The organism is uncultured Tenacibaculum sp. (assembly GCF_947499065.1).
Classification (GTDB): domain Bacteria; phylum Bacteroidota; class Bacteroidia; order Flavobacteriales; family Flavobacteriaceae; genus Polaribacter.
Genome location: NZ_CANMMT010000001.1, coordinates 519,041 through 749,726 on the forward strand (window position 1 = coordinate 519,041; position 230,686 = coordinate 749,726).

At 29.6% G+C, this 230,686-nt stretch carries 216 protein-coding genes, 1 tRNA gene and 3 pseudogenes (2 of these 220 cut by a window edge); 148 read left to right on the forward strand and 72 right to left on the reverse strand.

Translation table 11 applies throughout. The features are described 5' to 3' along the window. From Q0958_RS02345 to Q0958_RS02370, 6 genes are all read left to right on the forward strand, one after another. On the forward strand, positions 1 to 1,010 hold the 3' portion of the coding sequence (locus Q0958_RS02345) for an HlyD family efflux transporter periplasmic adaptor subunit (protein WP_299119108.1). Its footprint begins 151 nt before the window's first position; the window shows 1,010 of its 1,161 coding nt (coding positions 152-1,161); its start codon lies beyond the left edge, outside the window; it ends in the stop codon at positions 1,008 to 1,010. 74 nt (positions 1,011 to 1,084) lie between these two features. Next, positions 1,085 to 1,393: a DNA-binding protein gene (locus tag Q0958_RS02350; protein WP_299119109.1), complete on the forward strand. Its 309-nt coding sequence runs from the start codon at positions 1,085 to 1,087 to the stop codon at positions 1,391 to 1,393. A gap of 166 nt (positions 1,394 to 1,559) precedes the next feature. Further along, the gene (locus tag Q0958_RS02355) at positions 1,560 to 1,730 is read left to right on the forward strand and encodes a hypothetical protein (protein WP_299119110.1); all 171 of its coding nucleotides are present in this window, start codon (positions 1,560 to 1,562) and stop codon (positions 1,728 to 1,730) included. Between the two features lie 26 nt (positions 1,731 to 1,756). Continuing rightward, complete coding sequence (locus Q0958_RS02360; RefSeq protein ID WP_299119112.1) at positions 1,757 to 1,921, forward strand: bacteriocin; 165 nt, start codon at positions 1,757 to 1,759, stop codon at positions 1,919 to 1,921. Positions 1,922 to 2,119: 198 nt separating this feature from the next. After that, a complete protein-coding gene (locus Q0958_RS02365; protein WP_299119113.1) occupies positions 2,120 to 2,296 on the forward strand; it encodes a hypothetical protein in 177 nt (58 codons plus the stop codon). A 109-nt stretch (positions 2,297 to 2,405) separates the two neighbouring features. After that, complete coding sequence (locus Q0958_RS02370; RefSeq protein ID WP_299119115.1) at positions 2,406 to 4,562, forward strand: peptidase domain-containing ABC transporter; 2,157 nt, start codon at positions 2,406 to 2,408, stop codon at positions 4,560 to 4,562. Between the two features lie 55 nt (positions 4,563 to 4,617). Here the strand turns inward: Q0958_RS02370 and Q0958_RS02375 are convergent. Next, positions 4,618 to 4,699: transfer RNA gene (locus Q0958_RS02375), tRNA-Leu, on the reverse strand. A gap of 123 nt (positions 4,700 to 4,822) precedes the next feature. On the opposite strand from Q0958_RS02375, the gene Q0958_RS02380 reads away from it, so the two are divergent. The 3 genes from Q0958_RS02380 to pth all read left to right on the forward strand — a co-directional run bounded on the left by Q0958_RS02380 (position 4,823) and on the right by pth (position 7,069). Next, positions 4,823 to 5,764 carry a ribose-phosphate pyrophosphokinase gene (locus tag Q0958_RS02380; protein WP_272150428.1) on the forward strand — a complete coding sequence of 314 codons (942 nt, stop codon included), beginning with the start codon at positions 4,823 to 4,825 and terminating at the stop codon, positions 5,762 to 5,764. Between the two features lie 23 nt (positions 5,765 to 5,787). Continuing rightward, positions 5,788 to 6,363 carry a 50S ribosomal protein L25/general stress protein Ctc gene (locus Q0958_RS02385; protein WP_272150427.1) on the forward strand — a complete coding sequence of 192 codons (576 nt, stop codon included), beginning with the start codon at positions 5,788 to 5,790 and terminating at the stop codon, positions 6,361 to 6,363. Between the two features lie 139 nt (positions 6,364 to 6,502). Further along, positions 6,503 to 7,069, forward strand: a complete 567-nt coding sequence (gene pth / locus Q0958_RS02390) for an aminoacyl-tRNA hydrolase (protein ID WP_299119118.1) — start codon at positions 6,503 to 6,505, stop codon at positions 7,067 to 7,069. A 186-nt stretch (positions 7,070 to 7,255) separates the two neighbouring features. Here the strand turns inward: pth and Q0958_RS02395 are convergent, their stop codons facing one another. Both Q0958_RS02395 and Q0958_RS02400 read right to left on the reverse strand, forming a co-directional pair. Continuing rightward, positions 7,256 to 7,705: a 6-carboxytetrahydropterin synthase gene (locus Q0958_RS02395; RefSeq protein WP_272150425.1), complete on the reverse strand. Its 450-nt coding sequence runs from the start codon at positions 7,703 to 7,705 to the stop codon at positions 7,256 to 7,258. A 285-nt stretch (positions 7,706 to 7,990) separates the two neighbouring features. Continuing rightward, positions 7,991 to 8,758 (reverse strand): enoyl-CoA hydratase/isomerase family protein, encoded by a 768-nt coding sequence (locus Q0958_RS02400; RefSeq protein ID WP_299119120.1) that lies wholly within the window; start codon positions 8,756 to 8,758, stop codon positions 7,991 to 7,993. A 48-nt stretch (positions 8,759 to 8,806) separates the two neighbouring features. Here Q0958_RS02400 and Q0958_RS02405 point away from each other — a divergent pair, with 48 nt between their 5' ends. Continuing rightward, a complete protein-coding gene (locus Q0958_RS02405; RefSeq protein WP_299119122.1) occupies positions 8,807 to 9,262 on the forward strand; it encodes a GNAT family N-acetyltransferase in 456 nt (151 codons plus the stop codon). On the opposite strand, the gene Q0958_RS02410 is transcribed toward Q0958_RS02405, so the two are convergent. Further along, complete coding sequence (locus Q0958_RS02410) at positions 9,259 to 10,593, reverse strand: MATE family efflux transporter (RefSeq protein WP_299119124.1); 1,335 nt, start codon at positions 10,591 to 10,593, stop codon at positions 9,259 to 9,261. The genes Q0958_RS02405 and Q0958_RS02410 overlap by 4 nt on opposite strands. A gap of 139 nt (positions 10,594 to 10,732) precedes the next feature. On the opposite strand from Q0958_RS02410, the gene Q0958_RS02415 reads away from it, so the two are divergent. Next, positions 10,733 to 11,527, forward strand: a complete 795-nt coding sequence (locus Q0958_RS02415; RefSeq protein WP_299119126.1) for a universal stress protein — start codon at positions 10,733 to 10,735, stop codon at positions 11,525 to 11,527. An 83-nt stretch (positions 11,528 to 11,610) separates the two neighbouring features. Here the strand turns inward: Q0958_RS02415 and mutS are convergent, their stop codons facing one another. After that, a complete protein-coding gene (gene mutS / locus Q0958_RS02420) occupies positions 11,611 to 14,220 on the reverse strand; it encodes a DNA mismatch repair protein MutS (RefSeq protein ID WP_299119127.1) in 2,610 nt (869 codons plus the stop codon). A 64-nt stretch (positions 14,221 to 14,284) separates the two neighbouring features. Here mutS and Q0958_RS02425 point away from each other — a divergent pair, with 64 nt between their 5' ends. The 10 genes from Q0958_RS02425 to Q0958_RS02470 all read left to right on the forward strand — a co-directional run bounded on the left by Q0958_RS02425 (position 14,285) and on the right by Q0958_RS02470 (position 24,417). Further along, a complete protein-coding gene (locus Q0958_RS02425) occupies positions 14,285 to 14,815 on the forward strand; it encodes an RNA methyltransferase (protein WP_299119129.1) in 531 nt (176 codons plus the stop codon). 269 nt (positions 14,816 to 15,084) lie between these two features. Next, on the forward strand, positions 15,085 to 15,225 hold the full coding sequence (locus Q0958_RS02430) for a hypothetical protein (RefSeq protein WP_299119131.1): 141 nt from the start codon (positions 15,085 to 15,087) through the stop codon (positions 15,223 to 15,225). Between the two features lie 87 nt (positions 15,226 to 15,312). Continuing rightward, positions 15,313 to 17,160 carry a tetratricopeptide repeat-containing sensor histidine kinase gene (locus tag Q0958_RS02435; RefSeq protein WP_299119133.1) on the forward strand — a complete coding sequence of 616 codons (1,848 nt, stop codon included), beginning with the start codon at positions 15,313 to 15,315 and terminating at the stop codon, positions 17,158 to 17,160. Further along, positions 17,153 to 17,830: a response regulator gene (locus Q0958_RS02440; protein ID WP_299119135.1), complete on the forward strand. Its 678-nt coding sequence runs from the start codon at positions 17,153 to 17,155 to the stop codon at positions 17,828 to 17,830. The genes Q0958_RS02435 and Q0958_RS02440 overlap by 8 nt, the downstream gene beginning before the upstream one ends. Positions 17,831 to 19,683: 1,853 nt before the next feature. Continuing rightward, on the forward strand, positions 19,684 to 21,165 hold the full coding sequence (gene glpK, locus Q0958_RS02445) for a glycerol kinase GlpK (RefSeq protein WP_299119137.1): 1,482 nt from the start codon (positions 19,684 to 19,686) through the stop codon (positions 21,163 to 21,165). Positions 21,166 to 21,276: 111 nt separating this feature from the next. Then, complete coding sequence (locus Q0958_RS02450; RefSeq protein ID WP_299119138.1) at positions 21,277 to 21,933, forward strand: hypothetical protein; 657 nt, start codon at positions 21,277 to 21,279, stop codon at positions 21,931 to 21,933. A 385-nt stretch (positions 21,934 to 22,318) separates the two neighbouring features. Next, the gene (locus tag Q0958_RS02455; protein WP_299119140.1) at positions 22,319 to 22,963 is read left to right on the forward strand and encodes a sensor histidine kinase; all 645 of its coding nucleotides are present in this window, start codon (positions 22,319 to 22,321) and stop codon (positions 22,961 to 22,963) included. Then, on the forward strand, positions 22,960 to 23,631 hold the full coding sequence (locus Q0958_RS02460) for a LytTR family DNA-binding domain-containing protein (protein WP_299119141.1): 672 nt from the start codon (positions 22,960 to 22,962) through the stop codon (positions 23,629 to 23,631). The genes Q0958_RS02455 and Q0958_RS02460 overlap by 4 nt, the downstream gene beginning before the upstream one ends. Before the next feature lies 1 nt (position 23,632). Continuing rightward, on the forward strand, positions 23,633 to 24,175 hold the full coding sequence (locus tag Q0958_RS02465) for a pyridoxamine 5'-phosphate oxidase family protein (protein ID WP_299119143.1): 543 nt from the start codon (positions 23,633 to 23,635) through the stop codon (positions 24,173 to 24,175). Positions 24,176 to 24,279: 104 nt separating this feature from the next. Continuing rightward, positions 24,280 to 24,417 carry a hypothetical protein gene (locus tag Q0958_RS02470; RefSeq protein ID WP_299119144.1) on the forward strand — a complete coding sequence of 46 codons (138 nt, stop codon included), beginning with the start codon at positions 24,280 to 24,282 and terminating at the stop codon, positions 24,415 to 24,417. A 93-nt stretch (positions 24,418 to 24,510) separates the two neighbouring features. Here Q0958_RS02470 and Q0958_RS02475 read toward each other — a convergent pair whose 3' ends face one another. Then, a complete protein-coding gene (locus Q0958_RS02475; protein WP_299119146.1) occupies positions 24,511 to 25,689 on the reverse strand; it encodes an acyl-CoA dehydrogenase family protein in 1,179 nt (392 codons plus the stop codon). Between the two features lie 140 nt (positions 25,690 to 25,829). On the opposite strand from Q0958_RS02475, the gene rnpA reads away from it, so the two are divergent. From rnpA to purD, 4 genes are all read left to right on the forward strand, one after another. Beyond that, positions 25,830 to 26,213 (forward strand): ribonuclease P protein component, encoded by a 384-nt coding sequence (rnpA, locus tag Q0958_RS02480; RefSeq protein ID WP_150898162.1) that lies wholly within the window; start codon positions 25,830 to 25,832, stop codon positions 26,211 to 26,213. Then, positions 26,203 to 27,828, forward strand: a complete 1,626-nt coding sequence (locus tag Q0958_RS02485) for a S41 family peptidase (RefSeq protein ID WP_299119150.1) — start codon at positions 26,203 to 26,205, stop codon at positions 27,826 to 27,828. Before rnpA ends, Q0958_RS02485 begins: the two co-directional genes overlap by 11 nt. Before the next feature lie 42 nt (positions 27,829 to 27,870). Beyond that, positions 27,871 to 29,550: a hypothetical protein gene (locus tag Q0958_RS02490; protein ID WP_299119152.1), complete on the forward strand. Its 1,680-nt coding sequence runs from the start codon at positions 27,871 to 27,873 to the stop codon at positions 29,548 to 29,550. Positions 29,551 to 29,626: 76 nt separating this feature from the next. After that, positions 29,627 to 30,901 carry a phosphoribosylamine--glycine ligase gene (purD, locus tag Q0958_RS02495; RefSeq protein WP_272151083.1) on the forward strand — a complete coding sequence of 425 codons (1,275 nt, stop codon included), beginning with the start codon at positions 29,627 to 29,629 and terminating at the stop codon, positions 30,899 to 30,901. A gap of 38 nt (positions 30,902 to 30,939) precedes the next feature. Here purD and Q0958_RS02500 read toward each other — a convergent pair whose 3' ends face one another. Together Q0958_RS02500 and Q0958_RS02505 are read right to left on the reverse strand one after the other, a co-directional pair. Next, on the reverse strand, positions 30,940 to 31,983 hold the full coding sequence (locus Q0958_RS02500) for an ATP-binding protein (RefSeq protein WP_299119156.1): 1,044 nt from the start codon (positions 31,981 to 31,983) through the stop codon (positions 30,940 to 30,942). A 55-nt stretch (positions 31,984 to 32,038) separates the two neighbouring features. Then, on the reverse strand, positions 32,039 to 32,737 hold the full coding sequence (locus Q0958_RS02505) for a response regulator transcription factor (protein ID WP_272151081.1): 699 nt from the start codon (positions 32,735 to 32,737) through the stop codon (positions 32,039 to 32,041). Positions 32,738 to 33,095: 358 nt separating this feature from the next. Between Q0958_RS02505 and Q0958_RS02510 the strand changes: the two genes are divergently transcribed. From Q0958_RS02510 to Q0958_RS02540, 7 genes are read left to right on the forward strand one after another with little or no spacing between them, the layout of a single operon-like run. Further along, positions 33,096 to 33,812, forward strand: coding sequence for a 3'-5' exonuclease (locus Q0958_RS02510; protein WP_299119163.1), 717 nt, complete (start codon positions 33,096 to 33,098; stop codon positions 33,810 to 33,812). A gap of 53 nt (positions 33,813 to 33,865) precedes the next feature. Then, complete coding sequence (locus tag Q0958_RS02515) at positions 33,866 to 34,483, forward strand: VOC family protein (protein WP_299119166.1); 618 nt, start codon at positions 33,866 to 33,868, stop codon at positions 34,481 to 34,483. A gap of 3 nt (positions 34,484 to 34,486) precedes the next feature. Further along, entirely contained in the window at positions 34,487 to 34,960 is a 474-nt protein-coding gene (locus Q0958_RS02520; protein ID WP_299119169.1) for a hypothetical protein, read from the forward strand. 13 nt (positions 34,961 to 34,973) lie between these two features. After that, a complete protein-coding gene (locus Q0958_RS02525; protein ID WP_299119171.1) occupies positions 34,974 to 35,168 on the forward strand; it encodes a hypothetical protein in 195 nt (64 codons plus the stop codon). Further along, the gene (locus tag Q0958_RS02530; RefSeq protein WP_299119173.1) at positions 35,168 to 35,455 is read left to right on the forward strand and encodes a YciI family protein; all 288 of its coding nucleotides are present in this window, start codon (positions 35,168 to 35,170) and stop codon (positions 35,453 to 35,455) included. The genes Q0958_RS02525 and Q0958_RS02530 overlap by 1 nt, the downstream gene beginning before the upstream one ends. A gap of 50 nt (positions 35,456 to 35,505) precedes the next feature. Continuing rightward, positions 35,506 to 36,075 carry a Crp/Fnr family transcriptional regulator gene (locus tag Q0958_RS02535; protein ID WP_299119176.1) on the forward strand — a complete coding sequence of 190 codons (570 nt, stop codon included), beginning with the start codon at positions 35,506 to 35,508 and terminating at the stop codon, positions 36,073 to 36,075. 58 nt (positions 36,076 to 36,133) lie between these two features. After that, positions 36,134 to 36,556, forward strand: coding sequence for an SRPBCC domain-containing protein (locus Q0958_RS02540; protein WP_299119178.1), 423 nt, complete (start codon positions 36,134 to 36,136; stop codon positions 36,554 to 36,556). Here Q0958_RS02540 and Q0958_RS02545 read toward each other — a convergent pair. Continuing rightward, a complete protein-coding gene (locus Q0958_RS02545; RefSeq protein WP_299119181.1) occupies positions 36,553 to 37,443 on the reverse strand; it encodes a LysR family transcriptional regulator in 891 nt (296 codons plus the stop codon). The two genes, Q0958_RS02540 and Q0958_RS02545, sit on opposite strands and share 4 nt — an antisense overlap. Positions 37,444 to 37,572: 129 nt before the next feature. On the opposite strand from Q0958_RS02545, the gene Q0958_RS02550 reads away from it, so the two are divergent. The 14 genes and pseudogenes from Q0958_RS02550 to Q0958_RS02615 all read left to right on the forward strand — a co-directional run bounded on the left by Q0958_RS02550 (position 37,573) and on the right by Q0958_RS02615 (position 48,437). Further along, entirely contained in the window at positions 37,573 to 37,962 is a 390-nt protein-coding gene (locus tag Q0958_RS02550; protein ID WP_299119184.1) for a nuclear transport factor 2 family protein, read from the forward strand. A gap of 43 nt (positions 37,963 to 38,005) precedes the next feature. Beyond that, positions 38,006 to 38,728 (forward strand): annotated as a pseudogene (gene bla / locus Q0958_RS02555) (subclass B1 metallo-beta-lactamase); the annotation flags it as partial. Then, complete coding sequence (locus tag Q0958_RS02560; RefSeq protein WP_299119975.1) at positions 38,708 to 39,307, forward strand: dienelactone hydrolase family protein; 600 nt, start codon at positions 38,708 to 38,710, stop codon at positions 39,305 to 39,307. The pseudogene bla and the gene Q0958_RS02560, both read left to right, overlap by 21 nt. Then, entirely contained in the window at positions 39,307 to 39,741 is a 435-nt protein-coding gene (locus Q0958_RS02565) for a hypothetical protein (protein ID WP_299119187.1), read from the forward strand. Before Q0958_RS02560 ends, Q0958_RS02565 begins: the two co-directional genes overlap by 1 nt. Before the next feature lie 81 nt (positions 39,742 to 39,822). After that, positions 39,823 to 40,410, forward strand: coding sequence for a hypothetical protein (locus Q0958_RS02570; RefSeq protein ID WP_299119190.1), 588 nt, complete (start codon positions 39,823 to 39,825; stop codon positions 40,408 to 40,410). Positions 40,411 to 40,441: 31 nt separating this feature from the next. Beyond that, the gene (locus tag Q0958_RS02575) at positions 40,442 to 40,741 is read left to right on the forward strand and encodes a hypothetical protein (protein WP_299119192.1); all 300 of its coding nucleotides are present in this window, start codon (positions 40,442 to 40,444) and stop codon (positions 40,739 to 40,741) included. After that, on the forward strand, positions 40,738 to 41,121 hold the full coding sequence (locus Q0958_RS02580) for a hypothetical protein (protein WP_299119194.1): 384 nt from the start codon (positions 40,738 to 40,740) through the stop codon (positions 41,119 to 41,121). The genes Q0958_RS02575 and Q0958_RS02580 overlap by 4 nt, the downstream gene beginning before the upstream one ends. 18 nt (positions 41,122 to 41,139) lie before the next feature. Continuing rightward, the gene (locus tag Q0958_RS02585) at positions 41,140 to 41,886 is read left to right on the forward strand and encodes a hypothetical protein (RefSeq protein ID WP_299119196.1); all 747 of its coding nucleotides are present in this window, start codon (positions 41,140 to 41,142) and stop codon (positions 41,884 to 41,886) included. A 25-nt stretch (positions 41,887 to 41,911) separates the two neighbouring features. Beyond that, positions 41,912 to 42,412 (forward strand): hypothetical protein, encoded by a 501-nt coding sequence (locus tag Q0958_RS02590; RefSeq protein ID WP_299119198.1) that lies wholly within the window; start codon positions 41,912 to 41,914, stop codon positions 42,410 to 42,412. A gap of 85 nt (positions 42,413 to 42,497) precedes the next feature. After that, positions 42,498 to 43,337 carry a LytTR family DNA-binding domain-containing protein gene (locus Q0958_RS02595; RefSeq protein WP_299119200.1) on the forward strand — a complete coding sequence of 280 codons (840 nt, stop codon included), beginning with the start codon at positions 42,498 to 42,500 and terminating at the stop codon, positions 43,335 to 43,337. Positions 43,338 to 43,450: 113 nt separating this feature from the next. Next, positions 43,451 to 44,113 carry a CPBP family intramembrane glutamic endopeptidase gene (locus tag Q0958_RS02600; RefSeq protein ID WP_299119203.1) on the forward strand — a complete coding sequence of 221 codons (663 nt, stop codon included), beginning with the start codon at positions 43,451 to 43,453 and terminating at the stop codon, positions 44,111 to 44,113. Between the two features lie 432 nt (positions 44,114 to 44,545). Then, positions 44,546 to 44,920 (forward strand): hypothetical protein, encoded by a 375-nt coding sequence (locus Q0958_RS02605; protein ID WP_299119206.1) that lies wholly within the window; start codon positions 44,546 to 44,548, stop codon positions 44,918 to 44,920. An 85-nt stretch (positions 44,921 to 45,005) separates the two neighbouring features. Then, positions 45,006 to 45,767 carry a GLPGLI family protein gene (locus Q0958_RS02610; protein ID WP_299119208.1) on the forward strand — a complete coding sequence of 254 codons (762 nt, stop codon included), beginning with the start codon at positions 45,006 to 45,008 and terminating at the stop codon, positions 45,765 to 45,767. Between the two features lie 3 nt (positions 45,768 to 45,770). Then, entirely contained in the window at positions 45,771 to 48,437 is a 2,667-nt protein-coding gene (locus tag Q0958_RS02615; protein WP_299119210.1) for a carboxypeptidase-like regulatory domain-containing protein, read from the forward strand. A gap of 391 nt (positions 48,438 to 48,828) precedes the next feature. Here Q0958_RS02615 and Q0958_RS02620 read toward each other — a convergent pair whose 3' ends face one another. After that, positions 48,829 to 49,065: a hypothetical protein gene (locus Q0958_RS02620; protein ID WP_299119213.1), complete on the reverse strand. Its 237-nt coding sequence runs from the start codon at positions 49,063 to 49,065 to the stop codon at positions 48,829 to 48,831. Here Q0958_RS02620 and Q0958_RS02625 point away from each other — a divergent pair. The 29 genes and pseudogenes from Q0958_RS02625 to Q0958_RS02755 all read left to right on the forward strand — a co-directional run bounded on the left by Q0958_RS02625 (position 49,057) and on the right by Q0958_RS02755 (position 72,501). Continuing rightward, entirely contained in the window at positions 49,057 to 49,305 is a 249-nt protein-coding gene (locus Q0958_RS02625) for a CPBP family glutamic-type intramembrane protease (RefSeq protein ID WP_299119215.1), read from the forward strand. The genes Q0958_RS02620 and Q0958_RS02625 overlap by 9 nt on opposite strands. Positions 49,306 to 49,596: 291 nt before the next feature. Beyond that, positions 49,597 to 51,129: a hypothetical protein gene (locus Q0958_RS02630; protein ID WP_299119217.1), complete on the forward strand. Its 1,533-nt coding sequence runs from the start codon at positions 49,597 to 49,599 to the stop codon at positions 51,127 to 51,129. A gap of 16 nt (positions 51,130 to 51,145) precedes the next feature. Continuing rightward, positions 51,146 to 51,802, forward strand: a complete 657-nt coding sequence (locus Q0958_RS02635; protein ID WP_299119219.1) for a DUF6705 family protein — start codon at positions 51,146 to 51,148, stop codon at positions 51,800 to 51,802. Between the two features lie 145 nt (positions 51,803 to 51,947). Continuing rightward, entirely contained in the window at positions 51,948 to 52,208 is a 261-nt protein-coding gene (locus Q0958_RS02640; protein ID WP_299119221.1) for a hypothetical protein, read from the forward strand. A 16-nt stretch (positions 52,209 to 52,224) separates the two neighbouring features. Continuing rightward, complete coding sequence (locus Q0958_RS02645) at positions 52,225 to 52,863, forward strand: DUF6705 family protein (protein WP_299119224.1); 639 nt, start codon at positions 52,225 to 52,227, stop codon at positions 52,861 to 52,863. Positions 52,864 to 53,194: 331 nt separating this feature from the next. Next, positions 53,195 to 53,620, forward strand: a complete 426-nt coding sequence (locus Q0958_RS02650; RefSeq protein ID WP_299119227.1) for a hypothetical protein — start codon at positions 53,195 to 53,197, stop codon at positions 53,618 to 53,620. A 161-nt stretch (positions 53,621 to 53,781) separates the two neighbouring features. Beyond that, positions 53,782 to 54,159: a hypothetical protein gene (locus Q0958_RS02655; RefSeq protein WP_299119230.1), complete on the forward strand. Its 378-nt coding sequence runs from the start codon at positions 53,782 to 53,784 to the stop codon at positions 54,157 to 54,159. Between the two features lie 820 nt (positions 54,160 to 54,979). Further along, on the forward strand, positions 54,980 to 55,432 hold the full coding sequence (locus Q0958_RS02660) for a nuclear transport factor 2 family protein (RefSeq protein WP_299119233.1): 453 nt from the start codon (positions 54,980 to 54,982) through the stop codon (positions 55,430 to 55,432). A 181-nt stretch (positions 55,433 to 55,613) separates the two neighbouring features. Continuing rightward, positions 55,614 to 56,618 carry a hypothetical protein gene (locus Q0958_RS02665; protein WP_299119238.1) on the forward strand — a complete coding sequence of 335 codons (1,005 nt, stop codon included), beginning with the start codon at positions 55,614 to 55,616 and terminating at the stop codon, positions 56,616 to 56,618. A 211-nt stretch (positions 56,619 to 56,829) separates the two neighbouring features. Beyond that, on the forward strand, positions 56,830 to 57,420 hold the full coding sequence (locus tag Q0958_RS02670; protein WP_299119241.1) for a DUF6624 domain-containing protein: 591 nt from the start codon (positions 56,830 to 56,832) through the stop codon (positions 57,418 to 57,420). Between the two features lie 275 nt (positions 57,421 to 57,695). Next, positions 57,696 to 58,247: a hypothetical protein gene (locus Q0958_RS02675; protein ID WP_299119243.1), complete on the forward strand. Its 552-nt coding sequence runs from the start codon at positions 57,696 to 57,698 to the stop codon at positions 58,245 to 58,247. 123 nt (positions 58,248 to 58,370) lie between these two features. Continuing rightward, the gene (locus Q0958_RS02680; RefSeq protein ID WP_299119245.1) at positions 58,371 to 59,828 is read left to right on the forward strand and encodes a serine hydrolase; all 1,458 of its coding nucleotides are present in this window, start codon (positions 58,371 to 58,373) and stop codon (positions 59,826 to 59,828) included. Positions 59,829 to 59,882: 54 nt separating this feature from the next. Then, positions 59,883 to 60,455 carry a hypothetical protein gene (locus Q0958_RS02685; RefSeq protein ID WP_299119248.1) on the forward strand — a complete coding sequence of 191 codons (573 nt, stop codon included), beginning with the start codon at positions 59,883 to 59,885 and terminating at the stop codon, positions 60,453 to 60,455. A 157-nt stretch (positions 60,456 to 60,612) separates the two neighbouring features. Then, positions 60,613 to 60,816: a hypothetical protein gene (locus Q0958_RS02690; protein WP_299119251.1), complete on the forward strand. Its 204-nt coding sequence runs from the start codon at positions 60,613 to 60,615 to the stop codon at positions 60,814 to 60,816. A gap of 56 nt (positions 60,817 to 60,872) precedes the next feature. Then, positions 60,873 to 61,394, forward strand: coding sequence for a hypothetical protein (locus Q0958_RS02695; protein ID WP_299119254.1), 522 nt, complete (start codon positions 60,873 to 60,875; stop codon positions 61,392 to 61,394). Positions 61,395 to 61,445: 51 nt separating this feature from the next. Further along, complete coding sequence (locus Q0958_RS02700) at positions 61,446 to 61,976, forward strand: tetratricopeptide repeat protein (RefSeq protein ID WP_299119257.1); 531 nt, start codon at positions 61,446 to 61,448, stop codon at positions 61,974 to 61,976. Between the two features lie 159 nt (positions 61,977 to 62,135). Continuing rightward, the gene (locus Q0958_RS02705) at positions 62,136 to 62,759 is read left to right on the forward strand and encodes a JAB domain-containing protein (RefSeq protein WP_299119259.1); all 624 of its coding nucleotides are present in this window, start codon (positions 62,136 to 62,138) and stop codon (positions 62,757 to 62,759) included. A 104-nt stretch (positions 62,760 to 62,863) separates the two neighbouring features. Further along, positions 62,864 to 63,481, forward strand: a complete 618-nt coding sequence (locus tag Q0958_RS02710; protein WP_299119262.1) for a hypothetical protein — start codon at positions 62,864 to 62,866, stop codon at positions 63,479 to 63,481. 199 nt (positions 63,482 to 63,680) lie between these two features. Further along, complete coding sequence (locus Q0958_RS02715) at positions 63,681 to 64,481, forward strand: DUF1444 family protein (protein WP_299119264.1); 801 nt, start codon at positions 63,681 to 63,683, stop codon at positions 64,479 to 64,481. 30 nt (positions 64,482 to 64,511) lie between these two features. Next, on the forward strand, positions 64,512 to 65,231 hold the full coding sequence (locus Q0958_RS02720) for a hypothetical protein (RefSeq protein WP_299119267.1): 720 nt from the start codon (positions 64,512 to 64,514) through the stop codon (positions 65,229 to 65,231). Positions 65,232 to 65,379: 148 nt separating this feature from the next. Further along, positions 65,380 to 65,646, forward strand: coding sequence for a hypothetical protein (locus Q0958_RS02725; protein ID WP_299119270.1), 267 nt, complete (start codon positions 65,380 to 65,382; stop codon positions 65,644 to 65,646). Between the two features lie 387 nt (positions 65,647 to 66,033). Continuing rightward, positions 66,034 to 66,138 (forward strand): annotated as a pseudogene (locus Q0958_RS18935) (CPBP family glutamic-type intramembrane protease); the annotation flags it as partial. 309 nt (positions 66,139 to 66,447) lie between these two features. Next, positions 66,448 to 67,809, forward strand: a complete 1,362-nt coding sequence (locus Q0958_RS02730) for a hypothetical protein (RefSeq protein ID WP_299119272.1) — start codon at positions 66,448 to 66,450, stop codon at positions 67,807 to 67,809. Between the two features lie 273 nt (positions 67,810 to 68,082). After that, positions 68,083 to 68,487: a hypothetical protein gene (locus Q0958_RS02735; protein WP_299119274.1), complete on the forward strand. Its 405-nt coding sequence runs from the start codon at positions 68,083 to 68,085 to the stop codon at positions 68,485 to 68,487. Positions 68,488 to 68,620: 133 nt separating this feature from the next. Further along, positions 68,621 to 68,740, forward strand: a pseudogene (locus Q0958_RS18940) (CPBP family glutamic-type intramembrane protease); the annotation flags it as partial. Positions 68,741 to 68,899: 159 nt separating this feature from the next. Continuing rightward, positions 68,900 to 69,241 carry a cyclic-phosphate processing receiver domain-containing protein gene (locus Q0958_RS02740; RefSeq protein ID WP_299119276.1) on the forward strand — a complete coding sequence of 114 codons (342 nt, stop codon included), beginning with the start codon at positions 68,900 to 68,902 and terminating at the stop codon, positions 69,239 to 69,241. Between the two features lie 175 nt (positions 69,242 to 69,416). Beyond that, on the forward strand, positions 69,417 to 70,991 hold the full coding sequence (locus Q0958_RS02745) for a leucine-rich repeat domain-containing protein (protein WP_299119279.1): 1,575 nt from the start codon (positions 69,417 to 69,419) through the stop codon (positions 70,989 to 70,991). A gap of 134 nt (positions 70,992 to 71,125) precedes the next feature. Next, the gene (locus tag Q0958_RS02750; protein WP_299119282.1) at positions 71,126 to 71,602 is read left to right on the forward strand and encodes a hypothetical protein; all 477 of its coding nucleotides are present in this window, start codon (positions 71,126 to 71,128) and stop codon (positions 71,600 to 71,602) included. Between the two features lie 215 nt (positions 71,603 to 71,817). Further along, positions 71,818 to 72,501, forward strand: a complete 684-nt coding sequence (locus Q0958_RS02755) for a hypothetical protein (protein ID WP_299119285.1) — start codon at positions 71,818 to 71,820, stop codon at positions 72,499 to 72,501. Positions 72,502 to 72,534: 33 nt separating this feature from the next. Here the strand turns inward: Q0958_RS02755 and Q0958_RS02760 are convergent, their stop codons facing one another. From Q0958_RS02760 to Q0958_RS02780, 5 genes are all read right to left on the reverse strand, one after another. After that, on the reverse strand, positions 72,535 to 74,397 hold the full coding sequence (locus tag Q0958_RS02760; protein ID WP_299119288.1) for an ABC-F family ATP-binding cassette domain-containing protein: 1,863 nt from the start codon (positions 74,395 to 74,397) through the stop codon (positions 72,535 to 72,537). 75 nt (positions 74,398 to 74,472) lie between these two features. After that, a complete protein-coding gene (locus tag Q0958_RS02765) occupies positions 74,473 to 78,489 on the reverse strand; it encodes a M4 family metallopeptidase (protein ID WP_299119291.1) in 4,017 nt (1,338 codons plus the stop codon). Between the two features lie 193 nt (positions 78,490 to 78,682). Continuing rightward, positions 78,683 to 82,093 carry a GEVED domain-containing protein gene (locus tag Q0958_RS02770; RefSeq protein WP_299119294.1) on the reverse strand — a complete coding sequence of 1,137 codons (3,411 nt, stop codon included), beginning with the start codon at positions 82,091 to 82,093 and terminating at the stop codon, positions 78,683 to 78,685. Between the two features lie 240 nt (positions 82,094 to 82,333). Then, the gene (locus Q0958_RS02775) at positions 82,334 to 86,617 is read right to left on the reverse strand and encodes a GEVED domain-containing protein (RefSeq protein ID WP_299119297.1); all 4,284 of its coding nucleotides are present in this window, start codon (positions 86,615 to 86,617) and stop codon (positions 82,334 to 82,336) included. 93 nt (positions 86,618 to 86,710) lie between these two features. Beyond that, the gene (locus tag Q0958_RS02780) at positions 86,711 to 88,990 is read right to left on the reverse strand and encodes a GEVED domain-containing protein (protein WP_299119300.1); all 2,280 of its coding nucleotides are present in this window, start codon (positions 88,988 to 88,990) and stop codon (positions 86,711 to 86,713) included. A gap of 374 nt (positions 88,991 to 89,364) precedes the next feature. Here Q0958_RS02780 and Q0958_RS02785 point away from each other — a divergent pair, with 374 nt between their 5' ends. The 6 genes from Q0958_RS02785 to Q0958_RS02810 are packed head-to-tail and all read left to right on the forward strand — an operon-like array spanning position 89,365 to position 96,131. Continuing rightward, positions 89,365 to 91,026: an ABC transporter ATP-binding protein gene (locus tag Q0958_RS02785; RefSeq protein ID WP_299119302.1), complete on the forward strand. Its 1,662-nt coding sequence runs from the start codon at positions 89,365 to 89,367 to the stop codon at positions 91,024 to 91,026. 58 nt (positions 91,027 to 91,084) lie between these two features. Beyond that, positions 91,085 to 92,101 carry a sugar phosphate nucleotidyltransferase gene (locus tag Q0958_RS02790; protein WP_299119305.1) on the forward strand — a complete coding sequence of 339 codons (1,017 nt, stop codon included), beginning with the start codon at positions 91,085 to 91,087 and terminating at the stop codon, positions 92,099 to 92,101. Beyond that, positions 92,079 to 93,074 carry a tetratricopeptide repeat protein gene (locus tag Q0958_RS02795; protein WP_299119307.1) on the forward strand — a complete coding sequence of 332 codons (996 nt, stop codon included), beginning with the start codon at positions 92,079 to 92,081 and terminating at the stop codon, positions 93,072 to 93,074. The genes Q0958_RS02790 and Q0958_RS02795 overlap by 23 nt, the downstream gene beginning before the upstream one ends. Positions 93,075 to 93,096: 22 nt before the next feature. Beyond that, complete coding sequence (locus Q0958_RS02800) at positions 93,097 to 93,867, forward strand: DUF4292 domain-containing protein (RefSeq protein ID WP_299119309.1); 771 nt, start codon at positions 93,097 to 93,099, stop codon at positions 93,865 to 93,867. Then, complete coding sequence (locus tag Q0958_RS02805) at positions 93,867 to 95,090, forward strand: peptidoglycan DD-metalloendopeptidase family protein (protein WP_299119311.1); 1,224 nt, start codon at positions 93,867 to 93,869, stop codon at positions 95,088 to 95,090. The genes Q0958_RS02800 and Q0958_RS02805 overlap by 1 nt, the downstream gene beginning before the upstream one ends. Positions 95,091 to 95,096: 6 nt before the next feature. Further along, a complete protein-coding gene (locus Q0958_RS02810) occupies positions 95,097 to 96,131 on the forward strand; it encodes an AI-2E family transporter (protein WP_150898085.1) in 1,035 nt (344 codons plus the stop codon). A gap of 7 nt (positions 96,132 to 96,138) precedes the next feature. Here Q0958_RS02810 and Q0958_RS02815 read toward each other — a convergent pair whose 3' ends face one another. After that, complete coding sequence (locus Q0958_RS02815; RefSeq protein ID WP_235274484.1) at positions 96,139 to 96,651, reverse strand: acyl-CoA thioesterase; 513 nt, start codon at positions 96,649 to 96,651, stop codon at positions 96,139 to 96,141. 61 nt (positions 96,652 to 96,712) lie between these two features. Beyond that, on the reverse strand, positions 96,713 to 97,612 hold the full coding sequence (locus Q0958_RS02820; protein ID WP_299119316.1) for an SPOR domain-containing protein: 900 nt from the start codon (positions 97,610 to 97,612) through the stop codon (positions 96,713 to 96,715). A 95-nt stretch (positions 97,613 to 97,707) separates the two neighbouring features. Here Q0958_RS02820 and dprA point away from each other — a divergent pair, with 95 nt between their 5' ends. Next, entirely contained in the window at positions 97,708 to 98,811 is a 1,104-nt protein-coding gene (gene dprA, locus Q0958_RS02825; protein WP_299119319.1) for a DNA-processing protein DprA, read from the forward strand. Here the strand turns inward: dprA and Q0958_RS02830 are convergent. Then, positions 98,808 to 99,707 carry an energy transducer TonB gene (locus Q0958_RS02830; protein ID WP_299119322.1) on the reverse strand — a complete coding sequence of 300 codons (900 nt, stop codon included), beginning with the start codon at positions 99,705 to 99,707 and terminating at the stop codon, positions 98,808 to 98,810. The two genes, dprA and Q0958_RS02830, sit on opposite strands and share 4 nt — an antisense overlap. Positions 99,708 to 99,790: 83 nt before the next feature. Here Q0958_RS02830 and Q0958_RS02835 point away from each other — a divergent pair, with 83 nt between their 5' ends. Further along, on the forward strand, positions 99,791 to 100,849 hold the full coding sequence (locus Q0958_RS02835; protein WP_299119325.1) for a hypothetical protein: 1,059 nt from the start codon (positions 99,791 to 99,793) through the stop codon (positions 100,847 to 100,849). A 4-nt stretch (positions 100,850 to 100,853) separates the two neighbouring features. On the opposite strand, the gene Q0958_RS02840 is transcribed toward Q0958_RS02835, so the two are convergent. Next, on the reverse strand, positions 100,854 to 101,729 hold the full coding sequence (locus Q0958_RS02840) for a DMT family transporter (protein ID WP_299119978.1): 876 nt from the start codon (positions 101,727 to 101,729) through the stop codon (positions 100,854 to 100,856). A gap of 52 nt (positions 101,730 to 101,781) precedes the next feature. On the opposite strand from Q0958_RS02840, the gene Q0958_RS02845 reads away from it, so the two are divergent. Further along, complete coding sequence (locus Q0958_RS02845) at positions 101,782 to 104,532, forward strand: AAA domain-containing protein (RefSeq protein WP_299119328.1); 2,751 nt, start codon at positions 101,782 to 101,784, stop codon at positions 104,530 to 104,532. A 5-nt stretch (positions 104,533 to 104,537) separates the two neighbouring features. Here the strand turns inward: Q0958_RS02845 and Q0958_RS02850 are convergent, their stop codons facing one another. From Q0958_RS02850 to Q0958_RS02870, 5 genes are all read right to left on the reverse strand, one after another. Next, positions 104,538 to 105,269, reverse strand: a complete 732-nt coding sequence (locus tag Q0958_RS02850) for a protein phosphatase 2C domain-containing protein (protein WP_299119330.1) — start codon at positions 105,267 to 105,269, stop codon at positions 104,538 to 104,540. Positions 105,270 to 105,355: 86 nt separating this feature from the next. After that, entirely contained in the window at positions 105,356 to 107,287 is a 1,932-nt protein-coding gene (locus Q0958_RS02855; protein ID WP_299119334.1) for a tetratricopeptide repeat-containing sensor histidine kinase, read from the reverse strand. 27 nt (positions 107,288 to 107,314) lie between these two features. After that, positions 107,315 to 110,647 carry a transcription-repair coupling factor gene (mfd, locus tag Q0958_RS02860; RefSeq protein ID WP_299119337.1) on the reverse strand — a complete coding sequence of 1,111 codons (3,333 nt, stop codon included), beginning with the start codon at positions 110,645 to 110,647 and terminating at the stop codon, positions 107,315 to 107,317. A 73-nt stretch (positions 110,648 to 110,720) separates the two neighbouring features. Next, positions 110,721 to 111,167 (reverse strand): hypothetical protein, encoded by a 447-nt coding sequence (locus tag Q0958_RS02865; protein WP_299119340.1) that lies wholly within the window; start codon positions 111,165 to 111,167, stop codon positions 110,721 to 110,723. A gap of 10 nt (positions 111,168 to 111,177) precedes the next feature. After that, complete coding sequence (locus tag Q0958_RS02870) at positions 111,178 to 111,879, reverse strand: class I SAM-dependent methyltransferase (RefSeq protein ID WP_299119342.1); 702 nt, start codon at positions 111,877 to 111,879, stop codon at positions 111,178 to 111,180. 239 nt (positions 111,880 to 112,118) lie between these two features. On the opposite strand from Q0958_RS02870, the gene Q0958_RS02875 reads away from it, so the two are divergent. The 3 genes from Q0958_RS02875 to Q0958_RS02885 all read left to right on the forward strand — a co-directional run bounded on the left by Q0958_RS02875 (position 112,119) and on the right by Q0958_RS02885 (position 114,354). Further along, positions 112,119 to 112,853 carry a DNA/RNA non-specific endonuclease gene (locus Q0958_RS02875; protein ID WP_299119345.1) on the forward strand — a complete coding sequence of 245 codons (735 nt, stop codon included), beginning with the start codon at positions 112,119 to 112,121 and terminating at the stop codon, positions 112,851 to 112,853. Positions 112,854 to 113,270: 417 nt separating this feature from the next. Continuing rightward, positions 113,271 to 113,705, forward strand: coding sequence for a TerB family tellurite resistance protein (locus Q0958_RS02880; protein WP_272151020.1), 435 nt, complete (start codon positions 113,271 to 113,273; stop codon positions 113,703 to 113,705). A gap of 55 nt (positions 113,706 to 113,760) precedes the next feature. Then, complete coding sequence (locus tag Q0958_RS02885; protein ID WP_299119350.1) at positions 113,761 to 114,354, forward strand: hypothetical protein; 594 nt, start codon at positions 113,761 to 113,763, stop codon at positions 114,352 to 114,354. A 50-nt stretch (positions 114,355 to 114,404) separates the two neighbouring features. On the opposite strand, the gene gltX is transcribed toward Q0958_RS02885, so the two are convergent. Both gltX and Q0958_RS02895 read right to left on the reverse strand, forming a co-directional pair. Further along, a complete protein-coding gene (gene gltX / locus Q0958_RS02890) occupies positions 114,405 to 115,922 on the reverse strand; it encodes a glutamate--tRNA ligase (protein ID WP_299119353.1) in 1,518 nt (505 codons plus the stop codon). A gap of 326 nt (positions 115,923 to 116,248) precedes the next feature. Next, positions 116,249 to 117,073, reverse strand: a complete 825-nt coding sequence (locus Q0958_RS02895) for a hypothetical protein (RefSeq protein WP_299119356.1) — start codon at positions 117,071 to 117,073, stop codon at positions 116,249 to 116,251. 123 nt (positions 117,074 to 117,196) lie between these two features. On the opposite strand from Q0958_RS02895, the gene Q0958_RS02900 reads away from it, so the two are divergent. The 4 genes from Q0958_RS02900 to Q0958_RS02915 all read left to right on the forward strand — a co-directional run bounded on the left by Q0958_RS02900 (position 117,197) and on the right by Q0958_RS02915 (position 123,881). After that, positions 117,197 to 120,499, forward strand: a complete 3,303-nt coding sequence (locus Q0958_RS02900; RefSeq protein WP_299119359.1) for a DUF4175 family protein — start codon at positions 117,197 to 117,199, stop codon at positions 120,497 to 120,499. 91 nt (positions 120,500 to 120,590) lie between these two features. Next, positions 120,591 to 121,007, forward strand: coding sequence for an rRNA maturation RNase YbeY (gene ybeY / locus Q0958_RS02905; protein ID WP_299119362.1), 417 nt, complete (start codon positions 120,591 to 120,593; stop codon positions 121,005 to 121,007). Between the two features lie 28 nt (positions 121,008 to 121,035). Further along, complete coding sequence (mnmG, locus tag Q0958_RS02910) at positions 121,036 to 122,913, forward strand: tRNA uridine-5-carboxymethylaminomethyl(34) synthesis enzyme MnmG (protein ID WP_299119365.1); 1,878 nt, start codon at positions 121,036 to 121,038, stop codon at positions 122,911 to 122,913. A gap of 110 nt (positions 122,914 to 123,023) precedes the next feature. Next, positions 123,024 to 123,881 carry a class I SAM-dependent methyltransferase gene (locus tag Q0958_RS02915; protein WP_299119368.1) on the forward strand — a complete coding sequence of 286 codons (858 nt, stop codon included), beginning with the start codon at positions 123,024 to 123,026 and terminating at the stop codon, positions 123,879 to 123,881. A gap of 142 nt (positions 123,882 to 124,023) precedes the next feature. Here the strand turns inward: Q0958_RS02915 and Q0958_RS02920 are convergent, their stop codons facing one another. Continuing rightward, complete coding sequence (locus tag Q0958_RS02920; protein WP_299119370.1) at positions 124,024 to 124,422, reverse strand: DoxX family protein; 399 nt, start codon at positions 124,420 to 124,422, stop codon at positions 124,024 to 124,026. 127 nt (positions 124,423 to 124,549) lie between these two features. Between Q0958_RS02920 and Q0958_RS02925 the strand changes: the two genes are divergently transcribed. Next, entirely contained in the window at positions 124,550 to 125,467 is a 918-nt protein-coding gene (locus tag Q0958_RS02925; RefSeq protein ID WP_150898060.1) for an SPFH domain-containing protein, read from the forward strand. Between the two features lie 3 nt (positions 125,468 to 125,470). Next, the gene (locus Q0958_RS02930; protein WP_299119374.1) at positions 125,471 to 125,788 is read left to right on the forward strand and encodes a heavy metal-binding domain-containing protein; all 318 of its coding nucleotides are present in this window, start codon (positions 125,471 to 125,473) and stop codon (positions 125,786 to 125,788) included. A gap of 51 nt (positions 125,789 to 125,839) precedes the next feature. On the opposite strand, the gene Q0958_RS02935 is transcribed toward Q0958_RS02930, so the two are convergent. From Q0958_RS02935 to rnr, 3 genes are all read right to left on the reverse strand, one after another. Then, on the reverse strand, positions 125,840 to 126,028 hold the full coding sequence (locus Q0958_RS02935; protein ID WP_299119377.1) for a twin-arginine translocase TatA/TatE family subunit: 189 nt from the start codon (positions 126,026 to 126,028) through the stop codon (positions 125,840 to 125,842). Between the two features lie 34 nt (positions 126,029 to 126,062). Beyond that, positions 126,063 to 126,740 (reverse strand): head GIN domain-containing protein, encoded by a 678-nt coding sequence (locus Q0958_RS02940; protein ID WP_299119379.1) that lies wholly within the window; start codon positions 126,738 to 126,740, stop codon positions 126,063 to 126,065. Between the two features lie 91 nt (positions 126,741 to 126,831). Then, positions 126,832 to 129,027 (reverse strand): ribonuclease R, encoded by a 2,196-nt coding sequence (rnr, locus tag Q0958_RS02945; protein WP_299119382.1) that lies wholly within the window; start codon positions 129,025 to 129,027, stop codon positions 126,832 to 126,834. Between the two features lie 115 nt (positions 129,028 to 129,142). Here rnr and Q0958_RS02950 point away from each other — a divergent pair, with 115 nt between their 5' ends. From Q0958_RS02950 to Q0958_RS02970, 5 genes are all read left to right on the forward strand, one after another. Then, complete coding sequence (locus Q0958_RS02950) at positions 129,143 to 130,057, forward strand: diacylglycerol kinase family protein (protein ID WP_299119385.1); 915 nt, start codon at positions 129,143 to 129,145, stop codon at positions 130,055 to 130,057. A 71-nt stretch (positions 130,058 to 130,128) separates the two neighbouring features. Continuing rightward, on the forward strand, positions 130,129 to 130,296 hold the full coding sequence (locus tag Q0958_RS02955) for a hypothetical protein (protein ID WP_299119387.1): 168 nt from the start codon (positions 130,129 to 130,131) through the stop codon (positions 130,294 to 130,296). Positions 130,297 to 130,957: 661 nt separating this feature from the next. Beyond that, positions 130,958 to 131,392: a ribose 5-phosphate isomerase B gene (gene rpiB / locus Q0958_RS02960; protein ID WP_299119390.1), complete on the forward strand. Its 435-nt coding sequence runs from the start codon at positions 130,958 to 130,960 to the stop codon at positions 131,390 to 131,392. 25 nt (positions 131,393 to 131,417) lie between these two features. After that, positions 131,418 to 131,855 carry a GNAT family N-acetyltransferase gene (locus tag Q0958_RS02965; protein ID WP_299119393.1) on the forward strand — a complete coding sequence of 146 codons (438 nt, stop codon included), beginning with the start codon at positions 131,418 to 131,420 and terminating at the stop codon, positions 131,853 to 131,855. 11 nt (positions 131,856 to 131,866) lie between these two features. Then, positions 131,867 to 132,367 (forward strand): GNAT family N-acetyltransferase, encoded by a 501-nt coding sequence (locus Q0958_RS02970; RefSeq protein ID WP_299119396.1) that lies wholly within the window; start codon positions 131,867 to 131,869, stop codon positions 132,365 to 132,367. Between the two features lie 117 nt (positions 132,368 to 132,484). Here Q0958_RS02970 and Q0958_RS02975 read toward each other — a convergent pair whose 3' ends face one another. From Q0958_RS02975 to Q0958_RS02985, 3 genes are read right to left on the reverse strand one after another with little or no spacing between them, the layout of a single operon-like run. Continuing rightward, positions 132,485 to 133,378, reverse strand: coding sequence for a DUF2167 domain-containing protein (locus tag Q0958_RS02975; protein WP_299119400.1), 894 nt, complete (start codon positions 133,376 to 133,378; stop codon positions 132,485 to 132,487). 35 nt (positions 133,379 to 133,413) lie between these two features. Further along, a complete protein-coding gene (locus Q0958_RS02980; RefSeq protein ID WP_299119403.1) occupies positions 133,414 to 133,986 on the reverse strand; it encodes a pseudouridine synthase in 573 nt (190 codons plus the stop codon). Between the two features lie 7 nt (positions 133,987 to 133,993). Beyond that, complete coding sequence (locus Q0958_RS02985; RefSeq protein WP_299119406.1) at positions 133,994 to 134,785, reverse strand: aldose 1-epimerase; 792 nt, start codon at positions 134,783 to 134,785, stop codon at positions 133,994 to 133,996. 117 nt (positions 134,786 to 134,902) lie between these two features. On the opposite strand from Q0958_RS02985, the gene recA reads away from it, so the two are divergent. The 4 genes from recA (at position 134,903) to Q0958_RS03005 (ending at position 139,152) form a co-directional block, all read left to right on the forward strand. Beyond that, positions 134,903 to 135,910, forward strand: a complete 1,008-nt coding sequence (recA, locus tag Q0958_RS02990; RefSeq protein ID WP_272150999.1) for a recombinase RecA — start codon at positions 134,903 to 134,905, stop codon at positions 135,908 to 135,910. A gap of 127 nt (positions 135,911 to 136,037) precedes the next feature. Then, positions 136,038 to 136,898: a GyrI-like domain-containing protein gene (locus tag Q0958_RS02995; RefSeq protein WP_299119413.1), complete on the forward strand. Its 861-nt coding sequence runs from the start codon at positions 136,038 to 136,040 to the stop codon at positions 136,896 to 136,898. A 20-nt stretch (positions 136,899 to 136,918) separates the two neighbouring features. Next, positions 136,919 to 138,610 carry an amidohydrolase gene (locus Q0958_RS03000; protein ID WP_299119416.1) on the forward strand — a complete coding sequence of 564 codons (1,692 nt, stop codon included), beginning with the start codon at positions 136,919 to 136,921 and terminating at the stop codon, positions 138,608 to 138,610. Between the two features lie 2 nt (positions 138,611 to 138,612). After that, complete coding sequence (locus tag Q0958_RS03005) at positions 138,613 to 139,152, forward strand: GNAT family N-acetyltransferase (RefSeq protein WP_299119419.1); 540 nt, start codon at positions 138,613 to 138,615, stop codon at positions 139,150 to 139,152. Here the strand turns inward: Q0958_RS03005 and dut are convergent. Beyond that, positions 139,149 to 139,580 (reverse strand): dUTP diphosphatase, encoded by a 432-nt coding sequence (dut, locus tag Q0958_RS03010; protein WP_150898045.1) that lies wholly within the window; start codon positions 139,578 to 139,580, stop codon positions 139,149 to 139,151. The two genes, Q0958_RS03005 and dut, sit on opposite strands and share 4 nt — an antisense overlap. Before the next feature lie 98 nt (positions 139,581 to 139,678). Here dut and Q0958_RS03015 point away from each other — a divergent pair, with 98 nt between their 5' ends. From Q0958_RS03015 to Q0958_RS03025, 3 genes are all read left to right on the forward strand, one after another. Next, on the forward strand, positions 139,679 to 140,674 hold the full coding sequence (locus Q0958_RS03015; protein WP_299119425.1) for an NAD(P)H-dependent glycerol-3-phosphate dehydrogenase: 996 nt from the start codon (positions 139,679 to 139,681) through the stop codon (positions 140,672 to 140,674). Positions 140,675 to 140,900: 226 nt separating this feature from the next. Next, a complete protein-coding gene (locus Q0958_RS03020; protein ID WP_150898041.1) occupies positions 140,901 to 141,560 on the forward strand; it encodes a hypothetical protein in 660 nt (219 codons plus the stop codon). Positions 141,561 to 141,569: 9 nt separating this feature from the next. Then, positions 141,570 to 142,838, forward strand: a complete 1,269-nt coding sequence (locus tag Q0958_RS03025) for an MFS transporter (RefSeq protein WP_299119429.1) — start codon at positions 141,570 to 141,572, stop codon at positions 142,836 to 142,838. 80 nt (positions 142,839 to 142,918) lie between these two features. On the opposite strand, the gene Q0958_RS03030 is transcribed toward Q0958_RS03025, so the two are convergent. The 8 genes from Q0958_RS03030 to Q0958_RS03065 form a co-directional block, all read right to left on the reverse strand. Beyond that, positions 142,919 to 143,422, reverse strand: a complete 504-nt coding sequence (locus Q0958_RS03030) for a hypothetical protein (RefSeq protein ID WP_299119432.1) — start codon at positions 143,420 to 143,422, stop codon at positions 142,919 to 142,921. 102 nt (positions 143,423 to 143,524) lie between these two features. Then, positions 143,525 to 145,171, reverse strand: coding sequence for an FAD-dependent oxidoreductase (locus Q0958_RS03035; protein WP_299119434.1), 1,647 nt, complete (start codon positions 145,169 to 145,171; stop codon positions 143,525 to 143,527). Between the two features lie 113 nt (positions 145,172 to 145,284). Then, a complete protein-coding gene (locus Q0958_RS03040) occupies positions 145,285 to 145,719 on the reverse strand; it encodes a YHS domain-containing (seleno)protein (protein ID WP_299119437.1) in 435 nt (144 codons plus the stop codon). 6 nt (positions 145,720 to 145,725) lie between these two features. Beyond that, positions 145,726 to 146,178 carry a YHS domain-containing (seleno)protein gene (locus Q0958_RS03045; RefSeq protein ID WP_150898036.1) on the reverse strand — a complete coding sequence of 151 codons (453 nt, stop codon included), beginning with the start codon at positions 146,176 to 146,178 and terminating at the stop codon, positions 145,726 to 145,728. A gap of 49 nt (positions 146,179 to 146,227) precedes the next feature. After that, positions 146,228 to 147,424, reverse strand: coding sequence for an alanine racemase (locus Q0958_RS03050; protein ID WP_299119444.1), 1,197 nt, complete (start codon positions 147,422 to 147,424; stop codon positions 146,228 to 146,230). Beyond that, the gene (locus Q0958_RS03055; RefSeq protein WP_299119447.1) at positions 147,425 to 148,711 is read right to left on the reverse strand and encodes a D-arabinono-1,4-lactone oxidase; all 1,287 of its coding nucleotides are present in this window, start codon (positions 148,709 to 148,711) and stop codon (positions 147,425 to 147,427) included. Positions 148,712 to 148,718: 7 nt separating this feature from the next. Next, positions 148,719 to 149,324 carry a TetR/AcrR family transcriptional regulator gene (locus tag Q0958_RS03060; protein ID WP_299119449.1) on the reverse strand — a complete coding sequence of 202 codons (606 nt, stop codon included), beginning with the start codon at positions 149,322 to 149,324 and terminating at the stop codon, positions 148,719 to 148,721. A 61-nt stretch (positions 149,325 to 149,385) separates the two neighbouring features. After that, positions 149,386 to 150,360, reverse strand: coding sequence for an acyl transferase (locus Q0958_RS03065; protein WP_299119452.1), 975 nt, complete (start codon positions 150,358 to 150,360; stop codon positions 149,386 to 149,388). A 74-nt stretch (positions 150,361 to 150,434) separates the two neighbouring features. Between Q0958_RS03065 and Q0958_RS03070 the strand changes: the two genes are divergently transcribed. The 5 genes from Q0958_RS03070 (at position 150,435) to Q0958_RS03090 (ending at position 153,798) form a co-directional block, all read left to right on the forward strand. Then, on the forward strand, positions 150,435 to 150,785 hold the full coding sequence (locus tag Q0958_RS03070) for a DUF4377 domain-containing protein (protein WP_299119455.1): 351 nt from the start codon (positions 150,435 to 150,437) through the stop codon (positions 150,783 to 150,785). 12 nt (positions 150,786 to 150,797) lie between these two features. Further along, positions 150,798 to 151,493, forward strand: a complete 696-nt coding sequence (locus Q0958_RS03075) for a hypothetical protein (RefSeq protein WP_299119458.1) — start codon at positions 150,798 to 150,800, stop codon at positions 151,491 to 151,493. A gap of 67 nt (positions 151,494 to 151,560) precedes the next feature. Further along, the gene (locus Q0958_RS03080) at positions 151,561 to 152,061 is read left to right on the forward strand and encodes a sigma-70 family RNA polymerase sigma factor (RefSeq protein ID WP_366140135.1); all 501 of its coding nucleotides are present in this window, start codon (positions 151,561 to 151,563) and stop codon (positions 152,059 to 152,061) included. Further along, positions 152,062 to 153,390 (forward strand): hypothetical protein, encoded by a 1,329-nt coding sequence (locus tag Q0958_RS03085; protein WP_299119461.1) that lies wholly within the window; start codon positions 152,062 to 152,064, stop codon positions 153,388 to 153,390. It begins immediately after the preceding gene. 12 nt (positions 153,391 to 153,402) lie between these two features. Next, positions 153,403 to 153,798, forward strand: a complete 396-nt coding sequence (locus Q0958_RS03090; RefSeq protein ID WP_299119464.1) for a hypothetical protein — start codon at positions 153,403 to 153,405, stop codon at positions 153,796 to 153,798. A gap of 25 nt (positions 153,799 to 153,823) precedes the next feature. On the opposite strand, the gene Q0958_RS03095 is transcribed toward Q0958_RS03090, so the two are convergent. Beyond that, positions 153,824 to 154,864 (reverse strand): isoaspartyl peptidase/L-asparaginase family protein, encoded by a 1,041-nt coding sequence (locus Q0958_RS03095; RefSeq protein WP_299119467.1) that lies wholly within the window; start codon positions 154,862 to 154,864, stop codon positions 153,824 to 153,826. A gap of 113 nt (positions 154,865 to 154,977) precedes the next feature. On the opposite strand from Q0958_RS03095, the gene Q0958_RS03100 reads away from it, so the two are divergent. Further along, on the forward strand, positions 154,978 to 156,519 hold the full coding sequence (locus Q0958_RS03100; protein WP_235274531.1) for an aldehyde dehydrogenase family protein: 1,542 nt from the start codon (positions 154,978 to 154,980) through the stop codon (positions 156,517 to 156,519). Positions 156,520 to 156,598: 79 nt separating this feature from the next. Here the strand turns inward: Q0958_RS03100 and Q0958_RS03105 are convergent, their stop codons facing one another. After that, entirely contained in the window at positions 156,599 to 156,982 is a 384-nt protein-coding gene (locus Q0958_RS03105; protein ID WP_299119472.1) for an ankyrin repeat domain-containing protein, read from the reverse strand. Between the two features lie 231 nt (positions 156,983 to 157,213). Between Q0958_RS03105 and Q0958_RS03110 the strand changes: the two genes are divergently transcribed. Together Q0958_RS03110 and Q0958_RS03115 are read left to right on the forward strand one after the other, a co-directional pair. Continuing rightward, on the forward strand, positions 157,214 to 158,587 hold the full coding sequence (locus Q0958_RS03110; protein WP_299119475.1) for a DUF1800 domain-containing protein: 1,374 nt from the start codon (positions 157,214 to 157,216) through the stop codon (positions 158,585 to 158,587). 12 nt (positions 158,588 to 158,599) lie between these two features. Beyond that, the gene (locus tag Q0958_RS03115; RefSeq protein ID WP_299119478.1) at positions 158,600 to 159,793 is read left to right on the forward strand and encodes a DUF1501 domain-containing protein; all 1,194 of its coding nucleotides are present in this window, start codon (positions 158,600 to 158,602) and stop codon (positions 159,791 to 159,793) included. 6 nt (positions 159,794 to 159,799) lie between these two features. On the opposite strand, the gene Q0958_RS03120 is transcribed toward Q0958_RS03115, so the two are convergent. Both Q0958_RS03120 and Q0958_RS03125 read right to left on the reverse strand, forming a co-directional pair. Continuing rightward, entirely contained in the window at positions 159,800 to 160,522 is a 723-nt protein-coding gene (locus tag Q0958_RS03120) for a hypothetical protein (protein WP_299119480.1), read from the reverse strand. 3 nt (positions 160,523 to 160,525) lie between these two features. Next, on the reverse strand, positions 160,526 to 161,083 hold the full coding sequence (locus Q0958_RS03125; RefSeq protein ID WP_299119482.1) for a sigma-70 family RNA polymerase sigma factor: 558 nt from the start codon (positions 161,081 to 161,083) through the stop codon (positions 160,526 to 160,528). A 116-nt stretch (positions 161,084 to 161,199) separates the two neighbouring features. Between Q0958_RS03125 and Q0958_RS03130 the strand changes: the two genes are divergently transcribed. From Q0958_RS03130 to Q0958_RS03140, 3 genes are all read left to right on the forward strand, one after another. Beyond that, positions 161,200 to 161,871, forward strand: a complete 672-nt coding sequence (locus Q0958_RS03130) for a hypothetical protein (RefSeq protein WP_299119484.1) — start codon at positions 161,200 to 161,202, stop codon at positions 161,869 to 161,871. Positions 161,872 to 162,005: 134 nt separating this feature from the next. Further along, positions 162,006 to 163,220, forward strand: a complete 1,215-nt coding sequence (locus Q0958_RS03135) for a S8 family serine peptidase (protein WP_299119485.1) — start codon at positions 162,006 to 162,008, stop codon at positions 163,218 to 163,220. Between the two features lie 77 nt (positions 163,221 to 163,297). Then, entirely contained in the window at positions 163,298 to 165,979 is a 2,682-nt protein-coding gene (locus tag Q0958_RS03140) for a CHAT domain-containing tetratricopeptide repeat protein (RefSeq protein WP_299119487.1), read from the forward strand. On the opposite strand, the gene Q0958_RS03145 is transcribed toward Q0958_RS03140, so the two are convergent. The 5 genes from Q0958_RS03145 to Q0958_RS03165 form a co-directional block, all read right to left on the reverse strand. Next, on the reverse strand, positions 165,976 to 167,115 hold the full coding sequence (locus Q0958_RS03145; RefSeq protein WP_299119490.1) for an ATP-binding protein: 1,140 nt from the start codon (positions 167,113 to 167,115) through the stop codon (positions 165,976 to 165,978). The two genes, Q0958_RS03140 and Q0958_RS03145, sit on opposite strands and share 4 nt — an antisense overlap. A 2-nt stretch (positions 167,116 to 167,117) precedes the next feature. Further along, positions 167,118 to 167,984, reverse strand: coding sequence for an aldo/keto reductase (locus Q0958_RS03150; RefSeq protein WP_299119492.1), 867 nt, complete (start codon positions 167,982 to 167,984; stop codon positions 167,118 to 167,120). Further along, the gene (locus tag Q0958_RS03155) at positions 167,977 to 168,732 is read right to left on the reverse strand and encodes an SDR family NAD(P)-dependent oxidoreductase (RefSeq protein WP_299119495.1); all 756 of its coding nucleotides are present in this window, start codon (positions 168,730 to 168,732) and stop codon (positions 167,977 to 167,979) included. Before Q0958_RS03155 ends, Q0958_RS03150 begins: the two co-directional genes overlap by 8 nt. Positions 168,733 to 168,888: 156 nt before the next feature. Beyond that, positions 168,889 to 169,815: a hypothetical protein gene (locus tag Q0958_RS03160; RefSeq protein WP_299119497.1), complete on the reverse strand. Its 927-nt coding sequence runs from the start codon at positions 169,813 to 169,815 to the stop codon at positions 168,889 to 168,891. A gap of 83 nt (positions 169,816 to 169,898) precedes the next feature. Then, positions 169,899 to 170,390 (reverse strand): hypothetical protein, encoded by a 492-nt coding sequence (locus Q0958_RS03165; protein WP_299119499.1) that lies wholly within the window; start codon positions 170,388 to 170,390, stop codon positions 169,899 to 169,901. Between the two features lie 78 nt (positions 170,391 to 170,468). On the opposite strand from Q0958_RS03165, the gene Q0958_RS03170 reads away from it, so the two are divergent. Together Q0958_RS03170 and Q0958_RS03175 are read left to right on the forward strand one after the other, a co-directional pair. After that, positions 170,469 to 171,575 (forward strand): FAD-dependent oxidoreductase, encoded by a 1,107-nt coding sequence (locus tag Q0958_RS03170; protein ID WP_299119984.1) that lies wholly within the window; start codon positions 170,469 to 170,471, stop codon positions 171,573 to 171,575. Then, positions 171,572 to 172,021 (forward strand): 3-oxoacyl-ACP synthase, encoded by a 450-nt coding sequence (locus Q0958_RS03175; protein ID WP_299119502.1) that lies wholly within the window; start codon positions 171,572 to 171,574, stop codon positions 172,019 to 172,021. Before Q0958_RS03170 ends, Q0958_RS03175 begins: the two co-directional genes overlap by 4 nt. Before the next feature lie 190 nt (positions 172,022 to 172,211). Here Q0958_RS03175 and Q0958_RS03180 read toward each other — a convergent pair whose 3' ends face one another. The 4 genes from Q0958_RS03180 to Q0958_RS03195 form a co-directional block, all read right to left on the reverse strand. Then, complete coding sequence (locus Q0958_RS03180; protein ID WP_299119504.1) at positions 172,212 to 173,144, reverse strand: ABC transporter ATP-binding protein; 933 nt, start codon at positions 173,142 to 173,144, stop codon at positions 172,212 to 172,214. Positions 173,145 to 173,235: 91 nt separating this feature from the next. Then, complete coding sequence (locus tag Q0958_RS03185) at positions 173,236 to 175,326, reverse strand: M13 family metallopeptidase (RefSeq protein ID WP_299119507.1); 2,091 nt, start codon at positions 175,324 to 175,326, stop codon at positions 173,236 to 173,238. Between the two features lie 19 nt (positions 175,327 to 175,345). Continuing rightward, positions 175,346 to 175,807: a hypothetical protein gene (locus Q0958_RS03190; protein ID WP_299119509.1), complete on the reverse strand. Its 462-nt coding sequence runs from the start codon at positions 175,805 to 175,807 to the stop codon at positions 175,346 to 175,348. A gap of 52 nt (positions 175,808 to 175,859) precedes the next feature. Next, entirely contained in the window at positions 175,860 to 178,016 is a 2,157-nt protein-coding gene (locus tag Q0958_RS03195) for a prolyl oligopeptidase family serine peptidase (protein WP_299119511.1), read from the reverse strand. 169 nt (positions 178,017 to 178,185) lie between these two features. Between Q0958_RS03195 and trxA the strand changes: the two genes are divergently transcribed. The 6 genes from trxA (at position 178,186) to Q0958_RS03225 (ending at position 188,101) form a co-directional block, all read left to right on the forward strand. Beyond that, a complete protein-coding gene (gene trxA / locus Q0958_RS03200; RefSeq protein ID WP_150898007.1) occupies positions 178,186 to 178,545 on the forward strand; it encodes a thioredoxin in 360 nt (119 codons plus the stop codon). Positions 178,546 to 178,827: 282 nt separating this feature from the next. Continuing rightward, positions 178,828 to 179,799, forward strand: coding sequence for a ribonucleotide-diphosphate reductase subunit beta (locus tag Q0958_RS03205; RefSeq protein WP_299119514.1), 972 nt, complete (start codon positions 178,828 to 178,830; stop codon positions 179,797 to 179,799). A gap of 172 nt (positions 179,800 to 179,971) precedes the next feature. Next, positions 179,972 to 182,359, forward strand: a complete 2,388-nt coding sequence (locus Q0958_RS03210) for a ribonucleoside-diphosphate reductase subunit alpha (protein WP_299119517.1) — start codon at positions 179,972 to 179,974, stop codon at positions 182,357 to 182,359. An 84-nt stretch (positions 182,360 to 182,443) separates the two neighbouring features. Further along, positions 182,444 to 183,781 (forward strand): deoxyguanosinetriphosphate triphosphohydrolase, encoded by a 1,338-nt coding sequence (locus Q0958_RS03215; protein WP_299119986.1) that lies wholly within the window; start codon positions 182,444 to 182,446, stop codon positions 183,779 to 183,781. Positions 183,782 to 183,896: 115 nt separating this feature from the next. Next, the gene (locus Q0958_RS03220; protein ID WP_299119519.1) at positions 183,897 to 187,400 is read left to right on the forward strand and encodes a thrombospondin type 3 repeat-containing protein; all 3,504 of its coding nucleotides are present in this window, start codon (positions 183,897 to 183,899) and stop codon (positions 187,398 to 187,400) included. Beyond that, positions 187,400 to 188,101: a hypothetical protein gene (locus Q0958_RS03225; protein ID WP_299119521.1), complete on the forward strand. Its 702-nt coding sequence runs from the start codon at positions 187,400 to 187,402 to the stop codon at positions 188,099 to 188,101. Before Q0958_RS03220 ends, Q0958_RS03225 begins: the two co-directional genes overlap by 1 nt. 53 nt (positions 188,102 to 188,154) lie before the next feature. Here the strand turns inward: Q0958_RS03225 and Q0958_RS03230 are convergent, their stop codons facing one another. After that, the gene (locus Q0958_RS03230; RefSeq protein ID WP_299119524.1) at positions 188,155 to 188,724 is read right to left on the reverse strand and encodes a DUF3109 family protein; all 570 of its coding nucleotides are present in this window, start codon (positions 188,722 to 188,724) and stop codon (positions 188,155 to 188,157) included. A gap of 109 nt (positions 188,725 to 188,833) precedes the next feature. On the opposite strand from Q0958_RS03230, the gene Q0958_RS03235 reads away from it, so the two are divergent. Genes Q0958_RS03235 through Q0958_RS03245 form a run of 3 tightly spaced genes read left to right on the forward strand, consistent with a single transcriptional unit; the run spans position 188,834 to position 191,207 of the window. Then, positions 188,834 to 189,415 (forward strand): MarC family protein, encoded by a 582-nt coding sequence (locus Q0958_RS03235; RefSeq protein ID WP_299119527.1) that lies wholly within the window; start codon positions 188,834 to 188,836, stop codon positions 189,413 to 189,415. 1 nt (position 189,416) lies between these two features. Then, positions 189,417 to 190,034: an FAD-dependent oxidoreductase gene (locus tag Q0958_RS03240; protein WP_299119529.1), complete on the forward strand. Its 618-nt coding sequence runs from the start codon at positions 189,417 to 189,419 to the stop codon at positions 190,032 to 190,034. Positions 190,035 to 190,055: 21 nt separating this feature from the next. Next, entirely contained in the window at positions 190,056 to 191,207 is a 1,152-nt protein-coding gene (locus Q0958_RS03245) for an endonuclease (protein ID WP_299119531.1), read from the forward strand. 18 nt (positions 191,208 to 191,225) lie between these two features. On the opposite strand, the gene Q0958_RS03250 is transcribed toward Q0958_RS03245, so the two are convergent. Further along, a complete protein-coding gene (locus Q0958_RS03250; RefSeq protein WP_299119533.1) occupies positions 191,226 to 191,903 on the reverse strand; it encodes a LytTR family DNA-binding domain-containing protein in 678 nt (225 codons plus the stop codon). A 6-nt stretch (positions 191,904 to 191,909) separates the two neighbouring features. Next, positions 191,910 to 192,581 carry a sensor histidine kinase gene (locus tag Q0958_RS03255; protein WP_299119535.1) on the reverse strand — a complete coding sequence of 224 codons (672 nt, stop codon included), beginning with the start codon at positions 192,579 to 192,581 and terminating at the stop codon, positions 191,910 to 191,912. Between the two features lie 482 nt (positions 192,582 to 193,063). Here Q0958_RS03255 and Q0958_RS03260 point away from each other — a divergent pair, with 482 nt between their 5' ends. Both Q0958_RS03260 and Q0958_RS03265 read left to right on the forward strand, forming a co-directional pair. Next, entirely contained in the window at positions 193,064 to 193,951 is an 888-nt protein-coding gene (locus Q0958_RS03260; protein WP_299119538.1) for a tetratricopeptide repeat protein, read from the forward strand. A gap of 18 nt (positions 193,952 to 193,969) precedes the next feature. Continuing rightward, positions 193,970 to 194,356 carry a DUF1573 domain-containing protein gene (locus Q0958_RS03265; RefSeq protein WP_299119541.1) on the forward strand — a complete coding sequence of 129 codons (387 nt, stop codon included), beginning with the start codon at positions 193,970 to 193,972 and terminating at the stop codon, positions 194,354 to 194,356. Positions 194,357 to 194,436: 80 nt separating this feature from the next. On the opposite strand, the gene Q0958_RS03270 is transcribed toward Q0958_RS03265, so the two are convergent. The 5 genes from Q0958_RS03270 to Q0958_RS03290 form a co-directional block, all read right to left on the reverse strand. Further along, positions 194,437 to 195,540: a DNA helicase PriA gene (locus tag Q0958_RS03270; RefSeq protein ID WP_150897995.1), complete on the reverse strand. Its 1,104-nt coding sequence runs from the start codon at positions 195,538 to 195,540 to the stop codon at positions 194,437 to 194,439. A gap of 73 nt (positions 195,541 to 195,613) precedes the next feature. After that, positions 195,614 to 196,747 carry an SPFH domain-containing protein gene (locus Q0958_RS03275; protein WP_299119548.1) on the reverse strand — a complete coding sequence of 378 codons (1,134 nt, stop codon included), beginning with the start codon at positions 196,745 to 196,747 and terminating at the stop codon, positions 195,614 to 195,616. Positions 196,748 to 196,873: 126 nt separating this feature from the next. Further along, complete coding sequence (locus tag Q0958_RS03280; RefSeq protein WP_272150944.1) at positions 196,874 to 197,620, reverse strand: succinate dehydrogenase/fumarate reductase iron-sulfur subunit; 747 nt, start codon at positions 197,618 to 197,620, stop codon at positions 196,874 to 196,876. Between the two features lie 9 nt (positions 197,621 to 197,629). After that, positions 197,630 to 199,645 (reverse strand): fumarate reductase/succinate dehydrogenase flavoprotein subunit, encoded by a 2,016-nt coding sequence (locus Q0958_RS03285; RefSeq protein WP_299119553.1) that lies wholly within the window; start codon positions 199,643 to 199,645, stop codon positions 197,630 to 197,632. 12 nt (positions 199,646 to 199,657) lie between these two features. Next, the gene (locus Q0958_RS03290) at positions 199,658 to 200,335 is read right to left on the reverse strand and encodes a succinate dehydrogenase cytochrome b subunit (protein WP_272151093.1); all 678 of its coding nucleotides are present in this window, start codon (positions 200,333 to 200,335) and stop codon (positions 199,658 to 199,660) included. 334 nt (positions 200,336 to 200,669) lie between these two features. Here Q0958_RS03290 and Q0958_RS03295 point away from each other — a divergent pair, with 334 nt between their 5' ends. Both Q0958_RS03295 and Q0958_RS03300 read left to right on the forward strand, forming a co-directional pair. Further along, positions 200,670 to 201,665, forward strand: a complete 996-nt coding sequence (locus tag Q0958_RS03295; RefSeq protein ID WP_299119556.1) for a type 1 glutamine amidotransferase domain-containing protein — start codon at positions 200,670 to 200,672, stop codon at positions 201,663 to 201,665. Positions 201,666 to 201,899: 234 nt separating this feature from the next. Then, complete coding sequence (locus tag Q0958_RS03300; RefSeq protein ID WP_299119558.1) at positions 201,900 to 202,808, forward strand: helix-turn-helix domain-containing protein; 909 nt, start codon at positions 201,900 to 201,902, stop codon at positions 202,806 to 202,808. A 5-nt stretch (positions 202,809 to 202,813) separates the two neighbouring features. Here Q0958_RS03300 and Q0958_RS03305 read toward each other — a convergent pair whose 3' ends face one another. The 3 genes from Q0958_RS03305 to Q0958_RS03315 all read right to left on the reverse strand — a co-directional run bounded on the left by Q0958_RS03305 (position 202,814) and on the right by Q0958_RS03315 (position 204,948). Next, positions 202,814 to 203,509, reverse strand: a complete 696-nt coding sequence (locus Q0958_RS03305) for an alpha/beta hydrolase (protein WP_299119561.1) — start codon at positions 203,507 to 203,509, stop codon at positions 202,814 to 202,816. Continuing rightward, the gene (locus Q0958_RS03310) at positions 203,509 to 204,030 is read right to left on the reverse strand and encodes a hypothetical protein (protein ID WP_299119564.1); all 522 of its coding nucleotides are present in this window, start codon (positions 204,028 to 204,030) and stop codon (positions 203,509 to 203,511) included. Before Q0958_RS03310 ends, Q0958_RS03305 begins: the two co-directional genes overlap by 1 nt. Before the next feature lie 117 nt (positions 204,031 to 204,147). Then, on the reverse strand, positions 204,148 to 204,948 hold the full coding sequence (locus Q0958_RS03315) for a S24 family peptidase (RefSeq protein ID WP_299119567.1): 801 nt from the start codon (positions 204,946 to 204,948) through the stop codon (positions 204,148 to 204,150). Positions 204,949 to 205,285: 337 nt separating this feature from the next. Here Q0958_RS03315 and Q0958_RS03320 point away from each other — a divergent pair, with 337 nt between their 5' ends. From Q0958_RS03320 to Q0958_RS03400, 17 genes are all read left to right on the forward strand, one after another. After that, positions 205,286 to 208,855: a hypothetical protein gene (locus tag Q0958_RS03320; protein ID WP_299119570.1), complete on the forward strand. Its 3,570-nt coding sequence runs from the start codon at positions 205,286 to 205,288 to the stop codon at positions 208,853 to 208,855. 371 nt (positions 208,856 to 209,226) lie between these two features. Further along, entirely contained in the window at positions 209,227 to 209,712 is a 486-nt protein-coding gene (locus Q0958_RS03325; protein WP_299119573.1) for an SMI1/KNR4 family protein, read from the forward strand. Positions 209,713 to 209,820: 108 nt separating this feature from the next. Continuing rightward, the gene (locus Q0958_RS03330; RefSeq protein WP_299119576.1) at positions 209,821 to 210,273 is read left to right on the forward strand and encodes an SMI1/KNR4 family protein; all 453 of its coding nucleotides are present in this window, start codon (positions 209,821 to 209,823) and stop codon (positions 210,271 to 210,273) included. A gap of 508 nt (positions 210,274 to 210,781) precedes the next feature. Continuing rightward, entirely contained in the window at positions 210,782 to 211,012 is a 231-nt protein-coding gene (locus tag Q0958_RS03335) for a hypothetical protein (protein ID WP_299119579.1), read from the forward strand. A 196-nt stretch (positions 211,013 to 211,208) separates the two neighbouring features. Beyond that, the gene (locus tag Q0958_RS03340; protein WP_150897982.1) at positions 211,209 to 211,637 is read left to right on the forward strand and encodes a TIGR02594 family protein; all 429 of its coding nucleotides are present in this window, start codon (positions 211,209 to 211,211) and stop codon (positions 211,635 to 211,637) included. Next, complete coding sequence (locus Q0958_RS03345; protein ID WP_299119583.1) at positions 211,630 to 212,043, forward strand: phage holin family protein; 414 nt, start codon at positions 211,630 to 211,632, stop codon at positions 212,041 to 212,043. Before Q0958_RS03340 ends, Q0958_RS03345 begins: the two co-directional genes overlap by 8 nt. 71 nt (positions 212,044 to 212,114) lie before the next feature. Then, positions 212,115 to 213,911: a hypothetical protein gene (locus Q0958_RS03350; protein ID WP_299119585.1), complete on the forward strand. Its 1,797-nt coding sequence runs from the start codon at positions 212,115 to 212,117 to the stop codon at positions 213,909 to 213,911. A gap of 6 nt (positions 213,912 to 213,917) precedes the next feature. Beyond that, a complete protein-coding gene (locus tag Q0958_RS03355; RefSeq protein WP_299119586.1) occupies positions 213,918 to 214,061 on the forward strand; it encodes a hypothetical protein in 144 nt (47 codons plus the stop codon). Between the two features lie 91 nt (positions 214,062 to 214,152). Beyond that, complete coding sequence (locus Q0958_RS03360; RefSeq protein WP_299119589.1) at positions 214,153 to 216,081, forward strand: hypothetical protein; 1,929 nt, start codon at positions 214,153 to 214,155, stop codon at positions 216,079 to 216,081. Between the two features lie 102 nt (positions 216,082 to 216,183). Beyond that, positions 216,184 to 217,350: a hypothetical protein gene (locus Q0958_RS03365; RefSeq protein WP_299119592.1), complete on the forward strand. Its 1,167-nt coding sequence runs from the start codon at positions 216,184 to 216,186 to the stop codon at positions 217,348 to 217,350. A 113-nt stretch (positions 217,351 to 217,463) separates the two neighbouring features. Further along, positions 217,464 to 218,060, forward strand: a complete 597-nt coding sequence (locus tag Q0958_RS03370; protein WP_299119595.1) for a hypothetical protein — start codon at positions 217,464 to 217,466, stop codon at positions 218,058 to 218,060. A 13-nt stretch (positions 218,061 to 218,073) separates the two neighbouring features. Then, positions 218,074 to 220,710, forward strand: coding sequence for a hypothetical protein (locus Q0958_RS03375; protein WP_299119598.1), 2,637 nt, complete (start codon positions 218,074 to 218,076; stop codon positions 220,708 to 220,710). A gap of 14 nt (positions 220,711 to 220,724) precedes the next feature. Next, positions 220,725 to 221,297, forward strand: a complete 573-nt coding sequence (locus tag Q0958_RS03380) for a hypothetical protein (protein WP_299119600.1) — start codon at positions 220,725 to 220,727, stop codon at positions 221,295 to 221,297. A gap of 64 nt (positions 221,298 to 221,361) precedes the next feature. After that, complete coding sequence (locus Q0958_RS03385; RefSeq protein ID WP_299119603.1) at positions 221,362 to 221,682, forward strand: hypothetical protein; 321 nt, start codon at positions 221,362 to 221,364, stop codon at positions 221,680 to 221,682. Positions 221,683 to 221,782: 100 nt separating this feature from the next. Beyond that, positions 221,783 to 222,628, forward strand: coding sequence for a helix-turn-helix domain-containing protein (locus tag Q0958_RS03390; protein ID WP_299119606.1), 846 nt, complete (start codon positions 221,783 to 221,785; stop codon positions 222,626 to 222,628). 366 nt (positions 222,629 to 222,994) lie between these two features. After that, positions 222,995 to 223,552 (forward strand): carboxymuconolactone decarboxylase family protein, encoded by a 558-nt coding sequence (locus Q0958_RS03395; RefSeq protein WP_150897971.1) that lies wholly within the window; start codon positions 222,995 to 222,997, stop codon positions 223,550 to 223,552. A gap of 114 nt (positions 223,553 to 223,666) precedes the next feature. After that, positions 223,667 to 224,029 carry a cupredoxin domain-containing protein gene (locus Q0958_RS03400; protein ID WP_150897970.1) on the forward strand — a complete coding sequence of 121 codons (363 nt, stop codon included), beginning with the start codon at positions 223,667 to 223,669 and terminating at the stop codon, positions 224,027 to 224,029. Between the two features lie 53 nt (positions 224,030 to 224,082). Here Q0958_RS03400 and Q0958_RS03405 read toward each other — a convergent pair whose 3' ends face one another. The 6 genes from Q0958_RS03405 to Q0958_RS03430 all read right to left on the reverse strand — a co-directional run. Continuing rightward, on the reverse strand, positions 224,083 to 224,829 hold the full coding sequence (locus Q0958_RS03405; protein WP_299119611.1) for a hypothetical protein: 747 nt from the start codon (positions 224,827 to 224,829) through the stop codon (positions 224,083 to 224,085). Continuing rightward, the gene (locus Q0958_RS03410) at positions 224,816 to 225,517 is read right to left on the reverse strand and encodes a hypothetical protein (protein WP_299119614.1); all 702 of its coding nucleotides are present in this window, start codon (positions 225,515 to 225,517) and stop codon (positions 224,816 to 224,818) included. The genes Q0958_RS03405 and Q0958_RS03410 overlap by 14 nt, the downstream gene beginning before the upstream one ends. A gap of 129 nt (positions 225,518 to 225,646) precedes the next feature. Continuing rightward, positions 225,647 to 226,939 (reverse strand): aminopeptidase P family protein, encoded by a 1,293-nt coding sequence (locus Q0958_RS03415; protein ID WP_299119617.1) that lies wholly within the window; start codon positions 226,937 to 226,939, stop codon positions 225,647 to 225,649. A 74-nt stretch (positions 226,940 to 227,013) separates the two neighbouring features. After that, positions 227,014 to 227,598, reverse strand: coding sequence for a Crp/Fnr family transcriptional regulator (locus Q0958_RS03420; protein WP_299119620.1), 585 nt, complete (start codon positions 227,596 to 227,598; stop codon positions 227,014 to 227,016). A gap of 73 nt (positions 227,599 to 227,671) precedes the next feature. Then, complete coding sequence (locus tag Q0958_RS03425; RefSeq protein WP_272150935.1) at positions 227,672 to 229,480, reverse strand: lysophospholipid acyltransferase family protein; 1,809 nt, start codon at positions 229,478 to 229,480, stop codon at positions 227,672 to 227,674. Positions 229,481 to 229,541: 61 nt separating this feature from the next. Further along, positions 229,542 to 230,686, reverse strand: the 3' portion of a protein-coding gene (locus Q0958_RS03430; protein WP_299119625.1) for an aspartate kinase. 100 nt of this gene lie beyond the right edge of the window; only the last 1,145 of its 1,245 coding nucleotides appear in the window; the start codon falls outside the window, past its right edge; the stop codon is at positions 229,542 to 229,544.

Sequence of the window (230,686 nt, forward strand, 5' to 3'; positions counted from 1 at the left end):
TCTACAACACCTCTCAAGGATTAATTAGAGCAGATAAAGAAAGAATAACGATAAATAGCAGTGCAAGCGGTAAAACTGTTTTTCATCAGCTTAAAAACAACCTACAAGTACAGAAAGGAGACACGTTGATAGTAATTAATAATTTAGCAATAAATCAAAAAATTGAAAACATTGATAGTCAATTAGAAGACACTAAAACATTTATTAATGATTTAAAGTTATTAACCACAGGTACGTTTCATGTAAAAAACCTTAAATCTTTAAAATATCAACAAGAAGTAAGTTTTTATAGACAAAAACTCAACGAATTAAAAACTCGTTTTAGAAAAATTAAAGAAGATTATAAAAGAAATAAAAGCTTATTTGAAAAAGGAGTCATTGCCAAAGTAACACTTAATAATAGTAAGTTAGAATATGATTTAGCTTTAAATGCTATTTCTCAATACAAAAAGCAACAATTTAGTAATTGGCAAAATCAATTGGTTAACTACCAAAACCAATTAAAGGAATTAGAAAACAATAATACTCAATTAAAAGAAAACAATAGTTTATCTATTATAAAAGCTCCAATTACTGGCACATTATTAAATGTAAAAGGAATTGAAAATGGTAGCTTTATTTCTAACGGACTTCAACTAGCAGAAATTTCACCAAAAACCGATTTAATTGTAGAATGCTATATACCCCCTAACAATATAGGTTTATTAAAAAAGGACAATAAAGTTAATTTTCAAGTAAGTGCTTTTAATTATAATCAATGGGGAGTAGCAACAGGAAAAATAATAGAAATTGGTAACGATGTCCAAATGGTTAACAATACACCTATGTTTAAAGTTTTGTGCTCTTTAAATCAAGAGTTTTTACAATTAAAAAACGGGTTTAAAGGACACTTAAAAAAAGGAATGTTTGTAAACAGTCGTTTCGAACTCACCCAACGTACATTATTTGATTTACTCTATGACAAAATGGACAATTGGTTAAATCCAACAACTCAAGTTGCGAAAAACTAATACTTATCATCATTACAGGGTACAAAGCAATTTCTTCTTCTAGTAATGACAAATAAATTTAAAAAAAAAGAAATATGAAAAATCTAAAAACCTTAGAACGCTTACAACAACTACACGGTTTAATTACCAATGAAAATACAGGTACTCCAAAAGAACTGGCGAATTTATTACAAATAAGCCAACGTTCTGTTCATTTATTAATAGAACAGTTAAAGGATTATAACGCTAATATTTGTTATAGTAGAAGCAGGAAAACTTACCATTATTGTGAAGATTTCGACTTACAAGTATCTATCTCTGTAAACGTATTAACCAATAACGAAGTAACCCAAATATTTGGTGGTAGTTATTTTTCTTCAACAAAATTACACATTGCAAGTTAGTTGCAGTGGGTGCATCTATATTTGGAGTATTAAAATATTATTAGGTGCACATTATAATATTTTAATATAGGTTATAGGTGAAAAATTATTGATATAATATTCTTTAATCAAACAATGATTTAAAACTATAATCAAAATATAAAATATTAATCTAAAATATAATTTTATGAAAAGTTTAAAGAGTTTTGGAGTTAAAGAACTAAATACTGACGAAATTAAAAAAACTAATGGAGGTAATCCATTTCCTTGGTTACCTTATTTAGCAATAGCAATCATAGCATATGATGCTATTGATGGTTTAGCCGCTGGTATTAAAGAAGAAGCTGCTAAAGGATAAAATTAAAATAACATAAAAATAGAAAAATGAAAAATTACAGAGAATTATCAAACAACGAATTAAAAAACATTAACGGAGGTGGTTTAATTTTTGAAATCTTCAAAGCTATAGGTAAAGGTTTAGTTAGAGAAGGTAGAGCTGCTTCTGCTGGTAACTGGACTAGTACTAAATATGGGTCTTGGCAAGGTTAAAAACAAACAATAAGTCAGTTTTACTTATAAAACTGACTTGTTTTATCCTTTATTCATGTTTTTTATACAAAATACTAAATATAAAAAAGGATATAACTTTAATTAAAACATTCTACTAAAGAAAAATGTTTTATTCAATGCTATTTAATTGAAGTGAATACATTTATAATTGAAATATTAACAATAAATAATAATTTTATGAAAAATTTAGAAAATTTTCAGGTTAAAGAGTTGAATAATTTTGAAATTCAAAAAACTAATGGAGGAGGTCTTATTTTTGACTTATTTAAGGCTATTGGAAGAGGCTTTGTTAGAGAAGGCCGTGTAACAGGAAATCCTGGAGCTTTAAAAGCTGGAGGAGCTTGGCATGGTTAAAATATTATACCAACACTTTTATTAAAACATAAAAATGTTTGACTAAAAAATGTTTACTGCAATTTTATTACAGTAAACATTTTTTTATTTGTTTAGATATTCAAAATAAATGGCAAAGACAACAATAAAACAACATGATATTACTGATTGTGGAGCAGCATGCTTAGCATCTATATCAGCTCATTATAATTTACAATTACCTATAGCTCGTATACGTCAGTATGCAGGTACAGATAAAAAAGGCACAAATCTATTAGGTCTTATTGAAGCAGCAGAAAAACTAGGTTTTGAAGCTAAAGGTGTACGTGGTGAATTAGATAGTTTGTTTAAGGTACCTAAACCTACTATTGCACATATAATTGTTAAAGAACAATTACACCACTACGTAGTTATTTACGAAGTAACCAAAGAGTATATAAAAATTATGGATCCTGGAGATGGGAAAATCCATAAAAAAACACATGAAGAATTTTTAAAAGAATGGACAGGTGTTTTAGTTTTATTATTACCAAAAGAAGAATTTACTACAGGTAATGAAAAAGTGTCTGTTTTAAAACGCTTTTGGTTTTTATTAAAGCCTCACAAATTTGTTTTATTGCAAGCCTTAATAGGAGCGGTTGTTTATACATTATTAGGGTTTTCTACCTCTATTTATATACAGAAAATTACCGATCATGTCTTAATTGGAGGCAACACCAAATTATTAAACTTATTAAGCATTGTAATGCTTGCATTACTGGTATTACAAATTGTAATTGGTATTTTTAAAGATGTATTTCTTATTAAAAGTGGACAGCAAATAGATGCTCGTTTAATTCTGGGCTATTACAAACACTTATTAAAATTACCACAGCAGTTTTTTGATACCATGCGTGTAGGAGAAATTATTTCTCGTATTAACGATGCAGTAAAAATTAGAACTTTTATAAACGATGTTTCATTGAGTTTAACGGTTAATATTCTTATCCTATTTTTCTCTTTTGGTATTATGTTTATGTATTATTGGAAATTAGCATTAATCATGTTATTAGTTATCCCTTTGTATCTAGTGATATATTTAATTATAAATAAATTAAATAAAAAAACAGAACGTAAAATAATGGAGAGTTCTGCTGATTTGGAAAGCCAGTTAGTAGAATCTTTAAACTCTGTGGGAACTATTAAACGTTTTGGTCTAGAAAGTTTTGCTAACGTTAAAACAGAAACGCGTTTTATAAGTTTATTAAACGTTGGATATAAATCTGCTTTAAACTCAATTTTCTCAGGAACTTCAACAACCTTTATAGCACAGTTATTTACTATTATTTTATTATGGTCTGGTTCTTATTTTGTTATTGAGAGAGAAATTACTGCAGGAGAATTAATGTCTTTTTATGCTATTATAGGATATTTTATGAGTCCAGTAGCAAGTTTAATTGGAGCGAATAAACAAATACAAAATGCATTAATCGCAGCCGACCGTTTGTTTGAAATCATGGATTTAGAACGAGAAGAAAATGAAAACAAAATTGTATTAAGAAAAGATAAAATTGAAGATATCGAATTTAAAAACGTAGCTTTTAGATATGGTACAAGAGTACAAGTATTTACTGATTTTAACTTAAAAATTAAAAAAGGAAATATTACAGCTATTGTTGGAGAAAGTGGTTCAGGTAAATCAACATTAATATCCTTATTACAAAACTTATATCCTTTACAAAAAGGACAAATAACCATTGGAGATTTAGATTTAAAATATATACAACATGAGAGCTTACGTGAGTTGGTAAGCGTTGTACCTCAAAAAATAGACTTATTCGCAGGTAATGTAATTGATAATATTGCCGTTGGAGATTTTGCCCCTAATATGGAATTGATAATAGACATTTGTAAATCAATTGGAATTTTAGAGTTTATAGAAAGTTTACCTAATGGGTTTAATACATACTTAGGAGAAAATGGAGCTACTTTATCTGGCGGACAAAAGCAACGAATTGCTATTGCTAGAGCATTATATAAGCAACCAGAAGTTTTGGTACTAGATGAGGCAACTTCTTCTTTAGATTCTTCTTCTGAGAATTATATTCAAAAAGCAGTAGAAACCTTACGTGAACAAAATAAAACAATTATAATTATTGCTCATAGATTAAGTACAGTAGTAAATGCAGATGATATTGTAGTTCTACAAAAAGGAAAAGTATTAGAGCAAGGAAATCATAATTTACTATATAATAAACAAGGAAAATATTATGATTTATGGCAACAACAAATTCCTAAACTATTGTAATTTTCTACATTTAAAAAAAACGTAATCATTAAAAAAATGAATTACGTTTTTTTTGTACTCGAGGTGGGAATCGAACCCACACTCCCGAAAGAACTGGATTTTGAATCCAGCGCGTCTACCAATTCCGCCACTCGAGCGTTAAAGTGCACTGCAAATCTAAAAAATATTTTAATTAATTCGTTTAAAAATAACTTTTAAACTCTCAAAATAGTTTTACTTTTGCCCTAACAACAACATTAACTATAAATACACTTTTATAAATGGCTATAAATCAATTAAGCCCGAAGATTTTTGCATGCTCTCAAAGTATGGAATTGGCAGAAGAAATTGCTAAAGAATACGGAGCAGAATTAGGAAATGTAAAAACAACTCATTTTAGTGACGGTGAATTTCAACCTGCTTTTGAAGAATCTGTAAGAGGACGTAGAGTTTTTCTTATTGGTTCAACTTTTCCAAATGCAGACAATTTAATGGAAATGTTACTAATGTGCGACGCTGCCAAGCGTGCTTCTGCAAGACACATTACAGCTGTTATGCCATATTTTGGTTGGGCTCGTCAAGACAGAAAAGACAAACCACGTGTAGCCATTGGAGCAAAATTAGCTGCTAAACTATTAGAAGCTGCTGGTGCTACTCGAATTATGACAATGGATTTACATGCTGATCAAATTCAAGGTTTCTTTGAAAAACCAGTAGATCACTTATTTGCTTCTACTATTTTTCTTCCATACATCAAAAGCTTACAGTTAGACAATCTTACAGTAGCTTCGCCAGATATGGGAGGTTCAAAAAGAGCCTATGCTTATTCTAAATATTTAGAAAGTGATGTAGTAATATGTTATAAACAACGTCAAAAAGCTAATGTAATTTCTCATATGGAATTAATTGGTAACGTAGAAGGTAAGAATGTTATTCTTGTTGATGATATGATTGACACGGGAGGAACACTTACAAAAGCAGCAGATTTAATGATGGAAAGAGGGGCAATAAGTGTACGTGCTATTTGTACTCACCCTATACTTTCGGGTAATGCTTATGAAAAAATTCAAAATTCACAGCTAACCGAGTTAATTGTTTCAGATACAATTCCTTTAAAAAAGAGTGTATCTAAAATAAAAGTTGTAACTTGCGCCGCTTTGTTTGCTGATGTGATGCATAAAGTTCAAGACAATACATCTATTAGCGATCAATTTTTAATGTAAATAAATATAATAAATAGAAAGTAATGAAATCAATTACAATCAACGGATCTCAAAGAGAAAGCGTAGGTAAAAAAGCAACAAAAGCCTTACGTAATGCTGGAAAGGTTCCTTGCGTATTATACGGAGGAGATAAGCCTGTACACTTTTCAGCTGATGCAAAAATGTTCACGCCATTAGTATATACTCCAGACGTATTTACTGCTGCGATTGAATTAGATGGAACAAAATACAGCGCTGTATTACAAGACATTCAGTTTCACCCAGTAACTGACAATATCTTACACGTAGATTTCTACCAGTTATTTGAAGATAAAGCTGTAACTATGGAAATCCCTGTACGTTTAGTAGGTAGTGCAAAAGGTGTTATGGTAGGTGGTGCTTTACGTCACAACTTACGTAAATTAAGAGTTAAAGCTTTACCAGCTAACTTACCTGACTTTATCGAAGCTGATATTACTGAATTACAAATTGGTAATAAATTATACGTTACTGAGTTAAAGAATGATAAATTTGAAATACTACACCCAGATAACACAGTAGTAGCTCAAGTACGTATGTCTCGTAATGCTGCTAAAGCTGCTGCAGAAGCTGAAGCATAATCAGTTTTTACACTAAAATATAAAAGCGTTACCGTTGTGTAACGCTTTTTTTTATTTTTGACACATGTTTTTAAACTCTTGTTTTTCTAAATTAAAAAGCTTTTTTAGAACACAATCAACAAATACAGAAAAGAATACAATGAAGAAATTTTTAGTGGTAGGATTGGGTAACATTGGTGAGAAATACCACAATACACGTCATAATATAGGTTTTAAAATCGTTGATGCTTTTGTAAAAGAACACGAAGGTAGTTTTGAAACTGAAAAGCTTGGAGACATTGCTAGGCTAAGAATTAAAGGAAAAACTGTAATTGTATTGAAACCTAGCACTTATATGAATTTAAGTGGAAAAGCAGTTCAATACTGGATGAAACAAGAAAATATCAAAGTAGAAAACCTATTGGTAATTACTGATGATTTAAATATCGATTTTGGTAAAATTCGTATTAAAGCCAAAGGTAGCTCTGGTGGACATAATGGATTAAAAGATATCCAAGATAAATTTAATACAGGTGCTTATCCTCGTTTTCGTTTTGGTGTAGGAGCTAATTATGGCAGAGGACGTCAAGTTGATTTTGTATTAGGTGAATGGTCTAATGAAGAAGAAAGCGAAATGATTGAACGTATTCCTACTTCGGTAAAAGCAGTTACTTCTTTTATTACTGCAGGTTTAGCCAATACCATGAATGAATTTAATGGAAAGTAAAACTCATATAAAAACTAAAAAAGCCAAGGAAAAACCTTGGCTTTTTTTATTTAATTCCTAGTAATTTATTAAATGTTCTTATTTCACATTTATAAAAATCACTCCATTTTTTTAATAATTCTTTCATATTGTTCTATTTCATTTATACTAATTAGTAATTAAATATGAACAAATGTTACATTCTAATTAATTATCTGAAGCAAACCACTCTGCAAAGCTAGTATCTGTTTCTTGTAATTTTATAGCATGTAACTGAAGACCTTCTGGTAAACGTTTCTTAATTTTTTCAGCAAAATCGATTACCATCATTTCACTTGTAGGTTGATAATCGACTAAAATAACATGATGTCCTCTATCTTTTAACTCTTTAGCTAATTCAACATGCGGTGTATTTTTATTAAACACTGTTGCATGATCAAAAACATCAACAATTTCTTCTTTAACAATCTTTTTTAGATCTCCAAAGTCAATTACCATTCCGTATTTTACGTTAGACGTATCGGTAATTGGTTGCCCTAAAACAGTTACTGAAAGTTTATAACTATGCCCGTGAACATTTTTACACTTTCCATCATAACCGTATAAAGCATGCCCTGTTTCAAAAGTAAACTGCTTTGTTATTCTAATGTTGCTCACTATCTTTTAAATTTTTTATTACTTCTGTATTTATTATAAAAGTATACTACTGCTACTCCAGCTGCTAAAATGGCAAATAAATAATCTCCACCCATAATTCTAAATTTTTTATTCGCCGAATGTACGAATTTGTTTGACAACTTTAGTTAATAACCATACGAAACCTAAAGAAATAACAATTCCTAATAGAATAACAAGCTTTGGGTTATGATGTATCCATTTACCAACTTCATACCCAAATTGATAACTTTTATCCCCTTTTACCTCTTGAAATAAAAACATAATTTACTTTTTAAACTTAGCTAGTGCTTTTTTAGTAAAATCAGATAACACCAATTTTCCTGAAGTAACCGCTCTTTCTATCAACAACTCTTCCCAGTGTTCTGTACCTTTCCACAAAGCTTTTTTCATCTCTTTTAAAGCTTCAGGATTATAAGATGCTAGCTTTTCAGAAAAAATCTCAAGCTCTTTATCTAAATCAGAAATAGATTCAAAAACACGAGCATACAAACCTTTCTCTTTTGCCCAATAAGCATTTTTCCAATTAGTAGCATCTAAAGTTAATTCAGCTAATCCACTAACGCTTATTTTACGTTCTACAGCAGGTGCTATAACAAATGGACCAATACCTATTGTAAACTCAGAAAGTTTAATAGAAGCATGCTCTGTAGCAAATACATAGTCGCAAGCAGCTGCTAATCCAACTCCACCTCCTACAGTTTTTCCTTGTACACGACCTACAATTAGTTTAGAGCAACGACGCATTGCATTAATCACATTTGCAAATCCAGAAAAGAAACTTTTTCCGTCTTCCAAATTATCAATAGCAACTAATTCATCAAAAGAAGCTCCTGCACAAAAAGCACGCTCTCCTTCAGATTTTAATATAATAATTGCTACCTCATCATTTTCTGAGACTTTATCAAGTTCTTTAGCCAGTCTTTCTAATAATTCACTTGGAAATGAATTACTCGCTGGATGACCAAATTCGATAGTAGCTACCTTATTTTCTATATGTGTATATAAACTTCCGTTTTCTCTTGTTGTCGTCATTTTTGTTCTTTGTTCAAAAATAATCTTAATTTTAGTTTTTAAAAAATTATGAAAGATCAAAACCTGTTTTTTAACCAAATAGAAGGTATTCCAGATAAAAAGGGTTTAGAAGAACTATTAACTTTATATACTTCTATTTTTAATGATGCTATTGCTGAATTCTTCCTAGAAAGAATTCAAAGTAAAGAAAAAGTGTTTTCGATAATAGCTTATTACAACAATAATCCTGTTGGTTTTAAAATTGGATATCAATACGACACAAACACTTTTTATAGTTGGGTTGGTGGAGTACTAGCACAATACAGAAAAAAAGGAATTGCTAGTAAACTAGCTAAACTACAAGAAAATTGGGCTTTACAAAACGGTTTTAAAAAATTAAGAACAAAATCAATGAATAAATTTAAACCAATGTTGATTCTTAATTTAAAAAACGGGTTTGATATTATTCAAGTTTACACCAATGAAAAAGGTCAAACCAAAATTGTTTTTGAAAAATCTATTTAAGCATCTACAACTAGAGAGGAAAATTTATTTCTAAACTTTACAATCAACGGAATTCCTCTTGCTATTATCCATGCGTAAAAAGCTGTCCAAATTGCATATAACTTATAATCCATAGAATCAAAAAACAACAATACTGGAATGAAAACAAAAGCTGTTGACAACAACAATACATTTCGTAAGTATTTCATTTCTCCCATTCCTTTAAACATTCCATCGTAAATAAAAGCAATCGAACAAACCGGCTGCATCAGTAGAATAATCCAAAAAGCACTATAAAACTGCTCTAAAACCTCTTTTTCTTGAGTAAAAATTCTTCCAATAAAATCGTAAAACACAAATCCTACCAATGCTAAAAAACCACCAAATACAAATCCGTAAACAATTAAATTCTTACCCAGCTTAACCAACGTTTTATAAGCTTTTGCGCCTAATAATTTACCTGACAAGATGTTTCCTGCAGATGAATATCCATCAATCATAAAAGCTCCCATTAACCATAGGTTCAATCCTATGGTATAAGCAGCAATATATTCCTTTCCATAAGAAGCTGCGTAAGATGTGGCGAAATATAAAGCTACGTTTAAAGCAATAGTTCTAACAAACAAGTTTAAAATCATGACTACAAAACGAGGGATTTCTTTATTAAAAGGTAATTTAAACTGTAGTGAAATTTCTGTTTTTGTAAGCAATAAATATGTTGCTATTATTGCCATAATAATTTGCGCAAAAACACTAGCATAAGCTGCTCCTTGAATATTCATTGCTGGTAAATATCCTTCAATACCATAAACCAATACAATATCTAAAATAATATTAGCTACCGTTCCTATAATAGCAATAAGCATTGGGTAATAGGTATTTTGTAACCCTCTAAATATTCCAAAAACAGCAATTACATAAAGCGTAAACGGAAAACCAAAAACACGAATTTTATAATACTCTATAGAATATTCTAAAATAGTTCCAGTAGCATTGTAAAATTCAAATATTTCTTTTGCAAAAGGGTAGCTTATACCCAAAATAATTAAACTAGTGGTAATTACTAAAACTATTGCTTGTGCTGGTAAATCTTTTACTTCATTTAATTTATTAGCTCCAACATATTGTGAAATTATAGAAGATATTCCACTACGGGTTTGTCCAAACACCCAAATTAACATTGATAAAAAAGCACCTACAATACCAATTGCAGCAATACTTTCAGTGGCATTATATTTTATATTTCCTACAATAGCTAAATCGGTGGTAGATAATAAAGGCTCTGCAACTCCAGCAATTAAAGCTGGTATTGCTAATTGATTAATCCTTTTAAAACTTATATCGTGATTCATATTCTAATATTCACCACAAAAAAACGGCTATTCTGTTATATTAAGAAACAAAACACTTAAAATTAAGAGTTTTAAATATTAATTATCTTTGCACCCTTGTGTATCAAAAAACACGATTATTATTTAAAAAAAGATTTTTATGAAACATATATTAGTTCCAATTGGTTCTTCAGACAATTCAATAAACACATTACAATATGCAATAAACTTTGCTGAAGCTGTGAATGCAAAACTATTGGTTATGCGTGCTTATAAGATATTGTCTAAAGCGGGTGCTTTTGTAAATGCGGATGATACTATGCAAAGAGAAACCAATTTGTATTTGCGAACTATGATTAATTCTGTTGATAGAAAGAATGTAGATATTAAAATGATTACTGCCAAAGGAAATGTTTTGGAAAGTATTACTTCTATTAACAGAGAATTAAATATCGATTTAATTATTATGGGACCTAAAAGTAACTCTATTAAAGAAGAGGTATTTTTAGGAAATACGTCGGGAAGTGTTTTAAAACAAACTGATATTCCTATGTTAATTGTTCCTGAAAACTATGCTTTTTCTCCTATTAAAAAGGTATTAACAGCATTTAAATCGGGGATTATAAATAAAGAAGGTGTTTTAACTCCTTTACAAAAGGTATTAACAGCTTTCTCAGCAACATCTAACTTGTTATTAGTAAAAACTCCTTCTTATACTGATAATGATTTAAAATTAGATTCAGGATTAGAAGCTATAAAATCAGAATTGACTATTACTGAAAACGCAACAACATTCCAAGGAGTTTTAGAGCATTTCCAATCACATAACCCGGATTTACTGTGTGTTTTTAGAAGAAATAGAGGTTTCTTTCAAAAACTTTGGGAAAGTAATACAATTCTAAAAAAAGAATTTCATTGTAATATTCCTGTTCTTGTTTTAAGAGGTAAATTATAATTTGCAAAAGTTTTTTGCTTCTTAATAAAAAGGAAATGACTTAAATATATTAAAAAAGGAAGCTTAATCGCTTCCTTTTTTATTTACTTTTTCACCAACATTCTCTTAATTTCATTTAACTTCATTAAGGCTTCAATTGGTGTAAGTGTATCAATATTGGTTGCTAAAATCTCTTCTCTGATATCCTCCAATAAAGGATCATCTAATTGAAAAAAGCTCATTTGCATTTCTTCATGCTGTGTTTCTTTCAAAGTGTCTTTTACCTCTTTATGTGAATGATTCTCTTCTAATTGCTTTAATATTTTTTGTGCTCTATGAATTACCATATTTGGCATTCCTGCTAATTTTGCTACATGAATACCAAAACTATGATTACTACCTCCAGCAACAAGTTTACGTAAGAAAATTATACTATTATCTAACTCTTTTACAGAGACATTAAAGTTTTTAATACGCTCAAATGTCGTAGTCATTTCATTTAACTCATGATAATGTGTAGCAAACAAAGTTTTTCCTTTTGCTGGATGTTCATGCAAATATTCAGCTATAGCCCAAGCTATTGAAATACCATCATAAGTAGAAGTTCCACGACCAATTTCGTCTAATAAAACCAAACTACGTTCCGAAATATTATTCAAAATAGAAGCCGTTTCATTCATTTCAACCATAAAAGTTGATTCTCCCATAGAAATATTATCACTCGCTCCTACTCTTGTAAAGATTTTATCTACAATACCTATACGAGCATTTTGAGCAGGGATATAACTTCCCATTTGAGCCAGTAAAACAATTAATGCTGTTTGACGTAATATTGCCGACTTACCCGACATGTTTGGTCCTGTAATCATAATTATTTGCTGTTGATTGCAGTTTAAAACTACATCATTAGCAATATATTCCTCGCCTATTGGCAATTGCTTTTCTATTACAGGATGGCGACCATTTTTAATTTCAAGGTCTGTAGTATTATCCATTAAAGGACGCACATAATTATTATCCATTGCCAAGGTTGCAAATGATAATAACACATCTATTTTAGCTATGCTTTGTGCATTCTGTTGAACAGGTTGTACAAAATCGATAATATACTGAACAAGTTTTGCAAAAATCTCAACTTCTATTTGTTGAATTTTTTCTTCTGCTCCTAATATTTTTGCTTCGTATTCTTTCAGTTCTTCCGTAATATAACGTTCGGCATTTACCAATGTTTGTTTACGAATCCATTCTTCTGGGACTTTATCTTTATGTGTATTTCGAACTTCAATATAATATCCAAAAACATTATTAAACGCTATTTTTAAACTCGTAATTCCTGTTCTTTCAGTTTCACGAGCAAGCATATTATCTAAGTATTCTTTTCCTGAATTAGATATATTTCTTAATTCATCTAATTCACTAGAAACACCACTTGCTATTGCATTTCCTTTATTAATATTTACAGGAGCCTCTTCTAAAACAGTTTCAATAATTTTATCTATTAAAGGCTTACAATCGTATAATTGTTTTCCTAATTCTTTAACCGTTTTATTTTTACTTTTCTCAGCAGCTTCCTTTATAGGTAAAATTGCTTTTAACGAGTTTTTTAATAAAATCACCTCGCGTGGCGATACTTTACCTGTAGCAACTTTTGATATCAATCGCTCAATATCTGAAACCTGCTTTAACTGATAAGAAACCGTTTCAAAGAAATCGTCATTATCAATTAAAAACTTGACCATTTCATGACGTTGCTGAATTTGCTCCAAATCTTTTAATGGCAAGGCCAACCAACGCTTTAACAATCTTCCTCCCATAGGAGAAATTGTTTTATCTATAACATCTAATAAAGAAACCGAGTTTACCGAATTACCTCCATACAATTCTAAGTTTTTAACCGTAAAACGATCCATCCAAACATAGTTATCTTCAGCAATTCTACTAATTGATTGTATGTGTTCTATTTTGTTATGCTGGGTTTCTGACAAATAATACATGGCAGCACCTCCAGCTATAATCCCGTGTTCTAATTCATCAACACCAAAACCTTTTAAGTTTTTAACCTTGAAATGATTACTTAACAATTCATTTCCATATTCTTTTTGAAAAACCCAATCATCTAAATAAAAAGTATGAAAACGATTTGTGAATAGTTCTAAAAAACGTTGCTTGTGTTTTTTCTCTACTAAAACCTCACTTGGAGTAAAGTTTTGTAAAAGCTTATCTACATATTCTTCATTTCCTTGTGCTATTAAAAACTCACCTGTAGAAACATCTAAAAAAGAAACTCCTAACAATTTTTTACCAAAATGTACCGCTGCTAAAAAATTGTTCGACTTCGATTGTAGCACTTCATCGTTTAAAGCCACTCCTGGAGTTACCAATTCGGTAACACCACGTTTCACAATCTTCTTAGTCATTTTAGGATCTTCTAATTGATCGCAAATAGCAACTCGTAAACCTGATTTCACTAATTTAGGTAAATAGGTGTTTAACGAATGATGTGGAAAACCAGCCAAAGCAGTTTCGCTTTCACTACCAGCTCCTCTTTTGGTTAAAATTATCCCTAAAACTTCAGAAGCTTTTATAGCATCTTCACCAAAGGTTTCATAAAAATCACCTACTCTAAAAAGTAACATAGCGTCCGGATATTTAGCTTTAATTCCGTTATACTGTTGCATTAGTGGAGTTACCTTTTTTGCCTTTGTTTTTGCCAAGTTTCTAGATTTTTTCAATTAGTTTTGCGAAGATAAATATTCGAATTTAAAGTTAACATTTTTTATGAGAAAACTAAAGAATAGTGAGTTAGGTAGAATTTCAGTTGATGAGTTTAAACAAACCAAAAAAACGCCAATTATTGTTGTCTTAGACAATATTAGAAGTTTAAATAATATTGGTTCTGTTTTTAGAACATCGGATGCTTTTTTAATTGAAAAAATCTATTTGTGTGGTATTACTGCTACACCACCTAACAAAGAAATTCATAAAACTGCTCTAGGTGCTACAGAATCTGTTGCCTGGGAGTATGTAGAAAACACTATTGATTTAGTTGAGTCCTTAAAAAAAGACAAGGTAAAAGTTTTGGCTATTGAACAAGCAGAAAACAGCACCATGTTAAATGAATTTACTCCTGAAAACAATCAGAAGTATGCTATAGTTATGGGAAATGAGGTAAAAGGAGTACAACAAGAGGTAGTTTCTGCTTCCGATGTTTGTATTGAAATACCTCAATTAGGAACCAAACATTCTTTAAATATCTCTGTAAGCTGTGGAGTTGTATTATGGGATTTATTTAATAAAGTTTCTTTGTAGGCCTACTTTTTATCTAAAAAATGAAGTTCTATTTTATTTTAGAATTTTTTAACGTTAGACCAATCATTGTTTAATAAACCATAGCAATCTCTTAATTTTAAGTAAACAAACACATTTTTCTTTCATAATTATGAGCAATAACAAGAGTAATCTCAACAAAGAATAAATAAAAACTAGTTTATTTACTTGGCATTCTCCTTGAAACCTTTTAATTTAGGGTCTTTAATTATCCCCCCAAACAAACTTAGTAATCTAAACACTCTTATAATATGGAAAACAGAAAAACTCAAGAAACGGATATTTCGTTAAACTTACAAAATATAGACGAAGATAGCCCAAAAGCTGATGGAGGTGGTGATTCTACTGGTGGAACTGGTAATGATGGTGGCAACACTGGTGGTAACGGATAACCCCAATACTTCTAAACAAATTAAAAACTCTTAATTTTTTATATTATAAATTAAGGGTTTTTGTCCGTTTTTTAATAATGATTCATTATGAAGTTCATTTTATTTTTTCTTTTCTTTATAAATCTCACTTACAGTCAACAAACTGACTCTTTACCAAAAAACAAAAAACTTAAAGCAATCGAAGTAGGTTTATCTGCTTATTTTAAAAGAGATACTTCTACATTAAAAAATTCATACAAGCATCTATTTTCTTTTCATAAGACAAATAATGATTCAGTTATTTTAGCCAAGCATTATCAATATAAAGCAATGTTTTTTGAAATAAAATATAAAAAAGACAGTGCATATTATTATTATCATCAATCTAAGAATATTTCTAAAAAAATAGGTGATTCTTTAGAGGTTGGTAGACGTTTGTTGAGTATCGCTAATTTGCAACGAGAAGTAAAAGATTATTTAGGAAGTGAAATTAGTTCTATAGAAGCTCTTCAATACTTAGAACCTATACAGTCTTATAAATATTTAGAAAGTATTTATAATAATTTAGGTTTAATTTCTCAGGAATTAAGAAACATGGACGAATCTTTAAAAAATTACCAATTAGCTTTATCATGCAATAAAAAAACAAATAAAAGCCCCAGAACATCAACTACGTATTTATTTATAATTAACAATATTGGCTTATTATACCAAAAGCAAAATTTTCATAAAAAAGCTACTTCTTATTTTAAAAAAGGATTAGCTTTTGATAAAATTAAAGAAAAATTTCCTATTCAATATGCTCTTTTACTAGAAAACCTAGCTTATAGTAATTACAAGATAGGGAATATACAAAAAGTATTAAAACAATATAATATTGTACTAAATATTAGGAAAAAACTAAATAGTTTAAGTGGCTTAAGTACAATCCACACCAATTTATCAAATTATTATAAAGATACTAGTCAAAAAAACAAAGCAAAATATCATGCTAATCAAGCTTTAGAATATGCTAAACAAATTCACTACAACAAACGTTGGTTAGAAGCTTTGAAAAACCTTTCTGAATTAACTACTGGGGAACAATCAAAACAATACTTACGAGAATATATTACACTTAATGATAGTTTATTTCAAAAAGAACGTTTGTTAAAAAATCAGTTTGCTAAAATCAGATATGAAACAGGTAAAAAAGAAAAAGAAAATGCTGTTTTAAAAACCGAAAATGAAAAAAAACAAGCACAAATTGCTTATCACCAACAACAAGAAACTATTGGATGGTTAACTTCGGCTAGTATTTTATTATTACTTATTTTAAGTATTACTTTCTTTTTGCATAGAAGAAAAAAGCTATTATACCAAGCGCAATTAGAGGCAGCTAGAGCTAGAGAAAATGAACGCCAACAAATTGCGAAATCATTGCACGATGAAGTTGCTGGAGATTTGCGTATGTTATATCAAAAGCTAGAAAAATCTAATTTATTAACAGAAGCGAAAAAATTAAATAGCGTAAAAGAAAACGTTCGAAATTTATCGCATCAATTAAGTAGTGTAAGTTTTGATGAAGTCTCTTTTAAAGATCAAATAATTAATTTAGTAAGCGATTATTTTGAATTAGACTTTAAAATATCTGTAAACGGATTGCATGAATACGAATGGCAAGAAGTAAACAGCCCTATAAAAAGGTTACTTTATTTGGGAATTCGTGAAAGCATACAAAACTGTAAAAAATATGCTCAGGCAAGTAAAATAATTATTGATCTTACCATACAGAAAAATTATGTACTTTTGAATATTACTGATAATGGCATCGGATTTGATACTAAAATCAGTAAAAAAGGAATAGGTTTACGTAACCTTCAGGAACGTGTAAGAGATCTTAGAGGAACTTTAAACATTAGTAGTGAAGTAGGTAACGGTACCAAAACTAATATTCAAATACCCTTAAATGCCTGAACCAATAAAAATACTCCTCGTTGATGACCATCAATTAATAATTGAAGGAATACTCTCCTATTTAAGAGATATTGACAATTTAGAAATAGAAACAGCTAATTCTTGTGATGAGGCTTTTTCTAAAATCAAAACAAGTCTTAGTAATAATCCTTTTCATATTGTTTTTACCGATTTAAGTTTTGATAACCAACAGGAGAATAACACTCTTGATGGAGGTGAATCTTTAATAAAAGCCCTTCAACAAGAAAAGATTGATATTAAAATTGGTGTGATTACTGGGCATTCGGAAACTAATCGTGTATTTAATGTAATACATAATTTAAATCCATCTGCTTATATCCTAAAAGGAAATTGTAGTACAGACGAATTAACCTTTGCCATTAAAAAAATATTAAAAGGCGAAATATATTATACTCACGAAATTCATCAAAAGCTTTTAAAAAGAGCTTTGATAGAAATTCAAATGGATGAAGTTGCTATTCAAATCTTAAAAGAGTTACCTAAGCATGCAAAAATTGGTAATTTAGAAGGATTGATAAAAAAGAGAGATGGTTCGGCTATAAAAGTACGTTCTATAGAAAGTAAATTAGCGAAACTTCGTACCGATTTACAAGCAAATAATAATACTGATTTAGTACTAAAAGCTAAAGAATTAGGCATATTAGACTAATTTTTGCGGAAATCCACATTTTTTGCTGCGGATATCCATTTTTATACTAAAAAGACTACTTATATCTTTGTATCAGAATTAAACTACTCTTGGGGAAAATTCTGAAAAAAGGAAAAAAGAAATAGAACAAACCTTTCAGGTATAAATCTGAAAGGTTTGTTCGTTTTAAGATCCATATTATTATTTATTTATCAATTGCGGAAATCCACACTCGACACTGCATAAATCCCCTTTTTATAAATTCAAATCTATCATACATTTGTAGCATCGAATTTCAACTCATAGTGAAAAACGATATTTAAGGGGAAAAACTAAACCTTCCGGCTAAGTCTGGAAGGTTTTTTTACACAATAAACACCACATAAACAAATACTTACGCTTTTGCGGAAATCCACATTTTTTATTACATAAATCCCCTTTTTACAAACTCAAACCTATCATATATTTGTAATGTCGAATTTCATTTCTTAGCGAAAATCGATATTTAAGGGGAAAAACTAAACCTTCTAGATTTTTTTTATCTGGAAGGTTTTTTTATACTCTAAACTTATATAAAAGAGAGTTTTTCAAAAAATAAAACGTTGCGGAAATCCACAACAAACAATGCATAAATCCCCTTTTTACAAACTCAAACCTGTCATACATTTGTAATATCGAATTTCAACTCATAGGAAAACGATATTTAAGGGGAAAAAACTAAACCTTCTAGACAAATGTATCTAGAAGGTTTTTTTTACAATAAACTTATATAAAAGAGAGTTTTCAAAAAATTAAACTTTTGCGGAAATCCACATCAAACAATACATAAATCCCCTTTTTACAAACTCAATTCTATCATACATTTGTAACATCGAATTTCAACTCATAGTGAAAAACGATATTTAAGGGGAAAAAATTAAACCTTCTAGATAAAAAAAATCTGGAAGGTTTTTTTATACAATAAACTTATATAAAAGAGAGTTTTCAAAAAATAAACTTTTGCGGAAATCCACACCAAACAATGCATAAATCCCCTTTTTACAAACTCAATTCTATCATACATTTGTAACATCGAATTTCAACTCATAGGAAAACGATATTTAAGGGGAAAAAACTAAACCTTCTAGATAATTAAATCTGGAAGGTTTTTTTATGGTTAATTTTTTCAAAAAAAGTCATAAACTTAGCTTAAATCTGTCTTTTATTATATCATTCTCTTTCAAATAAATAAAAATCTCTCGTATATTTGTTATATCGAGTTTCAACTCATAATTGAAAAACGATTTTTAAGGGGAAAACTAAACCTTCTAGATGTGTCTGGAAGGTTTTTTTTTACAACAACATATATTTTAAAAGTTTTATCAATTGCGGAAATCCACAATTTTTAATTCGTTAATCCCCTTTTTATAACCCTAAAGCTGTTATACATTTGTAACATCAAATTTCGATTCATAACGGAAAATGATATTTAAAGGGGAAATTAAACCTTCTAGGCACACCTGGAAGGTTTTTTTATTTAAAAAACTCACCATCAATAATTTACCTACGGAAATTCACATCTTACATTGCGGTTATCCCCTTTATAAAACAAAATACCTGACTTACATTTGTAATGTTCTTTTGAACAAAACATTAAGGGGAATTATTAAAAACCAGTAAAAAATGGGGAAATTTTTACAAAAAGCTACTGAGATTTTAAATGCATTTTTATCATCTTTATCAGAACTTGGTAAAGGAGCTAGCTATGCTTTAAGACACTAGTAGTAACTAACTAAGGGATAAAAACCTTCCTGATAAAATTATCAGGAAGGTTTTTTATTTCCCAAACTTTAAATTGTAAATTGCTATTTTAAATTACTCATCAAAATTGTTAAATGGCAAAGTATATTCTAGCATTAGACCAAGGTACTACAAGTTCTCGTTCTGTTATCATCAATGAATCTGGAGAAATTATTGGAATAAATCAACAAGAGTTTTCTCAAATATTTCCACAATCTGGGTGGGTAGAGCATGATGCAGAAGAAATTTTAACTACGCAACTTTCTACTTTAAAAAAAGTTATTCAGAACGCAAACATACACCCAAATGAAATTGCTGGAATTGGCATTACAAATCAGAGAGAAACAACTGTGGTATGGGATAAAAACACAGGAAAACCAATATATAATGCTATCGTTTGGCAAGATAAAAGAACTGCAAATATTTGTGAGTCTTTAAAAGAAAAGGGCCTAGAAAATCATGTTCATAAAACCACTGGATTGGTAATTGACAGTTATTTTTCTGCTACAAAAATTAACTGGATATTAAACAATGTAAAAGGAGCAAAAGCAGAAGCAGAAAAAGGAAACCTATTATTTGGAACAATTGACACATGGTTACTTTGGAATTTAACAAAAGGAAAAGTTCATGCAACAGATTATAGCAATGCTTCACGTACAATGTTATATGACATTAAAAATTTATGTTGGGATGATAAATTATTACAAGAATTAAACATCCCAATTTCTATGCTTCCAGAAGTAAAACCTTCTTCATTTCACTTTGGAAATTATGAATTAGAAAAACATCAAATTCCAATTGCTGGGATTGCTGGTGATCAACAAGCTGCTTTATTTGGACAAGCTTGTTTTCATAAAGGTGAAGCAAAAAACACCTATGGTACAGGTTGCTTTATGTTGATGAATACTGGAGAAAACTTAGAGTTTTCTAAAAATGGCTTATTAACGACAATTGCCTGGGGAATTGACAATAAAATAAACTATGCCCTTGAAGGAAGTGTTTTTGTAGCTGGATCAGCCATACAATGGTTACGTGATGGTTTACAAATTATAAACAACGCTAAAGAAAGTGAGGTTTTCGCAAAAAGTATAGAAGATGAAAACCCTGTATATGTAGTTCCTGCTTTTGCTGGCTTGGGAGCTCCTTATTGGGATATGTATGCTAGAGGTGCTGTTTTTGGTTTGACTAGAGATACTGGTAAAAATCATTTAATAAAAGCAACTCTTGATGCTCTTGCTTATCAAACAAAAGACATATTAGATGTTATGCAAAAAGATAGCGCTATTGAATTAACTTCATTAAAGGTAGATGGTGGCGCATGTGCTAACAATTATCTAATGCAATTTCAATCAGATATTTTAAATACAAAAGTTGAACGACCAGAAATTATCGAAACTACCGTAATGGGTGCTGCATATTTAGCGGGTATTTGCGTTGGTTTATGGAAACAAGAAGACATTTTAAATAGAAGAAAAATTAATAGTGTATTCTCTCCCAACTTCACTTTAGAAAAAAGAGATAGGCTATATAAAAAGTGGCAAAAAGCCGTGGAGCGTACCAAAGATTGGATTGATTGATTTAAATTAAAAACTTTGTTTACCGAGAAAATAATAGCGTTTATCTAAAATATTTTTCTTTAATCTACTTCTGCCCTTTATTTACTTTAAATAATTTTAAATTTGATACTTATGAAAATTAGAAAAGTAATTTTAGGCTTTTGTATTCTTTTATTAAGCTCTTGTGTTGTAAAATCATTACATCCATTTTATACTCAAGATACAATCTCTTTTGATAAAAACTTTATTGGTGAATGGGAAGATTCTAAAAAAGGAATTTGGAAGGTTGTTTCATTCAGGAATGAAATATCTAAAAACAACCCATATGAAAAGATGAAACCCGATGATAAAAAGCTTTATAACGAATATAAAGACAGTTATTATATTCAACGAAACTATAAAAATAAAGAGGTTATATTTATTGCAACTCCCTTTAAAATTAAAAATCAAAAGTTTTTAGATTTTATTCCTTTAGACCATCAAGATGATGTTGATAATCTATTAGAAAGTCATTCTATTTACACACATAGTTTGGTAAAATATGATGTTAAAAAAAATGGAGAAATCGAAATACGTTGGTTAGATGAAGAAAAAGTAGGTCTACTTTTTAAGGATAAAAAAATTAAAATAAAGCACGAAACTGTTGGTTTAGCAAAAGATAAATATTTATTAACTGCGAGTTCTAACGAACTTCAAAAGTTTATAAAAAAATATATGGGTTCTAATAACTCTAAAAAATGGAAAACATCAACAAAATTCACATTATCTAAACTAAATGGAAGACAATAGATCTTTTTTAAAAGGAACAATATTAACTAACTTGGTTTTAAAAACCATTTTATGGTGTTGTTCCTTTTTAATTTTTTTATTTCTTTTTTCTAAGAGCTCTTCACCTTCAAAAATTGATTATATATATACTTCTTTTTTTATTATAAATCTATTTTTTCCTGTTTGTTTGAATTTATATTGGTTAGTTCCTACTTATTTAAAAAAAGAAAAATATCTTCTTTTTAGTCTTTTATTTATTTTAAACCTAATAATTTTTGCTGAATTAAATAGCTTTCTGTTTGAGCTATTTGTCAATACTTTTTTTAATGACTATTTCTTTATTTCTTATCATAATACTCTAGAAGTATACTTTATATTTTTTGTGTTTTTTGTTTTAACAATACTTATGAAACTTGCTAAAAACTGGGTGTATTTAAATCAGTTAGAAAACAAAAAATTAAAGATTAAAAACCAACAAATAGAAAAACAATTACATTATTTAAAAGGTCAAATAAACCCACATTTTTTATTCAATTCACTGAATGTTTTATATGCTCTTTCTATTGAAAAAAAGCAAGAGGTTACAAATGCCATTTTACAATTATCAGAAATTTTAAGGTATGTTATTTATGATTTAGATTTAAAGAAAATTTCTATTCACAAAGAAGTCGAATTAATTAAAAACTACATTGAATTTGAGAAAAACAGACATGTTCCTAATTCAAATATTGAGTTTAATTATAGTATAAACGATAATCTTGAAATTTACCCTATGCTGTTATTACCCTTACTAGAAAACAGCTTTAAACATGGTTTAAAAAGTGGAGTTAGTAATCCTTATATTAATATCAAGTTAAAGGCAACAAGTAAAAAATTAGATTTTCAAATTTCTAATAATTTTAAAGAAAAAATAAACTCTGATTTTAAAGGAATTGGTTTAAAAAATATTCAAGAAAACTTAACTGTTGTTTATCCTGAAAAGTATCATTTATTAATTGAAAACAAGAGTACTGTTTTTACTGTAAATCTCACAATATATTTAGAAAAATGAATATCCGCTGTTTAATAATTGATGACGAGCCATCTTCTCAAAACGTATTAAAACTATTTATCAATAAAATAGAATATTTAGAATTAATACATATTTGTAATGATGCTTTAGAAGCTTTAGATTTTTTGAAAAGCAACGATATAGATTTACTTTTTTTAGATATAAATATGCCTCAACTTTCGGGAATTTCTTTTTACAAATCGTTAAAAAACCCTCCAAAAGTTATTTTTACTACAGCCTATTCAGAATATGCACTTGACGGTTTTGAAGTTGATGCAATAGACTACCTATTAAAACCTTTCTCCTTTGATCGTTTTTTAAAAGCTGTTTCTAAAATTAAAAACTTAAAAGATAATAGTATTGACTATATTATTATAAAATCTGAAAAAAAGCTACATCAAATAAAAGTAAACGACATTTATTATATTGAAGGCTTAGGAGACTATATTAAAGTACATTTAAAAGATACTTTTTTAATAACATATAAAACCTTGAAAAAAATAACTGATTTGTTACCAAAATCATATTTTGTACAAGTACATAAATCGTATATTATTAATAAAAACAGACTTGATTATATAGAAGGAAATTTAGCGGTTATTAACTCGAAAAACATACCTCTAGGTCAAAAATACAAATCAACTTTTTTAAATAAATTAAAAGAATAACATGGCAAAGTTTTATAACAAAATAAATTCTAGAATTCAGAAGTTTATAGAAGCACAAAAAGTCTTTTTTGTAGCTACGGCACCAAAAAATGGGCGCATTAATTTATCCCCAAAAGGAATGGACTCTTTCCGTGTACTAAACGAAAATAAAGTTGCTTGGTTAAGTGTAACAGGTAGTGGTAATGAAACCTCAGCACACTTACTAGAAGACAATAGAATTACTATTATGTTTTGTGCTTTAGAAGGAGCTCCTAATATTCTACGTTTATATGGAAAAGCTAAAGAAATTTTACCAGATGATACTGAATGGAACTCATTAATCTCATTATTTCCAAAGCTTTCTGGAACGCGACAAATTTTTGATGTAACCATAGAAAGTGTTCAAACATCATGTGGTATGTCTATTCCTTTTTATGAATATAAAGAGGAGAGAAATCAGTTACTAGATTGGGCAGAGGAAAAAGGTGAAAACGGTATTGAACAATACTGGAAAAACCGCAACCAAGTAAGTATAGATGGTTTAAACACGAAGTTTAAAGAGTAAGCATAACATAAATCGCACTTTTTCACAATTTACTTCAAACCCTGATAAAAATCATATTTTAAGTAAACACATACAACTACTTTTGGGGTATTAAAGTAAATAAAATGATACAATTTTTTAATACTCCTTTAGTTTCTTGGACAAACGGCACAATTATGATTGCAATATTTGGAGTTGTTTGTGTAGGATTAATTACTACTCTCTTAATTCTCGTAAATGGTGGTGAGAAAAAAAAGAAGTAGTTACGGGTTGTATTTTTAGTTTTTAATAGTTGATTTAGAAGAAGTGCTCGTTTTTGATGTGTTGGTGGTTTAACTCAAGAGCACTTCTTCTTACTATTTAAAGGCATTTAATCCTGTAATATCTAAACCTGTAATTAGCAAATGAACATCGTGGGTTCCTTCATAAGTAATTACACTTTCTAAGTTCATTGAATGTCTCATAATAGAATATTCACCTGAAATTCCCATAGCTCCTAAAACTTGTCTTGCTTCTCTAGCTATTTGTAAAGCCATTTCTACATTATTTCGTTTTGCCATTGATATTTGAGCAGAAGTAGCACGTCCTTCATTTTTTAAAACTCCTAATCTCCATGTTAGCAATTGTGCTTTGGTTATTTCGGTAATCATCTCAGCCAATTTCTTTTGTTGTAATTGAAACTGTCCAATTGGCTTACCAAACTGAGTACGCTCTTTAGCATAACGTAAAGCGGTATCATAACAATCCATTGCAGCGCCTATAGCACCCCAAGCAATTCCGTAACGAGCAGAATCTAAACACAATAATGGTGCACCTAAACCAGATTTGTTGGGTAATAAATTTTCTTTAGGGACCTTAACATTATCAAAAATAAGCTCTCCAGTAATAGAAGCTCTTAGTGACCATTTATTATGAGTTTCAGGAGTTGAAAAACCTTCCATTCCTCTTTCTACAATCAAACCATGAATGCGTCCTTCTTCATTTTTTGCCCAAACTACAGCAACATCACAAATAGGGGCATTAGAAATCCACATTTTAGCACCATTTAATAAATAATGGTCGCCCATATCTTTAAATTTGGTTTCCATTCCTCCTGGATTCGATCCATGGTTAGGTTCAGTTAATCCAAAACTTCCCATCCATTCACCAGATGCTAATTTTGGTAAATATTTTTGACGTTGCGTTTCCGTTCCATAATTAAAAATAGGTCCCATTACTAAAGAAGATTGAACTGAGGCTGTGGATCTAATACCACTATCACCACGTTCTAATTCTTGCATAATTAACCCATAAGAAATTTGATCTAATCCTGCTCCTCCATATTCTTCAGGTATATACGAACCAAAAGCTCCAACTTCAGCTAATCCACTAATTAATTGAGTTGGAAAAGTTGCGTTTTGCGCAGCATCTTCAATAATTGGAGATAAATTTTTCTTTACCCATTCACGGGCAGTATCACGAACAAGTTTATGTTCATCTGTTAACAAATCATCAGCTTGATAATAATCAGGTGCTTGAAATAAATCTGGTTTCATAAGTTTTTTTTAACGTTAAATACTGATTTTGTATGTGTTGATGATTGATAAATTAATTATCCTAGTTTTATTTAATAGTATAGACTCAAAAATACTCAAAAAAATGGTTATTAGTATAGGTTTACGTATGTTTGTATTAGATGAGATTTACATTAGGACAGCAAGAACGATTAAAGAGTAAAAAGTTATTAGGGAAACTTTATGAAGAGGGAAAAGCGATAAAAGTATTTCCTCTTAGAATGGTATACATACAAACGGAACATACTTCAAAATTTCCCGCTCAAGTAGGTGTATCGGTTCCTAAAAGAAACTTTAAAAAAGCTGTTGACAGAAATCGAATAAAACGCTTATTAAGAGAGATTTACCGAAAAGAAAAACATACCGTTTACAACGGAATAGATAAGCCTTATGTGTTTATGATTTCTTATATTGCAAGAGATGAATGGAAATATGCCGATATTGAGCATAAAATGAAGAAGTTATTAACGCTTTTTACAGAAGAAATTACCAAAGATGAAAAATAAAAAAATACTTTTTTTTGGTTCCCTAATTGTTATTTCATTTTTATTCTCGTTTCAGTCTCGCTTTTTTGAGATTGCTAAGCAAATAGAAATTTACAACAATTTGTTTAAGGAATTAAACATCAATTATATTGATGAAATTAACCCTGGTGATTTAACCGATAAGGCTATTAAAAACACCTTAAAAAACTTAGACCCTTATACTAATTTTTACAACGAACAAGATGTAGAAGATGCTCGTATTCGTAGAGAAGGAGAATATGGAGGTATTGGCGTTTCTACTTTTTACACAAAACAAGGAATTGTAATTGCTGAAGTATATAAAGGTTTTTCGGCAGACAAAGCAGGTATGAAAGCTGGAGACATTATTACTGGTGTCAATGGTCAAAAATTAGCTGATTTAGAAAAAAGTCAATATTCACAACTGTTGAAAGGAACACCAGACAAAGAACTTTCATTAATTGTTAGTAGAAATAATAAAAATCAAACAGTTAATTTAAAATTAGATAAAGTTATTGTAAATCCTGTTCCTTTTTATGACATGATTGATGAGGAAACAGGCTACATTATTTTAACCAGATTTACAAATCAAAAAGCTACACAAGGAGTTAAAGAAGCTTTTAATGAGTTAAAAGATAGAGGAATGAAAAAACTAGTTTTTGACTTGCGTAGTAATCCTGGAGGTTCATTATTTGATGCAGTAAACATTACAAATTTATTTATTCCAAAAGGTTTAAAAGTTGTAGATACTCGTGGAAAAATTAAGAAAAACAGTAGAACTTATAAAACTAGTAGAGAGCCTTTAGATGCACAAATCCCAATCGTTGTTTTAATTAACGATCGTTCTGCGTCTGCTTCAGAAATTGTATCAGGAGCATTACAAGATTATGATCGTGCTGTAATTATGGGAGAACGTTCATTTGGTAAAGGTTTAGTACAACGTTATTTTACCTTGAATTATGGAACTCAAATGAAAGCAACTATTTCTAAATACTATACTCCTAGTGGTCGTTGTATACAGGAATTAGATTATGCTAATAGAGATTCAAAAACAGGAAAAGTTCCAAAATTTTCCGACGGTCCTGTAAATACATTTACTACAAAAAATGGGCGTAAAGTATACGATGGTGGTGGAGTAACTCCAGATATTCGCATCGATATATCTGAAAAATCTGAGGAAACAAACAAACTTTTAAAATCGAAAGCTATATTTAATTTCGTGACAGATTTCACTTATAAAAATCCTAGTTTCTCTACAGAAAACTACACTTTTAAATCGGCAGATTTTAATACCTTTAAAAACTATTTACTTATACAAGACACCGCTTTTGTAACAAAGAGTGAAAAACTTTTCAAAAAAGCTTATTCATCAGTAAAAAATGAAGAGAAACTTTCATCTGAATACAATGCTATTCTTAAAAAATTAAAAAAGGAGAAAGTTCAAAAAATCGCTGTAAACGAAGATATTATATCTAATAAGATTCAAAATGAAATAGTAAAGAGATACACCTATCAGGAAGGAATGTTTAAGCACCAACTTAACAATGACCCTACTATCAAAAATGCAGTTAATTTGTTAAAAAACCAGCAAAAATATAGCGGTATTTTAACCAAATAATATGCATTACATAATTTGTATCTTTGCCTTTTAAAAAAATATATGTCAAAACCTAATCATAAAGAACGTACCAGAGCTCAAGAATCTACAAATGCCATAGAAAAGTTATACATTTCAATGCGTCATTTATTTAGTCGTGGATTTTATAAGCCAATGGGAGTTTCTGGAGAAACGTTACGTAAATCCTTATTACAATTACGTCCTGAAATTTATGGATCAATCGCTGAAAACAAAACTGAATTAAATGGTTTGGTTTATATTATTGAGCGATTACCTGAAGGTATTGAAGAATGTCAATACATCTACTTAACTGCAGATGAAGGATATAGAAATTCAAAATTCAAAGCAATAGTTCCTCCAAAGAGAAGAAGAAATTGTTATCGTATTGACAAGGACCAAATGAATATTGAAATTACTCGTGGTCGCTCTGAAATTTATGATATACTTACACATCTTACCTTTTTATTTATTGAATCTCATAAGATAAAAGACCGTGTAATTATTAATAACGGTGAAAGTTTTATTAGAGAATGGCTTCAATTAGAAGACATTGTTTTAAATAACAAAACACTTACCGATGAAGAAAAAGATGTAATTGTTGTGCATCTAGGAAACATCTTAGGTAGAACTTACGACGAGGTATATGATGTTTATAATACTTTTTCTACAGAAGAAAACCCTAATAGATTTTTCCATTTAATTTACTGGTTAGGAAAACTAGCTATTAACGAAGAATTATACGAACAAAAACGTTCGGTAAAATTCAGTTCAGTATTAATTGAAGAAATAGGACACCACTTTTATGGAGAAATTTGGGCAAACAGCATCAAAAAAGTTCTAGTAGATAATGATTTATTAAAGCGTCCTATTCATATTATTAGTGCAAACATGCACAGTGTTATGAATAGTATTTATGCTCAAAATGCCTTACCTGATGAAGTTAAAAAACATAAAGGTTTTGAGCTTTTTGAAGTATTAAGTAATGCTAACAGTCAACCATTACAAAAAGCAGTTAAAAACTATGCTTCAGAAAATGGGTTGATATACATTAAAGATACATCTGGAACAAACATTAATGTTCAAGTTATTGATACTGAAAAAATAAACTTTGACACGACTTCTTTTGAAAAGAAGAACTCTGTTGGAGAGAAACCAGTAATCATTGTAATGGATTATGCATTTGGAGAGCAAGCATATGAAACAATGGACGAGTTATTAAAACCATATAAAATAGGAGATAAATCTGTTCATTTAGATGTAGTTTCTGTTTCTATAATGGGTAAAGCTGGTATTTTAGAAGGAGGTAAAGGAGACATTATGATTCCTTCTTCTCATATTTTTGAAGGTACTGCCGACAATTATCCTTTCAAAAACGAATTAACCAAAGAAGATTTAGAAGGATTTGGAGTACAAGTATTTGATGGAGCTATGGTAAGTGTACTAGGAACATCATTACAAAACAAAGACTTGTTAAAATTCTTCCACGATTCTACATGGAATGTAATTGGATTAGAAATGGAAGGAGCTCACTATCAAAAAGCAATCCAATCGGCTTCAAAAATTAGAGGAAACGTTAGAGAAGATATCAAAGTAAGATATGCATATTATGCTTCGGATAATCCATTAGAAACTGGTGCAACACTAGCTTCGGGTGGTTTAGGAATGAGCGGAGTAACACCAACATATGCAATTACACAAAAAATATTAGAACAAATATTTTAAACAATTAAAAGGCTATTTTTTCAAATAGCCTTTTTTCTTATTCTATATTTGCAACAACAACACAACAACACATAAAATGAACATTCTAATTTTAGGATCAGGTGGTAGAGAGCACGCCTTTGCAAAGAAGCTTTCTGAAAGTAATAAAATTCAAAACTTATTTGTAGCACCTGGTAATGCAGGAACAGACTCAATAGCTACAAATATTAATATCAATCCAACCAATTTTCAGCAAGTAAAAGAAACAGTATTACAACACAATATTAATATGGTTGTGGTAGGTCCAGAAGCGCCATTAGTAGCAGGTGTTCATGATTTCTTCTTAGCTGATGATGATTTAAAAAACATCCCTGTAATTGGTCCTAAAAAAGACGGAGCCTTATTAGAAGGAAGTAAAGACTTCTCAAAACAATTCATGATTAAGCATAATGTTCCAACTGCTAAATATGAATCGTTTACAAGTGATACTTTGGCGCAAGGAAAAAGCTTTTTAGAAACCTTAACACCTCCTTATGTACTGAAAGCTGATGGTTTAGCTGCTGGTAAAGGTGTTTTAATTTTAAACGATTTAGAAGAAGCAAAATCGGAACTTGAAGAAATGCTTTCAAATCAAAAATTTGGAGAAGCATCATCAACAGTAGTTATTGAAGAGTTTTTAAAAGGAATAGAACTTTCTGTATTTGTGTTAACAGATGGTAAGAGTTATAAAATATTACCTTCTGCAAAAGACTATAAAAGAATTGGAGAAGGAGACACAGGTTTAAATACAGGCGGAATGGGTGCTATTTCCCCAGTTCCTTTTGCTACTGATGATTTCCTTCAAAAAGTAGAAGAACTAGTCGTAAAACCAACAATAAATGGTTTACAGAAAGAAGGAATAGATTATCGAGGATTTATTTTTATTGGATTAATGAACGATAATGGAAATCCTTCAGTAGTTGAATACAATGTTCGTATGGGGGATCCAGAAACAGAAGTAGTTTTACCAAGAATAGAATCGGATTTAGTCGATTTATTTGAAGGAGTTGCTAATCAGACTTTAAATGAGAAATCATACGAAGTAACACCGCAAACTGCAACTACAGTAATGCTAGTTTCTGGTGGATATCCAGAAGCTTACGAAAAAGGAAAAACTATTACAGGTTTTGATACTATTGATGATTCAATTGTTTTTCATGCTGGAACAACTGTAAAAGATGGAGAAGTAGTAACAAATGGAGGAAGAGTAATGGCAATTACCTCTTTTGGTGATTCTATTGAAGATGCTCTAAAAAAATCATATAAGAATATTGATAAAATAACTTTCGATAAAATTAATTATCGAAAAGATATTGGATTTGATTTAGTATAAATAAAAAAGAAGGAGTTGAAAAATCAACTCCTTCTTTTTTACATTGCTTTTTCTAAAGTAAAAGAGAATTCTGATCCTTTACCAAAATCACTTTTTAATAAAATTGTCTCATTATGGGCTTCAATAATATGCTTCACAATAGATAATCCTAAACCAGAACCACCTTGCTCTCTTGAACGACTTTGATCTACACGATAAAAACGCTCAAATAAACGAGAAACATGTTCTTGTTTTATACCTTCTCCATTATCGGAAATTTTAATAATGAACTTATTAGGATTGTATGTTTCTATACTAACTGTAGTTGCTCCTCCAACTTTTCCGTATTTTATAGAATTTACAATTAAGTTAATTAAAACCTGTTCTATACGTTCTACATCACCTTTTACAAAATGAGGGAATTCATAAATTCGATCAAACATTAAAGTTATGTTTCTCTTTTTTGCTTTCATCTCAAATAAATCAAAAACATTTTGAATCAGTTCAAGAATATTAAAGGTTTCAATATTCATTTTCATTCCTTCTGTTTCTAACTTAGCAATCATATCTAAATCTTTGATAATAGATGTTAACCTTTCAACACCTTTATTCGCTCTATTTAAATACTTTGTACGAATTTCTTCATCTTCAGCAGCTCCTTCAATCAAAGTTAAAATATATCCTTGAACAGTAAAAAGAGGTGTTTTTAACTCGTGAGCAACATTCCCTAAAAAATCTCTACGGAAAGAATCTCTTTGAGTTAACAATGCTATTTCCTCACTTTTACCTTCAACATATTTTTGAACACTTTTAGTAAGAGCTTCAACATCGGTAGTTACTTTTTTCCTTTCCAAATCATTTACATCTAAAATGGAAATGTCCTCATAAAGTCTTTTAACTCTTTGATAAATAAAATATTCAGCTCGGTACTGAATAATAAAAAATGATATGATAAACATTACAACACCAAAGACAAGAACAGTCCCTATTCCTAATAAATTAATTAGAAACAAATAAGAAAGTAAAGCAATTACAACAGAAATAGATGTAGAATATAATGCCGACCAAAGTGCGTATTTGTATGTTTTTTTAATTTTCTTCATTATAAAAAAATAGATTGCCAGTTCAGCAATCTATATAAATATTTTAAAGTTTAATTTATTTTTCTGCTCCTTCCAAAACAAATTTATAACCAACTCCTTTTACAGTTTTAAAATAATCGTCACCAATTTTTTCTCTAAGTTTTCGAATATGCACATCAATTGTACGACCTCCTACTACAACTTCATTACCCCAAACACTATCTAAAATAACTTCTCTTTTAAATACTTTTCCTGGTTTAGATGTTAATAATGAGAATAATTCAAATTCTTTTCTTGGCAAAGCTATTTTTTTATCTCCTTTAAACACAACATACTCATCTCTATTAATAATAATATCTCCAATCTTAGTTGTTGTATCAACAGATTCTTCAGTTTTCAAACGTCTTAACAACGATTTCACCTTACTTACCAAAACTTTTGGTTTTACTGGTTTGGTAATATAATCGTCTGCACCTGCATCAAAACCTGCTACTTGTGAATAATCTTCACCTCTAGCTGTTAGAAAAGAAATGATAACATCTTCTAATGGTTTAATGTTTCTAATCTTTTCACATGCTTCAATACCATCCATTTCTGGCATCATTATATCTAATAATATTAAATGAGGATGTATCTTTTTAGCAGTCTTTACTGCTTCATGCCCATTACTGGCAGTAAAAACCTGATAGCCTTCTGATTTTAAGTTATAACCTACTATTTCTAAAATATCAGGTTCGTCATCAACTAATAAAATTTTAATATCATTCGTATTCATAGATTATTTGTATTGTGTTACCCAAAAGTAACCATAAAATTATAAATCGTTGGCTCTCTTATTTAACTTAACATTCATTTAATCTTTAATAAACCTTCGCTTAAATAGTTAATAGAAAAATTAATCTGTAATTTTTTGTTTTTGTATCTTTATAAAAATTGTTTACGATGAAACTTATTCCTTTATTTGGCGAAATATCTTATAAAACTAAAGAATTGTTTATTTATAAGTTAAGGCAAGGAACTCCTAATCTGAAAACAAAACCCTTCTTTAATATTATTTAGTTTATCAAACCTCCACAAAAAAGACGAAAATTATCTTTAAAACACGAGTGTTTACATTTTAATAAAAAGAAAAAATGTTGAATAAAATTAATCTTCAAAATATCTTGTTTTTAGATATTGAAACAGTTCCAGAAGTAGAATTGTTTTCTGATTTATCGGAAGAAAAAAAAGAATTATACGCTTTAAAAACACAATACCAGCGAAAAGATGAAATCAGTGCCGAAGATTTTTACCATCGAGCAGGTATATGGGCAGAATTTGGAAAAATAATATGTATTTCTGTTGGATATTTTGTTGACAAAAAAGAAGAAAATCAGTTTAGAGTAACTTCTTTTTATGGCGATAATGAAGTTAAAATATTAAATGATTTTAAAAATTTACTTAATCAACATTTTAATCAAAACAAACATCTCTTATGTGCTCACAATGGAAAAGAATTTGATTTTCCTTACATAGCTCGTAGAATGATAATTAATCGCATTGAATTGCCTAAAAAACTTAACTTATTTGGTAAAAAACCATGGGAAGTTCCTCATTTAGACACCTTAGATTTATGGAAGTTTGGCGATTATAAACATTATACTTCTCTAAAATTATTAACTTCTATTTTAGACATTCCATCACCCAAACAGGATATTGATGGAAGCGAAGTAGCTAATGTATATTATAAAGAGAAAAACTTACCTCGTATTGTTGAATATTGCGAACGTGATACCGTAGCAGTAGCACAACTTTTATTACGATTTTTAAACAAACCTATTTTAGAAACTAAAAACATTGTAACGATATAACACAAAATTTTTCTCCAATCAAAACTTCATAAAAAATTTAACCCCCTAATAAAATGAAAGTTAGTCATATATTATATAAAGTTAAAAACCTAGATGCTGGCGTAGAAAAATTCAGACAAGAAGGCTTTACGGTTGAATATGGTACAAAAAAAAAGCCTTACAATGCTATTATTTATTTTTCAGAAGGCCCTTATTTGGAATTAATTGGAGCTATCAAACTTCCTAGTATCATAAGTTTTTTAATGAAATTATTTGGTAAAGGAAAAGTAGTAGAAAGAATAAATAATTGGCATTATTCGAAGGAAGGATTAATAGCTGTTTGTCTTGAAAATTACAAAACCAATTTAAGTCAAGAAAAGAAAATATTAACGAAGTACAATCAAAAATATTTTGAACGTCCTAGCAAAAGGCTTGACATCAAAAACAGGTTATTAAAGTTTAAAGTATTATTTCCTAATGAATTAAAAATACCTTTTTTAATGACTTATTTCAATATTGATCCAAAACCAAAAAACTACGTTCATACGAATGGAATTAAGAAAATTAAAAGTATTTCATTCGGAACAGAAAAAGAATTTATTCCTTTAATAAATGAACTATGTGATGATGATACTCTCAAATTATTTTTAGGCGAAGGCGTAAAAGACTTAGAATACGAAAAACAACATTAAAAGATGAATGAAGCTCAACATAAACTACGTTTAACTGTATATGTAATATCTATTTTGATTGCGCTTGTAATCATAGCTGATTTTGCTTTACCAGGAAAAGTTATAACTGACAAAATTGCTAAGATTCAAAAGAGTTTAGAGGAATATTACAATGCAGGTGGAAACTATCATTATTCATATAAAATAAGCACTAATAAACACGAGTTTTCGGTTACAGAAGAATTTGCTGTATTGGTAAAAGAAAATGAAGAAATAGAATATTCAGTTTCTCAAATTTTTAAAAAGATAAACTGGTATAAACAACCTAGTTCAGATGGCAAATCATATTATTCTTTAAGAATAGCATCAGGACTAGTACTTCCATTATTAGTTGTTCTTTCAATATTTATAGCTTATCGATATAAAAAGAAAATGAATACACTGTTATTTGTACTTCAAATCTTATTGATAGCTGACCTGATATTTTTAATTGTATAAACCAAAAAATATTATGAAAAATAAGTTTGCTAATTGGAAAAAAGAAATTGATGAAATATCTAATTCTATTTGGAAAATAACTTTAACTCATACATTGGGTCCAACTATAGAAAAAACTGGAAATGATTTAGAACAACTTGAAAAAAAAACTGAATTATTAGTAACCCAAATGAATAAACAAATCGAAAAGAAACAAACACAAAATTGATGTTCATAATAAATCTAACTTATAAAACAGAATTAGAAAAAGTAGATCAATTTCTAAGCGAACATATTGAATTTTTAAATAAACAATATGAGTTAGGTCACTTCTTAGCTTCAGGACGAAAAATACCAAGAACAGGAGGCATAATATTATCCAATATTACATCAAAAGAAACATTAGAAAAGATTATCGAAAAAGACCCTTTTAAGAAAAATGAGCTAGCTGACTATGAATTCACTGAATTTATACCAAGTAAAACTTGCGAGGAATTGAAATTCTTAATTGAATAAATATTTAACTTACTACATGGGAATCCTGACAACATAAATTTTACTCAAAATTGACCGAACTAGAAAATTATATTAAATCCTACTTTGGAATAACAAACCAAAACTTAGACAAAATAACATCGCTTTTTAACGAGTCTGAGCTTAAAAAAGGAGAATATTATACTAAATCAGGACAATACTGCGAAAAACTAAGTTTTGTAAAAAGTGGATATGTTAGGCTTTTTGCTAAGGCTAATGACAAAGAAGTAACACAATGGATTGCTACCAAAGGACATTTCTTAACAGAGTTATACAGTTTTAATTTTAAACAAAGAGCTAGATGGAATATACAAGCACTAACCGACTGCGAACTATATACCATAAATAAAGAAAATTATGCTCTTTTGAATAATATAGTTCCAAACTGGACTGAAATAGAAAAGCAATTTATGGCAAATTGTTTTATCCAATTAGAAGATAGAATTTTCAGTCATTTATCACTTAATGCAGAAGAACGCTATCATCAATTTTTTGAGAATAACAAAGAGCTCTTTAATCAAGTTCCTTTACAGTATCTAGCTTCAATGTTAGGAATGTCACCAGAAACATTTAGTAGAATACGAAACAAGAAAAATTCTTGATTTTTATCAAGAGCATCACTTCAATTTCAATCTAGCTTTGTTATATAATTCAAACAATATGGCAAAGCAAATTACAACATCAATTACAATTAACGCTAGCAAAGAGAAGGTTTGGAGTATTCTTATGGATTTTGAGAATTACTCGAAATGGAATTCCTTTATTAAAGTTATTTCTGGAGAAATTAAGGTTGGAAACAGAATTCATGTGGAACTATCAGGAATGACTTTCAATCCTATAATTAAAACATTTGATAAAAACCTAGAATTAAAATGGCTTGGTAGTCTCTTGTTTAAAGGGCTTTTTGATGGAGAGCATAAATTCAAACTTACAGACAACGGAAATGGAACTACTTATTTTGAACAAAGTGAAAGCTTCAGTGGAATTTTGGTTGCTTTATTTTCAAAAAGTTTAGATACAAATACTAAAGCAGGTTTTGAACAAATGAATAACGAATTAAAATTACGAGCAGAAAATATCTAGTCCTTCGAAAAACTATCTTGAAAGTTAGAGATAAAATCGTGAATAAATTTCTTCGATGTATCTGCTGTACGAAAAACCAAATAGTGTTTTCTTTTTAATCCATTCTTGCTAATTCGTTTAAAAACCAAATTATCAGAAATTTTAAACGATTTAACCGCCCATTGAGGCATGCATATTATTCCCATATTTGCATTAACCATTTCCAAGGCAACTTCAGTTAATGGAATCGCTGAGATCTTTTGAGGAATGATTTTATTTGGTTTTAAAAAGCGTTCATACACAGAAACGGTTTCTAAAGGAAAAGAATGAATAATTAAGTGGAGGTTAGTGAAATCATTTACATCTAAATAATCTTTTTTACTAAAAGGGTTTTCTTTATGCATAATAGCAAAAACCTCATCTTCATAAACTTCAATACTCGATAAAGTATCATTCTCAGGTTTGGAAGTAACAATAGCAATATCAATTTCGTTAGATAAAATTTTAGATATAGGTTGATGTGTAGCTTCTAAAATTAAATCAATAGTAATTTCAGGATATAGAAGTCCCATTTTTTGTACAAAAACAGGAAGACCTTGATAAAAACTATAACACTCAGTACTCATTTTAATGGTACCAACAGACCCCATTCTTAACTGCTCAATATTTCGAAAACCATTTTCAATACTTTCAAGGATTTCGTTACCTAGTTTGTATAGTTCAGCACCCTCATCAGTCAATTTCCATCTATTTCGACTTCTAAGAAAAACCTTAAAACCTAAACGTTCTTCTAATTCTCTTAATTGATGACTCAAAGCCGATTGTGTTAAAAACAACTTATTGGCAGAATTGGCAATACTACCTTCTTCAACAATTGTTTTAATAAGTCTAAAATACTTGATTTCCATGTCACACAAAGTTAACGATTTAGAGGTTAAAGCTTAGTTGAAAAAAATTCAGTTAAGAAATAAAAACCTTCAATTTCTAAATTCAAAACACCACAACATTCAAACTAATTTTACAAAAAAATTAAAATTATGTCCAAGCAAAAAAACAATACAACAAACAGCTTACTAAAAGCAGTACAAACCTATTTCGATGCTATTCATTATTGCGACACTAAAAAACTAAACCAAGTATTTCATAAAAGCTCCAGCCTTTTTGATGTAGATGAAGGAAAGCTTTTTGTAGAACCAATAGCAAGTTTTAGCAAAGATGTAGGAGGAAGAATATCGCCAGCGAGCAAAGGGCAAAAATTAGCAGCTGAAATTTTAATGATTGATTGGTTATCGCCAGCATGTGCAACAGTCAAAATAAGAATTAGAGCACATAAAAACGTATTTGTAGATCACCTAGGATTTGTAAATGGAGAAGAAGGATGGCAAATAGTTTCTAAAATATGGCACCTCGAAAAAGTAATCAATTAAAACTGCTTTTTAAGTATATTCGCTATAAACAAAAGATAGCAAAATGAAATCGAAATTACTTTTCACTTTATTTATAATCTTTTTTATTTCTTCATGTAAAAAAGAGCCAAAAAACTATGAATCGGAAACATTAAAAATTAAACAAGTAGCAAACAATGTTTATCAACATATATCATACTTAGAAACAGAAAGCTGGGGTTCAGTTCCATGCAATGGAATGATATATTTAAATGGAAACGAAGCAATTATATTTGACACTCCAACCAATAAAAAAGCAACAGAAGAACTAATAAACTGGATAGGAAAGAGAAAAGTTAAAGCAGTAATAGCAACGCATTTTCATATTGATTGTTTGGCAACTTTAGAACAATTTCATGAAAAAGGAATAAAATCTTATGCAACCAAACAAACAATTGAACTTGCCAGAGCAAACAACGAAAAAGTACTGCCGCAAAATGGTTTTGAAAAAGAAAAAGAATTTCAAATAGGTAATAAAACAATACTAGCAAAATACTATGGAGAAGGACATACTAAAGATAATATTGTTGGTTATGTACCATCAGAAAAAGTACTGTTTGGAGGTTGCTTTATAAAACAAGTAAAAGCACCAAAAGGAAACTTAGAAGATGCCAATACCTCAGCATGGCCAACAAGTGTAAAAAAACTAAAAAAAGAACTAACAGATATAAAAGTAGTTATACCAGGACATGGAAAAAGCGGCGGAACAGAACTCTTAGATTATACCATAAACCTATTCGAAAAAGAGAAGAAAAAATATGTATTCTTCTTACATAATCGATTTTTAGAAGAACACGATTTAGAAGAATCACATCCAGAATATGGAAGAACAGAATACAAAGAAATAATAGCAGCATTCAAAAAAAGAAAATTAACTGTAATAAGTGAACAAAGAAAAGGCAATGTAAATGCAAGAGAATATGCTACGAAGGTTGTTAATCAAATAGACAGTTTAGTAACAAACGGAGTTAAACCAGAGCATATAACAGTTGTAGGAACTTCAAAAGGAGGCTATATAGCACAGTATGTATCAACCTTGGCAAACAATCCAAAATTGAATTTTGTATTTGTGGCAAGTTTTCAAAACAGTGATTTAGAAAATATTCCAGAAATAAACTTCTGTGGAAATATTTTAAATATTTATGAAAAAACAGATCCATTTGGGCAATCAGCCATCAAACGAAAACAAAATTCAACATGCGAAATAGCACATTTTAAAGAAATAGAGCTACATACGGGAATGAAACATGGTTTTCTGTTCAAACCATTAAAAGAATGGATAGAACCAGCAACAAAATGGGCTAATGGAAATTATGAAATGGAGTAATGAAAAAAGATAATTTACAACCATATTTTTTCTTTTTAGCATCAGCTATATTTTCTTTTGGTTTTTTAATAGTATTGATAAATGGTTATTATCATTACACCTATCAAGAATTTATAAGTACTAATCGAAAAGATTTAATAGTTCGACTAGGTTTTCTATCTTATGCAACAGGATTTATTTATTATCCTACAGTTATAATTCCAATAGCACTTATAACCTGGAAAGCAAAAAACAAACAAAACCTGAAAGGAAAAGCAATATGGTTTTCTTCTGCTATTGCTATAATTTTTATTGGAATTTTATTCTATACCAATACTATTAACAACCTAATATCTCTATCAAAAGGAAAGCTAATTTTAGGTCTTTTTATAATTGGATTATCAATACCTATTTATTGGAATAAAGAATTATTGAAAAAAAGACAGCAAAACTAATTGAAAAATAGGGTTCACTCATTTACAGTACAAAAAAAGGGAAGCATAGTTTACATTTGAATAAGCATTAACAAAAAAGCTATGAAAAAAAACAATTCTACCTTAGTTACAATACTACAAAATTTCAATTTATTTAATCAAAACATTAAAGGAAAACAACTAAAAAGCAAACCAATCTACTCAAGAAATTCAGAAATAAAAATATTAAGAAATATAAAAAGCACCTATCTAAATCAAAGTCCTATAGGAATTTTTGCTGATGGAGAATTGATAGGAAATCAATCGTCTTTAGACTTCATAAATTCCGATAAAATAACAACATTAAAAGTAGAAAAGAAGAGGTTTGAAAAAAATGGAATAAACTACAATGGTAAGATTCTAGTAGAAATGAAACCAGACTATAAACCAAAATTTGTAACATTAAAAAGTCTTACAGAAAAATATTTGACACTAAATAAAAATCCAATACTCTATCAAATAAACGAAAAAGTATTAGAAAGTAATGAGACCGAGTTTCTAATAGATGAAAAATTTATTTTAAAAATTATTCCGACCCAAATAAAAACATCAAATAATAAAATAGAAATCAACTTAATACAAATAACAACTAAAACAGCAGAGAATATTAAAAAAGCAAATGAAATAAGAATTATAGGAAATAAAAATTAGAAATATTTTTTAAAATTAACACTAAAATTCTGTGCTTGAAATACTAACATACATTAGGTATATTGGACTTACAAAAATTGAAAAAGAAATATTAGAAAATACAATGACTAGAATTGAATTTATAGATTTTTTAAAAGAGTTTAGAAAAGATTTAAAAGAAAATAAATCTAATTGGGAGAATAAGACCTTAGAAGATTTCATAGAGGCAATGGAGGTATATACAGAAGATATTCAAGGTTATTATGATAATATGAAAATGAATATTGATGCAGACAAGCCTACCTGGCAAAACTTCAAAACAATATTAGAAGGAGTAAAAATATACGAATGAAAGAAAGGTTTTCAATAGGAGATTATAATTTCTCCATAAATCGTAACGAAAGTACTATTGAAATAAATGGAAATCAAATAATTGATTTAACCATAAAAGCAGATGAAAATATCTTCGATCAGTTATGTGATAAAGAGAATTTTGAATTCAGCTATGGATTATATCCACCAGAATTTTATGCACATCAAATAGATTTAGGTAAAAGCAAACAAATTATTATCAACGAGCAAAATCAAAATAACTATGAAGTAGCATTATATTTTATGGAACATAATGATGTTGTTGTTAATATAAGTATTCTTAATAATTGGATTATAATTTTAGGAGAAACCTATATCAACGGGAAAAAATACCCTTTAGAAATAAAACTTTGTTTATAACAAATTGCTACTTCCTAAATGAAAAATAAAATATTACATTTCTTATTTATTACCATTATTCTTATATCGTGTAATAAATACTCACGAGATAAATATCCCCAATTAGTTTCAAAGTTAGAATCCTATAAAAACATTAACAGCTGTTATTCTGCTGAATTAAATACTTTAGACAAAATTCCAACTGACATACAGAATAACATAAAAGCTTACTTCAAAAAAAGGTTAGGAGATTCAATCTTTCAAAAACTGGAATTTAAAAACGTTGATGTATTTTCAAATAAGCCAATTAAAATTAAGAGAAATTCAGATGATATCGTATCTCTTTTAGGACAACAAAAAGAAAAAGAAGAGTGTGATACAATCATGGCATTTCCTGTATATTCAGCAACATATCACTTAAAAAAACCAGAAATCGGAATCGAAAAAATTGGATTGAACTTAATGATAGACAAAAATGGAAAAATAATTAAGGACATTCAATTCCCTATAACTGAAGTATTCAATAAAACAATACCAATAGACTCAGTACATTCAGAGTTAATTCGTAGAAAAATTCCATATAAAAAACTCAGTATAGAATTATGGTTCGATAAAAAAACTAAATCTTTTATTTGGGAGACAAATACATTAGTTAGAAATGGAAGTATTTTTGGGCCTAGTTGTTTTCCAGAAGTAAAACATCATTTTAAAATGAATGCTACAACAGGAGAAATAATAGAATATGATTCTGAAAAATTAGAAGAATACTTTACTTATAAGTATTAAAACAATCGTCTAAACCAAACAAAGGATGATATTAGAAATATTACCAAATAAAGGATTTAAAATACATACAGATATATTCAACTGGAATGAAGACAGAAAAATAGTCAGACAAAAGTTAAAGAATAAGCACAAAGAAGAAGATGAAACTATAGAAGTATCACAATTCTTTGATGGAGATACAAGTCATAACATAGAACAAAAAAGAGATGTATATCAAAACATTAGTGAAGAAAAAAGCTATTCCTTTTTAAATTATAATAAAAACAATCAACTACAAGAATTAGAAGTTCATTGGGGTATTAAGATTAAAATCAATAAAATAGAAATGGAGTTTGGAAAAAATATCACCAGCTATTTAAATCAACTAAACTCTCAAGGATATGAATTTAAAGAAATAGAGGAAGGAAATTACCTAATCAAAGAACTCAAAATAGTTATTGCAAATGCAGAAGCAATGGGAGCAGATGGAAATGGATTTTCTTACATTTTTACTTCCCAAGATATTGAACACTTAATAAAAGATTAAAAACAAAGCATTTCTATTATACATTTACAATATTAACATAGCAAAAATTATTCTTTATTTTTGGATTAAAAATAGCTTCTAATCCATGAGTTCTATACAACCAACCAAGAGTACAATAAAAACAACATGGCATAAATTTATCAATAGTACTACATGGTATTGGTTTCAGAAAGTAGTTATATTAATTATTTTCTCTTTAGTAGTAAATCATTTAGCTAAACGAGAAAGTTTTCCAACTAGTGAATCATATAGATTTCCTATAGAAGGGTTTCTTTCAACAATTATTTTATCAATTCTTATTGGAATCATAGCAGACTTTAATTTCAAATTCTATAAGAAAAAACATTTCTCAAAAAAGGTAGATATAAAAACTATAGCCCGGTTTATAATTTCAACACTAGGGTATATAGCAATCATGTATATACCTGTAAATATCCTTTTAAATATAATTGCAGTAGGACAAATAGGAGTATTTTATTATTTATTAATCGGATTACTAATCACTTTATTAATATGTTTTATTTTCATCAGCTTATTCTACGCACAAGACATCTATAATTTATATAAGTTTTCTTTAAAAGATGCAGAAATAACTATAGAAAACGCCACAAAAATAACAAAGCTTACTTATGAAAATATTAGATGTTTTTATATTGAAAATAAAATTGTTTTTGCAGTACAAAATGATGGAACAACAATTAATACCGATTTTACATTAAATGAACTAGAGGAAAAAATAAACGACCAGTTATTTTTTAGAGCCAATCGTAAAATTATCATTCATAAAAATGCAGTAGATTTAGTTAAAAAAATTGAAAATGGTAAGTTGCTAATTAAATTAAAAACAACATTTGAAAATGATGCAATAGCCGAAATTAATATCAGTCGTTACAAACGAAAAGCATTTTTAAATTGGTATCAATAAAAGATATCGACTATTCAGTAAAAATTCACGACCACTCAGCAAAAACATCAGTATTTAAAAGGGATTTCAAAAAATTAGTTCATTATTTCGTTTCAAATTTAAAACCCAAAACAATGAACAAAATCACCTTAAAACAAACATTAATCCCATTAATTACCATTACAATTATCTGCACTTTATGGTTTGGTCCCATTAGTATAGGTTACATAGAAAACATCGTTATTTCAATTTTAATTATTATAGCAAACTATATAGAATATAAAAAAGAAGCATTTTTAGAACTTGGTTTTCAACGCAAAAAATTTACCACCAAAAACATCTTTATACTAGCACCATTAGTTGCACTAGCACTCTTTATTTTCTATATATTTATATTAGTTCCTGGAATTACAAAACTTACAGAAGCACCAATAGATTATTCAGCTTTTGATCAATTAAAAGGAAATCTTCCAGCCTGTTTAGTAGCTTTATTATTAGTGTGGGCAACGGCCGGATTTGGAGAAGAAATTATCTTTCGTGGTTATTTCATGCGACAATTTGTAAAATTCTTTGGAGAAAGCAAAATCAGTATTGCTCTTAATATTATTCTTTTAGCTTGTTTTTTTGGCTTTATGCACAGTTATCAAGGAATTACAGGGCAATTAGTTACAGGAATAGTAGGAGCACTCTTAGCACTCATATATTACTTGCGTAAATACGATTTATGGTTTATTATAGCAGTACATGGCTTTTTTGACACCATAGCACTCATATGCATATACTTTGGTTTGGTATAATTATACTAAATAATAATGTTTAAAACTTACATTTTAGTACTATCATGTTTTAACAAGAATAAAACTATTCTTTTAAATTAACTCATAAAACCTGTTTTAAACCGATAAAACAAAAAATCTAACCGTTTATTACATCATAGTTACCGCTTATTCATTTTACCTATGTAAAAACCTCATTTTTAGATATCTTGATGAAGTAAACAGTTACTTATTATGAGTAAGTTGGTAGTCATTTGGACACCGAAAGAATAATTCAATAACCATCCGATTTACGGAATCTCAAAAAGAGGAAATAAAATTGTGAATTGGTAATCGAAAAGTAAAAAAAATGAATACCAAAGGTCTAAAAAGTGCGGAATAATCCGTTTACCAAATTACAAAGACCCAAAAGATGTACAATTTGGTAACATAATCGTTTAAAAATAGAAATCTATGAAAAATGTAATTTTTGCTTTAGCTTTTATGCTAATTGGAACAATTGTATTTGCTAACAGCAATACTACTAAATTTAATAGTTCAGATACAGTAAGTGTATCGAATGAACTTATTTTAACTATTGACTTAGGGAATTTAACCAAAAAAACAGCAAAAGAAATTAATACCCTTATAGGAAAATTTCTTGAGAAAGAACTAAAAAATGTAGATGATGAACTTCAATGTAAAGTAACTGCTAAAGGTAGCGTTGGTATTGGTAGAAATTATGTTGAAATTAGTGTTGAAGTTTCAGGTCCTTGTAGTGAAATTAGAAAAAAAGGTCAAGCAATTGCAAATGAAATTCTTAAGGAAGTTAAAAATGCTATGAAATAATAGGTAATTAATGATTCCAATTTAATTTTAATAATAATGGAGAGATGATTTAAAAAATCATCTCTCCTATTTAATTTAAAACAATATGAAAAAAATAATATTAATAACTTTTATGTTTATTTCTAACATATCTATAAGTCAAAACAAAACAAATATAGAAGTTGAATATGATATGGTATTAAATTTTTTAGGCTCTAGTCAATATAATTCTAGATTAATTTTCAATAACGAATCATCTTATTTTATTAGTATAGAAGATTTTATAGAATCTGAAAAAAAATCTAGTAAAATGCAAGAAACTGATACTTCCTACTATTTTAATGTAAAAATACATAGTAAAGCACACAATATTGTACTGACTGATAAAAAAAAAGATTCTTTATATGAATTAAAAGAAGGATTCTCAATAAAAAAATATTTTATAATAGGAGAAAAGACACCTATTATAAAATGGAAATTAAGTAATGAAACAAAGACTATCAAAGACTACGAATGTTATAAAGCTTTTTGTGAGTTTAGAGGTAGGAAATACACTGCTTGGTATACTTTAGAAATACCTACATTTTTTGGCCCGTTTAAATTTCACGGATTACCTGGTTTAATTTTAGAGATTTTTGACGATACAAAAGAAGTATTTTTCATAGCTAAAAAAATAACTAATTCTCATACAACAATTCCAAAATTAATAAATATAAGAAAAGAGGCTAAATTTAGTACCAAAGAAAAATATAATAAAGATGTAAAAAAATTCTTCTCTGATTTAGAAAAAAAAATGTCAAGTAAAATAGGCAGAGGATATAAAATGAAAATAAGTGTACCTGTTATAAAATCAATAGAAATAGAATAATTTATGAATAGGTTATCTATAATTTTATTATTAATGCTTTTTTATCCAAAATTAAATGCTCAAACATTCTTCGATATAAAAGGTTTGATTTTGGATACAAAAAACAAACCTTTAATGTACACAAATGTTGTTTTAAAAGATAGTATTTCTAAATCTATTGTTGCTTATTCTTATTCTAATCAAAAAGGTATTTATAATTTAAAACCTAATAAATCAGGTAAATTCAATCTAATATTTACTTCGCTTGGTTATGAAACCAAAACTATTCCTTTAGTTCTAAATTCAAAACAAAAGCAATTAAAAATCGATGCAATTTTAAAAGAAAAAATAATGGACTTGGATGAAGTAATTATTCAATCTGAATTACCAATATCTATTAAAAAGGATACTATTAAATTTAAAACAAAATATTATGTTAAAGGAACCGAACAAACAATTGAAGATTTATTAAAAATAATTCCGGGAATTAATATTAGCTCTGATGGTACAATAAAAATAGGAAATCAAGAAATTGAAAAATTAATGGTAGATGGTGACGATTTTTTTGAAAAAGGGTATAAAACTCTTTCTAAAAATATGCCTTCTTATCCTATTGAAGAAGTTGAAGTTTTAAAAAATTATTCTAATAACCGTTTATTAAAAGGTGTTGAAGAAACTAATAAAGTAGCTTTAAACTTAAAACTTGATGAGAAATCCAAACGCATTTGGTTTGGTAATATCGAAACTAATATTGGAAATGATAGTTTTTATCAACTAAAAGGAAATTTAATGAATTTTGGTAAAAAAAATAAATATTATTTTTTCACTAATCTTAACAATATAGGTTACGATGCCATAGGAGATATAGAAAATTTAGTAAGACCTTTTCGAATTAATGAGCTAGCAAGCACTGGCGACAACCAAAAGGTAAATTCAATACTTAATTTATCGGCAGACAATCTGAATTTTAGAGAAAGTAAAACCAATTTTAATAATGCGGAATTAGTATCACTAAACGCTATTTTTAATCCTACCGAAAAGTTAAAAATCAAAACCTTAGTTTTTTTTAATTGGGACGAAACGGACTTTTTTAGAAATAACATTGATATAATAGATATTAATGGAACAAATTTCACCAATACCCAAAAACTTCAACTAAGAAATAAAAATAGAGTTGTTTTTGGTAAACTAGATTTTACATACAACATTTCTAAAACTAAAATGCTAAAGGCTAGCACCAAATATAATGACGGAGATTTTAATGATAATTCTAATTTATTCTTCAATGGTAATTCCACCATTGAAAATTTACAACACCAAAACACACTTTTCGACCAAAAAATAAGTTATACCAATAAGTTTAAAGACAAAAAAGTATTTTTAATAACAGGACGTTATATTCATGAAAAGTCACCGCAGAACTATAGCTTAAATCAATTCTTTTATCAAGACTTATTTCCAGCAAATAGTAATGCTAATAATGTAAGTCAGCAAAGTACCAATCTAATGCAATTTGCAGGAATAAATGCACATTTGTTAAACCGTAAAACAAACGGTCATTTATTGGAACTTCAATTAGGTAACGAATATAGAAAAGATAAACTGATAACAGAGTTTTCTCTTTTAGAAGATAATTCAGTTTTAAACAATCCAAATGGTTATCAAAACCAAACAAGTTATCAAGTTAACGACTTGTATCTAAAAAGTAAGTACCGTTTAAAAATTAATGATTTCGGTATTGTTGGAAAACTAAATGTTCATCAACTATTCAATCGTTTAGAAAACAATAACATATCAAACACACAAAATCCTTTTTTTATCAATCCAAGTTTAGGTTTTAATTGGAAAATTAATGATAAAAATAAAATTACATCATCGTATTCCTACAATACAACAAACGCTAGAGTTTTGGACGTATTTAGCGATTTTGTTTTGACAGGCTTTCACTCTTTTTCAAAAGGAACAGGTGGTATTAATCAGTTAGATGCTTCTAGTTTGGTTTTTAATTACCAACTTGGTAATTGGAGCGACCGCTTTTTTGCCAACACATTTATACTGTATAGCAAAAACCACGATTTCTTTTCAACAAATACTAGCATTGAACAAAATTTTACACAAGCAGTGAAAATACTGATTAAAGACCGTGATTTTATCAGCATCAATTCTAAACTCAATTATTTTTTTAAATTCATATCTTCAAACTTAAAGTTAGATTTAGGTTATACCAAAAGTGAGTTTAAAAATATTGTAAACAACTCTAATTTAAGACAAGTAACCTCAAATAATTACAATTATGGTTTAGAATTTCGTTCTGGTTTTAGAGGTGTTTTTAACTACCATATTGGCACAAAATGGGCAACAACCGAAATAGAAACAACTATTAGTAATTCGTTTACAGACAATGTAAGTTTCCTTGATTTATTTTTTGTACTTAATAAAAAATTCGATGTAAAAATTCAATCAGAATGTTATTATTTTGGAAATTTACAAAACGATAATATTTATTATTTTTTGGACCTTGATGCAAGGTACAAACTTATCGAAAATAAACTAACATTAGGACTCACTGGCAAAAACTTGTTCAATGCCAAAAGGTTTAGAAATTTTTCAGTCAGCGATATTGGAACATCAACAACTGAATATAGATTACTACCAAAATTTGTACTTTTAAAATTGGAATACAGATTTTGACATCGGAACGGAATAAAAACGGCGACCAACACCGTATACAATTCATATTGCTGATATCTAAACAGCTAGTGATTTACCTTAAAATAAAAAAACTTTCTAAAACTAATCAAAATAATGAGCCTTTTTTATACTATTAACACTAAAGAAATTATAGTTTTTTCTTAAATGTCCCAACAGCAAATAAATTCACTTTTTATAATCTGATTATACCTTATGATAAAAATGGTAAAAAAGCTAAACCATATATAAGAAAATATGTTTGTACTCCAGAGCAATATCCTATTTTTAAAGAACATAATTTTGATTTAGCGTTTTTTAAAGGAAAACTTTATAAGTTCTATTTAGAAAATTTTAATAATAACTTACAAAGCAAGTTAGGGAATTTCGACCCTTAAAGTTTTAATCCATCAGATAACATTTTTCCTAATAACTCTAACGGTGAAAGTAGTTCTCCAAATGATAATGACATTACATTAGAAGGAGCTTCAATTTCTGATAGTACAATTGTTTTTATTACTACTTTACATGTAAGAAGATGTACTGCAAGAGGAAATAATTTACCTAGCGAAAATTGCAAAGGACAAAGTAGTGATAGAGCATCTATGACCAAAGTTATTTCATGCGACAATTTGTAAAATTCTTTGGAGAAAGTAAAATCAGCATTGCTCTTAATATTATTCTTTTAGCTTGTTTTTTTGGCTTTATGCACAGTTATCAAGGAATTACAGGGCAATTAGTTACAGGAACAGTAGGAGCACTCTTAGCACTCATATATTACTTACGTAAATACGATTTATGGTTTATTATAGCAGTACATGGTTTTTTTGACACCATAGCACTCATATGTATATACTTTGGTTTGTTATAATTATACTAAATAATAATGTTTAAAACTTGCATTTTCGTACTATAATGTTTTAACAAGAATAAAACTATTCTTTTAAATTAACTCATAAAACTTGTTTTAAACCGATAAAACAAAAAATCTAACCGTTTATTACATCATAGTTACCGCTTATTCATTTTACCTATGTAAAAACCTCATTTTTAGATACCTTAATAAAGAAAATAGTTCTCATTATAAGTAAGTTACAGTTCATATTGCTGATATCTAAGTAACTAGTGATTTACCTTAAAATGAAAAAAACTTTTAACATCTATGAAAAAGAGAAAAATAAACTACCTAAAATTATTTCTATTATTAATTTTTTGTTCTGCTTGTAATAAAGATCAAATACTTATTACTCCCACAAATAATATAAATTCTTATAAGGGAACATACGAATTTGTTAACATAATTGAATTTCCTAAACTAAAGCTTGAAATACAAAGTATAAATAAAAAACTTTCTAAAACTAATCAAAATAATGAGCCTTTTTATACTATTAACACTAAAGAAATTATAAAGGTAAAAGATGTTGATGGTTACAGTAATTATAGTTTTTTCTTAAATGTTCCAACAGCAAATAAATTCACTTTTTATAATCTGATTATACCTGAAGATAAAAATGGTAAAAAGGCTAAACCATATATAAGAAAATATGTTTGTGCTCCAGAGCAATATCCTATTTTTAAAGAACATAATTTTGATTTAGCATTTTTTAAAGGAAAACTTTATAAGTTCTATTTAGAAAATTTTAATAATAACTTAAAAAGCAAGTTAGGGAATTGCGACCCTCAAGATTTTAATCCATCAGATAACATTTCTCCTAATAACTCTAACGGTGTAAGTAGTTCTCCAAATGATAATGACATTACATTAGGAGGAGGTTCAATTTCTGGTAGTGCACCTGTTTGTACTACTACTTTACATGTAAGAAGATGTACTGCAGGAGGAAATCATTTACCTGGCGAAAATTGTAAGGGAGAAGGTAGTGATAGAGCATCTATAACTAAAGTTACTTCATGCTCCAATGGAAAACTTGATGTTGTTGTACTTATGAAAAATAATAACAACTGTCCTACAGAAAATGGAGATGTAGCTTTTATTCCTACAGATATTAGCCATTTAATTAACCCTTGTAAAAATTTTAAAAAACTAGCCCAAAATAAAAAGTTCAAAGACAAACTTAAAGACTTGCTTAATAAAACTAAAACAGATAATTATGAAACAGGGTATATAATGAAACTCTCTAATAATGAATATAATTATAATATTAAAATAGGTATGCCTGAAAAATTAGGGATAAATTTTACTATAAAAAATGGATACAAAATAGACGGTTTTATACATAATCATTATGATTCAAATAACAACAAAGATTTATCTGTTTTTAGCCCTAAAGATTTATACAGCTTATATCTATTATTAAAAAATAATAATATCAATGACCATAGTAATTTTGTTTTTGCAGTTACAACAGCACAAAACACCGTTTACGCTATTCATATTAGAAACAAAAAAGATTTTATCAGGTTTGGAGATGATTATTTAGACGGTTTACAAGATGGAAATAACGATTTTTTACCCTTTGTATATGGTGGTGAAGATGATTATTTTTTCAAAGGTGGTATAAAAAATTCAAATAGTAATGCCTTAAATGAAAAACATTTTACAAAAATGCTGTTTTTTGGAGGTGGCCAAGGAGATACTGGTTTAGAACTATATAAGACAAATACCAACTTTAATAAGTGGTCTAAAATTAAATATAACCCTAAAACTAAAAATACCTCAATAACTCCTTGTAATTAATTGAAAACTAAAAACTATGAAAAATTTATTTTTATTATTAACTATTTCTATAATAAGCATAAACTGTAAAGCTCAAACTATATATCCTTTAGAAGGTCCTTACAGTACAATAGAAGACCCCAAGCCTCCTATATATACTAAAGATATAAACAATATCAGAAACTCTTTTATAGGAGTTTGGAAAGCTAAACAAGGAACTAAAGAATTTACTATGTATTTATATAAATTAGATAAAGTTCCTAATGGTTTATATGGACCTCAAGGGCTTCAATTTAAAGATGGCATTATGGGATGTTATATATATAAAGAAAACGGAATTGTAAAAATTAATTCTAAAAAATGGTTATTAAATCCACATGTTCCTAATAAAAAGCAATATGGACCTTTTTTTGGTTTTACTAAAGATGGTTTAACAATTACAAATGCTAGATTTATAGACTATGGTATTAAAGGAAAAAATTCTGATGGCTCTATAAGTGAAGGTAAAAGAGCAGATGCCGAATTGAAAATTACTAATTCAACACAACCCTTAAAAATGTCCTTAAAACTAATTAATAATTTTGAAGGTATTGTAATACATACTTCTGGTAAAATCGAACCGGATAATTATAATTTCAGTATTCCTACCAATTTAATTTTAACTAAAATATCGAACATACCTCCTCCTTTATAATTTCATAGTATAGCAGCATGGTTTTATTCATAATCACGTTAAAAACCATAGTAACTTTGTTTTTGCAGTTACAACAGCACAAAACACTACTTACGCTATTCATATTAGAAACAAAAAAGATTTTATCAGGTTTGGAGATGATTATTTGGACGGTTTACAAGATGGAAGTAACGATTTTTTACCCTTTGTATATGATGGTGAAGATGATAAGTTTTTCAAAGGTGGTATAAAAAATTCAAATAGTAATGTCTTAAATGAAAAACATTTTACAAAAATGCTGTTTTTTGGAGGCGGCCAAGGAGATACTGGTTTAGAACTATATAAGACAAATACCAACTTTAATAAGTGGTCTAAAATTAAATATAACCCTAAAACTAAAAACACCTCAATAACTCCTTGTAATTAATTGAAAACTAAAAACTATGAAAAATTTATTTTTATTATTAACTATTTCTATAATAAGTATAAACTGTAAAGCTCAAACTATATATCCTTTAGAAGGTCCTTATGGTACAATAGAAGACCCTAAACCTTGGCATACTAAAGATATAAACAATATTAGAAACCCTTTTATAGGAGTTTGGAAAGCTAAACAAGGAACTAAAGAATTTACTATGTATTTATATAAATTAGATAAAGTACCTAATGGTTTATATGGACCTCAAGGGCTTCAATTTAAAGATGGTATTATGGGATATTATATATACAAAGAAAAAGGAATTGTAAAAATGAATTCTAAAAAATGGTTATTAAATCCACGTGTTCCTAATAAAAAGCAATATGGCCCTTTTTTTGGTTTTACTAAAGATGGTTTAACAATTACAAATGCTAGATTTATAGACTATGGTATTAAAGGAAAAAATTCTGATGGCTCTATAAGTGAAGGTAAAAGAGCAGATGCTAAATTGAAAATTACTAATTCAACACAACCCTTAAAAATGTCCTTAAAACTAATTAATAGACCTATGGGGATTAGAAGTGGAGGTACCTTTACTTTAGATTTCAGCATTCCTACCAGTTTAATTTTAACTAAAATATCGAACATACCTCCTCCTTTATAATTTCATAGTACAGCAGCATGGTTTTATTCATAATCACGTTAAAAACCATAGTGATTTTGTTTTTCTGTTACAACAGCACAAAACACCATTTACGCTATTCATATTAGAAACAAAAAAGATTTTATCAGGTTTGGAGATGATTATTTAGACGGTTTACAAGATGGAAGAAAGAAGCGAGTTGAATCAAAAATTAAAGTTGCAGATATCATATCGGAAATTATATTACATTTATAAATTTTGATAATTCAGGTACAGCTAATTTAGTTGCTAACATTGGTTTAAAATTCCCTTCAATTTGGGCAAAAACAAAAGAATTAAAATTCATAAAATAATGACTGAAATAGAAAAAATACAATCTATAATAATCGATAATTCCTGTCATTTTGAATATTTATATAGTTTTATAGAAAACGTGAAAGAGTTTTATCCAAATTTAAAAGAACAAGAAATTAAAAGCAAAGTTCTTAATATTATCAAAATTCTTTTATCAAAAAAAATATTACGAGTAGGAAGTGCCGAAACTTATGAATATTTTGATTTGCCATTAAACGAATGTATCGAAAAAATTGATAAAATATGGTTTGAAGGTGCTTCACATATAGATTTCCTAAATATGGTGTTTTTCTCAAGAACGAAATGGTTTTACCAAAAATTAGAAAAAGAAGGATATAACTTTAAAGATAATTGGCAAGAATATGTTGAAAATAATCTTTGGATAAAAAAGATATTGGAGATTAATGATTCTGATTTGAAATAAATATGAAACCACAACATTGTATAAGTATAATAAGGGCTAAAAAGCTAAAATCAAAAGTAGTTTAAACCGAAACTAATCGCTTATCAATCCCTTACTATGCTTATACGTTACCGTTACAATTCATATTGCTAATATCTAAATAACTAGTGATTTACCTTAAAATGAAAAAACTTTCTAAAACTAATCAAAATAATGAGCCTTTTTATACTACTAACACTAAAGATATTAGAAAAAATGAACTATCAATTTTGCTTTTATATTTTAATGAAAATACACAAAATAGAGTCACGCTTGTAAATACAGAAGCAGTAATACATAAAACACTACCATCAAAACAGGCTTGTAGTTTTTGGAATACTTATTATGTGTATAGTTTTTGGGGGAATCAAAGTGTTTCAGAAGCAAATGTTGACCAAGAAGCAGCATATGAAATAGTGGCTGGAGAATTAGGGGGTTGTTCTAGAATTGGAGGTATTAATACTAGTTGTGCTTGGGGACAACATATGTGTTTATCTTCACAAGCTGTTTGTTGTAATTAAAGTTAATATTATGATAGTAAACAGCATACTAGCACCTAAAGAATTTTTAGTACTCATTATTATATATTGTATTTTATTAATTACAAGTTTAGTTCTTTGTTTAAAAAAAGAAAAAGGTATTTCAGTCTTTTTATGGATAATAATGATAATAATATTCCCGTTTGGAAGCATTATTTATTTATTAAGATATCTTTTGACTAACTTTAAGAGGAATAGAAAAAATACATGACACGATGTATAAAAATAGCAGTTAAGTGCAAACTACAAAGTTTGTTCTTTCTGCTAGCTTTTTATTCTTAAACTGAAAACAATAGAACATTAAGTCTGTTAATTTCATATACAAAACCAATATTATCCATTTAATTAACCCTTGTAAAAAATATAAAGACTTGCTTAATAAAACTAAAACAGATAATTATAAAGCAAGGGATATAATGAATAAATTAAAATAGATTCGTCTTAAAAGTTAGGAATAAATTTTACTATAAAAAAAGAATACAAAATAAACGGTTTTATACATAATCATGATATCTCCTATCTAAATAAAAATACTAGTATTTGATAACATGAATTCTACAATTGACTACATATCTTTTTTTTAAGTAATAAAATGAAATTGTTCACAGTATTTCTAGTAGTAAGTATCAGTAGCATATTATTCCGACAAAAAACTAAGTTTTAACAAGTACAGAAAAACGAAAACCAAAGAATTATAATAACAACTAACAAACTACTTGCAACACCAATCCACATTTAGTAAATTGGATTCATAAAAATTGAAAAAGAAACATTAAAAAGTATTTTTCAAACAATATATAAAATGAAAAAAAACATATTTATTTTAAGCTCTATCCTTTATCTAATTAATTTTTCTCTTTGTGGACAAACAAAGAAAGATTCTATAGAAATAAAAAAAGTAGCATTAGATTATATTGAATCTCAACATAATGCAAAACCTAGGCAATTTGAACGAGCTGCACATCCAAGAATGGTAAAAAGGACTTTCTGGACAGATAAAAAAACAGGAAAAGAATATTTGAAAGAAACTTTTACCGACGCCATGATTTTACTAGCAGAAACCTACAATAAAGACGGAACAAAATTTCCAAAAGAACCAAAAAAAAAGGTTATCATTCTAGATATTTTTAATAAAGTAGCTTCAGTAAAACTGATAGCTAATGATTGGGTAGATTACATGCATATTATAAAACTCAATGGAAAATGGCAGCTTGTAAATGTTTTATGGCAGTTTAATGACTCTGAAAAACATTAATTTCAATTATTATCCCTAAACCTCCGTAAATAAGTTATACCTAATTAAAAAACAAACTTTTAGTACATTAGACACATATAAAGCCTTTGAAAACAATAATTCTCTATTTCCTTTTTTTTAGATTCTTAACATATAAACTTGTAGATAAATATTATCAATAATTCAATCTAAAAAATAAAATATGAATATTTTAAAAAGAGTAGCCCCAGCAATAGTACTACTATTAATTTCTCCTTTAATAGCAGAGTTTTTGTTGGGAGATTTTAACATACAACAGCTTGGTTATTTAGGCATCTTTATACCTCTATATGGTGCATCAGCACTTTTCATTAGGGAAATTGTAAGACGAACTGGGAGAAATTGGAAAACAATCATTTTATTAAGTATTGTATTTGGATTAATTGCTGAAGGTTTAATAAACTTAACATTGTTCAACCCTCATTATGCAGGAGCAACGCTCTTAAAATACGGGTTTATTCCACAGCTAGGAACATCATTTAACTATGCAGTTTTTATAATTACTCTACATACAATCTGGAGTATGAGTGTGCCAATAGCTCTTGCAGAAGGAATAGCAGGCAAACGCTCAAAAAAACCTTGGTTACATACTTCTGAACTTATTATTATTGGAATATTAAGTCTTCTTGGTTTAGTTGGAACTGCAATTTCAACTATAAAACGATTTAATTTTGTAGCATCAGTTTCGCAATATACTGCTGTAATTGTTATTATACTATTACTCATATATATAGCATTTAAAGTAGTTAAAACATCAACAAAAAAAACCGAAAAAACAAAAACTATATCAATTTGGCTAGTTCTTATTACCGCATTTGTATTATCTAGCATATTTCAAATATGGTTTCATTACGCACCAAATCATAAACTAAATCCATTGCTTGGACTTTTTGTATTTATAGCAATTGATGTTTTAACAATAATGATATTTACAACTTGGATTCGTCAAAAAAAATGGAAAACACAACATATAGTTACAGCAGCTACTGGCGCTATTTTAACCTATGGGTGGTTTGGTTTTCAGAGATTAATTATATCTGGACATACCGCAATGGGAGTACCTACAACAACAATTGATATCATTGGACAAATATTATTATTAATTATAATACTAGGAATAAGTTATATAGCATTAAAAAAACTACAAAATAATAAGAGCAATAAATAAAAGAGACAAAGTATAATATTACTTTGTACAAATTCTTCATAGAATACAGCAAAATAATTGATTTAGGAAATTCAAATCCCCAGTCAATAAGTCGTTTAAAAAGACAAATTGTCTTACATTTTTACTTGGTTCAGTTATTGAAATTTGATTTCACACTATTTATAACCAAAACGTTATGAATTACATTAAATCAAAAATGAAATTCTAAAAAATGAAAAAGAGAAAAGTATTCCTGAGCATATTTACTGTTTTAATAGTAGCAATTTCAACATTTCTATATATAAATTGGGACAAATTTGTCTATGTAGGTTCAGTAGATGTTATTGAAGTAGACTGTAGTAAAAAACAACAAATCTTGAGTGAAGTATATGAAAGCGATCAAAGGATTAGAAAAGCAAATGACCTCATCAAGTATGCTAAAGAAGATCACAGAAATCAGGAATTAGTAATAAGCATTATTGAAAAATGTGGAATGCCAACATTAAAGGAGGTGTCTCAAAAACAAATGAATGCTATCTGGTTGGGACTTCAACATAGCACTAAAAAAATCAGAAAAAAGTATTTTCCACAAATAGAAAAAGCGGTAGAAAATGGGGACTTATCCAAACAGCAATATGCTTTAATGAAAGATAGAATGTTAATGGACGAAGACAAACCACAAATATATGGTTCACAAATAAAGAATGGTAAATTATATAAATTAGAAAATCCAGAAACAGTAAACGAAAGAAGAAAGGAAATGGGAATGGAACCAATAGAGGGTTATTTAAAGTATTTCGACATTCAGCCCAATTCAAATTAAAAATATAGATTATCGTATAATCAAATAATATAAAAAGCATTGAATAGTGCCAATAGAAATAATATCAATATTGCTATTGGCACTATTAGTATTTAAATACAAAAACTTACAACAAAACCTCTCATAACCAATTCTTCTACTTTATTTGCAAAACCAAAGCACATTGAGTACATTAGACTCGCTAAAATTGAAAAAGAAACATTAATACCTTATACCATTCCAACATTTCCCATCAATAAATAAGCTAAACATATTATAGCAACATATAGAAAATTATGAATAAAACTATCTACTTAACATTATTTTTAATTATACCATTAACTTCATTTGGCCAATTAGCAGAATCTTTAAAAAAAATGCAAAATGACAAGAATATTGAATTTAAAAAATATGAGCCTTTATTATTTAAAGCTACATCATATATTTTCAATAACCCTGCTAATCCAAGATCTACTGAATTTATAGCAGCAGCAAAAATAGTGAGCTTCTGGATGAATAAAGATATAGGAATGGGAATACCTTTAGGTGGGGAGTTTTATAAATCATTAACCAATAAACAAAACCAACAATTTCTTTATACAGTTGCAATGATAAATTATGGACTTGACCAGAAAGTAAATAAAAATAGAATCCTAAAATGTTTACCAATAGAAGGAAAAAAATATAGTGAACAAGAAGATGTAAAAGAAGTACAATTAGGAGGGGCTAAAATTCTATTAGAATATATTGGAAATAGAAAAAATAACATTCCTATGAATTCAAAAACGAAAAAATATTACAAAGCTTATAAAAAAGGTAACCTGAAAGAAAAGCTAAAACAGAAATAAACACCTCACTTAAATATCAATAAATAAATTATGATTATCTAAAACTTCCTCATAATCAAGTGAATTAGATAAATACTAAGGAACAAATTCCTCTTATAAACAAATTAGACACAATTGAGAAAAATGAAGTATAAACTTTTAACTTTAGTTCTTTTATTAATGTTCTGTGGGTGTAAATCTTCACGTAAAACAATAGAGCAAACTAACCAAGACAAAAACTTAATAAACTATCTATTTCAAGATTATATTGGAGAAAAACCGAGTGCAAGTTTTATTGTTATAAAAAATGGTAAAATAAAGCATTGTCAAAGTTTTGGATATGCTAATTTAGAGAATCAAACCCTTGCCAATTGCGAAACTAATTACAGAATTGCATCAGTAACAAAACAGTTTACTGCAATGGGAATTTTAATATTAATAAATCAAGGGAAATTAAATTACGATTCTAAACTAACTGAAATAATACCAGAATTTCCAGATTATGGAAAAGAAATAACAATTAAAAACCTAATGCTGCATAGGTCTGGTTTACAGTCTTATAATAGATTATATCCAAAAGATTGGAAAAAACAGCTTGTTGATAAAGACGTGCTTAATCTTTTAATAAAACAAGACAGCCTTTTATTTCCTGCAAATTCTAAATTCAGATATAGTAATTCTGGATATGCTGTTTTGGCTACAATTATAGAAAGAGTTTCTGGTAAAAGTTTTAAAGAATTTATGGATGAAGAAGTTTTTGAAAAATTAGGAATGACTAATACTACTGTGTACTTAAAGGATTTAAATATTAAAAATCGTGCATACGGATATAAATTCATAAAAAACAAATATGAAAACAAAGACCAAACAAAATATACAGCCATTCAAGGAGATGGAGGAATTTATTCATCTGTAAGTGATTATGCTAAATGGGATAAAATTTTATATAACGAAACCCTTGTGAGTAAGGAGCTGTTAAATGATGCATTTTCAAATTGGAATGAAAAAGGAAAAACTAATGGAAAAGGCTATGGGTTTGGCTGGCAAATTGACGAAAAAAACGGTAAAAAGTATTTACTTCATGGTGGTTCTACATCAGGTTTCCTTAATACTGTATTACGAATTCCTTCTGAAAAAATTACGGTGGCAATTTTCACTAATAACGGAAGTAAAGGTGGTTTAAAAAGAAAAGCTTTGTATTTAGCAAGTTACTTTTCTGATGGTAAAATTCCTTTTCCAGCCTATTTTTTAATTAAAAAAGATATTGAGGAAAATGGAATAAATAATATAACAGCTAAGTTTAATCAACTTAAAAACAACAATACTAAATATGACATTGAAAAAGAAGATTTACGTGCTTTGGGCTTTAGTTATTTCAAAAAAGAACCAGAAAAATCACTTAAAATATTCGAATTAATTAAAATGGAATTTCCAGATTTTTATGGAGGTTATTTTGGACTAGCTCAATACTATGCCTATAAAACTGAAGGGAATAATGAAAAAGCAGTTGAATATTATAAAAAAGCAATTGAATTAACACCACATAAAAAACAACGCTTAATTAATTATTCTAAGAAAATGATTAAAAAACTAAGTAAATAAAACTACGCCCAACAGTGTATGTAATAATAACTAAATCAATTCAAAGAACATAAAATGAATAAATTCACAGTTTTTTTACTACTCATAGCAATAGTAATCAATTCCTGTAAAAATTCTGAAAAGAAATTTGATAAATTGGAAATTGCTAAGAAATATTATAACGTTCTTGATAAATCAAATGTTTCTGAAATCGAAATTTTGCTTACCGATAGCCTATTAATAAAGGAAACCGAATATGATTATGAGCAAACATTTTCTAAAAAAGAATACATCAAATGGTTAAAATGGGATTCTGTGTTTGAACCAACTTACAAAATCCTCGAAATAAAACAAGAAAATAAAACTGTAAAAGCTAAAATTTCAAAAACAGATAAAAGAATCTCTTTCCTTCATAAAGAGCCTATTGTTAGCGAACAAATCATCTATTTCGATAATGATAAAATAACAAGTATTGAAACGGCAAAAAATGTGATTTTCAATGATTCCATTTTTGTTAAAAATCGAGATAAACTTTTGAATTGGATTGACAAAAATCATCCAGAATTGAATGGGTTTATTCACAACCAAACAGAAACTGGTGGAATAAAATACTTAAAAGCAATTGAACTCTATCAAAATAAAAAATAACGCATTACAACAATGTATTAGTTAGAAAATGGCAATACCAAAAAAAGGAACAAGAAAAATATCTGTTAACGAATTGAATTTTAGATAGCTAATTCGAAAAAAGGTTACCTACACTGAGTCCGTTTATGGAACTGGAAAATTACATGTAGCAATCGAATTGGAAGAAAATCCAGGAACGAGCTTATTTATCTATACAGATCGAAAGCACCCAAACGACATAGAAACCGAAATAGTAACCCCAATAAAGCCTTCTGATATTTCTAATTGGATAAAACAAGCTTTAAAATTAGGTTGGAATCCTTCTGAAAGAGGAAATCCTTTTCGAACTAAAATTGTGAACAATAAAGTAGAAATGGAATAAAAACACACAACTAATCTTATACAATTACCTTAACAGCAACCTTAATTTAAGAGTCTATGAGAATAACAAAAAGCGATTTAACTATTATTATTCTTTTATTAGTTTTTGTTTCAATAGGTATTTATGGTATCAATTCCATTGAATTTATAGTAGGTAAAGAAACAATCAATTTTACACTCAAATGGTGTGGAGTACCAATACTCTTGCTAGCTCTATATTATGCTTTCAAATCAACATTTGCATATCACAAAAGTGCTGAAATATGGAGAAATATCGTTGGGTTTGTTATAATGACATTTATTATGGGAATGGTATTTTTTATTTCATTTCAAGGTTTAATTATTTTGATTAATAACAATTTAGGCGATCATAAAGAATACCAGTTACAAGGGAAAATAGTGAGCCTTGATTATCCAAAAGATAAGAAAATAGGAAATAAATATTCAATTGAAATAAAAAGAGAAATAGAACTAGACACTATAAAATTAGATGTTCCAACCAACCATTATTTGCAAGGTCAAAAGTTTACAAAAAAAATGAAAATTGGTTATTTTGGTTTTCTCTATGCAAAAGAATAAAACCAAAAAGTCAAACTACCAAATGCTCGGAAAAGAATTGAGAAAAACATTATGAATTTAAAAGAAAAATTAGATAAAATAGATTCAGAAATTAAAATTGGACTGAAATTCAAAGCCGCTAACAGGTTACGGAATTTGATACAGGAAAACCCGAATGAAATTGAATTATGGAATAAACTCGCTGAACTTTATTATGAAAGCGGATTTTTGGACTCTGCTGGAAAATATTGGATTCTGACTGAACCAACTGACCAGCGAATTAAAAAATGTGTTGATATTTATGAAAAATCAGTAAACTATTCAGGATATCAGATTTTACAAGAAATTGTATTTCGAGGAGACAAATCAAAACTTTCTGAATTTGCTCAAAATAAGTTATCAGAATTAGAGGCTGACAGTAAAAAGAAAGTTGATTATATCCCTAAATTCAGGCCAAAGAGTAATAAACAAAGACAAAAAAAAGAAAGTTCAAAAAGGACTTTCAGAGATAAACTAACTATTTATCCAATTATCGGGGTTTTTGTTTTTTTAGCAATATGTTCAATTATTGGAGTAATAACAGTTCTAAAATGGTTTTTTTGAAAATAAAACGACATAACAACAATATATAAACACAAATACGGCTAATGCTAAACCCGAAATAAACCGCTAACTTTCACATAACAAACAATTATACAAAATCGTTAAACACAAGCATAAAAATCCCTCTTCGGTTTTAAAATAAAGCATTACATTTATGCTATGAATATAAAACTAACAGAATCTGAAAAAATCAAAGTGCTCAATTCCGATGATATCTACGGAATTATGCAAAAGATTCTGCTTCGAGAACAAAAAATTGACCAAAACCGAGAACACTTCTGGGTAATTGGATTGGAAAATAACAATCGAATTCTTTTTATCGAATTAATCAGCTTAGGAACAGTTAATAAAACATTAGTTGAACCTATGGAGGTTTTTAGCTTTGCTTTACAAAAAAGAGCTGTTAATATCATTCTTTGCCATAATCATCCAAGTGGCGAATTAAAACCTTCTGAAGACGATAAAGATATTACAGACAGACTGATACAAGTGGGTATTATTGTTGACTTAAAAGTGATTGATCATTTAATTGTATCAAACAAAAGCTATTTGAGTTTTAAGGATATTGGACTTTTAGAAGAATTAGAAAAAAGTACAAAGTATGTTCCACCATATGTATTGGCCGAACGAATAAAAAAAGAAGCCACAGAAATTGCCGAAAAAAAGAAAACAATCGAAATTGCTAAACAGTTGAAAAGAAAAGGTATTGATGAAAAGACAATATCTGAATCAACTGGATTATCAATTGAAGAAGTTGAAAAGCTAAGAGTACGAAAAAAATAATTGCTAGTTCCCTACAATCTATAATCGGAAATACTAACAAAAGTCTAAATCAAAAAGCATTAAATTTAATTTTGTAATTACACAAAGTCCTTACCTAGCATAAAATGAAAAAATACTTCTATTTAGTATTCATATTGCATTTAACTTTTAGTTGCAAAAAGATAGAAAAAGAACCTTCAAAAAACACTTTAAACTTAAATAACTCTGATTCAACAATTACAGTTAATGATAATAAAAAGATATTATCCAAAATCATAAATTCATTTCATAAAGCAAAAAAAATTGTAATTACAGAAAAAACAACAATTGTTGATATAACTCAGGATACAGAACAAATAGAATTCGGTAATTTTAATTACAGGTTACCTTGTTTAGATAAAGAAACTTTTGATAATTTTCTTCTTAAAAATCAATCTCCTGTTAAAATTAAAGGCAATTTTTATACTCAAAAAAACATCGTTATACTAGAAAATCAACAAATAAATGAAGTTTTAAAAAATTCAATTTATACTGGCTGGAAAAAGTTTTACGAAACTTACGGAGAAGAAGCTCAAGGTTTATTAACATTATCCAGAATAGGTTTTAACAAGAAAAAAAATAAAGCTTTATTATATTATTCCAATCAGTCTAATAATACAAATGGTGGCGGATATTTGTTAGTATTTAAAAAAATTAAAAATGATTGGGAAATATGCTCATCAACTCAGGTATGGATTGCCTAAAACATATAACATCTTCTACCATAACAAATCCCTCTTACCAACTTGTAAAACCAACATACATTGAGTACATTACACCTGCTAAATTGAAAAAGAAGCATTAAAAAACAATACTAGATACTTAAACATTTAATATATAAAGAATAAAGTTACTCTTACAAACAAGCTTCCAATAATATAAAAAACCAAATACTAAACATTAATGCTTTCATTTTTTAAATCAAAATCTAACTTAACTGAAACGGAGTTTGCTGAAAAATTTTTCGCTAAACTAAAAAAGAAAATTAAGGGCTTAGAATTAGTCTCTATCAACGGGCTTGAAGTTGTTACAAAATTTGAAAACTCTGATAATTACCAACACTTTTTGAACAACTCTTACGCTGAATACAAGAATGACCCAAAAGACTTAAAAAACATAATTGAAAAATATGTATTCGCTTCTAAAGACATATTTCTTCCAAAAGAACCGATTAAACCAAATCGAATAGTTCCTGTTATTAAAGACAAAAGATATTTAACTGAGAGTTCTAAAATAATTGAGAACTTTGAAAACACACACGTTTTCGAAAAGTACAATTCAGAGCTATATATTTTTTATGCAGAAGATAAAGAAAACTCAATTAGTTATTTCACCAAAGAAGAATATTCGGAGTTAAATATTGATTTTAAATCTATTAAAGAAACAGCAATCAAAAATCTAAATTCAACAATTTCTAAAATAGAAAAACACGGAGAAAATGGATATTTTATGCTAACAGCTGGTGGAGCTTATGAAGCAAGTTTGATTTTACTAGATATTTGGAATAAAGAAAATTTTCCAGTTAACGGTAATTTAATTGTTGGAATTCCAGCTAGAGACGTAGTTCTTATTACTGGAACAAATGATAAAGAAAATGTTGAAAAGCTAAAGAAAACTATAAACGAAATTAATAAAACAGGAGACCACATAGTTTCTGATAAAATTTTCGAATTAAAAAACGGACAATTTGAGTTATGGAAATAACAATATAATTAAGAAAAAGTCAAGATTGAAATGAGTAACCAGTTAGAACTATTACAATCAGAACTCAATAGGAACTGTAATGAATTACAAAAAATAGATAGTAATAAAATAGTTATTATACCTGATTTTGGTAACGAATCCCATATTGAATTAAAAAACAAAGACAGAGGTTGTAAGATATATCCATTTTATTTTAGTGAAATTCCAATATATGAGTTCGAATGGGATGGCTGTATTATTTTTAAAATAACAAGCAGTGACGTTAAAAGGCAAGTAGAAATATTAAAAAGTTGGATATTAAAAAAAGTAATGCCATCAGAAATACAAGCACAGTTCCCTGAAATAAAGTTAAATAAACTTGCAAAATATTATGAAAGAGGAGAAGGAATAAAAGGTGAATTTATAGAGAGTTGGAATGACACAGAAGAAAATTGCTATAAATATTTATCTGTCAACGACGAAGAATATCATATTAACAAAGATATAATTAGATTAACCAAAGAAATGAGAAAGGAAGGGCTTAATGAATCATTAAGAATAGGCACTCGATTATCTTGGTTAATTATATCTCGAACTAGAAGACATATTATAAATGATGATACACCACATATAGGAATATATTTCTTAGGTAATAATCAAATGAAAATGTATGCTAATTTCAATAAAAAAGAAGAACTGGAAGTAGAAGTAAAATACAAACAACACCTCGAAAGACTAGTAAAAGAATTATTAAAAGAAGAAATAAAATAGCTTAATCAATTCAAAAAACACAAAAAAGAAATCTTCCTAAATAATTGCTCAATTTGTCAAAAATTAGCAAGAACGCCTAAAGCAAAACAGTGTAGACTTTGTGGAAATAAATGGTTTGACTCTGACGTTAATTTAAAAAGTTAAATAAATGAACATACTACAAAAAATAGCTAGAAAAATTATAAAACAATCATTTGACCTTTCTGTTTCAACAATCGAATTCTTTAGTAAAATGGAGCCTTATAGGGAAAAGGTTTCAGAATTAAGAAAGCTTGAAAATGGAACTTTAGGGAAAGAAATAGCGAATTGCCTTGATAAGCATAATTTGACTTTAGTTCCTAAATACGAAAGTCACGATTTAAAACACGTTTTACTTAATTATCAAATGACAGCAGAAGATGAAATAAGAATGTAAGCTTTTATGGTAGGAAATGGAAATTACTCCATTCCTTCTTTTACTATTTTGATTTTTGGAGCAATTCTACTTCCAGACTTGTGGCTAACTTTATACTCGGACTTTAAAAAAGGAAGAAAATCTATCGGAATTTCAGAATGGAATATAGAAAATTATGCTAATCGAAATCTGACGGAATTAAGAGCTGAATTTGACTTTAATCAAGTCATCAAATAGTTAGATTAAATCTTACTGAAATAACTGAATAAAGGTTCTTAATCTAAAAAAGAAAAAATAAAATAGCGATAGTATCCCGTTTAATTGCAATGTTGAGTGCAAAAACACACAATTAATTATAACTTAATCCTAGAATCGTCAAATCAAGATTGACATCTATTCTATTTAACATTTTTTGGCGGAATAATATCTGGATTCCTATATTTCAAATCGAAATCTATTGGACCATCTATTGTCTTTCATGTCTTTTGGAATACAATGGTTTACATTGTATAAAGTCTAATGTCATAACTAAATCAATACAAAAAACATCCCCCTCCACCCCCTCTTGCAAATCCAACACATATTGATTACATTACACTTGCTAAATTGAAAAAGAGACATTAAAAAATAATGCTACATACTTAAACATTTAATATCGATAAAGAAGTTTATGAGTACCTAAAAATTGCTCATCGCCAATCAAATTAGACAAATACAGGTATAAAAGTTTTTCTTATAAACAAGTTCTAGTTAATTAAAACATCTACGCAAAAAGAATGCGTACTTAAGTTGTAGACTTGCATAATATTTGAAGTCACATAAATGGAACTAATAAAAAAATTACATAAAACGCTAAGTCAAAGGAAACGTCCTGAAGATGTTGCTCAAATAGTTTTTGAAATACTCGAAGATAAACTTTCTTCAAAAGAAAAAGGTATTCTGAAAAGAGCAGCTAATGGTTCTCTAAAAAAAACTTTTTTTGGTTACACTTCAATGATACAGGAATTTGCAACAGCTATAGGTGCAGAAAAGCAGATTAAAAAAACAATTGAAATCTTTAAATTAGACAATAAAAAATCTATTGATTACAACAATGTAGACGATATTAAAAAGTTTATTGAAGAAGTTTCTCCATTAATTAACAAAGTAGTAGGTGCAAATAACTTTCTTTCTGATAGGTTAAATAAAGAACAACGTAAAGAAAAAGGTATAGATTTAAGTAAAAGGAGCTACAATAAGAAATGGAGACTTTTGAAACGATTAGAAAATAAAATTCTTAAATATAGAAGAGAAATTAAAAAAATTGAATTTCAAAAAGTAGGAAAGCACGGACTTGCACATACAATAGAATTTGAGGAATTTCAAAAAGACCTTGATTCTGCCTGTTTCATAGCCTATTATAATTCAAGATGTAATCTTAGAAGTGTTTTTACAAATACAAGTCAGGAAAGATCATTTGATAAAATTTCTCAAATGCTGTTAAATCGCTGTAGAGGAATTTCTACAAATACAACTCTAGTTTTTTTTAAAAACGAAAATAAGTTAGAACGAACTAATAAAACTAATTGGTGGGCAATTTCACATATTTATACTAGTCAAGAAGTATTAAATAATCTTTCTGATAAACATAAGGGAGAACTGCTAGGAAAATGGACAGGAGTTTTACAAGGAATAGCAGATTTACTTGCTGAAATATGGTCGAAAAATGATATTGATAGGCAAACAATGATTGTAAAAATAGGCAACGATTCTACTACTTGGAACAATACAGCTGGAGCTTGGAATAAAGCAAGAGATAATTGGATGAATATCATTTATGCTTTGGGAATGGATTATATTTTAGATGAAATATGTTTTGGTAAAGTTCTTAGGTTAATGGCCGCAGATGTTGTTTCTTGGCACTATTCTACAGGTGGAAAACTTGACCCAAATACTAATATTTGGAATAAAATACCATTACCTTGGGAAGTGTTTCAAGGAAAAGAGAATTGTAATAAAGAATTGGTTGTAAAATATTGTAATCAAGCAGGGGTTAATCCTGAAAAATCAGGTTGGATTGCACCTAGAGTTCACGGGGTAGTAGAATTCAAACCTACACCAGAACTTGTTCACGGAGTAAAAGTTTCTAATCCATTTTTAGCAACAGTTCTTAAAAAACATAAAGTTTTTTCAGGTAAAACATGAAACAATTATTTCCTGAAAGAAATTAGATAGGTTAGTTCAGTGGTAGAACGTTCGGCTCTATATCCGAATGGACACAGGTTCGAGCCCTGTACCTATCTAAGTCTGATATAGCTCAGTGGTAGAGCGTCCGGCTCTAGGACCGGATGGACGTAGGTTCGAGCCCTACTATCAGACCAAATAGAATAAAATCTGGCTACAATAAAATCTAAACTGCATTAAAATGTAGTTTAGGTGGAACGTTAGCAACAAGTAAAAATTAGAAGTCTAAAAAAAGTGAAAAAAGTTGAAATTCAAGTTCATAACAAAAGAAAAAAAGTAACAACTACTCTTTGGGTTGAACAAATATCAGTAAACCAATTTCGAATGATTGATAATCATCTATTCAATTATCAACTAACTTTAGGTACTGAATTTGAAACCAAAATTAATTCTGAAAATGTACACGAGGTTACAAAAATAACAAAGGAATCAGAATTTATTACTCGTAGATTTAGATTAACACCTAAATATAAAGAATCAGACTATAGAATGCTTGGAGAGGAATTGAATAAAAGAGGTGGTTTTTGGCAAGTCGACCTTGGAAGTATTGCAACAGTAAACATTCCTAAAAACTTTGAATTTAATATTGATCAAGTTATCAGGGAACTAGATTTAAAACTTACTGAAATAACTGAATAAAGGTTCTTAATCTCAAAAACTAAAAAAGAAGAAATAAAATAACTATAACACCCTGTTTAATTGCAATGTTGAGTGCAAAAACACACAATTAATTATAACTTAATCCTAAGAATCGTCAAATCAAGATTGGCATCTATTCTATTTAACATTTTTTGGCGGAATAATATCAGGATTCCTATATTTCAAATCGAAATCTATTGGACCATCTATTGTCTTTCATGTCTTTTGGAATACAATGGTTTACATTGTATAAAGTTTAATGTCTAACAGCATAACTAAATCAATACAAAAAACATATCCCTTCAACCCCACTTTTAAAACCAACACACATTGAGTACATTAGACTCACAAAAATTGAAAAAGAAATATTAAACTTAGGAGAAAGAGTACCTAGTTATTCCAAAATAAAAATATGAAAAAGCTTTTTTTAGACGATATAAGAACCATCGAAATGATTTATGATAAATCAATGGAATCTGAATTCGATATCGTTAGAACTTATGATGAATTTGTTACTTACATAAATAAGAATGGATTGCCTAATTATATAAGTTTTGACAATGACCTTGGTCTTGACAAAAACGGAGTTGTAGCTTTGGATGGTTTGGCTTGCGCTAAATGGTTAGTTTATGAATCAGGACTTGATTTACGAAACTTAAAATTTAAAGTTCATTCAGCAAATCCAGTAGCATCTGAACAAATAAAAGGGCTTTTAAATAATTATATCAAACATTTAAAAAACAACAGCCAGTAGTCCTCTTGCAAAACCAACATACATTAAGTACATTAGACTCGCGAAAATTGGAAAAGAAATACTAAAAAAAACAGCGCTACATATTTAATATATAAATTGACTATGAGTCCATAAAAGTTCCTCATATAAACAAATTGTATGCAATTGAAACAACAATCATAATAAAAACTTTTAAATGCTTCCTGAATTAGAACTTACAGAATCAGATGAACTAGGTTATTATATAAAGTTTGAAGATTTATTTACAGATTTTACACCTTTTTACAAGAAAAGTAAAAGCCATTATATAGCAATTAATTTTAGTTTCACTGACGAAGACAACCAACCAAGCGAGATACAACTACAAACTCATAAAATTCTAGTATCAAGCGCAAATAAAATGATGAATAACATCATTCAATACCTAAAACAAGATGAAGAATACTTCTTCGATTTCCATGGTGTTTACAGAGAAATTGAGCACAAACCTTTCTACAATAAAGAAAAAGAGTACAATAACACAAGCTATTCAGGATTTCCATTAGTTAGAGACCCAATAGAATTTATAAATTATATTACTATTGATTCTATAAATATTAGCGATTCAGATGAAGATGATATAGCATTCATAGGGTTTTCTGGTTCTTGCACATGGGAATGTGAGCATGGTTTTGGGGCAGCGTTTCATGGCCAAAAACTTTTACATGTTGCCGATTGGGAATATGGTAATAGTCCTAGTTGGGCTAATAGTAAAGATGAAGATAATCATTTTTTAACCCATTATTTCACAAAATTCCATCTGCTCGAAAATTTAAACGAACGTAAATCTCGGTTAGCAAAATTAAGTCAATCTGTTGAAGTCGAAAATACAGCGCCTTATCAAGAGATTTTTAATTGGTTAGTAGATCTTAAAATGATCTATGGTTACCGAAATAGAAATTCTGATTTAACCGCGAAAGAAATTATAGTACTATTAAACGAAATCAAAGAACTTAGTTTTCATGGAAACCATATCGATCAAATTCCTTCAGGAATTAACTTATTAAAGAACTTAACATCTTTGCATTTGTCGTTCAACAAACTGAAGACTTTTCCTATACAAGTAACTAAATTAATAGCACTAGAAAAACTTACTATTAGTAATAATAAGATAGAACACATACCTGTTGAAATTTCATCTTTAATAAATTTAAAATATTTAAATCTCAATGGTAATAAATTGGAATCAATTCCAAAAGAAATTGGGTTACTAACCAACCTAAAGGATTTAAATTTAGGATCCAATAAGTTTTCGAACTTACCTCAATCATTTTCAAATCTTAAGGTTTTAGAAGATATAAAATTGAATTATAATAAGTTTACAAGTATACCAGATTCTATTTTTAGTATTCAAAGTCTGAAAATTTTAGATTTTTCAAATAATAAAATCAATACCCTTAACCAGTCGATAAGCAAGCTTAAAAATCTAGAATCATTCGATATAAGATTTAATGAAATTAAAAAGTTCCCTGAATCTATATTTACCCAAATATCAAACTTAAATTGGTTAAAAATTTCTGTTAATAAGATTAGTTTGAAAGACTTAAATCATATTAAAACACTTATACCAGAAGAGATAAATTCTGATATTGATGGCGCCATCGACTGTGTGATAGATGATTTAAATAGGAAAAAAGAGAAAACAAATAGTACCGAAAATCAAAATAAATCCACTGGATTTAAAACTTTAGATAAGAATAACAAAAAATGGTGGAAGTTTTTTAGGAGATAAAACCACACAGAACAATCCATATAAATAATTGCTTGTTTCTATCTATAAAAATCCTCACAGTTTTACTATTCTTTTTATTAACTAATTTAGTTCCTACATCAACTCAAAAATCTTATAAAATTCCATTATTAGCTATGAAAAAGAAAATCCTACTTGGTATAACACTATTAAGTCTTTTATCATGTTATAAAACTAATAACAAAAATTATCTAGAATCCAGAAAAGATATATTGCTAGAAATTCAGCCTTTTGAAACTAACAAGAATGAATTCGATTATAAAAATCAAAATAATACAATCGAATACCACATTTTCGTAGGAAAACTAAAATCTAATATTGTCAATAGATATAAACATTTAAATCAAGATAGTACTTATATTCAACTAAATGATAAAATTACAGGTACTAAAGAACTTAAATATTTTATTAGTTGTTACCATTGTAACATTTCAGAGTACAATGTTTTAATACATATCGATAAAAAAACTTTAAAAGAATACTTAATAAAAATTGAAAAAGAGATTGTAAAATGTGGAATAAAAAAGAATCACATATATTATTTCCATGAAAATAAAAAAACAAAGAGTTTTGGATATAACAACAACTATTGAAATAGTTAACAATTCACGTATATAAAAATAAAAAACTAATAACAAAACCTCCACACAAGCCCAAAAAACAAAAAATACAACCGTTTATTACATAAAACCTACCGTTTGTTCATTAGTCTTAGTAAAAAGCAAATAATACAGCTAAATTATAAGCTGTATTTACTACAAGTAAATCAAAATACAGTGTATAAGACTTACTTTAAAAACCTTCAAAAATGAACAAACAATATAAAACAGAAAATGCTAAAAATGTAATAAATCTGCAAAAGCTAATAGAATCCATAAGTTTATACACTAACTACAATCCACCACTAGAAAATCTTACAATAAAAAACCTAAACCTATTATATACAAAAGCACAAAATGTATTAAAAGAAGTAGAAGAAAAACGAAGTGCAAACAAAAACGCTATATCAATCCGACAAGAAAAACATAACATTCTAAAAAAAACCTCAACAAGAATAATTAACCAATTAGAAATCTTAGAGCTCACAGAAGATGTACTAGCAGAAGCAAAACATTTAAACAGGCTTATACAAGGAGAAACAAAGAAAACAATATTATCCTCACATCGTTCCTACACCCAATTAGCAGACAATTTTGCTAAACTTATACATCTCTTAACATCCATATCCACCTACAACCCAAACTTAACAGAGCTAAAACTAGAAACCTTAAAAGATTTACATATTTCATTGGTAGAAAGCACTAAAAAGGTAAATCAAACAGAAACAGCATTTAGTACTAAACTGATAGAAAGAAATGCAGTGCTTTATAAAAACGGAACAAGCTTATATTCAACAGCACAAAACGTAAAAAAATATGTCAAAAATATTTATGGAGCAACATCACCAGAATACCAAAACATTACTAAAATTAGATTCATAGCAAACCTATAAAACAAGCAATCTAAAACAAAAGAAAAGGAAGAACTACTCCCCTTCCAATTTCATAGAAAGTTCAAACCAGCGTTCTTCCTTTTCTTCAATACTTTCAATAATATCTTGAAGTTCCTTAGATTTTTCATTAATCTCATCGGCAGAAAACTCAACATTCATAAACTTCTCTTCAAGAGCAGCCTTTTTCTTCTGCAATCTATCAATGTCTTTTTCAAGTAAGCCCCATTCGCGTTTCTCATTATAGCTTAAAACACCTTTTTTAGGAGTTTTAACAGGAGCAACCACTTCTTTCTTTACTTCTTTCTCTTCTTTTGGTTTAGAATCCTCATAAGCTCTAAAATCAGAATAATTACCAGGAAAGTTGTCAACAGCACCCTCTCCTCTAAACACAAATAAGTTATCAACAATCTTATCCATAAAATAACGGTCGTGAGAAACCACAATCAAGTTACCCGGATAATCTAATAAAAAATTCTCTAAAACATTTAGTGTAACCACATCCAAATCGTTCGTAGGCTCATCCAAAATCAAAAAGTTCGGATTCTGAATCAACACCGCACATAAGTACAAACGCTTTTGCTCACCACCACTCAATTTCTCAACAAAATCGTGCTGCTTTTTACGGTCAAACAAAAAGCGTTCAAGAAGTTGTCCAGCAGAAATCTTTCGACCTTTACTCAACGGAATATATTCACCAAATTCCTTAATAACTTCAATAACCTTTTGCCCTTCTTTAATTACAATTCCTTTTTGAGTATAGTAACCAAACTTAACCGTTTCACCAACAACAACTTTACCACCATCTAACGAAATAGCACCAGTCAACATATTTAAAAAAGAAGACTTACCAGTACCATTTTTACCAATAACACCAATACGCTCACCACGTTTAAATACATAGTCAAAACCATCTAAGATAACTTTATCACCAAACGATTTTTTCATCTTATGAAGCTCTACTATTTTACTCCCTAAACGCTCCATGTTAATCTCTAACTGAACTTCATGCTCAGTTCTACGCTTATGCGCTTTCTTCTTAATCTCAAAAAAGTCATCAATACGAGATTTAGACTTCGTAGTACGAGCTTTTGGCTGACGACGCATCCAATCCAACTCCTTTTTAAATAAACTTTTAGCCTTACTCAAATTGGTAGCTTCCAAGGCCAAACGTTCTTCTTTGTTTTGTAAATAATACGAGTAATTTCCTTTGTATTTATACAACTGACCATTGTCAAGTTCAATAATTTCATTACACACACGCTCTAAAAAGTAACGGTCGTGCGTAACCATAAACAAAGTAATCTTTTCTTTAGCAAAAAAAGCTTCCAACCATTCAATCATTTCTAAATCTAAATGGTTTGTAGGCTCATCTAAAATAAGTAAATCAGGTTTCTGAATTAAAACAAGAGCCAACGACAAACGTTTCTTCTGACCACCTGAAAGCAAACCAACCTTTTGCTGTAAATTATCCAGTTTTAACTTCGATAAAATTTGCTTGTACTGCGTTTCAAAATCCCAGGCATTATGTTGCTCCATCAATTCAAAAGCTTCTTGATAAGCTTCCGTATTATCCGGATTCTCCAAAGCCTTTTCATATTGCTTAATAATATCTAGAACTTTATTATCTGTAGAAGAAATGGTCTCTTCAATAGATAAAGAAGGATCTAATTTATCATCTTGCGATAAATAAGCAATATCAATACCTTTTCTGCTCACTACCTGTCCTGTATCCGACTCATCAACACCAGCAACAATATTTAAAATAGAAGTTTTACCACTACCATTTTTCGCAACAAAAGCAATCTTTTGGTCTTTGTTAATTCCAAAAGAAATGTCTTGAAACAATATTTTTTCGCCATATGCTTTCGATATGTTTTCTACAGATAGGTAATTCATTTGCTAAAATTTATGCAAAGAAACAAAAACCCAAGCAAAAGCTTGGGTTTTCTATCAGATAATAAGTACAACTTATTATTTCTTCATCAATTTAGATTTAAACGATTTTTCACCGTTAGAAACTTCAATAAAATACATACCAGAATTCAAACTAGAAATGTTAATACGAGGAGAATTCAAATCACCAAACAACACAACTTTTCCTATCGAATTTACAATTCTATAATGCATCATTTTACCAGTATCAGGAAGTTTAACTTGGATTTCATCAGTTCCAGGGTTAGGATACACCAACATTTTAGAAATAGCATCATCTTGAGGAGTACCATCTAAACCAACAATAAAGCCACCAGAACCAATCTTAATAGAATAGTCTTCAACTTCACCGCTAGAAAAAGAACCACAAGGGTTAGGCTCTCTATTATGACGCATAGCAACACGCATTCTCGTTTTACCAGATTTAGCCGAATGAGGAATAGAGAAACTAGTAGAACGATTACCTTGCTGACTAGAAGCATTCGTCATAATACGCTCGTTATTATCAAAAGAACCATTTTGATTAAAGTCAATCCAAACAGCAAAAAACATGGTAGGTCTGTTATTACTACTAGCATAGCCAGCACTTACCGTAATTAAAGAACTACCACCTTTACCAAGATTTCCAACCTTGTTTGTAAAGTTAGCATAACCACCATTAGAACCAGAAGATTTAGACATACCACCAACAGCAACATAATCAATCCAAGCAGTGCTCGTGCTATTACCTTGAGCAGCACAATAGGTCGGACCATTATCCACTGTTTTAAACGTAACAGTAGCAGTAGCAGAAATGTTACCAGCCGCATCTTTAGCCTTTACAGAATAGGTATATGAAGTACCCGCAGATAAGCTAGACAAAGCAAAAGAAGTATTTGTGGTAGAACTTACTAAAGTAGCACCTCTAAAAATATCATAACCAACAACACCAACATTATCAATAGAAGGGTTCCAATTTAAGGTAGCTTTCGTTTTAGTAATACCAGAAGCTGTTAAGTTTCCAGGTTTAGAAGGAGCTTCCGTATCAGCTAAAGTAGAAAAAGAAACATCAGTCTTAGTAGAAACATTACCAACAGCATCTCTAGCACTTACAGAATACGTATAAGAAGAATCCATAGTTAAACCACTAAGGTCAATAGAAGTATTGGTAACAGAACTCACCAAGTCAGTACCTAAATAAACATCATAACCAACAACACCAACATTATCCGTAGAAGCATCCCAACTTAAAGTAGCAGAAGACATGGTAATATTAGAAGCAACAACATTTAAAGGAACACTAGGAGCTTCCGTATCGTTTAAGGTCATAAACGTAAGTTCAACAGCAGTAGAAGAATTACCAGCCGCATCTTTAGCACTTACAGAATAGGTATACGAAGAATTCATATTCAAACCACTAACAGCAATAGAAGTATTAGCCGTAGATTCAACCAAAGTAGTACCTTGGTAAACATCATAGCCAACAACACCAACATTATCAGTAGCAGCATCCCAACTTAAAGTAGCAGACGACAACGTAACGTCGCTAGCCATAAAGTTTGTAGGAACCGTAGGCGCTTCCGTATCAGCAGCCATAGCAGTAATTACTACTGTATAATCCTCAACTTCTCCGTACGAAAATAACTTTTCACAAGCAGTAGGCGTAGCATTATATTTCATAACAACACGCATACGAGTAGCACCTAAAGAAGCGTCTGTAGGAACGGTAAACGTACCACTAACGGGAGTTTCATTCGATTTATCTTTAAGCCAAACATTTTCGCCAGGATCGGAAAAATCACCATCTTTATTATAGTCAATCCAAACACCATAACCTTCCTCATAAGCAGTAGCACGCCACACAGGAGTAACTGTAATAGTTTGAGAACTACCTCTAGCTAAATCGGTAGAAAGGTCTGTATGATCTGTATAACCACTACCTTTAGGAGTTGTATTATCAATACTACCAATTTGAACTCTACCAATATATTCATCGTCAACATTATTTCCTTCAGAAATACAGTAACGCAATGGAGGAGTACCCGTAGTAGTAACAGAAAGCGTAGCAAGTTTACCACTACCACCGTCTGTACAATTTGCTTTAATAGAACAAACATAAACAGTACCAGGATCTAAATTAGGTACTGCCAAAGAAGTACCCGTAACCGTAAATTCACCAGGGTTTGTAACACCATCAATAGTACCTTTAATGTCAATTGTATAAGACAAAGCACTAGGAACGGCATTCCATGATAAAGAAAAAGCAGCGTCATTAATACTAGAAGCTATAAAGTTATCAGGAGCATCTAAGAAACAAAGTTCTCCAACTCCTACAGCATACCAAGCATTAATAACTGAAATAACCTCAGCACTATCTTCACCATACAAATCAGAAGCAGCAATAATAGCACCTTCTCTAGCATCGGCAAAAGTAGAGTTCGCCGATAAGTAATTTGCTTCCAAACGGTACGAAATCTTAGCAGCCTTCGTCATACCAATACCAGCAACATTAAAATTATTACCAATATCGTTTGTACCAGAACCACCAACCGTAAGCAAGTAGAACCAATAATTTAAAACACCAGAATTGGTATGCACACCACAATAATCATTAAATTGACTAGGGAAAGCACAATTAGGATCTTTCCAATATGCACCACCATGAGTATCAGGTTGACCTCTCTCGTTAGGATTACTCATAGAGCGTAAAGCAACGGCGCCAACACGTCTATCAATTTCATCACCAATTAACCAAACAGAAGCATCAGGAGCCATATCGTTACCATTACCTTTAGCAAAGTGCTCAACAGCAGCACCCCAAATATCAGAAAAACCTTCATTCAAGGCACCAGATTCACGTTGGTAAGCTAAATCAGCAGTGTTCGTACATATCGCATGCCCAATTTCATGAGCAGCAACATCAATAGAAGTCAAAGCATCAAAACGACCATTTCCTTCTGCTCCATTAGAAGAACCGTCACCGTATGACATAACCGATCCATTCCAAAAAGCATTGTCATAATTAGTTTTTACATGAACATAACTACGAATAGAAGCTCCGTTATCGTCAAAACTATTTCTATTATGCTCCGCCTGAAAATAATCATAGGTCATCATAGCACCCCAATGCGCATCTAAAGCAGCATTGTCTTTATTAGCACTATGTTCGGCAGTAGTCCAATTATTATCGTTATCCTCAAATTCATCGTAATTACTTACGTAAGGATATCCAATATTGGTTTGATGCTTAGCATCTCTAGTATATACCTTTCTCGATTCATCATTCAAAGTATATACATCACCATCTTTTCTGGTATCAATAGTTCTGGTACCACTATAACGAGTTTGAGCAGACCCAGCAACAAATAACGCTTTTAAAGTTTCTTCAGCATTTACACTATGTGAAGCAGACTTTACATGTTCATCAACATGACCAAAGTTATCAGCATGCTTAATAATAGCATTGTAAAATAAAGCTTCACCAGTATGAGCATCGATATATAAATATCCACGACTCATAGGTTTAGCAGCAAAAATGTCAAACTTATATGCTAATTTAGGAGCATCAGTTCTCAATACTTCTCTAGGTAAAATAACCAATTCACCTTCTGGTTTTTGGTAATTATCCATTTCTTTAGCAGCTTTTGGATACTCCCAAAGGTATTTTTCAGCGCCAGTATGATCCAACGCTTTTTGAAAGGCCTGTTGGTTCGATAATTTAGGAATCACATTTACTTTTCCTACATCATAAAACTGACCATTCATACTTGTTAATCTGCCGTTTTTTGCATGCGCAGAATAGGTGGCAAATTCGACTTTAAGCCCCTTAAATTTTTGTTGAAATTTCTTGTGAGTAAAACCGAGGTCATCACGTTTCTCCTTAATTTTTTCCAAACCATCGTTGGAGGAGAGTTGAAGTTTTTTTCGAAGAATTTCGGGGGCTTTTTCTAAAGATGATTTAGAAGATTCAACCATCTTGATTCGCTTTAGACTTCTACTTTCTTGTGCTGTGGTTGTTAAGAAACCAGCGAGCATGAAAGATGCTAAAAACACATTTTTAATACAATTGTGTTTCATTGTTTCGGGGGGTTTTTGTTAATAAAATATGTGACAACTAAAATTTCAACATAAAACTCTAATCCTCACCTAATAAATGTATTAAAAAAATAAAATTTCAACAACGAAAAACAACGAAAAAACAACGAAAAACAGAACAAAAAAACCTGAGCAAATTGCTCAGGTTTTAAATATTCAAATATGTCGTATTTGCTTATTTTTTCATCAACTTGGTCTTTAATAATTTTTGACCATCATTAACTTCTAAAATATACATTCCAGTATTTAAATCAGAAATATTAATGTTAGATGAAGTTAATTTACCTGCTTGTACTACTTTACCTATAGTATTTATAATTCTATAGTTTACAGCATCAGCTTTAGAAGCTATTTTAACTTGTACATTGTTAATAGCTGGATTAGGATACGCCATTAACTCAGATATATTATTATTTTGAATTTTCTCTCCAGATACATCAGCAAAAATTACATTCAAACTAGAAGATGAAGAAGCAGTAATGTTTACAGTATAATCTTCAACCTCACCGTCTCCTAAGTTAGCCTCACAAGCAGTTGGTGCAGAGTTATACTTCATAGATACACGCATTCTTGTTTGACCTAATTTTGCACTTGCAGGAATTGTAATGTTAGCTGTTCTGTTTCCAGAGCTAGTAGAGTTACCAGAAGTAACTTGTTCTCCACTATCAGAGAAATCACCATCACCATTATAGTCAATCCAAATTACAAAGTACTCGTTATAAGCAGTACTTCTAAATCCAGCACTTACAACTAATTGGTTAGTACTTCCTCGAGATACGTTAGCTATTTTAGTAGAAGTAAAGTCTCCATATCCTCCATTAGCACCAGTTGAATTTGTCATTCCTCCGAATGATACATAATCAATCCACTCATAAGTAACACGAGTTCCTTTAGAAGCACAGTAAGAAACAGCATTTGATAACGTAGTTACATTTACTACATTACTTGAAGCTGACTCATTTCCTGCAGCATCCTTAGCTTTTACAGAGAATGTATAAGCAGTAGCAGCTGTTAATCCTGTTACATTATAAGTAGTAGCAGAAGTAGTTGATCCAATTTTGGTAGAACCTCTAAATACATCATATCCAGTTACACCTACATTATCTGTAGAAGCAGACCAGTTTAAAGTTAACGTAGTTTGAGTTACACTAGCAGCAGCTAAACTACTTGGTGCACTTGGTGCAGTAGTATCTGCAGAACCTGCTTGTACGTTTACTGTATAATCTTCAACCTCTCCGTCAAAATTAGTCCCACAAGATGTTGGATTAGCATTGTAACGAGCAGAAACTCTCATACGAGTAGCTCCTACTACAGCATTCGCAGGAACAGCTACAGCTTTAGTTGGTAACGCTCCATTAGATACATTACTTACATTTCCTAAATCAATTGTTTCACCAGCATCTGAGAAATCACCATCACGGTTCCAGTCAATCCATGCAATTGCATCAACTCTATAATTACCGTCTGTGTTTACATTTACAGTAAGGTTTACATTAGACGATTGAGATACTGTAGTACTCATGCTTGTAAAGTCCTCATAACCTTTATCTTTAGCAGTACCATCTGCATTGTCAATAGAACCAAAACGAACTCTAGTTACACCTGTAGCATACGAAGTATTACCACTAGAAGCACAATAGTTAATTTGAACAGCAGTAGTTGTAAAGTTTACTGAAGAACTATAGTTAGAATTTCCTGAAGAACACTTAGAACGAACTTGTACTTCATATTGAGTAGAAGCCGATAAACCACTTAAAGTAGTAGAAGTACCAGTAACAGCGTTAGTAGTCCAAGAAGAAGTACCTACTTGACGGTAACGTACATCGTAAGAAGCACCAGCAACAGCAGTCCAAGAAACTGAAGCTCCAGAAGCAGTTACAGAACCAGTAGAAACACCTGTTGGTACTGTAGCGTTACATACTACAGGAGTACCAGTAATTCCAGTTACAATTAAAGAATAGTTTTGGCTACCACCAGTTAAAGAACCTTTATGAGTAACTGTTATAGTATATGTTCCAGAAGCATTAGCAACATCAACTCTTTCATAAGGATCAACATTGTTATCTCTCTTAGCAGAAGTAGTAGGACCTGTTAACTCATATGGTAAATGAGTAGTTCCTCCTTTAGATACTCTAATATCTAAGTCGTTTACTAATACAGGAGTTGTAGAGTTTACAGTAGTATTAGCAGTACCAGGTCTATCAGTCCAAGAAATAGATGCTAATAATGGACTAGTACCATCAGAATCAACTGTAATTGTGTAAGTTTGACCTGAAGTTAATGTTAACTCCTCAATTTTAGCTTGATTCCCTTTTTTAGTAATCGTTTCAGCAGCTCTCTTAGTGTTTAATAATCCCCATCCAAAAACGGCATCAGGACCAGAAGCACCAGCGTCATCAGCAGTATGTAAAGCTAAACCTTTTAAAGTTGCTGCTTTCATTAAGCTTCCGCTGTTTAAGTTTTTATAATGTTGTTGTAATAATAATAACGATCCAGTTACGTTAGGCGAAGCCATAGAAGTACCTGTGATAGATTGATAAGCAGTATCACTACTTTCATAAGTAGAATATACACCCGTACCGTTACCTGTAATATCTGGCTTAATACGCATATCATCCGTTGGTCCCTCACTACTAGAACTATTTATAGAAACAGAAACTAAGTTACCATTAGAACTAACATTTGCATCTTGAGCATTTGCAACAACTAAATTGTTCTTAGAAGTAGAGTGCCCTGTTAACTTATCCCATCCAGAACCTCCAGTAGGATTATTATTTGCAGTGTTATCATTACCATCATTACCAGCAGCCACAACCATTAAATAGTTAGGAGCGTTAAACATAATTTCATCCCATGCACGAGATTCAGTAATATAACCTCCAAAATAATGTTGAGGTAATAAAACCGCTCCTGTGTTTGGGTTTCTAACTCTAAATCCATAAGAGTGATTAGATAAAATCATACCATTTGAAGCTGCAGTAGTAGCTTCAGATTTATCACTATTCCAATCATTACCTCTTACTTTAGAGTGTGGAGCCATTCCTTTTGCATTAGCAACAACACCAGAAGCCATAATAGTTCCTGTTACGTGAGCTGCGTGAAAGTTTAATGAAGAACTTCCATCGTTTACAGAATATCTGTTATTTCCTCCTGCACCATCATACTCTTGATGTGAGGCTCTCGCAATACCACCATCCCATACGTAGGCTGTCATTCCTTGACCCATTAAGTTTAAACCTAATGAACCACCAGAATTTAAGTGATTTGTTCTTGTTGATTTTGCAGCATCAACGTTAAATGTAGTGTAATAAATAGGTTTTCCATTTACTACGCGTTGTAAAGACATTAAACTACCATCAGCAGCTTCGATAGTAGTTTTCCAACCTTTTTGTTTTGCAATTCTTAAGGCTTGTTTTCTTTCAGAATCTTCTTTAGTTTTTAAAGATTTTTGAATTGTTTGAAGTTTTCCTAAGTCATATTGACTTCTAATTTTTTCAACATCCCGCTTGGTTTGAGCTTGCGCTTGGAAACTTAATCCCAAAATAGCACCAGCCAAAGCAATACTTTTAAAGTACTTCTGTTTCATTTGAAGGGTTATTTTGATTAGTTATTTAATTGTGAAATAAATATAAAATACTCTTAACATTTTATCATTTCGTCGACAAATATACTAAAAAAATGAATTATTCCTAATCAAACATTAAAAACACAAAATTATATTAAACAAAACACAATTAAAAAACCTCATAAACCTAGTGTTTATGTAGGTTTATGAGGTTTTATATAAAAAGGGCTCATATAAAAATATAAGCCCCTGAAACTCAAATTATTTCTTCATTATTTTAGTTTTTAATGATTTTTGACCATCATTAACCTCTAAAATATAAATACCACTATTCAAATTAGACACATCTAAATTAGAAGCGTCTAAAGAACCAGATTGAACAACTTTTCCAGCAGTGTTTATAATTTTATAAATCATATTAGTAGCTTTAGAAGCCATTTTAACACGAACAAAATCTTTTGCGGGATTAGGATATGTCATTAAATCTATATCATTTGATTCACCTAAAGGATTAGCACTAATAATCTCAGCAGATGAAGAAGAAGTTTCAGTAATATTAACTGTATAATCTTCAACCTCGCCATAATTATAAGTACCACAAGAAGTTGTATGTTGAGCAGTATCTTTCATTGCTACACGCATTCTAGTTTGACCTAATAATGCTGATGCAGGGATAGTAATATCTGCTGAAACATTTCCTGCACTAGACGCTGAGCCAGTAACAACTCTTTCACTAGATTCAAAAGTTCCGTTTTTATTAAAATCAATCCAAACAGACCAGTATTCTTTGTAAACAGTACTAGCATATCCTACACTTAATACAATCTTACTTGTACTTCCTTTAGCTACGGTAGCTATTTTAGAAGTAAAATCACCATAACCTCCATTGGCTCCAGAAGTATTAGTCATTCCTCCAAACGATACATAATCAATCCATTCGTAAGAAGTAGTTCCTTTATATGAACAATATGACACAGAATTTGGTAAAGTTGAAATATTTAAAATATTACTACTTGCCGATACATTTCCAGCAGTGTCTTTAGCTTTTACAGAGAATGTATAAGCAGTTCCAGCAGTTAATCCAGTTACATCATATGTAGTTTCAGAAGTAGTTGATCCAATCTTCGTAGCTCCTCTATAAACATCATAACTAGTTACAGCAACATTATCAGTAGCTGCAGTCCAGTTTAACGTTAAAGTAGTTTGAGTAACACTAGTAGCCGATAAATTACTAGGAGCAATTGGTTCAGTAGTATCAGTAATAGCTGGCTGAATATTAACCGTATAATCTTCAACTTCACCATCAAAGTTAGTTCCACAAGAAGTAGGATTTGTGTTATACCTAGCTACAACTCTCATTCGAGTAGCACCAGCTTTAGCACTAGCAGGAACAGCAATAGCTTTTGTAGGTAAAGCACCATTTGGCACATTACTAATATTACCTAAATCAAAATCTTCACCAGCATCAGTAAAATCACCATCTTGGTTCCAGTCAATCCATGCAATAACATCAATTCTATAGTTACCATCAGTATTTACAGATACCGTAAGATTTTCAATAGAAGACTGAGAAACTGTAGTACTTATGCTCGTGAAATCTTCATAACCTTTATCCTTAGCAGGACCATCAGTATTGTTAATAGAACCAAAAACAACTCTAGTAATTCCTGTATTATAAGAAGTATTACCGCTAGCATTACAGTAAGAAACAGTTTTAGCAGGCGTAGTTACACTAACAACATTACTAGCTGAAGATTCGTTTCCAGCAGCATCTTTAGCTTTTATAGAGAACGTATAAGCCGTAGAAGCAGTTAATCCTGTTACATTATAAGTTGTATTTGTAGTAGTTCCTAACTTAGTAGAACCTTGATATACATCATAACCAGATACAGCTACGTTATCAGTAGAACCTGTCCAATTTAAAGTTAAAGAAATAGATACTACATTAGAAGCAGCTAAATTACTTGGAGCAGTTGGTGCTTGCGTATCATTTACAGCATTAGCAGTAAAAGAACCAGTAAATACACCTCTACCATAAGTAGATGCTATGATTTTATTTTGAGCATGATTACCATTAATATTCCAGTAATCGAAAGAAGTAACACTAACGTCACTCATACCATTATAAGCTTGTGTCCAAGTTGGATTCGCTTCGTTAAAATTTGTAGTAGACCATACTCCTAATTGAGTTGCTAAAATAGCTTCAGTTCTGTCTAATGGGTTTTGTAAAATATCTCTTACAGGAATATTAGGTAAATCACCTTCTTTATTTACCCAATTAGTACCACCATCGGTAGTTGCCCAAACACTAGTTACACCATAGTTATGAATAGTAACAAAAATATCATCATCAGTAGCACCAAAACGAACAGAAGAAACCGACCCTACAAAAGGGGTAACAACATTAGTCCAAGTAGCACTGCTATTAGTAACATTAGTTAACTTTAATAATTTACCATTAGATAAACCAACATACCAAGTATTATTAGCAAAAGGAGAAGCTCTAAAAGCAGTAGGACTTGCATCTAAAAGAGCATTTGTAATATTCCCTTTAGTATTAGAAGCTACATTAATACTTTTAATAGATTTAGAAGCAGCAGAAGCATTTGATAATAAACGATTCGCTTGACTATCATATCCCATTGGATTTACGAAGTCACCTGTGTTACGCTCATTTAATATTGTTGTTCCTCCTCCTTGGATTTTACTTATACCATTCCAAGGTAAACTAAACCTATAGATAACATTATTTGTATACGTAGAAATCATATACTGACCGTCTTTATCAATAAAAGTATAAAAACCATCACCACCAGAAACTTCCGTAGAACTATTTACACCAGCAACCGCATTTCTAAAACCTTGAGTACCGTTATCTTGAGCACCTGCACTAAAAATACCATCAACATCACCAACACCATCAGGACCAATACCAGCTTTTACAAACTGAGTGACATTATACCCTTTATTTCTAGCACCTAATATACCTCCAGAATTTCCTGAATAATAAATACCTCCATCGTTTCCAAATAATATTTTAGAAGAATCATTATTACCAAAAGCAATAGCATGCTGATCAGAATGAACTACAGAGACATTTAAAGCAGCTAAATTGTTATTATTAGACCACTTAGATATTTGAGACCAAGAAGTACCACCATTTGTAGATTTAAACAAATCTATACCACCAACATATACAATATCATCATCAGTAGGATCTGCCTCAACTACTAAATTATAAAAAGATTGACCTCTTGTAAAATCTTTAGCTGGTATACCATTATCAACATCATTAGGTAAAGAAGTAGCAGAAATCGTAGCAAAACCATTCGTTGTTTTATAAATATGAACAGGGTCTATTAACCTATTTTGAGCATCTCTAGCCAAACCTTCAGTAAGCGCATAAATCTTATTAGCATCCGTAGCAGAAGGCTCTAACTCAACTCTATTCGAATCAGTTAAAGGAGAAGCTGCTGCTTCTGTCCAAGTAGAACCATTTGCAGAGCTAAATACTCTACCACCACTAGTAGAACTTAATACAGATTTAATAGTACCCATCCAAATAGTATTGTTAGCACTTACCTCTAAATCATTAGGAGTATAATAATAATCATTACCACTAAAAGTATACTTCATGTTATCAGACTCAATTCTATTCCAGTTAACACCACCATCAGTAGAACGATATAAACCAGCAGATTGTAATCCTAACCAATTTTTTGGACTTGATGAATCACCATAAACATGTGCTCCAACCGCTACAAATAATTCAGTAGAATTTCCATTATCCCATGCTAAAACATCGTTTACATAGTGAATACCAGAAAGAAAAACATTGCTTGCATTATGATTAATAACAGCAGTTCCAGCAGCAGGAATATTTATAGCAACCCAAGTAGTACCACCATCAGTTGTTCTATATACTCCATTTCCTACTACATCACCAGCAGTGTACTGTTCTCCAGTACCAACATACCAAGTATTAGAATTTCTTGGATCTACGGTAATAGAAGTTACCGATAAGTTTCCTGGTACATTTTGAACTCTTTGCCATTGAGAATTTGAGTTACTAATGTTATTATTTACCCATAAACCACCACTAACACCACCGGCATAAACGCGGTTGTTGGTAGCGTCATTAGGATCAAACATAATAGCCCTTGTTCTTCCTCCAACATTATTTGGACCTCTTTCTACCCAAGCATTCGTATTAGTTCCTGGGTTTTTCTGAGCTTTTCTCTCTGCTATTAATCTATTTCTCAATTCATTTAAAGAGCCATCTTCTAATTCACCAGTAGAAGGGTTTATAGTTAGTCCCCACATTTGCTCGAAATATCGATTAGGAGGTAAACCATAATTTTTTCTCTTTTTTTTATCCCATTTCAAGGTTTCTTGATAAGGGCTGTTCTTTAAGAACTCTGCGTGTGTTTGTCGTTGTTTTTCAACATTTAGCATATCACTTCTATCAGAGAAATGCTTATAACCTATAGACGAGACTAAGGCTAAAGACAAACCACCAATTAATAACTTTAAATTGTTATTCATTTTAAAGGGGGGGTTAATTGTTAATAAATAAATTCGATAAAAAACCCCAGGTTTTCGCCTGGGGTATACTTAGCTTTATTAATTTTTAATAAGCTATTTTTTGATAATTTTAGTTTTTAATAATTTTTGTCCATCATTAACTTCTAAAATATAGATTCCAGTATTTAATTTAGATACATCTAAACTACGAGAGTTATCTAAACGTCCAGCTTTTACTACTTTACCTATAGTGTTTACAACTCTATAAGCAATATCACTAGACTTAGAAGCTAATTCTACTTGAACAAAATCAGATGAAGGGTTAGGGTAAGCCATTAAACCTAAGCTTGTATCGTTTCCTAAACTTACAGCTCTTACTACATCAGAATCTCTAGTAGTACTTGCTGTAATATTTACAGTATAATCTTCTACTTCTCCATAGTTATAAGTTCCACAAGAAGTAGTGTGTTGAGCAGTATCTTTCATTGCAACACGCATTCTAGTTTGACCTAATAATGCTGATGCAGGGATAGTAATATCTGCTGAAACATTTCCTGCACTAGATGCAGATCCTGCAACAACTCTTTCGCTAGATTCAAAAGTTCCATTTTTGTTAAAATCAATCCAAACAGACCAGTACTCTTTATAAACAGTACTTGCATATCCAACACTCAATACAATTTTACTAGTACTTCCTTTAGCAACAGTAGCTACTTTAGAAGTAAAATCTCCATAACCACCATTAGCTCCTGTAGAATTAGTCATTCCTCCGAATGATACATAATCAATCCACTCGTAAGAAGTAGTTCCTTTATAAGAACAGTAAGATACAGAGTTAGATAAAGTTGAAACACTTACAGTATTACTACTTGAAGATATATTTCCAGCAGCGTCTTTAGCTCTTACAGAGAATGTATAAGCAGTTCCCGCTGTTAATCCAGTAATATTTACAGATGTATTAGCAGTAGTTCCTAATTTTGTAGAACCACGGTACACATCATATCCAGTTACTCCTACATTATCAGAAGAGGCAGACCAGTTTAAAGTTAAAGTAGTTTGTGCTACGTTTGAAGCAGCTAAACTTGATGGTGCAGTTGGCGCAGTAGTATCAACACTAGAAGTTGCAGAAGTATAGTTTGCAGCCCATCCAGCAGCATTTACAGATCCATCAGAAGTAAACTTAACAAACATTGCGTTTCCAGTAGAAGTTACTGCATTTGGAGTAGAAGTTCCTGAGAACTTACCTAATTGAGTTGCACTAGCACTAGAACCATCATAAACAGTTACAAAATCATAACCACTTTCAGTATTGAAACTACTAAAGTTTAAAGTAACTTTTCCTCCGTTAGCTGGTTTAATTAACCAAGTACAGTTTTTACCATTTCCATAGTTTTGGCTTCCACTTCCATCAGTAAAAGAACCGCTATTATCAGTTATAGTAGCTCCACCATTACAAGGATCTTGTGAACCACCACCAGAATTACCACTTCCAAATTTATCAGATAATGCTAAAGCACGTCTAGAACCACCAGCTTCTAAAACAGCACGCATTCTATTTTTTTGTCCTACAGTAAATAAGTTCATACAAGCATCATCAGAATAATCCATATAGTTTTGAACCATATCTTCAGAACCACAAGAAACGTGTCCAGTTTTACATCCATAGTTAGGAGCATCAGATTTTGGAGTATCAGAAACAAAATCATCTTTACTACAATCTCCATCTCCCCAAATGTGACGTAAATTTAAATAGTGTCCTATTTCGTGAGTAGTAGTTCTTCCTAAGTTAAAAGAAGGATTAAGTGTTCCTGTAGAACCAAAAGCATCGTGAATCATTACTAATCCATCAGTTGCAGCAGCTCCACCTGGGAATTGTGCATATCCTAAAATTGTTCTGTCTCCTTGTGGACTAGTATTTGTCATTTTTGGAACAATCCACATATTTAAATACTCAGCAGTATTCCATGGATTAACTCCACCAGTTGCAGAACTTTTCATTGCGTTATACGCTTTGAATTTTGTACCCCAATCAGCTCCACTTACTTGTTTTCTAGTAATTGCAGTAGTAGCATTTCCATTAGGATCAACTTTAGCCATAGCAAACTCAATTTGAGTATCAGCTGCTTGCGACCATTTATTAGTTTTATCAGTATTAGTTCTTCTAAAATCTTTATTCAATACATCAATCTGAGAAAGAATCTGTGCGTCACTAATATTATTTGTTGAATTTGTATATAAAACGTGAACTACAACAGGAATCGTAATAATGCTTCCATTTACTTTACCTTGGTAGCTTTCCATTTCTTTTACTCTCTTTTGAGTAAATTTTTCAATCTGTTTCATTCGACTTTCAAGACCAGGGTCTGTAGCCTTTCTTTCCTCTATGTCCTCCATTGCATAGCAGGTCCTTTTTTGTTGAGCAAATGTCGCTCCAATAAAAAATAAGCATAAAAATGCCAGAGTAATTTTGTTTTTCATTTCTGAAGGGGTTTTTAATTAATTATATTTCATTTAAGAATCACCTATTATCATATTCGCAATAAAAACTCTTAAATTTTTGTTAAACGGGCAACAAATATAGAAAAAAACATTAGTTCTGCTATTTTTTTTGCAAAAAACAAAAACTTTTAATACCTTTAAGTCTTTTCATTTTTTTATAAACCCAGCACTACACTAGGCTTAAAGCATTTTTAAAACTTTTAAAAAAAATACATCTGTCATTAACTTTTAAATGAGATTAATTGTATTTTTATTAAAATTTCACACGAATGCTTCAAATTAAAAACTTAGAAATAGCTTTTAAAAAATCTCCTCCAGTCGTTAAGAACATCTCTTTTAATTTACAGCAAAATGAAATACTTGGAATAGTAGGAGAGAGCGGTAGTGGAAAATCTATAACTTCTCTTGCAATCTTAGGACTACTTCCTAAGTTCGCAGATATTAAAGGAGAAATTCTCTTTAACCAACAGGATTTATTAGCATTTAATAAAGATTCATTTCAAAAAATTAGAGGGAGTAAAATTGCCATGATTTTTCAAGAACCAATGAGTTCTTTAAATCCAACTTTAACTTGTGGTTATCAGGTTGCAGAGATATTACAACTACATACAAACCTATCAAATAGCGAGATAAAAGAAGAAGTAATTTCACTTTTTAACAAAGTCAAATTACCTAGACCAAATGATATATATAACTCCTATCCACATCAAATAAGTGGAGGTCAAAAACAGCGAGTTATGATTGCCATGGCCATAGCTTGTAAACCTCAATTATTAATTGCCGATGAACCTACAACAGCGCTAGATGTTACGGTTCAAAAAGAAATAATATTACTACTAAAAGAACTACAAAAAGAGTTTAAAATGGGAATATTGTTTATTTCTCATGATTTAGCACTAGTTTCAGAAATTGCCGATAATGTAGTAGTAATGCACAAAGGAGTAATTATAGAACAAGGCACTTCAAAAAACATATTTCTAAATCCAAAAGAAAATTACACCAAAGCATTAATTAACTCAAAACCAAACACTAAGAATCGTTTAAAATTACTACCAACAGTTAGTAATTTTATAAACAATTCTGTTGATACTACTTTATTTACCAATAAAGAACGAGAAGAGTATCATAACAAAATATACAATAAATCTCCATTACTGGAAATCAAAAATTTACACAAGGATTTCATTTCTAATGCTTCTTGGTTTTCAAAACCAAACATAGTAAAAGCAGTAAATGATGTTTCTTTTAAAATTTATGAAGGAGAAACCTTAGGTTTAGTTGGTGAAAGTGGTTGTGGAAAAACTACATTAAGTAGAACAATTTTACAACTAGAAACAGCTAGTTCAGGAGAAATTATTTATAAAGGAAAAGACATCACAAAGCTTTCAAAATCAGAGTTTAAAAAACTAAGAAAGGATATTCAAATAATATTTCAAGATCCTTTCTCATCCTTAAACCCAAGAATTACTATTGGTAATGCAATTCTTGAACCAATGAAAGTTCATAACATCCTTGATTCTTCAAAAGAAAGAAAAAATTATGTACTGGATTTATTGGAAAAAGTAGGACTCGAAAAAGAACATTTTTATCGATATCCACATGAGTTTTCTGGAGGACAAAGGCAACGTATAGGAATTGCACGTACCATAGCTTTACAACCAAAATTAATTATTTGCGACGAATCCGTTTCCGCTTTAGATGTATCAGTTCAAGCCCAAGTTTTGAACTTATTAAATCAATTAAAAGCAGAATTTAATTTTACTTACATATTCATTTCACACGATTTATCAGTAGTTAAATACATGGCAGATCAATTAGTTGTAATGAACAAAGGTAAAATAGAGGAAATTGCAGATGCTGACGAAATATATAATAACCCAAAAACAACGTATACCAAAACATTAGTAGAAGCCGTTCCAAAAGGGCTTTAACTTTTTTCAATACTATATTAGTAGTATATTGCGCTGTTAAAAAATAGAAAAGAGAAATATGAAAATAATAGTCCCAATGGCAGGAATAGGTTCTCGTTTGAGACCTCATACTTTAACTATTCCTAAACCTTTAACCGTTATCGCTGGTAAATCAATTGTACAACGTTTAGTTGAAGATATAACTTCAGTAGTAAACCAACCTATAGAAGAAATAGCTTTTATTATTGGTCCTGCTGCCAAAGGGTTCCCTGCAAACACTGCAGATAAACTTAAAAGCATCGCTGAAGCTCTTGGAGCAAAAGGCTCTGTATATGTTCAGGAAGAAGCTTTAGGAACAGCTCATGCAATTTACTGTGCTCAAGAATCTTTAGACGGCCCTTGTGTAGTAGCTTTTGCTGATACTTTATTTAAAGCCGATTTTAAATTAGATTCAAATGCTGATGGTGCTATTTGGGTAAAAAGAGTAGAAGATCCAAGTGCTTTTGGAGTTGTAAAACTTAAAGATGGTTTTATTACAGATTTCGTAGAGAAACCAAAAGATTTTGTTTCTGACTTAGCTATTATTGGTATTTATTACTTTAAAGATGGAGCTAAGGTTCGTAATGAAATAAAATATTTATTAGATAATGATATTAGAGAAAATGGTGAATATCAATTAACTAATGTTTTAGAATCCTTAAAACAACAAGGAGCTAAGTTTATTCCTGGTACTGTTGACGCTTGGATGGATTGCGGTAAGAAAGACCCAACAGTAGATACAAACAAACAAGTTTTAGGTTTTGAACAAAATAATGGCAACAATTTAGTAGCTAATGACGTTGTATTAGAAAACGCTGAAATTATTCAACCTTGTTATGTTGGTAAAAACGTAACATTAAAAAACACAAAAATAGGACCTTATGTTTCTATTGGTGAAAATAGTGTAGTTGAAAACTCTACTATTGTAAATTCATTAATACAAACAAATGTTCAAATATCTAATGCAAATTTAGATAACGCCATGATTGGTAATCATGCAAAATACAATGCTAATTATACATCAGTAAGTATAGGTGATTATACAGAACTTACATAAAAAAAATAGAAGAAAAATTAAAGAGGCAAGAAGGCACTTCTTTTTGTCTCTATTTTTCTTTTTGTTTTATTTTCTCTCCTTAAAAGCACAAGACAGCATTCCTCCTTCAGAAGATGTTAGTGAAAGTGACAATATTCAATTCCAAGAAAATTTCTTTAAAGCACTGTCTAACAAGGCTATTTTCAATTACCAGAAAGCAATTGAAAACCTAGAAAAATGTAATGAACTAGAACCAAATAATAAAGCTGTATTATTTGAACTTTCTAAAAATTATGTAAAACTAGGTAGAAATAACGAAGCTTTAGAATACATAAAATCTGCCTTAGAAGTCGACAATGAAAATATATGGCTTTTAGAACATAAAGTTTATATTTTAAGAAAAATTGCAGCCTTTGATGAAGCTATTGAAGTTCAAGAAAAAATTGCAGATAAGTATCCAAAAAAGAAACGTCTTTTAGTTTTTTTACACTTACAAAACAGAGATATTCCTTCAGCAAAAGAAGTTTTGTCTGAATTAAAAAAGAGCAAGCTATTAAATGCTAGATTAAGGCTAATACAAGAAAAGCTAGAGGAAACAAAATCCCCAAAACCAACTGAAAAGAAAGAACAAAACACAATTGCTAATACTGATTTAAGAGCTAATTTTGAAAAAGAAAAATCATTCAATAATTTAAAACTTTTATTAAACAAACTATCATCAGACAATGATAATGATTTATTAAAATATAGTGAACAAGGGTTAGCTTTATTTCCTGCTCAACCTTTTGTTTATTTTATGAATGGAAAAGCATTAAACAACAAAAGTCAGTTTAAAAAGGCAATTCAAAGTTTACAAAATGGCATCGATTTTGTAATTGACAATAATGAAATTGAAGCTAAATTTTATTTAGAGATTGCTAGAGCTTATGAAGGATTAAACAATCCGGAAAAAGTAAAAACTTATAAAAATAAAGCAGCAAAAGTTCTAAAATAATTTACTTCTCTATTACTAATTTATGAAATATTATACTCTCTTATTTATACTATTCATTGGTTTTACTTCATGTAAATCGAGTAAAAAAGCAATCAATACTTCTACAATAGTAAAAAAAATGTCTGCTCGTAAAGTAGCAAAAAAACATATGTCTTCTAACTTCGATGAGAAGACCATTGATGCTCGTTTGAAAGTAAATTATAAAGACACTAAAGATAAAATAGGATTTTCTGTACGTATGAAAATCATAAAAGATGAAGTTATCTGGTTAAAAGGAACTAAGGTTATCAATATTTTTAAAGCTAAAATAACGCCAACCAAAGTTCAGTTTTACTCTTCTTATTACAAAAACTATTTTGATGGTGATTTTGCTATGCTTAAAAAAATACTGGGTACTGATATCAACTTTGAGCAACTTCAAAATATGTTATTAGGGCAATCAATATTGAATGTAAAGTCGCAACGTCAAGAAGTAGTTATAAAAGACCAATCTTATCAACTTTCACCTAAAAAACAGGCTGAATTGTTTGATATTTTCTTTTATGTAAACCCGAATCATTACAAGCTAGATAAACAATCAATTGTAAACCAAGCAAAAAATCAACGTTTAGATATTTCCTACCCAAAATATTCAAACAAAAAGAATGTTTTATTTCCACAAAAAATTATCATAAACGCCAAAACAAAAGATAAGTTTACTAACATCAACCTTACAACTCGTTCTGTAGAGTTTAATAAAAAATTAAACACTGATTTTAAAATTCCTAGCGGGTATAAAGAAATTAAACTATAATGAAGAAGCACACGCTATTTACCCTTTCTTTTCTATGCCTTTTTTTGGCTAGTTTCTCTTCATTTGGGCAAAGCAGAAAAGCGCTTGAAAACAAACGTAAGAAGCTAAAAAATGAAATAAAACAAGTAAATACTTTACTAATTAAAACAGTAAAGAAAAAAAGTAATGCTTTAGATGATTTAAAAGATTTAAGTCAAAAAATAAACGCTAGAGAACGTTTAATTGAAACTATTGAGTTAGAGAGCAAGTTATTATCGAAAGAGATAAATAACAACGAAAAACAGCTTAAAGATTACAATAATCAGCTAAAAAAACTAAAGAAAGAATATGCTGATATGGTAGTTAAAACTCATAAAAGCAAATCGCAACAAAGTAAAACTATGTTTTTACTTTCTTCTGAAAGTTTCTATCAAGCCTATAAGCGTATAAAATATATGCAACAATATAGCGACTATAGAAAAAAACAAGGAGAGGAGATTATTGTTAAAACCAAAGACATACAAAAGCTAAATGATTCTTTAATTGAGCGAAAAAAATCTAAAGAGTTATTAATTACTGATGAAAAAGATCAGAAGGATAAAATAGAATCTGATAAAAAGAGTCAGGAAAAGTTAATTTCTAAAATCAAGAGACAGGAGAAGAAGTATAAGAGAGATTTACAAAAGAAATTAAAAGAAGAAAAACGCATTACTGCACGTATTGATAGGTTAATTAGAAATGCTATTGCTCGTGCCAATAAGAATAAAAAAAGCAATAAGAAAAAATCATCATCCGCTAGTTTTGTTTTAAATGCTGCTGAAAAGAAATTATTAGCTAATTTTGAACAAAATAAAGGGCGTTTACCTTGGCCTGTACACGGAATTATAACAAGAAAATTCGGTGTACAACCACATCCAACTTTTCCTGGAATTAATGTTAGTAGCCCTGGTTTACATATTACAACCAAAGCAAACACTGATGCTCAAAGTATTTTTAATGGAAAAGTATTAGCTATTCAAACACAATTAGGAGGAAAAAAATCTGTCTTAGTACAGCACGGTAATTATATTTCTGCCTACAATAACCTAGAAAAAATCTATGTTAAAAAGGGTAGTCCGGTAAAAACAGGAGATAAATTAGGTAAAGTTTTTACTGATAAAATCTCAGGTAAGACTAAATTAATTTTCATTTTATATAAAGATATTGTTCGTTTAAATCCAGCTCTTTGGATACGTAATAAATAAAAACACATGAAAAACTCAGCTAACTTTATTATTATAACCATAGCATTAATTGCAACATTAGTAATTGGAAAAGGAATACTAATTCCATTCATTTTTGCCTTAATTTTTTGGTTTTTAACTCGTGAAATACGAAAGACTATTTATAAGATACCTTTTGCTAAAAAGTTTATTCCTTTTTGGTTAAGTAACCTTATAGTTTTCACTTTAATAATTTTAAGTTTTGGATTTATTTCTGGCATTATAACAAACAGTATTTCTGACTTAACTACTTCCTATTCAAAATACGAACCTAATGTTGAGGCAATTATTAAAAAATTAGATACTTATTTTCATATTGATATAATTAAATCAATTACTTCTGTTTTAGGAGATTTTAATTATGGTTCTGTACTAGGAAATATCGCCAATGGAATAAGTGGTTTATTAGGCGATACTTTTATGATTGTAATCTATGCGTTGTTTATTTTCTTAGAAGAAACTAGCTTTAAAAAGAAACTAGTAAAAATGTTTCAGGGTAAACAAACAAGTTATGATAGCATGCAATCTATGTTATCTAAAATTGAGTTTTCAATTTCAAATTATCTTCGTTTAAAAACGTATGTAAGCTTACTTACTGGTGTTCTAAGTTATATTGTTTTACTAGTAGTAGGGGTAGATAGCGCTCCTTTCTGGGCTTTTTTAATCTTCTTATTAAATTATATCCCAACTATTGGTTCTTTAATAGCTACAGTTTTCCCAGCAATTTTTAGTTTAATACAGTTTGGTGAATTTACCCCTTTTATAATTGTATTAATTGCTGTAGGTACCGTACAAGTAATCGTAGGAAATGTAATTGAGCCTAAGCTATTTGGGAAGTCGTTAAATTTAAGTCCGCTTGTAACAATATTATCGTTAGCTGTGTGGGGAAAAATTTGGGGAATTACAGGTATGATTTTAAGTGTTCCAATTACTGTAATTATGATTATAATTTTCTCACAGTTTGAGAAAACTAAAACAATCGCCATTTTCTTATCCGAAAACGGCGATTTAGAAGAGGTTTAAGCTCGTTTTATTCAGAAAACAATGCTTTTAACTCAGTTGCATCTTTAGGCGCTAATTTATTCGCTAAAACTAAGCTAAGCTGCTTTCTACGTAAAGCTCCGTCGTAACGTTGCTTTTCCAATTCAGTTTCTGGTTTAATTTGTGCAATAGGTACTGGTTTTCCAGTTTCGTCAACAGCAACAAATGTGTAAATTCCTTCATTTACCTTTGTTTTTTCACCCGATTGACGATCTTCTATCCAAACATCTACATAAACCTCCATTGATGATTTAAAAGCTCTTGAAACCTTCGCTTCTACTGTTACAACACTTCCCACAGGAACTGATTTAGTAAACGCTACATGATTTACGGATGCAGTAACCACAATTCTTCTTGAATGGCGACGAGCTGAGATACTACAAGCTCTATCCATACGTGCTAATAATTCACCTCCAAAAAGGTTATCTAAATAATTTGTTTCACCTGGTAAAACAAGATCGGTAAGTACAGTTAATGACTCTTTTGGCGTTTTAACTCTCATCAATTAAATTTTGATGCAAAGATATACATAAAGCCAAAAAAACGAGTAATTTTAAATGTGATTATTTAGCCAATAACCAAGCGTCTTCGCTTACCTTTTCTTTAATCAATTCTAATGCTTTTCTTGCATCTGATTTGTTGCTATAACTAGCAAAAGCAACTTGAGTTAAACCATAGGCATTTTCACCAATGATACTCGCATCATAACCTAAGTCTTTTAACTCTTGTAACTTATTTTCAGCATTTTCAACTTCTTGAAAAGCACCAGCAATAATATGAAAGTTATTATCCTCAGCCTTTGCTACATTTAAATTGATTGTTGGTAACGGATTATCAATTACAAAAGTTGCAGATTGTAGTTTCTTTTGTAAAGATTTCTCTTGATTTGCTAAAACTTCTTTTTGCTGTTGGTTTTGAACTCCATTCCAACCAACATAAGCAATACCTACAACAGCGGCAGCTACAGCAGCACGCTTTAATAAAATAGGCATTCTTCTTTCTTTTTCTTCAGCAGTAGCTGGTAATGTTTTAACTTCTTCTTTAAATCTTTTTATAGTAGGACTTTCTACCTCAGCTAGACCAAAAGATTCTGCTAAAAAGTTACTAGAAGTATTAGGTTCAAAAACTACTTGCTTTGCTTCGTTTAAAGATAAAGCACCTACTGAAGCAACAGTAATAGTTTTAGACGCTAACTCCTTTTTCCACTTTGCTACTTCACTAGCAATAAACACATTTGCTTTCTCAAAAGAAATGTTTTTGTTAGAAGCTATATAATTAGCCAATAAACCATCATTATGTTGCAAATACGAATTAAAAGTAATTTGTTTCTTAGGTGGAGAAAAAGTATGGGTAAAGTTATTCACTTTAGCACCTATTTTGTTGGTTACAAATCCACCAAAGTTAGGAACAATTACGCAATCGTATCTGTATAATAAATCGTTTATATAGTTGGCTAATGTCATAAAAACAAAGATAGCTTTTTTAGCGTTTCTTGTCAAGGTTCCTTCTAAAATTTATCAACAGTTTTTTTGTATATTGATAATCAAAATATTGCTATATGAAAGAAGAAAAATTACTGGCCATTCTTAGGCTACAGGCTACAAAAAACATTGGTAGTGTCTTAGCAAAAAAGCTAATTAGTACTACTGGAGGTGTAGAAAATGTATTTAAAGAACATAAAAATTCACTTCATAAAATTCATGGAATTGGTCCAAATATTACAACGCATTTATTAGATACTAAAAATCAAAAAAGGGCAGAAGAGGAGTTAAAATATATACAGCAAAAAAACATTCAATATTCATATTTTTTAGAAGAAGATTATCCTCATAACTTAAAAAATTCTGTAGACCAGCCCATTCTTATTTTTAAAGATGGAGACATGAATTTAAACAATCAAAAAGTTATTTCAATTGTAGGAACTAGGAAGTGTACTTCGTATGGACGTGATTTTTGTAATCAATTGATTGAAGATTTAAAAACTTATAACCCTATAATAGTTAGTGGTTTTGCCTATGGTGTTGATATTTATGCATATAAAGCAGCCATAAAAAACAACTTACAAACCATAGCAGTTTTAGCACATGGCTTAGAAGATGTTTATCCAAAAACTCATAAAAAATATATTTCTCAATTACATAAAAATGGTGGTTTTATTACTGAGTTTTGGCATCAGGAAAAACCTCAACGAGAAAACTTTTTAAAGCGTAATCGTATTGTTGCTGGACTTTCTAAAGCCACAATTATTGTAGAATCTGCTGAAAAAGGAGGTTCATTAGTTACTGCTGACATTGCTAATTCTTATAACAGAGATGTTTTTGCTTTACCAGGGAAATATACTGACACCTATAGCAAAGGTTGTAATAACTTAATAAAAAACAATCAAGCACATTTATTAACCTCAGCTGAGGATATTGTAAAAATGTTGAATTGGGATATTCAACAAACTAAAAAAGTACAGGCCATACAAAAACAATTATTTGTAAGTTTAAATGATACTGAAAAAAAGATTTATGATTACTTACAGCAACACGGTAAGCAACTTATGGATACTATTGCTATCAACTGCGAAATTCCCATATATCAGCTATCTTCTATATTATTACAAATGGAATTAAAAGATATTGTAAAACCTTTACCAGGTAAAATGTTTGAAGTTTAATTTATTTTAAAAGTTATTGGAAAAGTATATTTAACACTTACATCTTTTTCTTCTATTTTTCCTGGTATAAACTGTGGTAGTTCTTTTAAAACTTCTTTGGTATGTTCTATCAACTTTTGATGAGGCGCTCTTACTTTTATATTGGATACAATTCCTTTTTTATCAATTATAATTTGTGTGAAAATTTTATATTTTCCAGAATGTAAACCAAGATTATTGGTTATATCCATTTTAAAGTTATTCTTCACGAATAATCTAATTTTTTTTTCAAATGACTTTTTTGCTTTATTTTCTGAAAGTTGTTTATCTTCTTTAAACCTAATATATTCATCAACTGAATGAATAGAATATACCTTATTTTCTTCAGATACAGCTTCTTCTATTCTTATTTTTCCAGTAATTTCAATTAATCCATCAATCATTACATCATCTTCATTATTTTCTTTCGTTGCACATAAAGAACTCCTTTTTACTATTGAATCTTTTGAGTTCAAATATTTTATAGTATCAACTTTTATATCAACCAATAAACTATCTATTATTTCAACTTTCTCTATTTTTTGAATCTTACCAGTGTCTGTTTTACAACTAAATAAAGTTGTTCCCATTACTAATAATAAAGTCAATAAAAATAGTTTTTGAAATGTCAACTGTTGCTTAAAACTATTTTCTGGTAGCTGAATAACTATACTATCTAACTGTTTTCTATGAAAGTGTCCGCAAACTCTTTGGTTTACATTTTCAATTAAATATTTTTTAATTTCATATGTTGAGTTCTTAGTGAAATCTATTACAGTCTTAGAACAAGAAGCACAAAATTTTCCTTTTTCATTAGCAGTCATTTCTTCCCAATCTTCATGACAAGGTTTTGGAATACGTAGTTTAAAATTTTTCATAGTTAATCGTTTTGTAAAAAGTAACAAAGACTATTCCAAAGAAATAATTTAAATTAGCTAACATCAAAATATTAACCATCCGAATGTCATCAGAAGAAAAATTAATGTCTCAAAAAAAACCTGCTTTTCCAGTAACTGAAGAGCTGCATACTTATTTAAATGAGCATAGTAGAAACATTAAAATTCCTATTTTTTATGATGATTTGTTGCGATTTCAAGGATCTGTAGTTGTATATGACAACAATGATGTTGACACACTTTGGGTACGCACCTATTATTCTGAATTTGATCGTGAAGAAATTGATTTAAGTCTTAAAAAAGTATACACTATTTTACATTCAAATGGTAACGAAGAAACCATTCCTTTTTTAAATATTGATGCTATAGACTACTGTACCTTTGGTAATTCTAAACCTTTCCGTGTAAAAGTTCGTAATATTTTAAACGATAACTATACGTATTTTTATGTAAAAAAAACCGATGCTTCTCGTATTTATGGGCTTGAATTAGAACATATTTTATCGCCTTACAATCTCAACTTTTTAGTGTATAAAGACACGCTAATTGAAGAACATATTGCTGGAATTCCTGGTGATGTTTTTATTAAAGATTTTTTACCAAAATGTACTGAGTCTGAAAAAGCTCAGATAGCTAAAGAGTTTGTGAAGTTTAACGAACGTTGTATGATTCGTTTATTGGGCGATATGCGTTCATATAACTACGTAATTGTGCCTACTCACGATTTTGATCATGTAGTGTATAAAATTCGTGCAATAGATTTTGATCAACAATGTTTTGAAGGAAAATTCAAAGTGTATTATCCTCAATTTTTTAAAGAAAACTTTTCAATGGTAACCTTAGTAGGGCAGAAGCTTCAAGAAACTTCTATTAACCAATACAAAATTGAAGAACGCTCTATTGTTGCTAAGCGTATTTTAAGTTCTGAAAGTAGGGTAGACCAACTCGTTTATTGTATGAAAAACGATGTAATTTCAACCGAAAAAAACATTAGTTTATTAAAACAACAAATTTTTGATTTTACCAAAGATGTTCATTTTAAAAAGAGTAACAATATGGGTGAAATACTAGATACTGCTTTAGAATTTGTAAAACGTAATTATGAAAATATGAGAGTAATCTAATCGATTATTTTTTACTTCTAATACTTTCTATAATTACAGTAGCTAAAATTAAACTTCCTCCCAAATAAGTATTCCACGTGGGGATTTCATTTAAAAATAAAAAAGCTAAAATAATTCCAAAAATAGGTTGTACGCTACTAATGATACTTGCTGTAGATACTGAGAAAAACTGCAACGAATGTACCATTAAACTATGTCCAATAGCTGTAGTTAATAAAGCTAATAATAATAAAAATGGAAATTGACTTTCGAATCCTGATACATCCATAAAAAACAGAACAGGTACCAAACAAACAGTAATTATTAAGGTTTGAAAAAACATGAGTAATACTCCATCATATTGAGTAACATATTGCTTTAATATTAAGATTCTAATAGAATAACATAGCGCTGATAAAAGTCCAAATAAAACTCCTTGTACATTAGAACTTTCTAAGTTAAAATCGGGTGCAAGAATATAAATTCCTAATAACACCATAATTCCTAAAACAATATATATAGGATTGAATTTAACCTTTAAAAATAAAGGTTCTAAAAAAGCAATCATAACTGGAAATGTGTACAATGATAACATTCCAATAGCAACACTCGATTTTTTTAAAGCATAGAAATAAGTAATCCAATGAATTGCCATAAAAATCCCGCTAATAATAAACGGTACTAAATGCCTCCTTGATTTAATAGTAACTGTTATTTTCTTATAACGGCAAAACACATATAAAAACACCATAGCAAAAGCCGATCGAAACCAAACAATTACTTCAGAAGGCATGGCAATGTATTTACCTAAAACACCTGAAGTACTGATAAAAAATGTTGCTAATAATAAGCCAGATAGGCTTTTAAAATAATTTTGATTATTATTCAAGGCATTATCTATTTTGTGCAATGATAGGTAATTTTTACTTAAGTTAGCTGTTCTTAAAAAAACTATGATAACGAACTATATTTCTTATTTTCATTCTTGTTATAAAGCTGACAATAATGAAACTGGTATTCTTAATTTTTTTTCATCTAAATATGAAAACCAGTTTATTATAAAACCTAAAGAAGAGCTTGTTAATAATCTTTATCCTATTCAGTTTATAGTTAAAAAACAAGCTGAACAATGCTTACAAACACTTACCTTATTTAAAAATGATAAAGAACTATGGTATGGAAGTTTATTTTGTTTAGGAAAGAAAAAAAAATTTAGAAAGAGAGTTAATTCTATAGCTGCTCCATTATTTTTATATAAGGCTGAAATTATAGAAAAAGAGGAAGATTATTTTATAAAAATTGATCAACAAACTAGGCAATTGAATATTGCTTTTTGTAGAAACTTATTATATGAAACTTCTTTTGAAGATTTTTTAACAGAAATAGAGCAGTTTTTAGAATACAATTTACATTTAACTTTTGAAGCGTTAAGTCAGTTTAAAAGAATCCTTGAAAAGCACATTAAAAACTTAAATATTGACAATGATTTTTTACTTTTTCCTAAGTTGAAAAATCAAACATTTTTAAAGAAAAAACTTCAAAATACCGAGGAATCAGAAAAATATACTCTGGTAGCTAGTTCTGGAGTTTTTATATCTAGTAGAATTAACAATGTTAATGCTGTAGTTAACGAATTAGAATTATTAAAAAATAGTTCCGATTATTCACAAGCTATTCAAGCTTTTTTCTCACATGTACCTCAAGAACAATCGAATGTAGATAGAAACATACAAATTCCTTTACTGTTAAACACAGCACAAGAACGTATTGTTTACAATGCATCTAAATATCATAAATCAGTCATTTTTGGACCTCCAGGAACAGGGAAAACATATACTATCAATGCCATTGCTCAAGATTATGTAAGTAAAGGAAAAAGTGTATTGATTGTTACTAAAACTCCACAAGCTTTACAAGTAGTTTCAGACAAATTAATGAGTTCTAAAATAGGTGAATTTGCTATTAAAGTAGGAGGTAACTACTATAAAAGAACTGTTTTAGCTAAACTAAAAAGAATAAGTAGTGGTCGTTATTATCGCCATAATCATCTAGAACAAGCAACCAATGCTAATTTAAAGAAGAATACTTTGTACAATTCTTTAAAATCTTTGGAAACTAACTTTACCGAAAAAGCTACAAAAGAAATAGATCGTGTTGAAAAGTTATTTTCAGATAGTTTTCTACAAAGAACTCTTTCAAAAATTGATATCAATTTTATTCGATCTTTTGAAGCCGAAGAGTGGGATATTATATTAAAATACTTTGATACATTAAGTTCATTTGAAAAAAAGGCTGATGAAGCATTATTTAAAAACTTAATAAGTAAAATTAACATTTATTCAAACAGCGAAATAAGGAAGTTAATTACCCTAACAAATATATTAGAAACAGAAGAAAAATCTTTAAAAAACCAACATATACAAAATTTAGATGCTACGCCTCTTACACATTTCTTACCTATTTGGTTAGTAAAAATAGACGAAGTTTCTTCTTGTTTACCAATGCAAAAAGATCTTTTTGACATTGCTATTGTTGATGAGGCTACCCAATGCGATATTGCTTCTTGCTTACCTATTATGCAAAGAGCTAAAAAAGTTGTGGTTGCTGGAGATACAAATCAATTACATCATATTAGTTTCTTATCAAAAACTCAAATGCATCGTTATCAAAAGCAACATAACATTACCGATGCTTTGCGTTTTAATTATCGTAAAAAAAGTTTGTTAGATTTCACCTTAGAAAGCACTGAAAAAGGAAATCAAATAGTATTATTAGACGAGCATTATCGTTCTTTACCTGACATTATACGTTTTAGTAATGCTACATTTTACGGAGAAGCCCTTCGTATTATGACTCAAACACCTTCAAATACTCATAAACAAGCCGTTTTTTTACATAAAACTTCAGGAAAACAAGAAGAAAATGGTGTTAATAATGAAGAAATAAACCTCATCATTAACCATGTAAAAGGTATTGTTGTTAAAGAAAAAGAAACACACAAAAGTAAGGCTACCAGTATTGGTATTTTATCACCTTTTAGACAACAAACGGACTATTTAACTAAGGCTATTAAAGAAGCATTTACGTTACGACAGATTAAAAAACATCAAATAAAACTTGGTACTCCGTATCATTTTCAAGGAGAAGAACGCGATGTTATGTTATTATCTATGACCGTTAGTAATCAATCTCATTTTGCTAGTTTAAATTATTTAAATAAAGAAGATGTATTTAATGTAGCTATTACCCGTGCTCGACATGAACAACACGTATTTTATTCAGTAACTTCTCAATCCTTACCTGAAAAATCACTATTGAAGCATTATTTAAGCTCTTTTGAGAAACAAATTTCTGAACAGACCACTACTTTAAAAATTGAAGAAGATATCTTCAGTAAAGAAATACAAGCCTTTTTAAAGCCGTTTAACGCAACTATTCATGTTGGATACGTTATTGCAGGTTTAAGTATAGATTTATTGCTAGAAAAGGATAAAAAGTACCTTGGTATTGATTTAATAGGGTATCCTGGTAGTTTTATTCATGCTTTTGATATTGAAAGGTATCGTATTTTGCACAGAGTAGGAATACAAATAATCCCTATTTCTTATGTCTCATGGAAATATAGAAGAGATGAAGTACTAAGATTTTTAATAAAAATTATTAAAGATAAATTACCTCAGCAAAAAGACTTGGTAAGTAACTAGAATTATTAAATCACTAATCTTAAAATAGCTAAATCGTCTGTTGGAATCTGGTTTTCTTTGGATAACTCTATCAATTTTCTATCTAAAAAATTGGTAGCAGACGCTTCTGGGATATCTTTTAATAATATTTGAATTATTTCTGATTCTTCCTTTTGACTTTCTTTGTTTTTAAGATTTTTAAAAGAATAAATTCCATCTGTACAGATAGATAAATCGTGGAACATTTCTATTGAAATTCGTTGTTTTTGTTGCTCAAACCACAAATTAAAATCTTTATTCAAATGATAACCCAGATAATCAGGTTTGTCTTCTTGTTCAAAATGATATTCTTTTCCATCAACACAAACCAATCCGTCACCTACAACTATAATTTCTGCCCTAGCATCATTAGGATTCACTATTCCTAAAATTAAAGTAGATAACAGCTCATTAAATTCTAAATCTAACTTATTTCTAATAATTTTTAATTCTTCAAAAAGCTCTTTTAAAACGTTTTCAAGTGTTAGTTTAGGTCCTGTAACTTCTTTCTCTACAAAAAACTTATATCCTGTCTTTTTAGCTATACTTCTTAAGATTTTACCAAACAATATAGATGAAAAAACAGCTTCTTTTCCCGTGGAACATCCATCCATAACAGCTATTAATCTCTGATTATTGGACAGTTCTTCGTTTATTAAAAAATCTTCGCAGTAATGGGTGTGAAATTCTCCTCTCTGGAGCGTTGAGTATATCTTCATTCACCACAAAAGTAAACACTTTTTTATTAAGGTTCTAAATACTTTAAAAACTAAAAAAACTCCTCTTTAAATAGAGGAGTTTTTAATTATTTGAGTAATTTATTTATTAGTTTTTTAGTAGGAATAGTAATACAAATAATTGTTCCTATGTTTTCTGTTGATTCAATTAGTAGCTTTCCTTTTAGCTCTTCTACACGTGATGTTATGTTCGTAATCCCTATCCCTTTTTTGGAAGTATCTTTTTTAAAACCAATTCCATCATCTTCTATCTGTATTTCAACATTATTATTTTTAGTTTCAATACTTACAGTAACACTCTTCGCTTTAGAATGTTTAATCACATTTTGTATAACTTCTTGAAGTACTCTATAAAGATTGTTTTTTTCTTTTTCTGTGATAAAACTCCATGAGAAATTTGGCGCTATTTGTAGTTTATAATCAAAATTTCCTATCATACTTTTTTCTATTAATAGCTGTTCTATTAACAGTGTAAAATCACTTAATTCTTCCTTTGTTTTATAACTTAATTTATGAGAAACATCTCTAATTTCTTTTTCTATTTCTTGAAGTTCTTTTAAAAAGCGTTGATGTTGCTTAATAGTTTCGCTATCTCCTTGAATGTTTAAAAAACCAAGGCCAAAACGAGTTCCAAAAAGCCTTCCTAAAATACCATCGTGTAATTCTCTAGAAATCCTATCACGCTCCTTATAAGTTGTTTCTACTTTTTGTAATTGGTTTTGGTGTAGTGTTTTTCTTCTTTTTAATACAAAAAACAATGTACTTAAACCTAAGCCTAACATGCTAATAATAGCTAATAACCAACCAATAGTTTTTTGCTGCTTCTGATAGGTGATTTCTTCTTGTTGATGAGCTTTTTCTGACCTTAAAATTATATTCTCTTTTTCTTTTTTTCCAGTTTCATATTGAATTCTAGCAAACTGGTTTTTTAATTTTCTTTCTTTTTCAATTAAACTATCATTCAACTTTATATATTTTCTAAAAAATTCTTTTGCTTCTTCTCCTTTTGTTAATTCAGAAAGATTTTCTAAAGCTTCTAACCAACGTTTATTATTATGTGTTTGTTTAGCATATTTTAAAGCTTCAATAGAATAAAATTTTGCTTTTTCATTTTGATTTATATCACTGTAATAATTAGATACATTAATATAAGTAGTTGATAAATTATGTAGATTATTTATTTTATTTCTAACATTAATTACTTCTTCATATTGTCTTAATACATCTTTTTTATTTCCTAAAAAAAAATTACTTGCTGCTAAGTTCTCTAATAAATATGTATACTGTAAAGGATGTTTCTCCTTGATACTATCATAAGTTAAACCTAAATTAAAATAAGGAATTGCTTTTTTTTGTTCTTTCATTCTTTGATAAAGTAAACCTATATTATTTATAGAGTTTAAGTCTCTTTTTTCTCTCCAGTAAGACTTGTTTGTTAATTTATTAGTTTCTAAAGCTTTATTATAACATTTTAAGGCTTCTTTTCCTTTATTTAACTCCTCTGAAACCAAGCCTAGATTATTGTATGCATTAACGAGAAACTTATTAGCTCTTATGGGTTCTAGATATTTTAAGGCTTCAATCGTATTAATTTCACTTCCTAAAAAATCTTTACTTAATCTTTGTAAAACAGAAATTCCAATTAATCTTTTTCCTATAGCTAGGGAATCTTTTAATTTAATAGATATGTTTTTGGATAATTGATAATGATAGTATGCGTTTTCATTTTTATGTATAATTTTATAATATAAAGCTTTAAAATGATAATATTTAGCTAAAGCGATAGAATCATTTGTTTGGTTATATAAGTTTAATAACTTATTCGTTGATTCCTTAAGTACTATCGTATCTTTTTTAAAATATGCTGCAAGTCCTTTTTCTATAATTTTTTCTCTTTCTTGCGAAAAAACCACAGAATTAATAAACAAAAGCAAAAAGAGCACGTATTTTAATGAACAGTGCTCTTTAGTAGGTTTTATTCTATTTATAGTTTGAATCATTTAATTAATAAAAATACAGTCTCTTATTTACACTCTTTTTAAGGTTTCTAAGGCTTTATGAACCGAATCTATTTTTATAAATGTAATAAGTAAACGTAAACCATTTTTGGTTTGTTTTTCCTTCATTACACAGCTTTTAGAATTACGTTGTACATACTGTAGCATCTTAGTAAATGCTTCTGTTTGATAAAAAGCACTTTGCTGATCCGATACAAAATATCCAATCATTCGTTTTTGCTTTAAGATTATCTTTTCAATCCCTAATTCTTTTGCTAACCACTTGATACGAACACTGTCAAATAAATCTTGAACTTGTGTTGGATATTCTCCAAAACGATCGGTAATTTGACTCTCAAACTCTAGTAATTCTTCTTCTGTAGTTAAGGTAGATAACTTGTTATACAAGCTTAAACGTTCAGTTACAGAATTCACATAATCGTCAGGGAAAAGAATCTCAAAATCGGTGTCAATTTGCACCTCTTTTACATATTCTTTTGGTGCATTTTCATCTACCGGATATAATTCTTTAAACTCGTTTTCTTTCAGCTCTTCTATAGCTTCTTGTAATATCTTCTGATAAGCATCAAAACCAATATCATTAATAAATCCGCTTTGTTCACCTCCTAATAAGTCTCCAGCTCCACGAATTTCTAAATCTTTCATGGCTATATTCAATCCACTACCTAATTCAGAAAACAGCTCTAAGGCTTGTATACGCTTACGAGCATCGTCTGTCATCATATGATATGGAGGTGTAATAAAGTAGCAAAAAGCTTTTTTGTTTGAACGCCCTACACGTCCACGCATTTGGTGAAGGTCAGACAGTCCAAAATTATTTGCATTGTTTATAAAAATGGTATTTGCATTAGGTACATCCAATCCACTTTCAATAATGGTAGTTGATACTAATACATCAAACTCATTGTTCATAAAACCAAGCATCAATTCTTCTAGCTTTTTTCCTTCCATTTGACCGTGGCCTATACCAATTTTAGCACTAGGCACCAATCGTTGTAACAAACCAGCTACTTCCTTTATATTTTCTATTCTATTGTGAATAAAAAACACCTGTCCTCCACGTGAAACCTCATAAGAAATTGCATCTCGAATGCTTTCTTCGCTAAAGCGAATTACATTGGTTTCTATTGGGTGACGGTTAGGTGGTGGGGTTTTTATTACCGATAAATCACGTGCAGCCATTAAACTAAACTGCAATGTTCTTGGAATTGGTGTTGCAGTTAAGGTTAATGTATCTACGTTTTCTTTAATTGTTTTTAACTTGTCTTTTACAGCTACTCCAAACTTTTGTTCTTCATCAATAATTAACAGTCCTAAATCTTTAAATTTTATACTCTTGTTGGTTAATTGATGTGTTCCTATTACAATATCAACACTACCATCGGTAACTCCTTCTAAAACGCCTTTTCGCTGTTTTGCAGTTCTAAATCGGTTTAAATAGTCAATACTAACCGGAAAGTCTTTTAATCGCTCAGAGAAGGTTTTAAAGTGCTGAAACGCCAAAACTGTTGTTGGTACTAAAACAGCTACTTGTTTTCCGTTATCTACTGCCTTAAATGCTGCACGCACGGCTACTTCTGTTTTTCCAAAACCAACATCTCCACAAACCAAACGATCCATAGGTTGTTCTTTTTCCATATCGGCCTTTACATCTTGAGTAGATGTATACTGATCTGGTGTATCTTCATACAAGAAACTTGCTTCTAGCTCATGCTGCATGTGAGTATCTGGCCCAAAAGCAAATCCCTTTTGTAGCTTTCTCTTTGCATATAACTGAATTAGGTTAAATGCTATATGTTTTACTCTTGCCTTGGTTTTCTGTTTTACCTTTTTCCAAGCACCTGAGCCTAGTTTATATACCTTAGGTGGCTTACCATCCTTTCCGTTAAACTTCGAGATTTTATGCAACGAATGGATGCTTACATACAAAATATCGCGATCGCCATAAACTAATTTAATAGCTTCTTGCTTTTTTCCTTCTACGTCTATTTTTTGTAAACCTCCAAACTTCCCTATTCCGTGGTCTATGTGAGTTACATAGTCGCCAATATCTAATTTTGTTAGTTCTTTTAGGGTTATTGACTGCTTTTTAGCATATCCATTCTTTAAACGGAACTTGTAATAACGCTCAAATATTTGATGATCTGTATAACAAACTATTTTGTTTTCTAAATCAACAAATCCCTGATACAAAGGGAATACAATTGTTTCATATGAAACATCTTGTTCTCCATCTTCAAAAATATCGTGGAACCTTTGTGCTTGTTTTTCATTGGCACAAAAAATATAATTGGTAAATCCTTTAGCCGAAAACTCGTTAAAATTCTGAATTAATAAATCGAATTTTTTATTGAATGATGGTTGTGGGTGAGTATCAAAACTAACTTTTGTTAGTTTTTCATCTACTGTTGTTCCAATTTTTACGGTTGTAAACTCTTGTAATTGATTTTTTATGAGTTCTCCATTACAAAATAACTCTTTAGGCTCCGAATGTTTTATTTCTGTTGATAATTCGGCAAATGATAGCTCTGCTTTTCTATAAAACTTATCTAAATTTCCTGTAAGAATATCAACATTCTTGACAAAAATGGCTGTTTTTGATGAGATGTACTTTAAAAAACTCTCTCTTTTTTCTTGTAATGCCTTGTTTTCAACATTTGGCATTATACTTACTTTCTTCAGCTTTTCTTTTGATAGTTGAGTTTCTACATCAAAGGTTCGAATACTATCAACTTCGTCGCCAAAAAACTCTATACGATACGGTTCGTCATTGGAAAATGAAAACACATCAATAATTCCTCCACGTACCGAGAATTCTCCTGGTTCTGTAACAAAATCTACTCGATTGAAATTGTATTCAAACAGTACTTCGTTGACAAAATCTGGTGAAACATTTTCACTAACCGTAATTTTTAGTGTGTTTTTTTCTAGTTCTTTTTTAGTTACTACTTTTTCAAATAGAGCAGTTGGATAAGTAACTATAATGGCTGGTTTCTTTCGAGAATTAATTCGGTTTAATACCTCAGAACGCAGTAATACATTCGCATTATCCGTTTCTTCTATCTGATAGGGTCTTCGATAAGAACCTGGGTAAAACAGTACATTTTTATCGCCTAATAATTGCTCTAAATCGTTTAAATAATAAGCGGCTTCTTCCTTATCGTTTAGTACTAACAAGTAAGGTTTATCGGCTTTTTTAAATGATTCTGAAATAACAAAAGACAACGAAGAACCAACCAAATTCGTTATTTGAAAATGGTGTTGTTCTTGTTGAAGTGCACTAACAATCTGGTTTACATTATCCGATTGTTGGTAATAATTTACAATAGTTTGCTTACTCAACCTAAAAAATTTTGAGCTAAAATACGAGTATTATTTTTTTTCTAATTTTAAATTTTTCTAAAATTAGTTGCTTTTAACTATTGTTAGTTGTTTTAAATCTAATTTGCTTCTTTTTACTCTCTATTTGAACAATTTCATACTCTTTTTTTGTTATAAAATCTATGTCTTCATCACTTACTTCAAAACTTATATGTGTTAACCATCTATTGGAAATATTAGAAAAATCAGAACTTATTTCTTTAGTATCAGAATCTATATACATTTCTACATCCCTTCCCAAAAAAGATAACTCTACACCTTTAAATGTTTTTATTTCTGTTCTGCTAAGCATAGCTAATTCTAAAAACTTATAACCAGCTAATTCGTTGAATGTAATCCAAATACCTAATAGATTATTTCCTGCAATTTGATCACCTTTTATTTCGTTTATCCTTCCTTCTGTATAAGTATCAACATGTGTTCTTTTCATAGCTCTAATGTTTCCAAAAGCAGCTAAAACTTTGTCTATTTTCTTTAGCATTTTATATAATTTAATTCGTTCTTTTTGTAGTTATCCAACCCATATAAATAGATGTTTGAAAAAAGCGTAAAGGTGCTTCAAATCCAGCTTCTATAAGCAATTCGCTTAACCGTACTTCCGATACTGCTTTTAACTTATTTTCTATACGATACAAGCGATTGTTTATCTCTTCTTCCGTAATTGTTTTTGGTAAAAGCTGTCTTAATATTTGTAAGTTTTCTTTGAGTTGTTTTTTAGTTCCTGTAATGTCTAATAACACCAATGGAGCGTTGTTTTCTAACCTCTCTGCTATGCTTTTTAGTAAGTTTAGCTTCGTACCATCATCTTCCATAAAATGCAGTACCAATAGTAGGGTAGCAGCTCCAAATTTTTGCGATTGATTTAAATCACTTACCAATCCTTCGATTAAAGTTACATTTTTATATTCTTGTAGCTTTTTTCTAGCTTGTGCTATCATTTCTGGCGACGGATCTACTCCTAAAATTTCCCATTGCTTAGAATTCTCTATAAAATAGGCTATTTCATTACCTGTTCCACAACCTGCTACTAGTAATTTTTTGTTGGTAGTTTCACTTAAAATCTGTGGTAATTTGCTTAAAAAATAGTGGTAGTTTGGTATCCAAGCTTCAACAAATTCATTGTAATTAGTAGCTCTTTTATCTTCAAATATTTCTACGTTTTCCATTGTTAAAAACCTTTTCTTTTCTGTCATTAAACTTAGTTATTTAATAGGAGAGGAGCAAAATAGTTCTTCCAATTTTACATGTAGAAAAACGTTTAAAATATAGAAATTTGTTTGTTTTTAAACTTAAAGCACTTGGAACTTTTCATTGTGTAAATACAATTTTTCTTCAGACATATATTTTATAAACCTCTTAAAACTAACGTTTTACAAATATTTAATTAACTTATTTTCAGTAATTTAACAACTAAATTTTATAAAAAAGAAAAATGAATAATCCATTTCAAATCCAACCAGAACTTCGTTATGGTGCTCCTGTATGTGATGAAATTTTAGTAGGCCGTTATTTTACTATTGGTTACTCTTGGTATTTCAGACAAGCCAAATGGACACTAGAAATTATTAACAGAAATAAGTATTTACTAACCAAAGCCGATCGTATGAATAACTTTCGTGCTGATACTAGAATTCCTAAACGTTTTCGTGCTGGTTTAGGGGCTTATAAAAATAGTGGTTACGACCGTGGACACCTTGTAGCCAGTGCAAATAGTGATATTCTGGAAATCCAAAATAGCGAAACCTTTTTACTATCGAATATGTCTCCTCAAAAACCATATTTTAATCGTAGAATTTGGAGAAAACTAGAAGAAGCTATCAGAAAACTCAACGACAAACCTGAAATTTTAGAAACTTATGTGCTTACCGCTCCTGTTTTCTATTTTGATCAAAAAATTAAAACTATTGGCGATTCTTCTAACGAATATGGTATCGATGTTCCTATTCCTCATGCTTTTGTTAAAAGTGTTTTAGCCGAAGATGATAAAGGTCGTCTGTCTTTATGGACTTTTGAAATGGAGAATAGACAACTGAGTGGTGAATTAGAAAACTATTTAGTTGTTACCTATGACGCCGAACAAAAAGTTGGTGGAAAATTTTGGGATCGTATCGATGGAGGTGATCTTCATCAACAAAAAAAATTTCCAAATCCTATTTGGGATTATTAATTGAAATGTTCCACATGAAAAAATTTCATGTGAAACATTGTTTAGGATTTATTTTTTAATAATAGAATTTTTTTATCTAATTTTTAACTTGATCATAAAATTTTATTTAAATTTTCAAAAAACACTCAAAAGTGAATTTTTAAGTCAAAAAAATATAAAAACTTAATTTTAGGTGGTTTTTAGGCTATTTTAAACAAATAACAACAATTCTATAAGGCCATTTTTAAAACACGCTTAAAAAAATCTTGAGAGAGTCGTTTTAATTACTAAAATTTATATCTAAAAACAATAACATAAAAAAAATCAATTCTTGTTTTTTTGACAAATTTCTTAAATTTAATAGAAAAGTTACTCGTGACTTTTTTTTAATCCCTGCTTCTAAATATTAAAAACTTATTAATCTTAAAAAATTTAGATATGGCTATTTCAGATTTATATTCAAGCGGAAAACACAAACAAGAAAAAGGTCATTTTGCTAGTGTTGTAAAAATTGCAAAGACTGATGGAATTATTTCAGAAGGGGAGCAGAAACTTTTAGATAGAGCTGCTAAAAAATTACACATTAATAAAAGTGAGTATGATGAAATTTTAAAGAGTCCTGAAAAATTTCCTGTTAACCCTCCTGTGAGCTACGATGAGCGTATTGAACGTTTATATCGATTAACTAAAATGATTTTTGCTGATGAACACGTGGACAAAGATCAGGTGATTTTAATGCAAAAAATAGCTGTTGCTTTACATTTTCCAACTGATAATGTTGAAAAAGTATGCGATGAAGCTTTGCACTTAGTATTGAACGATAATGACTTGGATGATTTTACTAACGCAATAAAAAAAGTAAACGCTATTTAAACAGATTTATACTAAATTCGCGCTAACCAAGTTATTATAATAAATCTACTATTTAATGAAGAATAAAATTTTACTTATAGCCGTACTTTGTTGTTCTATTAATTTATTTTCCCAAAATTTGAACGATACCTGGCAAATTGGTATTGGTATGGGGGTTACAAAATTTAGTTCTAGTGATGCTGCTTTTATTGGCGATGAATATCTATTTCAAGTACCAGTAGTTAGTTTAACCATGCCTATTGGTGAACGCTTTTCTTTAGACGGAGCTATGTCATTTAATACAATTGATGATATTGGATTAATCAAAAATTCAGCTAAGTATTTTTCATTTGATGCATCTTTTCGTTATAATTTAAATCCACTTTTTGAAAATTTTAGTCCTTATGTTTTTGCGGGTGGAAGTGTGGTTGATTCTGAAAGAAAAATGACACCAACGCTTAATATTGGTGCGGGTGGTATTTACTGGTTAACCGACACTATAGGTATAAATCCTCAAGTATATTACAAGCATTCATTAGAAAACTTTGAAAGTATGCGTTCTCATATTCAAGGAACACTAAGTGTTGTATTTAGGTTGAATTGGAATAATATGTCTGGTGGTAATTCACCAAATAAATCAAATGCTTCTTGTTATTACAATCAGTTTTAATACAAAACTAAACACATAAAAAAATCCGGTTTTAAACCGGATTTTTTTATTTATGATAACTTCTCAATTGCATTTTTTATGCGTTGTAAAGTAGTTTCTTTTCCTATCATTGTCATAATTTCAAACAAATCTGGTCCTGCCAATTTACCTACTAAACTCAAACGAAGTGGTTGCATTACTTTACCAAACCCAATTTCTTTGGAAGTAATCCATCCTTTAATTTCAGTTTGTGCATTTTCAATTGAAAAATCTTCAATGTTAGAAATAACTTCTGTTAATTCAGTCATTAAAGCTCCAGTTGTTTCTTTCCATTGTTTTTTTGCTGCTTTTGCATCATATTCTGTAGGATTTTCAAAGAAGAAACTTGATAAATCCCAGAAATCAGCTACAAAAACGGCTCTTTCTTTTATTAAAGAAACCACTTTTTTTGTATAATCTACATCACTATTGATTCCTTTTTCTTCAAGAATTGGCAAGTATAAATCTGTTAATTCTTTATCAGTTTTAAGCTGTAAATACTGCTGATTAAACCATTTTGTTTTATCTGGACTAAACTTGGCTCCAGACTTACTAACTCTTGCTAAATCGAATGTTTTTACTAATTCTTCTAAAGAGAAAATTTCTTGCTCTGTACCAGGATTCCATCCTAAGAAAGCAAGCATATTAATAAATGCATCGTTAAAATATCCATCTTCTTTATACCCTCTAGAAACATCTCCTGATTCTTCGTTAGTATATTCTAATGGGAATACTGGAAAACCTAATTTATCTCCATCACGTTTGCTTAATTTTCCTTTTCCAACTGGCTTTAAAATTAATGGTAAATGTGCAAATTTTGGTGCGTCCCAACCAAAAGCTTTATATAATAACATGTGAAGTGGGAGAGAAGGTAACCATTCTTCTCCACGAATTACATGTGATATTTCCATTAAATGATCATCAACAATGTTTGCTAAATGATACGTTGGCATTCCATCTGACTTAAATAATACTTTATCATCTAAAGTATTTGTGTCGATTTTAATAGTCCCACGTATTTCATCTTGCATGATTAATGTTTCATCTTGAGGTGTTTTAAAACGAACTACATATTTATCACCAGCAGCAATTTTAGATGTTACTTCTTCTTCTGAAAGCGCTAAAGAGTTTTGCAATTTTTCGCGATTATGCCAATTGTAGATAAATGTTTTACCATTTTCTTCATGGTTTTTACGGTGTGCATCTAATTCTTCAGCCGTATCAAAAGCGTAATATGCCCATCCTTTTTCAATTAATAAATCGGCATACTGCTTATATAATTCTTTTCGTTCTGACTGACGGTATGGTCCGAATTTTTCATTTTTCCCTGGTCCTTCATCAAATGGTATGTTACACCATTCTAAAGAATCTATGATGTATTGTTCTGCATTTGCTACATAACGAGTTTGATCTGTATCTTCAATACGTAAAACAAAAGTTCCGTTATATTTTTTTGCAAATAAATAATTGAATAATGCGGTTCTAACACCACCCATGTGTAATGGTCCTGTTGGACTAGGAGCAAAGCGTACTCTTACGTTATCAGTCATTGTTTTTAATTTGAAAGCGCAAAGATAGTTTTAATATAATCATAAAAAAAGCGAGCCTAAGCTCGCTTTGTATTATTTGAATTGGCAGAAACCATTTAAACAAAAAGAATCCCAAGGTGGGCAATCTTTGTATGTAAAGCATCTAATGTTTCTCCATCCTCCGTTCACTAATTTTTGTTCCTTTTTATTTAAAGCAACACCTAGTTTTGAAATGTTTTTTAACATGATTAAAGTTTAAGTTTGGTTAGTTGATAACGCAAACTACTTTATTTTTATGTTTCATCGTTTTTTTTTGCCATAAAAAAAGTAAGGGTTTTCCTTACTTTTTAAAATTTATGATATAATCCAAAAGTTAATGCTGCCTTTTTAGGTACATTTCTTCCTGCAAATGCTCCTCCAAAACCAAAATTAACTCCTGTTTTATCGCTAATTTCTCCAATTAGTTTTAATCCAAATGCAGCAAAACTTTGATCATTTACGTATAATCCAGTAGCAACATTTTGAAGTGGTAAAGCAACATCTCCGTTTTTAAGAGAAGCAACTCCATCTAAAAATCCTGCAACCCATAACCAATCTATAGCTTTATATCCTATTTCTCCACCTAACTTATATGTACTACTATAATCATTAGTTCTAATATCAAATCCTGTTGAAGCTTGAATATACCATCTATCAAATCCTCTACCTGCAATAAATAATGGTGTAACAGTCCAAGCATCATAACCAGTTCTTAAACCTGAAGCTATTGAAAAACTACTTGTGTTAGCCTCAACTGTTAATTGCCCTGTTAATAACCATTTTTTGTTATAGAAGTTATGCTTAACTCCTATTTGAATATTTCCTAATGATGTTTTTGATTCCTCAGTAGTAAATGAAATTGGTTGTACTAAAGCTCCAGATTTAACCATTTTTAAAGGTACAGAAGCTATTAAAGTTGTTTTATCTGAAAGACCATACTCTCCATACAATTGTAAAGTATTATCTGTTATTTTACGATTAGTGCTGTAATCTGGGTTACCGTACAATGCATCATAATTAGAAATTGTAGTAAAAGATAATTGTACATATCCCTCGTTTTTCTTTTTCGTCCATGGACTTTGAGCTATAAGATTTACTGAAAAGAATAAAAGTAAAATAGATAGTTTTTTCATGTTTAACGTATTTAATTTTTAAAAAAAATAATTATTTCAAGGCTTTAGTAGCTATTAATAATATTTTCTTACACATATCTTTAACAATAATTTACTTTTAAAAATAGTACTTTTATAGTTGATATGGAGAAATTTAATATAATAGAACAGAAGTTACTACAATTTAGTAAAAAATACTACACGAATGAATTAATAAGAGGAAGCATACTATTTGTTTCTTTAGGGTTAATATATCTTTTCTTTACCCTATTCATTGAATACTTTTTATGGCTTAAACCTAATGCAAGAACCATTTTATTTTGGCTATTTATTGCTGTAGAACTATTTCTATTTTTCCGTTTTATTTGCTTTCCTATTTTTAAAATTACTGGTTTACAAAAAGGAATTTCTTTTGAAGATGCTTCAAAAATTATCGGAAATCATTTTCCTGAAGTTAAAGACAAACTTTTAAACGTACTTCAATTAAAAGAAAATAGCGATAATTCTGATTTACTATTAGCTAGTATAGAACAAAAATCAGGTGTATTACAACCTATTTCTTTTAATAAAGCGATAGACTTTAAAAAGAATAAAAAGTATTTAAAGTATGCTTTAATTCCTCTTTTAATTTGGGGCTTTACTTTTTTAACTGGAACTACAAGTAAACTTTCACAGAGTTTTAATCGTATGGTAAATCATTCTGTTGCTTATACACCTCCAGCTCCTTTTTATTTTAATTTAACTTCTAAAGATTTAAATGTAATTAAAGGAAAAGATATTACTGTATATATTCAAGCAACAGGGGAGGTGATTCCTCAAGAAGCTAAAATCCATTTCAACAATCAACAATATTATTTAGAGAACGAAGGGAACGGTCTTTTCTCTTACACATTTGTAGAAGTTCAAGAGGCAATTAATTTTTATACAAGCGCAAACGGTATTGAATCGAATACATTTAACTTATCTGTTATAAACACTCCATCTATTCAAAACATCTCTTTAAACTTAAAATATCCAGCATATACTAAAAAGAAAAATGAGACGATTGAAAACACGGGAAACATAAATGTTCCACAAGGAACAATTGTTCAATGGAAGGTAAAAACAACTGAAACCGATACAGTTAGTTTACTACTAAATCAAAAACGTTTTAATTTTTCTAAAGAAAACTCTGATCTCTTTCAATTGAATAAACAATTGAAAGAATCAATCAATTACCAGATAACAACTACTAATAAAAATTTAAAAGATTACGAACAGTTACAGTTTTCTATTGATGTTACTAAAGATGAATTTCCAACTATAAATGTGAATTCAAACATAGATAGTATTAGTAGAGGTAATGCTCAATTTGTAGGACAGATTTCAGACGACTACGGCTTTAAAAAATTAGAGTTAGTGTATTATGATAAAAACAATATTAGCGAATCTAAAAACACTTTAATAAACATAAACAAGAATAATATTCAGACTTTCTTTTTTGAGTTCCCAAACAAATTAGACTTAAAAGAAGGAGTTAATTATGAAATGTATTTTCAGGTTTTTGACAATGATATTATTAATGGAAGCAAAAAAGCTGTTAGTAGAAAGTTTTCATATAGACAGAAAACATCTAATGAAATTGAAAACGAATTATTACAAGAACAACGTAATTATATTCAAAATTTAGAGAACTCATTAAGCAAGCAAGAAAAGAGTAAAAAAGAATTAGAGAAGATTCAATTCGATCTGCAAAACAAAAAAAATATTAACTGGAACGATCAGAAAAAAATTAAAAATTTAATTAAGCGTCAAGACCAGTATAAAGAAATGATGCAACGTCAAGCTCAAAAATTACAAGAGAATTTCTCTGAGAAAAAAGAGAAAAACGAAACACTTCAAGAGAAAAAAGAAGATTTAAAAAAGAGAATAGAAGAGCTAAAGAAGTTAGAAAAGCAACAAAAGTTATTAGATGAATTAAAGAAGCTTGCTGAGAAGCTTAACAAAGAAGATTTAATTAAAAAAACAAAAGAATTAGCAGAACAAAATAAGCAACAAGAAAAAAGTTTAGAGCGTATTTTGGAAATGACCAAACGTTATTATGTTGAACAAAAGATGCAAAAAGTTGCTGACGACATAAAAGATTTGGCAAAAAAACAAGAAGAGCTTAATAAGAAAGAAGCTACAAAAGAAGAGCAAAACAAAATCAATAAGGAGTTTCAAAAGATTAAAAAAGATCTTAATGAATTAAAAAAAGATAACAACAAATTAAAAGCTCCTATGAAACTTCCATCTTTAGAAAAGCCTTCTGAAGAAATCCAAAAAGAATTAAACAACGCAGATAAAAAATTAGATAGCGGTAAACAACAAGAGGCAAAAGAAAACCAAAAAAAGGCAGCTAAAAAGATGAAAGAAATGAGTCAAAAAATGCAAGACTCAATGCAACAAATGAGCGCCGATATGGAACAAGAAAACATGGAAGGTTTACGTCAAGTATTAGAAAACCTAATTACATTTTCTTTTGACCAAGAAAGACTAATGAATATCTTTTCAAGTACTAATTCATCACATCCAAACTTTGGTAAGAACTTACAAAAACAACATCTGCTTAAAACTTATTTTGAACACATAGATGATAGCTTATTTGTATTATCAATGAAATCTCCAAAGATATCTTCTAAGGTTCAAGATCAACTTGCATTGGCTCATTATAACTTAGATCAATCATTAGAAAACTTTGCTGATAACAAATTTAGAAATGGTATTTCAAATCAACGCTATGTAATGACTTCTGCAAACACTTTAGCAGACATGTTAAGTAATGCTTTAGACGCTATGCAAAATCCATTACCAAGCAGCGGAAAAGGTAAGGGGAAAGGTAAATCTTTTAGCTTACCAGACATTATTCAAAAACAAAATGAATTAATGGAAAAGATGAAGAATGGTATGAAAAAGAAAAATCAAGGAAAACCAAAAGATGGAAAAGATGGAAAGAAGGGTGGAGACAAAGGTAAAAAAGAAGGTAAAAAAGGGGAGCAAGGTGAAGGCTTAGATGGTGAATTATATCAAATTTATAAAGAACAATCAGAACTAAGACAACAACTAGAAAATGCGATTAAAGAAGGTAAAGATTCAAATGGAAAAGCTAAGCAAGCTTTAAAAGAAATGGAGCAGTTAGAAAATGAAATTTTAGAAAAAGGTTTTACGCAACAAAGCATTAATAGAATGCAACGATTAAACTATGAATTACTAAAATTAGATAAAGCTACCTTTGAACAGAATCGTGATAAGAAACGAAAATCAAACACCAACTTACAAGAATTTAATAATAATTCAACTAAAGAATTAAAATTCAAAAAGCTGTTTTATAACCAAACAGAGATATTAAACAGACAATCACTACCTTTGCGCCAAAATTATAAAAAGAAGGTTCAAGAGTATTTTAGCCTTCCTAAAAAAGAAAAGTAATAGAGTCAATTTAGTATTTAAAACAATACTTTTTATTTATTAAATTGATTTGTTACTTAATTAATAAATTAATTATCCTGATAAATAAAGAATGATTGACTTTAATTACGAAACCAATTTTCAGTTAGAAAACGAAGAAAAAACTTCTAAATGGATTCAGAGCTGCATAGAAGAAGAAGGCTTTGAATTAGGCGAAGTAAACTATATATTTTGTGACGATTCTTATTTACACAAAATAAACGTTGAGTTTTTACAACACGATACTTTTACTGATATAATTAGTTTCGACTACACACTTGGTAAATTAGTTGGTGGAGATATTTTTATCTCAGTAGAACGCGTAAAAGAAAACGCTGACTTATTTAAAACTTCTTTTGAAAACGAATTACACCGAGTAATTATTCATGGTATTTTGCACTACATGAAATACAAGGATAAAACAGAAGAAGAGAAAGAAATTATGCGAAATAAAGAAAACGACTGTTTAAAGAAATTAGAAAATAATTAAAACCGTTCCACGTGGAACTGAATATAAAATGAGTTTATTTAATACAACATACGATGTAATTGTAGTAGGAGGAGGTCATGCTGGAAGTGAAGCTGCAGCCGCAAGTGCAAACATGGGTGCACACACACTTCTAATTACAATGAACTTGCAAAACATAGCTCAAATGAGTTGTAACCCTGCTATGGGTGGAATTGCTAAAGGACAAATAGTACGTGAGATTGATGCATTAGGAGGTTATAGCGCTATCGTAACCGACAAGACAGCTATACAATTTAAAATGCTAAATAAATCGAAAGGACCTGCTATGTGGAGTCCAAGAGCTCAATCTGATAGAATGCAATTTGCAGAGTGTTGGAGAACCATGCTAGAGCAAACTGACAATTTAGATTTCTATCAAGATTCTGTAAACGGTTTGATCTTTGAAGGAGATAAAATTGTAGGAGTAAAAACCGTATTAGGATTACACATAAAAGCTAAAACAGTTATTGTAACAGCTGGAACTTTTTTAAACGGTTTAATTCATATAGGAGATAAAACATTTGGAGGAGGAAGAGCAGGAGAAGGTTCTTCTACAGGAATTACAGAAGATTTAGTTTCTAAAGGGTTTGAATCTGGAAGAATGAAAACTGGAACACCTCCAAGAGTTGATGGACGATCTTTAGATTATACTAAAATGACAGAGCAGCCAGGAGATGATAATCCTGAGAAATTCTCTTATTTACCAATTACAAAAACATTAACTAAACAACGTTCTTGTTATTTAACTTATACTAACCCTAAAGTACACGATTTACTTAGAGAAGGTTTTGATCGATCTCCAATGTTTAACGGAAGAATTAAATCTACAGGACCTCGTTATTGTCCATCAGTAGAAGATAAGATTAATCGTTTTGCAGAAAAAGAGCGCCACCAAATATTCGTTGAACCGGAAGGATGGAACACAGTTGAAATATATGTAAACGGATTCTCAACTTCTTTACCAGAAGACATTCAAGATAAAGCCATACGATCTATCGAAGGTTTTGAGAATGTAAAATTTTTACGTTATGGTTACGCTATAGAATACGATTATTTTCCACCAACACAATTAAAACACAATTTAGAAACTAAGTTAATTGAGAATTTATTTTTTGCAGGACAAATAAACGGAACAACAGGATACGAAGAAGCAGCTGCACAAGGATTAATGGCAGGAGTAAATGCTGCTCTTAAAATTCAAAATAAAGAACCATTTATTTTAAAAAGAAGTGAAGCTTATATCGGAGTTTTAATTGACGATTTAATTACCAAAGGAACAGAAGAACCTTATCGTATGTTTACTTCGAGAGCTGAATACAGAACTCTTTTAAGACAAGATAATGCTGATTTACGTTTAACAGAAAAATCATTTCAATTAGGTTTAGCTTCTCAAGAGAGAATGAATAGAGTAGAAGAGAAGAGAAGAAAAACTAAAGATGTTATTAATTTCTTAGAAAACTTAAGTGTAAAGAAAGAAGAAATAAATCCAATTTTAGAAAGCAAAGGTTTAACTTTAATCAACCAATCAATGAAGCTTTTTAAAATTGCTGCGAGACCTCAATTAAGTATTAATGATTTTAAATCGATTACAAAACTTGAAAATTATTTTACAGAAGACAATATCGATTCTGAAATTATAGAACAAGTAGAAATACATTTAAAATATTCTGGATACATAGAAAAAGAAAAAAACAATGCTGACAAATTAAATAGATTAGAAAATGTACCAATACCTTCTAAATTTGATTATAGTAAAGTAAAATCTTTATCATTCGAAGCAAGAGAAAAATTATCTAAAATACAACCTACATCAATTTCTCAAGCTAGTAGAATAAGTGGGGTATCTCCAAGTGACATATCTGTTCTATTAGTTTATATGGGTAGATAAAATATAACTAAAAATAAAACGTTCCATGTGGAACGTTTTTTCTTTTTACGTAATATTGCAAATAATTAAACTTACGTTCCACATGGAACAATATCAAAAAAATATAAAACTTGAGTAATAAAAAAGAGTTGTATAAAGATTTAAAACCTTTTTTAAATTGTATTGATTACACAGTTTCAAAAGAAAGTTACGAGGTAATGCTTAATGAAGAATATGACATGTTAGTAACTTCTCCTGTTCCTTCAAATTTAGAAACATACTATTTAAGTGAAGAGTATATTTCACATACCGATAGCAAAAAAGGATTTATAGATAAAATATATCAGTTAGTAAAAAACTACACACTTAAGAAAAAATTAAAACTAATTAATTCATTCAATACAGAATCAAAAACAATTTTAGACGTTGGAGCAGGTACTGGAGATTTTTTAAAAGTATGTAAAGAAAATAATTGGGAAATTAAAGGAGTAGAACCTTCAGATAAGGCTCGTAAAATTGCAGAAGAAAAATCAATTAAATTACGCGAAGAAATTACAGAAATAAAAAATACAACTTTTGATGTAATTACTTTGTGGCATGTTTTAGAACATATTCCAAATTTAGTTGAATATACAAATCAATTAAAAAAATTATTAAAACCTAATGGTGTATTAATAATAGCTGTTCCTAATTACAAAAGTTACGATGCTAATTATTATAAAGAATTTTGGGCAGCTTATGATGTTCCAAGACACCTATGGCATTTTTCTAAAAACTCTATTCAAAAAATATTTTCTAATGTAAACATGAATATTGAAAAAATACTTCCTATGAAGTTTGATTCTTTTTATGTTTCATTGTTATCAGAAAAATACAAAAACAAAAAAAGTAAAACTGTTAAAGCATTTTTTATTGGTTTAAAATCAAATTTGAAAGCTAAAAAGAATGGAGAGTACTCATCTTTAATGTATATCATAAAAAACAAGTAAAAAACTATTTTAAATACTTTTTAACGATAGTAAATATAAATAACAATAAAACACCTTAGTTAAAAATAAAAACCTCTTAAAACTTATATTTTAAGAGGTTTTTTGATAAATTATTTTTATTATTCCTATAAAACAATAAATTTTAACTATTCAAAATATAAACACCAAAAATTGCAATTATGAAGTAAACTGCTAATGTCATCGCACCTGCATAATCTTTTGCTAAACGTTGACCTATTAATAAAAATATTAAAGACAGTGCTGCTAATTCAATTCCTAATAAAGCTAAATCTTTTGCACCTGTTGTCGCTAAGTTAAAAATTCCAACAAGCATGAAAGCACCAGCTAAAATTTCCATCACTAAAATTATAGCCAATAAAAGTGGAACTGAATTTTTAAAAGGTGAATTTTTGAAATGATCTTTTATAAAAGATACATTTCCTTTCCAATCATTTACTTTATCAATTCCAGATTGTAAAAAAGTTACAGTTAAAAAAAGTAATATTAAAATTTCTGTGGCGTGAGTTTGTATTAGATTCATATAATTGATTTTTAGCAAATATAATTCATCTCTCTATGTAGTTGTAACATTTTCTAAAAAATGCGTCTTATAACATATATAAGCTATATATTTAAAGAAAAAATACTAACTATTAAAAATTAAAATCATGCCTATTTTCATGTATCCGGTTATATTCTTCGGAATTATAATCTTTCTTTCTTCTTTCTTTATTATAAAACAGCAAACTGCTGGTATTATAGAAAGGTTTGGTAAATTCCACAGTATCAGACACTCAGGTTTACATTTAAAGATTCCATTAGTAGATAGAATCGCTGGAAAGTTGAGTTTAAAAATTCAACAATTAGATGTTATTGTAGAAACAAAAACTTTAGATGATGTATTTGTAAAGTTAAAAGTATCTGTTCAATATAAAGTTATTAGAGATAAGGTATATGAAGCATTTTATAAGCTAGATTATCCTCACGATCAGATTACTTCTTATGTTTTTGATGTTGTACGTGCAGAAGTTCCTAAAATGCGCTTAGATGACGTATTTGTGAAGAAAGATGATATTGCAATTGCTGTAAAAGCTGAATTAAATGATGCAATGATGGAATATGGTTACGATATTATCAAAACTTTAGTAACAGATATTGATCCAGATGCTCAAGTTAAAGAAGCAATGAACCGTATTAATGCTGCTGAACGTGAAAAAGTTGCTGCTCAGTACGAAGGAGATGCGCAACGTATTTTAATTGTAGAAAAAGCAAAAGCTGAAGCTGAAAGTAAGCGTTTACAAGGACAAGGTATTGCAGATCAGAGACGTGAGATTGCACGTGGTTTAGAAGAGTCTGTAGAAGTTTTAAATAAAGTTGGTATCAACAGTCAGGAAGCTTCAGCTTTAATAGTTGTAACGCAACATTATGATACTTTACAGTCAATTGGTGGTGAAACTAACAGTAACTTAATATTATTACCTAATTCACCACAAGCAGGAAGTCAAATGTTAAACGATATGGTAGCTAGTTTTACAGCTAGTAATCAAATTGGTGAAGCCATGAAAAAAAATAAAAAATCAGAATAAATCATGATTATATCAACAACACATACTATTGAAAATAAGCCAGCTAAAGAATATTTAGGAATTGTTACTGGTGAAACAATTATTGGTGCTAATATTTTAAAAGATTTCTTTGCTGGTATTAGAGATATTGTTGGTGGACGTTCTGGTTCTTATGAAAAAGTTTTACGTGAAGCAAAAGACACTTCTTTAAGAGAAATGCAGGAGCGAGCACAATCTCTGGGAGCTAATGCTATAGTTGGTGTAGATTTAGACTATGAAACAGTAGGTCCAAATGGTGGGATGTTAATGGTAACCGCCTCTGGAACAGCAATAAAGATATAAACAAAAAGCCGATACTTAATTGTATCGGCTTTTTTTATATATAGAAAATTATTATTTCTTTTCTTCTATTTTCTCTTCTTCATCAGTTTTAGTAGCATCTTTAAACTCTTTAATACCAGTACCTAAACCTTTCATTAGTTCTGGAATCTTCTTTCCTCCAAACATTAATAAAACTAATGCTACTACAATTGCTATTTGCCAAGGGCCAATCATTCCTAAAAATATAGTCTGTGAAATCATTTTATATTAAATTTTACTCAACAAAGATACAAAATTAACTTCTCTGTTCTATAACACCACCAATTACTTTTTTATCTTTAAATACTTCTGGAGTTCCTTTATAAAAAATTGATCCTCCAAAAGATACTTTTGCATCTAAAGTTTCTCCTGATTGTACTTCTACTTTAGAACCAGAACCTGCTCTTACCATAGTCATATCTGTTACTTCTAATTTATATCCGTGATACATTCCTCCTAAGTCTGCATCAACAGTTTGGTTTTTAGATGTACCTGAAAGCCTTATAACAGCCCCTGAAGAGCTTTTTACCTTTAAATGCTTAACCTTAACCACCATGTTAATAAAAGCTCCTTCTTGTGCTTTTATTTCAATTTGGGATTGTTCTATAACTTTACTTGTAATTATAGCTCCTTCATTTGCATCTATAGTTTTTAATGTTGATGCATAATAAAGCGTAGCTTTAACTTTACCATCTGCTGTAGTTTCTGGAAATCTTAGCGATACTTTTAATGTATTTCCAGAAGTTTTAATTTTTACTTTTTCTGCTTTTTCACCTGTTATAATAATTTTAGATTCATCGCTTTTAACAAGCTTAAGATCAATACCATTATATACTTTTACTGTTATAAAATCTCCTAATTTTTTTTCAATCTTTGTTTGTGCTGATGCTAAAACGGTCATCAAAAACAAACTCAAAAATGCTATTTTTTTCATTTTAATCGTCATTAGTTAGTTAGTATAACCAAGAATTATACCATTACTATAAAGACAAATATTAAATTTTATTGTTACAAAATGTATAAAATTAATGTGAAATTAAGTCAAAATCCAAATGCTTACGTTCTAAATCTGTCTTTTTAACTTTTACTACAACAATATCTCCAAGTTGTATCAAATTTTTAGTTGATTGACCTACAATAGCATACTGCTGTTCATCATAGATATAATAATCGTCTTTTATATCTCTAATACGAACCATTCCTTCACATTTGTTTGAAGAAATTTCTACATAAATTCCCCATTCAGTAACTCCAGAAACAACACCTTCAAATTCTTGATCTTTATGGTCCTGCATATACTTAACTTGCATATACTTAATAGAATCTCTCTCTGCTTTAGATGCTAATTCTTCCATTTTTGAAGAATGTTTACATCTTTCTTCAAAAATTTCTGCTTTTGGTGATTTTCCTCCGTCTAAATAATGCTGTAATAGACGATGTGTCATTACGTCAGGATATCTACGTATTGGTGAAGTAAAGTGACTATAGTAATTAAAAGCTAAACCATAATGTCCTATATTTTGAGTGGTATATTCAGCCTTACTCATTGATCTTATGGCTAAGGTTTCAACCATATTGGCTTCTCCTTTTCCATGAACATCAGCTAGTAACTGGTTTAAAGACTGGGAAGTAGTTTCTTTATTTTCTGTATTAATCTTATACCCAAACTTACCAATAATGTTTTGTAATGAAGCTAATTTTTCAATATTAGGCTCATCATGAACACGATATACAAAAGTATTCTTAGTTGCCTTTCCTTTAGAAAATCCTATAAACTCAGCTACCTTTTTGTTTGCTAATAGCATGAATTCTTCTATAAGTTTATTAGCATCTTTAGATTCTTTAAAGAAAACTCCAGTTGGATTTGCTTCTTCATCTAAATTGAATTTTACTTCGACTCTATCAAATGAAATAGCTCCAGATTTCATACGTTTTTTACGCATTTTCTTAGCAAGTTCATCTAATTTTAAAGTAGCTTCAACTATAGCATCATCAACAATATATTCTTCTCCTGTAAGCGATACATCAGCTGGAACAATGTTATTTTTATTTTCAATAATTGCTTGTGCTTCTTCATAAGCAAAACGTTTATCAGAATAAGTTACTGTTCTTCCAAACCATTTGTTAATAATTTGAGCTTTATCGTTCATTTCAAAAACTGCTGAAAACGTCAATTTTTCTTCGTTAGGTCTTAACGAACAAGCACCATTACTTAACATTTCAGGTAACATAGGAACCACTCTATCAACTAAATAAACAGATGTTGCTCTGTCATAAGCTTCATCATCTAAAATGGTTTTTGGTTGCACATAATGTGAAACATCTGCAATATGAATTCCTATTTCATAATTACTATTTTCTAATTTTGTAAATGATAATGCGTCATCAAAATCCTTAGCGTCTTTAGGATCAATAGTAAATGTCAAATCGCTTCGCATATCACGTCTTTTAGCAATCTCATCTTCTGTTATTTCTAAAGAAAGCTTTTGCGCATCTTCTTCAACTTCTTTTGGAAATTCATATGGTAAACCATATTCTAACAAAATTGAATGAATTTCTGTATTATGGTCTCCTGGTTTACCTAAAACCTCTGTTATTTTACCAAATGGATTTTTAGAATTTTCTGGCCAATCTGTGATTTTAGCAACAACTTTATCGCCATCTTGAGCATTGTTTAATTTGTTTTGCGATATAAAAATATCAGCATACATCTTAGTACTGTCTGGCACTACAAATCCGAAGTTTTTATTCATTTGTAAAACTCCAACAAACTCTGTTTTGGCTCTATCTATAATTTCAACAACATCAGCTTCTAACTTATTACTTCTTCTTTTTTTATAAACATATACTCTTACAGTATCGTCATGCAAACCTTTGCCTAAATTAACTGAAGGAACAAATATGTCGTTTTCGAAATCATCAGAAATAAAATAAGCATTACCGTTAGAAGTAACATCAAGTGTACCAATATGATACTTTCTATCTTCATTGATTTGATATTTTCCTCTATCAATTTCTTTTATTTTTTGACTGGCTGTTAGTTCTGCTAATTTTTTTAAAATTTGAGTTTTTCCATCAGTATCGGAAATTCCCATTTTACTAGCAATTTGTTTATAATTATAAAATTTAGAGCTGTCTTCGTTAAGAATTCTAAAAATGTTTCGGGTAAGATCTTTTATAATTTTCCCTTTTTTCTTGTAGATTTTTTTCTTTCTAGTCATTAATCTTTCGTCTTAAATAATTTTCCACCAAAGTACGAATAAAATTACACCTTGTTAATTAAATAAGAGTTATCAATTCTATTTTGTACTTTGTCGCACCTTAATTTATTCTTTTATGCAAAAATCTTGGTTTGTAATTGTTAATCCTATTGCAGGAAATGGTAATTTTAATGAACTATGGAATGAAATTCAAAAACAATTAAATTATTATCAAATCACTTATCAACATGCTAAAACAACACATTCTAAACATGAATTAGAATTAGTTGAAAACGCTATTAGTAAAGGATTTAGAAACATAATTTCAGTAGGTGGAGATGGTACTTTACATCATGTTGTAAACGGCATAATGAAACAGAAAATTACTGATCCTAAAGAAGTTACAGTAGCTGTAATACCTTTAGGTACTGGAAATGACTGGATTAAAACCTATGGAATTTCAAAAAATATAAAAGAAGCAGTCGTTTTGATAAAGACTGAGAATAAAATACATCAAGATATTGGTTGTATAGAGTTAAATAATGAGCTCTCATACTTTAACAACGTAGCAGGAATAGGCTATGACGGTTATGTTGTTAATAAGTTGAATAAATTAAAACGTTTTGGTGCTATAGCATACTTATTGAGCGGAATTGCAGGTTTATTATTTTATAAAAAGACAACTTTTGCTATAGAAGTTAACAATAAGCTTGTTGAAACGAAGTGTTTAATGACTTTATTTGGTATTTGTAAGTACTCAGCAGGAGGTATGCAACTAACTGATTATGAAGATTCTACAAACGGGTTATTTGATATAACTATAGCTAAAAACCTGAATTTAAGCGACTTAATATTAAATATTAAGAAGTTATATAATGGTCTGATAGTCAAACATACTAAGGTAGAAACACATTTATCAAACACTTTGTTAATAACTCCAAAATCAAAAAAAGACAAACCATTTATTCAAGCAGACGGAGAATTAATAGGGCAGGGAGCCATAAAAGTAACACTCATTCATAAGGCTTTGCAATTCATTGTACCTAAATAAGTTAAATAAATCTTAAGAAAAATGTAACATTTCTTAAAATTTAACGTCTTTATAATAGAAAGTCGTTAATAATGAAAAAATTAAGAAAAATTATCGCTTTATTTTTATTCATCTTTATTACAGGAATCATCGTTACTGTAATAAGCATCAACTCAACGTTGAATAAAAAGACTCCAACTGAATTAGTCAAGGCTAAAGACAGTGTATACCTTATCAAAAAATCACAGAAAACAGCTTAAGAGCTTTTTCTCGTCCAATTGTTCTCACTTATAAACAAAACTAGAGTTATAGCTAACCGTATAACTCTTTTTTTATTCTCAAAAGAAACATTACTTCATCTAAAATTAGTTTCATCACAAATTTTCAAAAAGAGTTGTTATTAACATATACTATATATTAATAAAAGATATTTTAAAATTTAAAAAAAGAAATGATTGTTATTATAGTGTGTTAATATGTGGAATAAATTTCTGTTTTAATATTTGGACTTATCACTTATTAAATAAAATAAACAGGTTATTAAGATCATAATTTCTTAAAAATCAATTATAATTTAGAGTTATTAACAAAACTTATAAACAGTAGTTCACTAAAAATTATGAATAGTTAATTTTAATTTCAGTGTAAATAAAGCGTTAATTTTATGTTGATAAATGTTAGTTAAAAACTCAAAAAAAAAGTTGCATAATTAAAGTTGGTTCTTGTATTGTAAAAAAAATGTAAATAATCAAATATATTTTTGAAAATATACTACCAGTTCTTAACAATTGCTTAATATGGTTTAAGTCCTTGTTTTTAAAGAGGTTATTAAGAACGCTAAAAAAAGCATTGTTAATTACTGTTGATAACCGTGAATAACTGTATTTTTGTAGTTCACAACTAAATTAAAATCAACAAATTATGACAATTGCCATAGGAAATGACCATGCAGGTACTGAATATAAGTTTGAAATCATTAAACTTTTAGAAGAATTAGGACACAAGTTTATTAATTTTGGAACGAATACAAACGATAGTATGGATTATCCTGATGCTATTCATCCAACAGCAGAAGCTGTAGAGACCGAACAGGCAGAAATGGGTATAATACTATGCGGAAGTGGAAACGGCGCTCAAATGACTGCAAATAAGCACCAAGGAGTAAGAGCTGCACTATGCTGGAATAATGAATTGGTTGAATTGACGCGTCAGCATAACAATGCTAATATTTTAACAATTCCAGCTCGTTTTGTTTCTTTACAACAAGCTTTAGGTTTTGTTAAGATTTTTCTATCTACAGAGTTTGAAGGTGGACGTCATGCAAACAGAGTAAATAAAATACCTACTAATTGTTAATTAGTATAGCATAAGAAATATTTAAGTGAATTTTAAAGTAAAAAAATTTCAAGAGTTAACAACTTCAGAACTGTATGAGATACTTCAATTACGTTCTGAAGTTTTTGTTGTTGAGCAAAACTGTGTATACCAGGATATTGACGGAAAAGATCAAAAAGCATTACATGTTATTGGTATCAAAGAAGGTACTATTATAGCGTATACACGTTTGTTTAACAGTGGTGAATATTTTGATACACCAAGCTTTGGTAGAGTTATTATAAAGGAAACAGAGCGAAAATATGGCTATGGTCACGATTTAATTAAAGCTTCTGTTCAAGCAATTGTTGATAACTATAAGGAAACTAAAATTACCATTTCTGCACAAAGTTATCTTCAAAAATTTTATGAATCTCATGGCTTTGAAAAAGAAGGAGATGAGTATTTAGAAGATGATATTCCACATATAAAAATGATTAAATAAAACATTGTTGCGTGTTTATTGAATTTTATCAAATAGAAATTAACAACAAAGATGTTGTTTTATCCTTATTCAAGGAAGCTGCTATAAAAATTGCCAAAATGAACGTAGATCATTGGCAATATTGGAAAAATCCACCTTTAGAAAAAATTAAATGGGTTGAAGAAGGTATTGAAAATAAAGAGTTCTATTTTATTAAAAATACTGATAATGAGATTATAGGAATGGTAAGGATTTTAGAGGAAGACCTGTTGTATTGGGGAAAGCAAGAGGATAAATCGTTGTATGTTCATTCGTTAGTAGTAAGAGAACATTTCAATAAAAAAGGATTAGGAAAAATTATTTTAGATAAAGTAGAAAGTTTAGCTCAACAAAAGCAATATAAATACCTAAGATTAGATGCAGTTTCAACAAATGTAAAACTTTGTAAATATTATGAAAAACAGGGATTTAATAAGGTTGGAGTGAAAGAATTAAATGATACTGTTAATAACCTTTATCAGAGAAAGGTTTAACAAAGAAGTCTTATAAAAAGAGAAGAATCTTTAGGAGATAAAATATAGCATATTCAAAAATGAAGAGATAAAAAAAGTGGGGATTATCCCCACTTTTTTGTTAGTATTTATGTTTGTTTACGAAACATCTTCTGAATCAGGTTTTCCTAAAATTTTATTTTTAAAAGCTGTAAATAAACCTATAATGGCTATGGCAATTACTTTCCAAAATTTTAAAAGTAAAGCAAAAAAACCAGCTTTAGCAAGAACTTTTCCTGCTATTAAACCACCTATACCGTAAGCAGCAACTTTATCAACATTTGGATTAAAGTCGTGATAAGTATTTCCTTTAGAAAAAGAGACACTATTTAAAATATTGTCAACATCTTTTTTAAATAAAGGTAAAACGTCTATTGTACCTATAGCATTTAAATTTAAATAACCTTTTCTACCTAAAACTCTTATATTATAATTTAAAGTATTTATATCTTCTCCTTCAAAATTTAATTCTTTTGCCCAATGTAGTTTTTTATTTTCTTCATCATAAAATGGAGAAGAAGCCCAACCAACTAAATCTATAGCAGGATATCCTTGCTTTATTCTTTCTGGATTAATAGAATTAGTATCTTCTTGCATTTCTTTTAATAAATCAGAATAATCTAAATTTTTAGCATCTTCATCATCAATAAAACCTTCATCAGAATAAGTAATTTCAACTGCATATGTAAAATTATCATCAATAGGAGAAATATCTTTAGGTAGTAATAAACCTAAAACTTCTGATGGCGGATTCCCCCATAATTCACTTAAAACAAATTTACTCTGTTTAGCATCTAAAAATTTGTATCCATCTGGAATATTTATTTCAGCTAAGCCATTTTGTAAAGATATTTTACCGTATTGGTAAGTAAAAGAATTGTTTACACTATCTAGTTTTTGCAAATAAATTTTTTGTTCTTCTTCAGTTAATTCTTGGGAAAACGAAAATGCGGTAAGCATGCATAGAAATGCAAGCGAAAATATTTTTTTCATAGTTAATTTTTTAAGGTCACAATAATACAAAAATATTATATTAAATTTTCCACCTCTATAACTTCACCAGATTCCATTTTACTTAATTCAATATCACCTACACGAACTCTAACTAAACGAAGTGTAGGAAAACCAACAGCAGAAGTCATTTTTCGAACTTGTCTAAACTTACCTTCTGTTAAAGTAACAGAAATCCAAGAAGTTGGTCCATGACGGTCGTCTCGTATTTTTTTCGAACGCTCAGGAAATTCAGGAATATCTATCATACTAACTTTGCAAGGTTTAGTCATATATTTTTTTCCGTCAAAACCAATTTGAACACCGTTTTCTAATTGCTCAATTTCGGTAGCTGTTATCTGACCGTTAACTTGTACATAATATTCCTTTTCAACTTTTCCTCTAGTAGTAATAAAATCACTTACTTTTCCATCAGTTGTTAACAATAATAAACCCTCCGATTTTACATCGAGTCTACCAACTGCCATGGTCTTTTCAGGAAAGTCAAAAAGCTCACCTAATAATTTATGTTTACCACCTTTCTTTTGATTTGTAATAAACTGAGATAGAAAACCATAAGGTTTATAAATAATAAAATGACGATGTTTCATAAGTATTTTATAAAGCACTAATGGTTACAGAAAATAAATCTTTACCAGTGCTTATTCTCATATTTTTTTCTGAATATTTTTGAGTTGTTAACAATGGATAATGGCTTATTGGTTCAATACAAACCATATTATTAACCTCGGTCCATAACATAAAATTGTTAAAGTTTTCAGTGGTAATTTTTACACTAGGTGTATTGTTTTTAACTAAAAAAATTTCGTTGGTATTTAAAACTTTATAAGCAGCAGAACCAACATCTAAAATAGTTTTTAAACTAATTTCTTCTTCTTTAGTTTTTATAATTTCATTTCCAGAACCAGAAAGTTTAAAACTAGGATGATAGCCGATCATAAAAGGCATTCCTTTATCACTTATAATTTCAAAATCAATATGTAAAGAAGAATTTGATAGTGAAATTATTTTTCTAAACACAAAGTCATAAGGCCAAAACAAATGTTCTTGAGTAGATTTTTTAGGAAATTTTGAATTTTTTATTTGAGTATTTTTCTCATATTTTTTTTCAAAAATAGCTTTAGTATCATCACTAAAAACTAATTTATACTCAAATTCTCTTAACAAACCATGTTGGTCTTGCTTACCAAAACCTTGTATTGTTTCAATAGTATAATTGTTAAGTTTTGTAGGGCCAATAACAGGAAACATTTCAATGTCAGAAGCATTCCATCCAGGTGCATCTTTAGAGTGAATAAGCTCTTCATTATGAACAATAAAACTAACAAGTTCACCATTGGCAATGTTAGCAGAACTATTGGTACTTTTTAAAAAAATATTAAAACTCATTTTTAAAAATGATTAAGGAAAACAATATTACAAAATGTAGCATAAAAAAGATAGGAAAATAAGAGGAGTTTTTCATAACTTAGCGACTCTTATTTTATAATATAATTAGCACGATTTATGGCAGCAGATAAAGAAAAAGAAGCAAAATTAAAAGCGCTTCAACTTACTTTAGATAAGTTAGATAAGACTTACGGTAAGGGAACGGTAATGAAGTTAGGTGATAGCCAGGTAGAAGATGTAGATGCAATATCATCAGGATCTTTAGGGTTAGATTTAGCTTTAGGAGTAGGAGGATATCCTCGTGGTAGAATTATAGAAATTTACGGACCAGAATCATCAGGTAAAACAACTTTAACAATCCATGCAATTGCAGAAGCGCAAAAAGCTGGAGGTATTGCAGCATTTATTGATGCAGAGCATGCTTTTGATCGTTTTTATGCAGAAAGTTTAGGAGTAGATGTTGATAATTTAATTATTTCACAACCAGATCATGGTGAGCAAGCATTAGAAATTGCGGATAACTTAATCCGTTCTGGAGCTATTGATATTGTTGTAATTGACTCCGTAGCAGCTTTAACACCAAAGTCTGAAATTGAAGGTGAAATGGGAGATTCTAAAATGGGATTACATGCCCGTTTAATGTCTCAAGCGTTACGTAAATTAACAGGTACAATTAGTAAAACAAAATGTACAGTTATATTCATTAACCAATTACGTGAAAAAATTGGAGTAATGTTTGGAAATCCAGAAACAACAACTGGAGGTAACGCTTTAAAATTCTATGCTTCAGTTCGTTTAGATATTCGTCGTAGAACACAAATAAAAGATGGCGATAGAGTAATTGGTAACAGTACTAAAGTAAAAATTGTTAAAAATAAAGTAGCACCACCTTTCCAAATGACAGAGTTTGATATTATGTATGGAGAAGGAATATCAAAAGTAGGAGAGGTATTAGATATTGGTGTAGAATATGGTATTATAAAGAAAAGTGGTTCGTGGTTCAGTTATGGAGACACTAAGTTAGGTCAAGGTAGAGATGCAGTTAAAAATTTAATTAAAGACAACCCAGAATTAGCTGAAGAACTTGAAGGAAAAATTAAAGATGCTATTGAAAATCAAGAATAAGTTTTAAATTAAAAGTTCAAACTACTACTAAGAAGCTGTTGAAATATTTCAACAGCTTTTTTTTGTATATTTTAAGTTGTCAATTTAAGACAAAACCTAAACTAAATCTTCCTTTTACATTTGCAGTATGGAAACAAAAGAATTCTATAAAAACCGATTGCAACAGGTAGTTTCCTATGTAAGAACCCAATACAATGAACAGATTTCAATAGAAGAATTGGAAGAGCTATCTAATTTCTCGTACAGAAATCTTCAACGTATTTTCAAAGCATATTATAATGAAACTATAGGAGCTTATGTAACAAGATTAAAAATAGAAAATGGTGCTAAAATGTTGTTATTTACAAAAGATGAAATCAAACAAATAGCAGAAAATGTAGGCTATTCAGATGTGCAATCTTTTAGTAAATCTTTTAAAAAACATTTTGGTATTACCCCAGCTATTTATAGAAATAGAAAAGAAGAAATTCTTAAGAAAAATAGTAAAAAAACAAATACAAATATGCCTTTTTATGAAGACAGAATTACTGTTTTAGAAACCAAAAAAGTAGTGTATAAAACGTATAAAGGAGATTATTATAGTACTAAGGTTGATGAAATTTGGGATCAGTTATTAGAAGAAGTTGAAAGTTACAAAGTAGAAATAGACGATCTAGAATCTTTTGGAATAATTTGGGACGAACCTATTATTTCAGAAAGTATAAACTATAATTACGATGCTTGTTTAGTAATTGATGATACTTTAAAAATATCAGATAAAAAATTTAAAATAAAGAACATACCAAGTAAGAAATATGCTGTATTTACACATGTAGGAGATTATAAATCAATAAGTAAAACCTACGATAAAATATTTAGTAGTTGGTTATTTGCAACTGACAAAGAAATATCAGAAGATCCTTTTTTAGAATTTTATACAAAGCACGAATCTCATACAGAGAATCCAAAAGAATACGAAACAGAAATTTATGTACCCTTAAAAGGTTGATTTTTAAAATCGACATTAAAATGAAGAAAATGAAATTATTAATCATATTTTTTAGCTTAATACTAACTTCAAATTCTTGTAGTAAAAAAGAAGCTATAGCTGTAATAAAAGACAATTCTAGTACACAAAAAATGTATTATAACGGAAAAATATTTACAGTAAATGAAGCTCAACCATGGGCAGAAGCCTTAATTATTGAAAAAAATAAAATAGTTTTTATAGGTTCTAATTCAGAAGCAGAACAAAAGATAGATAAAGGAGCTGAAAAAATTAATTTACAAGGAAAGTTAGTATTACCAGGTTTTCATGACGTTCATATGCATCCAATGGAAGTAGGATCGACAACTACTGTTTTTACATTAAATGAAAACGAAAGTGATGCAGAAAACTATATATCAACAATAAAAAAAGCAGCTCAAGATAATCCAAATGTAAAGTGGTTAATAGGTTTTGGACATTCAATAGGAGCATTATTTGAAACTCAAAGAAGTCCGTTAGAAATTATAGATGAAGCAGTTTCAGATAGGCCAGTAATTATTATGGAACAAACATCACATTCTATGTGGATTAATTCAAAAGGGTTAGAAATGGCAGGAATTACGGCGGCGAGCAAAAATCCGCAAGGCGGAATTATAATGAAAGACAACGGCGCTTTAAATGGAATCCTAATAGACAATGCTGGAGACGTAGCTTATCAGCAAGCATTAACTGCTTTAAAAGATGCAAATGGAGAATATGAGGGAATGGTTTCTTATGTTTTACCAGAGTTAGCAAAACATGGAATAACATCAGTTTCTGACGCGAGAACTTATTGGAAAAGAGATCAGCACAAAACATGGAAAAATTTAGCAGATAATGGTAAACTAACAGCACGTTTTAACTTAGGTTTATGGGCATATCCTACAGCTGATGATGCAAGTCAAATAGCATCATTAAAAACATTATTTGAAAGCAATGAAAACAGTTTATTAAAAATTAATCAAATTAAATTGTATTCAGATGGTATAACACATAATACAACAGCAGCTTTACACAGTAATTATAAAGAAGACTATTTTAATCAATCTACCAACAATGGGTTGAATTATTTTACTGAAAACAGAATAGCAAAATATATTCAGGAATTAGAATCGGTTGGTTTTGATTTTCATATACATGCTATTGGCGACAGGGGAGTTACAGAAGCTTTAAACGCTATTCAAAAAAGTGGATCAGATAAAGGAAGACATCGTTTAACACATGTTGAAATGGTTTCTCTATCAGATATGAACAGATTTAAACAATTAAACGTAACAGCAGATGCACAAGTAGCTGGAGATTTTACGCAACCACAAAATTGGCATCATAATAATCATTTGTTAGGTAGTGCGTTGGCTGATAATCAAGTTCCAATAAAATCATTAAAAGAAGCAGGAGCTAGACTAACTTTAAGTAGTGATTGGAATGTGAGTTCATTAAATCCATTAATTGGACTTCAAAATGCAGTTACAAGGTCTCCACAAAATATAAGCTTAGAAGAAGCAATTAAAGCGTATACAATTAATGGAGCCTATGTAATGAGACAAGAAAAAAAAGTAGGTTCATTGGAAGTAGGGAAGTTGGCTGACTTTGTAGTTTTAGATAGAGATATTTTTACAATTCCTACCTCTCAAATTAAACAAACAAAAGTTATTTTGACTATTTTTAACGGGAAAGAAATTTATAAAAAATAGCCTTGATAAATATATCAGAAAATATACAATTAAAAGAGATTTCGATTACAGATTCGGAGTCTCTTTTTACATTAATGAAAGAAGTTTATCCAGCTGCTTATAATCATTTTTGGAAGGATGATGGAAGTTGGTATTTAAACAGTCAGTATTCAAAAGAGAATATAAAAAAAGAACTTTTAGAAGAAAACGCTGCGTATTATTTTGTGCTATTTAAAAATGAAATAATAGGTAATTTTAGAATTCTTTGGGATAAGAAGTTAGCTGGTTTTGATAATCAAAGAAGTGTAAAGTTGCATAGAATATATTTACATTCAAAAGTACAAGGGAATGGTGTAGGAAAATGCTTGTTAACTTGGTTAGAAAAAGAAGCAATAAAAAAACAATATGAACTTATTTGGCTGGATGCTATGGATGAAAAACCACAAGCGCTTAAGTTTTATAAAAAACTAGGGTACCAATATCATTCACATTGTTTTTTAGATTTTGACTTGTTGTATGATAATGTTAGAAAAATGAGCCAACTTTACAAAGAGTTGAGTTAAACTCCAGTACTACCAAAACCACCAGCACCACGTTCAGTTTCGTCTAAAACCGTAACTTCTTGCCAGTTTACACGTTCGTGTTTAGCAATAACAAGTTGTGCAATACGCTCTCCATCGTTAACTATAAAATCTTCGTTAGATAAGTTTACTAAAATCACACCAATTTCGCCTCTATAATCAGCATCAACAGTACCTGGAGCGTTTAGAACAGTAATTCCTTTTTTGGCAGCGAGTCCGCTTCGCGGACGTACCTGTGCTTCATAGCCCTGTGGCAAAGCTATAAATAAACCAGTTTTAATAATAGCTCTCTCTAAAGGCTTTAAAGTTATAGCAGCATCAATATTGGCACGTAAGTCCATACCTGCAGAACCTTCAGTCTCGTAAGCAGGAGTTTGGTGTTTTGATTTGTTAATTATTTGTACGTTCATATTCTTCAAAAAATTTTCAACCTTCAAATATAATACCCTTAAGTTATAGATAGTAGTTTATAGTTTTATTAATTTTGTCTTAGAAATAAAATACTACTATGAGTACACATCAAAAGATAGCAGTTTTAGGTGGAGGAAGTTGGGCTACGGCTATTGTAAAAATGTTATCAGAAAACTTAGATACTATTGGTTGGTATATGCGAAGTGTATATGCTATTGAACATATAAAACGTAACAAACATAACCCTAGTTATTTAAGTTCAGCAGAACTACATCCAGAGCAATTAGATTTGTCAGATGATATGAATCATATTGTAGAAAATTATGATGTTTTAATTTTTGCAATTCCATCAGCATTTCTAAAAACTGAACTAGAAAAATTGTCTGTTTCACTTGAAAATAAAATTATTTTTTCTGCAATAAAAGGAATCGTTCCAGAGTCGGGATTAATAGTAGGTGAGCATTTCCATGATATTCATAATGTGCCTTTTGAAAATATAGGAGTTATTACTGGTCCTTGTCATGCAGAAGAAGTTGCTATGGAACGATTATCATACTTAACCTTAGCTTGTCAGGACGAACAAAAAGCAAAAGATTTAAGTAAGTTTATCGCTGGACGTTATATAAAAACTAAAATATCTGACGATATTATTGGTACGGAATATGCTGCAATGCTAAAAAATATCTATGCAATAGCTGCAGGTATAGCGCATGGTTTAGGTTATGGAGATAACTTCCAATCGGTATTGATGAGTAATGCAATTCGTGAAATGAAACGATTTATAAAAAAGGTTCATAAAATGAAACGTAACATTAATAATTCGGCCTATTTAGGAGATTTATTAGTTACAGGATATTCTGTTTTTAGTAGAAACAGAATGTTTGGAAATATGATTGGTAAAGGTTACACCGTAAAATCAGCTATGTTTGAAATGAGTATGGTTGCTGAAGGATACTACGCTACAAAGAGTGCCTATAAAATTAATCAGAAAAACGGTGCAAGAACTCCTATTATTGACGCTGTCTATAATGTATTATATGACAAAAAAGAAGCGAAAGATGAGTTTTTAAAGTTAACAAATAGATTAGATTAGTTGTCTGCATTTGTACAAATAATCCTTCTTAATAAAAAGAAGTCTACTCACCAATCGCTTCTAGATTGAGTTGTGTGTAGGTTTTGTAACGAATTACAATAACGACAAATTTAATTTAAAATTCTGATTGACAAACTTTTTTGTAAAAATATATTCTTATTTAAATTAGAGAAATAATTTTACAGTTAGTTTAAAATTTTATAGATTCGTTTAAAATTAAACAATAATGAAAACGATACAAGAAGCTGTAGAAATTACAATTAGAAAGACACCGTTTATTGAAGAAGCTTTAAATGAGAAGCTTATCAATGTATCTTCTCTAGCTAGAGAAATTTTACCAGAAGTATCAAAGCTTTTAAAAAAGGAAGTAAAAGTTGGTGCAGTAATGATGGCTATTAACAGGTTATCACCTGCTAACGAATTAAGAGTGCGTAAAAATATTAAACGTTTAGCTCTTGATTTAGGCGATGTAATTGTACGTTCTGACTTATGCGATTTTACATTTAAAAATACCACTTCATTATTAAAAGAGATTGCTAAAATATTAAGCAAATCGGCAGATAGTAACGACTATTTCTTAACTGTTTCTCAAGGAATATTTGAAACAAATATTGTTACGAGTAAAAATTTACAACCTTATGTTGAAGAAATTTTTAAACGTGAAACGTTAATTAATAATGTAAACGATTTAGCTTCAATCACAATTAAATTGCCAAAGGATAACTTAGAGCAATCTGGAGTTTACTATTTTATTTTAAAGCAGTTTGCTTGGGCAAACATAGCTGTACAAGAGGTAATATCTACAACTCATGAAATGACAATTGTTGTAAAAGAACAAGATATCAACGAAACGTTTGCCATTTTAATGGATTTAAAACTGAATTAAAACAAAAGAATGGATAAAAAAGATCCCTACGCATCACTAAGAATTAAGGAATTTAATATTTTTCTTTTAGTACGTTTTGCTTTGGTATTTGCATGGTCTATGCAATTTATTATTATCGAATGGCAAGTATATTCAATAACAAAAGACCCATGGAGTTTAGGTTTAATTGGAGCTTTTGAATTTTTACCTGCATTTTCTATGGCATTATTTGCTGGGCATATAGTAGATCAAAAAGAAAAGAGGAATTTATTAGCGCTTTGTATTGGTGCCTTTTCATTAATAAGTTTAGGATTGTATTTTTTAACGTTACCTAGTTTTGTAGAGGAATGGGAAACAAATACAGTTTTATACGCCATTTATGGATTGGTATTTTTTGGTGGATTTTTACGTTCGTTTTTCGGACCAACTATTTTTTCGTTAATAGCATTAATTGTACCTAAAAAATTATATCCAAATGCAGCTACTTGGAGTAGTTCTACTTGGCAAATCGCCTCGGTTTTGGGGCCTGCTTTTGCTGGTTATACTATTTATTTAATGGGGGTAAACCTATCATTATGTATTGTATTTGGTTTGGTATTATTTTCTCTTTTAATGGTTTTCTTTATTAAAAGAAAACCTATAATGAATCCTAAAAAAGGAGAAAAAATTTCAAAGAGTCTTAGTGAAGGAATATCTTTTGTATTTAAAACAAAAGCCATTTTAGGAGCTATCACTTTAGATATGATTTCGGTATTATTTGGAGGAGCTATTGCATTATTACCAGTATTTGCTCAAGACATTTTACAAGTTGGAGCAAAAGGTTTTGGAGTTTTAAGAGCTGCACCTGCTATTGGAGCTTTTTTAACAATGTTAATTACAGCATATATACCTATAAGTAAAAATGCTGGTATGAAACTCTTAGCAGCTATTTTTGGTTTTGGAGTATGTATTATTGTATTCGGACTTTCTTCAATTTTTTGGGTATCATTATTAGCTCTATTTTTTAGTGGTGTAACCGATGGAATTTCTATGGTTATTAGACAAACTATTTTACAATTAAAAACACCAGATCATATGCGAGGTAGAGTTGCTTCAGTAAATTCTATGTTTGTAGGGTCATCAAACGAGTTAGGAGCGCTTGAAAGCGGTTTAACTGCAAAATTAATGGGTACGGTTACTGCAGTAGTTTTTGGTGGAACTATGACCTTAATTACAGTAGTTACAACAGGTGTTTTAAATCCAACATTACGAAAGTTAGATTTAACAAAGGATTTAGAAGCACATGAGAAAATAGAATAATACAATTATAATTTCACTATAAAAATAAACCCCGTAAAAGAATTCTCTTACGGGGTTTTTATATTATATAATTGTCTGTTTTAAGACATATCCATATAGCTAATTTTAGTAATTGTGTTAGCAGCTTGGTCAAATTCTATATTAATAAAAGCGTCACAGTCTTCACACTGTGTAAATAAAATACTTTTAGCACCATTTCTACCTACACTAAATACAATTTTACCTAATTTACTAATATTATCTCCAATTGTAATAGTAGCTCCTTTAATTGTAATGGAAGAAGCATTACTATTTACTTCGAAAGATTCTACAAAAGGACTACTTCCCATAGTAGAAAAATCTACTTTTAAACCATTAAATGTGAAATAATAATAAGTTTCAGTTTCGTTTACACTATATGAAGCTGAAGGGCCTAATAATTTTTCAACAGCAGATTGATTCCCTTTTGTTTTCTTTAAATCAGCTAAAGTTGTAGCATTTATTTTAATTCCTTCAAATTCTGAGGAAGTAATGATATTACTGGTTTGACTTTTAGCAATTACACTACTCAATAAAAATATAAATACAAATATTCTATGTTTCATTTTACTTTAATTATTAATTGTACAACAATCTTTTTCAGAAATTTTTTAGCCTGCCAAAGATATAATAATTGTTCATCCTAACAATTAAATTATGTAAAGTGATTAGTTAAAATTTACAGCGATTTCTATTTTTGATTCTAATTCTTTTAAATACTTCTGGTTTTCAGTATCTGACCAGTTGTAGTAATTTGAAAATTCTTTTAAAATTTCATGTTTGTATGCATCAACACTAGGTTTATCGAAGAATAATCTACCTGTTCTACGCATAAAAAAGTCGGTTGGAGTACAAGTCATTTCATGTTGAATGGTAAACCAAGCCTCTGCTTTTAATAAACGAAGTAGGTAATCTTCATCTTTTAATTCGTTAAATTTATCAATAATAACATCGGTTTGTTTTCCATAATTATGTACTAAATAAGCAGCATCTGTTTTTGTAAAACCATGGTTTTTTAAATTTTTAGCCACTTGCTCTATATATAAATTTACCGATTTATAATTTTGAAAAGGACCACCTGATAAAATGATGTCTTCAGTTTGAATTGGGTCAAATTCAACTTCAAAACGACGAACCATTTTCTTAGCGACTAAATCAACAATACGTTCTGCCATTTTTCTATATCCGGTTAATTTACCTCCAGCTATAGATATTAATTTAGTATCAGAAACGAAAATTTCATCTTTCCTAGATAATTCTGAAGCAGATTTTCCTTCCTCATGAATTAAAGGACGTAAACCAGCCCATGAAGATTGAATATCGTCAATAGTTAAGTTAACCTCAGGAAACATGTTATTTACTGCCTCTATTAAATACATGGCATCGACAATACTTGTTTCTACAGTATTTTTATCTTGCTGAAAGTTGGTATCAGTAGTACCAAAATAAGTTACTTTTCCTCGAGGAATAGCAAACATCATTCGTCCATCAGGAATATCAAAATAAACAGATTGTTTTACTGGTAATTTTTCATGAGCAACCACCAAGTGTACTCCTTTGGTCAAATGCAATCGTTTACCAATTTTTGAATTATTTATTTGACGTAGTTCATCAACCCAAGGACCAGCAGCATTTACCACATATTTTGCCTTAATTTCATAAGTTTCATTAGTAAACTCATCAGTTACTTTAGCTCCAACAACTCGTTTATTTTTATAAATAAATTCATTTGCTTTGGTATAGTTAAGTATTTGAGCATTGTATTGACTGGCTGTTTTTAACACTTCAATTGTTAAACGAGCATCATCAGTACGATATTCAGCATAATAACCAGCGCCATTTAAAATATTTTCAGGTAATAAAGGTTCTTTTTGAAGAGCTTCTTTTTTATCAAGCATTTTACGTTTATCGTCACCTTCAACAGAGGCTAAAACATCGTATACTTTTAAACCTATAGAAGTTAACCAAGAACCATAAGTTCCTCCATCAATTAATGGTAAAATCATTTTTTCAGGAATGACCAAATGTGGAGCTATTTTATGAACAATTGCTCGTTCTGTTCCCACTTCTTTTACCAACCAAAAATCAAATTGTTTTAAATATCGTAAACCACCATGAATTAGTTTTGTTGATTTACTTGAGGTACCCGAAGCAAAATCATTTTTTTCTACTAGCGCAACTTTCATTCCTCTTGAAGCTGCATCTAAAGCAATTCCTGCTCCTGTAATACCTCCTCCAATAATTAAAATATCAAATTCGGTTTCTTGTATTTCTTTTTGAGTATTTGTTCGGTTAAAAAATGAAAATCTGTTCATAGAATATTTTTTGTTCTTAACAAAAATAAGAATAAAAAGAAGTAGATATCAATAAAAAAAGAGTTGAAAATTAATTCAACTCTTTATAGTCGCCCCCGCAACACATAAACCATTTAATGATTTATTTTTTTCCAATTTTTATCTGCACTATTTTTTAACTCATTGGCTCCTTCTTTTTGCCAAAGTTCAAGTGTATTGGTTCCCCAAGAATTATAAAATAAGTATAGTTTACCGTCTCTTATTTCAAAAGTCTTTGGATTAATACTTACTTTTTCTCCAGTTTTACCAATAGCATATGCACAGTATCCACCGTATTGTGGTATATATTTTTTAGGATTTTGTTTAAATAAGTTTAAATTTTCTTGAGAGGAAAATCGAAAAGAAACACCATCATACTTTGTTGTAATTTTTTTATTTCCTTTTACTGCTTTATTAGAAAAATAAGCAACTACATCATAACCGCTGGCTACAGCTCCTTTTTTAGTATTGTACTCCTGAGCAACTAATGCAGTTGATAGAAATACGAATAAAATCCATATTTTTTTCATCGATTGTTATTTTTTATGCTTTAAAGTTTCCCAGTTTTTATCACCTCTCATTTGTCTCTTTTTTACATCACCTTCTTGCCAATCGCCAAGTTTACTACCTATCCAAGAGCTGTAAAAAAGATATAGTTTACCATCACGTATTTCATATACTTCAGGATCGATATACATTTTTTTATTTTTCTCAGCTATAGCATAAGCACAGTAACCACCGTATTGAGGAATATATTTTACTGGATTTTCTTTGAAAAGATTTAAATTTTTTTCTGAAGAGAATTTGAATTTAGTACCATCATATGTAGTTTGAAATTTCTTTTTACCTTCTAAAGGTTTTCCATCTTCAAAATATGATACTACATCAAAACCTTCGGCTACATAACCTTTTTTTGTATTATAATCAGTCTTTTGAGCTATTAAAACAGTAGAAACTGTAAGTAATAGAAGTGTAAGAATTTGTTTCATCGTTTTTAAAATTTTTTAGATAGTCGATGAAAAAGATAGATAATTACAATTAATTATTTTTTAATAAGCACCAAGGGTTTAATATTTTCCCGTTTTTAATAGGAAGAATCTCACCAAATTGTAAAAAAACGAACTCACTTTGTTGAGGTTTTAAAAACACAAAATCATCAACATTTAAAGTTGTTTTTATGGGAGCGTTTATCATAGTCTGATTGGTTGAATTTCCAAACAAGTTATTTTCTTTAATGCCTTCAGGGTAATAATAATCTGCTTTCCAATAACCACCGTAAATAAAGTAAGATTGTTTGTTTATTGAATTAAGTATATTTAAAATCCATTTATATTTTTCGATGCCTGGTATAGTAGTGTTTTTAAACTTTTTTAAAACAGGAGTTGCAATAAAAGAAGCAGCAGTAAAATCTTTTAAAGAAGGAATATCAAAAGTAGAAGGTTTTACAAGGCAAGAACCAATAGCAATGTCATTAATTGGAGATTTTTTTGTTTTATGTAAATTTAAAGTGGGACTTCCGGCGCCGTTAAATGTTAAATCTTCCTTCCACAAAGAAGAAAATTTTTGTTCAACTAATTGTTTGCATTGTTCATAAAAAGTATTGGCTTTTTGTAAAGCTTTTTTTTCTGATAAAATTATTTTAGGAAGTTTTACTACATGAGGATCATATCCCATAAAACCTGAGAATTCAACATAATCTTGATTTTCTTTTATCAGTTCTAGTCCTTCTTTTAATGATTCTATAGAGTCAAAACCACCTCGATGTAGTCCTACATCAATTTCAATATTTAAACGAATTTTTTGCTGAAGCTGTTTTGCTAGATTAATGTATTCTTGTATTCTTTTTTTTGTATCTACCAACCATTGAATTTGTGTAAAAGGATTAAATCCATGATGATGTTGAGGTAAGTTTTGATAGAAAAAATGAGCCGTTTTAATAGGCATTGGTTTACCTAATAATATATCTTTTTGATGGTCTAATTCAGATGATAAATGGGTTAAAAATGGTTGATGAAAAACCATTAATTTGTGAGTGTTTGTTTTTTGTAAAACATACTTAATTAAATCTAAAGAAGGTAAAGATTTTACAACAATTCTAAATTCAGCACCAGACCTTAAATTAGATTGTAAAGTAATTATATTTTTATCTAAAATATCCAAGTCTAACAATAAGCAAGGAATCGCTCTTTGGTAGTTTTTTAATTCTTTGTTTAGATTATTAAAATAAGCATCCATTTATATACCGAATAAAGTTTTAATGTATGGGTTTACAAATATGTTTTGAGGATCATGTTCTTTTCTTTTTTGTAAAAAAACATCAAACTTTGGATACATATTTATAACATCTTGAGTAGTAAAAGTGTTCATTTTTCCCCAATGAGGTCTTCCATTGTATGCTTTAAAAACCTCTTCTAAAGCAGCAAAATATGCTTTGTATTCTTTTTTATTATAGACATGGCAAGCTATATATGCCGAATCTCTACCATATGCTGGACTCATATAAACATCGTCTCCTTTTACCCATCGATTTTCAATAGGAAAATGAATATTGAATTTTTTAGAATTAACTATTTTTTGAATGTCTTTAAAGGCGTCTTTATATGCTTCTGAAGGAATGTTATATTCCATTTCATGAAATTTAACCAACCTTTGAGTAGCATACACTTTATGACTATAATATGTTTTTTTAACATTACTGATGCTAGCTGCTGTAATGTTTGCTACAGTTTTATTTTGTGAAGGAAATAGTTTTGCAAACTCACAAAAAACTTTAAAAACATAGTTCTCTAAAACGTATTCTGTCCAGTAATTGAAAAAATTAATTTTATCAGGTTCGGAATTTTCTACGATGTTAGATGTTTTAGTCCAAGCAGTATTTGTATAAGGAATCCAATAGAATTCGAAATTTCTATTTTGTGAATTTTTTTGATCTAAGCTGATTAAAACATCATTTAATTTTTCTTTTTTATTTTGAAGACTTAATTTATAAGCAGGAACACACTGTATAGTTATTTCAGTAATAATACCTAAACAACCCAAAGAAACTTGAGCAGCTTTAAATAATTCAACGTTATTGGTTTCAGAGCATTCAATAATTTCTCCTTTACCATTTACAAACTTCAAAGCAACAACTTGATTACTTATCGATTTTAAACCTACACCAGTTCCATGTGTCCCTGTGCTTATAGCTCCTGCTATGGATTGGACATTAATATCGCCCAAATTTTCCATAGCGAGTCCTTCTTTAAATAACAATTCTCCCAGTAACGATAATTTTGTTCCAGCCTTAACTGTTGCTAGATTCTTTTCTTTATTTATAGCTACTTTTCCTTGATATTTATCTAAACTTATTAAAACCTCATTTGTACTACATAGGGGAGTAAATGAATGACCGGATCCAATAACACGTATTTTTTTATTATGCTGTATTGCTTTTAAAACCACATCTTGAATCTCTTCTTCTGAAGAAGGATATATTATTTCTGATGGATTCCATTTTACGTTTCTTGACCAGTTTTTCATACTAATTTTAGTTTGTTAATAGATTTATATAAGGTTGGATAACTTCATCAAATTTTTCCAATAAAAGCTCTTTACTGTTTTTTTCTAAAGTTGAATGATGGATAGCAAGACCTTCAATCATACTCATTAATTGTTGTGCTATTACAGAAGTAGAAAGTGTAATTGTTATTTCTTTTTTACTTATAGAAGTATAAATAATAGTTTCAATTTCCTTATGATAAGCATTTAAAGTTTCTATAATTTTTGTTCGTACAGTTTCATCTTCTTCACTTTCTAACTGAAATAAAAAATACCGACGAATAGGGAAGGAAAGACCTTGACCAGATTTTTCAACAAAGTCAATTAAATTAACAAAAAAGAGATACCTGTTTTTTATTCTTTTAATTAAAGTTTCATGAGAATCTTCAATTAAAAGATCTTCATACAGCTTAAAAAAGTATTCGTCTAAAGCTGCTAAATATATAGCATGTTTGCTTTTAAAGTGATGGTAAATGGCTCCTTTAGAAGAATTGGTAGCAACAATAATATCGTTTAAACTGGTTTTTTTATAACCTTTATTTAAAAATAAAGTAAAAGCAGTTGTAACTATTTTTTCTCTTCCTTGTTTAGCCATTATAAACTGTAATTTCCTCAAATATAGAGAAAAAAACAAAAACAGACCAATTGGTTTGTTTTTATAAAACCATTAAATTACAACCACGTATATCAGAATTATCGAATCGGCCAATAATTTCAAAGCTATTATCAGGATATACTTTTCCTAAATCTTGAGTAGCAATAAAAGAACAAGAATTGTAGTTTGCTAAATCAATTACATTAATACCACCAGATGTTCCTTTTGGTAAAGTTGTAAGTGGATCTTCAGTATCTCTAGTTAAAATTTGCATCCATGGAGGACAGTTAAATATACCATTCCCTTTTGAATATCCTTGACTTAATAGTTCTGTCATTCCATATTCTGAATGAATTTTTTCCACACCAAAACCTTTTCCTAAAATTTGATGTAATTCATTTCTAATAAGTTCTTTTCTTCTACCTTTCATTCCACCAGTTTCCATTATGATGGTATTACTAAGTTCAAAATCGTATTGCTCAATCAAATCTAATAAAGCAAAAGAAACTCCAATTAATAGTACTTTTTCACCCTTTTTATCTAGTTCCTTAAGTTTTTTAGCGAGTTCAGATAAATTGTTGAGATAAAAACCACTTTCAGGTTGTTTTGATTGTTTAATTAAATCATCAACCATGTAAATCAAAGAAGAACCTTTTCTTTCTAAATAATTGGGTAATAAAGCTAAAACTGTATAGTCTTCAATATTACCATAGAAATATTCAAAGCCTTTTAAATAACTAGTTTCATACCATGATAAATCGGTTACCAAATGTTTACTAGTAACACTTCCTGTAGTACCAGAACTAGAAAAAGTTTCTTGAATTTCATCTGTAGATGAAAGTACATTTCTAGTTTTAAAAAACTGAATAGGTAAAAAAGGAATTTGTTCAATTGTTTGTACATCTGAGGGATGTATGTATAATAAATCACAAAATGAACGATATACCTTGTTGTTTTTAAACTGATGTTTAAAAACATTTAAAGCTACGTTGTTAAATTCTTCTCTGGATTGTATGTTGAAAACTTGATCTTTCATAAACTTTGACAAAAATAATAGTATTTAACGCAACCTTTTTAATTTTTCTTCATCTAGTAATAAAAGAAGAACATATGAAGAGTATTTATTGGTTAAAAATTATTGTAATAACTTTATTATTAACGTCCTGTATATCGAATCAAAATAATTATGATAAAACAATATTAGTTGCTTCAAAAAAATTGAACTGTACCGGAGTAGGAACTCAAAAATGTTTATTAGTTAAAGAAACTACAGGGAAAAATTGGGAATATTTTTATGATACTATAGAAGGATTTAATTATGAAGAAGGTTTTGAATATGTACTGGAAGTTTCTGAAAAAGAAGTTTCACCATTACCAGCTGATGCTTCAGCTATTAAGATTGTTCTAGTAAAAATTGTTTCTAAAATTAAAAAAGACTCAGAAAATTTACCAAGTGACTAAAAAATAAAAATTATGAAAAAAATTTATGTATTAATCTTGTTTATAGTAATCTCATCTTGTCAAAAGAATGATGAAATATTTATTAATCCTGAAAATTTATTGTTAGGAAGTTGGACAAATTCTGTATATGATTCGGAATCAGAGACTACTACTTTTGAGCGTGTTTACCAATTACCAAGTGAACAGTATGGTGTTTTATTTGAAAGAGATGGAAGTTTTATAACTAGAACATCAGGATTTTGTGGAACACCTCCATTAACATTTTACAACACAAAAGGAAGTTTTTTATTAGAAAATAAAATAATTAAAGTGACATCTCAAGAGTTTCCATTGAGTTTTAATTGGGAAATTGTTTTATTGGATGAAAAAAAATTGGTTATAAAAAGAACATTAACAAATCAAGAAAAAGACTATCAAAAGTTAATGATTTTATTTTCAGAAATAGAAACGTTGGCAAGAAGTGTTTCTTGTACAGACAGTAATGAGTGGAGTTTTACGGGTTATGGAACAAAAGCTTGTGGCGGTTTTCAAGGATATATAGCGTATTCAAATAAAATAAATGTATCTGATTTTTTAGAAAAAGTTACAACGTACACGAAAAAAGAAGATGAGTACAATAAAAAATGGAACATTGTTTCGAATTGTAGTGTTCCTTCAAAACCATCAGAAGTAAATTGTGTAAACGGATTACCTGTGTTCAAATATTAATTATTTTTAGTAAAATATTAAACGCATCAACCTAAAAGAACTTATACAAAAGTGTTGCCAAAATGATATAAAGGCACAAGCAAAAGTTTATCAAATTTTTGCTAAGAAATTGTTTGGTGTATGTTTAAAATATTCTAAAAATTATGAGGATGCAGAAGATACTTTACAAGATAGTTTCTTAATAATTTTTAAGAAAATAAATAAATATAAAGGCAATGGATCTTTTGAGGGATGGATGAAACGAATTGTTATTAATGAAGCAATACAAAAATATAGGAGAAAATCACCGTTAAGAATTGTTAAAGAGGAGATTATAGAAGATTCCGAAGATGAAATAATGGTTAATGAAAGCTCTTTAAATGTTGATTTTTTATTAAATATAATTCAACAGTTACCAGATAGGTACAGACTAGTTTTTAATTTATATGTTTTAGATAATTATTCACATAAAGAAATAGCAAAGTTATTAGAAATATCAGAAGGGACATCTAAATCAAACTTATCTCGAGCAAGGAAGTTATTAAAAAAGCAAATAGAAAAACATTATCAAAAACAAAAGGAAGCATAGATGGATGATTATAAAGACATAGATCGACTGTTTCAAGAAAAGCTTGAAAATTTTGAGACTACTCCAAATCCAGAAATTTGGGAAGCTATCGAATCAAAACTTCAGAAGAAGAAGAAAAGACGTATTGTTCCTTTTTGGTGGTATAGCGGTATTGCAGGAGTTTTAATAATTGGAATGCTGTTTTTTTATAATAAAGATGAGAAAGAACCAATTAGAACATTTGATGATGTTCCAGTAATTGTAGAAGAGAAAAAAGAAGAACAAAAAGAAATCAATTTTAAAGATATACCTCAAATAGATAAAGATACAGTTCAAACAGAATTAGTGTACAAGGAAACTAATAATTTAGAGATTTTAGAAAACAAAAAAAGAAGAAGAAATAAAAAACAGCTTAAACCTCTTAATGAAGATGCTGTTATAGTATTAGCTAAAGAAAAAGTAAGTAAGGATAGTAAGAAAGGGTTATTGTCTGATAAAAAAATTGCTTTGAAAAAGATTTTTTCTGAAAAAGAAAAGGAAGAAATAATAGCACATAATGATAGTGTGTTTAAAAAAGAAACAAAAAAAGATTTTTTAGCAGAAGTGTCTAAATTAGAGAATATTAAAGAAGAAAAAGAAATTGAAAAAAAATGGTCAGTTACGCCAACTATTGCAATTCTTAATTCAAATTCATTTTCTAAAACATCTCCTCTAGATAAAAGTTTTGATTCTAATACAAGTGGAGATAATTCAGTTGCCTATGGTGTTAGAGTTAATTATAAACTAAACAATAAATGGTCTTTACAAACAGGATTTTTTAAGAGAAATATAGATTTTTCTACCAATAACCTTTCTGTTGTTTCTAATGTTTCTGGAAGTAATTTAAAAAATCTGAATTATAATTCAGGAATATCGTTTGTTGTTATAAATAATAGCGGACTCTCAAGTGATTCAATGGTTTTACAATCAATAAACATAGTAGATAAAAACGTTAATTTAAAACAAACTTTTGGATATATAGAAATACCTCTTGAGGTTAAATATACATTAATAGAAAAGCAAAAATTTAATACCAAATTAGTATCAGGTTTTAGTACATTATTTTTAAATAATAACGCTATTTTATTAGAAAGAAATAATGAAAGTAGTAGTATTGGAAGAGCAACTAATTTAAACACTATTAATTTTAGTGGAAATTTGGGTATTGATTTTAATTATTCATTGAACAGTAAATTAAACCTTAATATTACGCCAATGTTTAAAATACAAATGAATACATTTTCTAATACAGCAAATGGTTTTCAACCATACACTATCGGAATATACAGTGGACTATCATATAAATTTTAAAAAACGAGAACAATGAGAAAATTAATTTTAATTATTTTCACTATAGTGCTAGCATCATGTAGTGTAGATGATACAAATTATCAAATTAAATTACTTACAATAAAAGAATCTACAGTACCACCAAGTTTTAAATTCGGAGAAGTTGATACTGTAAAGGTGGTGTATGATTTACCAAATTCATGCCATGGATTTCATAGCTTATATTATCAATATCAGGATACAACGAGGATAATAGCTATTAGAGCTCTTGAGATTTTAGACAAAAATTGTACACAAGCTACAATAGAAAGAGAGTTAAAAATACCAGTTAGAATATCTCAGAAGGAAGATTATTTATTTAAATTTTGGAAAGGAAAAGATAATGATGGAAAAGATATTTTTGAAGAAAAAGCAGTTCCAGTAAATTAAAAAAAAGAGGTTTTAAACCTCTTTTTTAATTTTTATAAATTTTAATTATTAGCTCTCCTTTATCATCCATAGAAGCTCTATACATTCCAGCTGTATTAAATTCAAAGGACATATTACCATTTTTATCCAAAGCAACAACTCCACCTGTACCACCAAGTTTTGTAAGTTTATTTTGAATTACATCTTTAGTAGCTTCTTTTAAAGATTTATTTTGATATTCCATTTGAGCAGAAATATCATAAGCAACCTGAGCCCTAATAAAATATTCTCCCCAACCAGTAGATGAAACACCACAAGTTTTGTTATTAGCATAAGTACCAGATCCTATAATTGGAGAATCACCAATTCTATTCCAGCGTTTATTAGTCATCCCACCAGTAGATGTCCCTGCAGTAATATTACCTTTTTTATCAAGAGCAACACAACCTACAGTACCATATTTACTATCTTTAATCTCAGGGTCATAAAAAGCAGATTTGGTATCATGATCTAATGCTGTTTTTTCTTTTTCTTTTATTTTTTGAAGAGACTTAAATCTTTTTTCAGTAAAAAAGTAACTAGGTTCTACAATTTCTAATCCTTGTTCTTTCGCAAAAATAGAAGCGCCCTTACCAGAAAGTAAAACATGATTTGAATTAGTCATTACCTTTCTAGCAGCTGAGATTGGATTTTTCACATCTGTAACACCAGCAACAGCACCAGCATTTAAGTTGTTTCCATTCATAATAGAAGCATCCATTTCATTGGTTTCATTATGTGTAAAAACAGCTCCTTTACCAGCATTAAAAAGAGGAGAGTTTTCCATAATATGAATTGTTTTTTCAACAGCATCTAAACTTGTACCACCATTTTTTAAAATATTATAACCAGTAGTAATGGCTTCTTTCAATTTAGCTTTATAAGCTGCTTCTTTTTCAGGAGTCATATTCTTTTTTAAAATTGTACCAGCTCCACCATGAATAACAATAGCAAATTCATTTGTTTTAAGCGTTGTTGAAGGCTCTTTTACTTTGGTACAACTAAGAATTAAAGAGCTTAAAGTAAGAAGAAAAAATGTTTTTTTCATTTGTTTTTTGTTTAATATTAAACAGAAACTAAAGGTTTTGTTTGATTTATATAAATGTAAAATTATTTGTAGTTTTGACAAATAAATTTAAAACAACTAAAATTACAATAAAAATGGCAGATTTTGGTATCAAGGAAGCTTTAGCTCAATTAGGCTTAAAAGATATAAATGATGGAACGTCAACAGGTTCAGTAAATTTCTCAAATGGAGAAATTATTGAAAGTTACTCACCAGTTGATGGAAAGTTAATAGGAAAAGTAAAAGCTACTACTAGAGAAGATTACGATAAAGTAATGGATGCTGCAACATCAGCTTTTAAAACTTTTAGAGCAATGCCAGCTCCACAAAGAGGAGAAATTGTTCGTCAATTTGGAAATAAATTAAGAGAGTTAAAAGAGCCATTAGGTAAATTAGTTTCTTATGAGATGGGTAAATCTTATCAAGAAGGTTTAGGAGAAGTTCAAGAAATGATTGATATCTGTGATTTTGCTGTAGGATTATCACGTCAATTAAATGGACAAGTAATTCCATCGGAAAGACCAGGACACGTAATGAGAGAGCAATGGCACCCATTAGGAGTAGTTGGTATTATTTCTGCATTTAACTTCCCAGTTGCTGTTTGGTCATGGAATACAGCTTTAGCATGGATTTGTGGTAACGTATGCGTATGGAAAGGTTCTGAAAAAGCGCCTTTATGTTCAGTAGCATGTCAAAACATTATTGCTGAAGTATTAAAAGATAATAACTTACCAGAAGGAATTTCTTGTATTGTTAATGGAGATTACAAAGTAGGTGAGTACATTACTGAAGATACTCGTATTCCTTTAGTATCTGCAACAGGTTCTACTAGAATGGGACGTATTGTTGGAGCTAAGGTTGCTGAGCGTTTTGGTAAATCATTATTAGAGTTAGGAGGAAACAATGCAATTATTATTACTCCAACTGCCGACTTAAAAGTAGTTGTTCCAGGAGCAGTATTTGGGGCAGTAGGTACTTGTGGTCAACGTTGTACATCAACTCGTAGATTAATTATTCACGAATCTGTGTATGATAAAGTAAGAGATGCTATTGTTGGTGCTTACGGACAAATTAGAATTGGAAATCCATTAGATGAAAATAATCACGTTGGACCATTAATCGATAAAGATGCTGTAAATACTTATTTAGCTGCTATTGAAAAAGCAAAAGCTGAAGGAGGAAAAGTATTAGTAGAAGGAGGCGTTTTAGAAGGAGAAGGATACGAAAGTGGATGTTATGTTAAGCCAGCTATTATAGAGGCTGAAAACCACTTTGAAATCGTTCAACATGAAACATTTGCTCCAATCTTATATTTAATGAAGTATTCAGGAGATGTAGAAAATGCGATTGAATTACAAAATGGTGTTGCGCAAGGATTATCATCATCTATTATGACAAGTGAAATGAAAGAAGCTGAAAGATTCTTATCGTTTGCTGGATCTGATTGTGGTATTGCTAATGTAAACATTGGTACTTCAGGAGCTGAGATTGGTGGAGCATTTGGAGGAGAAAAAGAAACTGGAGGAGGACGTGAGTCTGGTTCAGATTCTTGGAAAGTTTATATGAGAAGACAAACAAACACGGTTAATTATTCAGACGAATTACCGTTAGCTCAAGGAATTAAGTTCGATTTATAATAGATATTTATCTATAAATAATTAAAAAAGTCACATCTCTACGATGTGACTTTTTGTTTTGAGATAGTTAGGTTTTTTGTTACTTATCCATTGCTTCTTTAATTATCTTATAAGATTCATGAGCTTTAGACATTTTAGCATATTGAAGAGCTGTAAAATCACCTTTCTCAGATTTTGTATATAATTTTGCTCCTTTACTAATTAGTAATTTAACAATTTCTACTTTATTATATCTGGCAGCAAACATTAATGGAGTTAATCCAGTAGATTTTCTATTAATATTTGTGCCGTTTTCTATTAAACTTTTAACAGCGTCATAGTTTCCAGCTTTAATCAATTTACATAGTGTACTAACATTTGGATACTCTATTGATGTTTTAAAAGTTGGTTTGTGTAAATCAGAAGCTGTAATGGTTCCAAAAGATACTACGATAGCGAATACGGTTAAGATTAATTTTTTCATGATGTTGAGTTTTTTAGATTAGGATTATGACTAATAGACGCCTATTGAAAAAAAACGTTTCACTAGAAATTAATAGTTAACAGATATTTAATAAATGTTCTTAAAGAGGTCTTAAAATTAATTTTTATTTAATGTTAAATTATTGTTTTTTAAACTTTTAGTTCTTTTTGTGTATAAAGAAATAAAAATTAAGTTTTTAAACCTTTTGATAAAATAAGTGTCAAAATAAATATGGAAACAAGACAGATACAACATTTATATAATAGAATTGGTTTTGGAATTACTTCTGTAGAATTAGAAGAATATAAGAACAAATCCAAAAAAGAAATTATAAAAACTTTATTTGAAGAGTCTGAAAAAATACGTCCTTTAGAAATAGATACTTCTTTTATTTCAAATCTTACGAGAGAAGATTTGAAAAATAAAAAGAAGCGAAAAGAGCTTATGAAAATGAGCAGAAAAAAGATTATCGAACTTAATAAAGTTTGGTTAGATCGATTGTATTCACCAAAGGAATTGTTACGAGAAAAAATGACGCTGTTTTGGGCTAACCATTTTGTTTGTGAAGATAAAAACATGCTGTTTGCCAAGCAATATAACAATGCGTTGCGAACCCATGCATTAGGCGATTTTAGAACCTTTGTTAAAGTAATTTCAAAAGAGCCTGCTATGTTAAAATACTTAAATAATAAACAGAATAAAAAGAAAAGTCCAAACGAAAATTTTGCAAGAGAACTGATGGAGCTTTTTACTTTAGGACAAGGAAATTATACTGAAAAAGATATACAAGAAAGTGCAAGAGCATTTACTGGTTATAATCATAATTTTTTTGGTGAGTTTAGAATGCGCAGGCGCCAACATGATGAAGGAGAAAAAACATTTTTGGGATATACAGGAAATTTTGATGGAGATGATATTATAGATATTATTCTAAAACAGAAGCAATGTGCACAATTTATTTGCGAAAAAATCTATGGCTATTTCGTAAATGAAAATCTTAATTCTGAACATGTTAATAAAATGGTTTCGGTATTTTATCCAAATTATAATATTGAAGAATTAATGTTTTTTGTATTGACTTCTGAATGGTTTTATGAAGAAGAAAATATTGGAACCAAGATAAAGTCACCCATTGAATTTTTAGTAGGATTACATACAGTAGTTCCATTCACTATAGAAAAAAACAAACACAGTTTGTTAATTCAGAAGTTATTAGGACAAATTTTATTAAGACCTCCCAATGTAGCAGGGTGGAAGGGAGGAAAAACATGGATAGATAGTAATACCATAGTTACTCGATTAAGATTGCCATCCGTATTATTAAACAATGCAGAAATAACGTATTCAGATAAAGGAGATTTAGAAGATGAGGTAAGAAGTTTTAGCGAGAAAAGATTAAGAAGAAGAACTTTTATAAAAGCTACACCAAATTGGACTTCTTTTGAAAACAATTTTCCAGCACAGTCAAATCAAGAATTAATTAAACAAATTCTTATAAGTCCAATAAATAAAGGAACATTAAAAGTTTTAGAAAATAGTGAGTTAGTATCTAAACAAGATTTTTGTGTGCAGTTAATGTCGTTACCAGAATATCAATTATGTTAAAAAAGAGAAGAGATGGATAGAAGAAATTTTATAAAAAGAACTTCATTAGCAAGTGGTGGATTATTTTTTGTGCCTCAGTTTGTAAAAGCATTTGAGCAGCAAGCACAACAATTGTTTAGTAATAAAAAAATAATAATTGTTCAATTAAAAGGAGGAAATGATGGATTAAATACCGTTGTGCCTTTTAGAAATGATATTTATTATCAAAAAAGAAACGGAATTTCCATACCTAAAAACAATTTATTAAGGTTGAATGATGAGGTTGGTTTACATAAAAGCTTAGTACCACTTCAAAAAATATACGATAAAGGTTATTTGAGTATTATAAACAATGTAGGATATCCAAATCCAAATCGTTCACACTTTAGATCTACAGATATTTGGCAAACGGCAAGTGATAGTAATGAATATTTACAAAGTGGTTGGGTAGGACGCTTTTTAGACACAACCAATTCAAAACCATATAAGGCCATTGAAGTAGACGAAAGCCTCTCTTTAATGCTAAAAGGAGAGCTGCAAAATGGATTGGCAGTAACTAACCCGAAACTTTTATATCAGTCGCTTAAACAGCCTTTTTTTACCGAAATTTTAAATAATTATAATGATACACATTTAAATGAGCATAATCTAGGATATTTATATAATACAATGATAGATGCTAAATCTTCGGCAAAATATATTCATGAAAAAAGTAAGACTACAACATCTAAAGCAAGCTATCCAAAAAATGTATTTGGAAAACAATTAAAAACAATTGCAGAATTTATTAATTCAGGACTAGAAACACAAGTATATTATGCAGCTTTAAGTGGTTTTGATACACATGCAAATCAGGTAAATAGACAAGCTCGTTTATTAGACTTATATGCTAAGAGTATGGAGGTTTTTGTAGATGATTTAGAGAAAAATAATAAGTTGGACGATGTGTTGATAATTACGTTCTCAGAATTTGGTAGGAGAGTGCAACAAAATGCAGCAAATGGAACAGATCATGGTACAGCGAATAATGTTTTTATAATAGGAAAACATTTAAAAAAGCAAGGCTTATATAATGACTTGCCTGATTTACAAAATTTAGACACTAATGGAGATTTAAAATATGAAATAGACTTTAGAGAAATTTATGCTACACTTTTAGATAAATGGTTGCAAGTGGATGATACACAAATTTTAAATAAACAATTTTCTAAATTAAGTTTTGTATAAGAGCTATTAATCTAAAGAACTTAAAATTTTTCTAGCTTTCTTGTAGTTATAATTTGTTGGGTTTTTAATAATAGTTTCTAAAGCTTTTTTCAAAGCAGATTTATTATTTAATTTCATGTAGGTTATGGCTTCATACCAGTTTCCTTTACTGGCATCAATAGCATCGCTTTGTTTTAATTTATTGAAAGTAATTAAAGCTTCTTTTTCATCATGTAGTTTTAGTAAAGAAATTCCTTTATAGATAAGAACATTAGGATTGGGTTTAGAAGAAGTATCTAATTGAAGATTACATAAACTTAAACTTTTTTGATAGTTTTCGTTTTTAAACGCAATTTCAATTTCTTCAAGAGCTTGTTGTTGATTATTCCCTTGGACGATAAAAGAAGGCATATCTATTTTATTAGAGTGAATAGCATATAATTTATGTAAACCAACAGGAATAGATTGATAATAAAAGAAAAGACCAACCAATGCTATTATTGTAGCAGCTATAGATACATAAAGGTAATTGTATTTTTTTCTAGTAGTTTGTAAATAACTCTTTTCAGCCGATAGTAAATTATTTTTGAAATTAGTATACTCATGTTTTTCAACTAATTTTTTACTCAGGAAAACATGTTCTTTTAAGTCATCATTATCAGCTATTATTTTTTCGAAAGCTAGTTTTTCTTCAAAAGACATTTCTCCTGCTAAGTAACGTTCGGTTTGTATTTCAATAGTGTTCTCCATAATTTAAATATCTTTCAAATCATAATACCTTTTGTCGCTTTGAATCATTTTAAACAGTTTTTTTTTACACTTAAAAACCTTTTGTCTAGCAGCATTTTCGTTAGGCAAATTAAGTTTTTTAAAAATTGATTCGTAAGGAGTTTTTTGTAGCATTAATTTTAATATGGTAATGCAATCATCTTTTAAGAGGTTAAATTTTTCTTCAAATAATTCCCATTGACGCTCTTTTAATTCGAATGTATTGTCTTCAATATCATTACTTATAAGAGTAGTTAGGTCGGTTTCTGTTACCTTATTTTTAGTTACTTTTTTAATCCATAGGTTTTTACAAGTAAAAAATAAATAACTATCAAAAGCTATAATTTTTAGATTTCCACTTTTAAGTCCAGAATATAAAATTAGCAAAGCTTCTTGAAAAATATCTAAAGCATCGGATTTTGTACCATTATTTTTCAGAATATATTTTTTTACTCCAGTAAAATTTTTGGCATAAATTTTCTCTAAAACCTCTTGTTTTCCCTCTATAAATAGCTTTATAAAATTCTGATTTTCATCTGTCATAGATTTTTTTTCAAAAAAGTAGTAACAAAGATGCTAAAATTACTCTTAATAAAAAACAGCGTTTAAATCTAGTACGCAAAAAGAAAATCTAGATGTATAATTAAACTAACCGAACAATGAAAAAATTTTTATTTTTTATAGCTGTAGTAATTTTTGCTAGCTGTAATTCAAACGATGAAACCCTTAAGGTAAATGAACAACCTAGAGAAGAATTTTTAACTAGGAGTGCCAATGAAGATTATAAAGATAATCAAATAGGATACTTTAAAAGTATTAATGCAAAATCAGTTATGGAAGGAAATAAAGAAGGAGAAGGTATTGTAACTGTATGGATAACTTATGGAGAATATAAAGAGATGAGAAGTAACCCAGATTATTTATTTAATGCTCGTAAAGTTAAAGGTAGTACTGAAGAAAATCCAATTATTGTCTCAGCTAAATATAATGGGGCAGTAGGAGGAGCAACTCCAATAGACTACGATGATTTAGATGATGATCCTGATAACCCTTGTGCTTCTGCAATTAAGTTAGATAAATTTAATAGATTTTATAATTCAAAAATGGGTTGTCAGTGGTCTTTTAACAGTTGGAAACAGTATCTTCAAGGTTTAGCTAATTCAACATGTTCAAGTTACAGTATTTGGAAACATGTATGTTGTAATAATGTGAATTACGGTTATATTATGGTTTTTCCACCAAATCCATGTTATCCAGATCCTAATTTTGAAACAGGAAAAGTGGTAACAGGAAAATGGATAGCATACAAATCAGAAGAAGCACATAATTAAATTTAAGTTTATTAACTAACTGTATGTTTTTATTTATAAAGCATACAGTTAATTTTTTATACTAGATTTTATTAGAGTTAATAACTAACAAACACTAATTGAAAATGATAAAAAATTTTCTACGCATACTATTTATGCTAATATTAATAGGTTGTCAAAACAATGAACTTGAAGAAGTAAATTTTAATAATGAAAATGTAATTTTTAAAAGTAGGCCAGCTGATAAACAAGAACAAGAAAATACAGTTGTAATTCGTTTTAAAAAAGGGTTAAGCGATTCGGAAAAAGCTGTAGTTAGAGAAAAATATAATGTTTTAACTTTTGAAGTTTGTTCATGTGGTGACCCCGAATTAGAAAATTGGTTTTTTTCAGGTAATTTAACTTTTGCCGATTTGGAAGAAAAAGTTTTGTCAATGGAATCAGATACCGATATGGAAGGAGCTGATCTTAACTTTAAGGTTACCATTGATGTTAGTGGAATAAGTAAACCTAATGTAAATGCGCAGCGGGAAGTATCTGTAGGTAATTTTAAACGAAATACATCAGATAAAATAGACGTTGTTATAGGTGTATTGGACTCAGGAATTAACCCATCGTATTTTCAATTTACAAAACCATTTTTATTTGATAGTACAGGAATGACTGATACTTGTGGAAACGAAATTTTTGGATGGAATTTTGTTAACAACAATAACTCACCAATTGATGATAGTGGTCATGGAACTCGAGTAAGCTATTTCATTTATGAACAATTAATCAATTCTCCTAAAAATTTTCAAATTCTTCCTGCTAAAGTTTTTGATGTTAATGGAAGTAGTTCACTTTTTACAATTAACTGTGGTTTTAGCTATTTAATAAAAAGAAAAGTTAATGTGATTAATATGAGTTTTGGTTGGAAAAATAATCCATCAAGTGTAATGAAATCATATATTAATGAAATTGAAAAATATATTTTAATTAACGCTTCTGCAGGAAACCTTGGTGAAAATAATGATGTAGTACCGCATTACCCATCTTCTTATAAGAACAACAATATACTAGCAGTTACTGCAATTGATAATACCATACCCCCAAATTTAGTTCTAGGAAATATTTCACTATCCAATTATGGTGAAAATTCAGTAGATATTGGAGTGAAAGGATTGGGAATTCCTTTTTATACTTCTTCTAATAACGGACCTATTTTTATTAGTGGAACATCATATTCTAGTGCAAAGGCTTCTGGTTTTAATGCATCATTGTATAAAACAGGTTTATCAATAAATGAATGGTACCATAAAATACTTCAGCATAGTATTCCTTCATCAAACCTTAACTTGATAAAACACAGTGCTTATTTAGAATTATAGCAGTATATTAGGAATGAATAAATACAATTCCTATGCATGTATCCAAAAAACATAAACAATTATTAAAATTATGTTTTTTGTGTATTTATGTATGTGTATTTAGTTTTCAGGTTTATTCTCAGCAATTTAATAAAGAAGAGTTTGATAGTATTGTAGGTTTAAAAAGTATTAGTACTGCTGAAAAAGTAACGGTGTTTAAAGAGAAATTAAAGAATGAAAAGAGTCAACAAATAGCTGCTGAGTTATGTTATAAAACAGTTGTTTTTTTTTGGAGAGAACGAAAAAAATCACCCTGGATATTAAAAGAAGGAATTTATTTTTTAAAAAAAGAGCAATCTATTAGAAGTACTTTAGATTCAACAAAAACTGCTTTAATAAAAAGAAACCTATTTAATCTTGGTTTGTTTTATAAAGAACTGAAAGATTATACGAATGCGATAAAGTATTTAGATGAGCTTATTTCGAATATACAAATACCAGATACACAGCTTGCAAAAAGTTATAAATTAAAAGGGAATATTTATACAAATTTAGGAGATTTTGAGAGAGCTGGTAACTATTTGAATAGAGCAAGAAAAATATTTAAGAAACTAGGATTAGAAGATAGATTATTCAGAGTAAATAATGATTTACTGAAGTTATTGATTGATAAAAAAGACAACAAATCCTTTTCGTTTTATAAAAAGTTATCTGAAGAAAATAAAATTATAAAGGATAGTTTTAGGGCTACTTTTAAAGATACGTTTGATTTTTTGTACAACTCTGCTAGTATTTTATATCACAATAAACATTACAAGCAATCGATTATAACATATAAAGAAGTACAAAAAATGTTATTAAAACTGGATGATTCAATGCGTTTATCCTCTTTTTATAGTAATCTTTCCCTTCCTTTTTTGAAAGAATTAAAATCTGATTCAGCAAAATATTACTGTAATGAAGGACTTAAGTATACAAATTCAAAAAACCTATTAGGAAAAAGCGCTTTATATGATAATTTAGGGGATGTATATCTTTCAGAATCTAAATTTAAGAAAGCTCTTTCTTATTATGATAAAGCTATTCAAACAATATCGCTAAATAGTTCTGATGAATTTCCTACAACAATTTATTTTAAAGAACTATTGGGATATCATTTAGATAAGTTGAATGCACTAATTACTTTTTATGAAGAAAAACAAAGTACTCGTATTTTGCAGGAAGCCTATGAATTGTTAACTAAAATAGATTCTCAATTTGACACGATTAATTATACGAGTAAAGAACGAATATCTAAACTTTTTTGGAGAGAAGAAGGGAGAGATTTTTATATTAATGCTGTTAAAATTTGTTACCGTTTAAAGAAATTGAAGGAGGTTTTTTATTATATAGAAAAAAGTAAAGGAATACTACTTTTAGAGAATACGAATAATCAATTTGCTAAAAAATTAGCCAATCTTTCAGATTTTTTAATTGAAAAAGAAGATAGTTTAAAAAAGCGAATACTACATTTTAACGAACAAATAAACCGTACTCAAAAAGCCGCATTTAAGGATAGTTTATTTTTAACTAAAGAAAAATATTTTACTTTTTTAAATACTCTTGAAAGAAATAATATAAACTACTATAGGTATAAAACAAGTATTCCTATAACTACTATAAAAACTGCAAAGAAGAATTTAAGAAATGATGAGTTAGCTATTTCTTATATTTTAGGAAAAGATAGTGGGTTTGTTTTGGTGTTATCTAAAAACAAGTATAAGGTTTTACCTTTAAAAAATTACAGTGAATTAGTTTCTTTAGCAAAGAGATATAAAAAATTATGTTTATCACCTATCCAATATAAAGAAGAATTAAGCACGTTTAAAAATATATCTAATAGACTATATCAAATACTATTTCCAAAAGAAATAGCGTCTTATTTTAAGCGTTATAATAAATATTCAATAGTAACTGATGGTATCTTAAATAATATTTCATTCGATGCCTTAATCCCTTTTGTAAATAAAGATGGCAGTTTCAAGTATTTGATAGAAGAAAAAGAGTTAGTATACCATAATTCATTATCATTAACATTATTAAATAATTCTTTACAAACACCTTTTTTTAAACGTCAGTACAATTTTATAGTTAATAAATTTAAAGATACCAGTTTTACTTCTTTAACAGTAAAAAAAGAACCTTTTTTCAATGATAAAATGTTTGTTAATGAAGAAGTATCAAAAGAAAATTTTATAAAAGAGTTTAAAAAAGCTTCTTCAATTTTTATTTCTAGTCATGCAGATGGGAAAAATCAAATTCCTTGGATTGCTTTATACGATCAAAAATTATACTTAAACGAATTGTTTTTCCTTAATAGCCCTAAAAATTTTGTGGTTTTAAATGCTTGTGAAACGGGGGTAGGTAGATTACAAACAGGAGAAGGAAATTTTAATTTAACAAGAGGTTTTTTAAATGCAGGAGCAAAGAGTGTATTGTCTACACAATGGCAGGTAAATGAGAAGTATAATACTGAGATTTTAAATAACTTTTTAAAAGCTTTAAAAAGTGGAAATCCAAAATCTACAAGCTTAGCTATTGCTAAAAGAAAATATCTAAGGAAGTATAAGAACACAAATTTAAATTCCCCTTATTATTGGGCCGTTACTACAATTACAGGTAATGATTGTCCTTTACCTCATAATAAGAATTATACCATTTTTGTAGTTGTCTTAGTAGCTTTATTGTTAATTCTTTATATCTTAAAATATTCGAAAAAACGATTAAAACATAAACGTTAATTATACTTTACTTTACGTAATACACGCATAGCTTCTTTGTATTTAATATAAGTAGTTTTATCGTCTAAATTTTTAATATAACTTTTAGCTTTTCTTAGTTGAGTTGGGGCGTCTAAAAAACCATTTAAGTAGCAAATTAGGTAGGAGGTAGGTAGTTTAAAAACATCTTCATGTTCTATAACAGATAAAGCTATATTATTTTCTATTTTATTAATAATAGTGTTGTTGTTATTATAAATATGATTAATAATGATGCTATCGTATTGAGGAGGTTCAAATAGGAATTCGGTAACGATATCGTGTTTTCCATTATCTTTAAAATTAATAATGGTTTTTTCTAAAGGATATCGTTTTTCACTTTTATCAATTCCTAAAACTATATACTCGGTAATAATAAAAGATTGCTCGTTGTAACTTATTTGTACATCATCCAGCGCTGAAAAAAATAAACGAACTTGTTCGTTTATTAATTCGATGTCTACTCGAGTTAAAAATTCTTTATCATTAACAAGCTTTTTTTTACCTGCCCAACATAGAACAAACTGTTCATTAAAAACTTTGTATTGTGGATTGTATTCTGGTTTATGATTATTGATAAAATCAAAAACACCATCTAAAGTAAGTTGAATATTATTGCTAGCATTTTTTTCAATAGCTTCTACAATAGGAGCATTTTCATTTTTGTGTTCAAGTATGTTTTCTGTAGGAATAGAATTGCTTCCTCTACGAAAGAACACAGTTTCTTTTCTATATTTCCAAGCGTTTTTAGATAAGGAAGTAACCTGTTCATTGGGATAAATAGTTACTAAACCAATTACTTTATGTCGAGGTAAACGAGGAAACGGAACATTTTCATACTCAACTTTAGGAGGGTTATTTAAATAGGCATTGACTAAATTCTGAATTTTACTATCATCATAAAAATCAACACCTACAATTTTGTTTTCTTCATCTTCAACTCCAATAACAATGTATGAGTTATTTTGAGGATTAGAATTTGATAAAGCACAGATATGTTTAATAAACTTAGCTTTTCCTTCTTTAGAACTTAAAGAAAGTTTTTGCTTTTTATCATAAAAACTATTCTCATCGTTATGAGATAATAAGTTTTTAATAAGTAAGCGTTTATTAATCATTTTTAAGGTACTTTATGGCCTTGACTAGCTACAAGTAAAGAAAACCAATCTTCTGTTTCTAATTTTATAAACTGAGCCTTTGTAGCTTCTTTTATACGTTGAATATTAGTAGTTCCAATAACAGGTGTAATCTTAGCAGGATGCTTATATAACCAAGCCAATAATAATTGACTTTCAGTAGCATTATATTTTTTACATAAATGTACTAATTCTGTTTTAATTCGTTCGTTTTGATCTGAATGTTCCTTAAAATAAGAACCTAAAGGACTCCATGCCATTGGTTTTACATTATGAATTTGCATATGATCTAAACTACCATTTAGCATTGAAGAAAATTGAGTTAACGATACTTCTATTTGATTAACTGTAATAGAATTCTTCTTATTAATTAAATCAGTTTGTGATGGAGTAAAATTAGAAACACCAAAGTCAATAATTTTGCCTTGCTTTTTTAATTGGTCAATCGCTTCATAAACTTCATCAGCTTGCATTAATGGACTTGGTCTGTGTAATAATAACAAGTCCAAATATTCAGTTTGTAAATTTTTAAGAGATTGTTCTACACTCCAAATAATGTATTCTTTTGAATAATCGTAATATTTTACTCTATTGTTTCTTGTTTTTCCAACGTATTGAATGCCACACTTAGAAATTAACTGAATTTGATTACGGTTAACTTTACTTTCAGTAAAAGCCTTTCCAAAATCAGCTTCAGTAGTATAATCACCATAAATATCAGCATGGTCAAATGTGGTGATGTCATTTTCTAAGCAAGTATGAATTAAAGTACTCATTTCTTGAGTATTTAGGTTTTTACCCCAAATCCCCCAAGTCATGCAACCAGCAATTAGTTCTGAATAATTAGACATTTTTATTTAAAATTGTTGCACTAGCTTGTGCAGTTGGATATACTACTAAATCTTCAATATTAACATGATAAGGTCTGGTAACTATAAAATGAATGATATCGGCAATGTCTTCAGCTTGTAAAGCATTATAACCTTTGTAAACATTTTTAGCTTTTTCTTTATCTCCTTTGAAGCGTACATCTGAAAACTCTGTTTCTACTGCTCCAGGGTGAATGCCAGAAACTCTTATGTTATGCTTGTTTAAATCAATACGCATCGATTTATTAATAGCATTTACAGCATGTTTAGAAGCACAATATACATTACCATTGGGATATACTTCTTTTCCTGCAATAGAGCCAATATTAACAATAAAACCACTATTTCTTTCTATCATTTGAGGTACAATAGCTTTGGTTACATAAAGTAGTCCCTTTACATTAATATCAATCATAGCATCCCAATCATCAATATTTCCATCCTGAATAGCACTTAGCCCATGAGCATTTCCAGCATTGTTAATTAAAATATCTATTTGACGAAAGTCTTGAGGTAAGTTATTTATTGCTTTTTGTACTTCATTTCTATCTTTAACATCAAAATTTAAAGTAGCAACTTCAGTATAGTTACTTAGTTGTTTTTGTATTTCATCTAATCGGTTTTTTCTACGACCACATAGAACTAATCGAATATTATTTTTAGCAAAAATCTCAGCAGTTGCTTTACCTATACCAGATGTAGCACCAGTAATAAGAGCAGTAAGTTTCATTATTTATGTTTTGGTTAAAGGTAGGTTATTCAACCAAAAAATAAAACCTTTATAAGAATACTTAACAAAAAGTTTATAAAAATAAAAACCGCCCCTTTGTGGGGGCGGTTCCTTTTAGTTGGTAACTACACCAACCAAAAATCAACTAACCAAACTTTATTTTAAATATTTTCTATCAACTGTCTTTCGTTGTATTTTAGTACGTTTTCTACCATTATTCCTTACGGTAGATTTTGCAGTACTGTTATTTTTTCCTTTTAAATATTGTACAAATCCTTTACCAGAAAAAGTGTACGTTGTTTTTGAACTTAAGTGGAACAATTCTATCGTTTCATCATTTATAACGCTTAACTCAAATCTTTCAGTATCTCCACCATCATAATTAAGTGTTAAAAGTTTTAGATTCTCAAATCCTGAAATATTGGCTACTTCATAACCTCCCACATAGTCCCACTTAATTATATCAATATTCGTGCCAAAAGCATCATGAGATGAATAAAATGTCACATTGTTTTCAGGAGTAAACTGTAAAAAATGCTCATCATCAAATGCATTTGGAGTTCCACCTTTTGCACCTATTCTTTCCCAAGCAATGTATTCTTGTAAAAAGTATTCTATGTTTTCATAAAATAGTTTATCATAATCAAAATTATTTCTTTGATAACCTATTAGATAATAACTAACATTTTGCGATAAATCGTCAATTCTAATTTCATTGTTTGATAATTGAACAACATTAAAATCATAATTCCCATCTAAATTATGACGTGTTTCTAAAACAGTTCCTATACCTCTATATGTACCAACTATAATTCCTAAACCATTTCCTGTTTTACCTATATCTGTAATATTATTATTAGCATACATCGTTCCATTTAAAAATGATACTGTAAATGCTTTTGAAAGAAAAGGAACATCTCCTGTACCTGTTGTTCTGTGATAATCTATATACCATAAATCGTAACTAGAGATAAATTGGTTTAATGAAAAAGCATTATCATCAATTATTTCATTTTGTACAACACAAGATGTAAGAGTAACACTTGTTGCTATAAATAAGAATAGTAATTTTATACGTTTCATAAGCTTTCATTTTATGGTTATGCTTATGTATTTTCAAATTACGTGCCAAAAATAAAAAACACCTCATTGAGGTGTTTTTTATTTTAGTTTTGAGGTTTTACCGATGGCATAAAAACCTTTTCTCCTTTTTTAATGTTTTCTATTTTATAATAATGAATTTTAGTTCCTACTTTATAAGTAACGATGGCTTCATTTTCTTTTAATTCAAAAGGAAAGTCATTTTCACTTTTTGCACTAGCTGTATTTCCATGTTCTTCTTTAGGGTCAGCATGTAATGTTAAATCTTTTCTATCTTGATCTGTTGAGGTATTATAACGTGCAGCTATATGTTGCTTATCCTGTTTTTTTTCAATTACAGCTTTAGTAACTCTATTTTGAAAGAAAACCTTTTCAAAATCAACTGAATCTTCCGAAGTAAATTCAATAATTAAATCAAGGCTATTATTACCAGGTAAACCACCTGTTATATGGGTGTATGTAGCAGATTTCACAGAAAAAGGAGGGTTGCTATCCATTTTCATACTTGCACATTGAGTAAATGTAAAAGCTAATATTAAGATTCCGAATAATTTCATAGGATTACTATTTTATTGTTTAATTTTAGAGATTCAAGTAATGTGCCAAGGTACAAATATATTTATATTTTTAAAATGTTGAATTACAGTTATTGGGAGCTTAAAGAGTGGTTTACTAATGTTGATTTTACAGTAGTAGGTAGTGGAATTGTTGGATTAAATTGTGCGTTAGAATTAAAGAAAAAACATCCGAGTTCGAAGATTTTAATTTTAGAAAAAGGAACTTTACCTCAAGGAGCTAGTACCAAAAATGCTGGGTTTGCTTGCTTTGGAAGTTTGTCTGAATTAATTGACGACTTAAATACACATACTGAAGAAGAGGTTTTTAATTTAGTTAAGAAAAGATGGGAAGGATTAGCTTTATTAAAAAAGAATTTAGGAGAAAAAAATATCGATTTTCAACAGAATAAAGGATACGAATTATTTCAAGATGATGCTTTTTTTGAAGACTGTTTGAGTAAAAAAGATAAAATAAATGAATTGTTAGAACCTTTATTTAAATCAGATGTTTTTCATGTAAATGAAAACATTTTTGGTTTTAATAATATTCATGGAAATTATATTGTAAATGAATATGAAGGTCAGATAGATACTGGTAAAATGGCTGCAAGATTATTAAATTTAGCTCAATCGTTTGGAATCAAAATTATTAATAATATAGCAGTTGAAAATTATACTGAACTTAACGGAAAAGTAGTTGTTAAAACTAAACAGATAGAGTTTGCGACTAAAAAAATATTCATTGCTACCAATGGTTTTGCAAAACAATTGCTTAATGAAGATGTACAACCAGCTAGAGCACAAGTTTTAATTACAAAACCGATTAAAAATCTTCATATTAAAGGAACTTTTCATTTAGATAAAGGGTATTATTACTTTAGAAATATTGATAATAGAATATTGTTTGGAGGAGGAAGAAATTTAGATTTTAAAGGAGAAGAGACAGTAGAGTTTGGGCAAACAGAATTGATTCAAAATAAATTAGAAGAGATTTTAAAAACTACCATTTTACCGAACATTGATTTTGAAATAGCCCATAGATGGAGTGGTATTATGGGAGTTGGAAATCAAAAAAAGGCTATTGTAAAACAGTTATCTAATAATGTTTTTTGTGGTGTTCGTTTAGGAGGAATGGGAGTTGCTATAGGTAGTTTGGTTGGAAAAGAATTAGCAGATTTGGTATGAATATAAAGGAAGAACTATTTAAGCAATGTGTTGCTTATGTAAATAAGCGAATGAAAACTGTTGAAGAAATAATTTCATCTAATAAAAAAGCATTGCAATCTGAAACAAAAAGCTCAGCTGGAGATAAGCATGAGACAGGTAGAGCAATGTTGCAGTTAGAAATGGAAAAAGCAAGCCAACAACTTAGCGGGATTGAAAAAATGAAAGAAACGCTTTCTAAAATTAATTTAGAAGGAGTAACAGATGTAGCTCACTTAGGAAATGTGGTTGTAACGGATAAAAACATGTACTTTTTAAGTATTAGTTCAGGACAATTAAAAATAGCGGATAAAATTTACTTTTCTGTTTCAGTTTCTTCACCAATAGGGCGTTTATTATTAGGAAAGAGAATAGGAGAATCTTTTGTTTTTAACGCTAATAAGCAAACGATAAAAGAAATATTTTAACTAAAAGGTAGGGTAAAATAAATTAAAACGGTTTTACTATAGGAAAGGTTGCTACCCTTCACAAGGAAAAGAAGTTTTATAGTACACTTTTATCATTTTTTAGTGTTTAGACTGGTAAGAGTGTATTTTTCTACAGAAATAAAGATATTTAAAATAGTTGAGTAATAATTATGAGATAGTTATTATTGGTTTAAACAGTTTCGTTAAAATATAATGAAACTGTTTTTTTTGTATCTATAACTGAGTGATGATTGAAGAAAATAGTTTGGTTATTGTAATATGCTTCTATAAGCCAATAATATCCTTTGAAATATGCTTTTTTAACTATAGCTTTACTATTAGAATCTTCAACAACTTGTATTTGATGAGGATACAATAAAACTTGTTTTTTATTCAAAAAAAACTCATTTACATCATCAAATAAAGAAGCAATATATTTTTGTTTTAGCCCTTTGTATAAACTAGCAGGTGTATCATTAGCAATAACTTCATGATTCTTTATTACAATCATTTTATCAGCAAATGATAGTGCATCATTTCCATCATGTGTGGCAACAATACAAGAAATATTATTTTCTTTTAAATAAGCAAATAACTTTCTTCTTAGAGAATTCTTTTTAAAGTTGTCTATTTGACTAAAAGGTTCATCTAAAAGGAGTAATTCGGGTTGCTTAGCTATTGCTCTAGCTATAGCAACACGTTGTTGTTGACCTCCACTTAAATTTTTTACTTTTTCGTTAGCAAACGAAGTCATTTCTATAACCTCAAGAAGTTCTTGTGTTCTTTTTTCTGCTTCTTCTGGATAAAAACGAGAGAGGAATTTTTTAATATTTTCACTTACAGAAATAAAAGGCATTAAGTCAAAATCTTGTGCTACGTATTTAAAAAAATCCATTCCAGGCACCAAATGATGGGCTGGCCCTAAAATTTGAATATCATTCCAATAAAGTTTACCTTCATTTAAATCTAATAAGCCGTAGATGGCTTTTAGTAAAGTAGATTTTCCACAACCACTTTCTCCCATAACACATAAGTGCTCTCCTTTTTCTAAGGAGAAATTAATGTCTTTTAGGGTTGGTTTTTCATCAGAATATGAAAAAGAGATGTTGTTAACTTTTAGCATAGCTGCAAAAATAATGAACTATACTTTTTAATATAAAAAAAACCGACGCAAAAGCATCGGTTTTTGTATTCTATCAAAAGAAAAAATCTTTTTACCAGATTCTAACTCTTTCTTCTGGTTTTAAATACATTTTATCACCTTCTTTTACATCAAATGCTTCATAGAAAGCATCAACGTTTTTAAGAGGCATATAAGCTCTATATTGACCTGGAGCGTGTGTATTTGTCATGATTAAGTTCTTTAAAGCCTCATCACGCATTTTAGTTCTCCAAATAGTACCCCAAGAAAGGAAGAAACGTTGCTCAGGAGAGAAACCATCAATATCATCAGGACGACCACTCTTTTCTAAGAATACTTTTAATCCTTCGTAAGCAGCTTGAACACCACCTAAATCACCAATGTTTTCACCTAAAGTATACTCACCATTTAAGTGCATACTATCAATAGCAATAATGTCACTATATTGTTTTACTAATTTACTTCCAACGTCTTTAAACTTTTTAGAATCTTCTTCAGTCCACCAATTTTTAAGGTTTCCGTCACCGTCAAAACGAGCACCAGAATCATCAAAACTGTGTGAAATTTCGTGACCAATAACAGCTCCAATTCCACCATAGTTTACAGCTTCATCAGCTTTATAGTTGTAGAAAGGTGGTTGTAAAATTGCCGCTGGGAATACAATTTCGTTGTTTACAGGGTTAAAGTAAGCATTTACTGTTTGTGGAGACATTCCCCATTCAGTTCTATCTACTTCTTTACCTAATTTAGCCATGTTTTTATCAAAGTTCCATTTAGAAACATTAATAGCATTATCAAAATAAGTACCCCCGTTTTTTAATCCTTTAACTTGTAAAGCAGAATAATCTTTCCATTTATCTGGGTAAGCAATCTTAACAGTTAATTTATGTAATTTTTCTAAGGCTTTTTTCTTAGTTTCCTCACTCATCCAAGGTAATTGAGCAATACGTTTTTCAAAACCTAACATTACATTGTCAATCATTTCCTTAGCTTTTTTCTTAGCTTCTGGTGGGAATTTAGCATCAACATATAATTTACCTAAAGCTTCTCCAATTGCACCGTTTAGGTTACCTAAAGCTCGCTCGTCTCTTGGGCGTTGCTTTTTAGCTCCACGCATTTCTTTGCTGTAAAACTCCCAGTTAGCTTTTTCTAAGTCAGTAGATAATAATCCTAATGAATTATTAATTGCATTCCAACGTAATAATAATTTAATATCTTCTACTGGACGAGTTTTAAGAATTTCACTCATTGCTTTAAAATATCCAGGGTCGGTAACAATTACTTTATCAATGTTGTCTACACCAATTCCTTTTAAGTGAGCAGCCCAATCAATTGTTGGAGCTAAAGTAGTTAACTCTTCAATAGTCATTGGGTTATACATTTTACGTGTATCTCTACGCTCTTCTTTAGTCATCATTGGTTCTGCTAAACTCTTTTCAAAACTAACAATGGTTTCAGCGTTTTTCTTTGCAGTAGCTTCATCATCACCAAATTCTTGTAACATTTTAGCTACAAATTCTTGATATTTTTCAAGCTTATCTTTTACTTTATCATCTACATAATAGTCTCTAGATAAACCAAGTCCACCAGCACCCATATAACCAGCATTCATACTACTGTTTTTAAGGTCGTTGAAAACTCCAAATCCATAGAAACCACCACCTCCATAAGGAGCCATGTTAGTAATAAAATCTTGAACACCATTTAAATCTTTAATTTCCTCAATTTTTTTAAGGAAAGGTTTTAAAGGTTCTTTACCAGATTTGTTTCTGGCAACGGTATCCATAATAGTTTCGTAGTAGTTTACAGCTTTTTCTTGGTCAGAATCAATTTCGTTTCCTTCAGAATCTTTTATTTTAGGAAAGTTTCCTTCTTCGATGGCTTTGTTTAAGATAGCTAATACATCAGCATCTGTTTTTTTACGAAGTTCTCCAAAACCTCCCCAAGAAGTTCTGTCGGCAGGGATTTCAGTTTTATCCAACCAAGCCCCGTTTACATATCTAAAGAAATCATCTGTAGGCTTTACAGAGGTATCCATATTTTCTAAGATAATTCCCTGTACTTTTTCTTCAGGTTGCTTATCTGCTTTTTTATCTGTTTTACAGGATGCAATTGCTAAAGAAGCGACAGCAGTAGTAAACAGCATTTTGTGAATGGTTTTCATTGTATATAATTTGATTGATTTAATTACAAGTGATTTTTAATTGTTTTCCTTCTTGTTTCGCTTTTTTGTCTTTTTCTTTTCCGATTGCAATACCTAGTAACATACCAAAAGGTAAACCTATACCTAGTAGAGCAATATTACCTAATAACATTCCGAATATGGTTCCGAAAGAAACACCAAAAAGACTCATTCCTAAAACCATCCATTGATTTTGATAGTACTTTTCATGAACATAGCCATGGTTTTTTCTTACAAGCTCGAGAATATTATGATTTTTAACTATGAGTTTATTTCTGTATTTTTTCAATTCCCCTTCAAATTTGTTTATTTCTTCTAAATCTTTATTTATTTGAGAAATACTAGAATCTGATAAAGGAAGAGTTTCTAAAACAGATAGAGTATTTTCTATCTTGTTAAAGGCTTTTAAAACATTTTTATCAGAGATAAAAGGTTCTTTTTTCTTTAGAGAAATAAATATCATAGTTAAGTTAGTTTACTCATATAAGAATACTAAATGTAAAAAATGTTACAGTTTAGCTCTTAATTTTTGATTTTGGAGGATTTGGTAATTGATCAAACCCCATGTTAAATAATGTAAAACCAAATATATCAGCGTACTGTTCTATAGTTTTTGCAACTGGAGTTCCAGCACCATGACCAGCATTAGTTTCAATACGAATTAATACAGGGTTATCTCCTTGTTGCTTTTCTTGTAATTCGGCAGCAAATTTGAAACTATGCGCAGGTACAACACGGTCGTCGTGGTCACCAGTAGTTACCATAGTAGCAGGATATGCTTCTTTTTTAACATTGTGTACTGGAGAATATCCTTTTAAATACTTAAACATTTCTTCATTTTGTTCAGCACTTCCGTAGTCATATGCCCAACCAGCACCTGCAGTAAATGTGTGATAACGTAACATGTCTAATACACCTACAGCTGGTAAAGCAACTTTCATTAAGTCAGGACGTTGTGTCATAGTAGCACCTACTAATAAACCTCCATTAGACCCTCCACGAATTGCTAAGAAATCAGAAGCAGTATATTTTTCTTTAATTAGGTATTCAGCAGCAGCAATAAAATCGTCAAAAACATTTTGTTTTTGTAATTGAGTTCCAGCTTTGTGCCATTTTTTACCATATTCACCACCACCACGTAAGTTAGGTACTGCGTATACACCTCCTTGTTCCATCCATACTGCGTTAGCAATACTAAAAGAAGGAGTTAAAGAAATATTAAATCCACCATAACCATATAATATAGTTGGGTTTTTACCATTTAATTCCAATCCTTTTTTATAGGTAATAATCATAGGTACTTTTGTTCCGTCTTTAGAAGTATAGAAAACTTGTTTACTCTCATAATCATCAGAATTGAAAGAAATAGCTGGTTTCCAATATAATTTATAAGTACCATCTTGTGGATTAAACTTATAAGAAGAGCTTGGAGTATTGTAATTTGTAAAAGAGAAATATAATTCTTTAGCGTCAGTTTTTCCACCAAAACCACCAGAAGAACCTACACCAGGTAATTTAACTTCACGAATTAGTTTTCCATCAAAATCATATTGTAATACTTTAGAAACAGCATCAACCATATATTCAGCAAAGAAATACCCAGCACCAGTAGAAGGAGATAAAACATTTTCAGTTTCAGCGATAAAATCTTTCCAGTTTTCTGGAGTAGGATTTTTAGCATCTACTGTTACTACCTTTTTATTAGGTGCATTTAAGTTGGTAACTAAATATAATTTATCACTACGGTTATCAATTACATAAGTATCACTCTTGTAATTATCTACAACGGTAACTAGTTTACTGTTTTCTTGACTTAAGTCTTTTAAAAATAATTTATTTCCAGAGGTAGAAGTAGAAGCAGAGATAATTAAGTATTTATCATCTTCAGTTAAATAACCACCAACATATCTGTTTTTTTCTTCAGGAGTAGCTCCAAAAATAACAGCATCTTCATTTTGTTTAGTTCCTAACTTATGATAATATAGTTTATGTTGATCTGTTTTTGCTGAAAGCTCACTTCCTTTAGGTTTATCGTAACTAGAATAGTAGAATCCTTCATTACCTTTCCAAGCTATGCCAGAGAACTTTACATCAATTAAAGTATCGCCAATAATTTCCTTGTTTTTGGCATCCATCACAATAATTTTCCTCCAATCGCTACCTCCTTCAGAAATTGAGTAAGCAACAATATCTCCACTTTTAGAAAAGCTAACAGAACCTAAAGAAGTAGTTCCGTCATTAGAAAAAGTATTAGGATCTAAAAAAACTTCTTCTTTACCACTATCATCTTTTCTATATAATACGTATTGATTTTGTAAACCATTATTTTTATAAAAATAAGTATAGTTTCCTTCTTTAAAAGGAGTACCCACTTTTTCGTAGTTCCATAATTCAGATAAACGATCTTTTATTTGTTTACGGTATGGTATTTTACTTAAATAATCGAAAGTAACCTCGTTTTCAGCTTTTACCCAGTTTTCAGTTTCTGGACTACGGTCGTCTTCTAGCCAACGGTAATTATCGGTAACTTTAGTTCCGAAATAATCATCTACAACAGGTTTTTTGGTTGTTTCAGGATAATTCACAGTAATATTTTTCTTGGTTTGTTTTTGTTCTTTGCAGGATACCAGTATTACACTGGCACAAAGAACAGGGAAAAGAATTTTTTTCATGATGAAATAATTAGTTAATTCTTTCAAAGTTAGAAGAAAATGATTGGTAAGCTTGTTTTTTTAAGATGAATTTAACATTAAATAAGTTTTGTGTAATCTTTAGAAATAAAAACGACTATTTTTATGCTTAAAAATATTACTAAATAAAAATTAGTAAAAAATTACAATAATGACAGAAAACTTAACAAAAGAAACATTTTTAAAAAAAGTGTTTAACTACGAAGAGAATAAAGAGTGGAAATTTGAAGGAGATAAACCGGCATTGATAGATTTTTATGCTGATTGGTGTGGTCCATGTAAAGCATTAGCTCCAGTTTTAGAAGTACTAAGTGAAGAATATGAAGGAAAAATAGATATTTATAAAATAAATACTGAAGAGCAGCAAGAATTATCAGCAGCGTTTGGAATTCGTAGTATTCCATCAATGTTATTTTGTCCTATGGGAGAAGAGCCTCAAATGGCTCATGGAGCTCTCCCTCAAAAACAGATAGAACAAATTATAAAAGACGTTTTAAAAGTTGAAAAATAGAAATTAAAAGTGATGCAAAAAGCATCACTTTTTTTATACAAAAAACCAAAATAAGAAACTCAGTGATTATCACTACGGAAGCTGTTTTTTAGTTTTTAAGTTGTTGTTTTTAAGTGTTTTGTAAAAATTGAAAATTGACGTTTTTTTTTGAAAAAAAGCCAATTTGTTAAAAACTTCAAGGGATTTGTGAATAAGTATCGCTTTCAATTTTTAGCAATTTTTTGAATCTTTGTTTTATCCCTCAAGAAGACAAAATAACACATAAAATTTAGCTCAAAAAGAATGGCTGTAACTGAACCAATTTTACAAGAAAATAAAGATAGATTTGTAATTTTTCCAATTCAACATAATGATTTATGGGAATGGTATAAAAAACAGCAGGCCTGTTTCTGGACAGCCGAAGAAATCGATTTACATTCCGATTTGAATGATTGGAATAAAAAATTGACAGACGATGAGCGTTATTTTATAAAACATGTCTTAGCTTTTTTTGCCGCTTCTGATGGTATTGTAAATGAAAATTTAGCAGAAAACTTTGTAAATGAAGTTCAGTATTCTGAAGCAAAGTTTTTTTATGGTTTTCAAATAATGATGGAGAATATTCATTCAGAAACGTATTCATTATTAATAGATACTTATGTTAAAGATGAGGAAGAAAAAGATAGGTTATTTAAAGCTATAGAGGTTTTTCCAGCAATTAAGAAAAAAGCAGATTGGGCATTAAAATGGATAGAATCTGATTCATTTGCAGAAAGATTAATTGCTTTTGCAGCTGTTGAAGGTGTTTTCTTCTCAGGTTCATTTTGTTCTATTTTCTGGTTAAAGAAAAGAGGATTGTTACCTGGATTAACGTTTTCTAATGAGTTAATTTCTAGAGATGAAGGAATGCACTGTGATTTTGCAGTTCATTTACATAACCACCATATAGTTAATAAAGTACCAAAAGAACGTATTAGAGAAATAATTATAGATGCTCTTTCTATTGAAAGAGAGTTTATTACAGAATCTTTACCTGTAAGTTTAATTGGTATGAATGCTAAGTTAATGACTCAGTATTTAGAGTACGTAACTGATAGATTATTATTAGAATTTGGTTGTGAAAAAGAATATAATGTGTCGAATCCATTCGATTTTATGGAAATGATTTCGTTAGAAGGAAAGACAAACTTCTTTGAGAAAAGAGTATCAGAGTACCAAAAAGCTGGTGTATCATCAGGAGGTACAGGAGATATCAGTTTCGATGCTGATTTCTAGTAAAATATAACTACTGCTAACCCCTACATGCGGTAATTTTTTTGCAAAAGCACATTTTGTGCTTTTGCACCATAAGGTTTCCCCTAAGAAACAAAATTATTTTAACAAACATGAGTTACTATTATATAGTGCTATAGTAACTTTATTAACAAATTTAAAAACCAGTAAGAATATGTATGTAGTAAAAAGAGACGGCAGAAAAGAGCCTGTGATGTTCGACAAAATCACAGCAAGGGTTAGAAAAATGTGTTATGGATTAAACAAAATTGTTGATCCAGTAAAAGTAGCAATGCGAGTTATTGAAGGTTTGTATGATGGGGTAACTACTTCTGAATTAGATAATTTAGCTGCAGAAATTGCTGCTACTATGACAACAGCTCACCCAGATTATGCAAAACTAGCTGCAAGAATAGCCGTATCTAACTTACATAAAAACACAAAGAAATCTTTTTCTGATACGATGACTGATTTGTATGAATACATCAATCCTCGTACAGGAAATAAAGCACCATTATTAGCAGATGATGTATATGAAATCATCATGAAAAATGCTGATAAATTAGACTCAACTATTATTTATAGTCGTGATTTTAATTATGATTATTTTGGTTTTAAAACCTTAGAAAGGTCGTATTTGTTAAAGTTAAATGGTAACATTGTTGAGCGTCCACAACAAATGTTAATGCGTGTTTCTATTGGAATTCATAAAGAAGATATTGATGAGGCTATTGCTACATACGAATTAATGAGTAAAAAATATTTTACGCATGCAACGCCAACCTTATTCAATGCTGGAACACCAAAACCACAAATGTCTTCATGCTTCTTATTACAAATGCAAGACGATAGTATCGATGGTATTTACGATACTTTAAAACAAACAGCAAAAATTTCACAATCTGCTGGAGGTATTGGTTTATCTATACATAATATTCGTGCTACAGGAAGTTATATAGCTGGAACTAATGGTACATCAAATGGTATCGTTCCAATGTTACGTGTATTTAACGATACAGCTAGGTATGTAGATCAAGGAGGAGGAAAACGTAAAGGTTCTTTTGCTATGTATTTAGAGCCTTGGCATGCAGATATTTATGATTTCTTAGATTTAAAAAAGAATCATGGTAAAGAAGAAATGCGTGCACGTGACTTATTCTATGCAATGTGGATTTCTGATTTATTTATGAAAAGAGTACAAGAAGATGGAGATTGGACATTAATGTGTCCACACGAGTGTCCACACTTGTATGATACATATGGAGAAGAGTTTGAGCGTTTATATACAAGCTACGAGGAAGCTGGAAAAGGAAGAAAAACCATTAAAGCTCGTGATTTATGGGAAAAGATATTAGAATCTCAAATAGAAACAGGTACTCCGTACATGTTATATAAAGATGCTGCTAACCGTAAATCAAATCAGAAGAATTTAGGAACAATTCGTTCTTCAAATTTATGTACAGAGATTATGGAGTATACAGCTGAAGATGAAGTAGCTGTATGTAACTTAGCATCGATAGCTATACCAATGTTTGTTGCTGAGGATGAAAATGGTAATAAATTCTTTGATCACGACAGATTATTTGAAGTAACTAAAAAAGTAATTAGAAACTTAGACACAGTAATTGATCGTAACTATTATCCAGTAGTAGAGGCAGAAAACTCTAATACACGTCACCGTCCTGTAGGATTAGGTATTCAAGGATTAGCAGATGCTTTTATCATGTTACGTATGCCGTTTACATCAGATGAAGCAAAAAAATTAAACCAAGAAATTTTTGAAACATTATACTTTGCTTCGGTAACTTCATCTATGGAGGTTGCAAAAGCAAAAGGAGCATACTCTACCTATGAAGGATCACCAATGTCTCAAGGAGAATTCCAATACAATATGTGGGGAATTAATGATGATGAATTAAGTGGTCGTTGGAACTGGAAAGCATTACGTAAAGAAGTTAAAAAACATGGAGTACGTAACTCTTTATTAGTTGCACCGATGCCAACAGCTTCTACATCTCAAATCTTAGGAAATAATGAAGCTTTTGAACCATATACTTCTAATATTTATACACGTAGAGTATTATCAGGAGAGTTTATTGTAGTAAACAAGCATTTACTAGAAGATTTAGTAGAGTTAGGTTTATGGGATAACAATATGAAGGAAGATATTATGCGTGCTAATGGATCTATCCAACATATTGAAGTAATACCACAAGAGTTAAAAGACTTATATAAGACAGTTTGGGAAATGAGTATGAAAGATATTATTGATATGGCCCGTCATAGAGGGTATTTTATCGATCAATCTCAATCATTAAACTTATTTATGAAAGATCCTGATTTTGGAAAATTAACATCAATGCATTTCTATGCTTGGAAGTCTGGTTTAAAAACTGGAATGTATTATTTACGTACTAAATCAGCAGTTAATGCGAAGCAATTCACATTAAATATAGAAAAGAAAGAAGAAGATAAGCCAATGAGCCCAGAAGAATTTAAGGCAATGGTAGATGCTTCTAAAAATGCAGAAGGACCAGACGATTGTTTAATGTGTGGTTCTTAAATAGTAGAATTAAATTAAAAGTGATTAAGAGAAGTCGAAAGGCTTCTCTTTTTTAGTATTTTCGAAAAAATTTTATTCAAAATGATGAACTGGGAACAATTACTCTCTTTAAAACGTTATGGAGACACTCAAAAAAGAGAACGAATAAAACAAGACGAAACACGTCTAGGATTTGAAGTAGATTTTGATAGAATTATATTTTCATCAGCATTTCGTAGCCTTCAAGATAAAACTCAAGTAATACCACTTTCAAAAACCGATTTTGTACATACTAGATTAACCCATAGTTTAGAAGTGTCTGTTGTAGGAAGAACCCTTGGTCGTAGAGTAGGTAAGATATTGTTAGAAAGACACCCAAATCTAAAAGAATTAGGATATACTTTTAATGATTTTGGAGCAATTGTAGCAGCAGCTTCTGTAATGCATGATATAGGAAATCCGCCTTTTGGCCATTCAGGAGAAAAAGCAATTGGGGAATACTTTAAGACAGGAAAAGGACTTCAATATAAAGAACAGCTTACAGAAAAAGAATATCAAGATATTATAGATTTTGAAGGTAATGCGAATGGTTTTAAAATTCTAACAGAGAATAATCAGGGAACCGAAGGAGGTTTACGACTATCCTATGCTACTTTAGGAGCTTTTATGAAGTATCCAAAAGAAAGTCTACCTAAAAAACCAACTAAACATATAGTTGACAAAAAGTATGGTTTTTTTCAATCGGAAAAAGAGGCTTTTTTAGATATAGCTAACGATTTAGGATTGCAAAAAAAAGAAAGTGATGGAATATCATATTACCGTCATCCATTAGCGTATTTAGTAGAAGCTGCAGATGATATTTGCTATACAATTATCGATTTTGAAGATGGAATAAATCTAGGGTTAATAGATGAAGATTATGCTTTAGAGTATATGATTAAGTTAGTGAAAAATACTATCGATATAAAAAAATACCATTCACTTCAGTATAAAAAAGATAGAGTAAGTTATTTAAGAGCCTTAGCTATTGGTGTCTTAATTAATGAAGCAATTGATATTTTCTTAGAAAATGAAGAGGAAATATTAAACGGAACATTTGATAAATCGTTGTTAGATAAATGCAAGTTTGAAGCACAAATAAATGATATCATTAAAATTAGTGTAGAAAAAATTTATCGTAGTAAAGAAGTTATAGAAAAAGAAGTAGCAGGCTATAAGATTATTGCAGATTTATTAGATGTATTTGTTACAGCTCTTAATAATAAATTTAAAGGAAATCAATCAAATTATGATAAGTTGGTATTGAATTTACTACCTAAACAATACCAGCAAGAAAAAGAGAATTTATACGATAGAATTATGCAAATAGCTAGTTATGTTTCCGGTTTATCTGATGGTTTTGCAATAAGGTTATATCAAAAAATAAAAGGAAATGTAATTTAAGAGACTGTTAAAATTCAGTTTTTATGTTAAAATATTCAATATATTAGCTTTTTTTTAATAAAAAGGTAGGGAAAAATTAACTATACCTGTTTTACATGTTACTAATAACTTTATTATGAATAAAAAAATACTCTTTTTTAGCTTACTACTTGTAGCTATGGCTGGTGTTGTTTTTAAGACTTTGGATAAGAAGGAATCCAAGATTGAAAAACTAAGAAAACAGCATGCAGAATTTTTAAAAAATCATCCTTACCAAAAAACAGGTGAGTTACCAAAAAAACAAAGAAAAGCACAAGGTTTACCACCAAATGCTTATTTTGAACAAAAATATTTAAGTGAGATGAGTCCTATTACAGGAACAATTCACAAAGAAAATATTTACAAACTTCAAGAAGAGTTAAAAAAACTTAGACTAAGTCAAAAAGTTCCAGGTGAGGCGGGTAATGCTTGGGTTGAAAGAGGTCCGGATAACGTTGGAGGAAGGACAAGAGCTTTATTATTTGATCCAAATGATGCTACTAATGAAACTGTTTTTGCAGGAGGAGTTAGTGGAGGTTTATGGAAAAACACAAATATATCTAATCCTACAAGTAGATGGGTTAGAATAGGTATTCCTGAAAATTTAGCAGTTTCTTGTATTGTAGCAGATCCAAATAATTCAAAAATATTTTATGTAGGAACAGGGGAGTCTTATACAAGTGATGCGAATGGAGACGGTTTATGGAAGACAACCGATGGAGGTAATTCTTGGAATAAAGTTTTTGGAGGAGCTACAGGAGGGCTTATCACTAGTGCGATATCTGGTGTAAAAACTATTCCAGGAATATTACATATAAATGATGTAGCTATAAGAAATAATGCAGGTACTTCTGAAATTTATGTGGCTGCAGGTGAAGCTGGATATTCAGGAGGTGTTTCTTTAGGAGGTGATGATTATGGTTTATATAAATCAACTGATGGGGTAAATTTTGCGAAAGTTAATGTTCCTAAAACATCAAATGGAAATGAATACGAACCAAATAATATAGAAATTTCTTCTGATAATTCAATTTATTTAAGTACTAACCGAAGCTTCACTTTTGGTGATGGAGGAGGGGCTGTTTTTAAATCAACAGACGGAACAACATTTACTTTAAAATATACAGTACCAAATGGTAGGAGAACAGAAGTAGCAACATCACCTACAAATGCAGGTGTAGTATATGTATTAGGACAAACTGGTAATTCTGATGCACCAGTAAAAATATTTAAAACAACAAACGATTTTGGTGAAGTTACAGATTTACCTTTACCAGATGATGCTGATAACGGGATTCCGGCAAATGATTTTACTAGAGGACAAGCTTTTTATGACTTATTAATAAAAGTTGATCCAAATGATGAAAATGTAGTATATGTTGGAGGTATAGATTTGTTTAAGTCTACTAATGGTGGAGCAAGTTGGAATCAAATATCTAAATGGTCTAATAATCCAGGTTTAAGTAGTATTGTGGCACCTTTTGTTCACGCAGATCAGCACGGTATAGCTTTTGCTTCTTCTTCTAGAATAGTTTTTAGTAATGATGGAGGAGTATATTTCTCAAATAACTCAGGGAAAGATATTGATGCTAGAAATAATAACTATAATACATTACAATTTTATACTGTAGGGGTTGCTCCAACAACAGCATTTGGTGGTGCTGAATATTTTTTAGCAGGAGCTCAAGATAACGGTTCTCACTTAATTTCTAATGCAACAGCAGGAATTAATAGTTCTAATCAAGTATTTGGAGGTGATGGTGCAGCTAGTTTTTTTGATACTGATGGTTCAGATAAATATTATATAGTAAACTATGTATATAACCAAGCAATAGAACTTAAAAACCTAGCAAATAATGAAACAATTTCTATTAATGATGAAGATACTAGAAATGGAGATTTTATTAATCAAGAGGAATTAGATTCTAACCTTAATATTTTATATTCTAATTATACTTCAAGTTTTGGTAATATAGTAAGAAGATATTCTAACATATTGACGAAGGGGTCAATTGAAAAAAATAATTTAACTAATTTTTTAATGAATTCTGAACCGTCTTCATTAAAAGTATCTCCATTTACAACAACATCAAGTAAGTTATATGTAGGTTTAAAAAATGGTAAATTATTAAAAGTAGAAGATGCAAATACAGATTCTAGTTCATGGAAAGATATAACAGGAAGCAACTTTGTTGGGTCTGTATCAGATATTGAATTTGGTGAAAATGAAGATCAAATTCTAGTTACAATGCATAACTATGGAGTTAAAAATGTATGGTATACATCAGATGGAGGAACAAATTGGTCAAATAAAGAAGGTGATTTACCAGATATTCCTGTAAAATCTATTTTACAAAACCCATTAAATAGAAATGAAGTAATTATAGGAACTGATTTAGGAGTATGGAAAACAAAGAACTTTAATGTAGTTTCTCCTAATTGGACTCAATCTTATAATGGTATGAGTTATGTACCAGTTTTAGATTTAGATTTACGTGATGATAATACTGTTTTTGCTGCAACTTATGGTAGAGGAATTTTCTCTGGTAAATTCATATCAGATCCAAATGGAGATGACGATGGAGATGGAGTTTTAAATGGTGTTGATAACTGTCCTACTACTGCTAATGCAGATCAAAAAGATACAGATGGAAATGGAGTAGGAGATGCTTGTCAAGATACAGATGGAGATGGTGTTTTAGATGTTGATGATAACTGTCCTACAACTGCTAATGCAGATCAAAAAGATTCAGATGGAAATGGAGTAGGAGATGCTTGTCAAGATACAGATGGAGATGGTGTCATGGATGATAAAGATAACTGTATTAAAGTTAAAAATGCAGATCAAAAAGATACAAACGGAAATGGAGTAGGAGATGTTTGTGATACTAGCTATTCAGCGGTAGACAACATTTCTATTCAAACAACTTCTGAAACTTGTGTTGATCAAAATGATGGGAAAATAACAGTAAATGTGAAAGAAACATTTGTTAGTTATACAGTAACATTAAATGGTACAGGTAAAAATGAATCAAAACAATTAACAACTACTAGTTTAACATTCTCTGATTTAGAACCAGGATCTTATGAAGTTTGTGTGAAAGTTAATGATAAGAGTTATACACAATGTTTCGAAATTAATATTGTTGAAGCTAGTCCAGTTTCATTAAAAGTAGCGAAAAACAATCAGTCAAAAAATTATACTGTAAACGTTAACTCTGGAACAGCACCTTATAACGTATATTTAAATGGTAATTTAATAGAAACATTCAATGTACCTACATTTGATGTTAATGTTGAAGGAAGTGGAATATTAGAGGTTAAAACATCAAAATCTTGTGAAGGAGTATTTAAAACATCAATAGATAATATTTTCTTAAGAAATAACCCTGTAACCGATGCTATTAATTTAATGGTACCTTCAGATAGTGCACCAAGTTTAGATGTATTAGTTTATGATGTTACTGGAAAAGTAGTATTAGACAAGAAAATCGAAAAGCAAGGAAATGAATTATCAATTCCATTCGATAGTTTCAAGTCAGGGATTTATATCTTAAAAATAGGTACAGATAAAACTAATACTTTTAAAATCTTAAAATAATGATAAAAGCAATAAAAAATATAGCATTATTTTCAATTCCATTATTCGTTGCTTGTGGAGGTGGAAGCAGTTCAAGCGGAGGAGGAGAAGTTGTTAATGATGCACCAAGTAAGGTAAGTTTAGAATTTCCAACAGAAAATCTGTTATGTATCGATAATACAATCACCTTTAATTGGACTGATGCAACTGATGCAAATAATGATCCAATAAGTTACAAGGTAGAAATCTCTAAAAATAGAGAGATGACCGATATTGTTAAAACAGAAACAGCGAGTGTTTCAGAAGCTTCTATAACATTAGATAAAGGAGTTGCTTTTTACTGGCGTGTTACAGCTTCAGATAATAAAGGTAAATCTGGAGAAGCTTCATCTGTATTTGCTTTTTATACTAAAGGAACTGGAGTTGTAAATGCAGCACCATTTAGTGCTGAATTAACAAGCCCTGAAATGGATAGTTCAGTTTCAGGTACTAGTGTTAGTTTAAAATGGAAAGGAGCAGATTCTAATACAGGAGATACATTAAAATACGATGTATATTTTGGAGAAGATGCAAATCCACAAACAAAAGAGGGTTCTCTTTTAACAACGAACACATTTGATGTTAATGTTGTAAGTGGAAAAACATATTACTGGAAAGTAAATACAATTGATGATTCAGGAGCAAAATCAATTGGACAAATATGGAGTTTTAAAGTAAACTAAAACCGTATTTAAGGATATAAATAGAAAGAGGTGATTTTTAAATCACCTCTTTTTTATTTTAATTTTTTTTCTGCCATTTGTTCTAGTTCATCATACCAATTCTGGCCAAATCTTCTAACTAAAGCCTGTTTTACAAATTTATATACAGGTACTTGTAGTTCTTTCCCTAAAGAGCAGGCATCATCACAGATTTCCCATTTATGATAGTTAACAGCCGAGAATTCACTATAATCTTTAACACGAACAGGGTATAAGTGACAAGAAATAGGTTTTTTCCAATCTACTATACCTTGGTTATATGCTTCTTCAATAGCACAAAGAGCAGTACCCTTATCGTCAAAAATTACATAAGCACAATCAGCATCATCAATAAGAGGAGTTTCTAGTTCTCCAAAGTCACTAGTAATCCATGTGCCTTGCTTTTCAATAGCCTCAATACCCTCTTTACGAAGAAAAGGTTTTACTTTAGGGTAAATGTCTTCTAAAATTTTAGTCTCTTCTTCTATTAATGGGGCCCCTGCATCACCATCAATACAACAAGCACCTTTGCATGCCGATAAATTACAAACAAAGTCTTTTTCTATAAGGTCTTCTGAAACGATGGTTTTTCCTAATTGAAACATAAAAGATATTTAAAGTCGGAAGTTTATGTTAACTTCACGTAAATTTAAATGCAAAAATACTAGATTGTAACATTACTTATCTAATTTTGCACCTGAAAAACATTATAATATGAGTTTTAACTTAAAAGAAATTTTTACTGCTTTCATGGTATTGTTTGCGGTAATCGATATTATTGGAAATATTCCTATTATTATAGATTTACGTAAAAAAGTAGGTCATATTCAATCAGAAAAAGCCTCAGTAATAGCAGGTTTTATTATGATTTTATTCTTGTTTGTAGGAGAACGATTATTAAGTTTAATAGGTATAGACGTACACTCTTTTGCCGTTGCTGGAGCTTTTATCTTATTTTTTATTGCTTTAGAAATGATTTTAGGTATTACGTTATATAAAGAAGATGAAGATGAAACTTTAACAGCAACTGTTTTTCCTCTTGCTTTCCCATTAATAGCAGGTCCAGGTAGTTTGACTACGCTTTTATCTTTACGAGCTGAATTTCATATTGGAAACATTATTATAGCGGTTTTATTAAATGTATTAGTTATTTATATAGTACTAAAAACATCTTCTAAAATTGAAAAAATGATTGGTAATAATGGAATAAAAATAATTAGAAAGGTTTTTGGTGTAATTCTATTAGCAATTGCTGTAAAGTTATTTGCAACGAATATAAAAGTATTATTAGCATAGTATGAGTTTTGACACTTTAATTATTGGAGGAGGAGTTGCAGGAATGCAATGTGCTTTAGTATTGGGTTCTGCTCAAAACAAGGAGTATAGTAAAGATAAAAAAGTTGGAATTGTTTTACATCAACGATCTTCTCATTTGCAAAATGCCTTATTCAATAATGTTTTAGGATTAGCTCCTGGTACGTTAGGAAAAGATATATTAGTAGAAGGAAAGGAGCAGTTAAAAGCTCAATATCCTGATGTTTTACAGTTAGAAAATGAAAAAGTAATTGCTGTTTTAGAAGCTGAAAATGAGGTTTACAAAGTAATTACTAATAAGACTGAATATTTTAGCAAGAATGTAGTAATAGCATTAAACTATTCGAAACCCTTTGAAATAGCTGGTTTAGAGCAATATATAGAGCCTCATATGAGAGCTAATGCTATGAAAGACAGAATACAATTACGTAATTTTAACCATCTAATAAAAAAAGGTTTGTATGTTTGCGGAACTTTAGCAGGATGGCGTAGTCAATTTGCCATTGCCGCAGGTAGTGGAGCAAGTGTAGCGACTGATATATTAACAGAATGGAATGATAATATACCAACTAAAGTACACGATAAAATAATAACAAAGTAAATTTAAATAGTACATAGAACGATGAAAAGAGTATTAATGTTAGGGCTTATAACCCTTTTATATATTAATTGCGGAGGAAATGATAGTGAGGTGGTAACACCAACACCAGATGATAAAGTTACTGCGGTAAATGATTCTTACCAAGGAGAAGAAAACAAGTCACAAACTATCTCTGATTTCTTATCTAACGATACTTATAAACAAGGTAATGTTAAGATTACAGTAGAGCCAAATTCGTTAAAGAATGGAGCAATAACGCAAAGTGGAAATAGTTTTACATATACACCAGCTAAAGATTTTGTTGGGAGCGATTCTTTTAAATATACAATATGTAGTACAATTACAACATCGAGTTGTTCTACAGCTACCATTACTGTTACAGTAAAAGCTTCTAGTAGCAATTCTAATAATTCTGGAAACTTCAATATCCCTTCAGCATTAATTAGTTATTATAAAGATGTAAACTTTAATTTAACAGGGTCTGCATTAAAAGATGCTTTAGCAACAAAAACAATTAGTGCACATACAAATCCAGTTTCATCTTACACACCAGGTGTTTGGGATGTATTAAAACAATCAGATTTAGATCCTACAGATAATAGCAAAGTGCTTTTAATTTATGGATATAATGATTCTGATGGAAATACTGTAACTGACAGAACTAGAGGTAAAGATAGTAATGGAGGAACAGCAGGTTCAGATTGGAATAGAGAACACGTATATGCAAAGTCATTAGGAACTCCAAAATTTGAAAATAATGATACAGCAGGTTCAGATCCACATCACTTAAGAGCTTCAGATGTTAAGATGAATTCTAATAGAAATAATAAAAAGTTTGCTGATGGTTCTGGTAATGCTGGTGATGTATCTGGTAATTGGTATCCTGGTGATGAATGGAAAGGTGATGTTGCTCGTATGATGATGTATATGTATTTGCGTTATGGAAATCAATGTTTACCAAAAAATGTAGCTGTAGGTGACATTAATTCATCAGATAGTAATATGATAAATTTATTATTACAATGGAATATAGATGATCCTGTTTCTGATTATGAAAAAAACAGAAATAATATTATAGCTAATAAACAAGGAAATAGAAATCCATTAATTGACAATCCATATTTAGCTACAGTAATTTGGGGTGGTGGAGACGCTATAAACACATGGAAATAATAAAATGAAATATAAAAGCTATTTTAAAATAGCTTTTATATTATTTTTATAAGTCCTTCCTATAGGTAAAGAAATATTATTAATAGATAAACTTGTTCCGGCGAGCTTATCTATTTTTTTTGTGTTTACTATATACGATTTATGAATTTGTACAAAATGACTCTTTTCTAAGGAATCTCGCCAATTTTTAAGAGAATCAATAGTAGTTAACTTTTTTGAAGTTGTATGAAAAGTAACATAGTTTCTATCAGATTCTAAATATAAGATATCAGAAATATGTACTTTATGTATTGTTTTGTCGATATTTAAAAAAAGTACATTTTCTTGTTTAATATCTTCACGACTTAAATGCTTTTCAACTTTAGTTATTGCTTTTAAAAAACGATCAAAAGAAAACGGTTTTACTAAATAATCAACAATAGTGTCTAATTCAAAACTTGTAACAGCATAATCAGGATATGCAGTGGTAATAACAATTTTTGGTGGGTTCTTAATTGTTTTAATAAAATCTAACCCAGAAATGTCAGGTAAGTTAATGTCTAAAAAAACGGTATCAACAGTATTATTTTTAAAAAAGTCATTGGCAGCTATAGCCGTTTGAAAAGTATCTGTAAGATGAATACCAGGCACTTTTTTAATGTAATTTTTTAAAATATTTTGAGCAGGAAGCTCGTCTTCAATAATAATACAGTTCATAGCTTATTAACTTAAATTGAGGTTTAATGTTACCTTAAAAACATTAGAGGAATCAATATCTAATTTATAATTGTCTTTGTACAATAAATCTAATCGTTTTTTTAAATTTCCTAAACCAATAGTATTATTGTTTTTAATAGTTTTTTTATCAAAACTATTTGTAGTGATACAAACAAGTGTATTGTTTTTAGCAATGATATCAATATCAATAACACTGTTTACAGAACTATGTTTAAAAGCATTTTCAATAATAGTTATTAAAAGTAAAGGAGCTATCGTGTAAGTATCATTGTCTGAAGAAGTGTGATATTTAATCTGTTTTAATCCTTCAGTTCTAATTTTATGAAAGGTAATATAATTGTCTAGAAATTGTATTTCCTTTTGTAGACTTACCTTTTCTGCATTACTTTCATATAATACATGTTTTAAATTATCTGATAGCTTTAAAATTAAATCAGGAGTATTATCGGGTTTCTCTAGTGAATATGAGTAAATAGTATTTAAATTATTAAACAATACATGTGGATTTATTTGAGATTTTAAAAATTTCAATTCCATAGCTGTTCTTTCCTGTTTTATTTTTTCTACTTCTTCGGATTGATTAATGTACTTGAAAAGAATCCATATAAATGAAAAAAATAGCAAAGGAGTTAAAGTTTGCCATAAATAATCACTCAAACATTTCATAATAGTACAACCACAGCGAGTAAAAACATTACAATACAATTGTGTTGCTAAAAATGAAATAAGAATAAAAAGTAAAGAATACCACACATACCATTTCTTTTTGACAAAGTAGGGTAATAAGATTTGATTATTTGTATATACAATAACTACAAGTATAAAAAAGTACTGTAAAAAAGGGTTTTCAGCCCAATAATATTTTGTAAAAACAAATAGTGAGACAAAAGTAAATAAGACCCAGAAAAGCACATGAATTAAAGCCTCTGTGCTATTTTTTCTATTTAATGTAATCATAGGTTATGTAAGTAAGTAAAAATTCACCATTCAGCAAAAGAATAAGTACGAAAGGTTATTTCGTCGGTACGTACTGCATATTATTTTGAATTTATGTTGTTAATACTGTTTTTTAAGCAGTATATACTTCAAGTTTTTTTATGGAGTAAGAATGAAATAAATTCGAGTATAATTCAAAAAAAATGAAAAAAATATTACTTGGTAGCTTGCTCTTAATTAGCTGTATAATCAGTGCTCAACAGATTAATAAAACTACTTTAGATAGTAAAGGAAGAGTTATGTTGTTGGGAAAAACTAACAAAAAAGCTTTTGAAACAAAAGACTTTTCATGGTTTCAAAAAAATTATGAAGATTATATTACAAACAAAGATGTAATAAAAGAATTTAAAGAGCAATTAAAAGACTATACAATCAAGGCTTTTTATGGCAGCTGGTGTGGAGATAGTAAACGAGGAGTTCCAAAATTTTATAAAGTATTAGACGAGGCTGGATATGATTTAAAAAATTTAGACGCCATTGCGGTTGATAGAAAACCTGAAGCATACAAAGCATCACCTAATGGAGAAGAAAAAGGATTGAATATTCATAGAGTACCCACTTTTATTTTTTACAAGAATAATAGAGAGGTTGGAAGAATTGTAGAATCTCCAAAGCAAGATTATGAAAGAGATATACTTGCTATTACTCAGGGAAAAAGATATGTACCACAATATATCGTAGCAGAAAACTTAAACAGTTTGATGAATTTTAAATCTTTAGAAGATTTAAAGAAAGAAGAAGAAAAATTGATAATTTCTTTTGCTGAGTTTACAAAGGGGAGTAGGGAGTTAAATACTTTTGGATACAAGCTTCTACGTTCTAAACAAATAGAAAAAGCCTTATTTGTATTTCAATTAAACACAAAGATGTACCCATATAAATACAACGTTTTTGATAGTTTAGGAGAAGCTTATTACACAAATAAAAACTATGAAAAGTCATTGCAAAGTTATCAGAAGGTTTTAAAACTTAAACCTAACGATGAAAATGCTATTGAAATGATTGAAAAAATAAAAAAAGAAATGATTTAATAATTTAAAACAGAAAATATGAAAACAATTTTACCTTTTTTAGTGCTTTGTTTTATTGGAGTAACAATGAATGCACAAGAGTTTAAGTTTGTAACTGAATCTATAGATTACGGAAAAATAAGTCAAGGATCAGAAGGAACAAGAACATTTGAATTTACCAATATAGGAGATGCACCTTTAATTATAACTGGAGTTCAATCTACATGTGGTTGTGCTGTACCAAAAAAACCAGAAAAACCAATTATGCCTGGTGAAAAAGGGCAAATACAAGTTTCCTATGACACTTCAAGAATGGGAGGGTTTTCAAAGGCTGTTACTATTATATCAAATGCAAAGCAATCGAGAAAAATGATAAAGATTAAAGGGTTTGTTAGTAAAGAGAAACTTAATAAAGAAAAAGTTTAATTTACTGTTTGTAGAAAACCGAGTTGATTTCAACTCGGTTTTTAATTTTTATAAATGATTTATATTTTGAATACCTCGTTTTATTTTTCAGAAAAAACGATAATTAGACCAATAATTGTAAGTATAAATAAACATAAGAAAAATATTTTCCAGAAAGAATAAGGTCTATTCCCTGAAATCTTACCAGTTTGACCATTTACATAAAAATGATACTTTTTGCTATTAAATAAGTAAGAAGAAATATAAACAGGTAATAATATATGTTTAAAAGTTTCTTCAGAAAGCGTCATGTCTAAACTACTTACACGCTGAGTATCGCCACCAATATCTCTACAAGCCCAATTAGTTGCTATTCTTTCAGCTTCTTGTTTAGATTTTAAATGACCATCCTCTAAAGGTAGTGTATACTTCTCAGTAACAAAACCTGCTAAATATTTAGAATTAAAGGTTTCTAAGGCAGTTAAATCCCAATTAGCTATATTGTTTGGCAAAGAATTGTTTCTTTTCTTAGAAGCGTTAATAAGGGTGTCGTCGATAAAACCGCTAACAGATCCATAAGCTGGTGTCCATCTAGTTTTTCTAACTTGCCTTGTTTTTGTCACGCTTTTTCCATTTTCAACAGTATTATAACTTTCAGTTACATAGTAATAATCTCCTCGTTGACCAGTATAATTTGCAAATAATTCAGCATCAAAAGTCCAATAGGGAACATATAAACCTTTGGTTTTTTGCGGGTCTAAAGCTGCTTTTTGAAGCTTATTAGGTGCAAACCATAAACTTTTTACCCATTTTCTAAAAATCTCATGAGATTGTTTGTGTGTCAATTGAAAAGGAAGCACAGCACCAGGTAAAATCCAATCTTCGTCATAAGCATCTTCTACAACTAAAGGTTGGCTACAATACACACAGTGCAAAGATTTATAGTTTTCTTCTATATGTTGATTTGCACCACAAGATTTACAATGCAGCATACTTATTTTTTCAGTATGAGATTGTGCCCCCATTTTTTCTAAATAAGGGTATAGCTCTAGTTCTTCAAATACAGAATCTGTTTTTTCTATTGTTTCTTCATAACCACAATATTCACATTTAATTTCAGAAGAACCAGGTTTATATAGTAATTCAGCACCACAATTAATACATGGTTTTTTTTGTTCAGAATGTTGTATTGTTTCTTGATTCATTGATGTTAGAATCATATAAAACTAACCCATTATTAAAGAATAACAGGTTAAGTTTTAATTATAGATTGATATTTTAATTATTTGGTAAAGGTGGAGGTACAGAACCTAATAAGTTTTGTAGTTCAGGTACACTTTGTAAGCTAGTCCAATTGGCCATTCCTTGTTTCCAAACTAAGGTTTCGGCGTTTATACTTCTAGCAGCAAATAAATTTTTAAGTGCTTCAAAATTAACAGGCCCAGCTTGCTGACCATTAGCTGCATAATAGTATTGTGCTTGATTTGGTAATGGAGGTGGAGTAGCTCCAGTTGAAGCAGGTTGATTTACTATTTTTGACTGCGTTTGTTGGTTAAATAAGGTTCCCATTTGTTGAGCCATGGCAAAGCCCATACCCATTCCCATACCAGCACCAGCAGCACCGGATTCGTTAGAAGCAGCGGCTTCCATTGCTTTAGCAGCTTTGAATTTGGCTAACTTATCTAAATCTACTTTGTTAAGTCTACTGTATTCAAAGATTTCTTTTTTCAGTTCTTCTGGCATTGAAACATTTTCAATGAAGAACTTTTCTAAGGAAATACCTACTGAATTAAATTCAGGATTCATTACCTCTAAGCAAGTTTCTGATAACTCATTTGTATTAGCAGCATACAATTCAATTGGTAAATTAGCTTCTCCAATAGTATCTGTAAAACGAGTAGAAATTAAACTTTTAAGGTGTTCATTTATTTCATAATTGGTAAAATGACTATCAGTACCAACAATATCGGTTATAAATTTACCAGCATCGTTAATTTTAAAAGCATAAGTACCAAAAGCTCTTATTTCAACAAATCCAAAACGATCGTCATTTAATGTTATTGGATTTTTTGTACCCCACTTTTCATCAGTAAACAAACGAGAACTAACAAAATACACTTCAGCTTTAAATGGACTATTAAATCCATATTTCCATCCTTTTAAGGTAGCTAGTATAGGTAAGTTTTGCGTATTTAAAGTATAGGTTCCTGGTTTAAAAACATCAGCTAATTGCCCCTCGTTTATAAATACAGCGATTTGACCTTCTCTAACGACTAACTGTGCACCGTTTTTAATTTCATTTTGATAGCGTTCAAAACGATGAACTATTGTGTCATTTGTATTATCAAGCCATTCAATAATGTCAATAAACTCGTGACTTAGTTTCTTTTTTATTTCATCGAAAATTCCCATTTGATTCTTTTTAATAGATTACCTCTACAATATAAGTAATCTTAATTTATTTTTTGTTACAAGTTTTACCAACAAAAAAACTCAAGCAAATAGCTTGAGTTTTCTTAGTTTTATATAAGGTGTTTTTTATCCTTTTAAAGTAGCCTTTAAGAACTCAGAGTTCATACGAGCTATGTTTTCTAAAGAGATTCCTTTAGGACACTCAATTTCACAAGCACCAGTATTAGTACAGTTACCAAAACCTTCTAAGTCCATTTGAGCTACCATGTTTTTAACACGTTCTGTAGCTTCAACTTGTCCTTGAGGTAATAAAGCATATTGCGAAACTTTAGCTCCTACAAATAACATTGCAGATGAGTTTTTACAAGTAGCAACACAAGCACCACAACCAATACAAGTAGCAGCATCCATAGCTTTATCTGCAGCTTCCTTAGAAATTGGAATAGCATTCGCATCTTGTGTATTACCAGACGTGTTTACTGAAATATATCCTCCAGCTTGTTGAATACGTTCAAAAGAAGTTCTATCAACCACTAAATCTTTAATTACAGGGAATGCAGCTGCTCTCCATGGCTCAATAGTAATTGTATCACCATCTTTAAACATACGCATGTGTAACTGGCAAGTAGTTACACCACGGTCAGGACCATGAGCTTCACCATTAATATACATAGAACACATACCGCAAATTCCTTCACGACAGTCATGGTCAAATGCAACAGGCTCTTCACCGTTATTAATTAATTGTTCGTTTAATACGTCCATCATTTCTAAGAAAGACATATGCTCAGAAATATCGGTCACTTTATAATCGACCATTTTTCCTTTATCACTTGCGCCTTTTTGACGCCAAATTTTAAGTGTTAAATTCATAATACTATCTTATTTGTATGAACGTTGTTTTAATTCAATATCGTTAAATTCTAATTCTTCTTTGTGTAAAACTGCATCAGCAGGCTCTCCTTTATATTCCCAAGCAGATACGTATGCAAAGTTTTTATCGTCACGTTTAGCTTCTCCTTTTTGAGGACCATCTAATTCTACAGACTCTTCTCTAAAGTGACCTCCACAAGATTCGGTTCTATCTAAGGCATCTTTAGCAAATAATTCTCCTAATTCTAAGAAGTCAGCAACACGACCAGCTTTTTCTAACTCTGGGTTCATTTCGTTTGCACCTCCAGGAACTGTCACATTTTTCCAGAAATCTTCACGTAAAGCTTTAATTTCCGTCATTGCTTCTTTTAAACCTTTTTCGTTACGAGCCATTCCACATTTTTCCCACATAATAACTCCAAGTTTTTTGTGGTAGTAATCTACAGAATGCTCTCCTTTATTGTTTACAAAGAAATCGATACGATCTTTAACGGCTTTTTCAGCTTCGTCAAACTCTTTAGTGTCAGTAGGGATTTTTCCAGTACGAATATCTCCCGATAAATAATCACCAATTGTATAAGGTAATACAAAGTAACCATCAGCTAAACCTTGCATTAAAGCAGAAGCTCCTAAACGGTTAGCACCGTGGTCAGAGAAATTTGCTTCACCAATAGCATAACAACCATCAATAGTAGTCATTAAGTTATAATCTACCCAAATACCACCCATTGTATAGTGAGTTGCAGGATAAATCATCATAGGTGTTTTATATGGATTGTCATCAACAATCTTCTCATACATTTGGAATAAGTTTCCATATTTAGCCTCAACAATAGCTTCACCTAATTCAGTAATTTTAGCAGCTGAAGGGTTTTCAATACCTTTTAATTTAGCTTGCTCTTTACCGTAACGCTCAATTGCCGATTTAAAATCTAAATATACAGCCTCTCCAGTAGCATTTACTCCGTAACCAGCATCACAACGCTCTTTTGCAGCACGAGAAGCAACATCACGAGGTACTAAGTTACCAAATGCAGGATATCTTCTTTCTAAGTAATAATCTCTTTCTTCTTCAGACAAATCAGTTGGTTTTTTACGACCTTCTCTAATTGCCATTACATCATCCATATTCTTAGGAACCCAAATTCTACCATCATTACGTAATGATTCAGACATTAACGTTAATTTCGATTGGTAATCTCCTGAACGAGGAATACATGTTGGGTGAATTTGTGTATAACAAGGATTTGCGAAATACGCTCCTTTTTTATGAATTTTCCATGCAGCAGTAGCGTTAGATCCCATTGCATTAGTTGATAAGAAATATACATTTCCGTATCCACCAGAAGCAATAACTACAGCATGAGCAGAATGACGCTCTATTTCACCAGTAACTAAGTTACGAGCTATAATACCACGTGCTTTACCATCAACAATAACTACATCTAACATTTCATGACGATTGAACATTTCAATCTTACCACGAGCTATTTGACGGTTCATTGCCGAGTAAGCACCTAATAATAACTGTTGTCCAGTTTGTCCTTTAGCATAAAAAGTACGAGATACTAATACACCTCCAAACGAACGGTTATCTAATAAACCACCATAATCACGAGCAAAAGGAACCCCTTGTGCCACACACTGGTCAATGATATTTGCAGAAACTTCTGCCAAACGATATACGTTTGCTTCACGTGAACGGTAATCTCCTCCTTTTACTGTATCGTAAAATAAACGGTAAAAAGAATCACCATCACCTTGATAGTTTTTAGCAGCATTAATACCTCCTTGTGCAGCAATAGAGTGAGCACGACGAGGAGAATCTTGATAAGCAAATGCTTTTACATTGTATCCTAATTCAGCTAATGTTGCTGAAGCAGAACCACCTGCTAAACCTGTACCTACTACAATTACATCTATTAAACGCTTGTTAGCAGGATTTACTAAGTCAATTTTATCTTTATAAGATGTCCATTTATCTTTTAATGGACCTTTTGGAATTTTTGAATCTAAAGTAGCCATACTTATTAGGTATTAATGATTGAAATGGTGAAATAAAGCAATGATGATGAATCCTACTGGAATACCAATTGCATAAATTTTACTAAATGTTTTCAATCCTTTAGTATATTTATTATTTGCTCCAACTGATTGAAAAGCTGAATTAAAGCCATGTAACAAGTGCATTGCTAAGAACACAAATGCAACAACATAAGCACCAACTCTAATTGGACTTAAAAACTTGTGTTGTAACTCGTGGAAATATCTAAATTCTCCATCGTGTAAACCACTCCAGTCACCTTGAATAAACTTAGTGTTGATTTCTGGAAACCAAAAATCGATAAAGTGTAAAACAACAAAAGCTAAAATAGCAGCACCAGACCAAATCATGTTTCTACTCATCCAAGTAGAATTGGCTGCACCGTTATTTTTAGCATAACTTACTTTTCTTGCACTCCAGTTTTTTGCTTCTAATACAAATCCCATTACAAAGTGAAAAACTACACCAAAAATTAAGACAGGTTGCATTACGTATTGTACTAACGCATTAGTCCCCATAAAGTGGGATAACTTGTTAAATGTTGCTCCATTGTCTGGAAAAATTGAAGTAATGTTAATTGCAAAGTGCTGTAATAAGAAAAACATCAAGAAGAACGCCGAAAGTGCCATGGCAAATTTTCTTCCTATCGAAGATTTTAATAATCCCATTATTTTGTTTATTGATTATATTATAATACAAATTTAAGAGCTATAGGCTACACGGACAAACTTTACGAATTCTTTTCTTAAATATTTAGAATGGGTTTAAATAGAGAGTGTAGTTTCTTAAAAAATAAATGATTAAATAATCTTTTCCTCTGACGAAATTATCATTTACTCAGCTTTTATGGGGTTGTTTATAGTAATTAGCGGTATAATTATAAAAAATAATATCATGCTTAAAAAATATCCAAAACTAAAATGGACCTTAATTTCAATCCTTAGTTTAATAATTCTTATTGTTTTTTTTGGACTTTGGTTTATAAACCTTTTACCTCTTGAAGAAATGAAAAAAGATTTAACAAAGAGTAAAGCAGAAAATATTACGTACTTATCTCAAAATATAATTTCTAATAGAGGGAAAATATTAGCTGTTGTTACTAGTACTAACACTATGGGTAATAGTGGTAAGAGTACTGGATATGAATTAACGGAATTATCAAGAGCTTACTACGTTTTTAAAGCAAATGGTTTTGAAGTGGATGTGGCAAGTCCGTTAGGAGGAAAACCACCTGTGATAATAGATAAGGATGATATGAGGGAATTTGATTATGCTTTTTTAAATGACCCAATAGCACAATATAAAACAAGTAATACAATCGCTTTAGATAATGTGATTGCTAACGATTACGAAGCAGTATATTTTGTAGGAGGTAAGGGAGCCATGTTCGATTTTCCAAATAATAAAGCAATTCAGCAAATCGTAAAAAAAATATACCAATCAGGAAAAGTTATAGGAGCAGTTTGTCATGGTCCCTCAGCGTTAGTAAATGTAACTCTTGATAATGGAAAACATCTATTAGAAAATAAGACTGTTAGCAGTTTTACGAATAAAGAAGAACTGTTGTTAATACCTGATGCAGAATCAATATTTCCATTTCTTTTACAAGACAAATTAGCATCTAAAGGAGCTAAGTTTCATGAAGGAACAATGTATTTAGAAACGATAAGTCATGATAATAATTTAATTACTGGACAAAACCCATGGTCTACATGGAAATTAGCAGAAACAATGGTAAAACAACTTGGTTATACACCTAAATATAGAAAAATAACAGGAGAAGAGAATGCGGTAAAAGTTTTACAAGTATATGAAAATGAAGGGTCAAAAAAGGCAAAAGAGTTAATAGATAAGTTATTGATAAATGAAGATAAATCAATAGATAGATTATTGTTAGCATCTCATAGTGTTATTGCAGGAATGAAAGGAGAGATAGGTCGTTTCTTTGGTTTACTTGGATTAACATCTTATGCTAAAAACAAAGCTAAAAGCAAACCATAAGAAAATATTTTTGATTGTTTTTGAAAGCATGAATCTATATAGAGGTTTGTGCTTTGCTTTTTAGTAAATATTTATAAATTTGATAAAAATATTCTGTTGAGTTTTTTAGAAATACTTCTTGTCATTATCAGTAGTGCAGGCTTATTGCACGGAATCTTATTTGCATTTTACTTATGCCTTTTTAAAAAGAAAAAAACATTAACTAATTTATTATTAGGGTTGATTTTGATTTTTATGGCATTTAGAATAGGAAAATCGGTAATGATGAATTTTGGTGACGATTTGGAACCTCTATTTATCTTTGCTGGACTCGCTTTTTTACTACTAATAGGTCCTTTTCTTAGGTGGTACGTATTAGGAATGACTAAGCCAAATTTTAAGTTTTTAAAGGCTTGTTTTTTAGAGTTAATTCCTTTTTGTCTTGTATTTGTAATGAGTTTTTTTATAACTAAAGAATCATTTGAAAATGATAGAATGGTTATAATTTTACTTTCAAGTGTACTTCTGTTCATTTATTTACATTTTGCTTTTTATATAGGACTTTCATGGAAAACATTAAGAGATAAAAGGAGGGAAGTAAAAAATGAAACACAAACAAAATCGCAAAAAGCGATATTTGATTGGTTAAAACTAGTTGTTACTGGTTTTATTGTTATTTGGATTTCCTACTTTTTAAATCTTATGGAAGAATCGGTCCCTTATATTATTGGTCCTATAATGTATTCAGTAATTATTTATTTTCTTAGTTATAAGGCTTTTGAACTAAAGGCTACGGAAATTGATGGTGATGCATTTAAACTTAATAACGATTTAGTATTATTTAATAAAATATCTAAATTAATTATTGATGATGAATTGTATTTAAAACCAGATTTGACACTTTCTAAATTAAGTAATTTAATAGGAGAGAGTACACAAAAAACATCGTCGATAATTAATGAATATGGAAAACGAAATTTTAATGATTTTATTAATTATTATAGGGTAGACGAAGCTAAAAAAATGCTGTTAGATTCTAAAAACGAAAAGTTTACCATTTCATCAATTGCGTTCGAAATAGGATTTGGAAGCTTATCTTCTTTTAATAGTGCTTTTAAAAAGTTTGAGGGAATAACACCTTCCAACTTCAGAAAGAATAGATAGAATGTTTAATCTTTCAAGACAACATTCAAAATACCAGATAACTCTTTTGGTTTTTCTAAAGGAATCATATGACCACAATTTTTAACACTAATAAATTTTCCTTTTAAAGTATTGTTAGCAGTTTTCTTGATTGCTTCTGAAGGAACTAAAGCATCGTTTTCGGCAGAAATAAATAATATTGGAATATTCAATAGAGAAACTTGTTGAGATATGTCTACTCTAGAAGAAGTAGCTTTTAATTGACGGATTAAAATTTCTTTTCCTAAATCACTATCCATTTTTTTTATAATTTCAGTAATTTTTGGATTACTATGATTATCTGGATGTAAAAATTGTTGAATTCTAGCTTGAGATATTCCTTTGTAGCTGTGTTTTTCTAAAAAATCAATAGTGCTTTTTCTTAATGAGATTTCCTTGTCATTTAAGCCATTAGTGTTTGCTGCAACAATAATTAATTTTTTAACCTTATGAGGAAAATAAATAGCAAAATTTAAAGCAGAAAATCCACCTAATGAGAAACCAACAATAGTTACGGGTGTTTCAGTTTCAATTTTTGATAGAATTACATTGTTTATGTTTTCAAAAGAGTTAGCATTACTAATATCAATATGGATAGGGTCAATGTTTTCTAAGTTTGGAAATACAAATTGCCATAAATCAATAGTACACATAGTACCAGAAATAAAATATACCTTTTGCATTATCTTACAGTATTAGAGTTTACCAAACATTTATTGTTTTCCCATTTCCCGTTTAATGATTCCTGACTAATGAGTTCATTTTTGCAGGTTAAAAAACGACCTTTTTTATCTTTTTTTATAATTTTTAACTTTCCAGCATGTATGGCGCTAATAATTCTATAGATTAATCCATTTTTAGGAGTTTTACTTCCCTTGTGAGTAAGTGATAATCCGAATTCATTATTAAACAAATCCATTGTGGTTGATATTTTATCAGGAACAACTCCATCCTCTAGTTTTCGTTTTTTATAAGTTTTGTAGTTTTCTCTTTCATGAGCTTTTCCTAGAGAACGTGCTGCATTAAGACCTAATTTTTGTCGTAAACTAGCCATCCAAAAAGCATGACGAAAGGCGTCTACTTGTCCGCCAGAAGGGTCTCCATCTAATAAAGGGGATTTTTTAATAGAGTCAGCAATTCTATTTGCTTCACGTGAAACATCCAAAGCTTTTTTTGCTTTAAAAGGGTGAAATATTACCCACATCTTTTTCTGATGAGATAATTTTTTAAACTTTTTCCAATTAGATTGTGAGAAAATAATAGAGCTTGAAAAAAGAAAAATATATAAAAAAGTTCTCCTAAGATTCAATAATGAAAATATTTAATTGTTGTGATTAATCTGTTCTTGTAATTCCACAATTTTACTTTCTAAATCATGTAGCCTATCATATACATCAACAGGTTCGGGCATTTGTTTTGAGGCAAACATAGTAACATACCAAACTTCCATTATTTCTTCAACATTAATAGTGTAAGTAGGGTAGTTTCCGTCTTTATTATCACTTTTTAAAATTAATTTTCCTCGTTCTTCTATCCTGTTGATAACACGTTTAAGTACAATTCCATCATTTTTACTCACAATAATATATACACGGCCGTCTTTTATTTCGCTTAGATTTTCAATGAACTTACCAAAAACCAAATCACCATCGAAAAAAGTACGTACCATTGAGTTTCCTTGTACTTCAAAACACCTAAATGTACCATTGTTTAAATGTGGCATATTAAAAGAAGGCAATTGTTCTATATAGTTGGTATCTCCATAACCAGATAGGTATCCAGCCCTAGCTTGTATAGGTACATAAATTACATTTTCATTTCCTGATGAATTTACAGAAATTACTTGTGGTACTCCAGAATATGTTTGAATTTTAGGGGGGGCTGTTTTTAGCATTAAATCGCTTTTGCCAAACAAATATTCAGGATTAATATCAAATTCATCTATAATGGCTTTTAAAACATCATACCCAGGTTTAGTTCTCTTTCTAGTACCGTCTTTCTGAGGTCTTCCATTAATAATACTATCTATAGTAGTACCTGTTACTCCAATTCTTTTAGAAAAAGAAAAGTTATTTAAATGAAAGGTGTCTCTTATTGAAGTTATTTTTTCTGCTATCCCCATTTTATTTCGTCTTCAATCATTTTACAAAATAATTAAACTTTTGTTTTGTTTTATTTGTAAAATGTTATATTTTTGCATTGTAAATAAGTTGCTAATATACATAAAATCTTTAATAATCAAACATTTGTATAATGTTAGTGGCTGTTTTTTAGAAGTTTTAACTTGTGATATTCATTTTTTTAAAATTTCATTCTATGGTATTCAAACATTTTATTGAATGTCACTTTTCTTAAAAACTAATTAAGAAGTATTAATGTGTAGAAACTGTTAGAAAGCGAAAAAACAGTAGCTCTAGTTGAGAGCTTAATTAGAAAAAATAATTAAAATTTTATTAAAAATGAGTAAACCGATTAAATCAAACCTTTTTAGGTTTGTAACATTACGTAGTCCGCAATTAATTGATAATAAGGAGTTGGGGTTTATTTCTTTTCCAGAGGATCAAGGGTTAAGTAATAAAGCGCTAACAGCTATTGATGGAGTAACTACAGAAGCGGCACGAAAAACAGCATTATTGAATGCTTACAAAACAGATTTTAGACCTTTTGTATCTAGACTAAATGTTAAAAATGCAGATTCTGAATTGTATAGATTTTCTCTTTGGTTAGGAAGAAATAAGTCAAGCCTTTCATATGTAAGTATTACAGAAAATTTACCTAAAGATGGGGTTAGTAAACGAATAGAGAACTTTGAATCTGTTTTATGGGATCAGTTGTTTTATAATATCATAAATAAAAAATCTTCTTCAATAAGAGAAGCAATTATTCAAATGCTTATTGGATATAGGTTTGTTGAAAAATTTAAAAATTTTAGGCCTACTATTGTTCCTAAGGAAGGTTCTCCTGTTTTTTCAAAAGAAGAAAAAGCAGAGTTTGTTCGTAGAGCAAATGCTAGTGCAATTATTCCTAAAGGAATTGTTATTTCAGGATCTAATGGAATAGAGGCAAGTCAGCCAGCTTTATCAAAGGATTCTCAAGATTATATGCAAGCAGATTTGAAAGTTGCATTAGCTAAGTATAAGATTAAAAAATATGAAGCATCTTTAAAAGAATTAGAACAAAAGGAGGTTTTATATAAGAAAGTTGAAAAAGCAAGATATGATGCAGAGGTGAAAACTTATGAGGCTTCTATAGAGCAAATTCAGCAAGAAGCTACTCCTAAAATTCAGACTATTGTAGATTCAAAAACTGGTTTTCAGAAAGAGTTAAAGACTTATCCAGAATTACAGTTGCCTAAGTTTGAGTTTTTAAGAGGTGAAGAAGTTGTAAGAGGTGATGATTCTACTTTTTCAACAGAGACATTAGCGTTATTAAAATCAGATGAATTAAAGCAGTATGATACCTTTGGTGAAGTAAAAAGAGTTTTAAGAGATGAGATTAAAAAAGATTATCAATTTGTATATGAGAAAACGCCAGAAGAGGCAAAAAAAGTAGCTATAGGGGGTACAACTGTAACATTGGGTGCTTTAAAGGGAGCTCAATTGTATTCGTATGTAGGAGCGGTTATACCTTCTTTTGTCAAAGGCGAAAGTTCTATTTCAATGAATTTAAATGTAGGTTATGCTAATGCGTATGTTACCAATGCTACTTATGGACTAAAAAAGAAAAACGGAGGTGGAGCTATTGCTAATACTAAAGTTAGAGAGATTTCAAAAAATAAAGGCTTATTGAGTTTAAGTTTTTTTCCTGATGGTCAAATGTTAACTTCTGGAGAATATATTTTTGAAGGAGAATTAACATTAAATAATGGAGTTAAACTAAGGTTTAATTCAGTTCTGTTTATTGATACTGAAAAAATAGTAAATTTCTTTTTTGGTATTGATTATAGGTTTGTAGGGGAGTATTCAGGTGTTGCTACAAAAGTTATTGAAAATGGAGGTGAAGGAACCGGTTCAGGAGAAGGACAAGTTTCTGAAGTTTCAGATGGAGTTTTGTATGGAGTGTCTCAATTAGGAATTGCAGATTTTAGACGTGTAGAACAAGAGGTGTGTTGTTATGTTCCAGGTGAAGTATCGCATATTGAAAATATTATGGCGCGTGAGTATAAAGAGCGTTCAACTAGGAATTTAACATCGTCAGAGCAAACAACTGAAAAAACGACAGAGAGAGAGGTTGAAAACTTAACAGATACTACTTCAACAGAGCGAAATGAGTTGCAAAGTGAAACGTCTTCTATTGTTAATGAAGATACTGCAACTAGTTTTGGAGCGAATGCAAGTGTTAGTGGTGGATTTGGAGGAACAACGTTTAGTGCAGGTACGAATTTTAATACATCTTCTTCTAATTCAGCTTCAAATTCAAATTCACAGGCTCAAACTTATGCACAGGAGGTTACAGAGCGTGCTTTAGAGCGTGTGGTACAAAAAGTAAGCTCTAAGAGAACTTCTCGAATTTTAAAAGAATTTGAAGAAAATAACACGCATGGTTTTGATAATAGAAAAGGAGATGAGCATGTAACAGGAGTGTACCGCTGGGTAGATAAGATTTATAAAAATAAATTAATTAATTATGGTAAACGCTTAATGTATGAGTTTGCATTGCCAGAGCCTGCTAAATTTTTTATTGAATCTTATCTTGAGAAAAAAGAAAAAGAGAATAAAACTCCAAAAGGATTAATTATTCCAAAAGAACCTGTTCATCCTAGTCAATTAACTTCTTTTGCTATTAATAATGCAAGAGATTTAACTGAGGCGAATTATCAATTTGTAGCATCTAATTATAATGCAGAAATAAAGGCATATCCAGAAGAAAATGTATCTGTTTCTAGAAGTTATAGTAAAATGGACTTAAGCCTAAATAATGGAAGATTTTCTCATTCTGGTCATGAGAAAATGAATTTACCTAAAGGGTATAAGCTAAAGGAGTTTTTTGGGCATTTCACTAATTGGCAAGCTCATGATATTAAAGGTCAATACAGAGCTGGGTATATAACGATAGGAGGAGAGAATTTTAAATTTAATGCTAGTGGTAATATAAGGGAATTTAGAGGAGGTAATTTAAGTTCTGATGTTAGAGAAAAATTAGAATTTGCAATAGTGTCTTGGGATGTAGCTTCGTATTCTTTTGATATTGTTGCTAAATGTGAGTTGACAAAAGAGGCAAGACAAGAATGGCAAAATGAAGCTTATAAGGCTATTATGGATGCTTATAATGAGCGTTTACAAGAGTATAATGATTTTATTATAAGTCAAGAATTAGGAAAAGAGCAAACAGTAAAGAAAAAAGAGTTGAGCTCGCAAATTAATCGTGGTATTGAAAAACGAGAATTAAAACGTATTGCTATTGATTTAATAGCTAGAGCTCATAATGTCGTTACGTTTAGAGATAATTATCAAGGAGAAGGAAAAATTTCGGATTCTAAACATGTAGCAAGAACTCAAGAGTTTCAAGAGCACTCAGAGGTTGTTAAGTTTTTTGAACAGGCTTTCGATTGGGAAATTATGGCCTATACTTTTTACCCATATTTTTATGGTAATGAAGATAATTGGGAGGCTAATTTTGAATATAATGAAGGTAGCGACCCTATTTTTCAAGCCTTTTTGCAAAGTGGTATGGCAAGAAGCGTAGTGCCAGTACGTCCTGGGTTTGAAGAAGCTGTTAACTGGTATATGAAAACAGGAGAAGCTTGGTATGGTCAAGGAATGGTTACCGATGTAGATGATGATTTATATATCTCAGTTGCTGAAGAGATGCAAACTATTGAAGGAGAAGTTGAAGGTACTTGGGAAACTCGAGTTCCAACTGCGTTAACCGTTCTTCAGGCAGACTCAGTAGTTTTAAATGAAGGAGGTTTGCCATGTAATTCAGGTTGTGAAGGGCAAGGGTTGTTTTCGTCTAGCTCTAGTAAGATAGGTGGTTCTCCAGATGGAGTAGACTTTGATATTGTTGGTCAGACCAATAATGTAGCATAAGTGTTTTAATACACGTTTTCTTCAAGTCTCACCCGTAAATAAATACTAAATAATTATAAGAGTGTTTGGTTCCTTTCTCTGTATTAAGCAGAGAAGGGTTGGGTGAGGTTTGTTTTTAATAAACCTTAAAAATAAAATTATGCATTCACATATATATGGTAAAAAACACTTTAATTGCAAAATGAATTTTAAGAGTTTAATAGTGTTTTCTTGTGAGTGTGGTGATTTCTATATAGAAGAGTATTTAGTTTAGTTAGGAGAAATAAAAGGGTTGAACTATGATTTTGAAAACGATTTAAATGAAGCTTTATAAGGGTTTTTGATAGATGGGGTATTACTTTGTTGTAAAAACAGAAAAAAAATTAAATAAAATGAAAAAATTAAAATTAGAGTTAAGTGATGAATCAATAAAAATATCGGATTTAAATATATTTATCAATGAGTTTGATTTAAAGTTGCCAGAATCTTATATTGATTTTATTTTAAAAAATAATGGAGGATACCCTAATTTAACAGTTTATGGTAATCCGTATGATGATGGTTTGATTGTAGATAGTTTTTATAGTGTTTCTCTTAGTGATTATAGATTTAATAAAGATGAAGTTGTTTTACTATCTTCTAGAGAAATAATAAGGACACATCAAATAATAGAGAAAAATATACCACCTTACTTATATCCTTTTGCAGATGATGAAGGGGGGGCTAAGTTTTGTCTTTCAATGAAAGATGAAAGTTTTGGAGAGGTTTTTTTGGTTTATTTAGATGGTACTTCTGATGAACCTACTTTTATTAGTGATTCTTTTAGTAAATTTATAGAGACTCTTGAGGATGTAGAGAAATATGAAAATGATTTTTAATAAAAAGTTTTAGAGGAGTAAAATAAAAGTTACTGGGACGGTTAGTGATTGTTTTCGTTTTTGGAATTAAACAATCTAAAACTAAATGAAAATTTAAATATAAGAAAAATGAATATAACAGATGGTATTGAAAGAGTTTCATTAAATAAGCTTGATGAGTTTGTGAAAAAGTATAATTTAAATTTACCTAATTCGTATTTAGAGTTTATTCTGCAGAATAATGGAGGGTATCCAAATAAATCTAACTTTTACTCTAAAAAAGTAGATTTAGAATTTGATTTTGATTTTTTCTATTCTATTGATTTAGATTATCAAAATAAAGATGTGTTGGATGCTTTACATGATTTGGTAACAGTTAATGAAATCATTGATAATTATCAGATTGAGGAGAGGGAATTACCTGCTTTTTTATATCCTTTCGGTCAGAACTCTGGAGGAGCAGTCTATTGTATTTCTACTAGAAAACAAGATTATGGTATTGTCTACCTTCATTATTGGGATGATAGTGAGTTACAATATATAACAGATTCTTTTACTGATTTTATAGATAATATTAAGTAGTTGTGTGCTTGTGAACTTCAAATCTTTCATGGAAAATGAAAAGTATGGTCTGTTAACAGATGATAGACCTACGAGTCCTCCTTGGGAAAAAACAATAACTTGTATAAATTTAATTGTAAAAATCGTCTGAAAAGACGATTTTTATTTTCTTATAAAAAAGTAATAAGATAAATTACAAAAGCTATGAGGTAGTTTATCTTTTATAAAACAAAAGTTGCGTGTTTTAACAAATTAATAGTAGTTATTTTAAGAGATTTTTAAATATATGTTAGTATGTTTAGATGATATTATAAACTTTTAAAAACCTTCAAGCTATGAGAAAAAATGATGGTCAAAAAAAAGAGTATTCTATGATAGGATATTTAAAATTGCAAAGAAAAAGAACAGTGTCGATTTATCAGGGTCACTATCTGTAATAAATAATAAAGCATCTAAGGAGTATTTTGATAATGAATCTTTTCAGATAACTTTTTCTACTAAAATTAAGGATGTTTCTTACGATTATACAATGCTTGTTACTGCAAATGAGTCTATTGAAGATAAAGATTTAGAAAAAATAAACTACGAACTTGGAATTCAAATAGAAGGTTGTGGTATGTATTTCGAAGTATTGAATTATAAACAAGATTTTTCTATACAATTTGATACTTATAAAAGTGTTTTTATAGATACTCCTTCAGTAAAAAATGGGGTAGTTTATTTTAGTAAAAACACAACTATAAACATATTACAAAAATAATTATATCTTTATTTGTATAATTTGTAATATGTTGTATATTTGTATTCGCTTTCTAACAGTTGATAGATTTATTAACCTTTAAAGTTAAGCAGAAACTAAAAAAGTTGGATTAAACCTCTTTCGGGTACAGAAAAAGAAAAAAGAATCAAAAACTTAAAAAAGTTTTGTCTGCTAACACCAAAAATTAAACAGATGTATGAGTATAATATCAGTTGCATTATCGCAATACGGTGTAAAAGAAGTAAAAGGATCTAAAGATCACCCGCAAATTATAAATTATTTTACCTCAATGGGCTTCGACGGAGCTAAGCTAAAAGACGAGACAGCTTGGTGTAGTGCCTTTGCTAATTGGGTAGCAAAAATAGCAGGCTATGAACGTTCTAATAGATTAACAGCCAGAAGTTGGTTAACAGTAGGAACTTCTACAAGTGCTCCTAAAACAGGAGATGTAGTTGTTCTCTGGAGAGAAGATCCAAGAAGTTGGAAGGGACATGTTGGTTTCTTTATTAAAGAAACAAAACGATATGTATATATACTTGGAGGGAATCAAGGGAATAGTGTAAGTATAAAAGCATACCCTAAAAACAAAATATTAGATTATAGAAAACTAAGGAAAGATGGATAAGTTATCAAACATAATTTTTTGGTTGCTAGCTTTACTATCTCCCTTAAATGGAGTTTTAACAACAATGATGTTGCTTATTGTTGTCGATTTTATTACTGGATCTTATGCAGCAATAAAACATGCAGTTCCTATTCGGAGTATACGTTTAGGGCATACAATTTCTAAATTTTTTATTTACAATTTAGTAATTATATCGGCATATTTTTTAGAAAAACATATTGTTAATGAAGTGCCATTTCTAAAAATAATAGCAGGGTTTATTGCTATAACAGAGATAAAATCAATTTTAGAAAATTATAACAAAATTTATGGGGTGAATCCATTTAAAGCATTACATAATTTTTTAAAACAAAGTGGGTTGCATAGTACAGTAGAGCAATTAACAGAAAAAGAGAAAAAAGTTTAGTCGCTAACATTATTCGTTTTTAGCGCCTCTTTTTTATCAGAAAAATTAAAAACAGATAAAAAAGAATAAACATGAAACAAAACAAAGAAACATTAAAAAAGTATTTCGAAACAGGCGATAAACCTACTCAGCAACAGTATGCAGAGTTAATTGATAGCTATGTAGATAGTAAACAACCAGAGGGAAAGGCTAATCGTAGATTTGTGATAGATGAAACTGGAGAAGTAAATATAGCAGAAGAAGAAAGAACTCCAGAATATACTTTATCTGATATTGTAAATAATAAATTGTCTTTATTAAAAGATGGAATTACAGTAAAGGAAATAGACTTAACTCCATATGTAGATGATACAAATTTAGCTCGATTAGTTTCAGGAACTGTTGACAATAATGGTGTTGCTACATTTACAAGAGATGACAATTCAACTTTTACAGTTGATTTGAGTAATTTAAAAGGAGGTGGAGCAGTTGATGTGAGTAATTTAGTTCCTTATACAGGGGCTACTCAAGATGTTGATTTAGGTAATTATAGTATAAATTCAAATAAGGAAGAAATAATTGCTTCACATTCAAAATATTATATTCCATTTACGGTGAATGATAAAATACTGTTTAGACGTCAAACAGGAGTTTGGACTGGAGGTAATCTGGTAAATGCCTTTGGAATGGGTATTGGTTTTAATGCGTTAAGTAGGAATAAAGGAGTAGAATCTTATGCTTTTGGAGATAATGCTTTACTGAATAATTTGGGTGCTCAATCTTGTGCCTTTGGTCATCAGGCCTTAGAAAATAATATAGGTATTTTTTCAAGTGCTTTTGGATATCAAGCATTACAAGGAAATACTAAGGGTCATTCAAGTGCGTTTGGTTATCAATCGTTGAGAAATAATACAGGGCTAAACTCAGTAGGTTTTGGAGGTCAATCGCTTGCTGGGAATAGTGGGAATTACTCAACAGCTGTAGGGTTCAGTACATTGTCATTTAATTCAGGAGGTCAATCTACAGCTTTAGGTTTTCAATCAGGTTATAGAAACTCAGGAAATGATTTAATTGCAATAGGTTATGGTTCAGCTGAAAACAATAGTGGTTCAAATAATATATCTATTGGGAATAGAGCAATGAAATCTACTCCTGGGAGTTATAATTTGGCAATAGGGCATGAAGCTTTATTTTATTCTAAAAATGGAGAAAGTAATGTAGCTATAGGTCATAATGCAATGAATAAAAGTCAGGGAATTGGTAATTCTATGATAGGTTTTCAATCAGGATTTTGGTCTATGGGAGAAGGGAATGTTTCTTTAGGGTCAGAAACAATGAGATATTCGTCATCTTTTAATAAGTTAAATTCAGCTATTGGGTACAAAGCTTGGTATGCATATAATCAAGATGATAATAATATTAAAACAATAGCAAGTAATAGTTCTGATATAGATGCAGTAAATAATAGAATTACATTAACTTCACATGGCTTAGGTAGTGCTAATAAGTATGTTAACTTAAAATACGTAAAAGCAGGAGGAACAGGTTCAATAGGATTAAATAATTCTTCAATTTATTTATTTAAGATTGTTGACTCTAATACAATTGAGAGTGAGTTACTTAGTTTATCAGTAGATGAGAGTGGGACAACTCATACATTTATTCCAGAAAAAAGAATAACTAACTCAACAGCAATTGGAGCAAATAGCTTACCAACAAAATCAAATCAAATTGTATTAGGTGACTCAAATGTACAAGAAGTTTTTACAAAAGGAGATTATATAACAGCAACCGCAGGAAAAGGACTTGTATTAACAACACCAGACAATACAAAACAATATAGGTTAAGTATAGATAATGCTGGGAGTTTAGCAATAACATTAATATAAAAAACAATGAAAAAAGAACAAAAAGAAGCAATTACGTATTTAATTCAATGTACAGAATATGCACAAAGCAAAGGTGTTTTTAGTTTATTAGAAGCACATAATGTGTTTAACTCAATAAATGTTTTAATGCCTGTATTGGAAGAAGAATAAATATAAGTAAAAAGTTTAGTCGCTAGCATTATTCGTTTTTAGCGCCTCTTTTTTATCAAAATTAAATAAGAACAGATAAAAAAGAACAAACATGAAACAAAACAAAGAAACATTAAAAAAGTATTTCGAAACAGGAGATAAACCTACTCAGCAACAGTATGCAGAATTAATTGATAGCTATGTAGATAGTAAACAACCAGAGGGAAAGGCTAATCGTAGATTTGTGATAGATGAAACTGGAGAAGTAAATATAGCAGAAGAAGAAAGAACTCCAGAATATACTTTATCTGATATTGTAAATAATAAATTGTCTTTATTAAAAGATGGAATTACAGTAAAGGAAATAGACTTAACTCCATATGTAGATGATACAAATTTAGCTCGATTAGTTTCAGGAACTGTTGACAATAATGGTGTTGCTACATTTACAAGAGATGACAATTCAACTTTTACAGTTGATTTGAGTAATTTAAAAGGAAGTGGAGCAGTTGATGTGAGTAATTTAGTTCCTTATACAGGGGCTACTCAAGATGTTGATTTAGGAGACCATTATTTAAAATTGGGTAAGGAAAGAACCGTATTAAATAAAGCGAAGCATAAAGATTTATTATATGTAGGTAATAATAGTTTTCTAAAGCAGCAAACGCACGTACACAATGAAACAGATTATATTGATGGGGAAAGTATCGGATTAGGAAAAAAAGCGTTATTAAATAACACAGGGATAAATGTTGTTGGTACGGGTATTTCTGCTGCACAGAATAACACAGGGGCAAATGTTGTAGCCAATGGTAATTATGCAGCTCAAAATAATACAGGGAACTATGCTACAGCTATTGGCGATTTTGCTTTGAGAATAAATACAGGAGGTAGTTCAGTTGGTGTTGGTTATTCTTCTGGTGCAGGTAATACAGGAGATAGTTCTGTATTTGTAGGTGTGTCATCAGGAACTAGTAATACAGGACGATATACAACAGGTATTGGCTACCTTGCAGCTAGATCGAATAAAGGAGCCTTTTCAACTGCTGTTGGACATAGTGCTCTTGCATTAAACACGCATGATGGTAGTACAGGAGTGGGGTATCAGTCAGGAGAATCAAATACAGGTAGTCTTGCGACCTTTTTAGGTTTTAGAGCAGGGCATCAAAACAAAGGTAATAACTGTATAGCAATAGGTAATAATGCATTGTCATCAAATGCTTCTACGGGGCATACACCTATAGCAATAGGTAATAATGCATTGCAATATAATACAGGTTATGATAGTGTTGTAGTAGGGTATTTTTCTGGTAATAAAAATATAGGAAATAGAATTGTTGGATTAGGGAATAGTACTTTATCGGAAAATAAAGGTTCTTCTGTTGTTGCTATTGGACATACAAGTGCTAGACAAAATTTCGGAAACTATGCCATTGGTATAGGAGACGAATCTATTGTTAATAATACAGGTAATGATGTTATGGGAGTAGGTTACCAGTCTTTAAGATATAATTCAGGTGAAAAAAATATAGCTTTAGGGGTTAGATCCTGGAATAATTTTGTTGAAGACACGACTAAATCAAAATCTTTTACAGCAGTAGAAGTAGATTTTGAAAATAATAGAATTACAGTTACAAATCATGGATTTGGAACAGCAAATTCTATTGTAAACTTAAAGTTTAGAACAACTGGGACAGCACCAACAGGACTGCCAAATGGAATGATTGGGTCATTTAAGGTTATTGATGCAAATACTTTAGAAGCCGTGGCTCAAAATATACACACAGCAGGGACTGGTTCACATACTTTTATACCACAATTTATATATAATAACACTACGGTTATAGGTTATAATTCCCAACCAACAAAATCGAATCAGGTAGTTTTAGGAAGTGCAGCTACAGAAGAAGTAACAACTGCTAAAGATTATAAAAGTACAGGTTCGGGTTATGGGGTAATTTTAAAAACTCCAGATGGCTCTAAAGATTTTAGAATAAGTATTGATAATTCAGGAAATGTAGTAACAACTCAGGTTGTATAAAAATAAACCATAGTCATTTAAAAAGTTTAGTCGCTAGCATTATTCGTTTTTAGCGCCTCTTTTTTATCAAAATTAAATAAGAACAGATAAAAAAGAACAAACATGAAACAAAACAAAGAAACATTAAAAAAGTATTTCGAAACAGGAGATAAACCTACGCAACAACAGTATGCAGAATTAATTGATAGTTATATAGATAGTAAGCAGCCTGAAGGAGAAGCAAATCGTAGATTCGTAATTGATGAAACAGGAGAAGTAAGTGTTGCTCCTGAGAAAAAAGCACAAGAATATAATTTACAACAGGTTTCCGATAATGGAAGTAAAACAACTAATAAATTAACAGTTGAAAATAGTTTTGATGCTACTGGAAAATTAGATTTGAGTCATAATGAAGTAGGAATGCTTAATTCAAGGCAATCTACATTTTTATTGCAACAGAGAGTTGCAATGTTAGATGAGCAATCAAAGCTAAATTTTGATGTTAATAATGGTAGTTTTACCAGCACACACCAAAAAACAGATGGGAGTTCTAGTTTAAATTTAGCATTTCCAACAGAGGAATTAAAACAAGAAACAACATCATCTAGTAAAGTCTTAAAGTTACCAAATAAAGCAGGTACAGTTGCTACGTTAGATGATGTGCCTCAAATACAGGCAGGAACAAATATTACAATTGACAAAACAAATCCACAAAGACCAATTATTAACGCTACAGGTTCAAGTGGCGGAGGTAGTACAAATTTATCTTACAATGCTTCTACAAGAACTTTAGCTTCAAGTTCAGGTACAGATGTAGTTATACCAGTAGCAGACGCTACTAATGCTGGATTAATGAAAGCTAATTTTTATGAGGAGGGTACTTTTACTCCATTACTAACAAATGTAAACTTAGGAACAGGTGTTAATACAGAGTATGGGGGAATTGGTCAAGGTAATTATGTAAGAATAGGTAATAAAGTTTTTGTATCTATTGTAATATCTGGTATTACAAATTCAACAGAAACAAATGGAATTCTTATTATAAAAGCTTTACCATTTATTTCAGATGGACTTAAAGGAGAATCAAATATGGTTATAAATGTTTTTCAAGGAGAAACTATTTTAGGTTCAGAAAATATTAATGAATATGTAGCTCGTAAAGTATATGGTTATAATATTGGTTTTTTTAAGTTATCACAAGGTGCACAACAGTTGAAAAATGTTTCTTTTTCTTCAGGTGGTGATATTAGAATCTCAGGAACTTATATAACAAACGTCTATACGCCATAAACTAAAACGCAAAGTCTAATCGCTAGCATTCGTTTTTAGCGGTTCTTTCCTATTAAACAATACAAGCGGATATTTTTTATTCGCTTGTATTACTAACCTTTTAAAAAACAAACATGAACTTTTTAAATACAAAAGGCGATAGATTTCTATTGGCAATAATAGTTCTGTTGTTATTAATAAATCTTTTTAAAAAAGGAAATGAAAAAGTAGCAATAGAAAACCCTAAAACAACAATAGTAAGAGATACAGTTTGGAAAACGAAGATAGATACTTTTAAAATACAAACAGTAAAATATAAAAGGGTGTATGTGCACAAAAATAATGTTACCAAAATAGTAAAAGACACCATTTTTATAAAAGATACTACCAATTATGTAGCAGCTAAAACATATAGAGATACTTTAAATAATACCGATGTAGAAATTTATAGCTACGACCTTGTAAAAGGAAAATTGTTAGACAGTAATATCTCATATAAGTTAAAAGTACCAAGAGAAATAACCATAACAAAAACCATAGAACACCCAAAGGTTTATAGAAGCGGATTGTACTTGTTTTCAGAAATAGGAGGCAATACCCATACATTCAATAACCTAAGCTTTGGACTGCAATACAACCGAAAAGGAAAATGGTTTACGAGTTATCGTGTAAACCTTGCAAATAAACAACTTACTCATAATGTAGGAATAGGATGGCGATTGTTTGATTAAAAAAGAAAAAGAAATGACAACGTTAACAACAATAGAAGATTTAATTAGTTATTTAAAAGTTGGTGATTCAAATAGTAAAACCAACCAAGAAGTACTGATTAAAAAAATAACACAAGAACCTACTTTTAAAGAAGAAGCAATAAGTTTTCAGGATTTTGGATTGCAATATAAAAGAGTAGATGTTCCACAAACACTATATTTAGATAAGGATAATAGAGCTTTTGTAAAACGAGTGTATTCCACAGGTGTTTTTTATAGGCCGATTACTTATGATAAAAACCTAGATCTATATGCTGAACAAGAGATAGAAAATTACATTACAGAAATAACCATTCTAGATGAGTTATATAGTGATGGTTATGAATTTTATGTAAATAAAGAAGATACTTTAGTTGCTTCTATTCAAATAGCAACCTTAAATAGTTTGAGTAACTATGTTGCTTATCAGAAAAGTGCTTTTTCCTATTTTAAAAGCTACCCTATTGTTCCTTATAAGTATAAAAGTGTATACGGAAATTCAATAGCAGATACGATTAAAGTAGTTGCGAACACTAAAAGTAACTTGATTCATAGATTTCCTGTTATTTCAAAATCATTTGGAAGTGGCTTTAGCTATTGCTTATCGTATTATTATAAAAAAGATAGTAATGAAATAAGAGGTATAGTTCCAACGGAAGAAGATTACCTATTTATAGGACTGCGTATTTATTGTAAAAACATTACTACAGTATTGCAGTTTTTAAACGAAACAATCTTTAATTATTACAAAGAATATACAGATTACCAATCTAAATGGCGTAATTTATTTTTAATTAAATTAATTGAAAAAATAGCCCCTGCCTATAATAATAGTAAGTTAGATAATAAAGCAGCTATTGTATATCATTTAGCACAACCCTTATACTATGCATTTAATATTGACTCTCTTTGGAATTTACTGGAAGGATTAGCCAAAGGCTACATACGAAACTATTTAAGCATTAATGAGGAAGATTTAATTATAAAAACATTACGAATACTTTATTTTAGATACACGCACAGGCAAAAAACAAAAACCATAGACGGTTCAAAAGTACTAGAAGAGAAAGGTATTGGAAGTAAAGAAATAAATGATCTTTTTATTAAAAACTTATTAATTAGAAAAGCAGATAAAAAAATACTTTTATACAAGCTAATTGATGGTTTAAATGGAGAGCATTTTCAAACCTATGTATATTTTATTTGGAGTATCTGGAAAAGTAGCTCATATGCGAATATTAATCCCAAAACGAATAAACAAGTAGTAATTACCGATAAATCCCCTGTACTTTTAGCATATAAATCTAACAAAATTTTAGGATTTCATACTGATAATTCAAGTATAGATTGGGATGGAAGTCAAGCTTTAATTGATATTTCTGTTAACATAAAAACAGGTGAATTTGAAGAAGTAACCACAAGAACAGCCGATGGGAATGAAAAAAAATTGGTAGAAAAACAAGAAAAACACCAATATAGCTACCATCCGTTTTCGCCATTGGTATTACAGAATAGTAAAAACCCTGCATTTCTATTAAAAGACAAAGACCAAAAAGAAGGTGTCCGTTTTACAAAGCTACCTGCATTCTTATTATATGCAAATGAACAAAAAGCTTTTTGGGAAAATGTATTGACAGGTGTAGAATATGGAGTCGATATATTAACCACAGTATCAGGTGTTGGTAATCTGATAAAAGTAGGACGGTTAGTAAAACTCCTTAAAAACGGAAAAACCTTATTTTATAAAACGAAACAAGCAACTAAAGCAATTATAGCTGTAAAGGCAGTAGCTGGTGTAATTGAAGTAAGTTCGGGAACCGTAAATACTTTGTTAAAGATCACAAGTATTGATGATACCGAGCTGGGAGAAAGTATTTCTAAATATTTATTTTATTTAGAAATGGTAGCATTGACTGGAGAGGTTTCAGTGTTTTTAAAAGGAAAGCTTAAAACGACTGCAAGAGAGCTTTTAGGAAATCCTAAATTTGAGAAAAACCTAGACGATTTAGTTAAAAAAGGTGAGATTGATGAGGGTGCTAAGAAGAGGTCTCTTAAGGAAATAAATGAATTAGCAGAAGGTATTGGGGATTACAGTGCAAGATTATCTAAGCGGGTTTCAAAAACTTTAGATAAAGCTCCAGATGTAATTAAAAATTTTGAGAATCAATTTAAATTAGAAGAAAATGAATGGGGTGGCGTTTATAATAAAAGAACTAAGTTTGAAGCGCAACATACTTCTAATTTAGAAGACGAAATTATATGGCCAAATTATATTTTAAATAATATAGAAAATTGTATAGTTACTCATAACCATCCTTTAGGAACTGGGTTGAGTATTGAAGATCTCAAGTTTTTTATGAGTAATAGGTTAGTAGAATTAAGAGCTGTTGGTCCAGGGGGAAATGTATTTAGTTTAAAAAATGGAAAGATAATTGACGCAAGTAATATTAAGTTTATTAATTATGAAAGAGAGTTAGTTAAATTAGATTTACAAATAAAAGCTATAGAAGAAAAATATAAATTTGCCTATACAATTTCAGTAGGAAGTACAAATAGAATTGATGCTAAAGTATTTAATGAAATTTTTGATTTAATAAAAGATAAAGTTACTTATACATATTATGTTAACTAAAAAAAATGAAATAGATGAAAGAACAAAATATAAATTTAGATTTTTTGTATTATCAAAGAAAGTTGATTTTAGATGGTGTAGATCCTAAAGAAGAAGAATATAAGTCGGTAGCACGAATATTTGAAAATGAAATGAAGAAATGTGAATTGAGTAAAGCAGTTCAATTAATTATACTAGGTTACAAAGAAAAATATGCACAGCATAAGTTTTATGGAGGATGTTTTTATGAAGTGAAAACTCCTATGGTAGATACAGAATATCCAGATTATTTAGGTCCAAATGATTTTTATATGCCTAAACAAGAGATGAGTCGTAGAGATATAGAGCATTTGATACTACGTATTTTTAAGGATGATTACGAAAAAACTAATACAAGATATTTACAAGAGCTAGAATTGATGTTTACTGAGCCACAAGATTTAAATGATGTAATCGAAAAAACTTTAAAAGACAAAGAGTTTTCAAAAAAAGAATCCTATAAATCTACATTTTTTATAGTCGAAGATTCTCCTATTTCAGAAATAGAGGTTAGTTCTAAAAAGTTTATTATGCGAACAAATTCTGATAAATGGAAAGCCTATTATTAATAACCATAGGATTTAAATTTATTTTACGAAAAAATAAAGAAATATCATGTTAACAAATCAAGAAATGCTACAAATAGCGGAACGATTTGTAGGAAAAATAGGAAAAGAGAGTGATATAGAAACGGTATTATCTGAGGAGTTAGGTGGTAAAACATATGGTAATGTTTATCATTTTGAATCTAAAGAATATATTTTAACAGGAGATTCAGGAAAAGCATTGGCAGGTAATGGTTTCTTTATGGTCGAAAAAGAAAATGGACGAGTTGTTATTTTTGGCACAGCTCTTCACTTAGAGGATTATTTAAAGGCATATGAAAATGGAACTTTTGAACCGAGTCTGAAAGGTTATTGGTACCCTGATGAAGATAGGTTTGACTACAAGTAACAATGTTCTCAGTTTAAACTATCCAAAACCGCTAATTTTAGCGGTTTTTTTGTGTCAGTATTTTTAATTTTTTCGACCAAGAATAAAACTATGCAAAACTATGGCTATACAAGAAGTAACCTCACACTCGTACAAAGATATCTTTAGTTTACAAACAATTCAGTTTGAACGAACTTGTGTTATAAACAAACCGCAACGAATAGATGAATATAAAATCTTTTGGATAAAAGAAGGTAGTGGAAAATATAGTATAGATTTTGAAACCTATTCTTTTGAAGGAAATGTATTGTGTTTTTTATCGCCAGGACAAATATTTTCAGTTGAATCAGAAAATATCAATAAAGCACATATGTTAAGTTTTGTTAGAGACTTTTATTGTATTCAAACACACGATTCTGAAATAGCGTGTAATGGAATCTTATTTAATAATATCTATGAAACACCATTTGTAAAACCGTGTGAAAAAGACATAGAAAAATTAAACTTCATTATTGAAAGCTTAAAAGATGAGTTAAAGAACACGGATACGGCTCAATACGACATGTTGCAAGCATATTTAAAACAGTTTATAATTCATTCGGTAAGAATCAAAAAAGAGCACCATATTATTAAAGAAGACTCCGAAACAAAGCTTTTTAAAGATTTTAGTTTGTTGGTAGAGCAAAATTTTAAAAAACTACATAGCGTAACCGATTATGCAAATCGTTTAGGTATTTCTCCAAAATCATTGGCAAAGCATTTTCAAAAAATAGGAGCAAAAACACCAAGTGATTTTATTAAAGATAGAGTAATAACTGAAGCAAAACGACAACTTTTATATTCAACAGAAGCTATAAAAAATATTGCTTTCGATTTAGGATTTAATGATCCTGCATACTTTTCTCGCTTTTTTACAAAAGCAACAGGGCAATCGCCAAAACAATTTCAAAAAGAACAAAAGGCATAAAAAAACTCGCAACACACAAGGGCTACGAGTAAGGGGTATTATTAAAGGGGGTATAACATAAGGGGATATGTTATGTAATAATGAGACAAATATAACATTCTTTTTCAATCAGCCAATTAACATAGGTTAATATTTTAAAAAAAGTCCTAATCATAGGAACCTTTGTCCATTTTTAGAAGAGCATTCTCGTCGCATCTTTGTACTAGAATTTTAACCGATGGTTTTCACGGTTAATCAAAACAAAAAAAGATGAAGACAAAAGAATATCAATGCCCTAATTGTTGGGGATACCAAGAATACGAAAATCAATTTTCTGAAAGAGAATTGTGTGACAAACAAAAATAAGAACCTAAAAAAAATAAAGAAATGAGTACAAGAATTGAAACATTAAACCCAGAAACTACAACAGGAAAATCAAAAGAATTATTTGATGCAGTACAAAACAAATTAGGATTTATCCCTAATTTAATAAAAGTGTTTGGTAATTCACCAGCAACATTACAAAGCTATTTAAGCTTAGGAGAATTGACAGCAAGCGGAAACTTTTCTAATAAATTTAGAGAGCAATTAGCTTTAGCAATCGCAGAAGAAAATGAGTGTAACTATTGTTTATCAGCACATACTGCTATTGGTAAAATGAATGGTTTAACTGAAGAAGAAACTGCTCAAAACAGACAAGGAATAGCAGCTGACGCAAAAGTACAAGCAGGATTAAATTTTGCACAAAGTGTAACTAAAAATAGAGGTAAAGTAAGTTCTGAAGAGATAGCAGCAGTAAAAGCAGCAGGTTATAACGACGGAGATGTATTAGAGATAGTATTAAACGTAGTGTCAAATACATTAACAAACTATGTTAACCACATTGCTGAAACTGAAATCGATTTTCCAAAAGTAGAATCAGGAAAATTTAACGTAAACGCATAATAAAATTTGAGTTAGTTCTTGTAGTAATATGTGAGGCATAACTATAATAACGGAGTTATAGGCTACAAGGCTGCTCAACCCTTAAATAAATCCATAATTATAAAAACAAATCAAATGAAACGTATTATCGCAATTTTAGTATTAACATTAGGAATCGCTTTTCAAGCAAATGCACAAGATGTTAAAACAGTAGCTTTAGAGCAAACTAAAGGAGAGTTTACTCAAAAAGCATTAACCTTAAAAGAGGGAACTTATATTTTTGAAATTTCAAACAAAGGAGTAGGACATGATGTAGGTTTTGTGTTAGCTCCAAAAGGAAAAGTAGAAGCAAAAGATCATATCAAAAATGCATATGTAACTTCTTTAGTAAAGAATAATGGAAAGTCTACTTCTAAGAAAGTAACTTTGAAAAAGGGAGAGTATGTATACTTTTGCCCATTAAATCCAACACCACAATACAGCTTAAAAGTAGAGTAAGCTTTTTTATATAGAAAAGAAAACCCCGCAAATATTGCGGGGTTTTCTGGTTATTATTCTTTTTTTGAATCAATCATTGCTATTAATTTATTTAAAGATGATTTAATTTTATTTGAGTTGGCTTTTTTAAGCATTAATTCCGATTTGTGTCTCATTTTACTGTAATCAGCATTTGGATAAAGAGTAATTAATTGAGTAAAATAAGAATCAATTCCTTTAGCAAGTTTAGACTTTCCTTCTTCAGTAAATGAGTTTTCATTATTAATCTGATCTAAATAGATTAAATAGTTTTTTATGAGAGTGTTTATGTTACTATTAATGTTGTTTTCTACAGTTTTAGAATTTGGGTCATCAGCATTTTCTTTAATGTTATCATTCCCTAATTTGAAATATCTAAGTTGTAGACCTAATCCAAAATGCCATGTAGCTAGTAACTCTTGATCATAAAGATACATATCTCTTCTATCAGTAGATTCATAAATACGAGTCATGTCTTTCCATTTGTTAAAAAACTTCTCAGCAACTTTATTTTTGTGTTTTAATCCTAGTTTTTTATCATCTAGAATAACTTTATAGTTTTTTTCATCAGTTAATTTTTCAACAACAATCCTAGTTTTAGGGTCTTTGAAGTTTGGGAGTTTTTCATCACTTTCATAACCAAATCGTAATGTTCTAACAACTTCGTCATAATCATTTACATCCCAATATCTTTTATCTGTAGGGAATTGATTTTTTTCATTAGAGCAATTAATTAATAATAAGGTAATTGAGAGATAAAGGATGTAATTAATTCTTTTCATTAAATTTAATTTTTGTTTTTTTAAACTCATTAAGCAAATTTAATAAACTGTCGATTTCTTTTTCATATTTCTTTTGCTGATTATAAACATAACTATGAAATGTTGCAGAATCATACTCTTTTTGGAAAAGCCTTTCTTCTTCTTTTATATTCTTAATGATTTTTTTGATTTCGTTTTTACTAATTTGATTTAATTTTGAGATTTTATTTTTAGCTTTTCGAACAAATAATTCAGTGATTTTGAAGTGATATTTTTCATGTGTTAATAAATCAGTACTGTTTGTATGCTTATTATAAACAAAAGAACGAGAAGGATGAAATAAAGAATTGATAGTTACAGAATCGTCATGGATTTTACTATTTATTGAAGTAACTATGTATGCAAATTTTTCATTACCATATAATGTTTTTTTAAAGAATTCCAATCCACGAAAATTCTGAAAGGTAATTTGATTGTATTTGTCAAAAGTCATAGGTTTTTCATAGTTTAAAAAGTTTATATGACTTAAAATAGCTAAAAATATTATGGAAAAAAAAAGAGTTGCAATACTATATTTTGTATAGGATAATAACTTTCTTTGTGTTTTTTTGTATTCTTTTTTACGCTCTTTTAATACTTTTATTAATTGATAAAATACAGGAGAAAAGTATAATAAGAAAATTAATACAATTATTAACCTATCATTCATGTGTAAAGATTCGTTAGCGCTTAGGTTATATTAATAATTTATAATTAAGAATGTCTAGCAATTTTTGAAAGTTAAAAATAATAAAAAAACCTTAGTGGTAAACTAAGGCTTTATAAGAAAAATAAAAGATTATTTATTCATAATATCTTCAATCTCATCAGCTTCAATTGGAATATTACGCATTAAGTTGAATGGTTCTCCAGTTTCTTGGATAACTACATCATCTTCTAAACGAACACCAAAGCCTTCCTCTGGAATATAAATACCAGGTTCAACAGTAAATACCATATTAGCTTGCATTGGCTCATGTAGTAAACCATAATCATGAGTATCTAATCCCATATGGTGAGAAGTTCCATGCATAAAGTATTTTTTATAAGCTGGCCAGTTTGGATCTTCGTTTTGTACATCAGCTTTATCTAATAAACCTAAACCTAACAATTCAGAAGTCATTAGTTTACCAACTTCTACATGATAATCAGCCCAGATGGTTCCTGGAACTAATAATTTTGTAGCATCGTTTTTTACACGATTTACAGCATTATATACAGCTTTTTGTCTATCAGTAAAACGACCAGAAACAGGTACCGTTCTTGTCATATCAGATGAATAGTTCGCATATTCTGCACCAACATCCATTAAAACTAAATCGCCAGCCTTACATTGTTGATTGTTTTCAATGTAGTGCAATACGTTTGCATTGTTTCCTGAAGCTATAATTGGTGTATAAGCGAATTTTTTAGAACGATTTCTAATGAATTCGTGGATAAATTCAGCTTCAATTTCATATTCCCAAACACCAGGTTTTATAAAGTCTAAAACACGTCTAAAACCTTTTTCCGTAATGTCACAAGCAGTTTGTAATAAGTCTAACTCAATTTGATCTTTAAGAGAGCGTAAACGCTGTAAAATAGGATTACTTTTAGCTACTGAATGTGCTGGGTATTTTGCTAATAACCATTTGTTAAAACGAGCTTCACGAGTTTCTGTTTCTACAGAAGCACGATAGTGCTCATTTGTGTTAATATAAACAGTATCTGCTAAAGCCATCATTTCAGCTAATACTTTTTCTAAGTCTTGTAACCAAAAAACAGATTTAATACCACTTGTTGCTAAAGCTTTTTCTTTAGTCAATTTTTCACCTTCCCAAACAGCAATGTGCTCATTGGTTTCGCGTAAGAATAAAACTTCACGTAAGTTTTCTTTTGGGCAATCAGGGAACACTACTAAAATACTTTCTTCTTGGTCTACACCACTTAAAAAGAAAATATCTCTATGTTGTTCAAAAGGTAAAGTACTATCAGCACTTACTGGATATATATCATTCGAATTAAAAACAGCTAAACTATTAGGCTTCATTTGAGCCATAAAGTTTTTACGATTTTTAATAAATAAATCTCTATTTATTGGATGGTATTTCATAATACATTCAAATTAAATTATAAACTTGTTCCAAAAATAAGCAAACAAAATGTGCAAATATTAGCCATTTGGCGTTATTTTACATTTTTGCGAATTCTACTCATATGCCTTGTTGAAATTCCTAAAAAAGAGGCTAAATAATGCAACGGAACTTTTTGTAATAATATAGGCTCGTTTAATAATAATTTATGGTAACGTTCTTCTGGAGTTAGTGTTAGTAAATCAATACGATAGTCGTCAATTAAAAAAATTTGATTTTCAATTAAATTGAAATAAAATTGATGAAAACCTTTATTGTTTTTTAAAAGAAGTTTAAAATCAGTAACAGAAATTACCCATAAGTTACAGTCACTTAAAGCTTTTATGTTTTTACGAGAAGGGGTTTGTTGTAAGAAGCTTTTTAAAGAGGCCGTACAAGTGTTTTTTAAACCTAAATAAGTTGTTTTTTCTTCGTTAGAAACTTGAATAGCATGTTGTAAAACGCCACTTTCTATAAAGCAAAAGTGTTTACAAATTTTACCTTCTTCAACAAAGTATTCGTTTTTAGCAAGGGTTTTAAAAGAGAAGTGTTTTACAATTTCAGGGACAAATGAATTCAAAGTATCATTGTTTATGATAGTTTGTATGTACTGTGTAAGATTTTCTTTTAAAACACTCATAGGTAGCTAATTTTGGTTTAAAAGTATAAAAAAAGGATGCTTAAACAAGCATCCTTTTTTTAAGGTAATAATATTATTTATTTAAACTCTCGGAAGCACGCCTTTCTAATTCGGCTTGAAACTCTTCCATAACAGGTTTAACAGTACTGTCTGGAATATCGGCAACTTTAATATACATTAATCCATCTACAGCATTGTTAAATTTAGGATCTACGTTAAAGGCAACCAATCGTGCATTTTGTTTTACATATTTCTTAATTAATACAGGAATACGTAAAGCTCCAGGTTCAATTTCGTCAATAATTTTATCAAACTTTTGCATATCAGCTTTAGTAGCATCAAAAACAAAATCTTTATCGGCATCTTTCAGACTTACCTTGAATTCTTTTTTAGGATGTATGTATTGAGCTACATACGGATCGTAGTAATGAGATTTCATGAATTCAATCATTAACGATTTTGAAAATTCTGAAAACTGATTACTAATACTTACTCCACCCATTAAGTATTTATACTTAGGGTAACGTAAAGTAACATGAACAATACCTTTCCATAAAAGGAATAAAGGCATTGGTTTTTGCTGATACTTTTTTGATATAAAAGCTCTACCTAATTCAATAGTACTCTGCATCATTGAATATAATTCAGGTTCTATTCTAAACAAGGTGTGGATATAAAATCCGTTGATTTCATATTTCTTAAAAATATCTTTTCCAAGTCCCATTCTATAGGCACCTACCAATTCATTTTGCACATTATCCCACAGGAATAAGTGGTGGTAATATCTATCAAATTTATCTAAATCAATAGCTTTGTTAGTACCTTCTCCAACATCTCTAAAGGTAATTTCACGCAATCTTCCTATTTCATGTAAAACATTCGGAATTTCTTTCGCGTTAGCAAAAAAGACTTCGTAGTTTTTACTTTGTAATAGTCTACTTCCTTTGTCTCTTAACTCATCAACTTCTTTAATGAAAAGAGCAGAAGATTTTTGAGAAGTAACTTTCTTTGCCTTTTTAGGTATTTTAAGGTTTTGGGTTGATAAAATCTTTTGAGGTGTTTTCTCAAAAGGATTCGCCAACATGTATGTTTTTTTACGTAAGAATTGGTAAAAATCAGGAATTTCAGGATAAGTATCTTGATCTTTTACTGAAATAGGTTTACCGATTCTAACTTTAATTACTCGGCTTTTTTGTGAAAGTAATTCCGATGGTAATTTGGCAGTACGTAAAGTGTCGCTAATTTTAGATAAGAAATAAAATAACTGACTATTCTTAGCGTGGAAATAAATAGGAATTACTGGTACTTTAGCTTTTTTAATTAAACGTACAGCTCCTTCTTCCCATTCTTTGTCAACCATTAATTTACCATCTCGGTACGTAGAAACTTCTCCTGCTGGAAAAATCCCTAAAGGTTTTCCTTCACGCAAGTGTAATAATGCATTTTTAATACCAGCAACACTCGATTTTGCATCCTTATGATTTTCAAAAGGATTTACCGGCATTACATAAGGCTTTAAAGGCTCAATTCTATGCAGTAAAAAATTGGCTATAATTTTATAGTCGGCTCTGTGTTCAACCAATAATTTAAGCAATAAAATTCCATCTATACCTCCTAATGGGTGATTAGAAATGGTAATAAAAGGACCTTCTTTAGGAATACGTTTTAAATCTTCTTCAGGAATTTCAAATTCAATTTGAAATTCATTTAAAAGTCCATTTAAAAAAGGTAAATCCTTCTTATGCTTATGTTTATTATAAATTTTATTGGCCGTAGAAATACGCAAAATTTTCATTAAAAGCCAACCAGAAAACGTTCCAAACGCTCCCAGTTTATCGACTCCTATTGCCTTTGCAACTTCTTTTGGTGTTACTAATCCCATACACAGATATCAATTCGACGTAATTGCAAATATAACGGAAATTTGCGAGCTTTAATAGCTTTTATTCGATGACCAATTGAGCTGTTTCTGTATTGATTTGACGTATAATAGCTTTACCTCTTTTTTGTATGGTTTTTATTGCTGCATCATTGAAATGACGAATGGTATAAAGCGTTACATTTTTGTATGATTTAATATTGAAATTTGTTTGTAAATCATTGTAAAAAGCATCGAAACGATCGTATTTATCTTCTATACAAACAGAAAAACTAATGGCTGAATTTTGAATTAAATTTACCTTCAATTTATATTCATGTAATTTTTTAAATACATCGCTTATATTGTGTTCAACCATAAAAGAAAAGTCTTTAGCAGAAATTGAAGCTAGAATTTGATTTTTCTTTACGATAAAACAAGGTACTTCAGGTGTTATTTTTTTACCTCTTCCTACACAAGTTCCGTCTTTAGTAATATCCTTAAACGAACGAACAAATAATGGTATGTTTTTTTGTTCTAAAGGCTGAATTGTTTTTGGGTGTATTACAGAAGCTCCATAGAAAGCCATTTCTATCGCTTCGGTATATGATATTTCATGCAATAACTCCGTTTCAGTAAATACTCTAGGATCTGCGTTTAACACTCCGTCAACATCTTTCCAAATAGATACATTTTCAGCGTCTAAACAATAAGCAAAAATACCAGCAGTGTAATCGGATCCCTCTCTTCCTAAGGTTGTAGTATCTTTTCCATTACTACCTAGAAAACCTTGTGTTATATTGAGTTGAGAAGTATTTACATTTTCACTGATTTTCTTTTCAGTTAGTTCCCAATCAATTTTTGCATCCCTAAAATTAGAATTGGTTTGTATATAATCTCTTACATCCAACCATTGGTTGTTTACTCCAATTTTAGTTAAATAAGCACTTACAATATTTGTAGATATAAGTTCTCCAAACCCTACTATTTGATCGTAAACATAATTATAATCAGTTGAGGTGTTTTGAGCCATAAAACCACTTAACTCACCAAATAAAAGATTTACTTTATTAGTAATATCATTATTTTCTTCAAATAAATCATCTATGATTTCTTGGTGGTAGTTTACTACAAAATCTATTGAGTTTTGTAAGCCATCTTTTTTATAAAAATAGTTGTTTATAATTTCTTCAAATGCATTGGTCATTTTACCCATTGCAGAGATAACAA

What these genes read in the sequence shown, in the direction of transcription:
- Q0958_RS02550 (WP_299119184.1), top strand. Translation starts at nt 37,573, where the DNA reads ATGTCCAAGCAAAAAAACAATACAACAAACAGCTTACTAAAAGCAGTA.
- Q0958_RS03320 (WP_299119570.1), top strand. Translation starts at nt 205,286, where the DNA reads ATGAGTAAACCGATTAAATCAAACCTTTTTAGGTTTGTAACATTACGT.
- Q0958_RS03305 (WP_299119561.1), bottom strand. Translation starts at nt 203,509, where the DNA reads ATGCAAAAGGTATATTTTATTTCTGGTACTATGTGTACTATTGATTTA.
- Q0958_RS02355 (WP_299119110.1), top strand. Translation starts at nt 1,560, where the DNA reads ATGAAAAGTTTAAAGAGTTTTGGAGTTAAAGAACTAAATACTGACGAA.
- gltX (WP_299119353.1), bottom strand. Translation starts at nt 115,922, where the DNA reads ATGACTGATAACGTAAGAGTACGCTTTGCTCCTAGTCCAACAGGACCA.
- Q0958_RS03230 (WP_299119524.1), bottom strand. Translation starts at nt 188,724, where the DNA reads ATGTTTCAATTAGGAAAAACCATCGTTTCAGAAGACCTTATAGAAAAA.
- Q0958_RS03240 (WP_299119529.1), top strand. Translation starts at nt 189,417, where the DNA reads ATGAGTTTTGACACTTTAATTATTGGAGGAGGAGTTGCAGGAATGCAA.
- ybeY (WP_299119362.1), top strand. Translation starts at nt 120,591, where the DNA reads ATGATTGACTTTAATTACGAAACCAATTTTCAGTTAGAAAACGAAGAA.
- Q0958_RS02695 (WP_299119254.1), top strand. Translation starts at nt 60,873, where the DNA reads ATGAGAATAACAAAAAGCGATTTAACTATTATTATTCTTTTATTAGTT.
- Q0958_RS02980 (WP_299119403.1), bottom strand. Translation starts at nt 133,986, where the DNA reads ATGAAACATCGTCATTTTATTATTTATAAACCTTATGGTTTTCTATCT.
- Q0958_RS03195 (WP_299119511.1), bottom strand. Translation starts at nt 178,016, where the DNA reads ATGAAAAAAATTCTTTTCCCTGTTCTTTGTGCCAGTGTAATACTGGTA.
- Q0958_RS03180 (WP_299119504.1), bottom strand. Translation starts at nt 173,144, where the DNA reads ATGCTAAAAGTTAACAACATCTCTTTTTCATATTCTGATGAAAAACCA.
- Q0958_RS03070 (WP_299119455.1), top strand. Translation starts at nt 150,435, where the DNA reads ATGAAGAGTATTTATTGGTTAAAAATTATTGTAATAACTTTATTATTA.
- Q0958_RS03095 (WP_299119467.1), bottom strand. Translation starts at nt 154,864, where the DNA reads ATGAAAAAAACATTTTTTCTTCTTACTTTAAGCTCTTTAATTCTTAGT.
- Q0958_RS02385 (WP_272150427.1), top strand. Translation starts at nt 5,788, where the DNA reads ATGAAATCAATTACAATCAACGGATCTCAAAGAGAAAGCGTAGGTAAA.
- Q0958_RS02770 (WP_299119294.1), bottom strand. Translation starts at nt 82,093, where the DNA reads ATGAAACAGAAGTACTTTAAAAGTATTGCTTTGGCTGGTGCTATTTTG.
- Q0958_RS02470 (WP_299119144.1), top strand. Translation starts at nt 24,280, where the DNA reads ATGATACAATTTTTTAATACTCCTTTAGTTTCTTGGACAAACGGCACA.
- Q0958_RS03360 (WP_299119589.1), top strand. Translation starts at nt 214,153, where the DNA reads ATGAAACAAAACAAAGAAACATTAAAAAAGTATTTCGAAACAGGAGAT.
- Q0958_RS02995 (WP_299119413.1), top strand. Translation starts at nt 136,038, where the DNA reads ATGGAAACAAAAGAATTCTATAAAAACCGATTGCAACAGGTAGTTTCC.
- Q0958_RS03145 (WP_299119490.1), bottom strand. Translation starts at nt 167,115, where the DNA reads ATGATTAATAAACGCTTACTTATTAAAAACTTATTATCTCATAACGAT.
- Q0958_RS02920 (WP_299119370.1), bottom strand. Translation starts at nt 124,422, where the DNA reads ATGAATCTAATACAAACTCACGCCACAGAAATTTTAATATTACTTTTT.
- Q0958_RS02835 (WP_299119325.1), top strand. Translation starts at nt 99,791, where the DNA reads ATGTCATCAGAAGAAAAATTAATGTCTCAAAAAAAACCTGCTTTTCCA.
- Q0958_RS02530 (WP_299119173.1), top strand. Translation starts at nt 35,168, where the DNA reads ATGTTCATAATAAATCTAACTTATAAAACAGAATTAGAAAAAGTAGAT.
- Q0958_RS03415 (WP_299119617.1), bottom strand. Translation starts at nt 226,939, where the DNA reads ATGAAATACCATCCAATAAATAGAGATTTATTTATTAAAAATCGTAAA.
- Q0958_RS03365 (WP_299119592.1), top strand. Translation starts at nt 216,184, where the DNA reads ATGAAACAAAACAAAGAAACATTAAAAAAGTATTTCGAAACAGGAGAT.
- Q0958_RS03285 (WP_299119553.1), bottom strand. Translation starts at nt 199,645, where the DNA reads ATGGCTACTTTAGATTCAAAAATTCCAAAAGGTCCATTAAAAGATAAA.
- Q0958_RS03035 (WP_299119434.1), bottom strand. Translation starts at nt 145,171, where the DNA reads ATGAACAGATTTTCATTTTTTAACCGAACAAATACTCAAAAAGAAATA.
- Q0958_RS02565 (WP_299119187.1), top strand. Translation starts at nt 39,307, where the DNA reads ATGAAAAAAGATAATTTACAACCATATTTTTTCTTTTTAGCATCAGCT.
- Q0958_RS02940 (WP_299119379.1), bottom strand. Translation starts at nt 126,740, where the DNA reads ATGAAAAAAATAGCATTTTTGAGTTTGTTTTTGATGACCGTTTTAGCA.
- Q0958_RS02435 (WP_299119133.1), top strand. Translation starts at nt 15,313, where the DNA reads ATGAAGTTCATTTTATTTTTTCTTTTCTTTATAAATCTCACTTACAGT.
- Q0958_RS02700 (WP_299119257.1), top strand. Translation starts at nt 61,446, where the DNA reads ATGAATTTAAAAGAAAAATTAGATAAAATAGATTCAGAAATTAAAATT.
- Q0958_RS02650 (WP_299119227.1), top strand. Translation starts at nt 53,195, where the DNA reads ATGACTGAAATAGAAAAAATACAATCTATAATAATCGATAATTCCTGT.
- Q0958_RS02800 (WP_299119309.1), top strand. Translation starts at nt 93,097, where the DNA reads ATGAAATATTATACTCTCTTATTTATACTATTCATTGGTTTTACTTCA.
- Q0958_RS03370 (WP_299119595.1), top strand. Translation starts at nt 217,464, where the DNA reads ATGAACTTTTTAAATACAAAAGGCGATAGATTTCTATTGGCAATAATA.
- Q0958_RS03125 (WP_299119482.1), bottom strand. Translation starts at nt 161,083, where the DNA reads ATGACAGATGAAAATCAGAATTTTATAAAGCTATTTATAGAGGGAAAA.
- Q0958_RS02365 (WP_299119113.1), top strand. Translation starts at nt 2,120, where the DNA reads ATGAAAAATTTAGAAAATTTTCAGGTTAAAGAGTTGAATAATTTTGAA.
- Q0958_RS03090 (WP_299119464.1), top strand. Translation starts at nt 153,403, where the DNA reads ATGAGAAAATTAATTTTAATTATTTTCACTATAGTGCTAGCATCATGT.
- Q0958_RS03015 (WP_299119425.1), top strand. Translation starts at nt 139,679, where the DNA reads ATGAGTACACATCAAAAGATAGCAGTTTTAGGTGGAGGAAGTTGGGCT.
- Q0958_RS02415 (WP_299119126.1), top strand. Translation starts at nt 10,733, where the DNA reads ATGAAACATATATTAGTTCCAATTGGTTCTTCAGACAATTCAATAAAC.
- Q0958_RS02715 (WP_299119264.1), top strand. Translation starts at nt 63,681, where the DNA reads ATGCTTTCATTTTTTAAATCAAAATCTAACTTAACTGAAACGGAGTTT.
- Q0958_RS02405 (WP_299119122.1), top strand. Translation starts at nt 8,807, where the DNA reads ATGAAAGATCAAAACCTGTTTTTTAACCAAATAGAAGGTATTCCAGAT.
- recA (WP_272150999.1), top strand. Translation starts at nt 134,903, where the DNA reads ATGGCAGCAGATAAAGAAAAAGAAGCAAAATTAAAAGCGCTTCAACTT.
- Q0958_RS02875 (WP_299119345.1), top strand. Translation starts at nt 112,119, where the DNA reads ATGAATAATCCATTTCAAATCCAACCAGAACTTCGTTATGGTGCTCCT.
- Q0958_RS02545 (WP_299119181.1), bottom strand. Translation starts at nt 37,443, where the DNA reads ATGGAAATCAAGTATTTTAGACTTATTAAAACAATTGTTGAAGAAGGT.
- Q0958_RS03385 (WP_299119603.1), top strand. Translation starts at nt 221,362, where the DNA reads ATGCTACAAATAGCGGAACGATTTGTAGGAAAAATAGGAAAAGAGAGT.
- Q0958_RS03115 (WP_299119478.1), top strand. Translation starts at nt 158,600, where the DNA reads ATGGATAGAAGAAATTTTATAAAAAGAACTTCATTAGCAAGTGGTGGA.
- Q0958_RS02820 (WP_299119316.1), bottom strand. Translation starts at nt 97,612, where the DNA reads ATGACATTAGCCAACTATATAAACGATTTATTATACAGATACGATTGC.
- Q0958_RS03150 (WP_299119492.1), bottom strand. Translation starts at nt 167,984, where the DNA reads ATGTCTAATTATTCAGAACTAATTGCTGGTTGCATGACTTGGGGGATT.
- Q0958_RS02925 (WP_150898060.1), top strand. Translation starts at nt 124,550, where the DNA reads ATGCCTATTTTCATGTATCCGGTTATATTCTTCGGAATTATAATCTTT.
- Q0958_RS02590 (WP_299119198.1), top strand. Translation starts at nt 41,912, where the DNA reads ATGATATTAGAAATATTACCAAATAAAGGATTTAAAATACATACAGAT.
- Q0958_RS02745 (WP_299119279.1), top strand. Translation starts at nt 69,417, where the DNA reads ATGCTTCCTGAATTAGAACTTACAGAATCAGATGAACTAGGTTATTAT.
- Q0958_RS03055 (WP_299119447.1), bottom strand. Translation starts at nt 148,711, where the DNA reads ATGAAAAACTGGTCAAGAAACGTAAAATGGAATCCATCAGAAATAATA.
- Q0958_RS02450 (WP_299119138.1), top strand. Translation starts at nt 21,277, where the DNA reads ATGAAAATTAGAAAAGTAATTTTAGGCTTTTGTATTCTTTTATTAAGC.
- Q0958_RS02515 (WP_299119166.1), top strand. Translation starts at nt 33,866, where the DNA reads ATGAAAGTTAGTCATATATTATATAAAGTTAAAAACCTAGATGCTGGC.
- Q0958_RS02350 (WP_299119109.1), top strand. Translation starts at nt 1,085, where the DNA reads ATGAAAAATCTAAAAACCTTAGAACGCTTACAACAACTACACGGTTTA.
- Q0958_RS03075 (WP_299119458.1), top strand. Translation starts at nt 150,798, where the DNA reads ATGAAAAAAATTTATGTATTAATCTTGTTTATAGTAATCTCATCTTGT.
- Q0958_RS02370 (WP_299119115.1), top strand. Translation starts at nt 2,406, where the DNA reads ATGGCAAAGACAACAATAAAACAACATGATATTACTGATTGTGGAGCA.
- Q0958_RS02740 (WP_299119276.1), top strand. Translation starts at nt 68,900, where the DNA reads ATGAAAAAGCTTTTTTTAGACGATATAAGAACCATCGAAATGATTTAT.
- Q0958_RS03380 (WP_299119600.1), top strand. Translation starts at nt 220,725, where the DNA reads ATGAAAGAACAAAATATAAATTTAGATTTTTTGTATTATCAAAGAAAG.
- Q0958_RS03160 (WP_299119497.1), bottom strand. Translation starts at nt 169,815, where the DNA reads ATGAAACGTATAAAATTACTATTCTTATTTATAGCAACAAGTGTTACT.
- Q0958_RS02815 (WP_235274484.1), bottom strand. Translation starts at nt 96,651, where the DNA reads ATGAGAGTTAAAACGCCAAAAGAGTCATTAACTGTACTTACCGATCTT.
- Q0958_RS02765 (WP_299119291.1), bottom strand. Translation starts at nt 78,489, where the DNA reads ATGAAACACAATTGTATTAAAAATGTGTTTTTAGCATCTTTCATGCTC.
- Q0958_RS03335 (WP_299119579.1), top strand. Translation starts at nt 210,782, where the DNA reads ATGCTTGTTACTGCAAATGAGTCTATTGAAGATAAAGATTTAGAAAAA.
- Q0958_RS03330 (WP_299119576.1), top strand. Translation starts at nt 209,821, where the DNA reads ATGAATATAACAGATGGTATTGAAAGAGTTTCATTAAATAAGCTTGAT.
- Q0958_RS03060 (WP_299119449.1), bottom strand. Translation starts at nt 149,324, where the DNA reads ATGGCTAAACAAGGAAGAGAAAAAATAGTTACAACTGCTTTTACTTTA.
- Q0958_RS02955 (WP_299119387.1), top strand. Translation starts at nt 130,129, where the DNA reads ATGAAAAAATTAAGAAAAATTATCGCTTTATTTTTATTCATCTTTATT.
- Q0958_RS02675 (WP_299119243.1), top strand. Translation starts at nt 57,696, where the DNA reads ATGAATAAAACTATCTACTTAACATTATTTTTAATTATACCATTAACT.
- Q0958_RS03390 (WP_299119606.1), top strand. Translation starts at nt 221,783, where the DNA reads ATGGCTATACAAGAAGTAACCTCACACTCGTACAAAGATATCTTTAGT.
- Q0958_RS03235 (WP_299119527.1), top strand. Translation starts at nt 188,834, where the DNA reads ATGAGTTTTAACTTAAAAGAAATTTTTACTGCTTTCATGGTATTGTTT.
- Q0958_RS03225 (WP_299119521.1), top strand. Translation starts at nt 187,400, where the DNA reads ATGATAAAAGCAATAAAAAATATAGCATTATTTTCAATTCCATTATTC.
- Q0958_RS02805 (WP_299119311.1), top strand. Translation starts at nt 93,867, where the DNA reads ATGAAGAAGCACACGCTATTTACCCTTTCTTTTCTATGCCTTTTTTTG.
- Q0958_RS02680 (WP_299119245.1), top strand. Translation starts at nt 58,371, where the DNA reads ATGAAGTATAAACTTTTAACTTTAGTTCTTTTATTAATGTTCTGTGGG.
- Q0958_RS03065 (WP_299119452.1), bottom strand. Translation starts at nt 150,360, where the DNA reads ATGAAAGATCAAGTTTTCAACATACAATCCAGAGAAGAATTTAACAAC.
- Q0958_RS02615 (WP_299119210.1), top strand. Translation starts at nt 45,771, where the DNA reads ATGAATAGGTTATCTATAATTTTATTATTAATGCTTTTTTATCCAAAA.
- Q0958_RS02540 (WP_299119178.1), top strand. Translation starts at nt 36,134, where the DNA reads ATGGCAAAGCAAATTACAACATCAATTACAATTAACGCTAGCAAAGAG.
- Q0958_RS03400 (WP_150897970.1), top strand. Translation starts at nt 223,667, where the DNA reads ATGAAACGTATTATCGCAATTTTAGTATTAACATTAGGAATCGCTTTT.
- Q0958_RS03345 (WP_299119583.1), top strand. Translation starts at nt 211,630, where the DNA reads ATGGATAAGTTATCAAACATAATTTTTTGGTTGCTAGCTTTACTATCT.
- dprA (WP_299119319.1), top strand. Translation starts at nt 97,708, where the DNA reads ATGAAAGAAGAAAAATTACTGGCCATTCTTAGGCTACAGGCTACAAAA.
- Q0958_RS02630 (WP_299119217.1), top strand. Translation starts at nt 49,597, where the DNA reads ATGAAAAAGAGAAAAATAAACTACCTAAAATTATTTCTATTATTAATT.
- Q0958_RS03310 (WP_299119564.1), bottom strand. Translation starts at nt 204,030, where the DNA reads ATGTGGGTAATATTTCACCCTTTTAAAGCAAAAAAAGCTTTGGATGTT.
- Q0958_RS02610 (WP_299119208.1), top strand. Translation starts at nt 45,006, where the DNA reads ATGAAAAAAATAATATTAATAACTTTTATGTTTATTTCTAACATATCT.
- Q0958_RS02720 (WP_299119267.1), top strand. Translation starts at nt 64,512, where the DNA reads ATGAGTAACCAGTTAGAACTATTACAATCAGAACTCAATAGGAACTGT.
- Q0958_RS02930 (WP_299119374.1), top strand. Translation starts at nt 125,471, where the DNA reads ATGATTATATCAACAACACATACTATTGAAAATAAGCCAGCTAAAGAA.
- Q0958_RS02430 (WP_299119131.1), top strand. Translation starts at nt 15,085, where the DNA reads ATGGAAAACAGAAAAACTCAAGAAACGGATATTTCGTTAAACTTACAA.
- Q0958_RS03325 (WP_299119573.1), top strand. Translation starts at nt 209,227, where the DNA reads ATGAAAAAATTAAAATTAGAGTTAAGTGATGAATCAATAAAAATATCG.
- rnpA (WP_150898162.1), top strand. Translation starts at nt 25,830, where the DNA reads ATGAGATTTACATTAGGACAGCAAGAACGATTAAAGAGTAAAAAGTTA.
- Q0958_RS03215 (WP_299119986.1), top strand. Translation starts at nt 182,444, where the DNA reads ATGAACTGGGAACAATTACTCTCTTTAAAACGTTATGGAGACACTCAA.
- Q0958_RS02810 (WP_150898085.1), top strand. Translation starts at nt 95,097, where the DNA reads ATGAAAAACTCAGCTAACTTTATTATTATAACCATAGCATTAATTGCA.
- Q0958_RS03250 (WP_299119533.1), bottom strand. Translation starts at nt 191,903, where the DNA reads ATGAACTGTATTATTATTGAAGACGAGCTTCCTGCTCAAAATATTTTA.
- Q0958_RS02750 (WP_299119282.1), top strand. Translation starts at nt 71,126, where the DNA reads ATGAAAAAGAAAATCCTACTTGGTATAACACTATTAAGTCTTTTATCA.
- Q0958_RS03135 (WP_299119485.1), top strand. Translation starts at nt 162,006, where the DNA reads ATGCTAATATTAATAGGTTGTCAAAACAATGAACTTGAAGAAGTAAAT.
- Q0958_RS03295 (WP_299119556.1), top strand. Translation starts at nt 200,670, where the DNA reads ATGAAAAAAGATTTAACAAAGAGTAAAGCAGAAAATATTACGTACTTA.
- Q0958_RS03120 (WP_299119480.1), bottom strand. Translation starts at nt 160,522, where the DNA reads ATGGAGAACACTATTGAAATACAAACCGAACGTTACTTAGCAGGAGAA.
- Q0958_RS02460 (WP_299119141.1), top strand. Translation starts at nt 22,960, where the DNA reads ATGAATATCCGCTGTTTAATAATTGATGACGAGCCATCTTCTCAAAAC.
- Q0958_RS02870 (WP_299119342.1), bottom strand. Translation starts at nt 111,879, where the DNA reads ATGACAGAAAAGAAAAGGTTTTTAACAATGGAAAACGTAGAAATATTT.
- purD (WP_272151083.1), top strand. Translation starts at nt 29,627, where the DNA reads ATGAACATTCTAATTTTAGGATCAGGTGGTAGAGAGCACGCCTTTGCA.
- Q0958_RS02440 (WP_299119135.1), top strand. Translation starts at nt 17,153, where the DNA reads ATGCCTGAACCAATAAAAATACTCCTCGTTGATGACCATCAATTAATA.
- Q0958_RS03110 (WP_299119475.1), top strand. Translation starts at nt 157,214, where the DNA reads ATGGAAACAAGACAGATACAACATTTATATAATAGAATTGGTTTTGGA.
- Q0958_RS02475 (WP_299119146.1), bottom strand. Translation starts at nt 25,689, where the DNA reads ATGAAACCAGATTTATTTCAAGCACCTGATTATTATCAAGCTGATGAT.
- Q0958_RS02635 (WP_299119219.1), top strand. Translation starts at nt 51,146, where the DNA reads ATGAAAAATTTATTTTTATTATTAACTATTTCTATAATAAGCATAAAC.
- Q0958_RS02655 (WP_299119230.1), top strand. Translation starts at nt 53,782, where the DNA reads ATGAAAAAACTTTCTAAAACTAATCAAAATAATGAGCCTTTTTATACT.
- Q0958_RS03260 (WP_299119538.1), top strand. Translation starts at nt 193,064, where the DNA reads ATGAAAAAAATATTACTTGGTAGCTTGCTCTTAATTAGCTGTATAATC.
- Q0958_RS02505 (WP_272151081.1), bottom strand. Translation starts at nt 32,737, where the DNA reads ATGAATACGAATGATATTAAAATTTTATTAGTTGATGACGAACCTGAT.
- Q0958_RS03220 (WP_299119519.1), top strand. Translation starts at nt 183,897, where the DNA reads ATGAATAAAAAAATACTCTTTTTTAGCTTACTACTTGTAGCTATGGCT.
- Q0958_RS03315 (WP_299119567.1), bottom strand. Translation starts at nt 204,948, where the DNA reads ATGGGGATAGCAGAAAAAATAACTTCAATAAGAGACACCTTTCATTTA.
- Q0958_RS02485 (WP_299119150.1), top strand. Translation starts at nt 26,203, where the DNA reads ATGAAAAATAAAAAAATACTTTTTTTTGGTTCCCTAATTGTTATTTCA.
- Q0958_RS02790 (WP_299119305.1), top strand. Translation starts at nt 91,085, where the DNA reads ATGAAAATAATAGTCCCAATGGCAGGAATAGGTTCTCGTTTGAGACCT.
- Q0958_RS03165 (WP_299119499.1), bottom strand. Translation starts at nt 170,390, where the DNA reads ATGAAATTATTCGGAATCTTAATATTAGCTTTTACATTTACTCAATGT.
- Q0958_RS03275 (WP_299119548.1), bottom strand. Translation starts at nt 196,747, where the DNA reads ATGGGAATTTTCGATGAAATAAAAAAGAAACTAAGTCACGAGTTTATT.
- Q0958_RS02360 (WP_299119112.1), top strand. Translation starts at nt 1,757, where the DNA reads ATGAAAAATTACAGAGAATTATCAAACAACGAATTAAAAAACATTAAC.
- Q0958_RS03300 (WP_299119558.1), top strand. Translation starts at nt 201,900, where the DNA reads ATGGCATTTAGAATAGGAAAATCGGTAATGATGAATTTTGGTGACGAT.
- Q0958_RS02775 (WP_299119297.1), bottom strand. Translation starts at nt 86,617, where the DNA reads ATGAATAACAATTTAAAGTTATTAATTGGTGGTTTGTCTTTAGCCTTA.
- Q0958_RS02880 (WP_272151020.1), top strand. Translation starts at nt 113,271, where the DNA reads ATGGCTATTTCAGATTTATATTCAAGCGGAAAACACAAACAAGAAAAA.
- Q0958_RS03100 (WP_235274531.1), top strand. Translation starts at nt 154,978, where the DNA reads ATGGCAGATTTTGGTATCAAGGAAGCTTTAGCTCAATTAGGCTTAAAA.
- Q0958_RS02785 (WP_299119302.1), top strand. Translation starts at nt 89,365, where the DNA reads ATGCTTCAAATTAAAAACTTAGAAATAGCTTTTAAAAAATCTCCTCCA.
- Q0958_RS03050 (WP_299119444.1), bottom strand. Translation starts at nt 147,424, where the DNA reads ATGGATGCTTATTTTAATAATCTAAACAAAGAATTAAAAAACTACCAA.
- rnr (WP_299119382.1), bottom strand. Translation starts at nt 129,027, where the DNA reads ATGACTAGAAAGAAAAAAATCTACAAGAAAAAAGGGAAAATTATAAAA.
- Q0958_RS02900 (WP_299119359.1), top strand. Translation starts at nt 117,197, where the DNA reads ATGGAGAAATTTAATATAATAGAACAGAAGTTACTACAATTTAGTAAA.
- Q0958_RS02725 (WP_299119270.1), top strand. Translation starts at nt 65,380, where the DNA reads ATGAACATACTACAAAAAATAGCTAGAAAAATTATAAAACAATCATTT.
- Q0958_RS03405 (WP_299119611.1), bottom strand. Translation starts at nt 224,829, where the DNA reads ATGAAAAGAATTAATTACATCCTTTATCTCTCAATTACCTTATTATTA.
- Q0958_RS03395 (WP_150897971.1), top strand. Translation starts at nt 222,995, where the DNA reads ATGAGTACAAGAATTGAAACATTAAACCCAGAAACTACAACAGGAAAA.
- Q0958_RS03265 (WP_299119541.1), top strand. Translation starts at nt 193,970, where the DNA reads ATGAAAACAATTTTACCTTTTTTAGTGCTTTGTTTTATTGGAGTAACA.
- Q0958_RS02580 (WP_299119194.1), top strand. Translation starts at nt 40,738, where the DNA reads ATGAAAGAAAGGTTTTCAATAGGAGATTATAATTTCTCCATAAATCGT.
- Q0958_RS02885 (WP_299119350.1), top strand. Translation starts at nt 113,761, where the DNA reads ATGAAGAATAAAATTTTACTTATAGCCGTACTTTGTTGTTCTATTAAT.
- Q0958_RS02585 (WP_299119196.1), top strand. Translation starts at nt 41,140, where the DNA reads ATGAAAAATAAAATATTACATTTCTTATTTATTACCATTATTCTTATA.
- Q0958_RS03155 (WP_299119495.1), bottom strand. Translation starts at nt 168,732, where the DNA reads ATGAAACTTACTGCTCTTATTACTGGTGCTACATCTGGTATAGGTAAA.
- Q0958_RS03280 (WP_272150944.1), bottom strand. Translation starts at nt 197,620, where the DNA reads ATGAATTTAACACTTAAAATTTGGCGTCAAAAAGGCGCAAGTGATAAA.
- Q0958_RS02605 (WP_299119206.1), top strand. Translation starts at nt 44,546, where the DNA reads ATGAAAAATGTAATTTTTGCTTTAGCTTTTATGCTAATTGGAACAATT.
- Q0958_RS03025 (WP_299119429.1), top strand. Translation starts at nt 141,570, where the DNA reads ATGGATAAAAAAGATCCCTACGCATCACTAAGAATTAAGGAATTTAAT.
- Q0958_RS02710 (WP_299119262.1), top strand. Translation starts at nt 62,864, where the DNA reads ATGAAAAAATACTTCTATTTAGTATTCATATTGCATTTAACTTTTAGT.
- Q0958_RS02850 (WP_299119330.1), bottom strand. Translation starts at nt 105,269, where the DNA reads ATGAAGATATACTCAACGCTCCAGAGAGGAGAATTTCACACCCATTAC.
- Q0958_RS02665 (WP_299119238.1), top strand. Translation starts at nt 55,614, where the DNA reads ATGAATATTTTAAAAAGAGTAGCCCCAGCAATAGTACTACTATTAATT.
- Q0958_RS03355 (WP_299119586.1), top strand. Translation starts at nt 213,918, where the DNA reads ATGAAAAAAGAACAAAAAGAAGCAATTACGTATTTAATTCAATGTACA.
- Q0958_RS02380 (WP_272150428.1), top strand. Translation starts at nt 4,823, where the DNA reads ATGGCTATAAATCAATTAAGCCCGAAGATTTTTGCATGCTCTCAAAGT.
- Q0958_RS02570 (WP_299119190.1), top strand. Translation starts at nt 39,823, where the DNA reads ATGAAAAAAAACAATTCTACCTTAGTTACAATACTACAAAATTTCAAT.
- Q0958_RS02510 (WP_299119163.1), top strand. Translation starts at nt 33,096, where the DNA reads ATGTTGAATAAAATTAATCTTCAAAATATCTTGTTTTTAGATATTGAA.
- Q0958_RS02595 (WP_299119200.1), top strand. Translation starts at nt 42,498, where the DNA reads ATGAGTTCTATACAACCAACCAAGAGTACAATAAAAACAACATGGCAT.
- Q0958_RS02865 (WP_299119340.1), bottom strand. Translation starts at nt 111,167, where the DNA reads ATGCTAAAGAAAATAGACAAAGTTTTAGCTGCTTTTGGAAACATTAGA.
- Q0958_RS02425 (WP_299119129.1), top strand. Translation starts at nt 14,285, where the DNA reads ATGAGAAAACTAAAGAATAGTGAGTTAGGTAGAATTTCAGTTGATGAG.
- Q0958_RS03340 (WP_150897982.1), top strand. Translation starts at nt 211,209, where the DNA reads ATGAGTATAATATCAGTTGCATTATCGCAATACGGTGTAAAAGAAGTA.
- Q0958_RS02780 (WP_299119300.1), bottom strand. Translation starts at nt 88,990, where the DNA reads ATGGAGGACATAGAGGAAAGAAAGGCTACAGACCCTGGTCTTGAAAGT.
- Q0958_RS03185 (WP_299119507.1), bottom strand. Translation starts at nt 175,326, where the DNA reads ATGAAAACCATTCACAAAATGCTGTTTACTACTGCTGTCGCTTCTTTA.
- Q0958_RS02525 (WP_299119171.1), top strand. Translation starts at nt 34,974, where the DNA reads ATGAAAAATAAGTTTGCTAATTGGAAAAAAGAAATTGATGAAATATCT.
- Q0958_RS03030 (WP_299119432.1), bottom strand. Translation starts at nt 143,422, where the DNA reads ATGAAACATAGAATATTTGTATTTATATTTTTATTGAGTAGTGTAATT.
- Q0958_RS02985 (WP_299119406.1), bottom strand. Translation starts at nt 134,785, where the DNA reads ATGAGTTTTAATATTTTTTTAAAAAGTACCAATAGTTCTGCTAACATT.
- Q0958_RS03105 (WP_299119472.1), bottom strand. Translation starts at nt 156,982, where the DNA reads ATGAAAAAATTAATCTTAACCGTATTCGCTATCGTAGTATCTTTTGGA.
- dut (WP_150898045.1), bottom strand. Translation starts at nt 139,580, where the DNA reads ATGAACGTACAAATAATTAACAAATCAAAACACCAAACTCCTGCTTAC.
- Q0958_RS03045 (WP_150898036.1), bottom strand. Translation starts at nt 146,178, where the DNA reads ATGAAACAAATTCTTACACTTCTATTACTTACAGTTTCTACTGTTTTA.
- Q0958_RS03270 (WP_150897995.1), bottom strand. Translation starts at nt 195,540, where the DNA reads ATGAATCAAGAAACAATACAACATTCTGAACAAAAAAAACCATGTATT.
- Q0958_RS02950 (WP_299119385.1), top strand. Translation starts at nt 129,143, where the DNA reads ATGCAAAAATCTTGGTTTGTAATTGTTAATCCTATTGCAGGAAATGGT.
- Q0958_RS02935 (WP_299119377.1), bottom strand. Translation starts at nt 126,028, where the DNA reads ATGATTTCACAGACTATATTTTTAGGAATGATTGGCCCTTGGCAAATA.
- Q0958_RS02500 (WP_299119156.1), bottom strand. Translation starts at nt 31,983, where the DNA reads ATGAAGAAAATTAAAAAAACATACAAATACGCACTTTGGTCGGCATTA.
- mnmG (WP_299119365.1), top strand. Translation starts at nt 121,036, where the DNA reads ATGAGTTTATTTAATACAACATACGATGTAATTGTAGTAGGAGGAGGT.
- Q0958_RS03410 (WP_299119614.1), bottom strand. Translation starts at nt 225,517, where the DNA reads ATGAATGATAGGTTAATAATTGTATTAATTTTCTTATTATACTTTTCT.
- Q0958_RS02410 (WP_299119124.1), bottom strand. Translation starts at nt 10,593, where the DNA reads ATGAATCACGATATAAGTTTTAAAAGGATTAATCAATTAGCAATACCA.
- Q0958_RS02895 (WP_299119356.1), bottom strand. Translation starts at nt 117,073, where the DNA reads ATGAAAAAACTATCTATTTTACTTTTATTCTTTTCAGTAAATCTTATA.
- Q0958_RS03425 (WP_272150935.1), bottom strand. Translation starts at nt 229,480, where the DNA reads ATGGGATTAGTAACACCAAAAGAAGTTGCAAAGGCAATAGGAGTCGAT.
- Q0958_RS03040 (WP_299119437.1), bottom strand. Translation starts at nt 145,719, where the DNA reads ATGAAAAAAATATGGATTTTATTCGTATTTCTATCAACTGCATTAGTT.
- Q0958_RS02645 (WP_299119224.1), top strand. Translation starts at nt 52,225, where the DNA reads ATGAAAAATTTATTTTTATTATTAACTATTTCTATAATAAGTATAAAC.
- Q0958_RS02490 (WP_299119152.1), top strand. Translation starts at nt 27,871, where the DNA reads ATGTCAAAACCTAATCATAAAGAACGTACCAGAGCTCAAGAATCTACA.
- Q0958_RS03210 (WP_299119517.1), top strand. Translation starts at nt 179,972, where the DNA reads ATGTATGTAGTAAAAAGAGACGGCAGAAAAGAGCCTGTGATGTTCGAC.
- Q0958_RS02660 (WP_299119233.1), top strand. Translation starts at nt 54,980, where the DNA reads ATGAAAAAAAACATATTTATTTTAAGCTCTATCCTTTATCTAATTAAT.
- glpK (WP_299119137.1), top strand. Translation starts at nt 19,684, where the DNA reads ATGGCAAAGTATATTCTAGCATTAGACCAAGGTACTACAAGTTCTCGT.
- Q0958_RS03000 (WP_299119416.1), top strand. Translation starts at nt 136,919, where the DNA reads ATGAAGAAAATGAAATTATTAATCATATTTTTTAGCTTAATACTAACT.
- Q0958_RS03245 (WP_299119531.1), top strand. Translation starts at nt 190,056, where the DNA reads ATGAAAAGAGTATTAATGTTAGGGCTTATAACCCTTTTATATATTAAT.
- Q0958_RS03130 (WP_299119484.1), top strand. Translation starts at nt 161,200, where the DNA reads ATGAAAAAATTTTTATTTTTTATAGCTGTAGTAATTTTTGCTAGCTGT.
- Q0958_RS03175 (WP_299119502.1), top strand. Translation starts at nt 171,572, where the DNA reads ATGAATATAAAGGAAGAACTATTTAAGCAATGTGTTGCTTATGTAAAT.
- Q0958_RS02755 (WP_299119285.1), top strand. Translation starts at nt 71,818, where the DNA reads ATGAACAAACAATATAAAACAGAAAATGCTAAAAATGTAATAAATCTG.
- Q0958_RS02685 (WP_299119248.1), top strand. Translation starts at nt 59,883, where the DNA reads ATGAATAAATTCACAGTTTTTTTACTACTCATAGCAATAGTAATCAAT.
- Q0958_RS02705 (WP_299119259.1), top strand. Translation starts at nt 62,136, where the DNA reads ATGAATATAAAACTAACAGAATCTGAAAAAATCAAAGTGCTCAATTCC.
- Q0958_RS02625 (WP_299119215.1), top strand. Translation starts at nt 49,057, where the DNA reads ATGCGACAATTTGTAAAATTCTTTGGAGAAAGTAAAATCAGCATTGCT.
- Q0958_RS02600 (WP_299119203.1), top strand. Translation starts at nt 43,451, where the DNA reads ATGAACAAAATCACCTTAAAACAAACATTAATCCCATTAATTACCATT.
- Q0958_RS03085 (WP_299119461.1), top strand. Translation starts at nt 152,062, where the DNA reads ATGGATGATTATAAAGACATAGATCGACTGTTTCAAGAAAAGCTTGAA.
- Q0958_RS02830 (WP_299119322.1), bottom strand. Translation starts at nt 99,707, where the DNA reads ATGAAAAATTTTAAACTACGTATTCCAAAACCTTGTCATGAAGATTGG.
- Q0958_RS03190 (WP_299119509.1), bottom strand. Translation starts at nt 175,807, where the DNA reads ATGATATTTATTTCTCTAAAGAAAAAAGAACCTTTTATCTCTGATAAA.
- Q0958_RS02465 (WP_299119143.1), top strand. Translation starts at nt 23,633, where the DNA reads ATGGCAAAGTTTTATAACAAAATAAATTCTAGAATTCAGAAGTTTATA.
- Q0958_RS03350 (WP_299119585.1), top strand. Translation starts at nt 212,115, where the DNA reads ATGAAACAAAACAAAGAAACATTAAAAAAGTATTTCGAAACAGGCGAT.
- Q0958_RS02845 (WP_299119328.1), top strand. Translation starts at nt 101,782, where the DNA reads ATGATAACGAACTATATTTCTTATTTTCATTCTTGTTATAAAGCTGAC.
- rpiB (WP_299119390.1), top strand. Translation starts at nt 130,958, where the DNA reads ATGACAATTGCCATAGGAAATGACCATGCAGGTACTGAATATAAGTTT.
- trxA (WP_150898007.1), top strand. Translation starts at nt 178,186, where the DNA reads ATGACAGAAAACTTAACAAAAGAAACATTTTTAAAAAAAGTGTTTAAC.
- Q0958_RS02760 (WP_299119288.1), bottom strand. Translation starts at nt 74,397, where the DNA reads ATGAATTACCTATCTGTAGAAAACATATCGAAAGCATATGGCGAAAAA.
- Q0958_RS03020 (WP_150898041.1), top strand. Translation starts at nt 140,901, where the DNA reads ATGAAAACGATACAAGAAGCTGTAGAAATTACAATTAGAAAGACACCG.
- Q0958_RS03420 (WP_299119620.1), bottom strand. Translation starts at nt 227,598, where the DNA reads ATGAGTGTTTTAAAAGAAAATCTTACACAGTACATACAAACTATCATA.
- Q0958_RS02975 (WP_299119400.1), bottom strand. Translation starts at nt 133,378, where the DNA reads ATGAAAAAAATATTTTCGCTTGCATTTCTATGCATGCTTACCGCATTT.
- Q0958_RS03375 (WP_299119598.1), top strand. Translation starts at nt 218,074, where the DNA reads ATGACAACGTTAACAACAATAGAAGATTTAATTAGTTATTTAAAAGTT.
- pth (WP_299119118.1), top strand. Translation starts at nt 6,503, where the DNA reads ATGAAGAAATTTTTAGTGGTAGGATTGGGTAACATTGGTGAGAAATAC.
- Q0958_RS02855 (WP_299119334.1), bottom strand. Translation starts at nt 107,287, where the DNA reads ATGATTCAAACTATAAATAGAATAAAACCTACTAAAGAGCACTGTTCA.
- Q0958_RS02455 (WP_299119140.1), top strand. Translation starts at nt 22,319, where the DNA reads ATGAAACTTGCTAAAAACTGGGTGTATTTAAATCAGTTAGAAAACAAA.
- Q0958_RS02520 (WP_299119169.1), top strand. Translation starts at nt 34,487, where the DNA reads ATGAATGAAGCTCAACATAAACTACGTTTAACTGTATATGTAATATCT.
- Q0958_RS02670 (WP_299119241.1), top strand. Translation starts at nt 56,830, where the DNA reads ATGAAAAAGAGAAAAGTATTCCTGAGCATATTTACTGTTTTAATAGTA.
- Q0958_RS02400 (WP_299119120.1), bottom strand. Translation starts at nt 8,758, where the DNA reads ATGACGACAACAAGAGAAAACGGAAGTTTATATACACATATAGAAAAT.
- Q0958_RS03205 (WP_299119514.1), top strand. Translation starts at nt 178,828, where the DNA reads ATGGCTGTAACTGAACCAATTTTACAAGAAAATAAAGATAGATTTGTA.
- Q0958_RS02730 (WP_299119272.1), top strand. Translation starts at nt 66,448, where the DNA reads ATGGAACTAATAAAAAAATTACATAAAACGCTAAGTCAAAGGAAACGT.